Below are 226,738 nucleotides of genomic sequence, written 5' to 3' on the forward strand. Positions count from 1 at the left end.
GATGCCGATGTGCTTGCCTTTAAACTGGGGGTCGCCTACGGCCATGTCTTTGGCCACCGCGGCTTTACCCACTCCCTGCTGTTTGCCTTTGCCCTGCCCACGCTGGCCATGCTGTTTCACCGCCAGTTAAGGGCCAGCGCCGCCACCGTCTGGTCGTTTCTGCTGGTGTCGCTACTCTCCCACAGCCTGCTCGATTCCCTCACCACCGGTGGCAAAGGGGTTGGCTGGCTCTGGCCGTGGCGTGACGAGCGCTTCTTCGCTCTTTGGCAGGTGATCCGGGTCACTCCCTTCAAGCTTGAGGCCTATCTCACTGCCCGAGGTGAGGCGGTGATCCTCTCCGAGCTCTACTGGGTCTGGCTGCCGGGGGTTGTGCTGATACTGGTATTGATGGGATGGCGGGTGCGTAGCAGGGGGCGGTAGTGGCTGGGTTGGAAAGGATTGTTGGATATATCGAGCCTTATCAATAATCGGACATAAATAAAAATTTGGACACCCATCTCTAATGTTCTGGCGATGCAACGTTTTGCTAAAAAATAGATTTTCTAATTTTTAGGTACATGCGATCGGTCTAATTAGCTCGTTTACTTACTGTATTTGTGAGACATAAAACAACCTCATTCTTTGTAACTAATTCGTCGTAGTTTACAACACCATTTATGCGGTACGTATATTCTCTTGGCATAGGAGAACGGTCTAAATACCAATCCAGATATGGCCCTACTTCAATCGGTTGATATGTACAATAATCCCCCTTAACACGCTCATGTGCGTCTTGAATGAGCTGATAGCTAGGGTCTGTTCTTCGTATATAATCTATGACTTCATTGCTGTAGAACATAAAAACTGGAATGGATAATAATAAAGTCGTAGTTAATGTGATTAGCGCTATCAGCGATGGGTATTTGCTATAGAAGCCAATTCTTTTCATTCTACGGGTCAATAACTCACCATTTATAATGATATCTGGTTCAAAGTTTTTTACTAGCTTAGATGGCGAAGGGAATAAGCTTAAATAAATAGATTCCTTGGGGTCTATCTTTTTAATGACTACCTCGTTGAGGGCTTCATTGAATTCATAGTTGTCATAATTTTTAGCTTCATTACTTTCTACAATTGGTTTAAATCTTAACTGTGACTTTAACTTAATGCGAACTTCAGTGAGCACTTTGTTGGATATGTTTTCTAATCCAACATATGAAGTTAATAATCGGTAGTCACCATTATTGAAATACTTTTCTGAAACCTCTCTAGGTATAGGGTGGATCATTGGTTCAATATAGGAGAAGTGCACAGGGCTTTGGACTTTTTCCTTTAATGAAAGCAATTCAAGAATTGATGTTATAGGGTTCATTGAGGGTCCTTTATATGCGGTTAGAGTTTTAGAATAAGGGAAATAAAAAGTATCTCCACGTACTGGATATTAATTGTGGACACTGCCTACAACGATTTTACATTAAATATCTTTAGGCTCATCGTAGCAATTTTTGAATGTGTTGCTTCTAGTGTCACCTTATTAATTATATTAATTATATTAATTATATTAATTATATTAATTATATTAATTATATTAATTATATTAATTATGTTTTAGTTTGAGTGTTAATTTATGCAAACTCCTTGGTAACCTAAAATGAAGTTGCTAATCATGATGGACTGAAATATTTGCTTTGCAATAAAAACTGGGACTTTCATATTTTTCTTGCTATATAACATCTTGCTCCAGAGAATGTATGTCCTAATTGTCGGTTGTTACGTTCTCATCGAAAGGAAAGCATGAAGTTATTTCATGATAAAATTAATTGTAAATTAATGCTGTATGGGATATTTTCAATTAAAACTTAATAAGTTGTGTGGTTGGTGAAATGAGTGGGCATGGTGTAAAACAATACTGTTTAATAGAGTGTTAGATCTAATCTTCCCAGTGATGGTTTCATAAGTGACCTGAGGGTGAAAATAGTGTCAGTGAAAATATGAATAGCGTAAAAATACTAAACGGTTACTATCTTGTTTTCATCAATTTTTCTTTCATTCATTATTATTTATAATAATTAAATGAAACAATACGCTTACTTGTGGGGCGTTTAGTGTTTCCACACCGATTTTTAGAGTTTTATTAACTATGAGGATTAGGCCATCTTGTTGCTTCAACTTCGAAGTTTTCAGGATTGAATGCTAGATATTCATTCCGTTCGAATGGGAGAAGTATTCTGCCACCAAAAGCAACTTGATTTGAATCTTTAGTCGGCCAGTACACATTTAATGCAAGCACATTCATATGTGAGTAGATTTTGAAAATTTGAGGTGAGCCACCTATATATGGTCTTTGATGGTCATGTATGAATTCTCTTAAAATCTCAAAGGGCTCCATATGCATGCCTGGGGAAGTGATTCTATTTCGTTCTTTTAATAATGCATAAGTTTTATTCATGGCAATATTTGCATCATCACCAATATATGCAAAATATTTATTTCCTCCGCCTTTTTTCTCATGCTTTGATGCACTGCGAAATACAAATTTATTATTTTCACTTTCGAAATAAACGGTCCAAATTCTAAAGTCAGATACTTTCCAAGAGTAACCCGCCAGTATGAATTGAACATCTGCTGGCTCGGGAAGAATTTGACCTACTGGTAATTTTGAAATAGTGCTCCACATTTCATTGAAAATTTTCAGAACATAACCACGTAAAATTGTAAGGTCTAAACCTCTGCTTTTCAGCTTTGGATGCATTTGCACGGCTCTCTGAAGTTGTAACATGAGAGGGTAAGCGTTATCGGTGTTGCCAGCAAAAGCAATTACGGAATCATTTCTGCCTAAATCTAATATTTTGGGGGCGATATCCCATTGTCTACCACCATTAAGCCTCGAATCGCTCGCGACATACAATTCTCTAGTTGTGTTATTATGTCTAACCCAAGCTGCAACTAAAGTCAAAATTAACTCCCTTTAATGCTTAATAGTAATTGTTTGATGGTTGGATTAATCCTGCAATAGAGTATTCTAAGAAACTCTATACAATTCTGGCTGCCGCTGTTAAAATCTAATCAATAAATAATATACTTATTATCCCACCTATGGATCGGAATATCTTCTCTTGATTTTTCCTTCTAACACTACTGATACAACTGTACAAATGACAATCAAAGAGTCGGTGCTGGCAAGGCTACCGCCCCTGAGTTTCAGTTCCCAGTTCGCTGCTGTTAACCTGCGAGATAGCAACAATCGCTGTCATGGCGTTCTTCCGAGAGGTTGATTGTCATTCGGGTATCTTAAGGGGGATGGTGATAGTTGAGAAGGGGGCTTTGGCGGGAATCTGTGTTGGATCAATAAATTAGTCATCAGTGACATTTGAGGTGAGAGATTTGCTTGGCTGGAAATGCACAATTCCCCTTCACCCCAGCCCTCTCCCGGAGGGAGAGGGGGCAAACAGCCGGGGGCTGCAAGCGGGTGTAAGCGAGATAAAAAGAAAGGGAGCCGGTCAGGCTCCCTTTTACGTGGTCATGAAAACTGGCAATCGGGGGAAAATCCACAGACAGTTGAACCCAGCACGACCTTAGCGGTTGGTCGCCGCCTTCATCCCTTCCACAAACTCTTTCAGACGGGTCAGCATGTGTTCCGGGTTCTGGTGGTGGGTCTCGATGATCTTCACCACGGCGGAGCCGGAGATGGCACCGGCGGCGCCGGCGGCAATGGCTTCACGCACCTGAGCCGGTTCGCTGATACCAAAGCCGAGCAGGGCGGGGGGGGCATTGAACTCGCGCAGGGTATTGATGAGGCCCTCCACCGGCATGCCGGCCTTGGTCTCGGCACCGGTCACACCGGCGCGGCTCACCAGATAGGTGTAACCATTGCCGAGCTCCGCCACCTGTTTCAGGGTTTCGGCATCGCCATTGGGCGGGGCGATAAAGATGCTGTCGATACCGAACTTGTCGGCGGCCGCCTTGTAGGGGGCGCACATCTGCACCGGCACGTCGGCCACCAGCACCGAATCCACGCCGGCCTGCTGGCACTTCTCGTAAAAGCCGTCAATTTTGCGCACATAGACCAGGTTGGCGTAGACCAAGAGGCCAATGGGCAGCTGCGGGTACTTGGCGCGGATGCGGCCAAGCAGCTCGAAGCAGTCGTCCGGGGTGGTGTGGCTCTCAAAGGCGCGCAGGGCGGCGCCCTGAATGGTGGGGCCGTCCGCCACCGGATCCGAGAAGGGAATGCCGAGCTCGAGGGCATCGGCGCCCCCTGCGACCAGCGCATCGACGATGGCCAGCGACAATTCGGGGGTGGGGTCACCCAGCATCACGAACGGCACAAAGGCGCCCTGATTGGCTTCGTCCAGACGGGAGAAGAGTTGTGCGTAACGGTTCATGACAAGGTTCCTTCTTTCTCAAAAATGTCAGCCACGGTGAAGATATCTTTGTCGCCACGGCCGGAGAGGTTGACGATGAGCACCTGCTCTTTTTCCGGTTCACTGCGGGCCATCTTGAGGGCGTGGGCCAGCGCGTGGGAGGACTCCAGCGCTGGTATGATGCCTTCGGATTTGGCCAGCTCCTGGAAGGCGTCCAGCGCCTCCTTGTCGGTCACCGAGGGGTACTCGGCGCGGCCGATGGCGGCCAGATGGGCGTGCTGTGGGCCGACGGAGGGGAAGTCCAGCCCCGCCGAGACGGAGTAGGACTCCTGAATTTGGCCCTGATTGTCCTGCATCAGGTAGGAGTGCATGCCAAAGAAGACCCCCTTGCTGCCGTGACCGAGCGGCGCGCCGTGCTCGCCACTCTCGATGCCGTGACCACCCGGCTCGACGCCGATGAGGCGCACCGACGGCTCATCGATAAAGTCGGCAAACATGCCGATGGCGTTCGACCCGCCGCCGACGCAGGCGATCACCGCATCGGGCAGCCGCTCCTCCTTCTCGAAGCACTGGGCCTTGGCCTCTTCGCCGATCATCTTCTGGAACTCCCGCACGATAGTGGGGAAGGGGTGTGGGCCGGCGGCGGTACCGAGCAGGTAGTGGGCCGACTCGTAGTTGGCAGCCCAGTCGCGCAGCGCCTCGTTGCAGGCATCTTTCAGGGTGCTGGAGCCGGAGTGCACCGGAATGACGGTGGCGCCCATCAGCTTCATGCGAAAGACGTTGGGCTTCTGGCGTTCGCAATCCTTGGCCCCCATATAGACCCGGCACTTGAGGCCGAGCAGAGCGCAGGCCAGCGCAGTGGCGACGCCATGCTGACCCGCACCGGTCTCGGCGATGATCTCGCTCTTGCCCATCCGCTTGGCCAGCAGCGCCTGACCCAGCACCTGGTTGGTCTTGTGGGCGCCGCCGTGCAGCAGATCTTCACGCTTCAGATAGAGGCGGGTCTTGGTGCCTTTGGTCAGATTGCGGGTCAGGGTGAGCGGAGTCGGGCGACCGGCATACTCGGTCAGCAGGGACTGAAATTCGGCGATAAAGGCCGGATCATCCTTGGCATCGACAAAGGCTTTCTCCAGCTGGAGCAGGGCCGGGATAAGGATCTGGGGCACGTACATGCCGCCAAATTCACCGAAAAACGGGTTGAGCAGGGTCATGGCTTCTTCCTTGTATTAGCTAAATCGAAACATCAAAAAGGGTTGCGTTACAGGTTGCGCAGTGCGGCAAACGCCGCCGCCAGCTTGTGCGCATCCTTCTGGCCCGGGGCACTCTCGACCCCGGAGTTGAAATCAAGGCCGAGGCAGCCCACTTGTGCCGCCTGCAGGGCGTTGTCGGGATTAAGGCCGCCCGCCAGCATCAGCTTGGCTTTATCGAGATGGGCCAGCAGGGCCCAGTCGAACGCCTGACCGGTGCCACCGCTCTGGCTGCCTACTTTGGTATCCAGCAGCAGGCGATCCGCCGGGTAATCGAGGGCGGGCAGCGGTTCGCCGCTTTCTTTACCAAGAGAGACGCCTACTGCCTTCCAGATCTGGCAGCCAGCCGGCAGCAGCGCGCGCAGTCCCTCGATATAGGCGGCATCTTCATCCCCGTGCAGTTGCACGGCCGCGAGGCCAAGCGCTTCCACCGTCTTGGCGATGGTGGCGGGCTGGGCGTTGCGAAATACCCCCACATAGGCGAGCGGCGCGCCCGCCATCACGGCGCGGGCGGCGGGGATGTCCACATAGCGCGGGCTTTTGGCCACAAAGATAAGACCCCCAAATACCGCGCCTGCCTGATGGGCGGCGGCGGCATCCTCGGCGCGGGTGAGGCCACACACCTTGTTCTGGCCCAGAGTGAGCTTGCGCACCGCTGCCTCCAGATCCGGCTCCGCCATCAGGGACGAGCCCACCAGAAAGCCCTTGGCGTGGTGGCGCAGATCCGCCACCTGAGCGCGGTGGTTGATGCCGGATTCGCTGATCACTACCCGATCGCTTGGAATGTCTTTGGCCAGCTGTTTGGTGCGGGCGAGATCGACGCTCAAATCCCGCAGGTCCCGGTTGTTGATGCCAATCACCGGCGCCCCCAGCGCGATGGCGCGGGTCAGCTCCTCCTCGTTGCTTACCTCGGTCAGCACGCCAAGGCCCAGCTCTTTGGCCACCGCGAACAGGGCGCGATAGCCCTCGTCGGTGAGCACCGAGAGCATCAGCAGGATGGCGTCCGCCTGATAGTGGCGAGCCAGATAGACCTGATAGGGGTCAATCATGAAATCCTTGCAGAGCACCGGCTGGCTGACGCGGCTGCGCACCCGCGGCAAAAAGGCAAAATCCCCCTGAAAGAACTTCTCGTCGGTCAGCACCGAGATGGCGGTGGCGTATTTGCCATAGATGTCGGCGATGGCCTCCGGGCTGAAATCATTGCGGATCAAGCCCTTGGAGGGGGAGGCCTTCTTGCACTCCAGAATAAAGCGGGTGGAGCCCGCCTTGAGCGCCCCGACGAAATCCCGATCGCTTGGGGTCAGCGCGCTCTGGAAGCTCGCCAGTGGCTGGGTCAGCTTGCGGGCGGCGACCCACTCCTGCTTGGCCGCCACGATTTTGCCGAGAATGGTCTGGCTGATGGAGGCCATGTTCAGAAAAGCATGGGGGGCAATAAGGTCTGACATCTCGTTATCCTTGCGAAGCTGGTTATTGCCGGTTGGGCGTTCTGAATGACTGCTGTGCAGAGTCGTGGCTGACATCATGCCTCCTGATGGCTCAAGGTGGCCAGCCGAGCGGCGAGCTCCGCCGTCTTGCCGCTTGCCAGCACCGTCAGCACCTCGGCCGCCGCGCTCTTGAGATCCTTCGCCTTGCCCGCCATCAGCAGCAGTGGCGCCACGTTGGCGGCGATGGCGGCGTTGTGGGCCGGGGTGCCACGCCCTTCCAGAATGGCGGCGGTGATGGCGCGGTTCTCTTCAGGCTCGCCGCCCTGAATGGCGCTGACCGGGTAGGTCTCCAGGCCAAAGTCAGCCGGGGTTAACAGAAACTCGCGGATCTCGCCGTCACGGATCTGGGCTACCTGGGTCGGGCCGTGGATGGCAATCTCGTCAAGGCCTGCACCGTGCACCACCATACCGGTTTTCAGCCCCAGTGCCAGCAGGGTTTCGGCGATGGGGCGCACCAGCTCGGGGGCATAGACCCCCATCAGTTGATAGGTGGGGCGAGCGGGGTTGATAAGCGGCCCCAGCACGTTGAACAGGGTGCGGGTCTTGAGGGCCTGACGCACCGGCATGGCGTGGCGCACCCCGGCGTGGTACTGGGGGGCGAACAGGAAGCAGATGCCGAGCTCATCGAGGCAGCGGCGCGCCTGCGCCGGGCTCATGTCGAGCTTGATGCCCATCTTGTCGAGCAGATCGCTCGAACCCGATTTGCTCGAGACCGAGCGGTTGCCGTGCTTGGCTACTTTCAGGCCGCAGGCGGCGGCGACCAGCGCCGAAGTGGTGGAGACGTTGATGGTGTTGAGGCCATCGCCACCGGTGCCGACGATGTCGCAGAACTCGTAATCCGGACGCGGGAAGTCGCGCGCTTCTGCCAAGAGGGCCTCGGCGGCGCCGGCGATCTCCTCCGGGGTCTCCCCCTTGATCTTGAGAGCGGTCAATAAACTGGCGAGAACGATGGGGTCCACTTCGCCACGTACCACCTGACCGAAGGCGTCGCGGGTACTTTCACGGCTCAGAGACTGACCCTGATAGAGGGTGTTGAGATGATGATGCATGTTGGTCTCCTTACCGCACACTGCTTTCTGGACGGGTGATATGGGCGAGCGCCTGGGTCAGCAGACGGGCCCCTTCCGAGGTCATGATGGATTCGGGATGGAACTGGAAGCCCAGCACCCGCTCATCCTGCTGCTCGATGGCCATGGGCATGCCCTGATAGTGGGCAATCACCGTCAGCTCTTCCGGTACATAGGTGGCGACCAGCGAGTGGTAGCGGGCCACCGGCAGCGGGCTTGGCAGACCGGCGAAGGCGCCGTGGCCGTTGTGCTCAATCAGCGAGCGCTTGCCGTGGACGATCTCGCCCGCCGCGCCGACGGTGCCACCGTAGGCTTCGCACAGGGCCTGATGGCCGAGGCAGATGCCGAGGATGGGCACCTGACCGCGGGCCAGCTTGATCAGATCAATCAGGCAACCCGCTTCGTGGGGGGCGCCCGGGCCCGGCGAGAGCACCAGCACGGCGTCCCCTTCGCAGGCGGCGATTTCGCTCATGATGCGGCTGGCCGGCAGGCTGTTGCGGTAGATCCGCACCGGATAGCCGAGGGAGCGAAACTGGTCGACGAGGTTGTAGGTAAAGGAGTCGAAGTTGTCGAGCAGGAAGATGTTAGTCATGGCTCACGTCCTTATGTTGCTCCTGCTGGGCGCTCAGGGCTTGCAGGGAGGTGCCATGGCTGGCTGCGATGGCGGCCAGCACGGCCGCCGCCTTGGCGCGAGTCTCGTCCGCCTCGGCCTGGGGTTTGGAGTCATAGACCACGCCGGCACCGGCCTGCACATGGGCCACGCCATCTTTAACGAAAGCGGAGCGAATGACGATACAGGTATCCATCTCGCCGGCGCCGTTGATGTAGCCGACCGCGCCGCCGTAGCTGCCGCGGCGCTTGCCTTCCACCATGCGAATCAGCTCGCTGGCGCGGATCTTGGGGGCGCCGGTGAGGGTGCCCATGTTCATGCAGGCCTGATAGGCGTGCAGGGCGTCAAGGTCGGCGCGCAAGGTGCCGACCACCTTGGAGACCAGGTGCATCACGTGGCTGTAGCGATCCACTTTCAGCAGCTCCTTGACGTAGCGGGTGCCTGGCTCCGAGATGCGGGCGATGTCGTTGCGGCCCAGATCCACCAGCATCAGGTGCTCGGCCACCTCTTTCTCGTCCTGACGCAGTTCCAGCTCGATGCGGCCATCGAGATCCCGGTTGATGCTGCCATCGGGGTTGAAGCCGCGGCGGCGGGTACCGGCGATGGGGTACATCTCCACGTCGCGGCTGGTGGCGCAGAATTTCACCGCGCTCTCCGGCGAGGCGCCAAACAGGGTGAAGCCCTCGTCCTGCACGTAGAACATGTAGGGGCTGGGGTTGGTCTGCTTGAGGCGGCGATAGGCGGCGACGGGGCTGGGGCAGGGCAGGGAGAAGCAGCGTGACGGCACCACCTGGAAGATGTCGCCGCGGCGAATGAAGCCCTTGAGCCTCTCCACCTCGGCGCAAAACTGCTTGTCGCTCTTGTCCACGCTCATGCCGCCGGCGAGGGCCGGGGTGGCCGGGGCCTGCGCAGGGGCTTGCTGGCAGGCGTGCTTGAACTGGGCGAGGCGCTCGCTCAGGCGGTGGTATCTGTCTTCCACCCGGCTCTCGTCGCTGTCACCGCCAAAGATGCAGGCGAGCAGCGCAGTGGAGCGCGCGATGTGGTCGATGGTGATCAGGGTCTCGGCCACGTAGAAGCAGTAGTCGGGGCAGTCGTTGCTTCCTTCCGGCACCTCTGGCAGATCTTCAAAGGAGGCAATGAGGTCGTAGGCGAAGCTGCCGGCCATAAACAGGGCTTCTTTGCCGAGCTGGCAATCAAGCTCCCGCTGCAGGGTGCGCAGCACGTCCAGCACGCTGATCCCCTTGAGGCGGCTGTCTTCGTCCTGCTCCCGATCGGAGGCCGGGAAGTCGAGCTGCAACTCGCCGGCCACCAGGCTCTGGGCAACGGCGGCGGGCAGGCGCTCGGCCAGCAGGCTCTGCAGCTGGGCGCCGTTATCGTTGAGGCTGCGCACCCGCACGGTGCGGCCACGGCACTCGATGCGCAGGCAGGCGTCCACCAGCAGCAGGCTCTGTTTGCCCGCCTTGGAGTCGATCTCCACCGATTCCAGCAGCAGGTTGTTGGGGCGCCCCTGGCAGAGCTCGCTGTAGAGTGCCAGCGGATCGGCCACATAGGGGGCGTTGAGGGTGAGGGTATCGAATTCACCCAGAGGAAGGCGATGGCTGGCTGTCATAGTGCGTTCCCTTGCGTGTGATGCTGTTTACCGATGTTCATGACGTTGAATTCCTTGAAAATTTAATGGGTCTGGGGTGGCTGGTTCAGGGGCGCCATCGCCAGGTCAGCTTGCTTGTCTGAATTCTCGGTTTCATCACAGGTCCATTTGCCGGATAATAAAAAAGCCCGCTGGGGTCAGCGGGCTTTTTCTTTGGGTTCTTTATTTGCTGTCAGATTTACAGGTACAGCAACGACCACACGCCCGCATGTCAGGGAGTGTGCCACCACCAGATGGTCAGGATGGAAGTCGTTTGCATGATAAAGTCCTGTAAAAAGATGTTTGCAATGAAGTGCCTACAGAAAACGATAAAGCCGCGGCCAAGTCAAGTCGCTTTTTAGCCTTCTTTCACCGAATGTGTACCCATGGTGACCTGACCACGAGAGCGGAATAATCTGATGAGATTCGATCTACACTGCCATACCACGGCCTCGGATGGCGTGCTGAGCCCCGCCGAACTGGTGCGCCGAGCCGCCGCACAAGGGGTCGAGGTGTTAGCGGTCACTGACCACGACACCCTTGCCGGGCTTGATGAGGTGCGCCGCACCATCGACGCCGAGCAACTGCCGCTGCGGCTGGTGAGCGGGGTCGAGATCTCCACCGGCTGGGAGCACCACGAAATTCATATCGTGGCGCTGGGGGTGGATGAAAAAAATCCGCAGCTGGTGGCGTTTCTGGCCGGCCAGCTGGCCCGTCGGGAGGCGCGCGCCCAGGAAATAGGGCGTCGTCTGGAGAAGTGCCAGCTCCCCGGCACCTATGAAGAGGCCAAGCAGTTGGCCGGCGACGCCGCCGTGACCCGGGCCCACTTTGCCCGGGTGCTGATGGCGCGCGGGGTGGCCGATACCATGCAGAAGGTCTTCAAAAAGTACCTGAGCCGGGGCAACAAGGGCTATGCTCCGGCCGAGTGGCCCGAGATGGGCGAGGCGATCAGCGCCATTCACGCCGCTGGCGGTCTGGCGGTGTTGGCCCACCCGAGCCGTTACGACCTCACCGCCAAGTGGATCAAGCGGCTGCTGGTGGCCTTCAAGGCGGCCGGTGGTGATGCCATGGAGGTCTCGCTGCCCCAGCAGAGTCCGCAGGAGCGGGCGAATCTCGGCCAGTGGGCCAAGGAGCACGACCTCTACATCTCGGTAGGATCGGATTTTCACTTCCCCTCCAACTGGACCGAGCTGGGGCGCCACCTCTGGTTGCCCAAGGAGGGGATGCCGCTCTGGCTGGCCCATCCCGGCCACTTCGGCCTGAGCGCCGAGCAGCACGCCGCCCTGCTGGCCAGCCGTTGAGGGGCGCCGGCGGGCGTCAAACAGATTAAGGTAGTGTCGTGGAGCCTGGCTCCACGGCCATCAAGCGGGCAGGCATTGCCGCCCCCATTGCGAGAACGAGTCATGAGTCAGCACTTTTACGTACATCCGGAAAACCCCCAGGCCCGTCTGATCAGCCAGGCGGTACAGATCATTCAGAACGGCGGCGTCATCGTCTATCCCACCGACTCGGGCTATGCGCTGGGTTGCCAGATGGGCGACAAGGGCGCGCTGGAGCGTATCTGCCGCATCCGCCGCATCGATCCCAACCACGACTTCACCCTGGTGTGCCGCGATCTCTCCGAGATCTCCACCTATGCCAAGGTGGACAACACGGCGTTTCGCCTGATCAAGAACAACACCCCCGGCCCCTACACCTTCATCTTCAAGGCCACCAAGGAGGTGCCGCGCCGCCTGATGAACGAGAAGAAGAAGACCATCGGCATCCGGGTACCGGACAACAAGATTGCCCAGGCGCTGCTGGAAGCGCTCGGCGAGCCGCTGCTCTCCACCACCCTGATCCTGCCGGAATCGGACATGGCGGAGTTCGACCCGGAGGAGATCTTCGACAAGCTGGGCAAGCAGCTGGATCTGGTGGTCAACGGTGGCTATCTGGGCGAGCAGCCCACTACCGTGGTGGACTTCTCCGACGACGAGCCTGTGCTGCGTCGGCGTGGTGCCGGGGACCCGACTCCGTTTGAGTGATACTGCCGATCCTGTACCGGTGACGACCACGCCCATGGCGGGCGAGAGAGTGGCGAGCGTGGCGGGGGAGGCAGCTCCCCCCCAGGCCGTCCCGTCTCCCATCGCCCGGGTACTGGGGCAGCCCTATCACGAGCTGCCCCAGGATTTGTTCATCCCGCCCGATGCGCTGGAGGTGTTTCTCGATACCTTCGAGGGGCCGCTCGATCTGTTGCTCTACCTCATCCGGCGCCAGCAGCTCGACATCCTCAACCTGCCGATCCTGCAGATCACCGCCCAGTACATGGAGTACGTGGAGCTGATGCAGGGCCTCAATCTGGAGCTGGCGGCCGAATACCTGCTGATGGCGGCCTGGCTGGCGGAGATAAAATCCCGTCTGCTGCTGCCCAAGGCGCCTGAGCTGGAAGATGAGGAGGAGGGGGAAGACCCCCGCGTTACCCTCATTCGCCGGCTGCAGGAGTACGAGCGCTACAAGGTGGGGGCGGAGCGGGTCAACGAGTTGCCGCGGCTGGAGCGGGAGATCTTCATCGCTACCGCCCTGCCGCCGGATTTTGGCGATCTCAAACCATTGACGCCCGATGTTTCGCTGGTTGAGCTCGCCCTTTACATGCAAAGTGTGGTAAAACGCGCGACTCATTTTGAACATCACCAGATCCGCCGTGAGCAGATCCCGACCCGGGTGCGCATGGCGGAGATCCTTGCCATGCTCTCGCTGGGCCAGACCCTGCGCCTGGATCGGGTGCTGCGCGCCGAAGAGGGGCGCATGGGGGTGTTGGTGACGTTTCTGGCGTTGCTGGAGCTGTGCAAGGAGCAGTTGATCTGGATCCTGCAGGCGGAACCGCTGGGGCCGATCCACTTTGCCCTGGCCGGCCAGCATGAGGAGAGCGAGCGTGGCGCTGCCCACTGAACGGTTGAAGAGGCCGATGTTACGAGGAGCGGACCATGGCGCTGCCGGCTGAACGACTCAAGACGCTGATCGAGGCGGCACTGTTCGTCGCCGGGCGCCCGCTCAATGTCAGCGAGCTCAAGAGCAGCGTACTGGCGGACTACCCGGTCACCAGCCGCTACGTCCAGCTGTTGCTGGCGGAGCTAAGGCAGGATTACAGCGAACGGGGGGTGGAGCTCAAGGAGGTGGCCTCCGGCTGGCGCTTTCAGGCCCGCCAGGAGTACGCCGAGGAGCTCTCCAGGCTCTGGAGTGAGCGGGCTCCCCGTTATTCGCGCGCCGTGATGGAGACGCTGACGCTGATCGCCTATCGTCAGCCCATCACCCGGGCCGAGATCGAAGCCATCCGCGGGGTGGCGGTCTCGAGCCAGATAGTGAATACCCTGAAAGAACGTGGCTGGGTGCGCAGCATCGGTCACAAGGAGGTGGTGGGCCGCCCGGAGCTGCTCGCCACCACCCGAGAATTTCTGGATTATTTTAATCTGCAGAGTCTGGAGCAGCTCCCCGAGCTTGATCCCGAACTGCAACCCTCGTTGTCCACGCTGACATTGGCAGCTGCGGGCAGCGATCAACAATCAGGTAACCCCGATGAGTGAAAAACTGCAAAAAGTGTTGGCCCGCGCGGGTCACGGCTCCCGTCGTGAGATGGAGGCCCTGATCACCGCAGGTCGGGTCAGTGTGGATGGCAAGGTCGCCACACTGGGGGATCGCGTCGAAGTGAACGCCGTGATCCGGGTGGATGGTCACCAGATCAAGACCCGTGCCGCAGAGGAAGTGATCTGCCGCGTGCTGGCTTACCACAAGCCGGAAGGGGAGATGTGTACCCGTCACGATCCGGAAGGTCGTCCCACCGTGTTTGATCGTCTGCCCAAGATGGAAGGGGCCCGCTGGATCGCGGTCGGCCGCCTCGACGTCAACACCTCAGGTCTGCTGCTGTTCACCACCGACGGCGAACTGGCCAACCGGCTGATGCACCCGAGCCACGAAGTGGAGCGGGAATACGCGGTGCGGGTCTTTGGCGAGATCACCGAAGCCATGCTGCAACGTCTGCGCAAGGGCGTGCAGCTGGAAGACGGCATGGCCAAGTTCAACAAGATCAAGCCGGCCGGTGGCGAGGGTCTGAACCAGTGGTTCAACGTCACCCTGACCGAAGGTCGCAACCGTGAAGTGCGCCGCCTGTGGGAATCCCAGGAAGTGCAGGTGAGCCGCCTGATGCGCATTCGCTACGGCGACGTGCAGCTGGATCGCGGCATCCCGCGTGGTGGCTGGCAGGAGCTGAAACTGCCCGAGGTGAACTACCTGCGTGGCCTGGTCAACCTGCCCAACGAGACCGAGTCCAAGGTCGATCTGCAGCAGGATGGCAAAACCAGTCGTCACAAGCAGGCCGCCCAGATCCGTCGCGCCGTCAAGCGCCACAAGGAGATGCAGGGCAAGGAGCCGCGCGCCCGTGCCACCACGGCCCGTCGCAAGCCGACCTCTTCCACCCGTAACTCGGGTACCGGCAGCAAGTAAGCGCTGCGTGGTCGCAAGGCCGCACTGCAACAGGCCCGCCTCTTCGGTGGGCCTTTTCGTTGGTGCCTTTTGAGTTCGTTATTGTTCGAGCGAGCGTAATGCTGAATTAATGGGACCGGGCAGGTGACTGGCAGGGGCGGGGGTGGTTGCTCGGCACGGGCGGGCTTGTTAGCCTTCCCGCACTGACACAGGAGATAATAATGAGCAAGGTACTTGATGAGCTGCTGGCGTTGCTGGCGCTCGAAAAAATCGAGGAGGGCCTGTTTCGGGGCCAGAGCCAGGATCTCGGTCTGCGGGCCGTGTTTGGCGGACAGGTAATGGGGCAGGCCTTGTCAGCCGCCAAGCAGACGGTGGCAAGCGATCGCCAGGTGCACAGCTTCCACTCCTACTTCCTGCGCCCCGGCGATGCCAACCGTCCCATCGTCTACGACGTGGAGAACATCCGCGACGGCCAGACCGTCTCCACCCGCCGGGTCAAGGCCATTCAGGGCGGCAAGCCCATCTTCTATCTCAACGCCTCCTTCCAGGTCGAGGCGGACGGCTTTGAACACCAGATCGCCATGCCAGCGGGGATCACGCCGCCCGAGCAGCTCAAGAGCGAGCTGGAGCTGGTACGCCCCTACGAGCAGCAGATCCCGCCGGCCCTGCGCGACAAGATCATGTGCGAGAAGCCCATCGAAATTCGCCCGGTGACCCTGGTCGACCCGATCCGCCCCGACGTGCACGAGCCGCTGCGCCACGTCTGGTTCAAGGCCAATGGCCAGATGCCGGATGATCAGCGGGTGCACAAGTACCTGCTGGCCTATGCCTCCGACTTCCACTTCCTGTTCACCGCCCTGCAGCCCCACGGCGTGTCGTACTGGGAGCCGGATATGCAGGTGGCCACCATCGATCACTCCATGTGGTTCCACCGGGACTTCCGGCTGGACGACTGGCTGCTCTACGTGGTGGACAGCCCGAGCGCCAGCGCCGGTCGCGGCCTGGTGCGCGGCCAGTTCTTCACCCGCGATGGCGTGCTGGTGGCGAGCACGGCGCAGGAAGGGGTGATCCGCCGCCGTGGCAGTAACCCATGAGCAGGCAACATGGCCGAAGAGGGACGCCATGATGGTGTCTGACCTGCGCAGTTTTGCGCAGGCCAGACTTTGGGGCTTTACCCCGACTACCCAAACGGCAGAGGAGAGACATCATGATCATACCCATCCTGCGCAGCTTCGATGAAGGCAAGTTGCGTGACTTTTACCTCGACTACCTGGGATTTATCATCGACTGGGAGCACAGGTTTGGCCCGGAGATGCCGCTCTACTTGCAGGTCTCTCGGGGGGACTGGGTCATCCACCTTTCCGAGCACCATGGGGATGCCTGCCCAGGAGCGGCTCTGCGGCTCTCGACCGACAAGCTTGATGCCCTGTTTGCGGAGTGGCAGGCCAAGGGGTATCCCAACGCCAGACCCGCCATCGAGACCATGCCATGGGGCTGCCGCGAGCTGCAGGTCCGGGATCCCTTCGGTAACCGGCTGGTGTTTACCGAGCCGCTGCCGCCGGAAGAAAATGCCTAATAAAAAAACGGGAGCCGATGGCTCCCGTTTTTTTATCTGCTTGCTCGATCAGGCTGCGTCTTGCTCGGCGCTGAGCGCTGGCTCGTCGCTCTGGGCGAAACGGTCGGCCCACAGGGCAATCACGCCGTCGCCGGTGACGTTGCAGGCGGTGCCGAAGCTGTCTTGGGCCAGGTAGAGGGCGATCATCAGGGCGATGGAGGCCTCACCGAACCCCAGCATGGAGGTGAGCAGACCCAGCGCGGACATGACGCCGCCACCCGGGGCACCCGGCGCGGCGATCATGATGACGCCCAGCATCATGATGAAGGGCAGCATGGTGTCGATACCCGGAATGGCCAGATGCTCGGAGAGGAACATCACCGCGGTGGCGCAGGTCACCAGGGTGATGGTGGAGCCACACAGGTGAATGGTGGCGCACAGCGGCACGGTGAAGTTGGCGATGCCATCGCTCACGCCGTTGTTCTTGCTGGCCTGCAGGGCGACCGGGATGGTGGCGGCGCTGGACATGGTGCCCAGCGCGGTGAAGTAGGCCGGCAGCATGTTCTTGATGAGCTGGGCCGGGGAGCGGCCCAGGGCCAGACCGGTACCGACGAACAGCACGGAGAGCCAGAGCCAGTGCATGACGATGGCCATCACCAGCACCACGCCGAAGGTCTTCAGGGTGGCGAATACGGTGCCTTCCACCGTCATCTCGACGAAGACGCCAGCGATGTAGAATGGCAGCAGCGGGATGATCACCTTGGCCAGCAGGCGGTCGATGATGTCACGACCCTGATCGGCGACCCGGCGCAGATCGGTGGCCTGGGTGGCGCTGATGCCGATGCCGAACACGAAGGCGGCGGCCAGCGCCGACATCACCCCGAACAGCGGCGGGATCTCCAGGTTGATGTAGGAGGCGAGCTTGATGACGCTCTCGGCGGTGGGCTCGGCGGCGGTGGTCAGGCGCGGGATCAGGTTGCTGGCCACGGTAAAGGCGAACAGACCCGCCAGTATGGTGGAGCAGTAGGAGAGGGCGACCGTCTTGCCCAACAGCTTGCCGGAGTTCTTCGGCAGGCTGGCGATGCCGCTCATGATGAAGAACAGGATGATGAGCGGAATGGTGAAGGTGATCAGCTGACCTATGACTGTCTTGGCCGTAAACAGCACGCGTGCGACCCATTCCGGGGCGTAGAGACCGAGCAAGAGACCGGCGAGGATGCCGGCAACCAGTTTGAGGACAAGTTTCATAAGTAAATCCAGGTGTTAGTGTCTGATTTGTTATTTAATTTTGATTTTAATGCCGCTTTTTAACACAAAATCCGCATAATGTCTGTCGCGTGTGCGTTAATGTCGAGTTAAATATTGTTAAATGTGATCATGGCGGTGATAGCCACTGGCGAGGTGATCGCGAGGTGCGGTGGGTGATTAATTTTCCACGGCCCTTCAGGCGCGGATCAGCAGGGTGTGCAGCCAGCGGCCATCCGCCTGCTCGCTCTCCCAGCACTGCTTCAGTTGCAGCGGCAGCGGGGCGATGAGCTGCCGCAGGCCATCCTCATCGAGCCGGGTCTGGCAGAGGTGTACCTCGGCTGCGGGAGCGCCTAGTGTGCTGCCGGTGGCAACGATCTGGCCACTGGGGTGGGGAAAGGCGCAGTAGAGCGCTCCGGCGGGCTTGAGCAGGCCGGCCAGATGGGCCAGTGCGTCGCTGAGCTCGTCTGGCGCGATCGCCGGCAAGGCCCCACGCGCCCAGATACCGTCATAGGGCACCACGCTATGCAACTGCTCGATGCGGCAGATCCGCACCGGCTGGCCGCTGCGCCGCGAGGCGATCCTGGCCTGTGCCAGGCGGGCATCGAAGGCCGTCACCACCAGCCCCTGCTGGCGAAAGAAGCAGAGATCGTCGCCTTCGCCACAGTCCGCCTCCAGCAGGTGGGCACCGGGGGGCAGCAGAGTCAGAAACGATTGGCGCGCCGCTGACCATGGGTCGGCTGAGGGCATGGCAATGGAGGCCGGAGGGCAAGAGGAGGATGAACGGGACATGGCGGGCACCTTGGTTCGGGGGGCGCAACTCAATTTCGGGGGCGTGAGTATAGCAAACTTGAGCCAATTTGGCGCCGGGGCGCCAAAGGGATGGAAGGAGATGGAAGGAAGTGAGGGGTTGTCTGCGTCGGGCCAGGGCCGCCAGTGTTCGGCCTTGCTGGCTCAGGGGCGACGGGCGGCCGGGCCGGTTGGCAGGGCAATCAGGGCGAACAGGCTGTCCAGCAGGAAGTCGGCCTCCTGGCGCAGATCGATGCGCTCCGGAAAGTGCAGCCAGTTGATGATGTAGCCATCCAGGGTGCAGTGCAGCAGGGTGGCGGCCCGCTGCAGATCCAGCCCCTGCGGCAGTTGGCCGAGGCGCACCGCATTGCCCAGGGTGGTTTCCAGATCCCGGAAGAAGTTGCTGGACTGGCTGCGCATGTGTTCGCGCAAGGAGATGGCTTCCCCCTCCAGCGACTCCAGGTTGAACATGATGGTGAACATCTGCTGATGGGCCGGGTTGGTGCAGATTTTGACCAGCACCTCCTTGAGGAAGGTACGCAGCTTGCCGAGGGGGTCGGGCTCCAGCTCGGAGACGCAGGCATCGAGCTGATGGGAGAGGGGCTGGCACAGCTCCTCCCAGAGGGAGACGAACAGCTCTTCCTTGTTCTTGAAATGCCAGTAAATGGCGCCCCGGGTCAGCTCGGCGGCCCTGGCGATGTCGGTCAGGCTGGTCTTGGCCAGGCCGTGTGAGCAGAACAGATCCAGGGCCGTACTCATGATGTGGCAGCGGGTCTGCTGCGCCTCTTCTTTGGTTCTTCTGGCCATCTCTGCGCGTACCTTGTAAAAGTAAAAAAAGTCACTTACATACATTTATGAATGTATGTATATTGCCTCATCTTTCCGATTTTACCAACCGGGTCCTATAAACCCTGTGGTTATTCATTGATAGACAGAGGCTCAGGTTCTCCATGCATAAACATATTCTCGCACGTTCAGTCGGCCTTGCGCTGCTGGCGAGCGGTCTGCTGACCGCTTGCGGCGAACAGGGCAGTGCCCAGCAGGGGCCCGGTGCGATGCCGCCGGCCGCGGTGGATGTCGTCACCCTGCACACGGCGCCGCTGCAGCTCACCACCGAGCTGACCGGTCGCAGCGCCCCGCTGCGGGTCGCCGAGGTGCGCCCCCAGGTGAGCGGCATCATTCTCAAGCGTCTCTTTACCGAGGGCAGCGACGTCAAAGCCGGCCAGCTGCTGTACCAGATCGACCCCGCCGTCTATCAGGCCGCGGTGGCCAGTGCCAAGGCCAACCTGGCCAAGGCGCAGGCCAACGAGCAGAGCGCCCGCCTCAAGGCCAAGCGCTATGCCGAGCTGGTGAAGGTGAAGGCCATCAGCAGCCAGGAGTATGACGACGCCGACGCGGCCTGGAAGCAGCAGCTGGCCGAAATCGGTGCCGCCAAGGCGGCGCTGCAGACCGCCAACATCAACCTGGCCTACACCCGCATCACGGCCCCCATCAGCGGCCGCATCGGCAAGTCCGCGGTGACCGAGGGGGCACTGGTGACGGCCCAGCAGGCTGACAGCCTCACCTCCATCCAGCAGCTCGACCCCATGTATGTGGACGTGCGCCAGTCCACCGCCGATCTGCTGCGCCTCAAGCGCCAGGTGGCGGCCGGCAAGCTGACCCAGGACGAGCAGAAAGGCGCCCGGGTGAGCTTCCAGCTGGAAGATGGCTCCACCTACGGCGAAGAGGGCTCGCTGCAGTTCTCCGACGTGACCGTGGATGAGACCACCGGCATGGTGACCCTGCGGGTTATTGTCCCCAACCCTCATCAGCTGCTGCTGCCGGGCATGTTCATGCGTGCCACCCTGCAGGAGGGCGAGCGCGCCGAAGGGCTGTTGGTGCCGCAGACCGCGGTGACCCGTACCCCGAAAGGCGGCGCCACCGTGATGGTGGTGACGGCGGACAACAAGGTGGAGCTGCGTGAAGTGCAGCTGGGCCGCATCGTCGGCAGTGACTGGGTGGTGGAATCCGGTCTCAAGGCGGGCGAACGGGTGATCGTCGCCGGCCTGCAAAAGGTAAAACCCGGGGTCGTCGTGGCACCTGCTGAACAGAGTGCCGCTGCGCAGTCTGCCCAGGCGCCGGCCAATGCCCCGGCCAACAAGTAGGATGGAGTAGTCGCCTCATGGCACGATTTTTCATAGACAGACCCATTTTCGCCTGGGTGATCGCCCTGGTGATCATGCTGGCGGGGAGCCTGGCCATCATCAAGCTGCCGGTCGCCCAGTACCCGAGCATTGCGCCGCCGGCGGTGGGCATTTCTGCCAGCTACCCGGGGGCCTCCGCCAAGACGGTGGAAGACTCGGTGACCCAGATCATCGAGCAGAACATGACCGGGCTGGATCACCTGCTCTACATGTCCTCCCAGTCGGACTCCTCCGGCCGGGTATCGGTCACCCTCACCTTCCAGCCGGGGACCGACCCCGACATCGCCCAGGTGCAGGTGCAGAACAAGCTGCAGCAAGCCATGTCGCTGTTGCCGCAAGAGGTGCAGCAGCAGGGGATCCGGGTCCAGAAGACCTCCAGCAGCTTCCTGATGGTGGCCGCCTTCATCTCCAAAGATGGCGCCATGACCAACGATGACCTGGCCGACTACGTGGTGGCCAACATCAAGGAGCCGCTCAGCCGTCTGGACGGGGTAGGGGACATCACCCTGTTCGGCAGCCAGTACTCCATGCGGGTCTGGCTCGATCCCAACAAGCTCAACCGGGTGCAGATGACCCCGGGTGACGTGCAGGCCGCCATCAAGGCGCAGAATACCCAGGTGGCCTTCGGCAAGCTGGGGGGCACCCCGGCGGTGACCGATCAGCAGTTCACCGCCACCATCATGGGGCAGACCCGGCTCTCCACCGTGGAGGAGTTCAACGACATCCTGCTGCGGGTTAACCAGGACGGCTCCAAGGTGCGGCTCAAAGACGTGGCCCGGGTCGAACTGGCCGGTGAAAGCTACGATGCCGAGGCGCTCTACAACGGCCAGTCCACTGCGGCGGTGGCCATCAAGCTGGCGACCGGGGCCAACGCACTGGATACCGCTGAGAAGGTGCGTGGCAAGCTGAATGAGCTCTCCACCTATTTCCCGGCCAACATGGAGATTGTCTACCCGTACGACACCACGCCGTTCGTGAAGATCTCCATCGAGGAGGTGGTACAGACCCTGGTGGAGGCGATCTTCCTGGTGTTCTGCGTGATGTATCTGTTCCTGCAGAACTTCCGCGCCACCCTGATCCCGACCATCGCGGTGCCCGTGGTGCTGCTGGGCACCTTCGGCGTCATGTCGGCGTTCGGCTTCTCCATCAACACCCTGACCATGTTCGGTCTGGTGCTGGCCATCGGCCTGTTGGTGGATGACGCCATCGTGGTGGTGGAGAACGTGGAACGCCTGATGAGCGAGGAGGATCTCTCTCCGCTCGAGGCGACCCGCAAGTCCATGACCCAGATCACCGGCGCCCTGGTGGGGATCGCCCTGGTGCTCTCGGCGGTGTTCGTGCCGATGGCCTTCTTCGGCGGCTCGACCGGTGCCATCTATCGCCAGTTCTCGCTCACCATCGTCTCGGCCATGGTGCTGTCGGTGCTGGTGGCGCTGATCCTGACCCCGGCCCTGTGCGCCACCCTGCTCAAGCCCATCAAGCATGGCGAGTTCGGTGCCAAGCGCGGTTTCTTCGGCTGGTTCAACCGGGCCTTCGACGCCAGCGCCAACCGCTATCAGAGCGGCGTGCGCAAGGTGGTCAAGCAAGGGGTGCGCTACGGCATCATCTATGCGGCCATGCTGGCTGTACTGGCCATCCTGTTCATGCGCATGCCCACCTCCTTCCTGCCGGAAGAGGATCAGGGGGTCATCATGTCCATGGTGCAGCTGCCGGTCGGGGCGACCAAGCAGCGCACCGAGGTGGTGCTGGCCGACATGCGCGACTACTTCATGAAAAACGAGAAGGATAACGTCGACTCCGTGCTGACGGTGGCGGGCTTCAGCTTTGCCGGTAGCGGTCAGAACAGCGGCATGGCGTTCATCAAGCTGAAAGACTGGAAGGAGCGCAACACGCCGGATCGCAGCGCCAATGCCATCATCGGCCGCGCCATGGGCTACCTGTTCAGCATCAAGGAAGCCCAGGTGTTCGCCTTCAACCTGCCTCCGATCCCGGAGCTGGGAACGGCGACCGGTTTTGACTTCTTCCTGCAGGATCGGGCCGGCGTGGGCCACGACAAGCTGATGGCGGCGCGCAACCAGCTGCTCGGCATGGCGGCGCAGGATCCCAACCTGGTGCGGGTGCGCCCGAACGGGATGGAAGATACCCCCCAACTCGACATCAAGATCGACTACGAGAAGGCGTTGGCGCAGGGGCTCTCCATCAGCGACATCAACAGTACGCTCTCCAGTGCCTGGGGCTCTGCCTATGTGAATGACTTCGTCGACAGAGGCCGGGTCAAGAAGGTCTACCTGCAGGCGGATGCCCCCTTCCGGATGAACCCGGAAGACCTCAAGCTCTGGTACGTGCGCAACAGCGCCGGTCAGATGGTGCCCTTCTCCGCCTTTGCCAGCACCGACTGGAGCTTCGGCTCGCCACGGCTGGAGCGTTACAACGGCGTGCCGGCGATGGAGATCGTCGGGGAAGCGGCGCCGGGCAAGAGTACCGGTGACGCCATGGCCGCCATCGAGCAGATGGTGAAGCAGCTGCCGGAAGGCATCGGCATCGAGTGGACCGGTCTCTCCTATCAGGAGCGGCAGGCAGGCTCTCAGGCACCGGCCCTGTACGCCATCTCCCTGCTGGTGGTATTCCTCTGTCTGGCCGCCCTCTACGAGAGCTGGAGCATCCCGTTCTCGGTGATGCTGGTGGTACCGCTCGGGGTGTTGGGGGCCATTGTGGCCGCCACCCTGCGCGGGTTGGAGAACGATGTTTACTTCCAGGTGGGCCTGCTCACCACCATCGGTTTGTCGGCCAAGAACGCGATCCTCATCGTCGAGTTCGCCAAGGAGCTCTATGACAGGGGCATGGGGCTGAGCGAAGCCGTGGTGGAGGCGGCGCGCCTGCGTCTGCGTCCGATCCTGATGACCTCGCTCGCCTTCATCCTCGGCGTATTGCCGCTGGTGATCAGTACCGGTGCCGGCGCCAGCAGCCGCAACGCCATCGGTACCGGCGTGATGGGGGGGATGATCAGTGCCACCGTGCTGGCCATCTTCTTCGTGCCGCTGTTCTTCGTGCTGGTGATGCGCTATTTCACCAAACACAGCACCAAGCAGGCGCGTCTGGCCCATGGCGAGGAGATCAAACATGACTAAGACCCTGATCGCCCTGAGCGTGACCCTGCTGCTGGGGGGCTGTTCCATGGCCCCCGATTACCAGCGCCCAACGCTGCCGCAAGGCGCCGCCTGGCAGAGCAACCAGGTAGGGGAGGCGGTCGTCTCCCCCTGGCGCCAGCAGTTCCTCGATCCTGCCCTGCAGCAGTTGATCGCCACGGCTCTTGAGAACAACCGGGATCTGCGCATCGCGGCCCTCAACGTGGAGGCCTACGAGGCCAGATACCGGATCCAGCGGGCGGCCCAGCTGCCGACCCTGGCGGCCAATGGCTCGGGTACCCGCCAGCAGGGATCGGACGATCTCAGCAGCACGGGGCAGGGCACCATCAGCAGCCAATATGGTGCCAACATCGGCATCACCTCCTACGAGCTGGACCTGTTCGGCCGGATCCAGAGCCTCAAAGATCAGGCGCTGGAAAATTATCTGGCGCAGGTGGAGACCCAGCGCAGCACCCAGATTGCGCTGATCGCCTCGGTGGCCAACGCCTATCTCACCCTGCTGGCGGATCAGGAGTTGCTTGCGCTGAGCGAGGCGACCCTGGTCACCGAGCAGGAGAGCTATGGTCTGACCGAGCACAAGTACCGGCTGGGGGCTGCCTCCGAGATGGAGCTGGCCCAGGGCCGTACCGCGCTGGAGAGTGCCAAAGTGAGCCTGGCCCAGTATCAACGGCAGGTGAAGCAGGATCGCAACGGCCTGGCGCTGCTGCTCGGGACCGGCGTCCCCGCGCTGATGACCCAGCCGGCAACCCTAGCCGAGGTGCAGCTGGCTGCGATCCCGGTGGGCGCCCCATCCAGCCTGCTGCAACAGCGCCCGGACATCCTGGCGGCCGAGCACAGCCTGAAGGCGGCCAATGCCAATATTGGCGCCGCCCGTGCGGCCTTCTTCCCGACCATCTCGCTGACCGCGACGGCGGGCACCGCCAGCAACCAGTTGAGCGGGCTGTTTGATGGCGGCACCGGCACCTGGACCTTCATGCCGCAGATCAACCTGCCGATTTTTGATGGCGGCAAGCGCATCGCGGATCTGGACGTGGCCGAGGTAAGCACCAAGCAGGCGGTGGCGAGCTACGAGAAGAGTATCCAGACCGCGTTCAAGGAAGTAGCGGATACGCTCGGCGCCCAGGCCGACTATCAGCAGCAACTGCAGGCGCAGCAGGCACTGGTGGAGGCAAACCAGACCTACTTCAAGCTGGCGGAGGTGCGTTACGAGAAGGGGGTGGACAGTTATCTCACCCGACTCGATGCCCAGCGCTCGCTGTTCAGTGCCAAGCAGGGGTTGATCAGTACTCGTCTGGCGCAGCTCAGCAACCAGGTCGCGCTCTACAAAGCCGTCGGCGGCGGCTGGCAAGCCACCGATGCCGAGAGTGACAAGGGCGAGGGGCAGCAGTAGGCACACTCATACCTTCCATCAGCAGGCCAATACGGGGCGAACCATCGGGTTCGCCCCGTTTCTTTTGAGCAAAAACATATACATATGAAACCTGAGTGACATAATACGTCGTTCGGGTAATGGGCACTGTATCAACAGAGGGGAGCAAGTGGGGGAGGAGTGATACCATGCCTTGCCTGCTATCCGCTGTTGTCCCTTGTCATGGCGTCTCACTGAGCGTTGCTCAACCGAGTGTCAATCGGCCTCTTTTGTCATGGTAAAACAACATGTTTTTTACAGGGGCCGAGCCTGGAGAATTAATGAACAAGCAGCAGATCTACCACGTCGAATGCGGTTGTTTTGGCTGTTCAAGCCACTAGGAAAGACGCTAGAATCCACACTTTGCCGTTGAGGGGCATGGAACTTTCTTCGTTGTTCCTTGTCAGGCGGCCAGCATCTCTCGTACATACCAACATTTTGTCATCATGGACGGTGACAGGACTATCCCAAGCTGGAGGGCATCATGGCCAGCAACGCACACAATCCGGTTAAAGCAGCAATCTGGGGGCTGTAACTCAGGGGCGGTAGCTATTGTCTTTTTCTTGGTTGGTGCCAGAAATTTGCCGCTTGAGCGAGCGTTTCCACTGCCATGAGCTATTCGTAACAGGTTCAAGAAAGAACCAAATTTCTATTAATTTTCAAGAGCATACCTATGAAAATTCTTGTCACTGGTGGCGCTGGCTTTATCGGCTCGGCGGTTGTTCGTCATATCATCCGGGATACCAACGACTCAGTTATCAACCTCGACAAACTTACCTATGCGGGCAATCTGGAATCCTTGGCCAGTGTCGCAAACAGTGAACGTTATGCCTTTGAACAGGTGGATATCTGCAACCGCGCCGAGCTGGACCGGGTGTTTGCCCAGCACCAGCCGGATGCCGTGATGCACCTGGCAGCCGAGAGCCATGTTGATCGCTCCATCACCGGTCCTGCTGACTTCATCGAGACCAACATCGTCGGCACCTACATGCTGCTGGAAGCGGCTCGCGCCTACTGGAACGGTCTGGACGAGGTACGCAAGGCGGCTTTCCGTTTCCACCATATCTCCACCGACGAGGTGTATGGCGACCTGCCCCATCCGGATGAAGTAGCCCCCGGTGTGGCACTGCCGCTCTTCACTGAAACTACCCCTTATGCCCCCAGCAGCCCCTATTCTGCTTCCAAGGCTTCCAGTGACCATCTGGTGCGCGCCTGGCGCCGTACTTACGGCCTGCCGACCGTCGTCACCAACTGCTCCAACAACTACGGCCCGTACCACTTCCCCGAGAAGCTGATCCCGCTGGTGATCCTCAACGCGCTGGATGGCAAACCGCTGCCGGTGTATGGCAAGGGTGACCAGATCCGTGACTGGCTCTATGTGGAAGATCACGCCCGCGCGCTTTATACCGTGGTCACCACAGGTGTCATCGGCGAGACCTACAACATCGGTGGCCACAACGAGAAACAGAATCTGGAAGTCGTGCATACCATCTGCGATCTGCTGGATGAAATGGTGCCCAAGGCCGGCTCCTACCGCGATCAAATCACCTATGTGGCCGACCGCCCTGGCCATGACCGCCGTTATGCCATTGACGCCAGCAAGATGAGCGCCGAGCTCGCCTGGCAGCCACAAGAAACCTTTGAATCCGGTATTCGCAAGACAGTGCAGTGGTATCTGGACAATCAGCAGTGGGTCAATAACGTGAAGAGTGGATCCTATCAGTCTTGGATCGATCAGCAGTACGGGGAGAAGAAGTAATGAAAGGTATTATTCTGGCAGGTGGTTCAGGCTCTCGTCTTCACCCCATCACGCGTGGCATTTCCAAGCAACTGCTGCCGATTTATGACAAGCCGATGATTTACTATCCCCTCTCGGTGCTCATGTTGGCAGGCATCAAGGATATCTTGATCATCACGACGCCCGAGGATTCGGAAAGTTTCCAGCGCCTGCTTGGCAACGGTGAGCAGTTCGGCATCAATCTGCAATACACGGTTCAACCGTCACCGGACGGACTGGCCCAGGCCTTTATTCTGGGTGAGGAGTTCATCGGCCAGGACAGCGTCTGCCTGGTGCTTGGCGACAATATCTTTTTTGGTCAGGCCTTCGGCAAGCAGTTGCAAAAGGCGATAGCCAATCAGGAAGGGGCCACCGTATTCGGTTACAAGGTTATGGATCCCGAGCGTTTTGGCGTCGTTGAATTTGATGAAGAATTCCGTGCCAAGTCCATTGAGGAAAAACCGGTAAAACCGAAATCGAACTGGGCTGTCACCGGTTTGTATTTCTATGACAACTCCGTCATCGAGATCGCCAAGAGCATCAAGCCGTCCGAGCGTGGTGAGCTCGAAATCACCAGCGTCAACCAGGCATATCTGGAGCGTGGCCAGCTGAAGGTCGAACAACTGGGCCGTGGCTTCGCATGGCTTGATACCGGTACCCATGACTCTCTGATTGAAGCTTCTCAGTTCGTGCAAACCGTTGAAAAGCGTCAGGGATTCAAGATCGCATGTCTTGAAGAGATTGCGCTTAACAATGGCTGGTTGAACCGTGACCAAATCAAGGCTATTGGCAGCAGCATGGTGAAAACTGGTTATGGCAAGTATTTGTTGAGTCTGATCAAATAAGAGATGTCGACATGAATGTAATCAAAACAAAAATTGCAGACCTGCTGATTATTGAGCCGAAAGTGTTTGGCGATGAGCGCGGTTTCTTTTATGAAACTTACCAGGAAGCGCGTTACAAGGCCGCCGGAATCACGGCGGATTTTGTCCAGGACAACCGCTCGCGTTCTACACAAAATGTACTGCGTGGTCTGCATTTCCAGAAAACCAAGCCACAGGGAAAACTGGTCACTGTGACCCAGGGCCGTGTATTTGATGTTGCTGTTGATTTAAGGCCAGACTCTCCTACCTTTGGTCAGCATGAATCTGTCTTGCTGACAGGAGAAAACAAGGTTCAGTTTTACATTCCGCCTGGATTTGCCCATGGTTTCTGCGTACTGAGTGAAACTGCCGATTTCCAATACAAATGTACCGATTACTATGACCCGACCGATGAAAGCGGGTTGCTGTGGAATGATCCCGCGCTGGGGATAGAGTGGCCGTTGACGGCGCCGCTGTTGTCACCGAAAGACAGTGTGCAACCCACGCTGGCCCAGATCCGTGACAACCTGGTGAATGGGTGGTGAGCATGAAACGTTACACAGTGTTTGGCGGGCGGGGCTTTATCGGCAGCGAGATCGTCAGCATGCTGGAAGCTGCTGGCGAGAATGTCTGGGTGCCGCCGCGCGATGATGAAAGTGTATTCGACACCGATCTGGGGACTGTGATCTACAGTGCGGGACAGGGTGACTGCAAGAATGCTCCGCTGGGGGTGTTTGATGCCAATTGTCGTTTGCTGGCCGATCTGCTGGCTCGAGGCAAGTTTGAGCGTCTCCTTTATGTCTCTTCCACCCGTGTATACATGAACCAGGACTCGGCGGTAGAAGGAGATGACCTGAAAGTATGTTCCGATGATCAGCGCCGGTTGTTCAACCTGACCAAGCTGGTATCAGAAGAACTGTGCCTGAAAAGTGGGCGCGATATCACTATTGTCAGACCAAGCAATGTCTATGGTGTTGCTCTGCACAGTCCACTCTTCCTGCCGGCGATCACCCGTAATGCAATCAATCACGGCAAGGTCGATATGTATATTGACCAGGATTATGCAAAAGATTACGTTTCGGTAACGGATGTTGCCCGCGCCTGTATAACCTTGGCCACTCATCCTGAGAGTGTGGGACAAATCATCAATATCGCTGCGGGATATAATATTACGGCTAAGCAAATAGCGTATGTCTTACATAAATTCACAGAATGTGAAATCGTGTGGCATAAGATTGCTTTCCCGAATGAAAACTTCCCTCAGACAGCTATCACTAAGATCATGTCTCTCATCCCTGATTATCAACCAAGGAATGTACTCGAAGACATTGAGCTGATGATAGCAGAATTTAAAACTCATTTGGCTGCACACTGATGAGTGGGTTTAATAGACTGCTGAAGAACTCAGTAGCAAATATAATTAATGGTTTTTCAAATGTAATCTTGGGGATAGTTATATCCCCTTTCTTATTGCAACGTTTACCAATTGATAGTTTCTCGATATGGAATTTGAGTATTCAAGTTGGAGCGTTCTTTGCTCTCATTGGTTTTGGATGCCAGTTAACTGTTGCGAGAAACATTACAATTGCGAGAGAGAAAAAAGACTCCATAATGGAGCGCCATATAATAAAAAATGGTATTTTTTTAAGCTCTCTAGGGATTATTCTTAGTTGTCTATTATTAACTTTAATTTATAACAACTTTTATTCTTTATTTAGTAAAGTGGAAGGGATTGAAGCATCTGAGGATAAGGTAACTTTTTTTGTTGTAGCTATATCATTTGTTATTGGTCTAATATCATCTGTATTTAGTGGTTTTTTCACTGGGATAGAGAGGAATGACATCCCAGCAATGATAAATTTATTGTCGAGAGTTATATTAGGTATCCTAATTGTAATGTCGGCGCAATATGGCATTAAAGTAATGTCATATGTTTATCTAGTAGTTAATATTCTATCTTACTTGACGATATATATATCATATTCATTTTTCAGAAATCCTCTAGATAATCAACCATCAAAAGATGGTTCTGAGTATAAATTTGGCAAATTTTTTTCATATTTCATTGGTATAAGCGTCTTCAATTTAGCCTCTTTTATGTTGGTTGGATTAAATGGGATACTAGTAGGGAAATATGCTTTTGATGAGTTTGCATACTATTCACTGGGAATGAGTTTGGTAACAGCTGCTGTAGGGTTTATTAATGCCGCAATGTCACCGATAATACAGCCGTTGGTGAAGCTCTCCAATAGAAATGATTCTTTAGAAAATTTAAATAAATTATTATACAACTTGACTTTTATTGTCATGTTGTTGTCTATCATTTCTATAATAATAGCATTTTATGTTGGACCATACATTTTGAGTTTATGGGTAGGAGATTCGATTTCTACTCATGTAGAGAATATATTTGTATCTCTGATGGCTGTTAATCTTGTTAGGTTAGTCGGCGCTCCACTTGGTCTATTATATATTGCTCAAGCTAAGCAGAATAAAATAATGCATTATCCGTTAATGGAAAGTGTCATTAGTGTTGTATTGACAATTATTCTGATTCACTCCTATGGAATGTATGCGGTACCTATAGGGCTAGCTATTTCAGCTTTTCTAATACTATTTATATATTCATTTAAACTATTAAATATACTAGATGATCATAGTTATTTTATCAGATATAAATTGATTTTCTTAATATATCCACTATCAATGTTTGTTTTTATTATTGGTTTAGTAGAAGCGAGAAAAGAAAACATAGATATCGTAAGTTATATGCTAAATGTTTTATCAATTCTAGCTCTAACAATCGGTGGATATTTGGTGTTGAGAAAAACAAAAAATATTCAAAAAATACTCGAGGTGTGATTCATGATAGGACGATTGATCAACTTTATATATAAAATAAAATATAAATTCTTCCTTGATAAGAGAGTTGAGATTTCACCTGATAATGTTTTCATCCATAATGCTGCGACATTTATAGTTACTGGTAATTCAAACTCTAAGATAACAATAAATAAAGATGTGTATGTGGGGAGATATGCAAATATACATACTGGCTCTCAAATTATAATTGGGGAGGGAGCTGTTTTAAGTGACTATGTGTATTTAAGCACTCTCTCACATGGCCTGGATCCGCAAGTAGGACCAATAATGCAGCAAGAGTCTTATGATAAAGGACCAATAATTTTAGGTGAAAATGTATTCATTGGCTTTGGCTGTAAAATTATGCCTAATGTCACACTAGGAGACTGGTGTATTGTCGGTGCTGGTGCGGTTGTGACAAAGTCGTTTCCTGGTTATGTAATGATTGCAGGAAATCCAGCTAAAATAATTAAAAAATATGATTCCCAATCTAATAAATGGGTGAGTTAATTATGATTTTTGGAAAAATCATCAATGGCATATTTTTGATATACAGTCAGCTAAAGTACAAAATTCTTATGTATAGTTTTGGCCATAAGAGTAGAATTATAAAACCTATGCTAATCTCCAACCATAAGCATATTTCTGTAGGCGATAATGTTATTATAAGAAATGGAGTTAGGTTAGAGGTTGTTGACCCACAGAATGAGATTGTAATAAAAATTGGGAATAATGTTAATATAGAGCAATATGTTCATATTGTTGCTCGATGCAATATATCAATAGGTGATAATGTATCTATTACTGGCGGATGTTCTATTGTAGACGTTGTCCATCCATATAATGATTTGTTCGCAGCCAATAAAATAGGTGATCGAATAGAAGATACATGTATGCCAGTTCTGATAGGTGATGGAAGTTTTATTGGCTTCGGTTCACATATAAACCCTGGCGTGACAATAGGCCGTAACTGCATTGTAGGAGCTAGATCTGTTGTCACTAAAAATGTAGATGATTACAGTGTAGTCGCTGGAAACCCTGCAAGAACAATTAAGAAATATAATTTTGATAAGAATGTATGGGAGAAAATATAGTGTATTCACCAAAGTTAGGTCTTGTTACTGTCCTTTATAATACACCTGAAGTTTTACCCGATTTTTTTAAAAGCATTGTATGTCAAAATTATAAAAATTTTATCCTCTATGTAATAGATAACAGCTCTAAACCCGAGTCACTTCGTCTGGCGCGAGAGTTGGCCTCTCAGTACGGTATTGAAACTACTTTCATCGACAATCAGGGCAGCAATGTCGGCGTGGCGGCCGGTAATAATCAGGGAATTAAAGCCGCTCTGGTGGATGGTTGCGAATATGTTTTGATCATCAACAATGATCTTCTTTTTGAGGCGCCAGATGTCTTTGACAAGTTGATGCAGGTGGCCATCAATGGGGAAAGCCTCGTCAGCCCGTTGATATTGAATTATCCAGAAGGCAAGCTTTGGTATGCCGGCGGACATTTCGATGAGTATCGGGCGTTGGCTCCTCATGATTACGCAGGGATGGATAAAGCAGCAGTAGCAAAATTTGATGAATATCATGCTTATGCACCCACCTGCTTTCTGATCGTGAATAGTGATGTGTTCAAGCAAGTCGGCATGATGGATGAACGCTATTTTGCTTATTATGATGATACCGACTTCCTGTATCGTGCTTATATTGCAGGTTATAAAGTAAAGCTCGAGCAGGATGTAGTGATATCACATAAAGTCAGCGTATCAACAGGGGGGGATTTGAGTTTCTTTGGAGCGTATCATCTGACCCGAAACAGAATTTATTTTGCTAAAAAGAATCTGCCTTTCCCAAAAAGAGAAATAAGTATTTCCTATACCGCCATCACTCGGTTGGGACGTATATTGCTTTCTGCTGGCGCAGTAAGACAGGGATTCATCAAGGGGCTGGTTGACGGCTTCAAAATGTAGTATGCATGTATGACACTATATCTGGTTCTGCTACTTTATATTCCTCTGATACTTCTCTCTATCTGCTCTGAAAAAGATGAAGGAATGTTGAAAGGAGCATTTTTATATATTCTCCTGTTCTTCATCTTGTTCCATATAGATGCCGGACCGGATCATCATGTATATCAGTGGGCCTATTATGAGCCACCATTCTCCATTCCCTTTGAGCCAGTCTTTGGTTTGCTGTTGGCTACTGCCAAGCTGTTTGGGCTCGACTACATAGAATTTTTAGTCGCTCTGAGACTGATTAGTTTTATTTTGTTTACGTATGCGTGTCTCAAACTGGACAAAACCAAATTCATATTTCTGATGGGACTGTACATTCCGATTTCGTTCATCACGTTTGAATTGAATTTGTTGCGCCAATCTTTATCTTTGCACTTTGGGCTGGTAGCCGTCTGTCTTTATCTCAAGAACAGAGACAAAACCTCTTATGCGTTCATGATACTGGCTGTCATGTCACACCTCTCTGCAATCGTGATGACCTTGATTTATTTGAACAAGATAAAGGCCAAAGTACTGGTTTTGTTAGGTATGGCGGGATTGATGATATTGATGCTTGCCTTGCCGGCGATCATGAGCAAAGTCAATGATTATCAGGCCTTGGGCGCGTTGAATATCCGTCTAGACGTAGCGACGCTGCAGTTGATAGTACTCATGATCTTGCCGTTCCTGTTCTTCAAAACTCAAGGTGGCTTGCTCCCGACCCTGCTCTATGTGGCTCTTTGCTTCATGACATTTATCCCTGTTTTGATCAGGCTGTATCCGATTGCTTTGTTGATCCTGTTGCCATCAATTGCCATGGCAAAAGGAAACAAGAAGATGACAACACTCTGTTTATTCGTTTGTATTTCTTTCTTCATGACTATAGGAAAGACATATTTGCTGTTGCAAGCCGACCAGCATGCCATTCAGGAGGGCACCTATCAGCATGGTTACACAAAATAAAAAAGTCATATTTGTTTCCATGTCGGGCCGCGACTCTGCCATGTGGTTTTCGTTTACCGGGCTGGCCCATGCGCTTGAAGAATACGATGTTTCTTTTGCATTTCCATCGTCTAATCCAGCAGCAGAAACTGAATATACAGAGCATCTTTTTTATTACAACTTGCGGAGTCCCATCAAGACCGCTCGTTCAGTATTAGCATTGGCGAGAGTGATCAATGAAAAATATGATCGTGTGGTCATCTTCTCACAAGGTATTTTCTCTGCCTATCTGACCATGTTGCTGAATAGGAGGGTTGAAGTCGTCGCTTGGGGTCATGAACTCATAAAGCATGTCGAGAGAGCCGGCTTTTTGCGGGGCATGAATTACTTTCTGTCAGATCGCGTCATGGCATTGAGAACTGCCAGAATGATAGTCGCTTCTGATGAGCTGGAATCGATAGCGGTCGCTTGCTACCCAAAGAAGAAAATAACCAAAACCTGTTTACCCATGTCGGGAGATTTTGCGTGCCTGGTTAACAAAGCCGACACTAAAGGTGAACGCACTCATGCCAGGCTGGAGATCCTTTTCTTTGGTGCCATCACATCCTACAAGGGGTTGGACATTCTGGGGCGGGTTCTCGATAAATTCAACGATGATGATATTCACTTGACCATCATGGGTAGAGGGGCGCTGGAAAAATATTCAGAGGGTCTTTATCTACGGGCCACACAGGGGCGAAATGTCACCTGGATTAATAAATTTGTTGATGCTGAAGAGGTCGTGGCTCAGTTGCATGTATCTGACTACATGTATTCGATGTATAGTTCCGTTACGGCGACATCACAAATAGACATCGCAAATGCATTTGGTGTTCCTGTGCTGGTGACGGATCTTCCATTTTTTAACAAAAAAATAAAACATGGCTGCAATGGGTATATTCTCAATGAACAGTCCCTGTATGTGCTGCTGCAAGAGAGAGTGGCTGGAAAACTGACCGGCTCTCGGGAAGAGGTTATTGCGCATTATAATCAGGCCGGTATCAACAAGTATTGTGTAGAAAATATAATAAAAGACGGGATTGTCTAGATCATGAAAAAATATATCCAGCACTATGGTCTCTGGGGATGTATTCGATTGATGGTAGAATACATCATCACCAGAGTGTGTTTTCGGAATGCTCGTCTGATCCGGCGGCCTTTTGAAATTAGGGGAGCATCAAGGATCCGCTTGGGGAGAGGATTTACCACCGGAAGATATTGCCGGCTGGAGGCTCATGGCTCAGATGGTATCAACCTGGACATAGGGTTGAATTGCCAACTCAATGATGCGGTTCATATTGCAGCAGCCGACAGTATTGTGATCGGTGATGATGTGTTGATCGCTAGCCGGGTGTTTATCACGGACCTCAATCATGGTAACTACAGCGGGGAAGAACACTCTCATCCTGATTCCATCAGCAGGGAGCGGACGCTGCATACCAAACCGGTTGTGATTGAGTCAAATGTGTGGCTTGGTGAGGGTGTAGTCGTGTTGCCTGGCGTCACAATTGGCAAGTCTTCCATCATCGGTGCAAATTCAGTAGTGTCCAGAGACATACCGGCAAATTCCATTGCGGTAGGTAATCCGGCAAGAGTGATTAAGCAGTTTGATTTCCAACGTGGGCAATGGGTGGCTGTTGATGCGAAGTAATGCTGGTGCCGTGTTGATATGCCCGGATTTTTTTGATTATAAAAATTTGCTTACGGCAGAGCTTGAACACCGTTACACATCGGTGCTCTCTTTTTCTGACCGGCCGAAATGCACCTCTTTAGCAAAGGCATTGATAAAATTCAATATTCTTGGATATGCCCATTTTGCTGCCAAAAAATATAGTGCTGAAATTTTAGACTCTATTGCTGACAAGCTTTCTGGCATCGCTGAAGTTATTATTGTCAAGGGGACTTGTGTCTCTCCTTGTCTGATCGAGAAAATTAAAAAAATCAATCCAAAAACAAGAGTGATCTGTTACAGCTGGGATTCCATTTCAAATATAAAGACGTTTCCTTTATTGGCAGTCAAAGCCGATGCGGCATATACATTTGATATCTCCGATTGCAAAAAGTACGGCTATGGCTATTTGCCATTGTTCTATTCGGATAAAAAACCCCACACTCATATTTTTGCCAAGAAATATAAATATAGTTTCATCGGCAGTTATCATGGTGATCGTGTAGCCGTCTTGCAACGCATCTTCTCCCATGAACATGATGCCTGTGTATATGTAAAAATATTTTTCCAGAGCAAATTGCAATTTGCATTTTACTATCTTCTCGATCCTGCCTTGCGCACTGCACCCAAAGAGTGGCTCACATTCAAGCCACTGACAAGGGGAGCAATTACTGATGTGGCTGAGCACAGTGAATATGTCATCGACATACATAATGCCAATCAAACCGGCCTCACCATGCGTACTTGGGAAACCTTGGGCGATGGGCATCAATTAGTAACGACGAATGCAGCAGTGCTCTGTCATGCAGACATGAGAGAGATTGTTGTCATTGACAGGAATACAGGAAAACGATGGTCTGATTCACAGTGTGCTCGGTACCTGGATGCGATGTCGAATTCCGCGCTGAGTGTAGATGCGTTGTCCATATCTACATGGCTTGATAACTTGTTGGCAAGAAGTGAAAATTAATATGGCTGTTATTCCCGTAATCATGGCTGGGGGCTCTGGCTCCAGGCTTTGGCCTATGTCTCGTGAGCATTTTCCAAAACAGTTCCTTAATTTGTATGGCAATAATTCAATGCTGCAAGAGACAGTAAACAGGCTTGCTGATATTGAATGTAGTGCTCCCCTGATCCTGTGTAATGAAAAGCATCGCTTTATTGTGGCAGAGCAACTTCGTCAGCTCGATATCCTTGCCAATAACATCATTCTGGAGCCGGCAGGACGAAATACTGCTCCGGCAATCGCGTTGGCTGCAATACAAAGCCTGAGAAATGTGGATGATGCGCATGACCCGATATTGCTGGTGTTGGCTGCAGATCACTTGATCAAGGATCAACAGGCATTTACCAATACAATCAACAGTGCCGTTCCGTTTGCCACGTCGGGCAAGCTGGTCACGTTCGGAATTGTTCCGAACGCACCGGAGACGGGGTACGGTTACATTCATCGCGGTAGTGAACTGGATGCCTCTCGGGATGAAGCAAAGGCATATTGTGTCAATCAATTCGTCGAAAAGCCCAATCTGGATGTTGCCAAGAGCTATCTGGCGAGTGGAGAGTATTACTGGAACAGTGGCATGTTTATGTTCAGTGCTCGCCGTTATCTTGCTGAGTTGAAACAGTCACGTCCTGATATATACGATGCATGCGTGGCTTCGATGAATGATGTCAGAAGTGATCTTGATTTTATCCGGATCAATAACGATGAATTCAAGCAATGTCCCAGTGACTCTATTGATTATGCCATTATGGAGAAAACCTCGGATGCGGTTGTCATCCCAATGGATGCTGGCTGGAATGATGTAGGTTCATGGTCATCCTTGTGGGAAATATCGGATAAAGATGCATGCGGCAATGTTAGCCGTGGCGATGTTATTTTGAGCGAAAGCCATAATAACTATGTTTCTGCTGAGTCCATCCTCGTCTCCACTATTGGCGTGGATAATCTGGTCATCATTCAAACAAAGGATGCCATCCTCGTTTCAAACAAGGACAAGGTGCAGGACGTCAAGTCGATAGTCGAAGAATTGAAACGCTGTGACCGCAAAGAATATAGCACTCATCGCGAGGTATATAGACCATGGGGTCAGTACGACTCAATTGATGACGGCAATGGCTATCAGGTCAAAAAAATATTGATCAGACCCGGCGAGCGTCTATCAACACAAATGCATCACCACAGAGCAGAGCACTGGATCGTGCTTTCAGGTACTGCGAAGGTGACCAATGCTGAACGTGAGTTTCTGATCACCGAAAACGAATCCACATTTATTCCAATAGGTGCAATACACTCCCTTGAAAACCCGGGCAAGGTTGACCTGGAGTTGATCGAGATCCGCTCCGGAAAATATCTCGATGAGGATGATATCATTCGCTTTAGTGATAAATATGGCCGAGTTGATGGGGGAGAAAAATGATGAAACAAGACTACCTTTTGAGCCGTGACGTGATCAAGCACAGTGGTATTGAATTTGGTACCAGTGGTGCACGAGGTCTTGTGACCGATTTTACAGTACCCGTGTGTTTTGCATTTACCTGTGCCTTCGTTGCCGTGATGAGGACTTCTTATCGCTTCAATCAGGTCGCGCTCGCCATCGATAACAGACCAAGCAGTTATGATATGGCAATGGCCTGTGCAACGGCCCTCGAGGCAATCGGATTGGAACCTGTCTATTACGGCGTTGTCCCGACACCTGCATTGGCTTACAAAGCTATGAATGACGGTATCCCCTGCATCATGGTGACCGGCAGCCATATTCCATTTGATCGCAACGGGCTTAAATTTTATCGTCCCGATGGCGAGATAACCAAGGGCGACGAACTGGCCATTATCTCTGCAGAAGAAACCTTTTGCGTTGCAGACAATCTGGTGAGCCTGGGTGCAAAAAATGATGCAGCCGAAGCCTACATCGCGCGCTATACATCGCTGTTCCAGCATGCACCGCTCACTGGTATGCGCCTTGGTATCTATGAGCACTCGAGTGCGGGGCGTGACCTCTATGCCGTGCTCTTTGCCGCATTGGGGGCCGAGGTCATTTCTCTTGAGCGAACCGAGACTTTTGTTCCCATCGATACAGAAGCCGTTTCCGAAGCTGATCAAGAGAAGGCCAGACAATGGTCCCATGAATATAATCTCGATGCGATTTTCTCGACAGATGGTGATGGTGACAGGCCCTTGGTGGCTGACGAGTCAGGCAACTGGTTGAGAGGTGACATATTGGGCCTGCTCTGTGCCGCCAATCTGGGTATTGAAGCAGTTGCTATTCCTGTCAGTTGCAATACTGCCGTCAGTGAATCCGGAAAATTTGCCAATGTAACCCATACCAAAATTGGTTCACCCTATGTTCTAGAAGCGTTTCCAATATTGAATGCTCAATATGGATCCGTGGCTGGTTTTGAAGCCAATGGTGGATTTCTGCTTGGTAGTCAGGTGACGTTCAATGGGCAAACTTTAGCTCCTTTGCCAACGCGGGATGCAGTATTGCCAGCCTTGATATTGTTTGTCAGTTCACGGACTTCCAGAATATCAGCATTGGTTGAGGCGCTGCCCAACAGATTTACCTGCTCTGACCGGCTCAAAGATTTTCCCAGAGAGAAAAGCAGAGAAATAATAGAGCTGGGGCAAACTGATATTGCCAAACTCATGCTGAAATTGCATTTTGATGAGTTTGAAATAATGTCGGTTGATCAAACTGACGGCTTGAGAATTTTATTTGTCGGAGGAGATGTATTGCATCTTCGACCTTCAGGCAATGCACCAGAGCTTCGCTGTTATGCCGAGTCTGATAGTGTGGAAGGCGCGAAGTCTATTGTGAATCAGTGTCTTGGTTATTTGCAAAAATAGATTTAAAATCGCTTTTGGAAAGCAATGTGCACAAACTTTAAGCTCATGGGGTAATACATTGAGTTATCAACGCCGTCACTCACGCTGGTATGAGCGTGTATTGTTCAGTCCTCCTTCTCTGTTTTTCTTGGGAGCCTTGCTTGCTGTGTGTTTGCCCGCCCTTGAGCGTTGGGGGTGGGGATTTTGGGAGTATCTCGATGCCGTCAGGGTCAATACCTTGGGTGGGGCTTTCATCGCCTTCCTGTTGACGGGAATCGTACTTTATCGGTTCCTGCGTTATCCCGGAGCAAGCCCCGTTGCCTATATGATCCCGACGGTGACAACTCTTTATGGGGCACTCGTAGGAGTCCTCTTCTTCCTGCGCCTGCCTTATAGCAGACAGGTTCTTTTCGAATCTTATGTAGTTGCACTGCTCTGCTGCTGGGTGGTCTACTTCATCGGCCGTCGTTACCGTACTCCCAAATATGCATTGCTCCCGTTCGGTGACTACCAGGCGCTCATGCATCACACCGGGGTTGAGTGGCGTCTGTTGGACAAACCTGATCTGGGGGCCATACGTTACGATGCCGTCGTGGCTGATTTGCGCGATGACAACCTGGCAGGGGAATGGGAACGTTTCCTGGCCCGTTGTGCATTGGCCCACATTCCTGTTTACCACATCAAGCAGATCAGTGAGACCCTGACGGGCAGGGTGAAGATTGATCATCTGCATGAAAATCAGCTCGGCTCTCTGCTGCCTTCTCCGGTCTATGCCTGTGTCAAACGGGGCCTTGACATACTGGCTGCCGTGATTGCCATACCACTGTTTTCACCATTGATGCTGGTCACTGCCGTGTTAATCAAGCTTGAAAGTCCGGGGCCGGTGATGTTTTTGCAAAACCGAGTAGGCAAGGGCAACCGGGATTTCAGGATTTATAAATTCCGCAGCATGTGTCAGAACTCCGAGCAGCACGGTGCTCAATTTGCGCAAGATGGGGACATGCGCGTCACCCGGGTGGGCAAGGTGATCCGCAAGTTACGCATTGATGAACTGCCTCAGTTCTTCAATGTGCTCAAGGGAGACATGAGCCTGATAGGCCCGAGACCGGAACAGCGCACTTTCGTGGACCAATTTGAACGGGAAATACCCTTCTACATGTATCGTCACATCGTACGACCCGGTATCAGTGGTTGGGCCCAGGTCGTGCATGGCTATGCAGCCGATGCCGATGACACCCGTATCAAGATCGAACATGATTTTTACTACATCAAGCATTTCTCCCTCTGGCTGGATGTTCTCATCGTGTTCAAAACGATTCGGACTATCCTGACCGGTTTTGGGGCTCGGTGATCCCGGATGAGGATCTTGTTGTTGGGGGCTCGTGGCCAGTTGGGACGAGCCCTTTTTTCTGCACTGCGCCGGACGTTTCCTCATTGGCAAGTAAATGCGCTTGGAAAGGAAGAGTGCGATATCACGATTCCGGATGTCTTGTGTAGCTGGATTGGTGCTTGCCGTCCCGATGTCATCATCAATTGTGCTGCCTATACGGCAGTCGATGAGGCGGAAAGTGAGCAGAAACTGGCCGACATGGCAAATCACCAGGCCTTGTTGTGTATGGCGAGGGAAGCCAGGAATGCGGGGGCGTTGCTAGTGCACTTCTCGACGGATTATGTATTTGACGGGACAGGGACTCGACCTTGGCTTGAAACTGATCAACCCAGACCTCTGAATGTCTATGGAATGAGCAAGTATGCTGGTGAACTGGCCATACAACGCCAGTGCTCACACCATCTGATTATTCGTACTGGCTGGTTGTACGGTGGGGAAGGCAGGCACTTTGCTCGTACCATTTTGGCACGTGCCATGCAAGGACAGGTACTTGCTGTGGTTGATGATCAGTGGGGGGCTCCGACCCGGGTTGATTGGCTGGCGAGAGCATCTGTATTGGCGCTGTCGCAAGTGTTGAATTCACCTAATAAGGCTGGGCTATACCATCTGGTGTGCCGGGGTGAGACAAGCTGGCATGGTTTTGCGTCGGCTCTGGTGAGCGAAGCCTATCGGTTAGGCAAGTTGAAAGATCAAGTGAGTATTGGTGCAATTTGCTCAGATGAATGGCCGCAACAGGCTCTTCGTCCTTTGAATTCGAGGCTTGATAGCCATCGCTTCTCAAGAGTGTTTGGCCTTGAGTTACCGTCGTGGCAAGAGCATATGAATGCGTGGCTGACGGAACTCAATATGTCAGACATGGATAATACATGATGAAGTATTGAGATTAATCTATTTATTGATGTGTTAAGTCTATGCAATAACACTTATTTATAAGATTGTCTCTGCAATATAGGTTTACATATATTTTCTTATATATTCTATCTGGGACAGGTTGGTGGTGATGTTTACTTCACTCAAGACAGGTTACGTCGCGTATTATTGGTGGCGCCAGATATTGCCGCAGGTGCATGTTTACCATCAACAGCATCTCGCCTTTTGACTGGCTATGACTAACTACCTGTTTTATTGATATAAAAGCTAAAGATAACGATGATGTCCCCTGATTTTACATTGTCTTTGTTCTAAAAGTGAGCAGCGCTGCGCACAGGAGCACAGATTGGCTGTCATATCTTCCACTTGAAAAAAATGTCTCCAACCAGTTTGATCCGAGACTGGCTATAACTTCATAACTGATAGAAAATACACTAGCGATCTGGAGGACCGTGATCGTAATGTGTCTTTACTGGAAGTCTTTCATATTCAGAGCTCAACATGAACAAACAGCAATTAGATGACTTGGATAGGAAGTTGCCGCAGGGTTGGCAGGCCACTTCTGGTAATGAGATTGATTTACATGAATTGTTTCTGGTGCTGTGGCGTCAGAAGATACAGATCCTGCTGATCACCGCAGTATTTGCTGTGGCCGGGATCGGTTATGCTTTGTTGGCCCCGCAGGTCTGGGTCAGCCAAGCCCAGATAAAACCCCCTTCACTGCAAGAAGTGGAATCGCTTGAACTCAGTGTCAATCAGCTGATTAACGCTCAGATACCTGCCGCCGTGTTTGGCCCCTTTGACAAAGGTGCTATTTATGGCGATTTCGTTAGCAATTTCAACAGTTTTAATAACAAACGCCAGTTTCTGATAGAAAAGGGCTATCTGGATATGGATGCAGCTGCATCCGGCATAGCTGACGATAAAGGGAAACGTGCCCTGCTCAGGAAAATAGTTGACGGGATCAGTGCGACCGCGTTGGATGCATCGAGTGGCAATATCACCCTTGCTTTTGGGGCTGCTACGGCCGCTGATGCGCTACAACGGCTGGAACAGTACATTGCTTTCATCCAGCAACAGGAGATTGCAGCGAAGAGCAAGGCGCTGGAGACCATCTGGCAAAACCGGATCAAGATCCTGTTGTCCCAGTATGACAGCATCAAGAGCGATACCCTGACACAGTTGCAGGATGACGTTGAGCGTACAGAATATAGTCTGCGCATCAGCCGTGCAGCCGGTATTGATACCCCGGTCGAGAACCTCAATGTGCGTGATGGATTCAATATCGAATGGGGTTCCCGTGCCCTTGCCGAGAAACTCATTGTATTGAAGGAGATCAAGAATCTCGAACTTCTGAATCCTGTCTTGAGCGGTTTACGTCTGCAACTCAACAGTCTGAAGGCCGTCAAGCTTGGGCAGCAATCATTCCAGTCTTTTACCTACTCCGCCTCCCCAAGCGAGCCCCTTAGCCGCGACAAACCCAAGCGTCCTCTGATCGTGGTGTTGGCCACCTTGCTCGGTGGCATGCTGGGGGTCGGTGTGGTTCTAGTGCGACATGCTTTTCGCCGGCCAGAGCAGGTATGATGACCAAATGAAATAAGTAACGGGGGCTATGGCCCCCTTTTTTTCGGTATTTTCGTCACGTCGCTGACTTATGAACAGGGCTTAACAACATAAAGGGGATCAAGGAAGATGGGCAATAAGGGTCTCTTTGCTGCCGTCTGCGCTCTGTACTGGCTGCTGGGCATGCATTTTTTCATGCACAACCCCGGTGGTGCCGGGCTCTATCTGCCGTTCAATGCCTGGGGCTGGATCTTCGCCAGCCTGGTCATCGGTCTAGGGCTGTGGCAGGTGACGCTGCAGCAGCGGCTGGTGTTCTCCTCTTTGCAGGGCTGCCTCTGGCTGGGGGCGTTGCTGCTGCTGCTACCCATGGCCTATCCCGGCTTTGACCTGAAAGACTATGCGATTCCCCGTTTGCTGGGGCTGTTTGCCGGTCTGCTGTTTCTGTTCTGTCTCTACCAGTGGCAGTTGGTGCGGGCGTCTCGTGACCGGCTGCTCTATCTGCTGCTGGGCGCGGTGGCCATCGAGGCGCTGCTCGGCCTGGTGCAGTACTACCTGCTGATCCCGGGTAACTGGCTGGGGTATGACACCCGCGCCAATCGCCCCTACGGCATCTTTCAACAACCCAATGTGATGGCGACCTTCATGGCGACCGGGCTTGTGCTGGCCAGCTGGCAGGAGCTGCGCGCTAATGCCAACCCCTGGCTCAAGGGGCTGCGCTATGGGGTGATCCTGGCGGCCAGCCTGCTGCTGGTTGCGCTGCAATCCCGGGTGGGGCAGTTGGGGGGGCTGCTGGCGCTGCTCCTGCTCGTGCCCGCATTGCATCGTCAGCGGCGGCTGGCGCAGGTACTGGGAGTGGTTGCAATCGGTGTCGGGCTGGGGATCGCCTCCCAGTACGGGATCAGCGGTGTCAAACGCGGGCTGGAGGCCTATCAGTCCGGCGGCATGCGTTCCATCTACTGGCCCTATGCCGCCAAGCTGATTGCCCAGTCTCCCTGGGTTGGCTGGGGTTACGGCAGCTTTGAAACCACCTTTTTGCACCACTACATGGCCGACAAGGCGCTGAACCCGGCCATGGTACAGATTGAATACAACCTCGATCACCCCCACAACGAATTCCTCTACTGGGCGGTGGAAGGGGGGCTGGCTCCCATGATCGGCATGGTGCTGATGGGCGGCGCTCTGTTGTGGCGCGTGAGCAAGGCCGGTTGGGTCAAGGGGGCGGCGCTGCTGGCGCTGGTGACCCCCATCCTGCTGCACACCCAGACCGAGTATCCGCTTTATCACGCCATCGCCCTGTGGTGGGCCCTGCTGCTGCTGGTGTATGTGCTGGATGCGGAAGTGGAAGAGGAGCTGCAAGCTTCGGGTCGTGCCAGCTGGCGCGAGTATGTCTATCGCCCCTGGTTGTTGCTGCGCTTCGTGGCCATCATCATTCCCCTGCTGGTGGTGCCCTTCATGCTGACCGCCATTCATACCGCCTGGGTGGTCACCAAGTACGAGCGCGGTGGCTACAAGGAGCCGACCCTGCTGCTCGATGTCGTCAATCCCATGGCCTGGTTGACCCGGGTCGAGTTTGACGTCAACTCGGTGCGGCTGATGGTGGGCTTGCAGGCCAACAATCACGCAGAGCTGGAGGCATATCTCGAGTGGGGCCAGGCGTTTGTGCGTCACACCCCGAGAGCCAACATCTACGCCAACATGGTGATCGCGCTGGATGCGCTGGGACGAAAAGAGGAGGCCCGGGTACTGCGCCGCGAGGCGCTGGCGCTCTACCCGGGTGATCCCTTGCTGACCGGCTCGGCCGCCACCTCCGTGGCCACGGCGCTGGAGCGCAAACCCTCGGCCTGATAGCAGCTGTCGAGGCCATGTGGGGCCGACAGGCTGCGCGATGTTTCATCAACTGCCCCATCGCCTCGCAAAAATGGCGGCCGCTGCTGGACGGCAGAGGCGCCATGGCTAAGATGGTGGCCTCAACGTCTTGTTCAGTAGGGAGTATGAAATGGAGTTAGTGCTTGGCCCGTTGGAGGCCCGCGTGATCGGCTGTCTGATCGAAAAAGAGATCTGCACCCCGGATCAATACCCCCTCTCTCTCAATGCGCTGGTCAATGCCTGCAACCAGAAGAGCAACCGCGAGCCGGTGCTGGAGTTGTCCGAGCTCGACATCCGGGCCGTGGTGGATGAGCTGATCCGCAAGCGGCTGGTGGTCAATACCGCCGGCTTCAATGCCCGGGTTCCCCGTTATCAGCACCGCTTCTGCAACACCGAGTTCGGCGAGCTTAAGTTCACGGCACAAGAGCTCGGCATTATCTGCGAACTGCTGCTGCGTGGCCCGCAGACGCCGGGAGAGCTGCGCTCGCGCACCAACCGCCTGTGCAGCTTCGACGACGTGACCCAGGTCGATGCCGTATTGGCCAAGCTCGCCGAGCAGGGGCCCTACGTGGTCAAGCTGCCACGCGAGCCGGGCAAGCGGGAGTCCCGTTACGCCCACCTGTTCAGTGGCGAAGTGGATCTGCAGGCGCTGGCCGAGGTTGCCCCCGCCGGCAGTTATGCCTCGCCCGCGGCGGATCGACTGACGGCGCTGGAGGAAGAGGTCGAGAGTCTCAAGGCGCAGCTGCAGCTGTTGGCCGAGCGTCTGGCGCAGCTGGAAGGCTGACGTGCTGGCAATATGTGCATCAAGAGGCGCCCAGGCGCCTTTTTTTGTGCGCTTTTTCTGTCATCTCCATCCGGTGAACCCCATGGCCTCGCCTTGCCCCAAGCCCGCCCCTGACGGGGATGCCGCAGCTTTTTTGCGTTATTTCGTCGTTAAGGGTCGAGCCGCCGTCGCTTTCCCGTTAAAATTCCGCTTTTGCACCTGCCCGTGAGTCTCGATGTCTGCGTCCACTCTCTCTTCAGATTGTTATGCCCTGCTCGGTGAGCTGCAGTTGCAGCGCACCGCCAGTACCCACTATTTGCAAGAACAGCTGCCGCTTGGGCAGGCCCTGCTCGACAAGTTGAGTGAGTTGCAACTGCTGGGGCTGGTGCGGCTGCGTGGGGAACAACAGTGGAGTCTGACGGCAGAGGGAACCCTGGCGTTGATCCTGGCGGTGCGCCGCGGCGATTGTCCCATGCCCAACTGGGCGCGGGTGCCATCGGTCACCGGCCAGGAGATGGCGCAGGCGCTGGTGCGTGAGCTCTGTCTGGGAGAGGCCGGGCAAGTGCCTGCTTACTATCTGGCGGCCGATCTGCTGAGCCTGCTCGATCTGCCCGATGCCCACCGGTTGCTGGCAGGCTCGAGCCCCCAGTGGCAGCGGCTGATGCTGCAGCACTTCGCCCTGCAAACGCTATTGGATGCCGAGCCCCATGAGCAGTGGCCGCTGGCCCAGGCGGCCGGAGAGTGTGCCGCCGAGCTGGCCAGGCTGATCGACGGCTTTGCGGCCGAGTGGCAGTGGCTCTGTGGCGAGCTGAGCGGGAAAGCAAACACTCACTGGCCCGCCCTGCAACATCTGGCAGAGCAGGGGGGAGAGCAGCCCCTGGCCGAGCGGCTGCTGGCAGCGCTTGGGGCTTGGCAGGCGCAGGAAGGGCAAGAGGATGGGCAGGGTAAGTGGCCACTGACCTTCAGTGCCTTGCTCTGGCTTGGCTGGTTGCAGCAGACCGATCCCGTGCTCGCCAGCGAGCAGCGCAAGAAGTGGCAGCGCAGCCTGGCCAACCAGTTTCCGCTGCTGGCGGATCTGCTGGGGCAGTGGGCGGGTGATCGCCACGGCCAGGCGGTCGGGCTGTTCGACACCCTGCAATTGCCGCCGGAAGAGCTGCACTGGGGCTACCTCTGGCTCGATCTCTGCGCCCTTGCCCGGCATGGGGAGCAGAGCCCCCAGGTGGCCATCCTGCACAAATGGGATCTCTCCCACGTGCTGGAGGCTGCGCCCCGCCACCGGTTGATGGCCTTCTGTCAGGATCTGCTGCGGCTGTTGCTGGGGCAGGGGGCGCAGCAGCCGCCGCTGCAGCAACTGCGCGCCGCCAGCGGCGAGCAGGAGGTCGACGAGCAAGACACCGAGGACAAGACGCCCGCCTCCGCCAGCTGGCTCAACTGGCTGCAGGGGCTGGGACGCGCCAGCGGCGTGCGCAAGCCGCAGGAGCGGCTGGTCTGGCTGCTGCATGCGGAAGGGCCCGAACTCGAGTGCAAGATCCAGAAACAGAGCACCAAGGGAGAGTGGACTGCCGGTCGCCGGGTCGATCCCACCCTGCTCTCCACCCAGTACGCCAACCTGCTCGACGAGGAGGACTGGGCGCTGGTTCGCACGCTGCCACGCACGCTGGGGCGATTGCCGCGCGAGGTGTGGGCCCCGCTTGCCAACCATTCCCGCCTGTTCAATGCCAGAGGGCAGAAGCTGCAGCTGGCCATCACGGCACCCTTGCTGCAGATAGTGGCCACTGAGCAGGGCATGAGCGCCGTGCTGAGCCCGGCTGCCGCGGCGCGAGGGGCTCACATACTGCCGCTGGCGCAGGATCTGTGGCAGCTCATCCTCACCCCGCAGCCGCTGCTCGACCGGCTGCCCGCGCTGGAGGCCATTCCGCTGCTGCCGGCCGAGGGGCTGGCGGAGCTGCAGCATACCCTGGACGCCATTGCGGGGTTGCCCTGGCACAGCCAGGTGGCGGGCCTGCACGGCAATGCCGAGCTGGCTCCCTGGCCCGGCGTGGCCTCGGTTCAGCTCGACTGGCAGGATGGCCAGCTGGCGGTCCGGCTGGTGACCCGGTTCGATGACTTGCCGCCGCAGCCCCTTGGCAAGGGCGAGGCCATCGTGCGCCAGGGGATCAAGGATTATCACTACTGGCAGCGGGACCTGGCGGCCGAGAAGGGCGAGGCCCAGCGGCTGCGCAACCAGTTGCCCATCGAGTTGCCCGGCAGCGAGTGGCGCCTCGAGGGAGAGCAGGCACTGGCGCTGGTCAACGCCCTGCCGGAGCTGGTGGATGCCGGCGTGGTCATTCACTGGCATCAGGACAGCGCACGTCTGAAGAGCCTCGATGAAGCCGCCCTGAGCCTGCGGATCGAGCGGCGCCAGGATTGGTTCCAGGTGGAGGGGGCGCTCTCGCTTGATGAGCACCAGATCCTCGACCTGCGCCTCATCCTGCGCCAGCTGACCCCGGGTCAGCGCACCGTTCAGCTGGACGAGAAGACCAGCCTGATGTTGAGCGACAAACTGGTGGAGCGGCTCACCATGCTGGGCGCCATGCTCGACGAAGAGCAGCGCATCAATCACAAGCTGGCCTACCCGCTGACCCGCCTGCTCTCCGTCATCACCACCGAGGGAGATGCCGCCTGGCACTCCCTGCAACAGGAGTGGCAGCAGGAGGTGGAGTGCCCGGCCGAGCTGATGGGGCCGCTGCGTGATTATCAGAAGGAGGGGGTACGCTGGCTGGCGACCCTGGCCCACCATGGCTTTGGCGCCTGTCTGGCCGACGACATGGGCCTTGGCAAGACGCTGCAGGCGCTCATCGTGCTGCGCATGCGCCAGCATCTGGGCCCGGCGCTGGTGGTGGTACCCAAGTCAGTGGTCACCAACTGGCAGGAGGAGGTCGCGCGCTTTGCTCCCGAGCTGGAGGTGGTGGTGTTCGACAACCCGTCCGAGCGGGAAGGGATGATCCGCGAAGCCAAGGCGGGCCAGATCATCCTGCTCAACTACGGCATGCTCGGCAGTCTGGCGGAGGCGCTCAAGGCCCGCCGCTGGTCCTCCATGGTGCTGGATGAGGCGCAGCAGATCAAAAATGCCGGTACCCAGCGGGCCAAGCTGCTGTTCCAGCTGGACGGCGATTTTCGGCTTGCCCTCTCCGGCACGCCCATCGAGAACCACCTGGGGGAGCTGTGGAGCCTGTTCACCTTCATCAACCCCGGTCTGCTCGGCAGCCTGGGCGAGTTCAAGCGCCGCTTCGGCAAGGCGGTGAAGGATCCCCAGCACATGGCCCTGCTGCGGGCGGTGATCAGCCCCTTCATCCTGCGCCGGCTCAAGCAGCAGGTGCTGACCGAGCTGCCGGACAAGACCGAGATCATTCATCACATCAGCCTCTCCCCCGAAGAGCGTCAGCTCTACGAGGCAACCCGGCGCGAAGTGGTGCAGCAGGTACAAAGTGCCGACGGCCGCGCCCTGATGCACGTGCTGAGCGGGCTGACCCGGCTGCGCCGGCTCTGCTGCTCGCCCCAGCTGGTGATGCCGGAGTGGTCCCAGGCCAGCAGCAAGCTGGACGAGGCGATGGCGCTGCTGGAGGAGGCCATCGGCAATGGTCATCGGGTGCTGGTGTTCAGCCAGTTCGTCGATCTGCTGAGCCTGTTGCGGGCCCGCATCGAGCAGCAGCAGTGGGACTACTGCTATCTGGATGGCGGCTGCTCGGCCAAGTCACGGCAGGAGTCCATCCTGCGTTTTCGCCACGAGGCGGTGCCGCTGTTTCTGATCAGCCTCAAGGCGGGGGGCACAGGCCTCAACCTCACCCAGGCCGATACCGTGTTGCACCTGGATCCCTGGTGGAATCCGGCGGTGGAAGATCAGGCGAGCGATCGGGCCCACCGCATGGGGCAGACCCAGCCGGTGACCGTCTATCGCCTGGTGTGCGAGCAGACGGTGGAGGAGAAGATCGTCGCCCTGCACGATGAGAAGCGGGCGCTGGCCGACGGCCTGCTGAGCGGCCAGTCGGAAGTGCGCGGGCTGGATGTGGAGAGCCTGCGGGCCCTGCTGATGAGCTGACCGCGATCAGCTGACTCGGGCTACAGACAAGGGGAGCATCCAGTGATGCTCCCCTTGTTGTTTGGTACGTGCTGTTTGGCTTGCCGTTTGGCGCACGTGACGCCTTGGCGAGGCCGCACAACCGCTCGTGCCGGTTATCCCTGATAGAGGTAGAGATGCAGCCGCTCTATGATGGGCTCGCCGCCAATTTTGCGATCCCGCCGGGCCTGGCGCAGCTTGGGCGGGTAGTGGCCAAGGTGGGTGACGGCGGGCTGGGTGTCCGAGCAGAGCAGCAGGGGCAGGCTCGCCTTGAGCTGCTGCTTGCGAGGCTCCCGGTCCTGCCAGAGCAGGTTGATCATCGGGTGGGTCTTGACCGGCCGGCGGATCCTGAGCTCTGCGTCCGCAGGCAGACGGCGGATGTCGTACACCTCCTGATCCACCATCTTGCTCCACTCCTCATTGTTCGACAGCGCCGGAATATAACGGCGGCTGCGCTCCAGCATCTCCAGCACCTGCTCCCGGCTGAGCCGACTGATGCTCTGCTTGTCAGCCCAGGTGAAGCCGAGCGAGTGCAGCTCTCCCTCAAGCCAAGTCAGCTTGCGATAGACCTGCAGGGTAATGACCCCGGGCAGCGCCCTGTGCACCAGCTCGAACTTCTCATCCCGCCCGCCCGCCTGCTGCACCAGTGCCTTGAAGGCGAGCTTGCACCCGTTGACCTCGTCGATCAGCGGTCGCAGCAGGGGCGCACAGGCGGCAGGAAAGCGCAGCCAGCCCGGCAGGCGGTGGGTGGCCTTGGTGGAGCAGCCGGCGCGGGCGCTGTGATCCCGATAGGCGCTGAGGGTCGCGGTCAGTGCGGCCTCCTCGCCCAGATAGCCCACCTCGATCTGCTCGATGGGCTCATGCTCCTGCCCTTGCGGTACGGCGGGCAGGGGATAGACGTGGGCCTCCAGCAACTCAAGCTGTTCCAACTGCGCGGCCAGGCTGTCCAGCGCCTGTTCAAGCCGCTCCATCTGCTGGCGCAAGGCGGCTGTGGGGGTAAATGTCTCCATCGGCATGTCCTGTGTTTGCCTCTGTCAGTCCTGGTGAACGGGCTGAACGTAGGGCAGTGAAAGCACTGTATAAATAACCATATCAGCCTGCGGCATGGGTGCCAAGTGCCTGCGTTCCGGGGAGTTGGAGAGGGACAAAAGATCGGAGTCATTCGAAGGTGACGTCTTTGTATCTAGCTGTTAATAAAGGATCAATAAAAGATCACTTGGTTAACAACTGAATGTAAAGGCCAGGTTGCCCACCTTGCTTGTGCCCACAGTGAATGCATAGCCAGTAGAGGAAACTGCATAGTTAGAAGGGATCCATGCAGGAGAATATGCTGCAGGGTATTCTGTACAGGCGAAAAGACGATTAAGTTGTTATTAATCAATGTGTTATGTTCATGCTCATGACGACATCAACCATTAGTTTTAATAATGTCTGCTATCAAAATTCGTCAATTGAGTCGGCTACCCCCCCTGACTAAGCTTTGCGCAACAAATTCGCACCCCGCGCAGACATCGTAAAGAGGAGCCACATCATGGCCAACATGACTTATACCGAAGCCGGTTACCAGCATTCCAGCCAACTGAATCTGGCTGCTCGCGTCAAAATGACCGTACTGACCTGGCTGGAACGCAGCCGCAGCCGTCGCCAGCTCTCCGAGCTGCCCGAGTACCTGCTCAAGGACATCGGTCTGAACGAAGCCGATCGTTATCAAGAGACCACCAAGCCGTTCTGGCGTGGTTGATCTGCCGGGCAAGGATGCCTCGTTTTACTGCTGACTCACTGTTGCCAGCCAGCGCTGCCATGGCGTGATATATGGCCCCGTTTGCCTGGGCCCGCTCTCTGCGTTGTACCCGTTTCCCTCTCTCACGGCCTGTAGCCGACCCCTTTTGTTCCCTCGTGCTGTTCCTCCCTTTCACACTTGTAACATTACTGTTTGAATTTGTTTAAAAATTGATTTTAAGCCCGAGGGCCTTGCGTATAATCCGGCCAAGCGTTCCTGACAAAAGGGTGAGATGGATGATTCCCCAGCATGACTTTTTGGCCCTGACTCGCCGCCACGAGTGGCAGCTTGAGCCGTTCTTGTTTGATCTGCCGGATGGTGCTCGTGCGAGTGTGTGGGATACGGGGGTGCTCTGCCTGGAGCCTGCCAGCGGTGCCGGCGGCCTGCCGGGTGGGCGCAAGGATATCGTGCTCTCCTGCGGCATCCACGGCAACGAGACGGCCCCCATCGAGATCTGCAACCAGCTGCTGAGCCGCCTGCTCAGTGGCGAGCTCAGGGCCCGTCACCGGGTGCTGTTCCTGTTCGGCAACCCGGCGGCCATGAACCTGGGCGTGCGCGAAGTGGAGGAGAACATGAACCGGCTCTTCTCCGGCGCTCACAGCAAGGGGGAGGGGCTGTGCAATCAGGAGCGGATCCGCGCCATGCGCCTCGAGCAGTATGTGAGCCGCTTCTTTGCCGATCCGGCCAGACCGCGCTACCACTACGACCTGCACACCGCCATTCGCGGCTCGCGTCACGAGAAGTTTGCCGTCTATCCTTTCCCCCACGAGCGGCCCCATTGCAAGGAGCAGGTGCAGTTTCTCGGTGCCTGCGGCGTGCGCACCATTCTGCTCTCCAGCGGCCCCACCACCACCTTCAGCTATTACAGCTCCCACCGCCACGGTGCTCACGCCTTCACGGTGGAGCTGGGCAAGGTGCGCCCGTTTGGCGAGAACGACATGACCCGTTTCATCGAAACCCGGCAGGCGCTGCAGGATCTGGTGACCCGGGACGAGGTGGTGCTGGAGCCCTGGCGGGCGGATGACTTCACCATCTTTGCCATCGACCGGGTGATCAACAAGCGCTCGGAGCAGTTTCGTTTCCTGTTTGCCAGCGATGTGGACAATTTCACCGAATTTCCCCAGGGTTTCGTGCTGGCCGAGGATGGCGAGCTGCGCTACACGGTAGAGAAACCGCGGGAGGCAGTGGTGTTCCCCAACGCCAACGTGGCCATCGGCCAGCGTACCGTGTTGCTGGTGGTGCCGACCCGGCTGTGGGAGTAACCCGGCGCCACTTCTTATGGCAATGGCAGGCTGCCACCGGCATTGCAGGGCGTGCAGCCCTTTTCGGGAGCCTTGAGCGATCCCGTCCCCATCCTCACAGGGAGCCCGATGCGGCTCCCTGTTTCGTTTCCTCTCAGCCGAAAAATCCAGCTTCTTTCTGAAATTAAAGAAGTTTCTACTGGTCTTACCTGGCTAAATCCCATTGCCCTTTGGTTAACAATCTATTTACATTCAAAGGGTCACCTCATGGTGGTGACGTTGACAACGGCAAGGAGCCAGTTATGACCCATGTCGACATCCCTTTCCTTCGTTACCTCGATGAGGAAGGGCGCCCGGTCGCTACACTACCGACCTGGCTGGACAAGGCGATACTGCACACCTTCTACCGCAACATGGTGATGGTGCGCAGCTATGACAAGAAAGCGATCGCGCTACAGCGAACCGGCAAGCTTGGTACGTTTCCCTCCCACCTGGGCGCCGAGGCGGTCGGGATTGGAGTCGGGCTCGCCATGCAGCCGCAGGATGTCTATGTGCCCTACTACCGGGACATGCCCACTCTCTATGTTCGGGGCGTGCCCATGGAGAAAAACCTGCAGTACTGGGGCGGGGACGAGCGTGGCAGCGTCTTTTACAAGGCGGATGGCGAACTCTCCGAGGACCTGCCCATCTGCGTGCCCATCGCCACCCAGATCACCCATGCCGCCGGCATCGCCGCGGCCTTCAAACTGCGCAATCAACCCAGGGTCGCTGTGGTGACCATCGGCGATGGCGGCACCTCCAAGGGGGATTTCCTGGAGGGGCTCAACTGTGCCGGCGTCTGGCACCTGCCCATGGTGATGATCATCAACAACAACCAGTGGGCCATCTCGGTGCCGCGCAAGCTGCAGTCGAGCGCTCCCACCCTGGCCCAGAAAGGCATAGGGGCCGGTGTGCGCAGCATTCAGGTGGACGGCAACGACGTAGTCGCCGTCTATGAGGCCACCCGCAGCGCCGTCGAGCGCGCCCGCAGCGGCAAGGGACCGACCCTGATCGAGGCGGTCAGCTATCGGCTGGGGGATCACACCACGGCCGACGATGCGACCCGTTATCGGGAAGCGGCCGAAGTGGAAGCCGCCTGGGCCAAGGAGCCGGTCAAGCGGCTGCGTCAGTTCATGTTTGAGCAGGGCTGGTGGGACGAGCAGCAGGAGCAGGCATTGCTGGCCGAGGCGGCCCGCGAGGTCGAGCGCGCCGTGGCCGTGTATGAAAACACGGCGGCGCAGGCCCCGGAAACCCTGCTCGACTACCAGTTTGCCGAGTTGCCAAAGGATTACCGCACGCAGCGCCAGCGCATCATCGCCAAGGGCATGCAGCAGCACAGCGGGGAGGAAGCATGAGTGATATGACGTTGCTCGAGGCCGTCAATCTGGCGTTGCATCACGAGATGGAGCGGGACCCGGACGTGGTGGTGCTCGGCGAGGATGTGGGGGTCAACGGCGGGGTGTTTCGCGCCACCGTGGGCCTGCGCGACAAGTTCGGCTTCAAGCGGGTGATCGACACCCCGCTGGCCGAAGGGCTGATCGCCGGGGTCGCAGTCGGGATGGCGACCCAGGGGCTCAAGCCCGTGGCTGAATTCCAGTTTCAGGGCTTTATCTTCCCGGGCATGGAGCAGATTATCTGTCAGGCGGCGCGGATGCGCAACCGCACCCGGGGCCGCATCACCTGCCCCATCGTCTACCGCTCCCCCTACGGCGCCGGCATTCACTCCCCCGAACACCACAGCGAGAGCGTGGAAGCCCTGTTCGCCCACATTCCCGGGCTGCGGGTGGTGATCCCCTCCAGCCCGAAACGGGCCTATGGCCTGCTGTTGTCGGCCATTCGCGACCCGGATCCCGTGATGTTCTTCGAGCCAGATCGCATCTATCGCTCGATGAAATCCGACGTGGTGGATGACGGCATCGGGTTGCCGCTGGATGTCTGCTTTACCCTGCGTCCCGGCCGTGACCTCACGGTCGTTGCCTGGGGAGCCTGCATCCAGGAGGTGATGCGGGCCGCGAATCTGCTGGCGGAGCAGGACATTCAGTGTGAAGTGCTGGATCTTGCCACCATCAAGCCGCTGGACATGGAGAGCATCCTGGCGTCGGTACGCAAGACCGGCCGCCTGCTGGTGGTGCACGAAGCGTGCGGCAGTTTCGGGGTCGGTGCCGAAATCGTGGCGCGGGTCACCGAGGAGGCGCTGACCTCTCTCAAGGCACCGCCCAGACGGCTCACCGGGGTGGACGCCGCCGTCCCCTATTACCGCAACGAAGAGTATTACCTCATCACCGAGCAGGACATTGCCGATGCGGCTCATCAGCTGATGGAGAACCAGTGGCTATGAAATTTTTCAAATTACCGGATCTGGGTGAAGGCTTGGCCGAAGCCGAGATCGTCGAATGGAAGGTCAGCGCCGGCGATACCGTGAGCGTCGACCAGGTGTTGTTGTCAGTAGAGACGGCCAAGGCGCTGGTGGATGTACCTTCGCCAGTGGCGGGGGTCATCGCCAGGTTGTGTGGTGCCGAGGGGGACATCCTGCACATCGGCGCACCGCTGGTGGAGTTTGAAGGCGGGGAGGATGACGGCACTGTCGTCGGCAAGGTCAATGCCCATCAGCAGCACATCGAGGATCACTTCGTGGTGGGGGCCATCGCCCCCGGCGGTGCCCTGGTGCAGGCCATGCCGGCCGTGCGCCTGCTGGCCCAGAAACTGGGGCTGGATATCGAGCGGCTCAAGGGTAGCGGCAGTGCCGGCATGGTGACCGAACAGGATGTGCAGCAGGCATTCGAGGCCCAGCAGAGCAGTGGCAACGAGTTCCTCAAGGGCTCGCGCCGGGCCATGGCCAAGGCGATGGAGTTGTCCCACAAAACGGTAGTGCCGGTCAGCATCACCGACGAGGTGGACTTGCGTCACTGGCGCCCCGATGAAGACGTCACGGTGCGCCTCATCAAGGCCATCGGCGTGGCTTGTCGGGCCGAACCCTCCATGAATGCCTGGTTTGACGGCGACACCTTGTCAAGGCGGCTGTTCAGAGAGGTCAATGTGGCCATTGCGGTGGATTCCAAGCACGGGCTCTATGTGCCGGTAATGGAAAATGTGGCCGAGCGGGAAGGGGCCGACCTGCGCCAAGGGCTGGATCGAATGATTGCCGACGTGAAGGCGCGCGCGGTGCCGCGCGAGATGTTGCAGGGGGCGACCATCACCCTCACCAACTTCGGCGCCATCGCGGGGCGCTATGCCAGCCCGATCGTGACGCCACCTCAGGTGGCCATCATAGGAGCGGGCAAATTGTTCGAGAAAGTCGTGTTCATCCACGGGGAGGCACGCCCGGTCAGAGCACTGCCGTTGTCGATGACATTCGACCACAGAGCCTGCACCGGCGGTGAGGCGGCACGCTTCCTTAAGGCCTTGGTACAGGCGCTGGAAGCCCCCTCATTGTGACATGTGTGCCCTGCCGTGGCAGGGCACAAATTGTTTGCGTAATCCCCAAAGCCACGTATAATCTAAACCAGCTTGAAAGGGCGATAGTTATGTCAATGAATATGATGTTTTACATCTTTTCCTGTTGTTCATAAGTTAATCCCGTTTTTTGAGCTTTATCCGCTGAAAAGCATAAGTAATTATTTTGAATACAGGTTTAAAGATATGTCTAACATGATCACCGGTACCGTTAAGTTTTTCAACGAAACCAAAGGTTTTGGCTTCATCCAGCAAGAAAACGGCCCGGACGTTTTCGTTCACTTCAGCGCTATCAGCGGTAACGGCTTCCGTACCCTGGCTGAAGGTCAGCGCGTACAGTTCTCTGTGACCCAAGGTCAGAAAGGCCCGCAGGCTGAGAACGTAACTGCTCTGTAATTCTTACAGAATTTAAGAAAGCCGTGGTGCCTCTGGTTCCACGGCTTTTTGTTTATGGACGCTTCACTCTCATCTGTGGGGAGTGATGATGCTACTTCCTACTCTCTCGTTGCCTCCACTATGCTGCCATCTCTTCTGCTCGTCGCCACGCTGATCACCTCTGCCGATGTACAGGGGGAGGATACTGTTGAGGCCGAGGCAAAAGCCGTATGCCAGCAATTTGTCGAGGTGCGCGTGGGCGGCGGCTCCCTGCCCGACGAGATCAAGGCTCAACCATTGCCAAAACGGGTGGGGGAGTGGATGGTCGATGGCAAAGTAAAAGGACCCGAAGGTCCTTTGCTGTTTGCCTGTCTGCTGCGTCAGGGGAAACGCTGGGAGCTGCTCAACTTTTCGCTGTGGGCTCCCAAAGCGATCAAAGCGGTTTGAGTGCGACCAGCAGGTGCTGCAGGTGCTCGACCATGGTCATGCCGAATGGCGTCAGATAGCCACCATCTTCCGCGCTGATGAGCCCCTGCTGATGCAGGCGTGATGCTGCCTGGCAGAGTTCGTCGGACATGTCGCTGCGCAACTTGATCCCCAGGCTCATGTTGGCCGGATCAAAACATGCCAGTATTTTCAAATCGTTTACAAACTCGTTAGAAACCTGGTCGATCCCGATCATGAATGCACTCCTTACGCTAAAGATGTATGCAAACTAGCATTCCCGGATCCACTTTAGTGGGCGCTGGCTCAAACTATTGGGCTTTCTCCTTGCCATGCGTGCTCAGACGCTGCTTTTTTGGTCGTCCTGCCAGTGCTTTTTGGAGGCGTAGTTGAGTCCGCCCCTGCCATGCCAAACATGATAGGATAGGAGCCTCCTTTGTCTTTCTGGCCGAACACTGCGTATCGGCCTTCGGTTCAAGGCGTATTCCATGGTCAAGATCACACTGGTATCACTGCTGCACACACTGGGGACGCGTTTCCCCGTTTATCCCGCCTCCCTGTTGTTGCCCCTGCTCGAGCAGCATCAGGGCGATGTCTGGCTGCCGGCCTGCAAGGGAGCGGATGTCGCCGCCCTGCGTCAGCATGGCAAGGGGGGCGCCGCCCAGACCCTGGCCCCGCTGACGGCGGCCTGGTGTGAGTTTGCCACCGGTGAAGAGGGTGCGACGCCCGAGTTGGATGCGCTGGCCAATTACGACAGCGAGATGATGAACAATTTGCTGATGTATTGGCACAGCCCGGCCAAGATCAACAGCCCGATCACCGACAACCTGTTCGAGTTGCGCCGTGAGGTGGTGGATGAGGCCCATGGCGGCAAGCTGGCCGCCGCCTGGCAAGCGCAACAACAGGCCCGTTTCGAGCAGATCATGGCCGCTGCCCTGGCCGGACGGGAGCAGCTCTGCTTCGTCGAGGTGGAGTCCGCCTACTGGCTGCGCCAGCGTTTCAGCGAGATGGCGGAGATCACTCTGGTGACCCCCGAGCTGGGATGAGATCGCGAAAAATCGGTGACCGATCTCTCATACTGGACAAGGCGCCGGCAAGATGTGAACATGGCGCCCTTTATTGCACAAGAGACTTGACCGATGAGCTATGAACTGAGCGACACCGAGCGCAATGCAGCGCTGCAACTGAACGCGGACTACCGCTTTGATCACTTCATCAGCAAGCTGGTCGAGCACGAAGAGCTGTTCGTTCTGACCGACGAGCACGGCGTCATGATGTTGACCACCGACGATGAAGACTGCATCCCGGTATGGCCGCACCCGGAATACGCCAAGGCGTGGGCCGAAGGGGAGTGGGCTGACTGCAAGCCGCAGTCCATCACCCTCAAGGTGTGGCTGGAGCGCTGGATCGACGGCATGGAGCAGGATGAACTCTGCGTTGCAGTGTTCCCGACCCCGGATCAGGAAGGTATCGTGCTGGAGCCGGCCGACGTGGCCGACGCCATTGCCCAGAAGCAGGCCAAGCGCGGTTAATCGCCTCTGCTTCACGTTGGCAACCCCGGTTGCAAAAAAGACCCCGCCACTGTGCGGGGTCTTTTTGTTGGTGGCCTAGGCCAATCTTGGCAAAGAGGCAGGCTGCACAGGCCCCTATTTCTGCTGATAGGTGGTATCAACCCGGGTGACGGCCGGGAAGGTCTGATCCGCCTTGATGGCGGCCTGGGTCTGCATCTTGGCCTCTTCATCAATCCAGAACAGGCCACCGTAGCTGTAGCCGCTGTTGCTGCCGTCCAGCGGCCAGTAGAGTAACTCGCTCTTGGGCGTAGCCGGCAGCTTGGGCAGTTTTATCCAGCGCCAGGCCCCCTCCCGGGTGTAGGGCACCTGGTAGGCGGGCACAAAGCTGGCCAGCTCATAGAGCCGCTGCTGGATCTGGCGCGACAGCGCCGCTTTTTTGGCGAAGTCGAACTCCTTGTCGTACTGCTCCACCAGGGCCGTGATGGTGTCGTCATCGATGTTCATGATGTTGTTGGTCTGCGGTTTGTTGGCATTGATCTTGTGGAAGAACTCCCAATAGGCGGGATAACGGCTGCCTGACCAGGCCATCCAGGCGCTCTGGTGTTTTTTCTCCAGCATCGACTTGAAGCCGGCCGAGGCATCCATCAGGTTGAGCTCGAGGTTGAGCCCCGCCTTCTTGGCCTCTTCGCGCAGCAGGGTGAGGCGCTGGGCGTGCTCCGCCGTGGTGTAGGTGATGGCCAGGGTCAGCGGCTGGCCCTGGCTGTTTTGCAGGGTGCCGTCGGGGCCGGGTTTGGTGAAACCGGCCTTGGCGAAGTAGTGGCGCGCCAGCTCGGGATCAAACGGGCGGGCCTTGAGATCCGTGTTGGTGAACTCCCCCTGGCCGGAGCCGTAGCTGTTGAGGCGCTGGTAATCCCCCCGCAGCAGGGTGGTGAGCATCTTGTCGAGATTGAGGGCGTGCTGGATGCCGAGCCGCACATCGAGATTGCTCAGCAGCGGATCGGCGGTGTTGAGATAGAGCCCCGTTGGGGGCTGGGGGGTCTGGTTGTAGAACCAGAGTCGCTCGATATAGCCCTTGGCGAACTCCGGCGTTTTGCTCTTGTCGTGCCACCAGTTTGGCATCACCAGCGGGAAGGTATCGAGCTCGCCGCGCAGGAAGTGCTGCCAGGCGATGTTCTGATCCCTGAGCACCTTGAGCTCGATCCTGTCCGGGTTGAAACGGTGCTGGAAGTAGCGCTCGTCATTGCCCCACCAATCCTTGACCCGCTCGAAGGTGACCGACTTGCCCTTCTTCACCTCGCCAAGCTGATAGGGGCCGGTCACCGGCAGCAGCTTCCAGTTGTACACCTTGACCCAGTCTGCGGTGATCTTGATGGCGTGGCTGGGGGCCGGGCTGAAGGGCAGGGATTCCAGCAGATCCTGGCGACTCTTGGCCGTGCCGCTGGAGATGGCCAGGGTGTGGTCATCAAACTTGGTCACCTCGCTTATCTGGGTGCTGTAGTAGTTGTTGTACCAAGGGTCATTGATCTCCTTGCTGCGCAGCAGCTTGAGGGTGAACAGCCAGTCATCGGCGGTGACCGGTTGGCCGTCCGACCAGCGTGCCTTGGGATTGATGCGCAGATAGAGGGTCTTGTGGTCAGGCCCGAAGGCCCATTCGTTGGCCTGCATCGGCATGGGATTGCCGGTGACGGGATGGGTGCTCAGGAGCGGCAGGTTGGTCTCCCGCATATAGCCGGCGAAGCCGCCGTTGGAGTCCGGGCCGTACACCCGCAGGGTCAGCGGAAAACTGGTCATGAAGCCGCGAAAGGTACCGCCCCGCTTGGCGGCCGGATCCGCGAAAGCCGGATCCGCGTTGTTGCGCTCCCACGTCAGATCGGTCGGCAGGGTGGCGCTCCAGCCGTAGTGGCTCAGACAGAGGGTCAGGGCAATGGCAGTGGTGCGCAGAAGGCGCGGGATGATGCGGGGGCTGGTGGTGAAGGTCGATGGCATGTCCTTGCTCTCCTGATGGCTGCGTCCTGCAGGCCACTTGCTGGTGGCTCCAGCCCCGATGGGGGCTGGCTCATCATGGAAAGTTTCCCCGCCCTGGTCAATGGCGGCGGGCAAATAAGGGTCAGGTGGTCTGCGGCTTGAACCAGCGCAGCCGGCCGCCCAGCAGATGCACCACGAATCCCAGCAGCACCAGGGCCGAGCCCAGCCACTGCAAGGGGGTGGGGTGCTCATCCAGCAGCAGGGCCGCTGCCACCATGCCGACGCAGGGCACCAGCAGGGAGAGAGGGGCCACCTGCGCCACCGGGTAGCGCATCAGCAGCCGTCCCCACAGGCCGTAGCCGAGCCAGGTGGCGACAAAGGAGAGATAGAGCACGCACAGGAACCCCTGCCAGCTGATGTTGAGCAGGCTGCTGGCCATCAGCTCGGGCCCCTCGAACAACCAGGAAAGCGCGAAGAAGGGAAGGATGGGCACCAGTCCGCCCCAAGCGATAAGGCTGGGCAGCGTGGTCTGGTAGCGCAGCCCGATCTGGCGATTGATGACGTTGCCAAGCCCCCAGCAGGCGGCCGCGCAGAGGGTCAGAACGAAGCCGAGCAGGGTCAGGTTGCCTTCGCCATGGGTGGCGATGAGATAGAGGCCGGCCCCCGCCAGCGGCAGGGCCACCCAGTGGTGGGATTGCCAGCGCTCACCCAGCCAGATCATGGCGAACAGCAGGGTGAACACCACCTGGGATTGCAGCACCAGCGAGGCCATGCCCGCCGGCATGCCGAACTTCATGGCGCAGAACAGAAAGGAGAACTGGCCCAGACTGATGGCTCCGCCATAGGCCAGCAACCAGCGCCACGGCATGGCGGGTCTGGGGACCAGCAAGATGGCGGGAAAGACCACCCCGACGAAGCGCAGCGCCCCCAGCAGCAGCGGGGGAATGCCCTCCAGCCCCCACTTGATGGCGACGAAGTTGAGCCCCCAGCAGAGGATGACCAGAGCGGCCAGAAACTTGTCCTTGGTGTGCATGCGGCGTCCTTCGGTGTGTGGCCTCTGGCAGGAGAGGCCAAAAGAGGACGAGCATACCCCAGCCTCGGTGGGCGCCGTCAAGCCGCCAGGCGGGGGAGCAACCCGGCAACGGGGGGCAAGGTGCGATTCAGGCGGCGACGCAGTGCACTGTGATGCCGCGTGCGGCCAGGGTGGCCCGCATGGGGGCGGGCAGGGCATCGTCGGTGACCAGCACGCCGATCTGGCCTGGCGTGCCGAGCGGGCTCGGGTGGATGGCGCCGAACTTGCTGCTGTCGGTGATGACCACATTGGTCACCCCCTTGGCCAGCACGCTGTTGACCACGTCGGCCCGCATCATGTCGCGGCCGGTGAAACCCATCTCGGGATGAAAACCGTCAACCCCGATGAAGGCCTTGGAGAAGTGCACCTGCTCGATGCACAGCCGGGTCAGCGGCCCCACCACGCTCTCGCTCTGATGCTGGAACAGGCCGCCGAGCAGCACCACCTGGGCCTGGGTGTCGCGCAGCAGGTGGGCGATGTAGCTGCTGATGGTGATGATGGTGACCCGCTTGTGCAGGGCCAGATGGCGGGCCAGCAGGGCGTTGGCGCTGCCCCCCTCGATAAAGACCGTCTCGCCATCCTCCACCAGCTGGGCGGCTCGCTCGGCGAGGCGCTCCTTGAGCAGGTAATTGATGTTCATCCGGGCGTCGGGATCGTCGCTCTCCAGCGCCATGGCCGAGCCGTGCACCCGCTTGAGCAGCCCCTGTTTTTCGAGCGCGGTCAGGTCGTTGCGCACCGTCACCTCCGAGACCCCGGTACGTTGGGAGAGCTCGCTCACGCTCATCTTGCGGGCCTGATGGACCAGGGTGAGGATCAGTTGGTGGCGTGGGTTCATGGGGCCTCGCTGGCTGGCAGTGGATAGCGGCAAGCCACCGCGCGGGTGGCTTGCCGGTCATAATGGGGCACAGCTGCCCCTGGTGGGGCCCGTCAGAGACTGTGCTCGGTGCGGGCGATGATATCATCTTGCGCATCGGGGGATAAGGCGGTGAAGAAGGCCGAATAGCCCGCCACCCGCACCACCAGATCCCGATACTGGTCGGGATGGGCCTTGGCGGCCAGCAGTGTTTCCCGCGAGACGATGTTGTACTGCACGTGCCACCCCTTGTGTACCTCGAAGAAGGTGCGCAGCAGGCTCATCAGCTTGGCCTTGTCCCGCTCGTTTTCAAGGCTGGCCGGGCTCAGCTTCTGGTTGAGCAGCACGCCGCCGAGAATGGCCGCCGTGGGCAGCTTGCCGAGCGAGTTGAACACCGCCGTGGGGCCTAGGCGATCCGACCCCGACGCTGGGCTGGCCCCTTCCGCCAGCGGGGTGCGGGCGTGGCGGCCATCCGGGGTGGCCATGGTGGCCGCCCCAAACGGCACGTTGGCCGAGATGGAGGAGGTGCCCGCATAGTAGGTGCCGCCGATGGGGCCACGACCGAAGCGGGTGTTGTGCAGCCCCTTGAGCTCGTCGATGTAGCTCTGGTAGGCCTGCACCAGCAGCAGGTCGACCTCGTCCAGATCGTTGCCATATTTGGGGGCTGCGTGGGTGAGGCGCTGGCGCAGCTGTTCGCCCTCGAGCCCGGCAAAATCCTGCTCGAGCGCTTCGGCCAGCTCGCGCTGATCCACCGTTCCCTGCTCGAACACCAGTTTCTTCAGCGCCGCCAGGCTGTTGCCCAGGTTGGCGATCCCCACCTGCAGGCCGGAGACCCAGTCATAGACGGCGCCCCCCTGCTTGATGGTCTTGCCGCGCTCGATGCAGTCATCCACCAGGGCGCTGCAGAGGATGTCGTGGGCCTGGGCCTCCAGCACGCTGTCGACCACGCAGTCGATCTCGATGGATTTGCGGGTGAAGTAGCGCACCTGCTCGTCCCAGCGGGCCATCACCTCGTCGAAGTGGCCGAACGAGCCTTGCCGCAGTGACTGGGGCTGGGGCAGGAAGACCTTGCCGGTGGTGGCATCGCGGCCGCCATCGAGCGCCGCCAGCAGGATGCGGGCGAAGTTGATGAAGCTCATGCCGGTGCAGCGATAGCCCCATTTGCCGGGTACCGCGGTCTCGATGCAGCCGATGGCGGCGTAGTGGTGGGCATCCTCCTCGCTCACCCCGAGCTTGATGAACTCGGGGATCACCACCTCGTCGTTGTTGAAGGCGGGCATGCCGAAGCCGCAGCGGATCACCTGGATGCAGGCGTCGAGGAAATCCTCGCTCATGCCGGCGTGGTAGCGCACCGAGAGGTTGGGCTGGGTGGAGCGCAACTGGCCGCAGGACTCCAGAATCGCGTAGGAGAGGCCGTTGACCGCGTCATGGGCCTTGCCATCCCGCCAGTTCTGGCCGCCGATGGTGACGTTCTGATAGAGCGGGCTGCCGGCGGAGGCCTTGGAGTGGGTGCCGGAACGGATCTTGTTTACCTCCAGCAGCTTGAGCCAGCACCCTTGCAGCAGCTCGATGGCACGTGTGCGCGGCAGGGATTCCGACAATTCCACCTCGCGGCGATACCAGGGGTAGAGGTACTGGTCCATCCGGCCAAACGACACCGAGTGGCCGTTGGACTCGATCTGCAGGATGAGCTGGATGAAGTAGCAGAGCTGCAGCGCCTGCCAGAAGGTCTCGGGAGGCCGGTGGGCGATGTGGGCACAGTTGAGGGCGATGGTCTCAAGCTCGCAGCGGCGCTCTGGGCGAGGCTCCTGCAGCGCCAGCTCTCGGGCCAGCGCGGCGTAACGCTCGATGTGCTGGCTGACGGCATCGAAGGTGATGGCGACGGCCTGCAGGAACTGCTCGCGCTGCAGATCGGCCCAGTCAGCCAGATCGAGCCGGCCGCGCCGCTCGGCCACCTTGGCCTTGAGGCCGTCGAGACCGAGGGCAAGCAGCTGCTCGTAGTTGACCGCGAGGTGGGCATCCCCCGAGGTCATGTTGCCCTCAGCCTTGATGATGCCGCTCTCCAGCAGCCCCTTCTGCTCGTCGGTAAAGAGGCCGTAGCAGCGATCCTGCACCGTCTGGCCGCGCCAGAAGGGGGTGAGGGCGTGGATGGCCAGCTTGTCTGCCTCGCTCACCGCAAAGCCGGCGCCGGGGCGATCCGCCAGCTCGTCGATCTCCTTCTCGATCCAGCCCACCGTGTATTCGGGAAAGAGCGGCGCCGCCCGCACCTGGCTCGCCTGGTTGCCGACGATGAGCTCGTCGTGCTTGATCCAGATGGTGCGCTCCTTGAGGTGGTGGGCCAGCGCCAGGGCGCGGCGCACCGGCAGCGGCCGGGCCAGATGGGCCTGATAGGCCTCGGTGTAGTGACGGGCGCGCTCGGTGCAGACCGGCGGTTGGACGATGTGGATCAGGCTCTCCTTGTGGGCACGGATCCGCGGGGGCAAGGTGGTGAGGTCGAGCTGGGTCATGGTCTTATCCTCTGGTCATTGGGCAGTGAGTGGCTGATGTCATGGGGTGCTCCTAGCCCCGGGTGAGCGGGGTCAGCCCCTGCGCACGGGCACACTCATGGGCAAAGGCGAGCAGTGCCGGGTCATCGAGCGGTTGCGGTGGCGCCTGATAGGGTTGGTCGAGCAGGGCGTACTTGCCCGCGCCCAGGGTGTGGTAGGGGAGAAAATGGATCTCCTGTACGGTGCCGAGGCTGGCGGCGGCCCGGGTGATGGCCTCGATGGAGGCGCGGTCGGCATTGAAACCGGGGATGAGCGGCACCCGGATCTGCATGGCCACGCCGCGCTCGGCCAGACGCTTGAGATTGGCCAGGGGCAGGGCGACCTTGCCGCGGGTCCAGTCGAAGAAGCGATCCTCATCCACATGCTTGAGATCCGCCAGCAGCAGGTCGAGGTGGGGGAGGCTCGGTTCAATCTGGTGCCAGGGTACGTGCAGGCAGCTTTCCACCGCGGTATGCAGCCCCTCGGCCTGGCAGCGGGCCAGCAGGTCGGCGGCAAATTCGGGCTGCATGAAGGGCTCGCCGCCGGAGAGGGTCACTCCGCCGCCGCTGCGCTCAAAGAAGGGGCGATCCCGCAGGATGGTGGCCATCAGGGTGTCCAGGCTCTCCTCCCGGCCGCACACCTGCAGCGCTTCGCTGGGGCAGAGGCCGCGCAGCCGTTCCACATCCTGATTGCCGAGGGTTGAGCGGACGAGCTGGACACCCTGGCTGTCACGCAAGATTGCCGGGCAGGCGTCGCTGCAGAGCCGGCATCCCTCGATGCATTGGCGCCGGTCGAGTAGTATGTCCGGCTTGGGAGAGCGGCTTTCCGGGTTTTGACACCAGCGACAGGCCAGCGAGCACCCCTTGAGAAACACCAGGGTGCGAATGCCGGGGCCATCGTGAGTTGAATAGCGTTGCAGGTCGAAAATCATACCGCCTCCTTTTGTTTTTGCATTCTATTTTCTTTCGTTCGAAAGTTGATTTGATCTTGATCAAACAATGTGCGGATGTTATCTCGCTAGAATGGCGACAGATTGAACATCCCATTAAGGAGTCAGAGATGGAGCTTTATCTCGATACTGCCGATGTGGCTGCGGTGCGCCGCTGGTCACGGATCCTGCCGCTGGCCGGCGTTACCACCAATCCGTCCATTACCGCGGCAGGCGGCATGCCGCTGACCGAGTTGCTGCCTGCCCTGCGGGAGGTGCTGGGTCCCAAGGCACGGCTGTTTGCCCAGGTGATGGCCAAAACCGAAACCGAGATGGTGCGCGAGGCATTTTCCCTGCGTGAGCTGGACCGGGACCTGGTGATCAAGATCCCGGTATGTGAAGAGGGGCTGGCGGCCATCAAGATCCTGACGGCCAACGGGGTGCCGACCCTGGGCACGGCGGTCTATACCCCGCTGCAGGGCTGGCTGGCGGCGGTGGCGGGGGCCGAATACGTGGCGCCCTACGTCAACCGGCTGGATGCCCAGGGGGGCGATGGCATCGCCACCGTACAGGAGCTGCAACAGCTGCTGGCGCTGCATGCGCCGCACAGCAAGGTGCTGGCGGCATCGTTCCGCACTCCGCGCCAGGCGCTTGATTGCCTGCTGGCAGGTTGCCAGTCCATCACATTGCCGCTCGATGTGGCCGAACAGCTGCTGAGAGTACCGGCGGTGGACGCGGCGCTGGCGAAGTTTGACGAGGATTGGCAGCGGGCGTTTGCCTGAGGCTGCTTGAAGGCAGGATGAAGGGGCGGCAGGCGGGCTAAGCTAGAAGAGAGGGCCCGCAGTGACGGGCCATTATCGATGGCTGATCGGAGGTGCCCCATGAGCGACCATACCCTGCTGCCCCATGGTGAAGATCTGCGCCGCGCCGTGCGTTGGCTCAGCGAGCACCATCAACACGACATCCGGGCCATCGAAGAGGCCTGCATCCGCTTCGATTTGTCGCCGCTGGATGAGGAGTTTCTCATCCAGCACTGCGCCGAGCGGTTGCGGGAGGGAGATGCCGACTAGACGAAGTTGGCGAGGTTGATGCCGAACTCCTTGGGATCGACCGTGCTCTCGATGGTTTCCTGCACCCCGTTCTTGGCCAGATCCAGCCACTGCACCTCGAGATAGTGGCGCTGGGCCCCGTGATAGATCACCTTCACCACCGGTTTGAGCGGCTCATGGGGATTACGCTGCATGACGATGGCCAGCCGCTGGTTGGAGAGCTGCACCAGCGTCCCCACCGGATAGACCCCCATGCACTTGATGAACTTGGTGACCAGTTCGGCATCGAAGTGGTGGTTGATCCCCTTGAGCAGAATGCGAAAGGCCTGGGTCGGCTGCATGCCCTGCTTGTAGACCCGATCCGCGGTGACGGCGTCATAGACATCGACGATGCCGCTCATGCGGGTATAGAGCGAGAGCTGCTCGCCTTTGAGCCGCTGCGGGTAACCGGTGCCGTCGAGCCGTTCGTGATGGTTGGCGGCCACCTCCAGCATGGTGGCGGTGATGCCGGGGGTGTTGCTCAGGATCTCGTAGCTGTGCACCACGTGCTGGCGCATGACGGCGAACTCCTCGTCGGTGAGCTTGCCCGGCTTGTTGAGCACCTCGTCCGGGGTCATGATCTTGCCCACGTCGTGCAGCAGGCCGCCCAGGGTCAGCTCCTTGAGCACACTGCGATCTAGGTCCAGATAGCGGCCGAAGTTCGCCAGCAGGATGGCGACGTTCATCGAGTGCTCCATCAGGTAGGCATCCTTGGCGCGAATGCGGGCCAGGCAGAGCATGGCGTCACCGTGGGTGAACATGGTGTCCACCATCTCCTCGGCGACCGCCGCCAGCGGCGTGATGTCGATGGGCTCTCCCGCCTTGAGATGACGGATGAACTTGCCCTGCAGCTCGCGGGCCTCCTGATAAAGCCGGCGGATCTTGAGCTCGCGCCCCTCGCCGTTGCCACTGCCGGAGGAACGCTGGGTGCTGGCCGGGGAGATGGCCGGATCGGGGGAGATGACCTGCTCGATGCCGGGCAGCTTGCTGCGGGCGAGATCAACCCGCACCGTGAGCACGCCACGCTTGACCAGATCGTTGATCTGCTGGCGGGTGGTCACCAGCCCCATCTGGGCAATCTCCATACCGCCGGTCTGGCTGATGATGGCGATCACGTACATGCCGGGTTGCAGCTGGTTGACGGGAATAACGGGATGAGGTGTTTGCGACTTCATACGGCTTCCTGAACTTTATTATTATGCGTAACGTTAGGCCCTCTGTTGGCAGTCTAACACCGGCGCCCCGGTTCGTCATGGCGACATGCGTGGCGGCCGGGGCGCTTAGTGCTGGAGTTGTCGGCCCCGGCCGATATAATGACGCCCCTTTCTTGATGGACTCTGAGGTTGTGCATGCGGCTCGATAAATTTCTTTGCGATTGTTCCGACTTGACCCGCTCGCTGGCGGGCAAACTGATCCGGCAGGGAGAGGTGATGGTGGACGGTATCGTGGTCAAGCAGCCCGCCTTCCACATCAACGAGCAGAGCCAGGTGGAATTTGACGGTGTTACCCTGACCCTAGATCAGCGCAACCGCTACTTCATGCTGCATAAGCCGGAAGGGTATGTCTGCTCCAACGAAGACCCGGATCACCCCACCGTGTTCTTCCTGATGGATGAGCCGGCCATGGGCAAGCTGCACGTGGTGGGGCGGCTCGATCTCGACACTACCGGTCTGGTGCTGGTGACCGATGACGGCCAGTGGTCTCATCGCATCACCTCACCCCGTCATGAGTGCGCCAAGACCTACCACGTCTGGCTCGCCGATCCGGTCAGCCCGGATGCCATCGCGCTGTTTGCCGAAGGGGTGTTGCTGCGCAGCGAGACCGAGAAGACCCGGCCTGCCCAGCTGGAGATCCTGGGAGAGTGCGAGGCACGTCTGACCATCCACGAGGGCAAGTACCATCAGGTGAAACGGATGTTTGCCGCCATCGGCAACAAGGTGGTGGGACTGCACCGGGAGCGGGTGGGTGATCTGACGCTGGATGAAGAGCTGGCACTGGGCGAATATCGCGAGCTGACCGCCGACGAGATCGCCCGGTTCTGACCCTTCTGGAGTCAGTGTCCGCTGGCTCCCAGTACCAGCGTGGTGCCCAGGGTCGCCAGCAGGGCACCGGCCCAGGCCGCTAGGGAAGGGCGCTGACCCGAGTGCCACCACAGCAGTGGCAACAGGATGACCGGGGTGGTGGAGGAGAGGATCGCCACCATGCCGACGTCTCCCTGGCGCAAGGCGACCAGGATCAGCGTCATGCCCATGGCCATCGCCAGAAAGCCGTTGATGCCGATCATCCCCAATACCTGGCGGTTGATGGGGTTGTGCGGCAATGACAGCGGTACTCTCAGCGCCCGCAGGGTGCAGTGGGCCAGCAGGGCGCTGCCCATGCGGATGCCGGAGGCGCTGATCGCATCCACGGTGCCACTCATCATCACTGGTTTGGCGATGATGGCACCCAGGCTCTGGCAGAAGGCGGCGGTCAGGCCCAGACCGATGCCGATGACGAGATGGCCGCGCACCTGTTCCCATTCACTCTGCTGAGCATTGCCACGGCGACCGAACAGGATGGCCAGCATGACACCGGCAAACACCAGCATGGCCCCCACCAGTCGCCAGCCGCCGAGCTGTTCGCCAAACAGCCAGAGGCCGAGCAGGGCAGAGAAGAGGGCATGGCAGGAGAACAGCAGGCCGCTGCGTCTTGGCCCCAGCCGGTTCATGCAGGCAAACAGAGCGGTGTCGCCAACGAAGATGCCGATCAAGCCCGACAGTGCCAGCAGGGGCAGGGCGCTCTGGGTCAGGGTCTGCCAGCCACCGGTGGCCAGACTGGCCGACCCCAGCATCAGGCTGACCAGCAACATGCGCCAGCGGCTGTAGGCAAATGCCCCCAGGTGGCGCGCCGGTTTGACGGAGATGAGGGCTGCTACCGCCCATAAACTGGCTGCTGCCAGTGCCAGCCACTCGTACCCCATAAAAACTCCTGAAAATGTAGCCAGATGCAGAACGCAGGCGACAACCGCTCGCACCTCATAAAAAACTACGGAAAAAAATAGCCCGAGAGACTCCATCTCTTGGGCAAGCCCGATACAATACGGGGCGTCTTCGGGGATAACAAGCGCGGCATCATGCATTCGTATTCAGGCGCGCCGCCGGCCTTCCCCCTTCTTGAAATAAGTGTTTTGAACGAGGTTTATGTCATGGTTTTGTGCCCCGCTTCCCGGCCAGCCCGTCGCTGGCTCTCTCCCATGCTGCTGGGTCTGCTGCTGGCGCCGCCGCTGCAGGCGACCACGGTATCCCAGGAGCCCGCGCTGTCTGATCGCCAGACCCTGGTCAAGGGCAATGGCGCCGAACCCGAGTCCCTCGATCCGGCCCAGATCCGCTCCGGTTTCCCCGGTGAAGTGGTGCTGGTGGACTTGTTCGAGGGACTGGTGAGCGAAGATGGGCAGGGGCGGATCGTGCCGGCCCAGGCCCAGCGCTGGGAGACCAGCGAGGACGGGCTGGTCTGGCGTTTCTTCCTGCGTCCCCAGCTCAAGTGGTCCAATGGTGATGTGCTCACCGCCGCCGATTTCGTCTATGCCTGGCGTCGTCTGCTGGATCCGGCCCAGGCCTCGCCCTCAGCCGGCCTGCTGCTGGCGACCGGCATCAACAATGCCCAGTCCATCTATGCCGGTGCGCTCGATCTCAACACCCTGGGGGTGGAGGCGGAAAGTGACCAGATCCTCAAAGTGACGCTGGAGCGGCCGGTGCCCTACTTCCTGCAGCTGATAAGCCAGCGCCCCTTCGTGCCGGTCAACCAGAAAGCGGTCAGCCAGTTTGGCAAGCAGTGGACCCAGCCCGGCAGGCTGGTGAGCAATGGTGCCTACAAGCTGGTGAACTGGGTGCCCAATGAGCGTATCGAAGCCGAGCGCAACGTCCAGTACTGGGATGATGCCCACACCCGGATCCAGCGGGTGACCTACCTGCCGCTCGCCTCCCAGCATGCCGAGCGGCTGCGCTACGAGGCGGGGGAGATCCAGCTCACCAACAAGGTAGCGCTGGAGTATTACCAGAAGACCAAGGAGGCGACTCCCGAGCGGATCTGGGGGCTGCCGCTGCTGGGCACCTACCTCTACACCTTCAACCTGCGTCGCCCCGAGCTGCAGGATGTGCGGGTACGCCAGGCGCTGGCCATGACCATCGATCGGCACCTGTTGACCGAGAAGGTCAGCGGGCAGGGGGAGCAGGCCGCCTGGTCGCTGCTGCCCGGCATGCCGGGCTACGAGGCGCTGAGCTCCTCCCTGGCCCTGCAGGATCAACCGACCCGGTTGGCCAAGGCGGCGGCGCTGCTGGCCCAGGCCGGCTATGACAGTCAGCATCCTCTCAAGCTGACGCTCACCTACAACACCTCGGAGAATCACAAGAAGCTGGCGCTGGCGGTCGCGTCCATGTGGAAGCCGCTGGGGGTTGAAGTGACGCTCAACAACATGGAGTGGAATGCCTATCAGGTGGCCAAAGACAGCGGCGATTTCATGCTGGCCCGCTCCTTCCTGTTCGGGGATTATGTGGAGCCCTCCGCCATGCTCAACAGCTTCCGCTGCCAGGATCCCCAGAACGAGAGCGGTTACTGCAACCCGACCTTCGACGGCTTGCTGCAGCAGGCGGCTGATACCCTGGATGGCAATGCGCGGACCGGGCTCTACCACCAGGCCGAGCAGCTGCTGATGGACGAGATGCCAGCCATTCCCGTCTATCACTACAACCAGATGCGGCTGGTGGATCCCACCCTGCGCGGCCTGCCGGTGCAGAACCTCAAGGGAGCGATCGCCACCAAGGATCTCTACTTCAGCCAGCAGTAAGGAGCTTGCCATGAAAATTGCCATTCTGTCCGACCTGCACGGCAGCCTGAGTGCGCTGGAGCGGGTGCTGGACCAGCTTGCCCCCTGGCAGCCGGATCACTACCTGCTGCTCGGCGATCTGCTCAACCATGGCCCACGCAACCCGGTGCCGCCGGGCTATGCCCCTGCGGCCGTGGCCGAGCGACTCAATACGCTGGCTTCCCGCATCATGGCGGTAAGGGGCAACTGTGATTCGGAAGTGGATCAGATGCTGCTGGATTTCCCCATCACAGCCCCTTACAACCAGATGCTGGTGGATGGTCGGCGCTGGTTCGTCAGCCATGGCCATCTCTATCGGCCAGCAGAGGTACCGCTGCCTGCCGGCAGCCTGTTCATCAGCGGTCACACCCATTTGCCCGTGCTGCAACGCGAAGGGGAGCTGGTGCTGATGAACCCGGGATCCATCTGTTTTCCGCGCGGCAACCTGGCGGCAAGTTATGGCCGCTACGAGGATGGGGTGCTCGGTATTCACGCCTGTGCGGACAGCGAAGAGCTGTTGCGGCTGGAACTGTAAAAAAGAGGAGGTTGGGATGGTCGTGCTGCGGAGCAGCCAATCGTCGTAACGGAGAGATCAGGCCTTGATGCCGATGGAGCGGGTACCGGAGCGGGTATTGCCCTTGGCGTCATAGGTCAGGGAGTTGCGATCCCGCAACTTGCTCAGGTAGCTGGCCAGCCGGCGGTTGGAGACAATGCTGAGCTCGAGCAGGCGCCCGTTCAGATCGTTCTGTTCCTGGCAGGCATCGAGTTTCTCACGCAGGGTGCGCATCTGCTCGGGGTAGGCGTTCAGTTGCTGTTTCAGGTCTGGCAGCAGCGCCATGGCCTTGTCCAGTTCTTCAATATCGGCAAGCAGCTTCTGCTTGCGCTCTGCCAGCTCGGGCAGCGCCAGCGCCTGGTGCTGCTTGAGCAGGTTGAACTCCTCCTCCAGCAAGCCTTGCATCTGGGAGAGGTAGTCGTCTTGAGTGTGCAGCAGCGAAGGTAAATCCATTATCCCAGCAACTTGTCGAGGTTGGATTCGAAGCTGAACATCTTCTTGGCCACAGCTTCGCTGTTGACCTGATATTCACCATTGGCCACGGCTTTCTTCAGGCTCTCGACCCGGCTTTCATTGCCAGTGGAAGCTGAGTTGAGGTTCTTCTGCATCTGTTGCAATTGCTGCGCCTCGCTGGTCAAGGAGACGGAGTCGGTCTTGACGGTCGCCGCACGGTTATCGGGGGACGAGGTCGCTGGTTTGGTATTGGCACCCTGGCTGCTCCCGGTATTTTGCAACCGGTTGTTCGCCAAGTTGTTGATATTGTTAATAGCCATAGTGTTTACCTTCGTCTGCTTTGCTGTTCGCTTACCTGTTTATCGGTGGTCATCGCCATAACTTTAGAAAAAAAGTGATCTGAAAAATACTCAGAAGGTGACCACCACGGAGCCAACAGCGTTGACTTTACCCTGCACCGTTTTGCCTGAGCGGATATTGACGAGCCTGATCATGTCTCCGAAGCTGCCATCTTGCAAGGCTCGGGCCATGGTTTTGATTTGCATGCTGCTATTTTCTGCGCTGAGGGTCACCTGATCGCCCTTGCAGACCACGCAGACCTGACTGAGCCGGATAGGCTGGCCTGGCTTGAGTTCGCGTTTGCTGCGCACGCCAATGAGCTCTGTGGTATCGCTGAGATAGTCGCCGCGGATCAGGGTCTGATCCTGATAGGCCTGCGTCAGCACGCCTTCGCTGAGGATATCGCCCTTGGCCACCGGGGTGGAGACGGTCACATAAGGCTTCTGTATGCTGACCCGCACCGGCAGGTAGAGATCCCAGGGCTTCTCTTCCTCGCATTTGAGGTAGACGGTGGTATTGCGGCGGATCTCCATCTTGGCGGGCAGCGTGATGGCAAGATGTTCGTCGCAGCGACTCAAAGGCAGGCGTTCATCGATGGAGGCTGCCTGCACCTGTACCTGGGCATCGAGCGGGACATCGAGCTGGCCGAGCACAAAATCCTGCGCCTTTTCTTGCAAGTAACTGGTCACCTCGGATGCCGTGGCGTGAGAAATGCCGCAAAACAGCAGTAAGGTGAGGAAAAGTCTACTAATCATTTTCGCTCGCTGGCCGATAAGTTGTTCACGTATATCACCATATTTAACTATGCTTGCTTCAGAATTCGTTCGCAGTGACATCGATAGTCTGACGCAAGCCAACACGCATGCATGATTAATGCCAAGCGTTTTTAGGGAGTGTTTATGGCCAGTATCCTGGACTCGGTCAACCAACGTACCCAGCTAGTTGGGCAAAACCGGCTGGAGTTATTGTTGTTTCGTCTCAACGGACGTCAAAGATTTGGCATCAACGTATTCAAGGTACGTGAAGTGTTGCAGTGTCCTCCCTTGACTGTCATGCCAAAGCTGAACTCCTGCATTCGCGGGGTGGCCCATATCCGCGGCCAGACCATCTCGGTGATCGACCTCAGCATGGCGATGGGCAAGCGTCCGATCGAAGATCTGACCAAGTGCTTCATCATCATCTCCGAATACAACCGCTCCATTCAGGGCTTCCTGGTGCACTCGGTCGAGCGCATCATCAACATGAACTGGGAATCCATCCTGCCGCCGCCGAAAGGGGCCGGGCGCATCAACTACATGACGGCAGTGACCGAGGTCGACGGTGAGTTGGTCGAGATCCTGGACGTGGAACGCATTCTCAACGAAATTTCGCCGGTATCGACCGAGGTCAGCAAAGAGCTGGTGGAAGCCAGCGTGGAGCATCCGACCCTGGGACGTCCGGTGCTGGTGGCTGATGACTCTTCCGTGGCTCGCAAGCAGGTACAGCGTGCTCTCGAAGCCATCGGCGTGCAGTGCGTGCTGGCCAAGGATGGGCGTGAAGCGCTCAACATGTTGCTGGAAATGTCCAAAAACGGTCCCATCAAGGATCAGATCGCCTTGGTGATTTCGGACATCGAGATGCCGGAAATGGATGGTTATACTTTTACCGCCGAGATCCGCAACAATCCCAATCTCAAGGACTTACATGTTATTCTGCACACATCCCTCAGTGGGGTGTTCAATCAGGCCATGGTGCAGAAAGTTGGTGCGAACAATTTCATTGCCAAATTCCAGCCGGATGAATTGGCCAAGGCCGTACAAGGCGCACTCTAATCAAGAAGAACAAACTGCATGAAGACACTTTCGGACGACTTATACAAACAATTCAGCAATTTTCTGGCGGTACAGAGCGGAATCGTGCTGGGTGACAACAAACAGTATCTGGTCAAGAGTCGGCTTTCACCCTTGATGACTCAGTTTGGTATTGAGAGTCTGTCTGATCTGGTTACTCGAGCGATGAGTGTGCGTGAGCGTGACCTGAAAATGGCAGTGGTTGATGCCATGACTACCAACGAAACCTTGTGGTTTCGCGATACTTACCCCTTCCAGCTGCTGACGGACAAGATATTTCCCGAGCTCGGCAAGAGTGGCCGACCGATCAAGATCTGGTCTGCTGCCTCCTCTTCTGGGCAGGAGCCCTACTCCATTGCCATGACGGCATTGGAACAGCAGGTCAAGAAACCGGGCACCTTGCCAGGCGGGGTACAAATCGTCGGGACTGATATTTCCAGCACCATGCTCAATCAGTGCAAGGAAGGGGTGTACGACAGTCTGGCGCTGGCTCGCGGTCTGTCGCCTGAGCGCAAGAAGCTGTTCTTCGAACCTTATGGTGACAACAAGATGCGGGTGGTGGAGCGTGTCAGAAAATTGACCACCTTCCGGCCATTGAACCTGCTGGAAAGCTACAGCCTGCTTGGAAAGTTCGACATCATCTTTTGTCGCAACGTGCTCATCTATTTTGCACCGGAAGTGAAGTCCAAGATCCTCAACCAGTTTGCTGCCAGCCTCAATCCCGGCGGCTATCTGATGCTGGGGGCTTCCGAGTCGCTGGCCGGGTTGACCGACAGGTTCGAGATGATCCGGTGCAACCCCGGCATCGTCTACAAGGTTAAATGATCCCCGCTTAAATCCCTCTTTGGCACACCTCTTGCTAATAATTTCTCAAGCAGGAGGTGTGCTATGGCAATTTCATTCGACAAGGCATTTGGTATTCATCAATACACGCTGAGCGTTCGCTCCAAGCGTGCAGAGGTGTTGTCCAGCAACATTGCCAACGCGGACACGCCGGGCTTCAAGGCTCGGGATATCAACTTCTCGCAAGCATTGGAAGAGGCCCAGCAACAACAGGGCTTTGGCCTTGCCACGACCAGTGAGAAGCATTTCGCCCTGCAGATGGATGCCCCAGGCGTTACGCAATATCGCAATCCCCTGCAGCCCGATACCGGTGATGGCAACACGGTCGACGTGCAGCAGGAGCGCAGCGAGTTTTTGCGCAACAGCCTTGAATACCAGACCTCCCTTGAATTTATGAACAGCAAGATCAGCGGCCTGCTGAAGGCCTTGAAAGGAGAACAGTGATGAGTTTGTTCAAGGTCTTTGACATTGCAGGCTCGGCCATGAGTGCACAGTCTGTTCGCCTCAATACGGTAGCCAGCAACATGGCCAACGCCGACAGCGTCAGCTCCAGCGTGGAAAAAACTTACCATGCCAGGCGGCCAATTTTTGCCGCCCAGCTGGATCAGGCCATGTCGGACAAGCAGGCGTCGGCCGGGGTTGAAGTAAAGGGGATTGTCGAGAGCGAGGCACCTTTGCTCAAGGAGTACAACCCCAACCACCCCATGGCGGATAAAGACGGCTTCATCTTCAAACCCAACGTCAACATGGTGGAAGAGATGGCGGACATGATCAACGCCTCGCGCAGCTATCAAACCAATGTGCAGGTTGCAGACTCTGCCAAGAAGATGCTGCAGCAGACGCTCAACCTCGGCAAGTCCTGACAGGGGGACGCATAGATGGCAGATACAACCAGTGGCGTGAACGGCATCGGCCGCACGACCACCCAGACCACGGGCACGACGTCGACGCCCAAGAAGGAGCTGGATCAGGAGTCGTTCCTGAAGCTGCTGACCATGCAGCTCTCCTATCAGGATCCGTTCAAGCCGGTGGACAACGCCCAGATGCTTTCCCAGATGACCTCCATGTCGACGTCACAGGGGATCAGCAGCCTCTCCAACCAGATTGGCAGCCTCAATAGCCTGATGACTTCCAGCCAGGCGCTGCAAGCCTCGGCGCTGGTGGGGCAAAACGTCTTGCTGCAGAGCAATGTGGGTTACCTGGAAAAAGACGGCTCTTTGCCAGGCGTGGTCGCCGTGGGCACAGAAAACAAGTATTCGAACGTCAAGATCACCATCGAAGACGAGAGCGGGCAGGTCATCAAGGAGTTTCCGCTGGAAGGTGACCAGAAGGGCAACGTCGAAATCGTATGGGATGGCAAGGACAAGGACGGCAACCCGGCCAAAGAGGGCAAATACACCCTCAAGGCAAACGGTACCGTGGACGGGAAGTCGGAGAGTGTCCCGATCTTTGCCTATGGCAAGGTCGACAGCGTGATCCTGGGTACGGCAAGCAATCCGACTCAGCTCAATTTGAAAGGCCTCGGTACAACAAGCCTGAACAGTATCTTGCAGATTGCAGGTACGGTGAAAACACCATCAACCCCCACGCCAACAGCATCGATCTAAGGAGCTGGATATGTCATTTAACAATGCCTTGAGCGGTGTCAACGCGGCACAAAAAGATCTGAACGTTACCGCCAACAACATTGCCAACGTCAATACCACGGGCTTTAAAGAGTCTCGTGCCGAGTTTGCGGATGTATATGCCAACTCCATCTTCGTCAATGCCAAGACCCAGGTCGGCAACGGTGTGGCAACGGGGGCGGTGGCACAGCAGTTTCACCAGGGGGCGCTGCAGTTCACCAACAACGCCCTTGATTTGTCCATTCAGGGCAACGGCTTCTTCGTGACATCGGACGGTCTGACCAACCTGGATCGTACCTTTACCCGGGCCGGCGCCTTCAAGCTGAATGAAAACAGCTACATGGTCAACAATCAGGGCAACTATCTGCAAGGTTATGAAATCAACACGGATGGGACGCCCAAGGCGGTCAGCATCAACGCCACCAAACCGATTCAAATACCGGATCGGGCGGGTGAGCCCAAAATGACCGAGCTGGTGGAAGCCAGTTTCAACCTGAGTATCGAGTCGAAAACCAAACCAACGTCACCGGCTTCGTTTGATCCAACCAACTCGGCCACCTTTGCCCACTCAACCTCGGTGACAATTTATGATTCGCTTGGTGCTCCCCATGTGATCACCAAATATTTTGTCCGCCATGAGGATCCGGCTGCCCCGGGAACGCCGCTGACACCGGGTACCTGGAGCATGTACATGTATGAAGGGAACAAACCCATCGATATCGCTGGTGGTTCACCCAGCCCAGCCGCAGGCATCCCCACTGGCGTGAAGATGACGTTTACCTCCGCCGGTAAATTGGATCCCACGCTGACTGTTCCATTGGATCCGATCAAAACTGTCGCCCTTGGCACGACGGCCGGGATCATCAACAACGGTGCCGATCCCACTCAGACATTGGAGATCCGTCTCGGTGATGTGACGCAATACAGCTCACCTTTCAACGTCACCAAACTGACCCAGGATGGTGCCACCGTTGGTAATCTGACCAAGGTCGAGATTACGCCGGATGGTATTGTGTCGGCGACCTACAGCAATGCGACAACGTTGAAGGTTGCCATGGTGGCACTTGCCAAATTCTCCAACTCGCAAGGACTGACCCAGGTCGGCGATACCTCCTGGCGCCAGTCTCTGCTGTCTGGCGATGCGCTGCCCGGCACCCCCAACTCGGGCACCTTGGGTAGCATCAAGTCCTCTGCGCTGGAGCAATCCAACGTGGATTTGACCTCCCAATTGGTCAACCTCATCACAGCGCAGCGCAACTTCCAGGCCAACTCCCGTTCGCTGGAAGTGAACAGCTCCCTGCAGCAGACCATACTGCAGATCCGCTAATCATCCTTTTGTTAACAAAGGGCGCTTCGGCGCCCTTTTTCATGGGTATTTGCCGCCTTGGCGACCCGAGGTAATGGGGATTGGCATTCAAATTGCAGTTCCTCTGTCAGAGTCATCAGTTTGACGGAGGATCCCATGGATCACCTGCTATACATCGCCATGTCGGGCGCCAAGGAGAGCATGAACAGCCTGGCTGTTCGAAGCAACAACCTGGCCAACGCGAATACCACCGGCTTCAAGTCCGACTTCGAGCAGGCGCGCAGCATGCAGGCGTTTGGCGAGGGGCTGCCCACCCGGGTGTTCGCCATGGCGGAGCGGCCTGGCCAGAACCTGCAGCATGGCATGCTGATGACCACGGGTCGGGATCTTGACGTTGCCGTCGACGGCCAGGGCTGGATTGCGGTGCAGGATCCCAAGGGCGGCGAAGCCTATACCCGCATGGGCAATCTGCAACTGAGCGCGACCGGCAACCTGCAAACCTCCACCGGGTTGAACGTGGTGGACGACGGCGGTCAGCCCATCGTGCTGCCGCTGCCGATGGAGAAAATTGAAATCAACCGGGACGGCACCATCAGTGGCCGTCCGGAAGGGGCGGCCGCCAACCTGCCGGAGAATTTCCAGCGCATCAAGCTGGTCAATCCGGCGGTAGATGCGGTGGAGAAGGGGCAGGACGGCCTGTTCCGTCGCAAGGATGGCCAGAATGAAGCGGCATCGGCCACTGTCGGCCTGATTGCCGGCTCCCTCGAGGGGAGCAACGTCAACGTGGTCGATGAAATGACCAACCTTATTCGGTTGCAACGTCAGTTTGAAACCCAGGTCAAAATAATGAAGACCGCGGAAGAGAATGACGAGGCTCAAACCCAGCTGCTGCGTATCAGCTAACCAAGGAGTTTTACATGAACCCTGCACTCTGGATCAGCAAGACCGGCTTGGATGCACAGCAGACCAACATCTCGGTTACCTCGAACAACCTGGCGAACGCCAGCACCGTGGGTTACAAAAAATCCCGGGCCATCTTCGAGGATCTGCTCTATCAAAACATCAACCAGCCCGGTGGCCGTTCATCGGCCGACACCGAGCGCCCTTCCGGCCTGATGCTGGGGGCGGGTGCCAAGGTGGTGGCCACCCAGAAGAACCACAGCCAGGGCAACGTGCAAACCACGGACAACTCGCTGGATCTGATGATAAGCGGCCGCGGCTACTTCGAGATCCAGCTGCCCGATGGCAGCGCGGCCTATACCCGCAACGGCCAGTTCACCCTCAACAGTGAAGGGACCATCGTCACGCCGGGCAACGGTTATCCGCTGCAGCCGGAGATCCAGATCCCGGAGAACGCTCAGAGCGTGACGATTGGCGAGGATGGTCAGGTGTCGGTGCAGCTCAAAGGGGATGGCGCCTCCCAGGTGGTGGGCCAAATCAACACCACCGACTTCGTCAACGCCTCGGGCCTGCAACCCATGGGCGAGAACATGTTTGTCGAGACCCAGTCCAGCGGTGCGCCGGTGCAGGGTGTCGCCGGGACGGACGGACTGGGGGTGATCAAGCAGGGCATGCTGGAGACCTCCAACGTCAACGTGACCGAAGAGCTGGTGAACCTGATCCAGGCCCAGCGGGTGTACGAGATGAACTCCAAGGTTCTCTCGGCGGTGGATGGCATGATGTCCTTCCTGATCCAGCGCACATAAGTAGGAGGCGCATGATGAAAGCCATATGGATGCTGGGACTGCTGGCGTTGGGGGGCTGCAGCAGCACGCCCAATACCGCTAAGCCCGATGATCCCGAGTTTGCCCCCGTCTACGGGGAGTCGGAGCCGGTCTCGGTCAGGCCGACCGGTGCCATCTTCCAGCCCGATCAGGTCAACGGCATCTATTCGGACATCAAGGCGCACAAGGTGGGCGACATCATCACCATCGAGCTGGCCGAGTCCACTTCCGCCTCCAAGAAGGCCAATACCCAGAGCGGCAAGGACAACAAGCTGACGATGAACACTGCAATGCTGGGCGGTGTGCCGGTGACGGCCGGCCCCTATGATCTGTCGGCCTCCCTCAGTCAGAACGGTGCCTTCAAGGGGCAGGCCAAGGCGGATCAGAGCAACAGCCTGCAGGGCAACATCTCCGTCAGCGTGGCCAAGGTTCTGCCCAACGGCAACCTGCTGGTGCGCGGCGAGAAGTGGATCATGCTCAACAACGGCAACGAATATATCCGGATCACCGGCATGATCCGCCCAGAGGATGTGACCACTGACAACAGCGTTTCATCCCAAAAGGTGGCCAATGCGCGCATCCATTACGGTGGCACCGGCGATCTGGCCAATACCCAGGAACAGGGGTGGCTCACCAGCTTTTTCAATGGTCCCTGGTGGCCGCTCTAGGAGGTGTTATGAAGTCGCTCCGTCTTGTTGCCCTGTTCTGCTGCCTGTTGCCCCTGGGGATGGCCCATGCCTCCCGGATCAAGGACATCAGCTCGGTGGAAGGGGTTCGTAGCAACCAGCTGATCGGCTACGGTCTGGTGGTCGGTCTGCCGGGCACGGGTGAGAAGAGCAACGCCTTCACCGAGCAGACCTTTCGCACCATGCTGAACAATTTCGGCATCAAGGTGCCGGACAACATCAAGCCCAAGATCAAGGACGTGGCGCCGGTGGCCATTCATGCGGATCTGCCGCCGTTTGCCAAGCCGGGCCAGACCATAGACGTGACGGTGTCGGCCATCGGCGAGGCCAAGAGCCTGCGCGGCGGCACCCTGCTGCAAAGCTTCCTCAAGGGGCTGGATGGCCGGGTCTATGCGGTGGCGCAGGGCAGTCTGGTGGTTGGCGGGCTGGGGGCCGAGGGGGCCGACGGCTCCAAGGTGGTGATCAATACCCCGACCGTGGGTCGTATCGCCAACGGGGCGACCGTGGAGCGGGAAGTCCCGAACTCCTTCAGCCAGGGGGATACCATCACCTTCAACCTGAACCGCCCCGACTTCACCACGGCGCGCCGGTTGGCGGACGTGGTCAACGATCTGGTCGGCCCCAATACGGCGCAGGCGCTCGATGCCACCTCGGTCAAGGTCTACGCACCGCGGGACCCAGGCCAGCGGGTCTCCTACCTCGCCACCATCGAGAATCTGGAGGTGGATCCGGCCAGCGAGGCGGCCAAGATCATCGTCAACTCCCGGACTGGCACCATCGTCATCGGCAGCCAGGTGCGGCTCAAGCCGGCGGCCATCAGTCACGGCGGCTTGACGGTCACCATCGCGGAAAATCAGCAGGTGTCCCAGCCCAATCCGCTCTCCGGCGGGCAGACGGCGGTCACCAATAACTCCACCATCAACGTGCAGCAGGAGCAGGGACGCATGTTCAAGCTGGATACCGGGGCCACTCTGGATGATCTGGTGCGGGCAGTGAATCAGGTCGGGGTGGCCCCTGGCGATCTGATGGCGATCCTGGAGGCGCTGCAACAGGCCGGCGCCATCGAAGGCCAGCTGGTCATACTGTAATAAAGCGGCAAGGGGTTGCCACGGGCGGCAATGAGGTAAGTAAAATGGCAGAGTTAGATACCAACAGCGGCGTGAATCTGGGCATGGTGCAGGATATCCAGAACCTGGATCGCCTGCGCCAGCTGAGCCAGAGCAAGGAGGGCAAGGCGGATGCGCTCATGGCGGCGTCTCGCCAGTTTGAGTCCATTTTTACCCAGACCCTGTTTCAAAGCATGCGCCAGGCCAACCAGGTATTGACCCAGGATAGCCCCTTCAACAGCAGCTACACCCAGTTCTACGAGGGGATGCTGGACGAACAGCGGGTCGCCGACATGTCGAGCAAGGGGGGCATCGGGCTGGCTGCCATGGTGGCCAAGCAGCTCTCGCCAGAGACCTTTACCCACCACGATGGGCGGGTGCTCAAGATGCCGCAGCGTACGGAGCGGGTCTATAAACCCTATCAACCGCCCACCTCGGCCGCCAACGATCTCATCTCAGCCTCAAAAGTTGGCAAAGATTTTGCTGACAAGGAGATGAGTGGCGATGTACAGCCTTTGGCAACGGCTCACCGCAGTCGCCGCACCATACCGCCGATGGGGCCTGCGCAAGTGGGACACGGCATTCGCGGCGCCAAGGCGCTCGATGAAACGACACAGGTGTTTGACACCCCTGAAGAGTTTGTCAACCGGCTGATGCCGCTGGCCAAGAAGGCGGCCGACAAGCTGGGATTGAGCCCGGCAGTGCTGGTAGCCCAGGCGGCGCTGGAAAGCGGCTGGGGCAAGCGAGTGATCAAGAACGGGGAGGGGCAGGTGACCCACAACCTGTTCGGTATCAAGGCCGATCCGCGCTGGGAAGGGCCCAAGGCGGTGGTCAGCACCCTGGAATACGAGAAAGGAGTGGCATCGCGCCAGAAGGCGGCGTTTCGCTCCTACGAGTCGTTCGAGGAGAGCTTCAACGACTATGTGGATTTCCTGACCTCGGGTTCCCGCTACAAGGGAGCCCTGGCCAAGGTGGACAGTCCGGACCGTTATTTCGAAGCCTTGCAACAGGCTGGATACGCCACCGACCCGCACTACGCCAGGAAACTGAAACAGGTATTGCGCAGTGATGCCATTGCCGGCTACTCCGCGACCAACAATACAGAAATGGAGCTGTAAGTCATGGCAAGCGATCTGCTTGGAATTGGTACCTCGGGTGTGATGGCCCAGCAGCGACTGCTGCAGACCACCAGTAACAACATCGTCAACGTCAATAGCCAAGGCTATGTGCGTGAACGGACCCTGATCTATACCAATGCCAACGGACTCGGTACCGGCGACATGCTGACCGAGCGGGTCATCAACGCCTATGCCCAGGGAGAGGTCAGGCGCGACACGTCCGCCTTCTATGCCTCCTCCACTCGTTATCAGCAGCTCGCCAACACCGACAGCCTGCTGGGTGACACCAGCAACAGCGTCGGCGCCGCCATCAGCTCCTATTTCGAGGGCTTCCATACCGCCAACGAAGCCCCCGCCGATATATCCGGCCGCAAGACCACCCTGAGCCAGCTCAGTGGCATGGTAAACCGCTTTCACACCCTGTCGGCCCAGCTGGACAAGCAGACCGACACCATCAACACCACCATCGGCGATGAGGCCAAGCGGGTGAACAGCCTGATCAACAGCATCAACGATCTGAATCAGGCCATCATTCGCACCCAGGGCACACCGGAAGAGAACCTGATGCTGTTCGACCAGCGCGACGAGGCCATCCGTCAGCTCTCCGAGAAGATGGAGATCCGCACCGTACCGCAGGACAACGGCAGCATGCTGGTCAACATGAGCACCGGCCACTCCCTGGTGCTCAATGGCAGCGTTGCCCAGCTCAGCGTGGTGCCGGGCAACCCCGATGCCCGTGAGCCCGAGTTGCAGCTGAACATGGACCCCAACAAGATCACCCTGAACAACAAGGACATTGGTGGCGGTCTCGGCGGTCTCTTCTCCGCCCGCAACGATCTGGAGCCGTCCAAGCGCGAGCTGGGCCAATTGGCCTCCGCCATGGCCGATGCCATGAACCAGCAGAACCGGTTGGGGATGGATCTGGACAACGAACTGGGGGGGGATCTCTTCTCCCTCGGCTCGAGCGATGGCCTGGCCTACAGTCAGAACACCGGCAGCGGCGCTGCCAAGGTGAGCTTCGTGCCCGGCAAGGGCACGGAAGTGACCACCTTTGATTACGAAGTGCAGTTCAGCAGCGCCACCGGTTACGAGGTGTTCTCGGTGGACAAGGATGGCAACCGCACCTCGCTGACCACCGGTACCACGCCGCCCGCCACTGTGCAGGTAGCGGGTCACGGTATCCAGATCGATCTCTCCGGCACCCCGGCGGCGGGGGATAAGATCCTGCTGCAACCGACCAAGCGGGCGGCAGCCGGCCTGGGCCAGCTGGCAACCCGGGCCGAAGATCTGGCGCTGGCATCGCCGCTCAAGGCTGACAAAGGCAAGAACAACTTCGGTGCGGGCGAGATCAAGCTCAACGGCATCACCAATACCGGTGCTGGCTCCGGCTTTGGTACCAACAGTCTGAATCCGGCCTCACCCCAGGTGGTGAAGATAGACGGCAGCGGCAACTACCAGGTCTATGCGGCGGACGGTACCACGTTGATTGGGGTAGCCCCCGCTTCCAGCAAGGGGCAGAACCTGATGGCCGCCCTCGAGAGTCCGCTGGGTGGGCCCAAGGTCTACGCCACCCCGGCCCAGACTCCGGGTTACGAGTTCAGCATCACCGGCAAGGTGGAGGCCAAGGACAGCTTTACCCTCAGCTACAACACCGACGGCTTTGCCGACAACGCCAACGGGCTGGCACTGGCCGAGCTGCAGAACAAGGATCTGGTGCGCAAGAGCAGCAACGCCGGCACCAGCAACGACAAGATGACCTTCAACGAGGCTTACTCCAGCCTGGTGACCGGGGTGGGCAACACCGCCAGCCAGGCCAAGAGCCAGCTCAAGGCAGACGAAACGAAATTGACCCAGAGCAGGGGGATTTTCGAGAGTGTCTCCGGCGTCAGCCTGGAAGAGGAAGCGGCCAACTTGATCCGTTATCAGCAGTCCTATGCCGCCTCCGCCCAGATCGTCAGCACCGCCAAGACCATTTTCGATACCCTGTTGTCATCAGTGAGGTAAGCAGATGCGTATCACCACCAACATGGTCTATGACCGCAATATCTCCTCGCTGAACGGCGCCAACGAACGGCTGAGCACGGCTTATGAGCAGCTGATGACCGGCAACAAGTTCAAGACGGCGGGGGAAGATCCTTCCGGCATGAGCCAGAAGCTGGCGCTGACCAAGGAGATCGACCTGTTCAAGCAGTACGGAGTCAACGGCAGCCTGCTGGAAAACAGCCTGGGCCACGAGGAGACGGTGCTGACCGCCCTCAACACCGCCATGACCAGTGCCCAGACCCTGATCCAGAAGGCGAACGACTCGGCGGTGGGCTACGAGGATCGCCAAGCCATTGCCAGCGAGCTGGAAGGGCTGCAAAAGCAGATGTTCGACCTGATGAACAGCAAGAACTCCCAGGGCGAATATATCTTCGGCGGCAACCAGAGCAAGACCCAGCCCTTCATTCAGGATGCCAGCGGCAATTATGTCTTTCAGGGGGATACCGGCCAGCGCAACATTCAGGTGTCGCCGACGGTGCAGATCCCTGCCAATGATTCCGGCTTCAACCTGTTCGAGATAGTGCCGACCCGCAGGACCAGCAGCGCGGGGAGTGCCAATATTCAGGTCGGGGTGGCCGATCAGGGCCACTTCGACAGCTTCTACCGCAACAACTACGACCCTTCGCTCGCCAGCAACCAGTATACGGTGAACACCATTGCCGGCACGCCGGATACCTATGAGATCAGGGATGGCGGCGGTGCCTTGCTGCAAAGCGGCGACTATGTGGCGGGCAACAAGATCCCCTTCAACGGGCTGGAGCTGACCTTGTCGTTGCCGGCGGGGGGAGCGGCGCAAAACTTCGTGCTGGATCCGCCCCAAAACAACAACATCCTCGATGGCATGTCCGATTTCATCACGGCGCTGCGGGATCCCAACATCACGCCGGATACCTTCCAGCTGAAGGTGGCGGATGCCACTTCCCATATGAAAAATGCCCGGCTGAACGTGGATCAGGGGCTGGGGGAGATTGGCGGCAGAATGAACGGGCTGGAGCAGGTGATGGGCTCGAACGAAGGGCTGAGCACCTTGAATCAGCAGGCGAGGGCCAAGGTCTCCGAAGCGGATCTCTATGAGGTGATTGCCACCCTGTCAAAAGAGGATGCGGCACTGAGCGCCACCCAGCTCTCCTTCAGCAAGATCAGCAAGCTGACCCTGTTCGACTACATTCGTTGACCGGTCACCCATCGCTCGCGGCCCTGATGGCTGCGAGCGATGGTTACCCGCTTGGCCCCTGTTTTTCCCGCTCGTTTATCCTCATTCAACTCCCCATGCCGGCCAATTGTAACAAGCTGTTGCCACAGGCTATTTAGCGCATTGTGACGGGTTGACTCCTATTGAGCATTCGATAATCATGCAGCCCGCACAACAGAGGGTTGTGCGCATATTTGCAGCATCTCGTTAGGCGAGGCTCCTGTATAAACACAGGCCACTGATCTCACGACGTCCAGAGACGCCCAAGATCAGGACAGTTTTCATCGGATTAAGGTGTAAACCCAAGTGGCTTCCGGCATGCCGGATACGTTATGCAGTGCTAAAGCTGGTACGTGGGGATGATGACACGCCGGACGGCGTCATTTCCTGCCTATTACTCGTCAATCAAATTGCTGTTTTCTTTCAGACGGCGACGGATCACCGTTCGCGCTCAGGCTTGCCTGAAATCACATGAGGTCATTTGTGATGAAGAAAACACAGACTCTACTCAATCGTCATCAACTGCTCGATCTGGCTGCCCTGCAGGGCTGGCTGGAGCACAACCTGGATCCGGTTCAGCGTGCCGATCAGCTGCTGACCCTGCGTCCGGAAGAGCTCAACTGCATCTTCGATACACTGCCTACTGCCGAGGGTGCGGCGCTGCTCAGTTCGCTGTCGGCAGACTGTGCCGGGCGCCTGCTGATGCGGCTGCATGCCAGCATCGTCAGCGTGTTGCAGGGGGCCATGCCCCGTCGCGACATGCTGGCCATTCTGCGCCGGCTGGGCAGCAGTGATCGCACCATGCTGCTTGCCCGCTTCCCGGAGCAGGTACAGTCCACCTTCTACTCCCTGCTCGACTGGCCGACCGAATCGGTGGGCGCCAACATGCGCCACGAATTCCTGGCCATCGGCGATCAGGAGACGGTGGGCAGTGCCAAGCAGCTGATCCACGATGCCTGGGACAACGCCCAGCTGTTCCAGAACCTCTATGTGGTCAACAACGACCACCGCCTGCTTGGCAGCATCTCGCTCAAATCCCTGCTGATTGCCGACCCGCAACTGCCGGTGAGCGAGTTGATGGACCGGGAGACGGTGCGCATCAACGCCCGAGCGGATCAGGAACTGGCCGCCCGCCTGCTGATCGACCGCGATATCTCGACCCTGCCGGTCGAGGATCAGGGCAAGCTGGTGGGTATCTTCCACGTGGACGATGCCGCCGACATCCTGGAGCTCGAATCGACCGAGGATGCGGAGATGCAGGGTGGTTCCTCGCCGCTCGACACTCCCTATCTGCAGGCGACCCCCTGGCAACTGTGGCGCAAGCGGGTGGGCTGGCTGCTGATCCTGTTCGTGGCCGAAGCCTATACCGGTACCGTGTTGCGGGCGTTTGAAGAGCAGCTGGAAGCGGCCATCGCGCTGGCCTTCTTCATTCCGCTCCTGATCGGCACTGGCGGCAACAGTGGTACCCAGATCACTACCACCATAGTGCGAGCCATGGCGGTCGGGGAGGTGAGTCTGCGCAACCTCGGCACCGTGCTGAAAAAGGAGATCTCCACCGGTCTGCTCATCTCGGCCGCCATCGCGCTGGCCGCCTGGGTACGGGCCTGGAGCCTGGGGGTTGGTCCCCAGATCGGCATGGTCGTTACCCTGACCATCATCGCCATCGTGCTGTGGAGCGCCACCGTTGCTTCTGTGATCCCCATGGTGTTGCGTCGCTTCCGCATCGACCCGGCCGTGGTATCCGCCCCCTTCATCGCCACCCTGGTGGATGGTACCGGTCTTATCATCTACTTCGAAATCGCCAAGTTGCTGCTGCCCGAGCTGCAGTAAGTCGCCATCCCGAAAATGTAAAAGGCAGCCCATGGGCTGCCTTTTTTGTATTGGTTTATCCAGTTTTGAAAATGTGTTGGTGGAATGAGTGAGTGGTACATTGAAAGGTAAGTTTCTGATGTAGGGCTAGTAGGGTCTGGCGCATGAGATAGGGGATATTTATAACTGGGTTCGCTCGCATAAGGCACTGCAATACAGCGCCTCCGATGCAGTGCATCGGAGGCGCTGAGCCACTAGAGGTTATCCGAGAATGTGCCCCCTATTTTAGGACTTGGTAGTGAGTATTAATCTTCAACATCAATGTTCCCCGACGTAGATGTCCTTGTGTTGATCGCGGATCTCGAGGAACTTGTCGAGGTTGGCCAGCATCAGTTCTACCAACTGGGGATCGAAGTGCTGACCTTTCTCCTCCTGGATCAGCGCCAGTACCTTGTCCAGCGGCCAGGCCTTCTTGTAGCAGCGATCCGAGCCGAGCGCATCAAACACGTCAGCCAGCGCCACCACCCGTCCTTCCAGCGGAATGGCATCACCCTTGAGGCCACGGGGATAGCCGCTGCCATTCCACTTTTCATGGTGGTTGCCGGCGATGGTGGCGCCAATCTGGAACAGCGCCAGATCGCTGCCGGAGAGCATGTCCTGCCCCAGCTGGGCGTGGGTCTTCATTATTTCCCACTCTTCGGGGGTCAACTTGCCCGGTTTGTGAAGGATGGCATCCGGGATGCCCACCTTGCCGATGTCGTGCAGTGGGGAAGCGCGCTTGATGAGCTCGCTCTGCTCCTCGCTCATGCCGAGCAGCTGGCAGAACAGTTCGGTGTAGAGGGCGACCCGTTTCACGTGCAGCCCGGACTCCTTGGAGCGGGTCTCCACCAGTTCGCCGATCCGATAGATGATCTCGCGCTGGTTGTCAGCGATGACCTCGTTGAGCCGGATGTTCTCCAGTGCCACTATGATGTTTTCGGTAAACAGGCTGAGCAGCCCCATGTCCATCTGGCTGAGCTGGCGAGTGGTCTCGATATGAAACAGCAGGTGATGACGGGGGTTCTGGCAGTAGAGCACCATCTGGTTGCCATCATAGACGTTGGCACGATTGGCCATGGCCTGGCGCAGGATGGAGGGAGCATCCGCCAGTCGCAGTGACGGGTGGCCCGGCAGCAGGGGCTCCAGAATTTGATCCCGCACTTCGTAGGCGAACTGCTTCACGTCGTAGATTTGCGACTCTTCCAGACTGAGCAGGGCCCCGAGCTGTTCCTGAGCCCCTTCGACAAACTGGCGCAGGGCCCGTTTCTCGAAGATCCCCTTGGAGGCCTCGATGACTTTTTCCAGCCCCTGGCGATTGCTCTCCAGCGTGCGGATGTCGCGGTATGAACGCAGGCTGGCCCGCAGCAGGGTGCGCAGCTTCTGGGAGGTGAGCTCGGTCTTGTCCTTGTAGTCGTTGATGTCGTAGTTGGTGACCACGTCATCTTCCGGGGCCTGACCGGGTTGGCCGGTGCGCAGCACGATGCGCACCATCTTGTTTTGCAGATCCTCGCGCACGAATTTGACCACATCGAGGCCGGCGTGATCGACCTCCATGACCACGTCCAGCAGCAACAGTGCTACGTCCGGGGTCTTGGCGAGCAGCTCCCTGGCCTGGGCGGCTGAATAAGCATGCAAAAATTCAATGGGTCTATTATCGAATTCAAACTTGCTCAGGGTGATCTTGGTGATGCGATGAACCTCGGGTTCATCGTCCACAATCATCACCTTCCATCCAGCCTGCTGGTCATCGAGAAGGGGCAGATCGTCATCGTCAATAATCAGGATTTGGTCATCCATCATGCAATCCTGTTTGGGATCCTGTGCTTACATTAACTGCTTCACTAAGGATAGGAAACTTATTGAGAAATAAAATTTGATCTGTGAAATCTCTTTGTCGTCATCCTGTTGCAGCCCCATAAAAAAACGCCTCCACTTGGGAGGCGTTTGACTATCAATGTGTCTGTCAGGCTGCTCTGTGATAGGCCGATGGCTCGAACAGCGCCTTGTTGGCCACCAGGTCGATGGGATCAAAATCATCGACGTTGATGGTGCGCAGGCGGCTCTCTTCGGCGCGGCGCAGCAGGTCCGCTTCGGTCTGGTTGAGTACTCCCTGCGCCAGGCCGATCTCTGCCACCTTGTCCAGTTGCATAAACGGACGCTTGATACCGTCAGCCTTGCATACTTTCTCAAACAGCGGCTCGGCAGAGAGCACGTCGTCCAGTGCCTGCTCCAGCAGGCCGAAGGGGTTGCCCTCTTCGCGGGTGAGATACTGCCCCTGGGCCAGACGGCTGCGGGTTTCGCTCGGGGTCTGCAACAGGCGGGCAACCTGGCTGTCCAGCTTGTCGCTCGGGCGTTTCAGGTCGCGACCCAGCGGCAGCACGATGACGCGCAGGGCAAGACCAATCCAGCGATTCGGGAAGTTGCGCAGCAACTCGTCGATGGCTTCCTGGGCCTTGAACAGGGCGTCTTGCAGCGCCCAGTGCAGCAGCGGCAGGTCGGCGTGCTGACGACCCTCATCCTGATAGCGTTTGAGGGCGCTGGAGGCCAGATAGAGCTGGCTCAGTACGTCGCCAAGACGGGCGGAGACCCGCTCCTTGCGCTTGAGCTCGCCACCCAGGGTGCCCATCGCCATGTCTGACAGAAACGCCAGGTTGGCAGAGAGGCGGGAGAGCTGCTGGTAGTAGCCCTTGGTCTGATCCTTGAACGGCGCGGCGGCGAAGCGGGCTCCGGTTAACCCTAACCAGAAGCTGCGCACCAGATTGCTGATGGCAAAGCCGACGTGGCTGAACATCGCCTTGTCGAAATCCTTCAGCGCCTGCTCCTGATCCGGGTGGCTGGCGGCCAGCATCTCCGGCAGCACGTACGGGTGGCAGCGGATGGCGCCCTGACCGTAGATAATCATGCTGCGGGTCAGGATGTTGGCCCCTTCGACCGTGACGGCGATGGGAGCACCCTGATAGCCGCGGGCCAGATAGTTGTTGGGGCCCATGCAGATGGCCTTGCCGCCGTGGATGTCCATGGCATCGATGATGCACTTCTGGGCGCGGTCGGTGAGGTGATATTTGACGATGGCGGAGATGACCGAGGGTTTCTCGCCCAGGTCGATGCCGGTCACGGTCAGGTTGGCGGCGGCTCCCATGATGTAGGCGTTGCCACCGAGACGGGCCAGCGGCTCTTCAATCCCTTCCATTTTGCCGATGGGCAGTTTGAACTGGCGACGGATACGGCTGTAGGCGCCGGTCGCCAGGGCGAGCATCTTGACGCCGCCGGTGCTGTTGGAGGGCAGGGTGATGCCGCGCCCGACTGACAGACACTCCACCAGCATACGCCAGCCCTGACCGGCCATGGCCGGGCCGCCGATGATGAAGTCGAGCGGGACGAACACGTCCTTGCCGCGGGTCGGGCCGTTCTGGAACGGTACGTTGAGCGGGAAATGGCGGCGGCCGATTTCGACTCCCTTGATGTGGGTCGGAATGAGGGCGCAGGTGATGCCGAGCTCTTCTTCGTCACCCAGCAGGTGATCCGGGTCGCGCAGTTTGAAGGCCAGACCCAGTACGGTCGCGATGGGGGCGAGGGTGATGTAGCGCTTGTTCCAGGTAAGGCGCATGCCGAGCACCTCTTCTCCTTCCCACTCACCCTTGGCGATGATGCCGAAGTCGGGGATGGAGCCGGCGTCGGAACCCGCTTCCGGACTGGTCAGGGCGAAGCAGGGGATCTCCTTGCCGACCGCCAGACGGGGCAGGTAGTAATCCTTCTGCTCGTCGGTGCCATAGTGTTGCAGCAGCTCGCCCGGGCCCAGCGAGTTGGGCACGCCGACGGTGGAGGCGAGCACGGCGCTGGCGCCGCACAGCTTTTGCAGCACGCAGGATTGGGCATAGGCAGAGAATTCCAGCCCGCCATATTTCTTCTTGATGATCATGGCGAAGAACTTGTGGTCCTTCAGGTATTGCCACACTTCGGGAGAGAGGTCGGCCCGCTCGTGGGTCACTTCCCAGTCGTTGACCATGCGGCACACTTCTTCAACCGGACCGTCCATAAACGCCTGCTCTTCGGCAGACAGCGTGCTGACCGGAATGGCGTGCAGCTTCTTCCAGTTCGGGTTGCCGGCAAACAGGTCTGCTTCCCACCAAGTGGTGCCGGCTTCAATGGCCTCTTTTTCGGTGCGGGACATCTCCGGCATGATGGATTTGTAGAGTTTGAACAGCGGCTTGGTCAGCTGGTTGCGACGAAAATCCACCAGGTTGAGGGGGATGGCGATCACGGCAAACAGCGCCCAGACCAGCAGGGGAACGTGGCCATAGAGGGTGCCGACAATCAGGGCTGCCGCGGTGGCAAGCGTGGAGGTGAACAGAGACGCCCGGCGATAAGCCATGGCGCCGATCACCAGGATCACTCCGAGCAGAGTGAGGGTCGTCGTCATTTTTCGCTCCTTGCATGAGTTGCCGAAGTTGGGTGAATATGGTTGAACTGATCCAGAGGTCTGACCTGTTGGATATGGTCCCTGTTGTAATTCATACGCACAAACTTATCAAGCTGTTTACAAGCTTGTTACCTTGGCTCTGTGATCGGCATAACGTCCTGCAGAGGGGCGTGTGACGGGCAGGGGGCGACTCCGGGATTGGCTTGTGCGACAATGGCGTGGCCCATATTTTGGAAGAGACATCATGTACCAAGAACTGATCCGCAATGAATTGACCGAAGCTGCCAGCGTGCTCCAGGCGTTCCTGGCAGATGAGCAAAATCTCAAGGACATCGAAGCGGCCGCCAAGCTGCTCGCTGACTCCTTCAAGCAGGAAGGCAAGGTACTCTCCTGTGGCAATGGTGGCTCCCACTGCGACGCCATGCACTTTGCCGAAGAGCTGACCGGCCGTTATCGCGAGAACCGCCCCGGTTATGCCGGTATCGCCATCTCCGATCCCAGCCACCTCTCCTGTGTGTCCAACGACTTTGGCTATGACTACGTCTTCTCTCGCTACGTAGAGGCAGTCGGCCGTCGCGGTGACGTGCTGCTCGGCATCTCCACCAGCGGCAACTCCGGCAATATCCTGAAAGCCATTGAAGCTGCCCATGCCAAAGGCATGAAGGTGATTGCGCTGACCGGCAAGGACGGCGGCAAGATGGCCGGTCTGGCCGATGTCGAGATCCGGGTGCCGCACTTTGGTTACGCCGACCGCATTCAGGAAGTGCACATCAAGGTGATCCACATCCTGATCCAGCTGGTCGAAAAAGAGATGGCCAAGTAAGGCAGGGGTCTCGAGCCGGGATAGTCGTGCCTTGTCTGGCCGTGTCCCGGCGGGATCTTGCGCACGCGGCCGGTGTCAGCGCAGGCTGAGCCGGCCGATTGGCAATGAGATGGTCAAGTAAGCAAGGAGCCCGCAGCCTATGTGCGAACTGCTCGGCATGAGTGCCAATGTGCCGACCGATATCTGCTTCAGCTTCACCGGCCTGATGTTGCGCGGCGGCAAGACAGGGCCTCACAAGGATGGCTGGGGCATCACTTTTTACGAAGGGAAAGGCTTTCGTACCTTCAAGGATCCCGAGCCCAGCGCCCAGTCGCCGATTGCCAGGCTGGTGCAGGCGCTGCCCATCAAGAGCCGCGCCGTGGTCAGCCATATTCGGCAGGCCAACCGCGGCTGCGTCTCGCTGGAGAATACCCACCCCTTTACCCGCGAGCTGTGGGGTCGTTACTGGACCTTTGCCCACAATGGCCAGTTGACGGGTTACAAAGGGTTGGCCACCGGCCGCCATCGACCGGTGGGCGACACCGACAGCGAGCACGCCTTCTGCTGGCTGCTCGATCGGCTGGAACAGAAATATCCCCGACGCCCTGCCAACTTTCCCGCCATGTTTCGCTACCTGGCGAGCCTGTGCGACGAGCTGCGCAGCCTGGGGGTATTCAATATGTTGCTGTCGGATGGGGAGTTCGTGATGACCTACTGCAGCAACAACCTCTACTGGCTGACCCGGCGAGCTCCGTTCGGGGAGGCCCGTCTGCTGGATGAAGATGTCGCTATCGACTTTCAGAGCGAGACGACTCCGGACGATGTGGTGACCCTGATTGCGACCCGGCCGCTGACCGGTAATGAAGACTGGGTAAAAATGGCGCCGGGCGAGTTCAGTCTGTTTCGACTGGGTGAGCGGGTGGGTGCCAGTCAGCAGTGATAATCAGCTGATCCAGAGATAAAAAAATACCAGGGTAGAATCCTACCCTGGTTCTTCGCAGCAGCCATACAGGCAAAAGGGATGAGAGAGGTGTTGCTGAGTCGCATCATTCTCACGGCCGCCATTGTTATTTAATTGTTAATTTCATGGCAACATTTATGTTGCAACTCGGCCATCTATTGTCTGGTTAGGCGATCCTGATCACGCTTTTCTGATTCGCGTCCCGTTTGAGTTCGATTTTCTGACGGCGATGAGACGTGACTGAGTCGTGTCGGGCATCTATAGTATGGTCTGTTTGAATACCATCAGGAGGATGACGGAATGGAGTGGCTGGATCAGAAGGTGTTGCGACAGCTGGCGGAAGACATCGGCCAGGAGATGATGCCGGTGGTGATCTCGGTCTTCATCGAAGAGGTGGGGGAACAGCTTGCCCAGCTGCGCCCGCTCTATGAACAGCAGGACTGGCCCGCACTGGCCCGGCTTGCCCACAGCATGAAGTCCTCCTGCGGCAGCTATGGCGCCCAGCTCAGTTACCAGCAGGTGGTGGCGCTGGAACAAGCCTGCAAACATGAAGACGGCGAGCAAGTCGCCCGTTTGCTGGCCGAGCTGGAGCAATCCCTGCCCCAGGTGCTCTCCCACCTCGCCAACTATCACTGAGCCCCTGCAGCCGGCGCATAAGCGCCGGACTTGCCATCCTCTACCCGTCCGCTAGCGTTGATTGACCAGTTGCTGGATAACCCTGTCCAGTGCCAGCTTCAATTTCAGGCGATCGTGCCGATGGGGGAGGGCGGCCTCACCCAGCTCGGCCAGGATCAATCGGCCAGCCAGCTCTGCCGGGTATTCCCCCGCGGGGGCCAGAATGGCATCGACCCGACCCGCTCCGACCCGTGATTCCAGCCAGCGCCACTGATTGTGCAGGCTGAGCTGGCTGGCAGGGCCGTTTTCGGCGACCAGATTGCAGATGAACACCAGCATGGCATCGCTCTCGTTGATGGCCTGGGCCACCTCAGCCAGCAGCAGGGGGGGCATGATGGAGGTAAGAAAGCTGCCGGGGCCGAGGATGATCATGTCGGCCTGTGCCAATGCCTGCACCGCCTCGCGGGTGGCCGGTACCTCCGGGCTCAGGCTGAGGGAGAGCGGCGGGGTGTCGAGCTGATCGATGGAGACTTCTCCCAGGATCTGATTGCCACAGGCCGTGTGGGCGCACAGGTCGGTGGGAAATTCAGACATGGGTAACAATTGTGACTCTATTTTCAGCATGTCGCTGATGAGCTTGATAGCATCAAGAGGGCGCACGCAGAGGTTGTCGAGCGCCAGCAGCATCAGATTGCCGAGGTTGTGGCCTGCCAGTTCGCCGCGACCGGCGAACCGATATTCGAACAGCAGGCTGCCGATACTGGGATCAGTCACCAGTTGATTAAGGCAGTTGCGCAGATCCCCCCAGGCGATACACTCCTGGCTCTTGCGCAGTCGTCCGGTAGAGCCGCCATCATCGGTGGTGGTGACGATGCCGGTCAGGCGCGATCCCAGAAACGAGAGTGAAGAGAGCACGCGGCCCATGCCGTGGCCGCCACCGATGGCGACGACCCGGTCAAAATCATTGATGTTCTTCTGCCACATGCCGTTTTCCTGTGGTTGGGCTCAATTGAATGTGATTCTAATCGATAAGACGGGATAATTGTTTGATTAAGGTATGATTTTTGCTTACCCCCAGCATCATGAACAACTAGGAGATGGTGTTGAACTTCCTGACGGCTCACTCTCTTGAAGAGACCTCCCTGCTGGCTGCCCGGCAGGTCAGTGAGCGGCTGCTCGCTCAATCACCTCATTCCCCTTCGCTGTTACTGGTCTATTTTACTCAGGCTCACGATGCCGAGGAACTGCGCCATCACTTCAAACAGCAGTTCCCGTCGTCTCGGATGATAGGTTGCAGCTCCTGTGGTGGGGTCATGACCCAGACCGGCCATCATGCCCGCCAGGGGATCGGTCTGGCAGTGGCGGCTATCTACGATGAGAAGGGAGCCTACGGCGTGGCGGGCCAGGCGGGGGATGCAGTGGATGTGCGCCAGCTGCTGCGCAGTGCCATCGCCGATGGGGGGCGCCCCGGCGAACTGCCACAACTCATCTTGCTGCATGCAAGCCCGGGCCAGGAGGAGGCGATGCTGGAGAGCATCGAAGCCGAGCTAGGTACGACGGTCCCGGTCGTCGGGGGCTCCGCCGCCGATAACAGCGTCAACGGTGATTGGCAGCTGTGCTGGGATGAGGGCAGTACCCGCGAGGGCGTTGCGCTGGCCGTGCTCTATCCCGACTGCCAGCTGGCGTTCCAGTTTCACTCCGGCTATGTCCCCACCGAATATCGCGGCACCATCACGGCCCTGTCGGGACGGGAGATCCTCACCATCGATCATGAGCCCGCAGCCGAGGTCTATGCTCGCTGGAGCGGACGGACAACCCCCTGGCCGGTGGGCCCCATCCTGCGGGAGACCACCCTGTCGCCGCTGGCGAGACAGGTGGGCACCCTGGATGACATGCCCTATTACAAGCTCTCCCACCCGGAAGCCGTGACAGAAGGTGGCGGATTACGCCTCTTTACCGATACTCAGGTCGGGGAGCGGTTGCTGCTGATGTACAGCAGCCAGGAGGGCTTGCTGCAGCGTAGTCTGAATGCAACCCGCATCGAACCCGAGTACGGTATGGCCACCGAGATGCAGCCGTTTGGCGCCCTTGTGATTTTTTGTGCTGGTTGTCGCTTGGCTCTTGGTGATAGCTTATGCCAATTTGTCGATCAATTTCATACCCGGCTGGGGGACATCCCCTTCATCACCCCGTTCACCTTCGGCGAGCAGGGCCGCCTGCCCCATGGTGAGCTGGCGCACGGCAACCTGATGGTCTCGAGCGTGATCTTCCTCGACAGCTGACATTGCGCTGGAAACAAGATGATAGGTAACACGGAACTGGAAGCCCTCGGTGACAAGCTGCAGACCACCTTGGTGGAGCTGGTGCGTTGCCGGGAACGCGAGGCCAAATACCGCCAAGAGTCGCAAACCCTGTTGTGCGGGGTGGCGACGCTGGCCGATGCCCAGACGCTGGAACAGGTGCTGGACAGCCTCATTCAGGTGCTTAAGCCCTTCATCGGCTTCGAACATGCGGATGTGGTGGCCTGGGAGGGAGAGGGCGGCATCACCCACCTCAGCACCCAGGATGGCGAAGTGGGGCGCAGCTGGCAGCTGACCCCGCTCTTCTCTCGCGCCATCGAGGGAGAGACCCTGGTTATCTATGATCCGACCCAGTTGCCGGAACTGGCGCCGCTGGCCGATGTGGAGGGCTGGGCCAGCGTGATGATGACGGGCTTGCGAGCCCCCGGTTTTTCCGGTGTGCTCATCTGCCGTCACGCCGTGATGGGGACCTTCGATCTCAAGAGCAAGGCGGCCATGCAGCGCTGCCGTCCGCTCATCTCCCAGGCGCTGGTCAACATCGCCTATCGAGCCCGCCTGCAGGAACAGGTCGAGCTGAAAACACTGGCCCTGCAAGCGGGTGAACAGCGTTTTCGCAGCTTTGCCGGCATGGCGTCCGACTGGTTCTGGGAGACGGATACCGAGCACCGGCTGAGCTATGTATCCGCCCCCGGCCAGCAGGGGGACATGCTGATGCATCAACCCGGCCAGAGCCTCTACGATTACGCCTATGATAGGCGCGACCCCGAATGGGGCAAGTATCGCCGGCTCATCGGTCTGCACCTGCCGGTACGGGCGGTGCGGGCCCAGGTCAGCCTGGCCAAGGGGCCGCGCTGGATGGAGATCAACGCCGAACCCTGTTTCGATGCCGCCGGCATCTTCATCGGTTACCGCGGTACGGCACGGGACGTGGGCAACCAGATCCGCCGTGAGCAGGAACTGGCCAGGGCGCGGGACGAAGCGGAAGCGGCCAACCGCGCCAAGTCGCAGTTTCTGGCCATGATGACCCACGAGATCCGCTCTCCCATGAACGCGGTGTTGGGCATGCTGGATCTGCTGCAACACGCCCAGCTTGAACCCCAGCAACAGACGCTGCTGGGCCACGCCACCCATGCCGCGCGCCTGTTGCAGACCATCATCGACGACGTACTCGATTTCTCGAAGATTGAATCCCATACCCTGGAGTTTCACTGCGAGACGTTGCAACCGGCCCAGCTCTGCCAGTCCCTCATCGAGCCGCTGTTGGCGCAGGCGGGCAGCAAGGGCATCAACCTTGACTGGCGGGTGGACGACGCCGTACCAGCCCAGCTGCAGGGGGATCCGGTGCGCCTCTCCCAGGTGATCAGCAACCTGCTCGGCAACGCGGTGAAATTCACCAGTCAGGGCAGCGTATTGCTGCAACTGAGCTGGCATGAACAGCAATTGAGGGTCTCGGTGACCGACAGCGGGATCGGTATCTCGGCCGAGGATCAGGCGCTGCTGTTCGAACCCTTCTCTCAGGTCGACAGTTCGGCCACCCGCCGTTTCTCGGGCACCGGGCTGGGGCTGGCCATCAGCAAGCGGTTGGTGGAGTTGATGGGCGGTAGCATTCAGCTGCGCAGTGCCCCCGGTGAGGGAAGCTGCTTCTGGTTCGATTTGCCGGGCATGGCGCTGCCATGTGAATGCAGCAGCCGGCCCGAGCCGGATCAGCAGCCCATTCAGGATCTGGATGTGCTGGTGGTGGAAGACAGTCCGGTCAATCAGCTGGTGGTATCGCTCATGCTGCAAAAGCTGGTGAGCCGGGTCAGAGTCGCGGCCAACGGGCTGGAGGCGCTGGCCCAGGTGGCGGAGCAACGGCCTGATCTCATCCTGATGGACATGCGGATGCCGCAGATGGATGGACTGGAGGCGACCCGGCGTCTGCGAGAACTGGGTTGTAGCGTGCCCATCGTGGCGCTGACGGCCAACGCCATGGCGGAAGACAGGGCTCGTTGCCTGGCCCAGGGGATGGATGACTTTCTGGCCAAACCGATAAGTCTGATGCGGCTGCGAGAGTGTCTGCAACGCCATTTTGAACCCGCAGCGCCGGATCGCAGCTAAAAAAAATGGTCAACCTGGGTGGTTGACCAATTCTTCAGCAAATACTGAAGAGAGCACGGGATAAATCGGGTTGTACGATTCTATATGAAAAAGTCGTGCCAACTTTTCAGAACCAGTTTATGCGGCTTGCAGCGCGGCTATTGATTTCTATTGGGCGCTTTATTTGCAAAATGCGAAAACCTTGTTTTCATTATCGGAATATTCGCATTTTGCAATACGCTTCTGACTCACTGTGCGATCAGTCGGCGCAAGAATTGACGGGCCGCTTCGCTATTTTGTTTGGCAATCAACATCTGCTTTTCATAGATCGGCATCGGCAGAATTTCGAGCCAGCGTTGGCAGAGCCAGGCCGCATCGTCAAACTGCTTGTCCGGGTAAAGTTCATCCAGTTCCGGATACTGTTCAAACACTTCCCGTAGCCGGGTCACCAGCGGCTTGTCGCTGAAGTCTGAATGGGTGCTCGGCCAGTTGGGCAGGGCTTCGACTCTGGCCCGGCGCAGACCCAGCTCGTCCGTTTCCATCTCGTGGATGCAGAAACGTTCCATGCCGAGTACGGTGACGCCGAGCAGGCCATCATTCAGGGTGTAAAAGTCGGTGACTTTGACCCGGGTGCCGACCGGCAGGATCCGCCCGGACTTGCCAGTGGTCGTCGCCTCTTCCATCACGATGCCGAAGCCCTGGTCATCGATGAATGACTCTTTGAGCATCTGCAGGTGGCGCGGTTCAAACAAACGCAGAGGAAGCTTGCCACCAGGCAGTATGTGGGAAGGCAAGGGGAACAGTGCCAAGGGTTGAAGTTTCATGTTCCATCCTCCATTGAGTAGTTGCTGAATAGGACAATGCAGCGACTGTGCCAGAGAATGAAAAAAGCCACCGGAAGGTGGCTTTTTGCTGGATGGGAGGGCGTTTAGTTGCGCTGCTCCAGGTACATGACAGCAGCTTCCACGCGGCTTTGCGCCTCGAGCTTCTTGAGCAGGCTCTTGACGTGTACCTTGACCGTGCCTTCGGAAATATGGAGTACGGAGGCGACCTGTTTGTTGGAGAGGCCCTTTGCAATTTCGCGCAGGATTTGCATTTCGCGACGCGTTAAGCTCTCCAGCTTCTGCTGCAGGTGATCCAGCTCGTAAATGTTCTCGAGGTAGGGACGCAGCGGCTCGCTCAGGATCTGTTTACCGGTCATCACGTCCGCCAGCTGGGCTAGCAGCATCTCTGGCTCGGTATCCTTGAGCAGGTAGCCATCGGCGCCGGCCTTGAGCAGCGCCACCACGTCCTGACGGGCGTCGGACACGGTCAGGATCACCACCCGGGAGGTCACTTCCTCGGTGCGCAGCGCCTTGAGGGTGTCCAGACCGGAGAGGCCTTTCATGTTGAGGTCGAGCAGGATCAGATCCGGTTCGGACTCCTTGGCCATGGCGACGGCATCGGTACCGTTGGAAGCTTCACCGACGACTTCGATGTTCTCCTCCAGGGCCAGCAGCTGCACAATCCCTTTGCGCATGAGGGGATGGTCATCCACGACCAGAACACTATATTTCATCTCGTCCATCAGGCATCTCTTGTTAGGCTGGTGGGAAAGGTCAGATGTACGCAGGTGCCTCTGGGCGGCCTTTCGCTGATGGTCAGCAGACCATGCAGCTTGCTGGCACGCTCGTTCATGATGCTCAGGCCATAGTGGTTGACCGCCGAGCTTGCGATCCCTATTCCGACACCATCATCTGAAATCTGAACCTGGATGTTACCATCGGCGAGGGTCTCACAGCTAACATCAATCACTTGCGCACTGGCATGTTTGATGGCATTGAGCACTGCCTCACGGATCAGCTGCAAGATGTGGATGTGCTGACCGGCTTCGAGATCGGTATCGGCCAGACCGTAATGGAGCCTGATGTCGGCCTGGGTCTGCGGCTTGAGCTGCTCCAGCATCACCTTGATGGCTTCACCGAGATTGGCGTCGCCAATGCTGAGACGGAAGGTGCCGAGCAGCTCGCGCAACTGGGTATAGGCGCTGCCAAGCCCCTCGTCGATCTGCTGCATGGCGGCTTCGGCTTTGACCGTATCCCCCTTGGCGAAGGAGCGCTTGAGCAGGGTGGACTGGATTTTGAGATAGGAGAGGGCCTGGGCCAGCGAGTCGTGCAGCTCGCGGGCGATGACGGCCCGCTCTTCCATCAGCAGCAGACGCTGGTGTTGCAGCAGGGTCTGATCCTTGTGCAGCACCTGGGCCAGCAGCATGGAGAAGTTTTTCATCAGCCGCTCGTCGATGGGGTGGCTGCTGATGACGTCGAGCCGGCCATACTCCTGCTCGTCCATCTGCAGATAGAAGCTGACCACGGCATCCAGATCGCCGGGCCAGCCCTTGCGGCCGGTGATGTAGTCCGGCATGGCATTGTGCTCGAAGCGGGTCAGCCGGATATAGTCGATGTGCTGGTGGGCCGCCGCCCGCTCCAGCAGCTTGAGCAGGGTGCGCCGGCTCAGCGGTGCCGCGTGCAGCTTCTGGGCGGTACTGTAGAGGAAGGAGAGGGTGTCGTTGGCCTGCTGCAGCTTGGCGGTCTTCTCTTCGACCTTGCTCTCCAGCTCCCGGTAGAGCTTGCCGAGTTCGTCGGCCATGGTGACGAAAGCCCCCGACAGCTCCCCCAGCTCGTTTTCACAGTGGGGGGGCAGGGTCAGGTCGAACTCCTGGCGCTGGATCTGGCGGGCGCAATAGACCAGCTGGTTGAGCGGAGCCACCACCTGCTGGCGGGTAAAGCGCACCGTGAACCAGGCGATGGTGATGATGGAGAGTAGCCCCAGCCCTTCGGCCAACGCCAGCATGCGCACCTTGAACTCCACGTGGTACTGCATCTGGTTGACGAAGTCGTCGATGGCCGCGACGAACTGCTCGGTGTTGTCGGTGTAGCGCCGCGGGGTGGCGTTCTCGATGTGCTCGCGCATCACCTGCCACTGCTGCAGCACCTCGCCATAGGTGCGGCGCAGGGAGGCGGGGGTGATCCAGCGCTGGGTCTCCTGCAGCTCGGCGGCGTGCAGGGTCTGCTCGAACTGATCGAGCCGGCTCAGCACCTGCTGGCCCTGTTCAATCTCGTAGGCCATCCGGTAGGCCTGCATCCGCAGGGAGCCGGAGAGGTTGATCGCCTTGGCGTCAGGCACCGAATAGAACAGGGTCACCATGGCCACCACGGCGATCAGGCTTGCCATGAACAGGATGAGCACCATGGAGCGCCCGATGGCGCTGCTGACCGAATGTACCTTGAACCACTTTCCCATGCCGGCTCTCTTCCTTCACTTCAGACAATAACCCCACAAAGTAGCATGGGAGTGTACTCCAACTTGTGCTAGCATCGAAAAACTAGATGAACTCCGAGCGGTTTTGCCTAAGTCCTCATGATAGGGGGAAACCGCCGTCAGCCGATGTTCGAGCTGTAAGGGTCAGGAAAGAAATGCCCTGGCCTCCCGTATTTGGAAAGGTGTTTATGTCGCCACTGCAAGATGGTTTTTTCCGTCGTTTCTACTATTTGCGCCTGTCGATCACCGACGTGTGCAATTTTCGCTGTACCTACTGCCTGCCTGATGGTTACCGTCCACCGGCCGGTGACAAGGCGGGGCGTCAGCCCTTTCTCTCTCTGGAAGAGATCCGCCGTGTCGTGTCTGGATTTGCCGCCATGGGCACCCGCAAGGTGCGTCTGACCGGCGGGGAGCCCTCCCTGCGCCGGGACTTCACCGCCATCATAGAGACGGTGGCCAATACCCCCGGCATCGAGAAGGTGGCCATGACCACCAATGGTTATCGTTTGAAAGAACGGGCCCAGGAGTGGTTTGATGCGGGCCTGACCGCCCTCAACGTCAGTGTCGACAGCCTGGATCCGCGCCAGTTTCACCAGATCACCGGTGAGAACAAGCTGGTGGAGGTGATGGATGGCATCGAAGCGGCGCTAGCCGCCGGCTTCAAGTCGGTCAAGATCAATGCCGTGCTGCTCAAGGGACTCAACGATCATCAGCTGGGTGCGTTTCTGGCCTGGATCCGGCACAAGCCCATCGAGCTGCGTTTCATCGAGCTGATGCAGACCGGCGAGATGGATACCCTGTTTCGCGATCATCACGCCAGCGGGGCGCTCATCAAGCAGCGTCTGCTGGATGCCGGTTGGCTGCAACAGCTGCGTGGCGTCGACGATGGCCCCGCCCAGGTGTTCATGCACCCGGAGTCGATGGGCGGGGTAGGGCTCATCATGCCCTACAGCAAGGATTTCTGTGCCGGTTGCAACCGGCTGCGGGTCTCTTCCCTCGGCAAGCTGCACCTTTGTCTGTTCGGCGACCACGGGGTGGAGCTGCGGGATCTGTTGACGGCCGACGGCCAGCAGGATGAATTGCAGCAGCGGATCCGCAGCGCCCTTGCCGGCAAGGCGGCGACCCATCGACTGCACGAAGGCAATGCCGGCATGACCCCGCATCTGGCCTCCATCGGCGGCTGATCCACGGCAGCCGATAAAAATAGCCATCGATTAATAAGCAATCCTCAAATGGGGGTATTTTGCCTTGCCCTCATTGTTCTTTATTGCGCCAAGGGTTTGATCCAGCGCAAGAATCCCCCCTGATTATCTCCCTGGTGGTATATCCCTGAACTTGTCAGGGCCGCAATATACACCCACTCTTATAATAGGTATTGAAAATACCTGTCATGGGACTCACTCGTGCGCCATTACCAGCAGCAAGGAGCCGTTATGCCGGATGGGGTCAACCTGTCGCGTCGCAGTCTGTTTCGGGGTCGTCTGACATCGAATGAGCCACGGGTGCAACTGCCCTGGTCCGTCGCCTGGTCCGATTTTGCCGCCGACTGCACCCGCTGCGGTGACTGCCTCACGGCTTGCCCGGAGCAGATCCTGGTCAAGGGCGATGGTGGTTTTCCAAGCGTGGATTTTCTGCGCGGCGAGTGCACTTTTTGCGGGGAATGTGTCGCCGCTTGCAAAGTGCCGATATTTCGCCCGACCACGGAGGCACCCTGGCAATACATCGCCCATATTGAAGCCAGCTGCCTGGCCCATGGCCAGGTATTCTGCCAGCGCTGCCAGGACAGCTGCGAACCCAGGGCGATCCGTTTCTCCCCCGTGCTGGGCAGGGTGCCGACCCCCAGCATCGAGGCGGCAGCCTGCACCGGTTGCGGTGCCTGCGTGATGGATTGTCCGGTGGGCAGCATCCGGGTGGGGGCCCCCGCTGGCGAGGAGTCCAGATGAAGCAGGAGTCACAATGAAACAAGAGTTCCATGTATCGAGCCTGGTGGTGCTGACCCAGCCCTCCTTGCGTCACCAACTCGCAGACGAGATCGCGACCCTCGAGGGAGCCGAGATCCATGCCGTCAGTGATGAGGGCAAGCTGGTGGTGACCCTGGAAGGTCCGAGCCAGCGTCCCATCATGGCGGCCATCGACGCCATCAATGCGATGCCGGGCGTATTGTCCGCCGCCCTGATTTACCACCAGTTTGATGAGCTCGAGGCCCAGTGCAAGGAGTAGCGCCATGAGGCCGAGCCTGCGTGACTCATCGTAATGGCCGCCATGGATGCAAAGATAAAGCGATGCCGGGGTACGAGTTCGCCGCCCTGAGCCAAAACCAGTTCGATACACTCGACAACTTACGCGATAAGCAATGTGAGGATATGCCATGAAGCTGAGTCGACGCGACTTTATGAAGGCCAACGCGGTGGCGGCAGCCGCTGCCGTTGCTGGTGTCAGTGCCCCCACGCTGGCGGCCAATCTGATTACCAGTACCGACAAGACCGCCATCACCTGGGACAAGGCACCGTGCCGTTTCTGCGGTACCGGCTGTTCCGTGCTGGTGGGTTCCCAGGATGGGCGCGTCGTGGCGACCCAGGGCGATCCCGATGCACCGGTCAACCGCGGCCTTAACTGCATCAAGGGGTACTTCCTGTCCAAGATCATGTATGGCCAGGACAGGCTGACCCAGCCCATGCTGCGCATGACGGACGGCAAGTTCGACAAGAACGGCAACTTCGCCCCCATCAGCTGGGATCAGGCCTTCGACATCATGGCCGAGAAGTTCAAGGCCACCCTGAAAGAGAAGGGACCGACCGCGGTCGGCATGTTCGGCTCCGGCCAGTGGACCGTATGGGAAGGCTATGCCGCCGCCAAGCTGATGAAGGCGGGTCTGCGCACCAACAACCTGGACCCCAATGCCCGTCACTGCATGGCTTCCGCAGTGGTGGGCTTCATGCGTACCTTCGGCATGGATGAACCCATGGGCTGCTACGACGACATCGAGCAGGCCGACGCCTTCGTGTTGTGGGGCTCCAACATGGCCGAGATGCACCCCATTCTCTGGTCGCGCATCTCCGATCGCCGTCTGTCCCACCAGGATGTGCAGGTGCACGTGCTCTCCACCTTCGAGCACCGCAGCTTCGAGCTGGCGGACAACGGCATGGTGTTCACCCCGCAGACCGACTTGGCGATCCTCAACTACATCGCCAACTACATCATCCAGAACGACAAGGTGAACTGGGAGTTCGTCAACAAGCACACCCAGTTCCGCAAAGGGGTGACCGACATCGGCTACGGCCTGCGTCCCACCAACCCGCTGCAGCAGAAGGCCAAGAACCCGGACAGCGGCGACTCCACCCCGATGAGCTTCGACGACTTCGCCAAGTTCGTGGCGGATTACGATCTGGAGTCCGTTTCCAAGCTCTCCGGCGTGCCGAAGGACAAGCTCGAGAAGCTGGCCCAGCTCTATGCCGATCCGAGCAAGAAGGTGGTCTCCTACTGGACCATGGGTTTCAACCAGCATACCCGCGGTGTCTGGGCCAACAACCTCTGCTACAACATCCACCTGCTGACCGGCAAGATCTCCACCCCGGGCTCGGGTCCGTTCTCCCTGACCGGTCAGCCCTCCGCCTGCGGTACTGCCCGTGAAGTGGGTACCTTCGCCCACCGTCTGCCGGCCGACATGGTAGTGACCGAACCCAAGCACCGTGCCATCGCCGAGAAGATCTGGAAGCTGCCGGAAGGCACCATCCCGGAGCAGGTGGGCTACCACGCCGTGCTGCAAAACCGCATGCTCAAGGACGGCAAGCTCAACGCCTACTGGGTGATGTGCAACAACAACATGCAAGCCGGCCCGAACATGAACGAAGAGGGGCTGCCCGGTTATCGCAACCCGGCCAACTTCATCGTGGTGTCCGACCCTTATCCGACCGTGACCGCCCAGGCGGCCGACCTCATCCTGCCCACCGCCATGTGGGTGGAGAAAGAGGGCGCCTACGGCAACGCCGAGCGCCGTACCCAGTTCTGGCACCAGCAGGTCAAACCGCCGGAAGGGGCCAAGTCCGACCTGTGGCAGCTGATGGAGTTCTCCAAGCGCTTCAAGGTGGAAGAGGTATGGCCGGCGGAACTCATCGCCAAGATGCCGGAAGTGAAGGGCAAGACCCTGTTCGACGTGCTCTATGCCAACGGCCAGGTCAACCAGTTCCCGAAAGAGCAGAGCAAGGGGGCCCTGAACGACGAGGCCGAGCACTTTGGTTTCTACGTCCAGAAGGGGCTGTTCGAAGAGTACGCCACCTTCGGTCGCGGCCATGGCCACGATCTGGCACCGTTCGATCAGTATCACGAAGCCCGCGGCCTGCGCTGGCCGGTGGTGGACGGCAAGGAGACCCTGTGGCGCTATCGCGAAGGGTTCGACCCTTATGTGAAAGCGGGCGAAGGGGTGCGTTTCTACGGCAAGCCCGACGGCAAGGCGGTCATCTTCGCGCTGCCCTATGAGCCGGCCGCCGAAGCTCCCGACAAAGAGTACGACATGTGGCTCTCCACCGGTCGCGTGCTGGAGCACTGGCACACCGGCACCATGACCCGTCGCGTGCCCGAGCTCTATCGCGCCTTCCCGGATGCGGTGCTGTTCATGCACCCGGAAGATGCCAAGGCCCGTGGCGTGCGCCGTGGTGAAGAGGTGATCGTCTCCTCCCGCCGGGGCGAGGTGAAGACCCGGGTCGAGACCCGCGGCCGCAACCGTCCGCCCAAGGGACTGGTGTTCATGCCCTTCTTCGACGCGAGCCAGCTGGTCAACAAGCTGACCCTGGACGCCACCGATCCGCTCTCCAAAGAGACGGATTACAAGAAGTGCGCCGTCAAGGTCGTCAAGGCATAAGGCGGGGGAGCGCGAGATGAGTCGTAGTCGGCGCCAGTTTCTGGCCGACATGGCCAAGGGGGCCTGCGGTGTGGGCCTGCTTGGCGTGGGGCTCGGCGGCATGGCGCGCCAGCAGGTGCAGGCGGTGCCTGCCCAGGCGCTGCGCCCGCCGGCCGCCCTCGACGAGGCACAGTTCCTCGGCGCCTGCGTGCGCTGTGGGCTCTGCGTCGAGGCCTGCCCCTACGACACTCTCAAGCTCGCCCGGCTGTTTGAACCCGTGACCACCGGCACCCCCTACTTCAAGGCGCGCGCCGTCCCGTGCGAGATGTGTGAAGACATCCCCTGCGTGATGGCCTGCCCGAGCGGGGCGCTGGATCAGACCATGACCGACATCGATCAGGCACGGATGGGAGTGGCTGTGCTCATCGATCATGAGACCTGCCTCAACTACTTGGGGCTGCGCTGCGACGTCTGCTACCGGGTCTGCCCGCTGATCGACAAGGCGATCACCCTGGAGCTGCAACATAACCAGCGCACCGGCAAGCACGCCATGTTCCTGCCCATGGTGCACAGCGATGTCTGCACCGGTTGTGGCAAGTGCGAGCATGCCTGCGTGCTGGAGGAGGCGGCCATCAAGGTGGTGCCTCGCCAGCTCGCCAAGGGGGAGATTGGCCACCACTACCGGCTCGGCTGGGAAGAGAAGGCGAAGGCGGGCAAATCGCTCATCGGCGACAGGCTCACTCTGCCGACCCGCAAACCGGAGGGGCTATGAGTCGTTATCCGGGAGCCGAGGCCACGGCCAGGCTGGGCTGGTGGCGGTCACACCGCTTCCTGCTGCTGCGCCGGCTCTGCCAGTTCGGTGTGCTGACGCTGTTCCTGCTGGGGCCGCTGGCGGGCATCTGGATCCTCAAGGGCAATCTCTCCAGCTCGCTGTTGCTGGATACGGTGCCACTCACGGATCCGCTGACCCTGCTGCAGTCGTTGGCGGCGGGCCATTGGCCCATCCCCACCCTCTGGCTGGGGGCTGTTATCGTGCTGCTGGGTTACTGGCTGGTCGGGGGACGGGTGTTCTGCTCCTGGGTCTGTCCGGTCAACCTGGTCACCGATGCCGCCGCTTGGTTGCGGGGTCGTCTTGGCCTCAAGGGCAACGGTCAGTTCAGCCGCACCACCCGCTACTGGCTGCTGGCCATGGTGCTGGTGGCACCGGCCATCGCTGGGGTGCTGGTGTGGGAGCTGGTCAATCCGGTGTCGCTCACCCTGCGCGGCCTGTTGTTTGGCATGGGGGCGGGCTGGGCCTTGCTGGCGGTGCTGTTCCTGTTCGACCTCTTTGTGGTAGAGCGGGGCTGGTGCGGTCACCTCTGTCCGGTGGGGGCTTTCTATGCCCTGGTCAACCGGGTCGGGTTCATCAAGATTTCTGCCAAGGGGCGCGAGCGGTGCAGCAACTGCATGGATTGTTATGCGGTCTGCCCGGAACGTCCCATCCTGCGCGGCCCCGTTCACGGTGCCAAGCGTGGTCACGGGCCCTTGATTGTGGCTCAGGAGTGTACCAACTGCGGCCGTTGCATCGATGTCTGCGCGGAGCAAGTTTTTGAAATCACTGTAGGTTTTGCCGTCAAGGCAGAGAAAACGTCGGAGAACACATAATGAAGAAGCTGATTGGAGCAATGCTGGCCTGTCTGATGGCAGGTTCCTTGATGGCGGCAGTCCCCGAGATCACCAACAGCACGGGGGGCATCAAATCGGAGCGGGGGAGCACGGATCTGGTGACGGATGCCGATGCGGCCCCCATGAAGAACTTTCGCAAGGATGGTGACCTCTACGATCGCCAGTACATGCATCAGCCCCCGCTGATCCCCCACGACACCCGCAACTATGAAGTGGACAACAAGGTCAACAAGTGCCTGGCCTGTCACAGCTTCAAGAACGCCAGCGCCATGAAGGCCCCCAAGATCAGCCCGACTCACTTCGAGACCCGTGACGGCATGACCCTGGGCGAGGTCTCGCCGCGTCGCTACTTCTGCCTGCAGTGCCACGTGCCGCAAGCGGATGCCAAGCCGCTGGTGGAAAATACGTTTAAACCAGTTGAAGCGCTGAACTGAGGAGCCCATAGATGAAATTACCCGGTTTTGTGCAGCGTCTGTGGACCACCTTCAAGTCTCCCTCGAAGGCCGCCCTCTGGGTGCTGCTGTTGATGGGATTCTTCGGCGGGGTCATCTTCTGGGGCGGTTTCAACACTGCCATGGAAGCCTCCAACACCGAGAAGTTCTGTACCGGTTGCCACGAGATGAAGGACAACGTGTTCGTGGAGTACCGCGACACCATCCACTACGCCAACCGTTCCGGCGTGCGCGCCAGCTGCCCGGATTGCCACGTGCCGCATGAATGGACCTACAAGATCATTCGCAAGGTGCAGGCGTCCAAGGAGCTGTGGGGCATGCTGACCGGCAAGGTGGATACCCGCGAGAAGTTCGAGTCGCACCGGCGCGAGATGGCTGAGCGGGAGTGGAAGCGGATGAAGGACACGGATTCGAGGGAGTGTCGCAACTGCCATAACTTCGAGTACATGGACTTCTCCCTGCAAGGCAAACGGGGTGCCCAGATGCACTCCACCAGTCTGGCCAGCGGCGAGAGCACCTGTATCGACTGTCACAAGGGTATCGCTCACCAGCTGCCCGACATGACGGGCGTGAAGGGCTTCTAAGCCCACCTGATGCAGGCCGGGTTCGCCCGGCCTGTTCATATTCCGCCCGGTCAGGGCAAAAGCGCCGCCGTGCGCCCTTTTAATCCCCCCTCTGGCGCGAGTTTTGGTAGAATCGGCCCGCCGTGAGTCGCAGCGCGTGACCGACTGGTCAAGGTTTGGTCCTGATGGACACGAGCCTCTCCTCGCAATCGAGCGCTGCCAGCCGGGATCCTGGCCACTTTTCTTCTCTTTGCTCACGGTCCTTTGCCATCAGGAGCTGCCCATGGGACAGAAAAACAACGCATTCATTCCCCTCAAGATCGCCGTGCTGACGGTCTCCGACAGCCGTACCGCCGCCGATGACAGTGCGGGCGACTATCTGGTTTCTGCACTGACCGATGCCGGCCACGTGCTGGCCGACCGGGCGCTCTGCCCCGACAATCTGTTTCGTATTCGCGCTCAGGTGAGCGACTGGATCGCCGATGAGGGGGTGCAGGTGGTGCTCATCAACGGCGGCACCGGCTTCAACGAACAAAACCGGGTGCCCGAGGCGGTCGGCGTGCTGTTCGAGCGCACCGTACAGGGCTTTGGCGAACTGTTCCGCCAGCTCTCCTTTGCCGAAATCAAGGGCTCCGCCATGCAGAGCCGCGCGCTGGCGGGGCTCGCCAATCGCACCCTGATTTGCTGCCTGCCTGGCTCCCCCGGCGCCTGCCAGCTGGGATGGGAGAAGCTTGTCCAGGACCAGCTCGATGCCCGCACCAAGCCGTGCAACTTTGTCTCCCATCTTTGAGGGCCTTTGATGAACCCGACTGAACCCAACCTGACCCACCTCAACCAGAATGGCGAAGCCCACATGGTGGATGTGACCGACAAGCAGGTGACCGAGCGTGAGGCTCGCGCCGAGGCGTTTGTCACCATGGCCCCCGCGACCCTGGCCCTGATCCTGAGCGGTCAGCACCACAAGGGGGACGTGTTCGCCACCGCCCGCATCGCCGGCATCATGGCGGCCAAGAAGACCTCGGATCTCATTCCCCTCTGCCATCCACTGGCCCTTACCCGGGTGGAGGTAGAGATAGAACCCCAGGCGGAGCAAAATAGGGTCCACATTCGCACCCTCTGCAAGCTGGCCGGCAAGACCGGGGTCGAGATGGAGGCACTGACCGCCGCCTCGGTGGCGGCGCTGACCATCTACGACATGTGCAAGGCGGTGCAAAAGGACATGGTGATCGAACAGGTGCGGCTGGTGGAGAAAAAGGGCGGCAAGTCCGGCCATTTTCAGCTGGGAGTGACTGACGGAGAGCAAGCATGATCAAGGTACTCTTTTTTGCCCAGGTGAGAGAGCTGGTGGCCTGCGACGAGCTGAGCCTGCCGTGCGACTACGCGACTGCCGAGCAACTGCGCAGCGCCTTGAGCGAGCGCGGCGACAAGTGGGCGCTGGCGCTGGAGGCTGGCAAGCTGCTGGTGGCGGTCAATCAGACCCTGGTGCCGCTGGATACGCCCCTTCATGATGGCGATGAGGTCGCCTTCTTCCCGCCGGTGACCGGAGGTTAAGGATGAGCGAGGCAACCATGACCGATCGCATTCTGGTGCAGCGGGATGACTTCTCGCTGGCCGACGAATATGCCCGCCTCGCCGCCCGGCAGGATACCGGCGCCGTGGTCAGCTTTGTCGGCAAGGTGCGCGACTTCAATCAGGGGGAGCAGGTGAAGGGGCTGGCCCTCGAGCACTACCCCGGCATGACCGAGAAGGCGCTGACGGACATAGTGGCCGAGGCCCGCAGCCGCTGGCCGCTGCAGGAGTGCACCCTGATCCACCGCATCGGCGAGCTGCTGCTCGGCGATCAGATCGTGCTGGTGGTGGTGAGCAGTGCTCACCGCGAGGCGGCCTTCGAAGCCTGCCACTTCATCATGGATTTCTTGAAAACCCGGGCGCCGTTCTGGAAAAAAGAGCTGACCGCCGAAGGGGTACAACGCTGGGTCGAGGCCAAGGAGAGCGACAACACTGCCGCCGCCCGCTGGCAAGCTTGACCTGTTCAAGGGGGCTGGCTCATCGGGAGCCGCGGCCCCTGTTTTCGGGGCCGCCCCCTTGACTGGGGACCGATCAACGCGGCCCAGTCAGGAGGTAAAGGAATGAAACCGCTGTTATCCGTTGTCATCGCCGGGGTCTGCGCCAGTGCGCTGCAGGCAGGTGCCGTGCAGGCCGACGAGGTCAAGGTGGCCGTGGCCGCCAACTTCAAGGGCACCATAGAGCGCATCGGCAAGGAGTTCACCGCCAAGACCGGCCACACCCTGGCCATCTCCTCCGCCGCGACCGGGGTGCTCTACACCCAGATCAGCCACGGCGCCCCGTTCGATCTATTCCTCTCCGCCGATGTGAAAACCCCGCAGAAGCTGGAGCAGGAGGGCAAGGGCAGCGAGCGCTTCACCTATGCCATCGGCCAGCTGGGTCTGTGGCAGAAGGGCGGCCCGGCTCCTGACGAGGCAACCTTGCGCAGCTGGAAGGGCAACCTCGCCATCGCCAACCCGAAAACCGCTCCCTACGGTACCGCCGCCATGGCGACTTTGGACCATCTCAAGATCGATCCCAAGCAGTACCGCCTGCTGACCGGCACCAACATCGGCCAGACCTGGCAGTTTGTCGATACCGGCAACGCCGAGCTGGGCTTCGTCGCCTGGGCCAACCTGGTGGAAGCGGGCAAGACCGGCGAAGCCTGGGCCGTGCCGGCCGACTTCTATCCGCCCATCGAACAGCAGGGGCTGGTATTGAAGAAAGGGGCGGCGGTCGAGGCGCTGGTGGCCTGGCTCAAGGGACCGGGTCAGGCACAGATCAAGGCGGCGGGTTATGCGCTGCCCCACTGATGGCGCAATCACACACCTGCCTGATGAGTGGCCGGCCCTCGGGTCGGCCCACTTTTGCCATAAGGATGCGCACCATGCCGTTGCCTGAATTCACCCGGGAGGTGGGCGATGAGTATTGAAAGAGATCTGCTGGCGATGACTTGTCTCACTCGGGATCAGCGCTGCCGGGAGTGCTGCTCATTCGCCGTGTCTGGTGCTGGAGCTGGCGTTGGGAGTGAGTCCGATGAGTGAAGGGGATCTGCTGGCGGTCTGGCTCACCCTGAGACTGGCAGCCAGCACCACCGCCATCCTGCTGCTGCTCTCGCCGCCGCTGGCCTGGTGGCTGTCGCGCAGCCAGCACAGGCTCAGACCCGTGGTGGAGGCCCTGGTGGCGCTGCCGCTGGTGCTGCCGCCAACGGTGCTCGGTTTCTATCTGCTGCTGGCCTTCTCCCCCTCCTACGGATTAGGTGCCTGGTGGCGCGACACCTTCGGGGCGCCGCTGGCGTTCAGCTTTACCGGCCTGCTGCTAGCCTCCATTCTCTACTCGCTTCCTTTCGTGGTGCAGCCGCTCACCTCCGCCTTCGTCAACATGGGCAACAAGGAGCTGGAGGCCGCCGCCACCCTGGGGTTTGGGCCGGTGGAGCGCTTCTTTCACATCATCTTGCCGATGACGCTGCCCAGCTTCGTGATGGCGGCGGCGCTCGGTTTTGCCCACACCCTGGGGGAGTTCGGGGTGGTGCTGATGATTGGCGGCAACATCCCCGGCGAAACCCAGGTGCTTTCCATCGCCCTGTTTGATCACGTGGAGACGATGGACTATCAAAATGCCCACCTGCTGGCGGGGGGCCTGATGGGCTTCTCGTTGGTGATGCTGGTGCTGGTGTACGGCGTGCTGCAGCGTCGGCAACGGAGGCTGTTCGGATGAGCGACACCCGCAAGGTGCAACCTTTGCTGTTCAAGACGAAGCGGGCGTTTGGCGCCTTCACCCTCGACTGTGAACTGGCCCTGGAGCTGGGGGGGATTCTCGGTCTGTTTGGCCCCTCCGGCTGCGGCAAGAGCAGCCTGCTGCGCATCATCGCCGGGCTGGACAGGGCGCCGGGCGACAAGCTGAACTGGCAGGGTAGGGCGCTGAGCGCGCTGCTGCCCGAGGCGCGCCGCATCGGGCTGGTGTTTCAGGATTCGCGTCTCTTCCCCCATTTGAGCGTGCTCGGCAACCTGCAACTGGCGGCTCGCAAGGGGCGAGGGCGCTGGCAACCCGAAGTGCTGGCGACCCGGCTCGGCTTTGCCGAACTGCTGCCCCAACCGGCCCACGGCCTCTCCGGCGGCCAGCGCCAGCGGGTGGCACTGGCCCGGGCCCTGTTGGCCGAACCGGATCTGCTGCTGCTGGATGAACCTTTTTCTGCGCTGGACAGGCGCAGCCGCATCCACCAGGCCCATGTGCTCAAGGGCTTGCAGCAGGAGAGCGGCATTCCGATGATCTTTGTCAGCCACGCCATGGAGGAGGTGAGCCTGCTCTGCGATCAGCTGGTGCTGCTGGCGGATGGCCGGGTGGAGGCGCAAGGTCGGCCGAGCGAGATCTTCGCCCGCACCGACTTGTCGCTTGCCAGTCGCGACGACGCCGGGGTGATGCTGGCGGCGACCCTCTCTCACTACGATGACGACGAGCAGATGGCGACCCTGCAGCTCGGCGAACAGCAGTTGCGGGTCACCATGACCCAGGTGCCGGACGATGGCGGCCCCTTGCAGATCAAGGTGGCCGGGCGGGACGTGGTGATCGCCACCGCCCCCATCGAACACTCCAGCCTCTCCAACTGCCTCACCACCCGACTGCTGGCCGAATGCGAGGTACGACCCGGTCAGACCCTGTTGCAGTTGGCGCTGGGCCAGCAGATACTGCTGGCCCGGATCACCAGCCGCTCCGCCAGACGGCTGGCGCTCGCCCCGAACCAGCAGATCTACGCCTACATCAAGGCGGTGAGCCTGGTCAGCGAGGGTTGAGCAGGTTGCAGAAGAGGCAGAAAATCAGGATGGTTCAGCGGATGAGTCGAGAGGTAATGAACTGATGCGCCGCAATCAGGTGATGAAATCCAACGGTCTTGCCCTGCGCAGCGCGGGGGAGGGCCCCTTGTTGTTGCTGCTGCACGGGCTGGGCTCCTCCAGTCTCGACTGGCAGGCGCAGATCGAACGCTTTTCCGAGCACTACCGGGTGGTGGCGCTGGATCTGCGCGGTCACGGCCAGAGCATGCAGGAGGGGCCGTTCGACGTGGCGACCCTGGCGGCGGACGTGGTGAACTGGCTCGATGAACAGCCTGAGCCCGCCTGGGTGGTGGGATTGTCGCTCGGGGCCATGGTGGCGCTGGAGCTGGCGCTGCAACTGCCCCACAAGGTGCAGGGGCTGGTGCTGGTCAACGGTTTCAGCGAATTTCTGCTGGAGACGCCAAAAGAGCAGGAGCGCTTTGCCCAGCGCCTCAAGTGGCTGCGCTGGTTCGGCCTGCGGCCACTCGCCTGGTGGCTTGGCCGCGAGCTCTTTCCCGGCCCCGACCTTGCCCAGGTGCGTCACACCTTCCGGCTGCGTTTCGTGCGCAACAAGAAGAAAACCTACAAGGCGCTGCTGGAGGCGCTGCCCGGCTGGTCGGTGCGTGCCCGGCTCGGCAACATCTGGCAGCCGGTGGCCATCATCTCCACCAGTCACGACTATCTGCCGCTCGCCAAGCGGGTGGAGCAGTTTGCCTCCCTGCCCAACGCCACCATCCACACCCCCAACGGCCACCACGCCTGGCCGGCGGAAGATCCCTCCGGCTTCAATCATTTGCTTCACCGGATTTTAGAAACTCATTAAACTGGTCGCCCTTTTATCCCGTGTATGTATTGGTCCGATCGCCTTGCCACGCAAAAAGGCAAGGCAATCGGACCCATTTTGCTCTATCAACAGGTATTTCCTCATGTCTGAAGTAATGAAAATGGCCATCGATGATGGTTCAACCAACGTCAAGGTGAGCTGGATTGAGAACAAGGTGCTCAAGACCATCATCTCTCCCAACTCCTTTCGCAAGGACTGGAAGAGCGCCGCCTTGCGCAAGGACAAGAAGATCTACAACTACGAGATAGGCAACACCAAGTACACCTATGACGCCACGTCCGACAAGTCGCTGGCGACCACCCACGTGGAGTATCAGTACGACGATCTGAACCTGCTCTCCGTGCATCACGCCCTGCTGCAGACCGGCGTGACCCCCTGTGATGTGGCCATCACCGTGACCCTGCCCATCACCGAGTTCTACAACCCGGATGATTGTCAGCGCAACGAGGATAAGATCGAGAAGAAGCGTCGCAACCTGATGCGGGCCATCTCCCTCAACAAGGGTGAGCTGTTCAACATCGTCAGCGTGGAAGTGATGCCGGAGAGCCTGCCTGCGGCGCTCTCCCGTCTGATCGGTTCGGGCTGCAACGAGTTCACCAAGACCCTGGTGATCGATTGTGGCGGTACCACCCTGGACATGGGGATCATCGTCGGCGAGTTTGACGATGTCTCCGATGTCTATGGCAACAACGAGATTGGTGTGTCCATGGTGACCGATGCCGTGCGCAAGGCACTGGCGGCGGCGGACAGCGATTCCAGTTATCTGGTGGCCAACGAGTTCATCAAGCGCCGCCACGACATGAGCTTCGTGCGCGATGTGGTGAACGACGAGAGCCAGATCCCCAAGATCCTCGAGAAGATGCAGAACAAGATCGACGAACTGGGCTCCCAGGTAGCGCATGAAGCGAAGAAGTTTGCCAAGAACCCGAACCGTGTTTACCTGGTCGGGGGCGGGGCGTCGCTTATCCACGAAGCAATCAAGAACGCCTACCCGACTCTGGGTGACCGGGTCGAACTGCTGGACGATGCCCAGTCAGCTCTGGCTCGCGAGATCTGCCTCTACACCACCGAAGAAGAGGAAGTGTACCGCGAAGCAGCCGTGATGGCCGAGGTTGGTGATGAGTAGTCAACTCAAGCGCATGACCTTCTCCATCTATATGGACCCGGGTGCGCTGGAGTCTGATCGTTACGCGGTCGGGGTATTGCAGAACTGGTACCAACGGGCACGCAAGATCCAAGATGGCAGCGAGGAGTTCGACTTCTCCAAGAGTCGTTTCCACAAGGATATCTATCTCTCCGGCATGTTCATGTATGTGCTGGCGCCCAACCTCTGCAAGGCCATTGCCAATGCGCTGGGTCCCGAGCAGGTAAGCATGACCACCTTGCGTCATGCCTTTGCCAGTTGTGGCTTCAACCTGGGAGAGGGAAGTGCGTCGGCGCAGCCTGCTGCCGATGTCATGATCGAGCAGATAGTGGCCAGATTGTCCCCCCGGCTTGGCCAGGGTGATACCGGCGGGCTGGTGGATGAAATCGTTCAGCGTCTGGGTCAGCAAGCCGCTGTGCCCTCTTCGGACAGTCTGGTGGAAGAAATCGTCAGCCGGCTTGGGGAGCAGCAACCCACCGAGCTGTGGGATGAGTTGCGGCAGGGAATACCGGCTCCTCTTGACCATGAACAGCTGGCCGAGGCGATCGCGGGCAAGCTGCCATCAGCTGCCGGCGAGCAAGATCTGGCGCCGCTGCAGAGCAGCATTCAACAGCTCTCTCGTCAACTGGAAGAGCAGTCTCGGCTTATTCGTGAGCAGCATCGGCTGATCCAGCGTCTGGCCAGTGCCCCTGCTCGCCAAATGACGGCCGCGGGGGACTCCGAGCCGCTGGTGGAAGATCTCTCCAACCAGGTGGCCAACATGAAAAAGGTCAAGGCCAAAGGGATCTTCTAAGGCTTTCTAGTGACCATCGCCAGAGTAAGAGAGATGAAAAAAATAGTATGGATGGCGTGCAGCGTATTGCTGTTGTCGGGGTGTGCCCAGCAAACCTTTTTCGTGCACGAGGGTAACCCGGGTCAGCCAACCCGAGAAGTGAGCCATGATTTCGTACTGGCGGGGATTGGTCAGAGTGAGATGGTTGATGCAGCTCTGGCCTGCCATGATGATCCGCAGAAAGTGGTACGAGTAGAAATGCAACAGAGCCCGCAGGACACCTTGATGACCGTCTTGACGTTGGGAATATATACCCCGAGGACGGCCCGGGTTTATTGCAGACTGTGATTTCTGTACTGACATTGTAAAGTCTCAAATAAAGCCTTGTTGCCCTTTCTGGATTTTGATAGTGTGCGCGCACCTAGGAATACTCCTTTATCTATCCATTTGATAATTAACAGGAATGTTTCTTTGTGTGGCACCGGCATAGCCGGGAAAAATAATATTGTCAGGGATAATAAAATGAAAAAAATGGTATTGACTGCAGCCGTTGCAATGATGGTGGCGGGCTGTGCTCAGCAAGGTTTTACCGTGCATTCCGGTAATGCAGTAAAACCCACCAAAGAAGTGACCCACCACTTCTTCATTTCCGGCCTGGGCCAGAGCAAAACCATTGATGCCGCCGCCGTTTGCAACGGTGCTGACAAGGTAGTGCGTGTTGAAGCGCAGCATACCTTCCTCAATGGCCTGCTGGGCGCAGTGACCTTCGGTGTTTACACTCCGCGCGAGGCGCGTGTTTACTGCGCTGGTTAATCCCCGCCGCACGTATGTTGTAAAAAGCCGACCTCATGGGTCGGCTTTTTTGTTGGGTGTATTACGGCTGCGTCAGCGACGGCGCTTGCCGCCCCCCAGCAGGGAGCCGAGGACGCCGCGTACCAGCTGGCGACCCACCTCGCTGCCGATGGTGCGGGCCACGCTCTTGGCGGCGGTCTGCACCACGCCGTCGTGCTGGCCGCCACGGGGGCCGGTGCGGCCAAACAGGATGCCATTGAGGGCATCGAGCAAGCCGCCTTCCCTGTTGGATGACGGCTCACTGCCTTGCTCGCCAGTGGTTGTCACCTTGCCGCCGTTGAGCCGCTCGAAAGCAGACTCGCGATCCTCCGGCGTCTCGTAGCGGCCGTGCAGCAGGGAGCCCTGGATGAGCGCCTGCCGCTCGGCGTCGCTCAAGGGGCCGATGCGGCTGGCGGGCGGGGCGATGAAGGCGCGCTCCACCATGCTGGGCCGTCCCTTCTCGTCGAGCAGAGAGACCAGCGCCTCACCGACACCGAGTTCGGTGATGACGCCGGCGGCATCGAAGGCGGGGTTGGCGCGCAGGGTGTTGGCGGCGATCCGCACCGCCTTCTGGTCGCTCGGGGTAAAGGCGCGCAGGGCGTGCTGCACCCGGTTGCCAAGCTGCCCCAGCACGCTGTCGGGGATATCGGCCGGGCTCTGGGTCACGAAGTAGACACCCACCCCTTTCGAGCGGATGAGTCGCACCACCAGTTCGATCTTCTCCAGCAGCGCCTTGGGGGCGTCGTTGAACAGCAGGTGCGCCTCGTCGAAGAAGAACACCAGCACCGGCTTGTCCGGATCCCCCACCTCCGGCAGCTGTTCGAACAGCTCGGAGAGCAGCCAGAGCAGGAAGCAGGCATAGAGCCGGCTGGATTGGGTCAGCTTGCTGGCGGCCAGCACATTGATATGACCGTGGCCAGCCTCATCGGTCTGCAACAGGTCCTGAATGTCCAGCATGGGTTCGCCGAAGAAGTGATCGCCGCCCGCACTCTCCAGGGTAAGCAGGTTGCGCAGGATGGCGCCGATGGAGACGGTGGAGACGTTGCCGTAACGGGTGGTGAGCGACTTGGCGTTGTCACCGGCAAACTGCACCATGGCGCGCAGGTCTTTGAGATCGAGCAGCAGCAGCCCCTCGTCGTCCGCCACCTTGAACACCAGCTCCAACACCCCGCTCTGGGTATCGTTGAGGCCGAGCAGGCGGGCGAGCAGCAGGGGTCCCATGTCGGAGACGGTGGCTCGCACCGGGTGGCCCTGTTCTGCAAACAGATCCCAGAACAGAGCGGGGCTGGCGGCAAAGGCGGGGGCCGGAATGCCGAGCTGGGCCAGCCTGGCGTCCAGCTTGGCCGAGCCCGCCCCGGCGGCGCCCAGTCCGCTCAGATCCCCCTTCACGTCGGCCAGAAAGACTGGCACGCCGAGGTGGGAGAACCCCTCCGCCAGCACCTGCAGGGTGACGGTCTTGCCGGTACCGGTGGCGCCGGTGATGAGGCCGTGGCGATTGGCCATGGCCGGCAGCAGGGAGAGGGGATGACCATTGGCATGGGCCAGCGTGAGCGGTTCGGCCATGGTGGGCTCCTTGTGGCAAATGGGGGACGAAAAACAACGGGTTACAAGGAGTGTGGTGGCAGGATCCGGGGATGGCAAGGGAGTGCCTCGTCAGTGCGCCAGAGGCTGACGAGGCGGGGGATCAGCGGGGGCGGGCCAGCTTGCCGAGGCGTAACAGCAACAGGGTGAGGAGGCCGCCGCTGGCGGCGGTCAGCACCGCCAGCAGCAGGCTGCCGAGCAGGAAGGGGGGCACCAGGGTGGCCGCCTCGTGCTCCAGCCAGTGCAGGGTCCAGCTGAGGTGAAACGGTTCCGGCGTCTTGTGCAGCACCAGACAACCGGTGCGATAGGCGTAGAGGTACATGAAGGGCAGGGTCAGCGGGTTGTTGAACCAGACCGCCAGCAGTGCCAGCGGCAGGTTGAGGCTGAACGCCAGCGCCAGCCCGACCGCGATGAGTGAATGCATGGGGATGGGAAACCAGCAGGCGAAGATGCCGGCCGCCACCGCCCCGCTCAGGGCGCGCGGCCCCCCTTGCCAGAGGGCGGGGGCGAGCAGGCGCTCGCCAAATAGGGAGAACCACTTCTGCTGGCGCAGGGTATCGGGGTCAATCTTGATGCGGGCGAACCAGCGATTCAGCATGCGCGGGCCACCTTGCGTTTCTGCCACTGGCGAACGGTGCTGATGCGCCAGCAGGTACGAATGAGGGCGTAGCCGATGAGGGAGCTGAGCAGGGCGAGCACCAGCGAACCCAGCAGCAGCGGCGGGGCCACGGTCTCGAACACCGACACCAGCCAGGCCCAGGTGAACTCGATCTCGATGTGCTGGGAGGATTGCCCCAGCAGCTGGCAGCCGGTCAGATAGGCACCGTAGAACAGCGGCGGCATGGTGAAGGGGTTGGAGAGCCAGACCAGGGCTACCGAGAGCGGCAGGTTGACCCGGCAGGCGATGGCGCCGCCGGCCGCCAGCAACATCTGGCAGGGGAGCGGCACCCAGGCCATGAACAGCCCCACCGCGAAGGCACCGGCCGCCGAGCGTCGATTGAGGTGCCACAGATTGGCATCCAGCAGCAGCTTGCCAAACAGCCGCAAGTGCTTGTGTTCCTTGAGTGTCGCCGGATCAGGCAGCCAGCGTTGTATGAGTCGTTTGGGCATATTGAAACCTTGCTAAATACTTGCACCATGGATCTGCGTCTGTTGTCGTTTGCCCTCGGGGCAAGCTCCTCACTGCTTTGGCCATGGTTGCCTTCATGGGAATGGGGTGGCCTGATGCTGCTGCTCGCGTTCCCCCTGGCCGGTTACCGCTGCTGGCGGCTGTTGTTTCTGTTGTGCGGCATCCTCTGGATGCAGGGGAGTTTGCACTACCGGCTTGCCTGGCTGGATCAGCTTGGCAAAAAAACGAGCCACATCATAACCGCACAGCTGCAAAGTGCAGAACCCGAGGGCGATAAATTTATCCGGCTGGTGCTGCGGGTAAACAGGCTCGACGAGCAGGCGCTCACTCCGGCGCCGCTGGTGCGCATCAATGCCTACCAGGCGCTGCCCGCCATGACGGCAGGCAGTCGCCTCACTCTGGTGGTCTCTCTCAAACCGGCCCATGGCCTGGCCAACGAGGCGGGGATGGATGGGCGGCGCCTGCTGCTTGGCAAGGGGATCACCGCCACCGGCAACCTGCGCCGGGTGATCCAGATTGAGCCGGCTCAGACGGGGCTGCGCGAGCGCTGGCTGGCCCGCGCTGCCGCCAGCTGGCAGGATCTGAGTCAGGGCCCGCTGCTGGCGGCACTCACCTTCGGCGAGCAGGGCGGCATCACGGATGAGCAGTGGAGCCTGTTTCGCGGCAGCGGGCTGACCCACATCATCGCCATCTCGGGACAGCACATCGCGCTGGTGGCGGTGCTCGGCTGGTGGCTGGGGCGGCTGTTCGGGCTGCGGGGGGCGATTCTGGTCGCCCTGCTGTTTGCCGCCCTCTATAGCTGGCTGGCCGGTTTTGCGGTGGCCACCGAACGGGCCCTCATCATGGTGCTGGTGTGGAGTCTGCTGCGCTGGCGACGGCGGGAGTGGCCGGCCCATCGTATCTGGTTGTGGGCCTTCGTGGTGCTCACGCTCTGGGATCCCTTCGCCCTCTATTCGGCCGGATTCTGGCTCTCCTTCCTGGCGGTGGCTCTGCTGCTGGTGGCGAGCCTGCTGGAGGCCAAACCCGGGCTCATTCGTCTGCAGGGCTTGTTGCTGCTGGGGCTGCTGCCACTGCAACTGGCGCTGTTCGAGGGGATTGCCCCGCTGTCGCTGCTGCTCAATCTGCTGGCATTGCCGCTCTTTTGCATCGGCATCATACCGCTGGCGCTCATCGGGGTGCTGCTGGCGCCGCTGTCAGGGGAGCTGGCCCACCTGCTGTTCTGGCTGGCCGATGTCGGCCTGCTGTGGGTATTGTGGGCGTTGACCCGGCTGGCCAGCCAGTGGCAGCTCTGGTGGCCGGTGCCGGGCTGGGTACTGCCGTTCACGGCGCTGCTGACCCTGCTCTGGTGCGCCTGGCATGTGCCGGGCGGCCGTCCGCTGCTGTTGCCGGGGGGCGTGGCCCTGCTGCTGGCGGCCTGGCCGGCACCGACCCACTGGCAACTGAGGGTGCTGGACGTGGGGCAGGGGCTGGCGGTGCTGATCACCCGAGGTGAGCGCGGCATCCTCTTCGACACCGGCGATCGCTACCCGGGCGGCTACAACATGGCGGATGCCGTGATCCTGCCCTTGCTCAACCGGCTCGATGTGCGGGTTCTGGATTATCTGGTCATCAGTCACAAGGACCGGGATCACGCCGGCAATCGGCGCGCCATCCTGCAGGCTCTGCCGGTACGCCATGAGCTCTCGTCATTCGACTTTGGCCGCTTCACGGCCCTGTGCCGGCGCGGCCAGCAGTGGCGCTGGCAGGGGCTCGAGATGGCGGTGCTCTGGCCGCAGCAGCCGGGGCGCGGTCACAACAACGACGGCTGTGTGCTGCAGATCCGCGACGGTGAACGCCGCATACTGCTCAGTGCCGACATCGAGCGGCAGGCGGAGCAGCGGCTGCTGGCGCTGGAAGGGGAGGGACTTGCCAGCACCCTGCTGGTGAGTCCCCATCACGGCAGCCGCACCTCCTCCACGGTGCCCTTCGTGGCGGCGGTGGCCCCCCGCTATGTGGTGCACAGCGCCGGCTTCATGAACCAGTGGGGATTTCCCCGCCCCGAGGTGGTGGCCCGCTACCAGGAGGCGCAGCAATGGGTCACCGGGCTGGACGGAGAAATTCTGGTCGAGCCTACGCCGGGCGGGCTGCGGATCCGGGCCGAACGAGAGCAGGGTCCTTGGTTTCGCCGCAATGGCGACTGGTGGCGGCCTGCATTCTGGCCTGATCGCTGAGCGTAAACCCGGCTTTGGTTGGGATAACGACCGTCATTTCCCGCCTTGGTGATGGGCACCGCTTGGTGTAATCCTGCGCTTTGGCTAGAATAGCCCGTCATTTCCCTTATTAACGGCTATTCATGCAACAAGAAACCTCACAAGACAGCTGGCCTGTCTTCAAGCGTCTGCTCGGCTATGTCCGTGACCGCAAGCTTGGCCTGATCGGCGGCATCATCGGCATGCTGGGCTACGCCGCCGTGGATACCACCTTCGTCTATTCCATCAAGCCGCTGATCGACCAGGGGATCAACGGCAACGATCCGACCGTGCTCAAGTGGATGCCTTTCTTCGTACTGGGCATCGTGGCCCTGCGCGGCGTCGCCAACTTCCTCTCCAACTACTGTATGGCCTGGGTCGGCAACCACGTGGTGATGCGCCTGCAGCAGCAGGTGTTCAATCACATGGTGGCGATGCCGATGAGCTTCTTCGACCGCCAAAACACCGGTCACCTGCTCTCCAAGGTGACCTATGACGCCAGCCAAGTCTCCTCGGCTGCCAGTACTACATTGGTTACCCTGGTGCGGGAAGGGGCGACCGTGATCGGCCTGCTCGGCCTGATGTTCTGGCACTCCTGGCAGCTGTCGGTGATCTTTCTGGTAGTGGGGCCCGTGGTGGGCATCATCATCGGCCTTATCAGCCGCCGTTTCCGTCAGATCAGCCGCCACATCCAGCAGGCGGTGGGTGACATCACCACCTCCACCGAGCAGATGCTCAAGGGGCACAAAGAGGTGCTGATGTTCGGTGGCCAGAAGGTGGAGGAGAAGCGCTTCTTCAAGGTCAGCAACAACATGCGCCAACAGACCATGAAGATGGTCGCCGCCGATGCCATCGGCAGCCCGGTGGTGCAGATGGTTGCCTCCATCGCGCTGGCGGCCTTTCTCTATGTGGCCACCATCGACAGCGTGCGCAGCGAGCTGACTGCCGGTACCTTCACCGTCATGATCACCTCCATGATGATGCTGCTCAAGCCGCTGAAAAGCCTGACCGACGTCAACAATCAGTTCCAGCGCGCCATCACCGCCTGCCACAGCCTGTTCGGCCTGCTCGACACCGAGCCGGAGCAGGATACCGGCACCCGTACCCTGGAGCGCGCCCGCGGCGAGATCGAGTTTCGCAACGTCACCTTCACCTACCCGACCAAGGACACCCCGGCGCTGCACAACGTCAGCTTCAAGGTGGAGGCGGGCAAATCGGTGGCGCTGGTGGGGCGTTCCGGCTCCGGCAAGAGCACCATCGCCAGCCTGTTGACCCGCTTCTACGACATCGAACAGGGGGAGATCCTGCTGGACGGTGTCAATATCCGTGATTACCGCCTGAGCGAGCTGCGCAAGCAGTACGCGCTGGTCTCCCAGCATGTCCACCTGTTCAACGACACGGTGGCGAGCAACATCGCCTACGCCGCGGAAGAGAAATACAGCCTCGACGAGATCAAGCAGGCGGCCCGCATCGCCCACGCCGACGAGTTCGTCAGCAAGATGAGCAACGGTTATGACACCGTGGTCGGCGAGAACGGCGCGTCGCTCTCCGGTGGTCAGCGTCAGCGTATCGCCATCGCCCGCGCCCTGCTGCGCGATGCTCCCGTGCTGCTGCTGGATGAAGCTACCTCGGCGCTGGATACCGAGTCCGAGCGCCACATCCAGGCGGCCATCGACGAGCTGTGCAAGGCGCGCACCTCGCTGGTGATCGCTCACCGCCTCTCCACCATCGAGAAGGCGGACGAGATCCTGGTGATCGATGAGGGTCATATCGTCGAGCGCGGCAACCACGCGGCGCTGATGGCTCAGCAGGGCACCTATGCCCAGCTGCGCGCCATCCAGTTCGGCCATGCCACCGCAGGTGGCAACGCCTGATGCTGGAGCGGCTCTGGTATGCAAAGAGTGGCTGGCGCTGGTTGCTGGCCCCCTTTGCCCTGCTGTTCGCCGTCATCAGCGGCACCCGCCGCTACGCCTATCGCCACGGCTGGCGCAAGGGCTATCGTGCCTCTGTGCCGGTCATCGTCGTGGGCAATATCTCGGTGGGGGGCAACGGCAAGACCCCGGTAGTGGTCTGGCTGGTGGAGCAGTTGCAGGCCCGCGGCTATCGCCCCGGGGTGGTGAGCCGCGGCTATGGCGGCAAGGCGCCCCATTACCCGTACCGGCTCGACGCCGCCAGCACCACGGCGCAGGCGGGGGATGAACCGGTACTGATTGCCCGGCGCTGTGGCTGCCCGGTGGTGGTTGCCCCGAAACGGGCCGATGCGGTACGTCTGCTGGAGCAGAGCGGCGAAGTGGACATCATCATCACCGACGACGGCCTGCAGCACTATGCGCTGGCCCGCGACATCGAGCTGGTGGTGGTGGATGGCGCCCGCCGTTTCGGCAACGCCTGCCTGCTGCCCATGGGGCCGCTGCGCGAGCCGGTCACCCGGCTCAAGCGGGTGGACGCCATCATCTGCAACGGCGGCGAGCCAGGGCGGGGAGAGTACCCCATGCAATTGGTGGCCGACTCCCCCCGTCGGGTACGCGACGAGGCCCCGCTGGCCACGCCGCTGGCCGGTCCGGTCGACGCGCTGGCCGGAATTGGTCATCCGCCCCGTTTCTTCGCCACCCTCGAGGGGCTTGGCTACCAGCTGGATCAGCGGGTGGCCTACGGCGATCACCATCCCTTCGATCGGGACGAGCTGGTGGGCCGCTTTGCCGGCAAGCCGCTGCTGATGACCGAGAAGGATGCGGTCAAGTGCCGCTCCTTTGCCCTCGACAACTGGTGGTATCTGCCGGTCAGCGCCGAGTTGCCCGCCTCCCTGCTCGATACCCTGCTGCACAAGCTGGGGGCGAACGGGAAGGGGCAAGGCGCAACCAAGGCACAAGGTTAATCTCTCTCGCCCGCGTGGGGGAGAAGGGGCTTATCATGCCCCGCATGAAATATCTGGTTGCTCGACATCCATCGCCGGCGTGATGAAACCGCCGGCGCGACATCGTTGAAGGAGTATCGTTTTGGCTTTGGACATCAAGTTGCTCGACATCATTGCCTGCCCGGTCTGCAAGGGCAAGCTGCACTACAACAAGGCCGTGCATGAGCTGGTCTGCCGCTTCGACAAGCTGGCCTATCCGCTGGAGGAGGGGATCCCGGTGCTGCTGGAGAACCGCGCCCGTCCGCTCAGCAGCGACGAGCTGTCGTCATGAGCTTCGTCGTCGTCATTCCGGCCCGCTACGCCTCCACCCGGCTGCCGGGCAAGCCGCTGGCCGACATCCACGGCAAGCCCATGGTGCAGCACGTGGTGGAAAAGGCCCTGCAGTCGGGCGCCGATCGGGTGATCGTCGCCACCGATGACGAGCGGGTGCAGCAGGCGCTGGCCGCCTGCGCCGGGCAGGCCGGTTTCGAGGTGTGCATGACCTCGAAGGATCACCAGTCCGGCACCGAGCGGCTGGCCGAGGTGTGCCGTCACTACGGCTTTGCCGCCGACACCATAGTGGTCAACGTGCAGGGGGACGAGCCGCTCATTCCGCCGGTCATCATCCGCCAGGTGGCGGACAACCTGGCCGCCGCCACGGCGCCCATGGCGACCCTGTCGGTGCCGATCCAGAACGCCGAAGAGGTATTCAACCCGAACGCCGTCAAGGTGGTGACCGACCAGGAGGGCTATGCGCTCTACTTCAGTCGCGCCTCCATTCCGTGGGATCGGGATCGCTTTGCCGCGAATCGCGAACAGATTGGCGATCACTACCAGCGCCACATCGGCATCTACGCCTATCGCGCCGGCTTCATCCAGCGTTATGTGGACTGGGCGCCGAGCCTGCTCGAGCAAGTAGAGGCGCTGGAGCAGCTGCGGGTGCTCTGGTATGGGGAGAAGATCCACGTGGCCCAGGCGCTCGAGGCGCCGCCGGTCGGGGTGGATACCCAGGCCGATCTGGACAAGGTGCGCGCGCTGCTGGCGAACTGATGCCGGCAACAGCAAAAATGACTCTGAACGGTGCCTGCGGGCGCCGTTTTTTGTGTTTAATCTTTATATAATTATTTGATTCAAAACACCATTTATGAGCACTTTCAAACTTTTCCCGGCCATGGTTTGCCAAATCAGCGAGTTTGGTTATGATGCAAGACGCCGTGTTAACCCTAACTGGCATATAACGAGATAAAAAACGGGGTGTTTGGGTGATTAATGTATTCCTGGTCGATGATCATGAGTTGGTGCGTACAGGGATAAGACGCATTCTGGAAGATGTCCGCGGGATCAAGGTGGTGGGCGAGGCGCAGAGCGGGGAAACCGCAGTCACTTTCTGTCGTCAGCACCATCCCGACGTGATCCTGATGGACATGAACATGCCGGGCATCGGCGGCTTGGAGGCGACCCGCAAGATCCTGCGGATCCGGCCCGATGTGCGCATCATAGTGCTGACCATTCATTCAGAAAATCCGTTCCCGACCAAGGTGATGCAGGCGGGTGCCGCCGGCTATCTCACCAAGGGGGCCGCACCGGACGAGATGATCCACGCCATTCGCCTGGTCCACTCCGGTCAGCGTTACATCTCCCCGGAGATCGCCCAGCAGATGGCCCTGAGCCAGTTTGCCTCGGCCGACGAGAACCCCTTCAAGTCCCTCTCCGAGCGCGAGCTGCAGATCATGATGATGATCACCAAGGGGCAGAAGGTGACCGATATTTCCGAACAGCTCAACCTGAGCCCGAAGACGGTCAACAGCTACCGCTACCGGTTGTTCAGCAAGCTCAACATCAATGGCGATGTGGAGCTGACCCATCTGGCCATTCGCTATGGCATGCTGGATGCCGATACCCTGTAATGGGCGGCGTGTAGCCATCAAAGGCGGCCTGTGCCGCCTTTTTGCTTTTTGCCGGTCTGGCGCAGTATGCTCTGTGCCGTCTTCTGCTTTCATCCGTTGAGCCAGGTTGCCGATGAGCCTCTCTTTCGATCTTCCGTTTGCCGTGATCCCCCAGATCCAGCACCTCGATCCCCGTTGCCGGAGCCAGCATGACCTCGTCTGAACCTCTCTTCGACAGCAAGGCGTTTCTCAGTGCCGTCACCCACCAGAGCGGCGTCTACCGCATGTACGACAGCGGCGGCACCGTCATCTACGTGGGCAAGGCCAAGGATCTGAAAAAACGGCTCGCCTCCTACTTTCGGGCCAACGTCGACAGCATCAAGACTCGCACCCTGGTGCGCCAGATCGCCGACGTGCAGGTGACGGTCACCCACACCGAGACCGAAGCGCTGATCCTCGAGCACAACCTCATCAAGCAGTACCAGCCCCGCTACAACGTGCTGCTGCGCGACGACAAATCCTACCCCTGGATCATCATCACCGCGCACCAGCACCCGCGCATCGGCGTCCATCGCGGTGCCCGCAAGGTGAAGGGGGAGTACTTCGGCCCGTACCCCTCCGGCGGTGCGGTGCGCGAGAGCCTGCACCTGATGCAGAAGATCTTCCCGGTGCGCCAGTGCGAGGATGCGGTCTATGCCAACCGCAGCCGCCCCTGCCTGCTCTACCAGCTCAAGCGCTGCGCCGGTCCCTGCGTGGCCGGGCTGGTGAGCGAGGCCGAATATGCCCAGCAGGTGGAGCTGGCCAAGCTGTTTCTGGCGGGCAAGAACCAGCAGGTGATAGGGGAGCTGGTGGGCAAGATGGAGTCCGCCAGCGGCGATCTGCGCTTCGAGGAGGCGGCCCGCTACCGGGATCAGATCCAGGCGCTGCGCCGAGTGACCGAACAGCAGTCGGTGAGCGGCAACGTACTGGACGAGCTCGACGTGGTGGGGGTGGCCTTCGAGCAGGGGACCGCCTGCATCCACGTGCTCTTCATCCGCCAGGGCAAGGTGTTGGGTTCGCGCAGCTATTTCCCGAAAGTGCCGGCCGATACCCAGCTCGACGAGGTGGTGCAATCCTTCCTGCTGCAGTTCTATCTGTCGGGACAGGGGGGGCGGCAGATCCCGAGCGAGGTGCTGCTGGACGTGGCGCTCGAAGACGAGAACGTCATCGCCGAGACCCTGAGCCAGACCGCCGGTTACAAGGTGCGGGTGGTGAGCCGTACCCGCGCCGAGCGGGCCCGTTTCATCAAACTCGCCTCCATCAACGCCCAAACCGCGCTGCGCTCGCGGCTCGCCCACAAGAGCACCACCACCGCCCGCTACGACCAGCTGGAGGAGCTGCTGGAGCTGGAGCGCCCCATCGCCCGCATGGAGTGCTTCGATATCTCCCACACCATGGGGGAGCGCACCGTGGCCTCCTGCGTGGTGTTCAACCGGGAGGGACCGCTCTCATCGGAATATCGGCGCTTCAACATCGACGGCATCACAGGCGGCGATGACTATGCCGCCATGGAGCAGGCGCTGGAGCGGCGTTTTGGCAAGCAGCAGGAGCCGGACAAGGTGCCGGACGTGCTGTTTATCGATGGCGGTCTCGGTCAGCTACGCCGCGCCGAGGAGATCCTGGCCCGCCAGCTGGAGTTTCTGGGGGGCAAGTATCCGCTGCTGGTGGGCATCGCCAAGGGGGTGACCCGCAAGGCGGGGCTGGAGACCCTGATCCTGGGGGAGAGCCACGAAGAGCTGCATTTGCCGGCAGATATGCCCGCCTTGCACCTGATTCAGCACATTCGCGATGAATCCCACCGTTTTGCCATCACCGGCCACCGCGCCAGACGAGCGAAAGCCCGCACCACCAGTACCCTGGAGGACATTCCGGGGGTGGGGCCGAAACGGCGGCAGGCGCTGCTCAAGTACCTGGGCGGGCTGCAGGAGGTGAAAAAAGCCGGGGTCGAGGAGCTCGCTAAGGTGCCCGGCATCAGCCAGGAGCTGGCCCAGTCCATCCACGACGCCCTGCACTCGCTCTAGCCATTGGTAGCCGAGAAGGGGTGAATGCGCCTCCATGCTGCCCCTGTTTGCCCTGACGGCGAACAGGGGCTGTGGCCCAAAGTATCGGCAAGGGGCGAGTTGAGTCACATCATTCACTCTGGGTTCATTCACTTCGGGGATCCCGGCACACAAGAGCCGTGACGCAGGGGGCCCGTAAATGCCATAATGGCCCGCATCCTGAGGTTGTTGATGGATTCATAGACCAAGGCGGGCGCCTGTCCGGTTGCATCCGTGATCGGCTTGGGGCTACCATGTAGCGGCATACAAGAAGTGGCTGAAAATAATGACAAATATTCCTAATCTGCTGACGTTTTTTCGGATCTTGCTCATCCCCGTCTTCGTCATCCTGTTCTACCTTCCCTATCAGTGGTCCTATCTGGCGGCGGCCATCGTCTTCATCCTGGCGGCGGTGACCGACTGGTTTGACGGCTACCTTGCCCGCAAGCTGAATCAGTCCACTGCCTTCGGCGCTTTCCTCGATCCGGTGGCCGACAAGATCATGGTGGCGGCGGCGCTGGTGGTGATCGTCGAGCACTACAACACCATCTGGGTGACCATTCCCGCCATGACCATGATTGGCCGCGAGATCATCATCTCCGCCCTGCGCGAGTGGATGGCCGAGCTTGGCAAGCGCTCCTCGGTGGCGGTCAGCTGGATTGGCAAGTGGAAGACCATGATCCAGATGGTGTCGCTCACCGGTCTCATCTGGCAGTACGACATCTGGATGGTGTGGCTGGCCTATGTGCTGCTCTATGTGGCCACCGTGCTCACCTTCTGGTCCATGTTCCAGTACATGAAGGCCGCCTGGGGCGATCTGACCTACCACTCCCGCTTCTAGTCTGCGTTTGCACTAAGCACCGTTTCCCCGCACTTGGGGCAGGGAAACGGTCGTGAACGTTGAAAATGCAGGAAAAGGGCAAAAAACACCCGAACGATCAGGGTATTAAACATTTTTGGTTGACTGGGCGAGGAACATCGCTAGAATGCGTCCTCGTAGTCAGGCAGTCAGCCAGACCATTGCGGGAATAGCTCAGTTGGTAGAGCACGACCTTGCCAAGGTCGGGGTCGCGAGTTCGAGTCTCGTTTCCCGCTCCAAATTCAGACAATAGAGAGTTTCTCTCTTTTGCATGGCGCGTTAGCAAAGCGGTTATGCAGCGGATTGCAAATCCGTTTAGTCCGGTTCGACTCCGGAACGTGCCTCCATATTGACAAGCCCGCGGCGCGAGCTTGATACCGATTACGGTGCCCGAGTGGTGAAATCGGTAGACACAAGGGATTTAAAATCCCTCGACGTTCGCGTCGTGCCGGTTCGATTCCGGCCTCGGGCACCATTAAAATCAAAGACTTACTAAGGCCGCTAGCAATAGCGGCCTTTTTGTTTTTGGTGAAATGGCGACAGCGATTGTGTCGAGTCCATAGCGCCACAGTGTAGTGGTCAACTAAATTCGGACACTTGGTCAGGCGGAGCCTCGGCTTTTGCTGGCGGCATCCCGTCATTGTGTTGATATGGACGCCGCCAGTTGTAGTAATCCATCAGGTAATAACTGATACCTCGTTTCGCTTCCCGCAAAATCATATATCTCATAGCCGGGAGCCATTCTGACTTCTGGCTTCTGAAAAACCGTTCCATCGGGGCGCTATCCCAACAATGATCACGTCGACTCATGCTCTGGGTCATGCGGTAGCGCCACAGTCGTTGCCGAAATGCCCGGCTGCCATATTGGTTGCCCTGGTCGGAGTGAAACAGCATGCCTGATGGGCAACCCCGCTGCTGATAGGCCATCTCCAGTGCTTTGATGGCCAGCTCTACATTAGACTTATCAGACATCACCCAGCCCACGACCCGCCGGGTGTGCAGGTCAAGCACCGCTGCCAGGTAATGCCAACGACCACCTGCCCAGACGTAGGTGATATCGCCACACCACATATGATTGGGTTGTGGAACATCAGATTCTCGGGCCAGCAGATTGGGAATGTCCGGTCGTTCAGACCGTGCAACCTTTTAACGGTGTGCACCGGGGTATTTGGATGCCAGTGCGGCTTCTTTCATCAGGTTACGGACTTTGAATCGGTCAATCTGATACCCTAACGCCTGCTTCGGGGAGAGAATATCCCTAATCGAGCACCAGGGATGCGGTTTCGAGTTTGAATTGGGCAGTAAATGAGCGACCTAATATCGTCATTGAACACATCAGATCATGGTGGCGACGGTACTACCTAAAAGGGTGTCCGGGATGATTAGACCATTACACGGGCTCACTTTGTAAGGTTTATTTACGAAATAAAATGTAACGTTAGGTGAATGTGGGGTGGAAGGAAAAACTTACAAAAAAGACAAGAAAGTCTACGAAAGCAAATTGTAAGATTGCTTACATGAAAATAAATGACCGTATCAAAGAGACACGCAAGAGGCTCGGGTATAGCCAAGAAACTCTTGGCTCAAGAGTCGGTGTATCACGCGTATCCATTAGCCAATGGGAGCGAGGTGAGAACACACCTAATGGGCGCTATCTCAATGAGTTAGCAGTGGCTCTCGGGGTTACTGTTGACTGGCTTTTAACTGGGAGCGGGGATTTCCCTCAGCTACCTGCAGAACACCTAATTCTTGGTTATCACAACGTCGAACCGGCGGTGATATCACAGCGTAAGCGGATCCCTGTGATCAGCTATGTCCAGGCGGGGAACTGGCGTGAGATGTGCGAGCAGGCCACCACCTTCGATGGCAATGTTGAGTATGTGACAGCCAGTGTCGATATTGGGTCCTGTGGCTTTGGCCTCTGGCTACGTGGCGATTCCATGTTGCCGCAGTTCAAAGAAGGGGATTTGATCATCGTTGACCCCGACGAAGCGCCGCAACCTGGAGATTTCGTTGTGGTCAAGAACGGCAGCAACGAGGCAACTTTCAAAAAGTACCGCCCCCGTGGCATCGATGAGAACGGGCAAGAGGTATTTGAACTTGTCCCCCTCAACGATGATTACCCCACCATGTACTCCGACCGACAGTACATTCAGATCATCGGTGTGATGGTTGAGCAACGAATTTTTAGGAAACGATAGCTGAACATGTTTTTGATAGGCTTAATGCTGCTTTTACTATTCATAGGAATATGCAAATTCAGCGTTAATAATAATATACAACAATATATTTTTAGATTTACTGTAAAGGTGGGCTAATTGATTATCATCGTTGTCTCGATTTTAGTTTTTTTTATTTTGTGCATAAGTACAACTAGATGTCGTGGTTTGCTTATTTCAGTTGCTGTCCTGTACATAGCCTTAAGTGGACTTTATGTTGTAAGTGATATGTTTACTGGTGCAGGGTTTAATACTTCAGTAATGTATCACTTGTATACTGGGGTGCAAGGCGCTGGGTTCAGTGAGTATGTTAAAGAAATCTCATATGGCGCTGGATTTGTTTTTTGTGCAATCATATTTATACTTTCTCAGATTTTTATCAAAAAAAGTAAGAAAGGGTTGATGAAAGTTAGTCCATTCATATCATTTTCTCTTTCGTTTTTATTGTTTTTGATTTCTCCATGGGTAAACAATTATTACGAGCAAGCTAGGCTGTATGTATCTGGCGTGTTCGATAAACGAGACGTTGGTGATGAATATGTTGTAAATAAGTCAAAAATTAAAAACAAGAAAAATATAGTTCTGATTTACGCTGAAAGTCTTGAGAGAACATATTTAAGTGAGAGTGAATTTCCTGGGCTCATATCTAAGCTTGTTCCTATCATCAATGAAGGTATAGATTTTACTAATATTGATAATGATGGGGGCGGTTGGACTATTGCAGGCTTGGTAAATAGCCAGTGTGGATTGCCACTATCATTACCTGGTGGGCAAGGGAATAACATGGGGGCAATATCTCAGTTTATGCCTGATGCTTATTGTTTAGGTGACATTTTAAAGGATCATGGATATGAGCTTAAATTTATTGGTGGCGCAAAGTCTGATTTCGCTGGAAAAGGAACTTTTATAAAACAACATGGTTACACATCAGTTGATCGAGATTACTTTGAAAAAATAATCCCACCTGATAATATGAATTACTCTGACTGGGGTATTCATGATGACCATCTTCTTGATTATGCATATGAGTCATTTGTTGAGCTTAGTAAAAATAAGAAGCCGTTTGTTTTATCGCTGTTGACTCTAGATACGCACCATCCATGGGGGCATATTCCATCGAGATGCATTAATGATAAGCCGTATGGCGATGGAACAGTGAACATACTTAATGCAGTTCAATGTTCAGACAAGTTGTTGGCTGAATTCATCAGTAAGATTCAGTCTTCTGAGGCTTATAAAGATACAATAATCATATTGCAATCAGACCATTTGGCTATGAGTAATGATGCACTATCTATTCTGAATAAAGATCCTAGAAGTAGAAAGAATTTATTCGTTGTGCTTGGTGCTAACTTGGAAAAAAAGAAGGTTGATAGACCTGGCTTATTGATTGATGTGGGTGCAACTATACTTTCATTTCTTGGTAATAACGATGGGTTAGGTTTCGGCCGAAATCTACTTGAGGATTATTATAGCGGTATGGCCTACGCCAAATTTAATAAAGGTGATAAAGCTCTTTCGTCCTATTCTAACTTCTCAAAAAACACTTGGTCTTTCTCTACATTCTCGCATGGTGCGAAAATAAAAGACAACAAAGTGTTTCTAGCAGGGGATAAGTATTATTCACTCCCCGCATTATTTGTTTTGAAGGGTGAGGTTGATATAGATAATGTGTATTTTGATGAGTTTAACAAGCATTATTTATCTTTAAATAATGGTACATCATTTGTTATCGTTAACTCATGTAACGAGTTGGGGGTGAAAAGTGATGGGGGTTGTTTTGTCTTTGGTGAAAAAAACAAAGCAGTATCAATACAATTTTTTAAAAATACAGCATCAATAAAAGATGACTTTTTTGACAAACAAAAAATGACGTTGATAACGTCTCCGGTTTCCTTTGAAGGCATCTATTCGTTCAATTCGTCTAATGGGGTGTCTGTTGATTCAATCTATATTGACGGTGATTACAAAGCAATTGGTGCGGGTGTTAATATAATTAAAAGCAATTTTGATGGTAGCCATGAAATAAAAAATTACTCTAACTGCAATGACATCAAAAAAATTAGTTTAGAGAAAAAAATGTACAAAAGTGCATTTATATCCTTTCAATATGATACCTGTATGGGGACCCTTGGTGCAGTATTTCCATTGTCAGAGAAAATCAAAAAAAATCAATTTAAATCAGGCGAATACGTACTGCTTAAAGTAGATTCTGAAATGTTTAAAAATGATGTTTTAGATGTCATTCGAGCCCCAATTAAAGCTGGGGATGTAATGGCATTTGATAACAATGCTGAAGTAGTCGATTTAAATCGCCCTATTTTTTGAATATAAACATAGACCTGATATAAAATGGGTTACCTAAGTAATGACAGTCCGTAAACTCGATGACGGTAAATTCAAGCTATGGCTTGTCGAAGTCTACCCTCAAGGTTGTGATAGCCCCGCAAGAGAAAGCGCTTCGCCACCAAGGGGGAGGTATTGGCATGTGAGCGTTTGTGCTGGACCCGGATAAGGGTAAGCCTTGGCTGGAGGGGCTGGGGAAACCTAGTGATGGTCGGCATCTCTCCGAGCTGGCCGAACTCTGGTTTGGTCGCCATGGTCAGGGTTTGCGTGATGGTGAGGCTCGTAAGTCCAAGCTGCTGACAGCCTGCCAGTCCCTTGGTGACCCGCTGGCGGTTAACTTCACCACTCGTGATTTTGCCGCCTACCGTGAAGCTCGCCCTCGCCTCTCGGGCGATATCACTGACCGGCGCGCAGTCAACCAAGAGAAGCAGGGGGTCACCCCCAACACGGTGAACCGTGAACACGCTTACCTGCGTGCGGTGTTCAACGAGCTGAAAAGGCTAGGGGAGTGGCAGGGGGAAAATCACCTCGATGGGCTTCGGGCCTACAAGGTGGCAGAGGCCGAACTGGTCTTCCTCTACCCTGACGAACTCAAGCGCCTGCTGGCCGCCTGCGCCGAGAGCCCAAACCCCGACCTGCTGATGGTGGTGAAGCTGTGCCTCGCTACTGGCGCCCGCTGGTCTGAGGTGGAAGAGCTGACTCAGTCCCAGGTATCCCCCAATCGCATTACCTTCACCCGAACTAAGAGTAAGAAGAGTCGCAGTGTGCCCATCAGCCCCGAGCTCCATGCCCAGTTGCCCAGAAAGCGCGGCCGCCTGTTTGGTGACTGCTATCGGGCCTTCGAGATGGTGGTCGAACGGGCAGGGCTGGAGCTGCCCCCAGGGCAGAATACCCACGTTCTGCGTCACACCTTCGCCAGTCACTTTATGATGAACGGCGGCAACATCCTGGTTCTGCAGAAAATCCTCGGCCACTCCACCATCGCCATGACCATGCGATACGCACATTTTTCCCCTGATCATCTGGAAGATGCGGTGAGGTTGAACCCGCTGGCCGTCTGTGGTTTAAATTGAAGCCACCTCGGCCATCGGATGGGTTGAATGGATCAGCCAGTATCAGACATTGACCTGTGTGAAGTGCTGTCCGATCTCTTTGTCGATAATGAGGTCGATTTCGAGTTGATCGCTCAGGTGGCACGGGGCTTTCCCGTTGCCCACGTCGAGATGGTCTTGTTCGAATGGGTTGCGCCGGTTTGTTACACCAACACCCTGGCACCCGTGCCACCGATCTGGACCGGCTTTGAACGTGATTTACTTTGGGCGGAGGTCCAGCGCTTGCTGGCAAGAGAGGCCAAGGCCGGGTTTGCCAAGAAACTGTCCATCATGCTCAGGCAGTTTTATCTGAGGCTGCGGTTTGCCGAAGAGTGGCACAGGCTGTCGGTTCTGCTGGCTGAGAAGGGATGTAAGTGACAACTGCAAGTCGACTATTCAGGTGACCTTTTACCAACTTCAAACCCGTGGATATTCTTGCCTAAAAATCAAAGAGCCTGCTCGATGACAGGCCCTCTACCGTAGTATTTCTCTGATTGCTCTAGAGTTCCGAGATGATGGTCGACACTTCTTCGGCGCCATTCCTTATCTCTTGCATCACTTTCGCGACGTCGTCGATCTGCCTTTGTCCATGGATGGCGCCATCAGCCGCGGACTGGATCTGTTCGCTGACCTGATGGGTGAGCTGCTGGTTCTGGCTGACCACGCTCGCTATCTCGTTGGTGGATTGGGAGGTTCTTGCCGCCAGTTGACGTACTTCATCAGCGACGACGGCAAAGCCTCTGCCTTGTTCACCGGCTCGCGCGGCTTCGATGGCGGCGTTGAGTGCCAGCAGGTTGGTCTGATCTGCAATGCTGCTGATGGTGGAAACGATGGCGGTGATATTTTGGGATTGGGCATGCAGCTTGCTCATCAGCGTACTGGCATTTTCCATCTGGATGACGATGTTGTCCGAGGTGGAGACGACGGTGGTCAGCATGTCCTCACCCTTGATGGCGGAAGCCTTGGTGGTGACGGAGGTTTCGTTGGCCACTTTGGCCACATTTTGCACGGCCTGATCTTTTTTGATTTGCGAGGTGATGTTGGAGGCGAACTTGATGACCTTGATGACCTTGCCATGGCTGCCCCGCACTGCGTTGTAGGTCGCTTCCAGCCAGATTTCATGACCTTGCTTGTCAAAGCGCTGAAAGCGCCCTGATTTGAAGGTTCCCTGAGCCAGTTCCTGCCAGAAATCGGGGTGTTCCCGATAAAACGATTCATCACAGAACATGCGATGCTGACGACCTTTTATTTCATCGAGCCGATAGCCCATGGTGTCGAGAAAATTGCGGTTGGCGTTGATGATGACGCCGTTTGGCTCAAACTCGATGACCGCAAGGGAGCGGTCCAGCGCTTCGAATATCGCTTTCTGCGTCATGAGCAGGTCATGTTGCAAGGTCACGTCGGAGGCGATTTTAACGACTTTGCTGACCTTGCCATCCTGGCTGACCGGGAAGTAGGTTGCTTCCAGCCAGATTTCCTGGCCGTGCTTGCCGACTCGCTGGAAGGTACCCTGCTGACTGTGGCCATTGGCCAGCTTCCTCCAGAATTCCCGATAGGAGGGGGAGTCAGAGTCCTCTTTTCGACAGAAGATGGCATGGTGCTGCCCCACGATCTCCTTGAGGCTGTAGCCGACGGTGCCGAGAAACAGCGGGCTTGCATCGAGGATATGGCCCTCGGGGGTGAATTCGATCATGGGGAGATGGGCATGCATGGCGTGGTTCAGCGCCTCGCTCTGCAAGGCCCTTGCTCTTTCTGCTGCCAGCTCGTTCTTGAGTTTTGCGTTGAACATAGGAACTCCCCAACCAGGTCAAATCATTCAATGAGCCTTCAATCCACCTCTTACACCTTGCAGGCATAAGGCTCCGCTTGTGAGTGCAACACCCGCTGACCACTGACTCGGGCTACTCCATACAAAAACCAGGCCTAATACGCCATGGTGCGCCAACGGATGGTGTTGACCCCTGAGCTGGGTACCTGCCAATAGTTTGTTGATCGTCAATATGGCCGGGCGTTGGCGGCGGCTCACACCAGGCCGGGAAGCCGCGTCCGTGAGCCAAGCATGGTAAAGGGAGCTGCGCCGAACAGGGCAAGGCGTGGTGGCCCGAGGGGGCGACTCGGGCAGAAAAAGCCGCTTTTATTGCAGTTTGCATCGCGTTTTGCGGGCTTTGGGCGGGCCTTGTGGCAAGTTGCCCGCATTGGGGGCGGAAGAGGGGGGAAAATCCGGCCATTTTTTCTGGCTTGGGTTTTGCTTGGGTCGACAAAACGGATCGGCTCTTTGCAGCTGAATGCCTTGCTGCGATGGCCCAATGACGCTCTGCTACCAGGATGAGGTGATGCCATGGCTACTGCACAAGGACTCTTGCAGGACACCGCCTTCGACCAGACCGAGGCACATGCGATGTCGCATGCACCGCGAGGAAGGCATTCGGTCAAACGGATGATGATCCTGGGGGGGATCCTGGTGGCGGTGCCGCTGATCGTGGCATCCATCGTCTCCTTGTGGAGCAGCCAGGCCCAGCTGCGTGCGCAGGAGAAGGTCGAGCGCTTCAATCAGGCTCACCTCATCTTCAAGGAGACGCGCTATGACCTGGTGCAGATCCAGCAGTTCATCACAGATGCGGCGGTGACCGGCAACACGGAAGAGGGCCTCGCCGAGGCCGCCACCTTCCGCGATACCGCCTTGCAGAATCTCGATACCCTGATGCGCAGCCTGCCGGACTTGAGCGACGAGCTGCTGCCGATGCAGGAGACGGTCAAGGGGCTGTATGAGAAAGGGGCGGTCATGGTGGATACCTACAGTCGCCAGGGCCAGGCAGCGGGCAACCTGATGATGAGCAGCCAGGGTGGCTTTGATCACATGGTGATAAACATCAACGAGCGGCTTGAGCGCATCAATCATCAGCTGGACAGCCAGATCACCCGTGCCGACGCCAGCCGCGACGAGGCCAAGGAGCTGGCCCTGCTGATGGGGCTGGTGGCCGGGCTGGTCTCCCTGCTGTTCGTGGCGCTGGCCTATTTCATCCAGTACCGTCACCTGATGCGCACCCTGGGCGGCGAGCCGGATTATGCCGCGCGGGTGGCCGCCGAGATTGCGGCGGGCAACCTCACCGTCGCCATCCAGACCCGTTCGGCAGACAATCACAGCGTGCTCGGGGCCATGCGGCTGATGGCGGCGCAGCTCAGTCGCCACATGCGCCAGATAGACCTGCGGACCCGGCAGCTGGCCCAGTCCTCCTATCAGATCTCCGATATCTCGAGAACCATCACCGACGCTTCCCAGCTGGAGCAGCACCACTCGGCGGAAGTGACCCGCGCCAGCAACGATCTCTCCTGCGCCGCCGAGGCGGTCTCCGGCCTGGCAAGCCAGGTGGGGCAGCAGGCCGAGCTTGCCTATCAGAGCGCCCATCGCAGCACCCGGGTGATGAGTGAAAACATCGAAGAGATGCGCCACGCCGTGACCGAGGCGCAGCAGGCGGAGCAGAAGACCCGCCAGCTGAGCGAGGCGAGCCAGCGCATTCAGGTGATCACCCAGTCCATCACCGCCATCACCGAGCAGACCAACCTGCTGGCTCTCAACGCCGCCATCGAAGCGGCCCGGGCCGGGGAGTATGGCCGCGGCTTTGCGGTGGTGGCCGACGAGGTGCGCAAGCTGGCCAACAATGCCGGTCAGGCCACCAAGGAGATCAACGAGATCGTCACGACCCTGAGCCGGCTCATTGGCGAGAACGAGAGCTCGGTGAAGAGCGTCATCGCCCGTACTCACCTGACCATGGACAAGGCGCACGAGGCGAGCCAGTCCATCAACGGCCTGATGACGGAGATCGAGCGCAGCGTCGGCGCGGCGGATCAGATCCGCGGCACCAGCGACGAGCAGATGGGCAAGCTCTCCTCGCTCAATGCCCATCTGCACGATCTGCTGCATGCGCTCGCGGAGAACACCGAGAAGGTGCAGACCACCGGGATCATCAGTCGCACCCTCTATCAGGAGTCGAGCCAGCTGCGCGATATCATGGAGCAGTTCCGCTTCGAGGCCGAGAGCGGGGCAGATCGCAGCGAGCACGAGCTGCGCCGGGCGCCGCGCATGTACCAGCACATGATGGTGAAGGTACAGGCCGGGGGCGGGTTCCATGAGTCGATCACCGAGGACTTCAGCGTCACCGGCCTGCGACTGCGCACGGTGCAGCCCCTGGCCCTAGACAAGCGCGCCGAGGTGGAGCTCAAGATCTACACCCCCAAGCCCTCCATCGATCTGTATCGCAACCAGACGCCGCTGACGATCAAGGCCAGGGTGATGTGGTCCCGTCAGGCGGAAGAGGGCGAGGTATACGGGCTGGAGTTCATCGAAGTGGCACCGCAGGCGCGCAGCCAGCTGGAGGCCTGCTTCAAGCATTATGCGCTGGAACCGACCTATACCGGCTGATGCCGTGTCGAGCCCGACAGGTGGATGGCCGCCACGCGGCAGCCTGCTTGACCGACAGAGTGAAGAGGTAATCAAGAGAACAAAGACGAGATGATAAAAGAGGGGGGCCTGGGCTCCCCTCTTTATTGTTGGGCTGACAACACAAGGTGTCTGCCCTTAGCCGGTGCGCAATCGCGCCTTTAGAACTTGTAGAGCCAGGAGACGGCGGTGAAGTAGCCGTTGTAGTCCTGGTTCAGGTTGCCAAGGTTGCGCTCTTCGCCGGTGTAGAGGTAATCCACATCCTGGAAGTATTCGTAGCGCACATCCCAGCGCAGCGAATGCTGCTTGGTCAGCTGATAGAGGGCGTAGCCTTCCAGCCGGTGTTGCTTGCTGGTCAGATCCGGGTAGTCATAGCCCTTGCTGGCGTCGGTTTTGCCGCGGCCATAGGCGAAGCTGTAATCGAGCCCGAGCTCGAGATCCCGGTCAAACGCCTTCTTCTGGGTGAGCCCGAGCCCGAGGGTGGTGATCTCGTCGCGTACCGCCGTGCTGTAGGGATCCCAGTCTGGCGCACCTGTGTAGGCGTGGTTCTGGCTGGAGGTGATCCACTGCAGGTTGCTGAACAGGTGGCCGCTCAGGTTGTCGTCGAACTGCTGGTTGAGGGTCAGGTCGAGGCCATAATCCTTGCCCTCGCTGCGCCCTATGTCCGGCTCCTTGTAGTCATCCCTGGCCCACCACCCTTCGAGGCGGGCATCTATCCCCTCGCTGAACTGATAGCCGAGATCCCCCCTGAGCTCGACCCTGTCCCTGTCCGCCAGATAGAACTGGCGCAGGGTCGGGCTGCCGTTGCCACCGGCGCTATCGTGGCGCCAGTCCGAGCCGTCGCGGGTGCTCCAGGCGAGCTTGCCGCCCAGTTGCAGCGCCCCGGCCGGGCGGTAGCGCCCCTTGAGGAACAGGGTGTGCTCGTCGGTGTCCTGTCGGTCGGCCTGCTCGCGCTGATCGGCCTTGTACTGATAGCCGGTAGTGAGCTTGACCGAGCGGCTGAGCCGGTAGTCGGCCGCCAGATCCGCCTTGCTGCGGGTGCGATCGCTCTTGCCGCGCTGCTTGCCGACCACCGCGTATTCATCGGACTTGTCCTTGCGGTCCCGATACTCGCCGCCGGCGCGCAGGGTGAGATCCCGGCCAAAGCGACCCACCCACTTGGCGTCAGCCTGCAGGGTGCTTACCTCGCCGTGGAAGTCATCCTGGCTGATGGGGGCGTTGCGAAACGCGGTCAGGCTGCCGTTGGAGGTGGCCTGGCTGGTGAGCACGCGGCCGGTCAGGCTCTGCCGATCCCAGTTGTACTGGCCGGAAAGGCTCAGCTGGTGGAAGTTGTTGTCCGGCTCGTAGGCGCGCTCGTTGGCGTAAGGGTCGGCGACGCTGCCATAGTAGAGCGCCGTGTCATCGGTACGGTAGAGGGAGCCGTTGTAGGCGAGATCGACCAGCCAGCCTTCTCCCAGGTAGCTGACGCCGCTCTTGACCAGGGTGGTCGAGCTGCCGTCGACGGGCTTGGGCAAAAGGCCTGGCCCGCTGCCGATGCCGGGCACGCTCGACTGGTAGTAGGCGAGGGTGGCCTCTTTTTTCTCATGAGAAAAATCGGCGTAGGGGCGCCACGGGCTCTTCGGGGTATAGGCGAGCCCGGCGGTCAGCTTCTTGCGCACCACCTCCTTGTCAAACTCGGCCAGCGACCCCTGGGTCAGCGGGCTCTCGCCCGGCTGATAGACGCTGCGGCCGTGGCTGTTCCAGTAGAAGGGGGACTCCGAGTAGCCCAGCCGGGCGCGCATGCCGTCGTAGTGGCCCTGTTCGGTCGCCAGGCTGAAGCGCTCCATGCCAAGGTTCTTCACCTCTAGGCTGCCGTAGCGGGAGCCTTCTCCCCGATATTGCAGGTCGGCGTTGAAGATGCCGAGCATGCCGCTGTCCTGCTGGCTGGGAACCCAGTTGCGAAAGCGGGTGGCGCCATCGTCGTTGGCATAGCCGGCACCCAGCCCCACCTCGCCAAACCAGCCTTCATCGCGCTCGCAGGACTTGCAGCTCCAACGTTCGGTCTTGGCCGGTTTGCTCTGCTGCAGGGCGTAATCCCCGACTGCCAGCGGCTCCTCGGCCGCCTGGGCCGAGCAGACCGCCAGCAGGGAGAGCCAAAGTGTTGAGTATTTCATGACTTCTCTCCTCAGCGCCGCAGTGATTGACCGTTGGGATGGTTGGTCCCGTGGATCTGGTTATGACAGTTCAGGCAACTGCCGCCACGCACCTTGAGATCCCCCTCGGGGATGGAGACGTTGGCATGGGGCACGCTGTGGCACTCCTGGCACAGCTGGGGCACCCGCTTGTTGAGCAACGCCTGGTTGATGGAGCCGTGCGGGCTGTGGCAGAGGGAGCAATCCTCGGTCACCGGCTCGTGTTCCCACAGGAAGGGGCCCCGTTTCTCGGCGTGACACTCGTAGCAGCTCTCGTTGAGGCTGGGCTGCTTGAGGCTGGCCTCGTTCTGCGACTGGTGCGGATTGTGGCAACTGGAGCAGGGCAGTTCGCCATTGAGAATGGGGTGGCTGGTGCGCTTGTGCAAATCGGCCTTTTGCTGGGCGTGGCAGCTGGTACAGGTCTCCACCTGCAGCTTGCTGTCCATCACCGGATCCTTGGCCTGGTGCAGGCTGTGGCAGCTGGTGCAGGAGACATCCTCCACCGCGTGAGCACTGGCATGCCAGCCCATCCGCTGGGTATCGGTGTGGCAGGAGAGACAGACGCTGTTCTGCTTCTCCACCGGGACCGGCGAGTCGGGGCCGAAGGTGATCATGGGTTCCCGCTTCTGTCCCTTGCGGGGATTGCGCGGATGGTTGCCGGCGGGGCCGTGGCAGGCTTCACACTGCTTGTCGGCCATCGGCCCGTTCTGGTTGCCGAGGTTGCCGTGCACATTGTGGAAGATGCCGGTGGCGGGCTTGCGCGAGTCGGCATCGTGGCACTTGAGGCAGGTATCGGCCCCCTTGGGGGAGTATTTGCCCTGGTCGAATTTCTGGTCGAGGGTGGCCTCGACCTGCAGGCGCGGATCGGCATCGGCCGCCGGCTGGGCATCGCTCTTGGCCCAGACCGGCAGGCAACCGAGTGCCAGCAAACCCGCCAGGAGCCACTGCGGGGTGATTCTTTTCATATCGTGTCCTTCAACGGCAAAGGGCCGGGGGGAGGCATCCCCCCGGCCTGGTGGTCTCAACGGAAGTCATACACCTTGTGAACCTTGTCGACGCCCTGCTCCTGCCCGACGGCATGGCAGGACGCGCACTGTTCAACTCCGGTGGCGGCCTCTATCGTCTCTGCACCAAAGATGGCGCCGTTGTTCTTCATGTGGGTGGCCCACTCATCCCCGGCGACCGGGTTGTCCGGCTTGACCAGCCCCAGCGGCGACTTGAGGTGGCAGCTGGCGCAGACCACCAGGGTCGGGCTGAAGAACTTGGGCTGCTTGTTGTCCGCCGTGGTCGCCACCAGCGAGGGTCGTTCGTTCTGCTGGTTGGGCAGGTTGTACTGACCCTTGGTATGGCAGGACTCGCAGTTGTTCAGCTTGCCCGGGAAGGTGGCATCACCGCTGCGATGGGAGCCGAAGGCGTGGAAGGAGTGCACGTGGTACTTCAGATCCCCCGGTACACCCGCATAGAAGGAGGTGCGGGTGGCGTTGTGACAGCTGGTGCACTGGGCGAAGTCCTTGGAGGCGTGGGCCGAGCCCGCGTTGCCCTCGGTGTGGACAGCCAGATCCTTGTGACAGCCGTTGCAGGAGGCCAGATCCGCCCCTGCCTTGAGCACATAGCTGCCGTCGACCCCGCCTTCGACCCGGAAGTAGGCCTTGACCGGGTTGATGGCCACGTAGGAGAGGGCGCTGGCGGTGCTGCTGCAGGGGAGCAGATCCCCGGCGGCGAAGGCACCGTTGCGATCCGCCTTGCGGGCCACGCACACCTGCAGTTCGGCGACCGTGGCCGCCAGGGTGCCGGTCACCTCGTTACCCACCTCTTTGCGGCACAGGAAGCTGCCGCCGCCCTGGCTTTCGCACTTGGTGAAGTCAATCTTGTTGCCGGCGACGAAGGTCTGCGGGTTGGTGTAGCCCAGCTCGAAGCCGCTGCCCTGATCCCAGTTGACCAGCACGTAGGGAGCCTTGGCCAGATCGCCGTACTTGATGTACTTGAGCACCCCGTCCATGGTCTCGACCGGCGTGCCGTTGGCGGTCACGGTCAGCTCGACCTCAATGTTGGGCGCGGCGTAGCGCACGTCGTCAAACTTGAACACCAGCTTGTCGCGACCGGCAGCCTCGTTGGCGAGGTAGCCCATGTGCACGCTGCTGGGGGACTTGGTGTTGCCGGGGGTCTCGGCGTGGCACTGGGTACAGAGGGTGCCGCTGGTGATCTTGCCGTTGATGTGGCTGACGTAGCCGGTCGCCGTGGTGGAGTCCGCGTGGCAGGCACCGCAGGGTTTCTCCTGGGCGTGCTGCCAGTTGTTGGCATCCGGGGTGGTCGGGGTGACGCCCTTGTGGCAGGTGTCGCAGTTGCGCGGATCCTGCGGGAAGTGGCTCACCAGCTTGGTGGCGGTCGCATCCAGGTTGCCGTGCAGCTTGTGCACCAGGGTGGTCAGATCGCCCCGTCCGCTGCCGGGCACGCTCTCGTTGTGGCAGGTGACGCAGAGCTTGGGATCGGCCCGGTTGCTGTGGTGGATAGGCTGCTTCATGTGGCAGCTGTCGCAGCTCTGCTGCTCCAGGATGTCGCGGGTCAGCAGCGGCGGCGTGCCGGCCGGTACCCAGTCCAGCACATAGTCGGTGACCGGAATGCCGTTGCTGCCGCCAAAGTAGATGCCGAGGCGGTGCGTCGCTGCCTCATCCCAGCGGATCAAGCCGTTGTTGTCCTGCGAATCGCTCGGATAAGGGTCGCGCACCGTGGTGGCATTGAAGGAGAAGGTGTAGCGGTACTGGCCATTGCCAAGGGCTTCCAGCTTGCCGCCGTTCTCGCCGGTGGGCCGGTTGTTCTTGGTACTGTAGATGAAGCTCTTCCAGATGACAGGGTCTTCCCGTTTGGCGTCGCGGCCGGGGATCACCTTGGCCAGGGTGAAGGAGGGAAGGGTGGTTCCCAGCTCATAACCCTTGCCTTGCTTGTCGGTTACCTTGAATTGCACCGAGAGCTGACCGCTCTCGCCAAGTTGTGGGGTGGAGGCCGAGATCACCAGCGAATCTGGGGTTCCCGGAGGAGGGGGAGGTGGATCCGTCTGGTCATTGCCATCACCGCCGCCCCCACAGGAGGAGAGGGTGAACACCATTGCTGCAGCCACCAATACTTTCCAGTATTTCATTGTTTTATCCTTTTTTATCGGACTTATTGTTCCATATATGAACCAGCTCAAAAAATTCCCAAAAAGATACCACTTAAGGGTCAAAAGAGGACTAAATACGGTATAAATCATTTCCATCTTAATTGTAAGGTTTATATATTAGACAGCGTTGATCTAAGTCTCAAAAACGGATCGAAAATCAACCTTGAGTATAAAAATGTCTGTTTTTACTGGGGTTTATAGACCTTTTCTGGAAGAGGGATAAGAAATGAAACGCAGTGTGAAGCTGGAAATACTGGGACTGTCGTTGCTTTTGGGCTCTATTGGCACCGCACATGCCAGCCTGGACTCATTAGTGGATACATGTAACTCATGTCATGGAAATCAGGGGATCAGCACCCAGAACGATATTCCGACTATTGCAGGGCTGGCAGAATCAAATCTTGCCGAGCAGATGCGCACCTACCTGGACGGCCGGCCAGCCAAGACCGTTAATCATGTCACCGGTGATACCAGCAAGAAGGGGAACATGACCGACATTGTTAAGGGCCTTAGCGACGAGCAGATCGACGAGTTGGCGGCGCATTATGCCGAGCTGCCCTACAAGCCGATGAAGCAGCCGTTCGATGCGGCGCTGGCCAAGGCGGGGCAGAAACTGCACGACGACTCCGGCTGCAAGAAGTGCCACTCCGAAGGGGGTTCGGTGGCCGAAGACGAGGCCTCCATCCTCGCCGGCCAGCCCAAGGGCTACCTGCTGACCTCCCTGCAGGAGTTCAAGGCCGGCAAGCGCAGCAACGACGAGAAGATGAACAAGGCCATCATCGCCATGAGCGATGCCGACCTCAAGGCGCTGGCCGAGTACTACGCAAGCCAGCAGTAACGTCGCTGCCCCTCCCGTTGACGCAGCCACCCCGCTTCTGGCGGGGTGTGGTCTCGTGTTCATGACCGTCAAAGGAGCTGTCACCAGCTCCTTTTTGTTGCCAGGCGGGCAGACGGCACCCGGCGGGTGCCACCGTTTCGGAGTTTCCTATGAAAAAGATCATCAAGTGGCTGCTGCTCGCCTCCCTCGCTCTGGGAGCGGGTCAGCTGGCGCTGGCCAGCGCGCAGGCAGCGGATGCCACGTCAGTTGCGCCGAGTGCCACATCCAGCGCCGACCAGGCAGCACAACCCACCCTGGCCGAACGGCAGGCCAAGGCGGAAAAGAAGAAAGCCGCCGCCAAGAAGGCCGCAGCCCGTTTCGCCAAGTGCGAGAAGTGCCACGACGGGGAGGAGGGGATGTACGGCAAGCATGGCCAGGTCACCAACCCCAACACGGGGGAGCAGGTCACCTGCACCAACTGCCACGGCAATGCGTCGGCCGATCACCGTAAACAGCGCGGCGGCATGGTCGATGTGATGCGCTTTGGCAACGACGCCTTCCCGCTGAGCCAGCAGAACGGCGTCTGCATGAGCTGCCATGAGCCGGACGATTTGCGCAAGGCCCTCTGGGCCCACGACGTGCACGCCACCCGGGTCAGCTGCACCAGCTGTCACCAGCTGCACCCGGCCAAGGAGCCCATGGTGGGGATCCCCGAGAAGTCGCGCATCAAGCTATGCGTCGATTGTCACCGCAAGCAGCACGAGGCCGGCCTCGGCGGCGCCGTCAAGGAGGGCGCATGAGCACGACCCGCCGCGACTTCATGGTGGGCATGAGCGCCGGCGCCCTGATCCTGCTGACGGGCGCGCCGCGCGCCCTGGCCAACAGCATGACCATCAAGGGCGTGCGCTACGGCATGATCCACGACGAGACGGCCTGCATCGGCTGCACCGCCTGCATGGACGCCTGCCGCGAGGTGAACCAGGTGCCGGCAGGGGTGGCCCGCCTGCAGATCCTGCGCAGCGGCCCGGTAGGGGAGTATCCGGCGCAGGAGTACCGCTTCTTTCGCAAATCCTGCCAGCACTGCGACAACGCCCCCTGCGTGCACGTCTGCCCGACCGGCGCCTCCCACATCCGGGCGGAGGATGGCATCGTCGACATCAACCCCGACCTCTGCGTCGGCTGTCGCTATTGCCTGGCCGCCTGTCCCTATCAGGTGCGCTTCATCAACCCGGTTACCCGGGTTGCCGACAAGTGCGACTTCTGCCGCAAGACCAATCTGGCGGCGGGCAAGCAGCCGGCCTGCGTGGAAGCCTGCCCGACCAAGGCGCTGGTGTTCGGCAATCTGGACGATCCCAACAGCCCCATCGCCAAACGGCTGGTGCAGGAGACCACCTATCGCTACAAGCAGTTCCTCGGTACTTCGCCCAAGATGTACCGGGTGCCGAAAGGGGAGGTGAAGTCATGATCCCATCTCATCCGTATGACGCAGACCGGCTGACGGGAGGGAAGCACCATGTGGCATGATGCGTTTCACTTCGACTCGCTGGTGTGGGATGGCCCCATCGCCATTTACCTGTTCTTGCTCGGCATCTCGGCAGGCTCGGCCACCCTCTCGGTGCTGCTGCGCCGCCAGGGAGCCGGCAGCGAGAGCGGCATCATCAAGGCGACCGCTATTCTGGCGCCGGTCTCGGTGATCCTGGGGTTACTCATCCTTATCTTCCACCTGGCCCGTCCCTGGACCTTCTGGAAGCTGATGTTCCACTACCAGTTCGACTCCGTGATGTCGATGGGGGTTATGCTGTTCCAGATCTACATGGCGGTGCTGTTCGCCTGGCTGGCGGTGGTGTTCAGAGCCGAGATCGAGGCCCTGCGCCGACGGCTGCTGATGGACAGGCTCGCCTTTGTAGACGGCCTCATCGGCTGGCTCGCCCGCCTCGAGCGGCTGCTGGCGCCGCTGTTGCTGTTGCTGGCCGTGCTGCTCGGGGCCTACACCGGCTTTCTGCTATCGGCGCTCAAGACCTACCCCATGCTCAACAACCCGATCCTGCCGGTGCTGTTTCTGGTCTCCGGCATCAGCTCGGGGGTAGCCTCCACCATCTTGCTGGCGGTCACCCTGTTTCGGGAGGATGGCCACAGCCAGGGGGTGAGCTTCGTGCACCGCTTCGAGCGGCCCATCGTCGCCATCGAGCTGTTCCTGCTGCTCTGCTTCTTCACCGGCCTCTACTTTGGTGGCGGCCAGCGGGAAGCGGCCATGTGGGCGGCCATCGGCGGCGGCTTCTGGTCCCAGGTGTTCTGGTTCGGGGTCATCGGGCTGGGGATCCTGCTGCCCCAGCTGCTGGGGCTGGTGGGCAGTCCGGCCAAGGCCCATCAACCGGCCCGGCTGGTGCTTATCTGCAGCCTGAGCCTGGTGGGGATATTGCTGCTGCGCTACTTCATCCTCTACGCGGGGCAGATGACGGTGATGTAGCCGTTATAGAGGTAGAGCGCAGGCAAACAAAAGGCGGGATCTTCCCGCCTTTTTTTATTGTTGCCAGTCGGCTGGATCAGATCAGCGCGCGCTGCTCGAGGCGCTGCTCGCCGGGGCGGCAGATCAGCACCGAGCCCTGCTCGAACCAGTCCCCCAGCACGATGCGCCGCGCCGGGTGGCCGTCGAGGTTGAAGTCGTGGATGGCGGGCCTGTGGGTGTGGCCATGGATCATCATCCGGCAGTCGTGCTGGCGCAGCATCTCGTCCACCGCCGCCGGGGTCACGTCCATGATGGTCTGGCTCTTGTGGGCATTCTCCATCTGGCTCTGGCCACGCATCTTGTGGGCGATGGCCTGGCGGCGGGCGAGCGGCAGGCGCAGGAACAGCCAGCGCAGCCATTTGAGCTGGGTGATGCGGCGAAACTTCTGGTAGCCCTCATCCAGGGTGCAGAGCAGATCGCCGTGGCTCAGCACCACCCGCTCGCCGTAGAGCTCGATGACGCACGGATCCCCCAGCAGGGTCATGCCGGCGCGCTTGGCAAAGGCCTGGCCCAGCAAGAAGTCGCGGTTGCCATGAATGAAGTAGAGGGGCACCCCCTGCTGGCTCAGGGCCGCAAAGGCGTCGGCCACCTCGCCGTGAAGGGGATTGGGATCGTCGTCGCCAATCCAGAATTCAAACAGATCGCCCAACACATAGAGGGCATCGGCACCGGGGGCGTCGTGCGCCAGAAAGCGCACCAGGGCGGCGGTCATGTCGGGCCGCTGGGCACACAGGTGAATGTCGCTGATAAAGAGGGTGCTCATGAGAAAGTGCGCTGGGCCCTGTTGAGGTGGCTGGAAGTGGAACTGGTATTGGAGTTAGCAGTGCAGTGGGGGCCTATCGCCCTCGGCTGCCACACCAATGGGGCAAGCTCGCCGCCCTCCAGGGTGAGCAGCGCGGCATACGGGTCGCCGGCAAGGCCGAGCAAGTGGCACATGGCTGCTTCCCCTTTGAGCCCTTCCTCGAGACGCAGGCGCAGCACTTGGTGATAAAACGCCGCGCCGAACTGCTCAAGCAGGGCGGCCATCAGGCTGAGGTGGCGCCAGCCGTTGAGGCGCTCGAGGGGATCCGGGGTGAGGTAGAGCTCAAGGGGCCAAGGGTGGCCATCGGCGCCGGTGACGATCTGCTCGGCGAGCCAGATGTCAGCGCCCTTTTGCGCAACCCGCCAGCCTTGGGCGGCCAGCGTCGCGGCAAACGCGGCCGGCTCTGGATGGCGGCAGACGATATCGAGATCACTGCCGGGGCGGTCGAGCCCGATGGCGACCGTGCTCACCAGCGCCAGGTCGCTGCACTGCGCTGCCAGCGCATCCCACACCCCGGCTGTGAGCAGGGCATGAGCCGAGCGTTGGCGCGGGTTGCCGTGGGCCAGGTAGTCGAGACGGCGCCAGTCGATGGGGCCGGCCTTCGCAGATGGAAAAACTGCGGCCGGGGCCGCAGTCAGTTCATCTCGCAGAAGGCAGAGATCACTCGGCAAGGGTCACCTTGGTGATCACGACGTCTTCGGTCGGCACGTCCTGGTGGATGCGGCCGTAGTTGCCGGTCTTGACGCCCTTGATCTTGTTGACCACGTCCATGCCGGCGGTCACTTCACCGAACACGCAGTAGCCGAAGCCCTGGGTGGTGGCGGATTTGAAGTCAAGGAAGTCGTTGTTGTTCACGTTGATGAAGAACTGGGCGCTGGCAGAGTGCGGCTCCATGGTGCGGGCCATGGCGATGGTGCCGACCTTGTTGGACAGGCCGTTGGCCGCTTCGTTCTTGATGGGGGCGCGGGTGTCTTTCTCTTCGAAGCCCGGGGCATAGCCGCCGCCCTGGATCATGAAGCCGTCGATGACGCGGTGGAAGATGGTGTTGTCGTAGTGACCGTCACGGCAGTATTGCAGGAAGTTGGCCACGGTTTCCGGGGCTTTTTCAGCGTTCAGGGTGAGGGTGATGTCGCCGTGATTGGTGTGCAGAGTGACCATGATATGTCCTTTCATTTGATGCGGGCGACGAGATGCCCGCAGGTGTATGGCATAAAGTGGTGGCAATTCTAGCCCATCAGGGCCCTGCGGCATAGATGGTGCGCCTGATCCGGCACGTTTTCTGCCTCGTTTTCTACGCGCGATGCGGGTAGAATGGCAGGCCATTTTACTCACAGGCAGTGGTCATAAGATGCTGAAGATATACAACACACTCACTCGTCAAAAAGAAGAATTCAAACCTATCCACCCGGGCAAGGTGGGCATGTATGTGTGTGGCGTCACTATCTACGATCACTGTCATATCGGCCACGGCCGCACCTTCGTCGCCTTCGACGTCGTGGCCCGTTACCTGCGCTACAGCGGCTATCAGCTCAACTACGTGCGCAATGTCACCGACGTGGACGACAAGATCATCAAGCGCGCCGCCGAAACCGGCGTCACCTGTGACGATCTGACCGAGCGCCTGATCGGCGACATGCACGCTGACTTCGATGCCCTCGGCATGGTGCGCCCGGACGTCGAGCCGCGCGCCACCCAGCACATCGGCGAGATCATCGAGCTGGTGCAATCCCTGCTGGATAAAGAGCACGCCTACGTGGCGGACAACGGCGATGTGATGTTCATCGTCGACTCCTACGCCGACTACGGCAAGCTCTCCGGCCAGGATCTGGAGCAACTGCAGGCCGGTGCCCGGGTCGACGTGGTGGATGCCAAGCGCAACCCCCTCGACTTCGTGCTGTGGAAGATGTCCAAGCCCGGCGAGCCGACCTGGGACAGCCCCTGGGGCCCGGGCCGTCCTGGCTGGCACATCGAGTGCTCCGCCATGAACTCCAAGCACCTTGGCAACCACTTCGACATCCACGGCGGCGGCTCCGATCTGCAGTTCCCGCACCACGAGAACGAGATCGCCCAGTCCTGCTGCGCCCACGGTGGCGACTACGTCAATACCTGGATGCACAGCGGCATGGTGATGGTGGATAAAGAGAAGATGTCCAAATCCCTTGGCAACTTCTTCACCATCCGCGACGTCCTGGCCCACTACGATGCCGAAACCGTCCGCTACTTCCTGATGTCTGGCCACTACCGCAGCCAGCTCAACTACTCGGAAGATAACCTGAAGCAGGCCCGCGCCGCGCTGGAGCGTATGTACACCGCCCTGCGCGATCTGCCGGCGGCCGCTGCGGCCGGTGGCGACGAGCAGGTGGCTCGCTTCAAGGAGGCGATGGACGATGACTTCAACACCCCGGAAGCCTACTCCGCCCTGTTCGATCTGGTGCGCGAGATCAACCGCCAGAAGGGTGAAGACATGGCCGTTGCTGCCGCGCTGGGCGCCCGCCTGCGCGAGCTGGGCGCCGTGCTCGGCATCCTGCAGCAGGATCCGGATGCCTTCTTGAAGGGTGATGAAGCGGATGAAGAGGTCGCCGAAATCGAGCAACTGATCGCCCAGCGCAATCAGGCCCGTGCCGACAAGAACTGGGCTGCGGCAGATGCCGCCCGCAACCGTCTCACCGAGATGGGTATCGTGCTGGAAGACAGCGCCGGCAAGACCAGCTGGCGCCGTGCCTAAGGCCGGTGGCCCTGTTGGTGCCAACCGGTTGAGCCAATAAAAAACCGCAGCCCTAGGGCTGCGGTTTTTTTTGTGGTCTGCCGAAGCCTCGGCATCCTTCGGTCTGATCCCCTCGCCCCTTGGGGGCAGAGGGCAAGGGTGAGGGGGGCTCATGTCATTACTCGCCGGAGTGCCGCTAAACCGTTTGTTTCTAGACCCCCAAGTTCATACCTAACCTGGTTGGAGCCTCTGATTATGGCTGGTCCAGCAGTGCGTTCAGGTCTTTGGTGCGCAGCTCGGTGAGATTGGTGAGGCAACTGCTATGTACGAGGGGCGCGATAGTCCCTCCTTCATAGACACCTGCCTCGTAACGGCATTGTGCATCACGAAATGTGATCCAAGCGCGCTGTGCTGTTTTCAGCCTGCCAAGTTGGTCCTTATCAAGCATTGCAACCAGCTTCCTGTAGGCGGCGTTGAGCTTGGCATCGGCCTGCTGGTAATCCTGAAACGCACAGATGTTCATGTCGGTTTGTGTCACCGGCGCAGTACAATCCTGCTCGGCCTGAACGGCAGTGGTTGCCAGCAAGAGCAACAGGGCGGGATAGAGTCTCAAGAGGCTGTTCCTTTGTGGTAGCGAGAGGGCCAATATACGGCATAAACCGGCCCGATGGCGGCTCTGTTTTTCAAGAATAACAAGGGGATGACGTCATGAAGCTGAACTTGGGGCCGTTTCTCGCCCTGCCTCTGCTGGCGTCCGGGCTGCCTGTGGCCGCCACTGCCCAAGATATGCAGGTCCAAGCTCGCGCCAAGGTGGCCGAGTTTCTCGTCTGGGAACGCGAGGTCAAACCGAGTGGCCTCTATCAGGGCGATCTTGGCGGTGCGTTACCCAACATCGTTTCCCCCGAGCTGCTCTGCCTGCTCAATGCCGCCTCTAGGGCGCGGGAGATAGCCACTCGCGAGGCGCCGGACGAGAAGCCCCCATTCGTCGAGGGCAACCCCTTCCTGCCCAATGCCTGGGATCACCTGCTGGGCTCGCAGATCCTCTCGTCGCGCACCATTGCCGGCAGCAGGGATCGCAGCGAGGTAAAGGTGCGCTTCATCTTTGGCGAGCCGGGCACCCCGCTCGACGCCCCCAGCGGCACCTACCGTTTGGTCAGCACCTATCTGGTGCAGGAGGGGCCGCAAGGCGCCCGCATCACCGATATCGACGCTGGCGGCAGCTGTAATTTCTGCCAATCCGGCAGCCTGCGCGCCACTATCTTTGAGACGCTCACCGCCTATCCCGCCGCAGGGGGAGAGCAGTGCAAGGGATTGGCTGAGATGGCAAACAAACCAGAGAATATAAATTAAAATGTATGGAGATGGTATTCACCTGACAGTTGCCCACAAGAGGGAGTGGTCATACAGCTTCAAACCGGATAACAAAACGGTACCCCTACCGTATTATCTGGAGTCACCGTATGACCACCAACGAGAAAGTAGCACGTCGCAAACTTAGCCTGCTAGAGCTCGCCAAAGAGCTCAATAACGTCAGCAAAGCCTGCAAGCTCATTGGCTACAGCCGTCAGCAGTTCTACGAAATTCGCCGTAATTACCAGACCTACGGCGCCGAGGGCTTGCTCGACAAATTGCCTGGCTGTAAAGAGGCTCATCCCAACCGGGTTGCGCCCGAGATTGAACAGGCCATCCTCGATTACTCCCTCACCAGACCAACCCATGGCCCGCTGCGGGTCGCCCAAGAACTGGCTCTGCAAGGCATCAATGTCAGTGCGGGTGGAGTGCGTGGCGTGTGGCAACGGCATGATTTGCTCTCCAAACACGACCGCTTGTTGCGCCTCGAGAAAACCCACCGGGAGCAGACTATTGAGCTCAACGACGAGCAAATTCGCCTGCTCGAGCGCTTCAGCCCCGAGTTTCGTGAACGTCAGATTGAGGTCCACTACACCGGAGAACTGGTGGCAGTCGACACCTTCTTCGTCGGCGCGCTCAAGGGCGTGGGCAAGATGTATCTACAAACCGTGCTGGACTGCTACAGCCGCCACGCCTGGGGACGGCTCTACACCAGCAAGCTGCCAATCACCTCTGTCCATGTGCTCAACGAAACGGTGCTGCCGTTCTTTGAAGCCCATGAGGCTCGGGTCTATACCATCCTGTCGGACAACGGGCGCGAGTTCTGCGGGCGCTCTGACCATCATCCCTACGAGCTGTTCCTGCAACTGGAGGGGATTGAGCATCGAACTACCAAGGTGCGCAGGCCGCAGAGCAACGGCTTTATCGAGCGGCTGCATCGAACCTTGCTGGATGAACACTTCCGTATCAAGGGGAGAACGACCTGGTATGAGTCGGTAGAGCAAATGCAGACAGACCTGGATAGCTACCTGGAGCACTACAACACCCAGCGGCCACATCAGGGCAGGATGATGGAGGGACAGACGCCTTACAGCATGTTCAAGAAGGGTCTGAAATTGATACCGAAGGAAGTGCGCACTAAAGTAGCGTAAACAAGACACCGGTTTGAGGCCGGTGTCAGGTGATAACTAGATCTGTACAATTAAAATTTCAAATTAAAATTTATTTTCTGTGATCGTCTAGTCCTATTATATAGAACTCAGCCCCTGAAGACCTGATTGCGTTTTCAGCGCTAACTAATAACACATCCAACTGTGTTTTTATTTTAGAGTTATCTACTGATGTATAGATACTTTTCTGGGTGTGAGGCTGTATTACTATTACCCGTTTCTTTATATGCTTGTTATCTTTTAATGATTCTATCTTGCTGAAAAAGTCTTCTGGCTGTGCTTTTATTCCGTCATGCCAGCATAGCTTCTCTGTTGAGTTACTATACCGTTGGCGGAGATCTTCAACTAGAGTTTTTCTTGTGCAGTAACGTAGATTTTTAACGGCTTGGTTTAATACTATATCATGTGCACCGACAGATATTCTCCTTAAGGGAGATGCGCTCTTAGCAGCTTTTATATGAATTAAAGATATTATGTGATAATTACTATATTCCACGTAGTGGATGAAGTCTGCTTTTTCTCCTGCACCATCATCACAGTACAACCATCCTTTTGAAGATTCTGATGTGTTAAATTCGCTTGGCTCAATCCAGTAACCATTCCAACGATTCTTAACCCAACAGAATAGAGATTTATTCTTTCCCGTTTCCTGCAAGTCAGGTTTTTTGGGATCACTTCCTGGCTTTTCTTTTGTGACATCATAGTTCTCATAGTCGGCCCATATGAATTTATTGTATTCAACGTCTTGATAGCCAGTTCTAAATACCATTCCATTTACAATGGCATGACCTGATTCAAACCAACACTTTATCAACTCTGGGTATCTGAATACTCGTGTGTAATAATCAAAACATTTCTTTTTTATAGGGATTTGTGTTTTCAGCTCTAATGTGACTTTGTAATCATCAACCTTAACGGCTACGCACACATCGCCAATATGCGTTCCTTGATAAGTAATCTTCAATGAAATGTCTTTGCCTGTAAAGGATGGAGTAAGCTCAGCAGAATAATCATACTGTAATTTTCTAAGTAGCTCTTTTCGTACTTGGCCGTCTTCTTCAGATATAAACTCATAATCAACAAGGGAAAAGTCATAAGGCGAATTAAGATCATCAGGGTTGGATATAGGGTAAGAGAGTATTCCTATTGGTGTTTCTGATTCACTAGCATTTGACGTTAATATATCAAGAATTTCAATGGTTTTATTTTCAAATGAGTTCCAGTCATTACAAGGTCCTCTCCAGATCGACGAACGAAAAGGATTTATCCCAAGTGAACTCTTTCTATTGTGACCATGCACTTCAGTTCGTACAGCAGACATCATATAAGATTGATCTATTAGAGGGTCAAGTGTATCAGCAACACTTTTCCCACCTAAAACTTTTGAATCAGCTTTGAAATTTCCTTGACCATGGATTCCTAATAGCCATAACATTTTTATCTCATCTTCGTTTATGAAGTTGCCATATAATTTTCTTATTGGTACTGGATAAATGTGTTCAAGTTTTTTTCTACCAAAGTAGTCCCTGATTAAATCTTTTTTGCCTTTCTCAGAAAAATAGAATGCAAAGTGATCTTTTACAAGGAAACTAACAAAGACATGGTTTTCAATATCTTTTATATCAATATTTTTAGACCAGCTAGGTTCTTTTCTTACAGAATATGGAGTGATTTTTACTAAGCCTAACTCATTTATGCTATCGATAATGGTATTGCCTGTTGTCATCTCACCATCTGACTCATCATTTAATATTTTTAAAATTGCACCATGATAATCAAAGTTTTCGTCACTATTCTTTGATTTTATGGCAAGTAATATTGATAGATATGGTGCTACATTATTTTTATCTATGTTCATAATATGTTCTCATCCCTGTCGATATATGAAAAATCATTTTCACTTAGTCTGTATATTCTATGGGTGAAACGTAGTTATAAGTATGAGGAATAGGGTGTTATCACGACTGAATGCTCAATGTCTGGCCCCCCATGGGGTGAGGGAGGGGGCGGTTATTCTTGTTCAAGGTTAGTGGCAACAAGCTTGTCCCCAAATCCTGGTTATCAGAAATGGCATTGAATTAAGTTAATTACTATGAATACGTGCTGTCTGATGGTCTATTTCTTAAGTTTTCTATTTTTCCTTGCAGCCAGTTCATTAAGTTCATGCTCGATCAATTCAAACCAGGTTTTATCTACGCGCTCGAAGGTATTCTCTTCATGAAAATATTTTACCAGTTGGCCTTCTTCATTATAACAATAGACACCGTCATCGGCCCAAACCTTGAGAACTGGAATTACATTATGACCCAATTCTTTGAACTGTTCTGCTGCTATATGTATATTCATCCATTCAGGAGCATCCTCGCTATAAGCGTAAGAATAAACACCTCGTAAAAACTCCCAAAATGGTGCCACAGCCAATATTTCTGCATATGGCCACAATTCCTCTTTAACCTCTATAAAAAATCCACCTAGCGATCCCATAGCATGAGAGATATAGTCATCTGGTAATTTAATTCCATACTTCTCTCCAAGAATAATCACCTCATCTTTTGTTGGAGCCTGATCTCCTGCCGCAACAATGTAATAATCATCATCCCAGATATCAAGTATCAGTTCTCTAGTTTTATCTGTTACGTTAACCATTATAGATTGTCATCCTATTTGTATTGCTGATTATATATTGAGGGTGATTTACTTTGGGGTAGCCCACGTATTCTGTATGGCGTTATTATTCCAATCTGGTTGACCACCTTCACCCTAATAATTTCCCGCAAGGAGGGGGCTGTTGTCTCAGATGATTATGCCTTGCTAAGCGCCCCTGTAGTCTATCACCTAAAATAGAGGGACAAATACATTGGTGAAAAAATAGCAACAGTACAGAGCAATGTATTTATGGAAAAATACTTCCATCGCATGGTGATTAATAAAGCCAAGGCGACTGTAATATTTATCAATGGCCAGAGTATAACAAAAAGATAGTTAAGAATATGCATGTGAGTGCTGTATGTAAATATGACGTAAAATAGATATGCATGACCAAGTAAAAAGACAGGTGTGGTTTTTTTGATAAGTAGATCGAATTTTGATTCCGGTTTAACTTCAGTGCTGCTCATCGACGACTGCCTTGTATATAGAGATAATTTATGAACAATTTTATAGTTATCAAGATTTCAATAGATGGCTATTTCCCGAATACATAGGGATCAGCTAACTGGCCTCGGGGCTGCGGGTTGGGTGTTGCCCCCTGTTGTTCGCCGAGGCGAGGGCACAAGGTCAGGAGCGCCGTCATGGACGACGGCGCAGACGCAGGCGGTACAGGGATGTACCGTCTGCGTCGTTCCGCCAGACCTTTTGCCTGAACCGAGGGCACCCGACGCAGGAGGGCGAACAAGTGGGGGAGAAGACTTTTGGTGACTTTGGGTCTTTCCAAAGTCACTCGCCAAGCCGCGCAGCGGCGGCGAAACCCCATCGAGGACGGAGTCCTCGTGTCCTGCATGGCGGAGCCATGCCAATCGGGCGAGTGACCCCTCACCCTAACCCTCTCCCGCAGGGGGAGAGGGGATCGTTCCCCGGTGCAATGCGCTTCGCTTATTGGCACCCTACTTGTCTCCCGCAAGGGGAGAGGGGATCGTTCCCCGGTGCAATGCGCTTCGCTTATTGGCACCCTACCTCTCTCCCGCAAGGGGGGATGGTGACCACGGACGATTACGCTGCGCTAATCGACCCTACAGGCTTATTGCACCCTGCGCCTCATCCCGTGGTGGGAGAGGCGACCCTCCCGCTGCTTGGTGCCCCATCCTCTGGAATGCTAGGATGCCCAACCGTCCTTTATCCAACCCTTATCACTTATGGCAAACCCGCTCGTTGGCAGTAAAAACAGGATCACTCGGGCAGGGCGCTGGCTCGCCACCCGCGGCGCCGCGCTCTTTGCCGAACTCTCGGAGTTTCAGCAGCGCATCTGGGTGGTCAGCATAGTGAACGACACCTACACGGATACCTTTATCGTCAACGAAGGCAGCTTCGAGGAGCCCATGCAGTGGATGCGGCGCAAGCAGTACAGCGCCGACATGCTGCAGCGGGTGGATGCCATGCAACGCTCCCAGGTGATCCAGGTCGAACTGGGTGACATCCGCCATCGCCTGATGCGGGTCAAATAACCCGAATAGTGCCAAGCCGTATCGGGCGTTGGGCCAAACAGGGCGGCTGGCTCACAGTCCGCGCGCTATCTGCCAAAGACGCTGCCGCCCCTGACTGTCGCCGCCACCTTGCGCCCTTGACCATCCATGAATACTCGGGGCCAACAGGGGCCGATGGTCATCTTACGGAACCCGCCTCGGCGGGGCCATCCAAATCCATGAAATTAGTGATGCAACTATCAGAATTAAATGGTTTTTCTCCTTTGCTGGAAAGTGGCAACCGGCGGTTGACCCGCGGCCGGGGTGTGATGGAAGATGAGCGCCGCACCCGGCTGATAAGCAGGATAAGCAGAGCGCCGGGCGCAGTGATGAGCATAGCGGGACAGAGCCACCGACAAAGGCAATGAGCGCCACCGCCAAGCCGCCGCAGCCAATAACGTCCACGACAGGTGCCGCTTCCTTTGACAGGGGCGGTCACCACGGCTCAGATCGGGCCGGCATCGCGTTGGCCGCAAACGGAGCGCGTTGCCGGACAATCGAGGGTCGTTCGACGACAAAGGCCGCCAAAACCGCAAAATTTGTGCCACGGCGGGGGCGCGCGGCTTGTGAAGGGCCCCCGGGGTTGGCTATCGTTTCAGGAATAGACATGCAAGCAGGGAGGTGTGCATGGACAGAATATTGCAGGCGTTGTCGCTGCAGGTGACCGGGGCGCGGGATCTGGAGAGCCTGACCCGCCCGCTGCTGGAGATGCTCGAGACGGTCACCGGGCTTGAATCCACCTATCTGACCGAAATCGACCTTGGTCACGACACCCAACATATTCGCTTTGCCCGCAACGCCGCCACCTTGCAGATCCCCGAGGGGGGCTCGGTGCAGTGGGGCGATGCCCTCTGCCGGCGGGCACTCGACGAGGGGCGCTTCTACACCGAGGATGTGGCGAGCTGCTGGGGGGATTCCCAGGCGGCGCGGGCCCTTGGCATTCGCACCTACCTGAGCTGCCCGGTGCAGACCCCTTCGGGCTCCCTCTATGGCACCCTGTGCGCCGCCAGTGCCGAGCAAAAGCCGCTGATGGCGGGATCGGATCACCTGATCGCCTTCTTTGCCCGGCTCATTGCCGAGCAGGTGGAGCGCGAACAGCTGCTGCAGCAGTTGCAGCAGGCCAACCACGAGTTGTCACGCCAGGCGCTGAGCGACCCGCTGACCGGGCTGCCCAACCGGCGGGCGCTGATGCACGAGCTCAACCGGCTGTTTTCACTGGCCGAGCGGGTCGAGCATCCGCTGCTGCTCGGCTTCATCGATCTCGATGGCTTCAAGGCCATCAATGATACCCATGGCCACGACACCGGCGACCTGCTGCTGCAACGGGTCGCCGGGGCGCTGTCAACCGTGCTGCGCGGCAGCGATCTGCTGGCGCGAGTGGGGGGCGATGAGTTTGTGGCGGTGGGGATGGGGCCACAGTGCGGCGAAGAGACGCGGGAGGCGGCAGTGCAGGGCTTTCAGCGCCGACTGTTCGAGGCGAGCCTGGTGCAGCTCGAGGTGCCCGCCGGCCTGCTGCACTACCCCGGTGCCAGCGTGGGGGTGGTGGCCATCGATCCGGCCAGCAGCACGGTGGACGAGGCGCTGAGGCTGGCCGATGCCTGCATGTACGAGGTCAAGCGCCAGCGCCGTCGGCCGAGCTGACTGTGCAGGCGAGTCAGGCAAACAAAAGGGGCCCCGGCGGGCCCCTTTTTCATGCCGCCCCTCAGCGGGCGGGGAAGTACTTGGCCTGGATCTGCTGGAACTCGCTGCTGGCCAGCACCTGGGTCAGGCCGCTCTGGAACTCCTTGACCAGCTCGTCGCTCACCGGGTGGCTGAAGGCGAAGCAGAACTGCTCCGAGCTCAGCATCCAGAACACCTTGAACTGGGCGGGATCCAGCTGCTGGGAGGCGATCAGATCCAGCATGGTGGTCTTGTTGGTGGAGATGAGATCGACCCGGCCCGAGGTGAGCATCTTGAGCGCCTGGGGCAGGCGGTTGGCGGTCATGATCTTCTGCTCGTCAAAGCCGTTGTTGAGCAGCAGTTGCTCCCCCACATCGGCCCGCACCGCCCCTATGTTGTACTTTTCGGCATCTTCCAGCTTGGCGATGTTGACCGGGCTCTTGGCCAGCCCCATCAGCACAATCTCGGCATAGCCGATGGGGCAGGCCCACTTGAACAGCGGATCCCGCGCTTCGGTGCGGGCGGTGGAGAAGAGCACCACGTTGGGTTTCTGGGTCAGCAAATAATAACCCCGCGCCCAGGGCATGATGGTGATGGGTTGCTGCGGGGTGTTGGTCTTCTGCCAGACCTGCTGGAGCAGCTCGACGGCAAGCCCGGTGGGGGCGCCGGATTCGTTGGAGAAGTTGTAGGGTTTGTACTCTTCGGTGAGGTAGTGCAGCTTGCCAAGCTCCGGGCTGGCCTGGGCGAGGGTGACAAACGCGAGTGCGGCGAATCCAATCCATTTTTTCATGTTGGCCATCCTGGTGGGGTGTAGCGTCATTCTCAAGTGTTATCAAAGCCCGCCAAATCGCCACTCGCCGTGCACTGGCGGCGAGAGGTACTTGGCCTCACTCAGGGGGCGGGCAGGTATTTAAGCTGCAGCCGCTGATATTCCGAAGAGGCGAGCGCCTGGGTGAGGGCGCGCTGGAACTGCTTGATGACGCTGTCATCCACCTGGCGACTGAAGGCGTAGCAGAGCTCCTCGGCATCCAGCACGAAGGCGACCGTGAAGTCATTGGCATCGAGCTGCAGCGCCTTGATGGCGTCATAGCCCGCCAGCTTGCCGGTGGCCAGCAGATCGGCGCGGCCCGACACCAGCATCTTCAGCGCCTGGCTCAGCCGGTTGGCGGAGATGATACGGCTCTCGTCCATGCCACGGTTGAGCAGCAGCTGTTCGGAGGCATCGGCGCGCACGGCGCTGATGCGGTAGTCGTTGATCTGCTCGACGGCGCTGAGGGTGAGGGGGCGGCGCTTGTGGGCCAGCAGCACGTACTCGGAGTAGCCGATGGGGCACACCCACTTGAACAGGGGGTCGCGGGTGTCGGTGCGGGCGGTGGAGAAGAGCACCACGTTTGGTTTCTGGGTCAGCAGGTAGTAACCCCGCGCCCAGGGCAGGATGCGAATGGGCTGGGCGGGGGTCTGGGTGCGCTGCCAGATCAGCTGCAGCAGCTCCACCGCCAGCCCGCCGGGCTGACCGGTCTGGTCGGTGAAGTTGTAGGGGGGATACTCCTCGGTCAGGTACTCCAGCTTGCCGAGCTCGGCCTGCGCCGTGCCAAGGCATGACAACAGCAGCAGGCAACCGCAAAACCTTATCCTCATGGGCATTCCTTGGCGTAGCGCGGGCGATCCATCTTGCCCTAGTGTGGGCAAAAAAGCCTGATATTGCCAGTAGTTACCAGCGCGCTCTGGTATTTCCCACCGGTTTTAGCTGCTCATCGCGCAGCCCCACCAAGAGCGCCTTGCCGCTCTCCTGCAGGCGAAATTCGCCGTAGCGCGCCGCCTCGTACTGCTCGCCGGTGCCCTCTTCAAAGAAGTAGGCGTCGGGGCCGATGAGCCACTGGCCGTCGCTGCGGCGCACCTGCAGCCGCCGCTCATCGCGAGCCAGCTGATCCGGCTTGCCCCCTTCCACCCAGCTGGCGACCTGCTGCTCGTCGAGGCGGATCACCAGGGTGTCGGCAGGGGCCTCATCCTGTTGCCGGTTGCCGAGCTGGCGGGCCAGCTCGTAGTTGAGGCGCATGTAATCCCCCTGCATCAGGGAGCGCGGGTCGACCGGGGCGAGGCGCAGCAGCACCACCTCGCCGCTGCTCATGGCGCGTTCGTAGCGCCAGACGGTGACATTGATGGCCGCCAGGATGGCGAGGCCGGTCAGCAGCAGGGCGAGTCGTCTCATGAGGGGCTCCGCAGGCTCAGCCGTTTGAGCAGCTGGCGGGCGCCGAGCAGCAGCGCGCCCGAGCCCAGCAGCAGCCAGGATTTGGTCATCAGGGTCAGCCCCAGATCGTAGTAATAGAGGGAGCCAAAGCCGACCAGCAGCAGGCCGGCCAGGGTCATCAGGCCGACGCTGCCGGCATAAAAGCCGAGTACCAGCACCAGGGCGCCGGCCCCCATGCCGGGAATGAGGGCGCTGATCAGCACCAGCGGCAGTCCGTACAGCAGCGGCAGTTTCAGCCTGATCATGAGCCCCAGCAACAGGGCGGCGCAGAGCAGCGGGTTGAGCCAGAGCGGCAGGCGGGAGTGGCCCAGCTCGTCGAGCATGCTGGCGCCGCCGTCCCACAGCGGGTGGTGCAGGCGCCCCAGCACCAGCAGGGAGAGCGCCAGCCCCAGGGTGAGGGATTCATAGAGCTGGTGGCGCACTGGATCGCGTTCTGCCTGCAGCCAGCAGAGGGCCACCGCCGTCATCACCAGCGGCAGGGCCAGCAGTTGCAGGCCGAGGCAGGCGAGGCCAAGCGCCAGCAGGATGGCGGCGGCGAAGCTGTGAAACAGCCGGATCAACCAGTGCTCGAACAGGGCGGCGATGGCCAGCGACAGCAGGGCGAGGCCGAACCAGAGCGGAGCCGAGTGCAGATCCAGCCGATCGAGCAGGCCGTAGAGCAGCCAGGCGTCGCCGGCCAGCGCCAGCGCCAGCACGAACTGATCCCACAGATCGCTGCGGGTGGCGAAGCGGTTGAGGCAAAAGGCGATGACCATCAGCACGACGCCCATCAGCAGGGCGCTGTCGGCATCCCGGGTGAGCTGGGAGAACGACATGAACAGGAAGAACAGCAGGAACAGGGCGGCAATCCAGCCCACCATGCCGAGCAGAAAGCGGCTCGACCAGTGGGGCTGGTCGTCACGGGGGGCATCCCCTTCCACCAGCCGGGCCCGTTGCAGTCGCTGCCAGGGGGTCAGATCACTCATGGGGCCTCCGTTGTTGTTGCAGCCAGCGGCTGGCCGCCACCGACAGGCCGATGGCGATGAGGCAGAGCAGCAGGAAGCCATCCACGTCCGGCTCCATCCATTTGCCGAGCGCGGTCAGCAGCACCACGATGAGGCTCAGGCAGCCCATGGCGAGCCCGGCGATGAATCTGTGGTGCCAGCGCAGGTAGGCGGCCGCCAACCAGCCGAGCCAGGCCGGCCAGACCCAGGGGGAGGCGACATCAAACAGCGCCAGCAGGGTCAGCAGGGTGACGCCGAACCCGGCGGCCAGCCCCGCCAGCCAGGAGGGCATCAGCCGGTAGTGAGCGGGCACCAGCAGCAATATGCCCCAGAGGGCGGCGTTGAACAGGGTCAGGCACCAGCCGAGAGCCTCCTCGTTGAAGGCGAAGAAGAAGTTGAACAGGCCGAGCCGCCAGTAGAGGACCAGCGCCAGCTGGCCGAGCAGCCAGCTCAAGGTCCACAGCAGCGGGCTCTGGCCGAGCGCCGCCAGCGGCAGTAGCATCAGCGCCCAGGTGGCGAACAGCTGCCAGGGATCGGCGCCGGTCTGGTAGGTCTGTCCCACCAGTGCCAGCAGGGCGCCGATGTTGAGGGCGATGGCGAGCAGCAGCGCCTGGCGCTGACTGTCGGCGAGGGGCTTGCGCCACAGCAACAGCAGCATGGCGAGCAGCGGCAGCTCCAGCAGCGCGAGGCGCGAGAGGCGGCCCAGCTCCTGCCAGTTGAAGGCGACGAAGAACACCAGACCGGCGCCCAGACACAGGCTGCCAAGCCAGAGCAGCAGCCGATCGAACAGCCACTGCCAGCGGGCAGGGCCGGGGGGCAGCTCGCACAGGGCGAGGGCGGCGGGCAGACTGGCCCGCTCGAGGCGTCCACGCCTGACCCAGTCGAGCAGCGTCTGTCTTGAAGTGAAGTGCATGGGATGCTCCATCAGGTTTGCCGCATTATGCCACGGCCATGGCGCCGATTGGCAGCCCCCGTCTGCGGGCGCTCCCAGCCTGGCAAGCGGATGCAAAAAGCCCCGCCAAGGGGCGGGGCTTGCAAGGACACGACATGGGCGCGGGAGTGGCGTCGGCAAGTGCTCACCCTTGCCTCGCCACCTTCTGATCCGGCCGGGTCAGGCGAACAGCAGGGTGCTCACCCCGAGGCCCACAAACAGGATGGCGCAGGCGATGCGGATCCCCTTGAGCGGCAGGCGATCGGCCCCCAGCTTGCCAAGCAGCACCACCGGCACGTTGGCCAGCATCATGCCGAGGGTGGTGCCGGTGATGACCTGGGTCAGCGAGTCATACTTGGCCGCCAGCAGCACGGTGGCGATCTGGGTCTTGTCGCCGATCTCGGCGATGAAGAACAGCACGAAGGTGGCCATGAAGGGGCCGTATTTGTCGAGCGGGCTCTCCTCGTCGTCCATCTTGTCCGGCACCAGGATCCAGGCGGCCATGGCGATGAAGGCACCGGCCACCAGATAGGTCATCACCTTGGGATCGAGCCAGCGGCTGATGAACTCGCCAAGCCAGGCGGCGCCGGCGTGGTTGAGCAGGGTGGCTGCCAGCATGCCGGCGATGATGGGCCAGGGCTTGCGAAAACGACAGATGAGCAACAGCGCCAGCAGCTGGGTCTTGTCGCCGATTTCGGCAATGGCCACGCTGAGGGTTGAGGTTAACAAGGCTTCCATAAAAATGACCGGGGGACGGAATTGTTATACCTGAGACAAGCCTGCGCCATCCGTCCCCGGTATTGGCACTGGCCCGTCAAAGGTCTTGTCAAATCCGCGGCTGGCGTGGATCACCCTGACCATGGTGAGTTGGCACCAAGTATGTTGATCAGGGTCGCGAACCGGTTTGGGGCCGGCTGGCGAGACTACTCCCCCTCGATGGGAGCGGGCATTCTAGGGAAAAAGCGAAAGTGACGCAAGCCGGGCGGCGCGGGGATCAGCCGCCCACCAGCTTGACGCTGAAACCGGCCTTCTCGAGCTCGGCCTTGATCAGATCCCGTTTGTCCCCCTGGATCTCGATCACCCCCTCTTTCAGGCCGCCGCCGGTGCCGCACTTTTTCTTGAGCAGGGTGGCGAGGCTCTTTTGCTGTTCGGCCGGGACGCCGTGGATGGTAATGACCCCGGCGCCCTTGCGCCCCTTGGTTTCGCGGCGAATGCGCACCACCCCGTCGGCGGGGAAGGGGGAGGCGGATTGCGGCTGGTTCTGTTCTTTGATTATGCCGCCGTCCGTGCTGTAAACCAGGCGGCTGTTGTTGTCGTGACTCATGGCAGTTATTTGTGGGTTAGCTAAGCGGAGTTTGATTTTACTCAAATAAGCGTTGAAAACACGGATTATAATGCCCCAAGTAAAAGAGAATTATTATTGTTTAACTTCAGGAGTCAGTCATGGTACTCGCGCAGTTGTCACCGGGACAGAGTGCTCGCATCAAGAACATGAATCAATTAACCCGTCCCCTGCGGCGCAAGCTGATGGTGATGGGCTTGTTGCCCCAGACTGAAGTCATCTATTTGCGCGCGGCCCCGCTCGGGGATCCGCTGCAGATCCAGTGTCAGGGGATCTGCCTCTCCATGCAAAAAAGCCTTGCCCAGCAAATCGAGGTCGAACCGGTATGAACTACTCCCTGGTAACCGTCGGCAACCCCAATAGCGGCAAGACCTCCCTGTTCAACGCCCTGACCGGGGCCCGCCAGCAGGTGGGCAACTGGAGCGGCGTCACCGTCGACAAGAAGATGGGCGAATTCAGTGCCCAGGGCCACGACTACAAACTGATGGACCTGCCCGGCATCTACAGCCTGGCCAACCAGGAGGGGAGCCTGGACGAGCAGATCGCCAGCCGCTTCGTGGAGGGCCAGCAGCCGGATCTGCTGCTCAACGTCATCGACGCGGCCAACCTGGAGCGCTCCCTCTACCTCACGCTGCAACTGCGCGAGCTGGGGCTGCCCATGGTGGTGGTGCTCAACAAGATGGACATCCTGCAAAAGCGGCGCATCACCATCGACGAGTGCAAGCTCGCCAACACCCTCGGCTGCCCGGTGGTGGCCCTCTCGGCCCACAACCGCCAGCAGGTCGCCGCCTTCAAGAACCAGATCCAGCAGTTCATCGGCCAGCCGCAGCCGGCGCTGTTGCTGGACTACGGTAGCGAGCTTGAAAAAGATCTGGCGGAGCTTGAGACCCTGCTTGCCCCGCACCACCTCACCACCCGTGGCCGCGCCCTGCGCCTGCTGGAAGAGGATGCGGTGATGCAGGAGACCCTGCTGCCCGGTCAGCAGGCCGCCGCCGCCAACGTGGTGGCCCGCGCCCACCACGGGCAGGATGTGGACCTGCAACTGGCGGACATCCGCTACGGCCACATCCACCAGTGGGCCGCCCAGGCGTGCCAGCAGAAGGGCAAGCTCACTGCGGCCCAGAGCGAGCGGCTCGATCGGGTGCTGCTCAACCGCTGGTTCGGCATCCCCTTCTTCCTGCTGGTGATGTACCTGATGTTCATGTTCGCCATCAAGGTGGGCAGCGCCTTCATCGACTTCTTCGACATCATGGGCGGCGCCCTGTTTGTCGACGGGGTGCACCACCTGTTGGGGCTGATCCATGCGCCGGACTGGCTGGGGGCCATCCTGGCGGACGGCTTCGGGGTGGGCTTGCAGACCGTTGCCACCTTTATCCCGGTGATCGGTTGCCTCTATCTGTTCCTGGCGGTGCTGGAGAGCTCCGGCTACCTGGCCCGCGCGGCCTTTGTGGTGGATGCCCTGATGCGTCGCCTCGGCCTGCCGGGCAAGGCGTTCGTCCCCATGCTGATGGGTTTTGGTTGCACCGTGCCCTCGGTGATGGCGACCCGCACCCTCAACTCCGAGCGCGAACGGCTGATGACCTCGGCCATGGCCCCCTTCATGTCGTGCGGTGCCCGTCTGCCGGTCTACGCCCTGTTCGCGGTGGCCTTCTTCCCCGAGTCTGGCCAGAACCTGGTGTTCGGTCTCTACCTCATCGGCATCCTGGTGGCGGTGCTCACCGGCTTGTTGCTGCGCAATACCCTGCTGCCTGGCAAGAGCGACTCCATGCTGATGGAGATGCCGGACTACGAGTGGCCGCGCCCGGTCAACGTCGGCATCAAGACCTGGCAGAAGCTCAAATCCTTCGTGTTCGGCGCCGGTAAAACCATAGTTCTGGTGGTCGCCGTGCTGAGCGTGCTCAACTCGCTCGGCACCGACGGCAGCTTCGGCCACCAAGACCAAGAGAGCTCGGTGCTGAGCAAAATCAGCCAGGCGGTGACCCCGGTGCTGCACCCCATCGGCGTGCGCGATGACAACTGGCAGGCCACGGTCGGCATCGTCACCGGCATTTTCGCCAAAGAGGCGGTGGTCGGTACCCTCAACAGCCTCTACGCCGGCAGCGGTGACGGGGAAGAGGAGGCGAGCGAGTTCTCCCTGGTGAACAGCTTCCAGGAGGCGATCGCCGCGGTGGCCACCAATCTGGCCGACATCGACCCGACCGACCCCATGGGGCTGGCGGTGGGCAACCTGGATGACCAGAAAGCCGCCGCCGAGGCGCAGGAGGTGGACGTCTCCACCTACGGCAACATGCAGAGCCACTTCGACGGGGCGGCCGGTGCCTTCGCCTATCTGTTGTTCGTGCTGCTCTACATGCCCTGCGCCGCCGCCATGGGCGCCCTGGTGCGGGAAACCGGTCGCCAGTGGGCCCTGCTGACCGCCGCCTGGTGCAACTACATGGCCTTCATGTGCGCCACCGTCTTCTATCAGCTGGCCACCTTTGCCGCGCACCCCGAGCAGAGCCTGTTCTGGGTGGCGAGTTACGGCGGCTCCCTGCTGCTGCTCTGGTGGGCCGGTCGTCGCCACGGCGACATCGTCGCCCGCAAGGTGGTGACCCTATGATCCTGCGCGAGCTGGGGGAGTACCTCGCCGCGCAGCAGAAGGTGAGCCGGCGCGAGCTGGCCCGCCACTTCCACACCTCGGAAGATGCGGTGGAGGCCATGCTCGGCGTCTGGATGCGCAAGGGACGGGTCGCCAAGCGGGAGACCCAGGTGTGCGGCGGCTCCTGCTGCGGCAAGAGCCAGGAGGTGATGTTCGAGTGGTGCGAGCCGGGCCAGATTGGTCTGGTGCAGAAGGGCTGAGCTCACGCCCGATAGCCCGTATTCAGATATAAAAAAGACCCGCCGCTGGCGGGTCTTTTTTATTGGCGCGTGTTCGCCGTGTTGGCGTAGAGGGGGAGGGGCAGATCAGCGCCCCGGCCAGCGCTGGCCCACCTCGGCGTGGCGATACCAGGCCATCAGCGCCTGTTGGCCGGCGATGTCGTCCACCGCCGGTGACCAGGGGGCGAAGTCCTCTTCCCGAAAGGGGGCGTAGGGGCCGTGTTTCACCTCGAAGATGACGGCGCCGGGATCCAGAGATAGCACCGCATGCCAGCTGGCGATGGGGGTCTCCAGCACCGAGGTCTCTTCCCCCAGCACGGCACGGGCAATGACGGTACCCTCGTCATCGAAGTTGAGCACCACGAAGCGGCCTTGCAGCGAGGTGAGCAGCTCCCAGGTCTGCAGGTGGCGATGGGGACGGATATAGGTGCCCGGCTCCATGGCGATGGCCAGGCGCTGGATGGGGTCGGCCAGCTCCTGATGCAGGTTGTGGTTCATGCGCAGGCGCGGGGAGTGGGCGGCCTCGTCGGCGAGGCTGGCAAGGCGGGCAACATCCAGTTTTTTCATATGCGATTCCATGGTGAGACGAAGGCAGGGCCGAGCGCAGAGTAGCATGCCCGGCAACCGGTCAGGCAAGGGGCGAGCGGTAAGCAAATGTAAAAAGGGAGCCTCTATGACTCCCTCTGCTATGTCTGTTCGGCATCACAATCTGGCCAGCATCTCCTTGGTGACCAGCACTATACCTTGCTCGGAGCGGTAGAAGCGGCGGGCATCCTCGCAGGCGTTTTCCCCCACCACCAGCCCTTCCGGCAGCTTGCAGCCCTTGTCGATTACCACCCGGCGCAGCCGGCAGCCCGGGCCTATCTCGACCCCGGGGAAGATCACCGCCTGATCCAGGGTGCAGAAGGAGTCGACCCGCACATTGGTAAACAGCACCGAGCTGACGATGAAGGAGCCGCTGACGATGGTGCCGCCAGCAAACATGGAGTTGATGGTCATGCCGTGCTGGCCGTTTCTGTCCTGCACGAACTTGGCGGGCGGGGTCATGTTCTGGCTGGTCCAGATGGGCCAGTCCTGATCGTAGATGTCGAGCTCCGGGGTGACGGAGGCGAGATCCATGTTGGCCTCCCAGAACGAATCCACCGTGCCCACGTCGCGCCAGTAGGGGCGTTTTTGCGGGCAGCAGCCGACGCAGGACATGCTGAACGGGTGGGCATAGGCGGTGCCCTCTTGCACCACCCGCGGGATCACGTCCATGCCGAAATCATGGTGGGAGGCCGGGTTGGCGAGATCCTCTTCCAGCAACTGGTAGAGGTAGTCGGCCTCGAAGATGTAGACCCCCATGGAAGCCAGCGCGGTGTCCGGTTTGCCCGGCATGGCCGGCGGGTTGGCGGGTTTCTCGACGAAGGCGTTGATCTTGCGATCCCCATCCACCGCCATCACCCCGAAGGCGCTCGCCTCATCCCGCGGCACCTCGATGCAGGCCACCGTGACCTTGGCCCCCATGTTGACGTGATCGAGCAGCATGGCGGCGTAATCCATCTTGTAGATGTGATCCCCCGCCAGTACCACCACATACTTGGGGCCGTGATCGCGAATGATGTCCAGATTCTGGTAGACCGCATCGGCGGTGCCGCGATACCAGTTGACCTCGTCCACCCGTTGCTGGGCGGGCAGCAGGTCGATGAACTCGTTCATCTGGTAGCGCAGAAAGGACCAGCCGGACTGCAGGTGGCGCAGCAGGCTGTGGGATTTGTACTGGGTCACCACCCCGACCCGGCGAATGCCGGAGTTGATGCAGTTGGAGAGTACGAAGTCGATGATGCGGAACTTGCCGCCGAAATGCACTGCCGGTTTCGCCCTGTTGTCCGTCAACTGTTTGAGGCGACTGCCCCGCCCTCCTGCGAGAACCAAGGCCATGGTCTCGTTCAGCAACTGTCTGGACTGTGCTGTATTGGCAGGTTGTAACAACATTGAATACCCCTTTATTGATAGAACCCCTTGATACTGCCTCCTTTGAAGCCAGTATGAAAGTGCTTTCACTCACACTTCTCACACGGTTTTTCGGTGAAGTGATGGTTTTGTCATTTGTGATGACAAAATCTGTCGCAGATGGCGCGATAGTTCACCAGATGTCACGGCGGCCCTGGGCTGGCGAGGAGGGCGGTGGCCTTGAAGGGCGGCCAGATGCGGGCGTTTCTTGTGCAAACACCCGCCGAAGCGGGTGTTTGCAAGTGTCGTCAGGGGGCGGGCGAGGTCAGAACAGATCGTCTTTTTCGTCCTTGGTGGGTTCGAGGCTCCAGCCGGTGGCATCGCTGCTGCTCGCGATCTGGCCCTTCTCCTTCCACAGCTTGATCTTGAGGCGCAGGTTGTTGGCCGAGTCGGCGTTCTTTACCGCCTCCTCCTCGTCGATCACCCCTTCCACCACCAGATCGAACAGGGCGCTGTCGAAGGTGACCATGCCGAGGGCCTTGGATTTCTCCATCACCTCCTTGAGACCGCCAAACTCGCCACGTTTGATCATGTCGCGAATGGTGTGGGTGCCCAGCATGATCTCCACCGCCGCCCGGCGGCCACCGTCGCTGGTTTTGACCAGCCGCTGGGAGACAAACGCCTTGAGGTTGTTGCCCAGATCGTTGAGCAGCTGGGGCCGGCGCTCTTCCGGGAAGAAGTTGATGATGCGATCCAGCGCCTGGTTGGCGTTGTTGGCGTGCAGGGTGGAAATCGCCAGGTGGCCGGTCTCGGAGAAGGCCAGCGCATGTTCCATGGTCTCGCGGTCGCGAATTTCCCCGATGAGGATCACGTCCGGTGCCTGGCGCAGGGTGTTTTTCAGGGCAGCGTGGAAGCTGCGGGTATCCACCCCCACCTCGCGCTGGTTGATGATGCTCTTGCGGTGGCGGTGCACGAACTCCACCGGATCCTCGATGGTGATGATGTGGCCGCCGCTGTTGCGGTTGCGATGGTCGATGAGGGCCGCGAGCGAAGTGGATTTGCCCGAGCCGGTACCGCCGACGAACAGCACCAGGCCGCGCTTCTCCATGATGGTGTCGAGCAGCACGGGGGGCAGTTTCAGATCCTCGAAGCGGGGGATTTCGGTTTTGATGTTGCGCGCCACCAGCGACACTTCGTTGCGCTGCTTGAAGATGTTGATCCGGAAACGACCGATCTGGGGCAGCGAGATGGCGAGGTTCATCTCCAGCTCCCGCTCGAACTGCTGCTTTTGCTCGCCGTCCATGATGGCGTCGGCTATTCTGGCCACCTCGCCGGGTTCGAGCGGCGTCTCACTGAGCGGGCGCAGGCCGCCGTTGAACTTGGCGCAAGGGGGGGCGCCGGTCGACAGATAGAGGTCGGAGCCATCCTGCTTGGCCAGGATCTGTAGCATGTCTCGCAATTCCATTGGTTTTGCCTCGTCTATCAAGCAGATGCAACTACATCGAATGTCATTGAGTGTACAGCGTCAGGCGCCGGTGAGTTTCTCGCGAAAGACAAAAAACACCGCGCCCAGGATGCACAGGCCGGCCCACAGGTAATCCCATTTCAGATCCTCTTTCAGATAGAAGATGGAGAAGGGGACGAACACGGTGAGGGTGATCGCCTCCTGCAGGATCTTGAGCTGGCCGACGGAGAGCACAGTATGGCCGATGCGGTTGGCGGGCACCTGCAGCAGATATTCGAACAGCGCTATGCCCCAGCTCACCAGGGCGGCGATGATCCAGGGTTTGTGATTCATGCTCTTGAGGTGGGCATACCAGGCGAAGGTCATGAAGACGTTGCTGCACAGCAGCAGGCCGATGCTGGTAAAGATAGGGTTCATTAGGTTCTCCTTTAAAATCAATCGCATTTTATCTCCGAACCACGGGTTTTCATAAGTGGGGCGGCAGGGTATTTTTAATCCATCAAGGATGAAGTCACAGAGGGTTGTACGGGATGGGCAAGACAAGCTGGGGTGTGCTTGGTCTGCTGTTTGCCTGCCTGGTGCATGGGGCGCCGACCCTGACGGTGGCCACCGATGTCTGGCCGCCGTTTCGGATCGTGCAGCCGGACGGCCGCTTCGGCGGACTGGACATGGACATCTTGCAGCAGTTGCAGCGCCGCAGCGGCATCCGCTTCGAGGTGAAACGGGTGCCCTGGGGACGGGCGCTCAAGCAGATGCAGACCGGCCAGGTGGACCTGATGATCGGGCTGGCGATGACGGCGGAGCGGGCGGCCTTCATCGATTATCTGCAGCCGGCCTACTATCAGTGCCGGCCGGCCTTCTACGGCAAGGCGGCGGCGGTATCGACCCTGCGCACCTACGCCGACCTCCAGGGCAAGAAGGTGGGCTATGTGCTCAATTCGGCCTATTTTGCCCCCTTTGATGCAGACAACCGGCTCGACAAGCACGGGGTGCCCACCGAGGATCAGCTGCTGCGCATGGTGCAGCGCGGCCACCTGCCGCTGATGATCGGCACCGACTGCCAGGTGGACTACGCCCTGAGCCAGGACAACGAGGCCGGCCTGCTCAAGGCGGCCTATCAGCCGCCGCAACCTGTGGTGCTCTATCTGGGCATGAGCAAGCACTCCCCCCATCAGGCGCTGCAGCAACCGCTGGCACTGGCCCTGCAGGAGCTGGTGGCAAGCGGCGAAATTGCCGCCCTCGCCAAGCCTTACCAGCCTTGACCTCGGGTAGTAACACGCTGTTATCATGCGTTTTTCATGACTCGCGCCGGCTGCTCGACAGGCTCTGGCGCCGGCTCGTTCTCACCTTCGGAGAGCCTCTGTGTATCTCTCTTTGCTCGCCCGCCAGCAGCGCTGGCAGCGGCGCTGGTTGCTCGGCCTGCTGCTGCTGACCCTGGCGCTGTTTCTCTGCTCCCTCGCCTGGGGCGAATTCGTCTTGCTGCCCTGGCAGCCGCTGGGGGATCTCGAGCAGCGCATCCTGCTGGAGCTGCGCCTGCCGCGCGCCCTGCTGGCCCTGCTGGCGGGGGCGGCGCTCGCCTGCGGTGGCGCCGTGCTGCAGGTGATGCTGCACAACCCGGTGGCCGAACCCGGCCTGCTCGGCGTCTCGAGCGGGGCGGGACTGGCCGCCATGGTGGCGATGGCGGTGGCCAAGGCTTTGGGTATCTATCTGCCGGGCTGGGGGCTGTCGCTGGCGGCCTTCGGCGGCGCCCTGCTGGTGACCATGCTGCTCATTCGGCTGGCGCGCCGGGCCCGGCTCGGCCACGCCCGGCTGCTGCTGTTCGGGGTCGCCATCGGCATCCTCACCAACGCCGCCATGACCTGGCTGATGTACTTTGCCGATGACGGCTCTCTGCGTGAATTCATGTTCTGGATGATGGGCAGCCTGGCCTACGGCAGCCAGCAACTGGCCTGGTGGTGGCTGCTGTTCCCGCTCGCCCTCGGCTGGCTCGGCTGGCAGGGCAAGGCACTGCAGCAACTGCTGCTGGGAGAGACCCAGGCCCGCCTGATGGGGCTCGATGTGGACAAGATGCGGGTGCGGCTGGTGCTGGCGGTGTGCCTGCTCACCGGCATGGCGGTGGCGCTGTGCGGGGTCATCGGCTTCGTCGGCCTGGTGGTGCCCCATCTGCTGCGGCTCTGTGGCGGCAGCGATCAGCGCTTCCTGTTGCCCGCCTCGGCGCTGGGGGGCGGCGCCCTGCTGCTGGCGGCTGATCTCATCGCCCGCTCCGCCCTGCAGGCGGGGGAGCTGCCCATCGGGGTCATCACCGCCTCGGTCGGCGCCCCGCTCTTCATCTATCTGTTGTTGAGGCAAGATGCCCATGCCAGCACCTGATCACCTCGGGGGTCAGCCCCCCTTGCTGGCGGCCCGCGCCCTGGCCGTCGCCAACCGGCTCGCCCCCCTCGACCTTGCCTGGCAGGGGGGCCAGCTGGTGGCCCTGCTCGGCCCCAACGGCAGCGGCAAGTCGACCCTGCTCGGCGCCCTGGCCGGCCTCTTGCCGGGGCAAGGGGAGGTACGCATCGGCGGGGAGTCGCTGGCGGACTTGAGCTGGCCGGCGCTGGCACAGCGGCGGGCCATGCTGCCCCAGCGCCAGCCCCAGCTGTTCCATATCCCGGTGTTTCAGGTGCTGAGCCTGGGGCTCGATGAGGCACAGCCAGCGGCCAGACAGAACGAGGCCATTCAGGCGCTGTGCCAGGCGCTGGAGCTGGACGCCTTGCTGGCGCGGGACTTCAGCCGGCTGTCTGGGGGGGAGCAGCAGCGGGTGCTGATTGCCCGCACCCTGCTGCAGGTGTGGCCGAGCCTCAACCCGGGCGGGCGAGTATTGCTGCTGGACGAACCGTTGGCTGGGCTGGATCTGCATCATCAGCTGGCGCTGCTGCGGCTGCTCAAGCAGCTGGCCGGGCAGGGGTTGCTGGTGGTACTCGCCATCCACGACATCAACTTGGCCATCGATTGGGCCGATCGCCTGCTCTGTCTGCAACAGGGGCGGGTGGTGCGGGAGGGGGGCGTCGAGCTGGTGGACGAGGCGCTGCTGGCGCAGGTGTTTCAGATAAAGACCGATCGCATCGAGGCGGGTGGCCGGGTCTGGTTTATGCCGAGCCTGTGAGAGACAAACAAGGCCCTGGCGTCAGCCGAGGGCCTTTTTGAAGAAGACGACCCGCTCCGTTTCGGCAAAGCCGAGTCGCTGGTGCAGCTGCTGGGAGGCGAGGTTGTCGATGGCGGCATCGGAGGCCAGCTCGCGACAACCGAGCTCGCGGCCCCACTGGGCCACCCGGGCAATCAAGGCCTGGGCCAACCCGCGCCGGCGCGAAGCTGGCTGCACATAGACCCCTTCCAGATAGACCACCGGGCTGCTCTCGCAGCCGTTCACGTAATCGCGGCGCAGGGCCGCATCGGCAAAGGCCACCGCCTGGCTCTGCGCATCCAGCACCAGAAAGGCGTTGAGATGGGCTGTGGCCAGCAGCTCGGCCCCTTCCTGCAGATGGGCAGCCATTTCGTGGTGCGGCCACAGCTGCTGGCGCAGGATTGCCCACTGTGCCAGCCGCGTCTCATCGAGAGGCACGATCCGCCAGTCGGCGTTCGTCATCCGCACTCAGGCCTGCTGCTTGGCAAGGCGCACCTGCGCCGCCTCGGCCAGCATGGCCAGCAGGGTTTCGGTGTCGCTCCAGGAGAGGCAGGCATCGGTGATGCTCTGGCCGAAGGTGACGGCGCAGCCGTTCTCCACATCTTGCCGCCCTTCCACCAGGAAGCTCTCGGCCATGATGCCGGCGATGCCGGTGCGGCCGCGGCGCAGCTGATCGCAGATGTCCTGCGCCACCAGCAGCTGGCGACGGTGATCCTTCATGCTGTTGCCGTGGCTGAAGTCCACCACCAGCCGCTCGGGCAGGCCGACGTCGGCCAGCGCTTCGCACGCTTCATCGATGCTGGCGGTGTCGTAGTTGGGGCGGTGGCCGCCGCGCAGGATCACATGGCCATAGGGGTTGCCGGCGGTGCGGTAGATGGTCATCTTGCCGTCCTTGTCCGGGGAATAGAAGATGTGGCTGTGACGGGCGGCGCGCACCGCATCGATGGCGATGCGGGTGTTGCCGTCGGTGCCGTTCTTGAAGCCGACCGGGCAGGAGAGGGCGGAGGCCATCTCGCGGTGCACCTGGGATTCGGTGGTGCGTGCGCCGATGGCGCCCCAGGTGATGAGATCGCTGATGTACTGTCCGGTCACCATGTCGAGGAACTCGGTGGCGGTGGGCATGCCGAGGGCGTTGATGTCCACCAGCAGCTTGCGGGCCAGTTTCAGCCCTTCGTTGACGTCGAAGCTGCCATCGAGGCGCGGATCATTGATGAGGCCTTTCCAGCCGACGATGGTGCGCGGCTTCTCGAAATAGGTGCGCATCACGATGCACAGGCTCTCTTTATACTGCTCGCGCAGGGCATTGAGGCGCAGGGCGTACTCGTGGGCGGCGGCCGGATCGTGAATGGAGCAGGGACCGACGATGACCAGCAGGCGCTGATCCTCACCGGCCAGGATCGCTTCCACTTCGCGGCGGGCATCCAGCAGATTCTGGGCAACGGTGTCGCTTAACGGGAAGGCGTGCGCCAGTTCGCTGGGAGTGATCAGGGACTCCAGGCGACGGGTGCGCAATTCATCGGTGTGAATGGACATACGACTCGATTCTCGAAATGGGTGGCGTGGGCAGTAGCAATGACTGAGTGCCGAAGAGGCAAAGGGATAAAATAAAGCAAAAAACCCCTGATGGAAACCTCGAGGGGCTCTGATAGGATGTGAGCCCCAAAACGATTCCAAATGAGGTAGATAGCGTGGCAAAGCCAGGGGCAACCGGGGTCACCCGCATCATCAATGCAACCGGTTACAGCATGAAGGGGCTCAAGTCAGCCTGGATCAACGAGGCGGCCTTCCGGCAGGAGCTGATGCTGATCCTGCTGTTGATGCCGCTGGCGTTCTGGATCGGCGATACCCTCGAGCAAATCCTGCTGCTGGTCTGTATCAGCTGGCTGGTGGTGATCGTCGAGGTGCTCAATTCCGCCGTCGAGGCGGTGGTGGATCGCATCGGCTCCGAACATCACGAGCTCTCCGGTCGCGCCAAGGATCTGGGCTCCGCCGCCGTCTTTATCGCGCTGGCCCTGAACGCCCTGGTGTGGGGCACCCTGGTGGGACGCAACCTGCTGGGTTGGTGGTAAGTCAGACCGCATTTTCTCTCGCGTCATTGCTCTCTCCATTTGGGAGATGGCTGGGTGAGGGAGGTCTCTTCTCCCCCTCATCCCCACCCTTTCTCCCGCGAGGGGAGAAGGGGTAAAAGAGCAACGATGCGGGTGTGCGCTTAGCATCGCAGCATAAAAAAAGCCCGTCATCACGACGGGCTTTTTGCTGGACGGCTCTGCAGGCCAATCAGTGCAGAATACGGGCACGAATGGTGCCGCCGATCTCCTTGAGCTTGGCCAGCGCCTTCTCGCTGTGCTCGGTCTCCACGTCGATCACCACGTAGCCGATGTGGCTGCTGGTCTGCAGGTATTGACCGGCGATGTTGATCCCCTCGTCGGCGAAGATCTGGTTGATCTGGTTCATCACGCCGGGCTGGTTGCGGTGAATGTGCAGCAGGCGGCTGGAGCCCTTGTGGCCGGGCAGGGAGACCTCGGGGAAGTTGACGGCGGAGAGGGTGGAGCCGTTGTCGGAGTATTTGACCAGCTTGTTGGCCACTTCCAGCCCGATGTTCTCCTGGGCTTCCTGGGTGGAGCCGCCGATGTGAGGGGTCAGGATCACGTTGTCCAGCCCGCGCAGCGGAGTGAGGAACTCCTCGTCATTGGACTTGGGCTCGCTTGGGAAGACGTCGATGGCGGCGCCGGAGATGTGACCGCTCTTGATGACGTCGGCCAGGGCATCGATGTCCACCACGGTACCGCGGGAGGCGTTGATGAAGATGGCGCCCGGTTTCATCATGCGCAGCTGCTCGGCACCGATCAGATCCTTGGTGGAGGCGGTCTCAGGCACGTGCAGGCTGATGACGTCGGACATGTTGAGCAGCTCGACCATGCTCGGCACCTGGATGGCGTTGCCGAGCGAGAGCTTGTTCTCGATGTCGTAGTAGTAGACCTTCATGCCGATGCTCTCGGCGATGATGCCGAGCTGGGTGCCGATGTGGCCGTAGCCGATGATGCCGAGCTTCTTGCCACGGGCTTCCACCGAACGGTTGGCCAGCTTTTCCCACACACCGCGATGGCACTTGGCGTTCTTCTCCGGGATGCCGCGCAGCAGCAGCAGGATCTCGCCCAGCACCAGTTCGGCCACCGAACGGGTGTTGGAGAAGGGGGCGTTGAACACCGGGATGCCGCGCAGATGGGCGGCGTCGAGCTCGACCTGGTTGGTGCCGATGCAGAAGCAGCCGATGGCCACCAGCTTGTTGGCGGCATCCAGCACCTTCTCGGTGATCTGGGTGCGCGAGCGCAGCCCCACGAAATGCACGTCACGAATGCGCTCGATCAGATCTTCTTCGGAGAGAGAGGTCTTCAGATACTCCACACTGGTGTAACCTGCGGCACGAAAGGTTTCCACCGTGTTGGGGTGAACCCCCTCCAGCAGCAGTACCTTGATTTTATCCTTGTCCAGTGAAAACTTGGCAGTCATGACGATCCCTCTATGTTTGCAAAAGTGAGTGCAGATATGGTGTGTGAAGAAAACCGTAAAGTAGCAAAAACGTTTGGGAGAGGGAATATTTGTGACGAAAGTCAAATTCTTTGAAGTTTTCAACGATAGTTGTAAACGAGGGTTTGCAACTCATTGAGCAACCAATAAAAACGGCGCCATGGGGCGCCGTCTTGCATTGCGGGGCGATGGTCGGGGACCACCTCCGTTGAGCTGCCTTTTGGCAGACAACCTTATTGGGTGATGACCCCGTCGGGAGTACCAATCAGGACCACATCTGCCCCACGATGGGCGAACAGGCCGTTGGTGACGGTGCCGACCATGATGCCGTTGAGCAGCCTCTTGGCAGACAACCTTATTGGGTGACGACCCCGTCGGGAGTACCAATCAGCACCACGTCTGCACCGCGGTGGGCGAACAGGCCGTTGGTGACGGTGCCGACAATGGCATTGAGCTGCACTTCCAGCCCCTTGGCATCGGTGATGGCCATGCCTTTCACGTCCAGGATGTGGTTGCCGTTGTCGGTGACCACCCCTTCACGCCAGACCGGGTTGCCGCCGAGCTTTCTGATCTCGCGGGCCACGTATTCGCGTGCCATGGGGATCACTTCCACCGGCAGCGGGAAGGTGCCGAGCACGTCGACCGTCTTGGTGTTGTCGATGATGCAGATGAACTTGTCGGCCACGGCGGCGACGATCTTCTCGCGGGTGAGGGCTGCGCCGCCGCCCTTGATCATGTCGCGGGTGCCGTTGATCTCGTCGGCACCGTCCACGTAGACGGAGAGGGCGTCGATCTCGTTGAGGTCATACACTGTGATGCCGAAGCCCTTGAGGCGTTCGGTGGAGGCCACGGAGCTGGATACCGCCCCCTTGATCTCGTCCTTCATGGTCGCCAGTGCATCGATGAAGTGGTTGACGGTAGAGCCGGTGCCTACCCCGACGATGGTGCCGGGAACCACATACTTGAGCGCAGCCCAACCGGCCGCCTTCTTCATTTCATCTTGAGTCATGATCGATCCTTTGGAAAAAAGCGGCCGCATTATATCCAAGCCGCCCCCCCAGAGCGACCACCCAGCTCACGTTCCGGGCCAAAAACTCGCAAGATGTAAATCGTTTGCCTGTTTATTGTGCCATGTCATTGCACCATGGCTGTGGCAGCAGGGAGTGACGATCGCGGCAGAGGGGGCGGATGGTCCTAGCCGGGAAAGTGCCAGCAGCGGCTGGGGGTGATGATTTGGGGCAGCGGCACGTCCCACTCCTCCTGTGGCACCGCGTCCACCTGCTGGCAGTCGTGGGCGAGCCCCAGTGGCTTGGGGCCGAGCCTGTGTTCATGCCAGCAGGCGAGGGTGCGATCGTAGTAGCCGCCGCCCATGCCGAGCCGGTTGCCCTCGGCATCGAACGCCACCAGCGGCGTACAAATCAGATCGAGGGTGCTGTGGGGCACCACCTGCTGCATGTCGAGCTCAGGCTCGGCGATGCCGTAACGGTTGCGGGTCATGGGGCTGGTGGCGGTGTAGCGCAAGAAGAGCAGGTGACCCGGGGTGAAGGGGTGCAGTACCGGCAGGTAGACCTCTTTTTGCTGGGCCCACAGCCAGTGGATGGTGGGCAGGGGATTGAGCTCGCCGTCGTTGGCCAGATAGAGGGCGATGCGTTTGGCCGCCAGGATCTCGGGATGCTGCTTGAACTGGGCAACCAGCTGCTGGGCCGCCTGCTGCTGCTCGGCCTGGGTCAGGCTCTTTCTGCGCTGGCGGATGAGCTGGCGCAGGGATTGTCTTTCAGGCTGGGTATCCGGCATGGGGGCTCCTCTGATGAACGGGCGGGGGGCGACGAGCGGATCGCGCTGACAGGCGATCACCTTAACAAGGCCGCGCCGGGTTGAACAGCGCGGCTCGGCCGCCGGATCCTCGGGGACCCGGCGACCGCACTATCAGGCGTGGGCGGCTTTGCGCATCTGGTGCTTGACGAACACCGCCACCAGGGCGGCCAGCGCCAGCGCCATGGGGTAGAAGCTCATGCTCACCACTGCCAGCGGGGAGAGGGCGAAGATGGAGCCCAGCAGCAGTGCCTGGGCACCCCAGGGGATGAGCCCCTGCACCACGCAGGAGAAGATGTCGAGCATGGAGGCGGCGCGGCGCGGGGTGACCCCGTGGTGATCCGCCAGCTCCTTGGCCACCTTGCTGGCGACTATGATGGCCACCGTGTTGTTGGCGGTGCAGAGGTTGGTGAGGCTCACCACCCCGGCGATGCCGAGCTCGGCCGCCTTCTCGTTCTGCTCGCCGTCGTGCTGACGGGTGAAGCGGGCGATCAGGGCGCTGATGCGGGCGCTTATCCAGGCCAGCCCCCCCTGGCGCTCCATCAGGGCGCCGAGGCCGCCGATCAGCATGGAGAGCAGGAAGATCTCCTGCATGCCGGTGAAGCCCTGATAGATGTCCTTGCTGAACTGGCCGAGGGGGTAATCCCCCAGCAGGCCGACTCCGCCGGCCGCCAGAATGCCGAGCCCCAGCACCATGAAGACGTTCATGCCAGAGAGGGCCAGCACCAGGATCAGCAGGTAGGGCATCACCTTGAGCAGCTCGACATGGGCCTCGGTGGCGGGGGCATCCCCGACCGACCCCAGGGTCAGATAGAGCAGGATCACCCCGATGGCGGCCGGGGCGGCAATCTTGAAATTCTCGCGAAACTTGTCCTTCATCTCGCAGCCCTGGCTGCGGGTGGCCGCAATGGTGGTGTCGGAGATGATGGAGAGGTTGTCGCCAAACATGGCGCCGGAGAGGATGGTGCCGGCCATCAGCACCGGATCGATGCCGGCGGCCTGGGCCACGCCGAGCGCCACCGGTGCCACGGCGCCGATGGTGCCCATGGAGGTACCCATGGCGGTGGCGATGAAGGCGGAGATGAGGAACAGCCCCGGCAGCAGGAACCAGCCGGGGATGAGGGAGAGGCCGAGCGCGACCGTGGCATCCACCCCGCCGGTGGCCTTGGCCACGGTGGCGAAGGCACCCGCCAGCAGATAGATGAGGCACATCGCCATGATGTTGCTGTCACCGACCCCCTTGAAGAAGGTCTCGAGGTTCTTGTTGAACCCCTCCTTGCCCAGCACCAGCGCCAGCATGACGGCGGGGAGGGCGGCGACGGGGGCGGGCAGCTGATAGAAGGCGAACTCAACCCCCTGCAGGGTCAGCCAGGTGCCGGTACCGATAAAGAGAGCAAGAAAGACCAGCAGAGGCAGCAGGGCTCTGGCGCTGGGTTGGGTCTGGATCATGTGTTCCTCGATGGTTGAACATGACCTCCCTGTCTCAGCCAGCCCGCAGTGGGGTGAGAGCGTGGCGGGCATCCTGCCGCTATGGGGCGTCTACAGTAGTGAGTCGCGCCCGTCGGGTCAAGATAGCCGTCCAGATGGATACTGCTTTTTGTCTTGCGATTTTGCTTAATTGATTAAATCCGTCAAATATTCGGATTTATAGAGATATGTCGTTGAATTTTCGGGCGGCTAACGGCGGCCACGGCGGGCTTTTCAAAGCGGGCGCAGGCTGGTAAAACGGTCTCTTTCCTTAATAGAGATGAGAGGGTGGAGATGGACAATCCGATCCGTGTGGCCGTGATGGGCTGTAATGGTCGTATGGGCAAGGTGCTGCTGGAGGCGATCAGCCATGCCGAGGGCGTGGTGGTCGGGGCGGCGCTGGAGCGACCGGGCTCCGCCGTGATCGGGCTGGATGCCGGCGAACTCAACGGGCTGGGTCGGCTCGGCGTCATCATCAGCGACAGCCTGGACAAGGTACGGGACGAGTTTGATCTCATCATCGACTTCACCCGCCCCGAGGTGACCCTGGCCAACCTGGCCTTCGCCCGGGCCCACCACAAGCAGATGGTGATCGGTACCACCGGCTTTGACGACGCGGGCAAGGCGGCGCTCAAGGCTGCCGCCGGCGAAATTGGCATCGTGTTCGCCTCCAACTACTCGGTCGGCGTCAACCTGGTGTTCAAGCTGCTGGAGCAGGCCGCCAGGGTGATGGGGGATTACACCGACATCGAGATCATCGAGGGGCACCACAGACACAAGGTGGATGCACCGTCCGGCACCGCGCTCTCCATGGGCGAGGTGGTGGCCAAGACGCTCGGACGTGATTTGAAAGAGTGCGCCGTCTACGGCCGCGAGGGGATCACCGGCGAGCGGGATCGCAACACCATCGGCTTTGCCACCATTCGCGCCGGCGATTTGGTGGGGGAGCACACCGTCATGTTCGCCGACATCGGCGAACGGGTGGAGATCAGCCACAAGGCCTCCAGCCGTCTCACCTTCGCCAACGGTGCGGTGCGCGCCGGCAAGTGGCTCAAGGGGCAGGGTGCCGGCCTCTATGACATGCAGGACGTGCTCGGCCTCAAGTAACCACATCAGCTGACATCACGGCACCCGTGGTGCGCACGAAGGGGCTGCCCGGCCCATTGTCTGTTAAAAACCCCGCTCATGCGGGGTTTTTATTGGTGATTTTGTATAAATGGCGCTTACGCAGCGATTTTCATGCGAAGTGCCATAAACCCTTCCTCTCTGCTGCTGCGCCGGATCTGCCATTGCACAAATGTCATCGGCTGGTAACGAAATTGGGCCTCAATAGCCCCTGTCAGGGCATTTTTTTACATCCATCAAAACAGACTAAAAATTCAAACAAAGAAAAACGTTTTCCATTTTTCAAGGCCACTCATCCTCCCTCAAAAAGCTGTTTGCAGACGTTGAGATTTTTTTATATGAAACTTCATTTCATTGTTTTTTAAGGATTAAAAATTGGTTTTTGTATCAATGCTGGTCTCTTGGTCTGGATTGATGGCAACTTTTGCCTTTTCTTTTCAGGGTGGGGGTTGCAAAGCGATTGAGTGCATAGATAATGGGTAATGTTGCTTGTTTATTGAATTTAGATGCATTTCAGATGAGAAAAGACGTTGAAATGCGATCGTTTTTAAGTAGAATGCGCCCAATTTGCCAGAAATCTGCCGGGTTCGAGTCCTGTCCAAGGCCGGAACCGAGCCCGCAACACCCAGGTAAATTGCTGAATTTAAAGCTAAATAACTGGAGGTTGTCTTGAATCACACTGCATTGCTAGTGCTGGAAGATGGAACTGTGTTCAAAGGCGTGTCGATAGGCGCCGAGGGATGTTCCGTTGGTGAAGTGGTTTTCAATACGTCGATGACGGGCTATCAGGAAATCCTCACCGATCCCTCTTATTCCCGTCAGATAGTCACCCTCACTTACCCCCATATAGGCAACACCGGCACCAACAGCGAAGATGAAGAGTCCAGTCAAATCCACGCGCAGGGATTGATCATCCGGGACCTTCCGATACTTGCCTCCAATTTCCGCAATCAGCAATCCCTCTCCGAATACCTCAAGTCTCACAACATCGTTGGCATCGCCGACATCGACACCCGCAAACTGACCCGTATCCTGCGCGAGAAAGGCGCCCAGGCTGGCTGCATTCTGGCCGGGAAACAGGTTGATGAAGCCTATGCCCTCGAACAGGCCCGCGCCTTCCCCGGTCTGAAGGGGATGGACCTGGCCAAAGAGGTCACGGTTGGCGAGGCGTACAACTGGACCGAGGGCAGCTGGCAGCTTGGCAAGGGGCACGTCACCCCGGCTGCCGACCAGCTCAAATACCACGTGGTGGCCTACGACTTTGGCGTCAAGCGCAACATCCTGCGCATGCTGGTGGACCGCGGCTGCCGCCTGACCGTGGTGCCGGCGAAGACCTCGGCTGCCGAGGTACTGGCGCTGAACCCCGATGGCATCTTCCTCTCCAACGGCCCCGGTGACCCCGAGCCGTGCGACTACGCCATCGAGGCCATCGAGGCCTTCCTCAAGACCAATATCCCGGTGTTCGGCATCTGCCTGGGTCACCAGCTGCTGGGTCTGGCCTCCGGTGCCAAGACCATCAAGATGAAGTTCGGCCACCACGGCGCCAACCACCCGGTGAAGAGCCTGGACGACAACACCGTCATGATCACTGCCCAGAACCACGGTTTTGCGGTGGACGAGCAGACCCTGCCGGATTGCCTGCGCGCGACCCACGTCTCCCTGTTCGACGGGTCACTGCAGGGTATCCATCGCACCGACCGTCCGGCCTTCAGCTTCCAGGGTCACCCCGAAGCGAGCCCGGGCCCGCACGACTGTGCCGGTCTGTTCGACCACTTTATTGAATTGATCAAGCAGTATCGCGCTTAAGAGGAAAAGAGAAGCCATGCCAAAACGTAACGACCTACAGAGCATCCTGATCCTCGGCGCCGGCCCCATCGTCATCGGCCAGGCCTGCGAATTCGACTACTCCGGCGCCCAGGCCTGCAAGGCCCTGCGCGAGGAGGGCTACCGCGTCATCCTGGTGAACTCCAACCCGGCCACCATCATGACCGACCCGGAGATGGCCGACGCCACCTACATCGAGCCCATCACCTGGGAAGTGGTGCGCGAGATCATCAAGAAAGAGCGCCCGGATGCCATCCTGCCCACCATGGGTGGCCAGACCGCACTCAACTGCGCGCTGGATCTGGAAAAGCACGGCGTGCTGGCCGAGTTCGGTGTGGAGATGATCGGCGCCACTGCCGATGCCATCGACAAGGCGGAAGACCGCTCCCGCTTTGACAAGGCGATGCGCAGCATTGGCCTGGAGTGCCCGCGCGCCGGCATCGCCCACAACATGGAAGAGGCCTGGGGCGTGCAACAGATGGTGGGCTTCCCCTGCATCATCCGCCCCTCCTTTACCATGGGCGGCTCCGGCGGCGGCATCGCCTACAACCCGGAAGAGTTCGTCGAGATCTGCGAACGCGGTCTGGACCTGTCGCCGACCAAGGAGCTGCTCATCGACGAGTCGCTCATCGGCTGGAAAGAGTACGAGATGGAGGTGGTACGGGATCGCAACGACAACTGCATCATCGTCTGCGCCATCGAGAACTTCGACCCCATGGGCATTCACACCGGTGACTCCATCACTGTCGCGCCAGCCCAGACGCTGACCGACAAGGAGTACCAGCTGATGCGCAACGCCTCCATGGCGGTGCTGCGCGAGATCGGCGTCGAGACCGGTGGCTCCAACGTCCAGTTCGGCATCAACCCGAAAGATGGCCGCATGGTCATCATCGAGATGAACCCGCGGGTGTCGCGTTCCTCTGCGCTGGCCTCCAAGGCGACCGGCTTCCCCATCGCCAAGATCGCCGCCAAGCTCGCCATCGGTTACACCCTGGACGAGCTGATGAACGACATCACCGGTGGTCGCACCCCGGCCTCCTTCGAGCCTGCCATCGACTACGTGGTCACCAAGGTGCCGCGCTTCAACTTCGAGAAGTTCGCCGGCGCCAACGACCGTCTGACCACCCAGATGAAGTCTGTCGGCGAAGTGATGGCCATCGGCCGCAACTTCCAGGAGTCCCTGCACAAGGCGCTGCGCGGCCTCGAGACCGGCAAGACCGGCTTCGACCCCATGGTGGATCTGAACGCCCCTGACTCCCTGACCCGCATCCGCCACGAGCTGCAGGATGCCGGCGCCGAGCGTATCTTCTACATCGCCGACGCCTTCCGCGCCGGTCTCTCCATGGACGGCGTGTTCAAGCTGACCAAGATTGACCCCTGGTTCCTGGTGCAGATTGAAGAGCTGGTGAAGCTGGAAGAGCAGGTGAAAGAGCGCGGCATGGCCGGCCTCGATGCCGACTTCCTGCGCGCCCTCAAGCGCAAGGGCTTTGCCGACGCCCGTCTGGCCAAGATCCTCGGCGTGGCCGAAGGGGAAGTGCGCAAGCTGCGTGCCCGCCACAACATCTTCCCGGTCTACAAGCGGGTCGATACCTGCGCCGCCGAGTTCGCCACCAACACCGCCTACATGTACTCCAGCTATGACGAGGAGTGCGAGGCTAACCCCACCAACCGCGACAAGATCATGGTCATCGGTGGCGGCCCGAACCGTATCGGTCAGGGCATCGAGTTTGACTACTGCTGTGTACACGCGGCGCTGGCCCTGCGCGAAGACGGTTACGAGACCATCATGGTCAACTGCAACCCGGAGACCGTCTCCACCGACTACGACACCTCCGACCGTCTCTACTTCGAACCGGTCACCCTGGAAGACGTGCTGGAAATCGTGCGCGTCGAGCAGCCCAAGGGCGTCATCGTCCAGTACGGCGGCCAGACTCCGCTCAAGCTTGCGCGAGCATTGGAGGCCAACGGCGTGCCGGTCATCGGCACCAGCCCGGATGCCATCGACCGTGCCGAAGACCGTGAGCGCTTCCAGTCTGCCGTCGAGCGCCTCGGTCTCAAGCAGCCGGAGAACGGCACCGTCACCGCGCTGGAGCAGGCGGTGCTGACCGCCGAGCGCATCACCTACCCGCTGGTGGTGCGCCCCTCCTACGTGCTGGGTGGCCGCGCCATGGAGATCGTCTATGACGAGCAGGACCTGCGCCGCTACTTCGCCGAGGCGGTGAGCGTCTCCAACGAGTCGCCAGTACTGCTGGACCGCTTCCTGGACGACGCCACCGAGGTGGACGTGGACGCCATCTGCGACGGCGTTGATGTGGTCATCGGCGGCATCATGGAGCACATCGAACAGGCCGGCATTCACTCCGGTGACTCCGCCTGCTCCCTGCCGCCCTACACCTTGTCCAAGGCCATTCAGGACGAGATGCGCGAGCAGGTGCGCAAACTGGCGCTGGAGCTTGGCGTGGTCGGTCTGATGAACGTGCAGTTCGCGGTGAAAGACAACGAGATCTACCTCATCGAGGTGAACCCCCGTGCCGCCCGTACCGTGCCGTTCGTCTCCAAGGCCACCGGTGCCCCGCTGGCCAAGATCGCCGCCCGCGTCATGGCCGGTCAGAGCCTGAAGGAACAGGGCTTTACCCAGGAGATCATCCCGCCCTACTACTCGGTGAAGGAAGTGGTACTGCCGTTCGCCAAGTTCCCGGGCGTGGATCCGCTGCTGGGGCCTGAGATGCGCTCCACCGGTGAAGTGATGGGGGTGGGCAGCAGCTTTGCTGAGGCCTATGCCAAGGCTCAGCTGGGTGCCGGTCACCAGGTGCCGCGCGAAGGGCGTGCCCTGCTCTCCGTTCGCCACAGCGACAAGGAGCGGGTGGTGAACCTGGCCGCCAAGCTGCTGGAGCTGGGCTATGACCTCGACGCCACCCACGGCACCGCGGTGACCTTGGGCGAGGCGAGCATCAACCCGCGCCTGGTGAACAAGGTGCACGAGGGCCGTCCGCACATTCTGGATCGCATCAAGAATGGCGAGTACACCTACATCGTCAACACCGCCGAGGGCCGTCAGGCCATCCAGGATTCCAAGCAGCTGCGTCGCGGTGCCCTGCAGCACAAGGTGGCCTACACCACCACGCTGCACGCCGCCTTTGCCACCTGCATGGCCATCAGCGTGGATGCCACCGCCAACGTCAACTCGGTGCAGGAGCTGCACCAGAAGGTCGAAAGCCAGCTGAAAAGCCGCTAAGACCGCGTGATGGAGGAGGGACGCCTCCTTCGTGACCCGATAAAACCCCGCCAGCGATGGCGGGGTTTTTTATTGGCAAAGAGATCGGGTGCCTATGGCAACGGGTGTCACCGAGCAACATGTTCTGGGTGATATTCACCCCTTATTGGCCAGAAAAAGTGACAATGATTGTGCAATAGATGTATTTGACAGCCTTCTTTGCAATCTCTCGCCCGCGTCGCCTCTCTATACTGGTTTCTCGTCACAGGATTTATCGACCCAGGTCGTCTGCGCCTGCCAACGCAGGGGCGAGCAGATCGGGCCCGCAACCTTATCGGGTTGTGCGGCCGGCCCCCTTACCGGAAGGGGCCACAGGAAACCGGGCGTGGGGCTACCGCCGCACGACCGGCCAGGGCCAGCGTTACCGCGCCAACCCGCTTCCCCTCCTTGTCCCCGTCAATCAGCCCAGCCGTACCGCCAGGACATCTGCCAAGGGAATCAGAATATGAGCTTCGATCATCGCAAATACCGCCGTGCCCCCGTCATCAATCTGGCGGATCGCCAGTGGCCCAACCGGGTGCTGGAGCGGGCCCCGCTCTGGTGCGCCGTGGATCTGCGCGACGGCAACCAGGCGCTGGTGGAGCCGATGACGGTGGCCCAGAAGCTGCAGATGTGGGCGCTGATGGTGCACATCAGCTTCAAGCACATCGAGGTGGGCTTTCCGGCCGCCTCTCAGCCCGATTTCGACTTCGTGCGCGAGCTTATCGATCGCAATCTCATTCCGGACGACGTCACCATCCAGGTGCTGGTGCAGGCGCGCGAAGATCTGATAGCCCGTACCTTCGAGGCCCTCAAGGGGGCCAAGCGGGCCATCGTCCATGTCTACAACTCGGTCAACCCGACCCAGCGCAACTATGTGTTCAACTCGGGGCGCGAAGGGGTCAAGGCCATCGCCGTGCAGGGGGCGCGCTGGGTGCGCGAGTACGCGGCCCGCAATCCGGGCACCGAGTGGAGTTTTCAGTACTCGCCGGAGAGTTTCAGCAGCACCGAGGTGGAGTTCGCCGTCGAGGTGTGTGACGCGGTGATCGACCAGTGGCGCCCGGCGGCCCGCCCGATGATCCTGAACCTGCCCGCCACCGTGGAGGTAAGCACCCCCAACGTGTTTGCCGATCAGGTGGAGTGGTTCTGCCGCCACCTCAAGGCGCGCCCGGAGGTGAGCATCTCCATCCATACCCACAACGATCGGGGCTGTGGGGTGGCCGCCGCCGAGCTGGCGGTGCTGGCGGGGGCGGATCGCATCGAGGGCACCCTGCTCGGCAACGGTGAGCGCACCGGCAACATGGATATCGTCACCATGGCCATGAACCTCTACAGCCAGGGGATCGATCCCGAGCTCAACCTGGCGGACATGGATGCCATCGTTGCCACCGTGGGGGCCTGCACCCAGATTGCCCTGCACCCGCGCCACCCCTATGCCGGCGAGCTGGTCTACACGGCGTTTTCCGGCAGTCACCAGGACGCCATTCGCAAATCCCTGGCGGCGGAGAAGCCGGATCACTACTGGGACGTGGCTTACCTGCCCATCGACCCTGCCGATCTCGGCCGCAGCTACGAGGCGGTGATCCGCATCAACAGCCAGTCCGGCAAGGGGGGCGTTACCTACCTGCTGGAGCGCGACCTTGGTCTGCAACTGCCGCGCTGGCTGCAAATTGACTTCAGCCGCCGGGTTCAAGCCGAGGCGGAAGCGAGCAGCAGCGAGATAAGCCCGGAGCAGATCCGCACCCTGTTCGAGCGCCACTATCTCGAACCCGCCCACGGCTATCGCATCGGTCGCTTCCAGCTCGGTCGCGACAGCCAGGAGAGTTTGCGCCTTGAGCTGCAGACCCCGACCGGCTCGCTGCAATTGAGTGGTGAAGGGGAGGGGGCCATCACGGCGCTGGTCAACGGCTGGCAGCGCCAGACCGGCATGCACATCGACGTGCTGGACTACTCCGAGCATGCCTTAAGCGCCGGCACCGAGTCCCGCGCCGCCGCCTACGTGCTGCTGAGCGTCGACGGGACCCGCACCTGCGGGGTAGCCATCGGCCGCGACGTGGTCAGTGCCTCCCTGCAAGCGGTGATCAATGGCGCCGCCCAGATAGAGGCGCTGCGCCAGAGCGCCTGATCCCGGCGCCGTCTCGACCCTTGGGGGCCCTCGCCACACAGGCGGGGGCCCTTGTCATTGATGGCTTCTGCTCCCCGTCTCAATCCTCTACAATGCCCTGCCTGTCTGCGTCCGGATACCCTCTGCGGGTGCCAGGACGCCTCATCCACCGGGAAGCATTCATGTCTCATCTCATCGTCTGTCGTCATTATCTGGCCCCGCTGCTGGCCACCTTGCTGCTGGCCGCCTGTGCCAGTGAACCCGTCAGTCAGGGCGATGCCAGCAAGCCTGGCAGCGCCGCTGTCACCGGGCCGGCCATCGCCAGACCCGCTCCGCTGCCCAAGGCCCAGGTCCCCCGGGCGCCTGCCAGCATGCAGTCACGCATTGTGCGGCTGCTGCCGGCCCGCACCGTGGATCGCAACGGGTGGGCCCAGGATATCGTCACCGCTCTCGCCAAACAGGATCTGGCGGTGACCGACGAGAACGTCTGCTCCGTGCTGGCGGTGGCGGAGCAGGAGTCCACCTTTCAGGCCGACCCCGTGGTGCCGGGCCTTGGCAAGATCGCCTGGAAGGAGATCAACGCCCGCGCCAGCAAGCTGCTGATCCCCGAGTTCGTGGTGCGCACCGCGCTCTCCATCAACTCGCCCACCGGCAAAACTTACGCCGAGCGCATCGACAAGTTGCGCACCGAGCGGGAGATGAGCGAGATCTTCGAGGACATGATAGGGGAGGTGCCCATGGGCAAGACCCTGTTCGGCAACATGAACCCGGTCCGCACCGGCGGCCCCATGCAGGTGAGCATCGCCTTTGCCGAGGCCAACAGCGACGGCTATCCCTATCCGATCAAGGAGTCCATTCGCCACGAGGTGTTCAGTCGCCGTGGCGGCATCTGGTTCGGCACCCGTCACCTGCTCAACTACCCGGCCCAGTATCCGGATCACCTCTACCGCTATGCCGACTTTAATGCCGGCTGGTATGCGAGCCGCAACGCCGCCTTCCAGGCGGCGGTGAGCCGATTGAGTGGCAAGCCGCTGGCGCTGGATGGGGATCTCATTCGCTACGACTCCGAGCTGCCGGGCAAGACCGAACTGGCGGTGCATACCATCGCCGGCCAGCTCAGCATGAGCACGCAGGCCATCCACCAGAGCCTGAAGCTCGGCGACACCAGCGAGTTTGCCCAAAGCGATCTCTATCACAGGGTCTTCGTGCTGGCCGATCGCAAGGCGGGCAGCCGGCTGCCCCGCGCCGTGCTGCCGGGGATCTCGCTCAAGAGCCCCAAGATCACCCGCAACCTCACCACCGCCTGGTTTGCCAAGCGAGTGCAGTGGCGCCAGCAGACCTGCCTGAAGCGGCTGGGGTCGCTGTAACTGCAATAACAAAGGCGGCCAATGGGCCGCCTTTGTTTTATGTAGATATCATGGCGTCAAGTTAACTGTTTAACCGCAACCAGTATCTTGTAATTGTTTTTCCACTCTCCTTCGACAGGAAGATCAGAAAACTCCAGTGTTTTACTATATAGAAATGGACCGCTATTTAGGCAGGCTGGCCAAGTATCAAAGATATCCTGCTTGCCTTTATTTTCTGTCCAGACATCGGCCAGCACTACGGCATAACGCTGGCGCTGTATTGGGTTAATTAGCCCCTTTTCAAGCAACAGGAGTGCTTCATTGGACTGCATTCGTTCAATATCATTCCTGACACTATTAGTTTTTGATTGAGGTGCCGTAAAGCGCTTAGCCTCAATAAGAAATAGCGCCGTTTCCGTGAAAACTACGGCGTCCATATGTTTCTTTTCCGTGAGGCTTATTGGAGCTTCAAACCATGAGAAGCATGAGCCGGGATAGAGGCTTTCAAGCGCAGAAACAAAGTTGTTGGTGAGATTCCGTTCGGTGAAGCCGGTAGCTCCATGTGCAGGGTAGTAGTGAGAAAAAATAGTTATATATCGGCTGTGCAAACGAGCCATTAATTTATCTAGAAATACTTTCATGTTATTGCTCCATAAATGTACTGATGTATCTAGACCAAGGGCTTTTAAAGCGGCGATAGGGTGTAAATATAAAATAAATCCCCTGCACAGCTTCAATGACTCTGGTCCGTTTAATGATTCGAGATAGTGTTCTCCGATTAAGGGGACTGACTGTGTAACAAAGTCACGCCCCTGCATTTTGGGAATCCGCTGCATCCCCAAAACTGATTGCCCTTGTTTTCCCCCCGAGTTGCGGTGCGCAATACCATGGTGTTGCCACATCTGGGGCAGAGCGGGGGTGGATTGTCCGGTGGCAATACGCTCTGTGAGGGTGGGTTTGCAACTGATTGCCTGACAGGTGCGCGGGTGGAAACATGGTTGGCGGATGGGCCGGCATGACGTGCCTTGAGCTGGGTGACATGCTGCCGGTGGGTTTGCCAACTGGCGGTCAAGCGGCCTTGCTGAATGGTGTCGACAATCCGAACGACGTCGGCGGTGCTCAAGACGGGAGTGGTCTTGCTCTTGATATAGCTGACCAGTCCGCGACGCATGACGTTCTCCGGCATGGGGGTTTTGAAAGTGCAGTCGCCAATAAAATAGACGATGGAATGCAACTGGTGATCCGCCAGCCCCAGCAGGGATTTGAGGGTCATCAGGTGCAGATAGTTTTGATGCAACGGGTTTTGAAAGCCGTGCCGGTGTCGAAACAGCTGCTGGGTCCAGCGCTTGTGTCTGGGATCGCCGAAGATCCACCCCTTCATGTTTTTGGTTTCTATCACGAATACGCCGAAGCGGGAGACGAGCACCTGATCGATCTGGGTGCTGCCCTGCTCGAGCGGCAAGGTGACATTGCTCAGCAGATGATATTCCTGCCGGTCGAGAAAGAGCCGGATGCTGAGATTGAGCAGCCACTCCCCGATCATGCCCTTGAACCAGGGGCTCTTGGCTATGGTGACCAGCAAAAGCAGTGGCAGCAGAAACCAGAACTGGTTCAGCAGAGCGGCCATCAGGGCGGTAACGTCCATGTGATCTCTCCTCGCTCCCGATGCCTCTCCCTGGCGACGGGGCACTCTGATTGGCGTGAGCCTGGTGTGGCACCACAGGATTGGTGCCATCCGGAAAATGGGGTGCCGAAGTGAACTACTTTAGCGAGTTGACTAGAGGGAATGTGTGACCGCTTGCACCAACTGAGCGGCGCATCACTCTTTTTGTGCCAACGCCAGAGAGGGAAGCAGCCGCAGGGAGTGGCCTAGAAGCTCATCGCCAGCCCGACGCCGTAGCCGCTGGTGTTGTGGCTGAACATATAGCGGGCCACCAGCCGGGTGCGGGTGACGAAGATATCGTACTTGCTGCTGTCGAGCTCCACCCCGAGGCCGAGGGAGTTGAGGGAGTTGAAGCCGAGCAGGCCGCGCTGCTCGCCCAGGTATTCGGTGCGGGCCCCCTCCATCACGTAGCGCACGGGTTTGCCCAGCAGCGTCAGATTGCCGATGGGCGCGCGCCGGCGCAGATAGAGGCCGAGGTTTTCGGCGTTGGCCTGGCCGGTCACGCTGGCGGCGGTGCCGCCAAAGCTCTGCAGGTGCTGATAGGAGTAACGCAGCTCGGCGTCGATGTCCTGGGCAGGGGAAAACAGCTCGTAGTCCAGCATCATGGCGCCACCGAGGCCGTAGACGTCGAGTCGGCCACCATCGAGAAAATCGAGGTTCTTGCCGGTGTATTGGCCCAGCAGCCAGTTGCCGATGCGCAGATCGCTTGCCACCGTGCCGAGGGTGACGTTGCCGATGGGGCGCAGCACCCAGTTGCCGCCGTGGCTGTCCCGGTGCAGCCCTATGTCCCAACCGATCCCGCCAGTGGCGGTCAGGCTGTTCCACTTGGTGGGAACGGTGCGGCTCTCGCTGCCGTTGCTGACCACGAACTGGGGATCGTAGCGGCTGAATCCCAGGGTTCCTTCCAGATAAATCGGCACGCTCTCGCTCATGGTGGCGCCGCCGCCGATCTGGGTCATGTTGAGGGCCGAGGATTGATTGGTGCCGCTGCCGATGTTGATGTTGCTGGCGGTGATGTCGGGCACCACGGTGAAGGTCATCAGCGACACCACGGCGTTGGCGCGTTGTTGCACCCGTGAGTCGTCGTCGGCCATGACCTGGCAACTGCACAGCAGGCCAAGCAGCAGGACGGGGCGCAGTGGAAGGGGGAGAGGTGTGAGCATGCCGGGATCCCGTGAAGCCTCTTCCGATGAGGCACGGTTACACTGTAGCGATTATTTGCTCGCTTGGCAGCCCCACCGTGAGCCGGATGACGCCATTTGTGCCCATTCGTTCCCCGGCACCGCAGGCTGGTCACCTTGGCGAGGTTTTTCGCGCAAGGGAGAGGCGCAGAGGCAAAATCCATTAAACTCAATGGGTCACCTGTCCGGGAGTGTGGGTAAAGATGAAGATCAGCCGCAAGATTACGCTGACCATAGTGCTGACGCTGCTGCTGTTGCTGGGGGTCGGCTATGTCGGCCTTCATTATGTGGTCGGCAACAAGTTCGGCGAGCTGGAGCGCATGAGCGTGGAGCGTAACCGCGAGCGGGTCCGGGCCGTGGTGCAGGCCGAGCTTGGCCAGCTCACCATGCTGGGGCAGGATTGGTCCGAATGGGACGAGACCTACGCCTACATGGTGAGCCGCGATCCCGCCTATCTGGCGGCGAATCTCAACGTGCGCACCTTCGAGACTCTGGGGGTCGATCTGGTGGCCCTCTATGATGCCGACAAGCAGCCGCAGGCGGCGTTTGCCTATCATGGCGGCCAGCTGGTGACGCAGACACCGGCCCAGTTGGCCCCCATCACCGATTATCTGGTGCGCTACGGCAGTCTCAAACCCAACGCCGGCATCTGGTTTGACGGCGAGCGTTACTACCTGCTGGCCGCGACCCAGATCCTGACCAGCGAGGGGGAGGGGCCGAGTCGCGGCACCCTGCTGCTGCTCAAGGCCTTCACCACCCGGCTGGTCCATCAGATGCAAAAGCGCACCAATCTCTCGCTCTCCTTTTTGAGCCCGCAGCAGCTGGCCACCAGCCTGGGGGTCACCACCCTGGCCCGGCTCAGGGCCAACGACAGCCTGATCCTGCCGCAGGAGGAGCGATTGCTCACCCTGGCCCAGATCGATACCCTGCAGGAGGACTCCCCGCTCATCTTTCGCTTTACCCTGCCACGGGATCTGATGCTGGAGGGCAAGGCCATCGAGCGCCACATCTTCTGGCTGCTGAGCCTGGGGACCTTGCTGTTCGGGGCTCTGGTGCTGCTGATCCTCAACGGCTATATCGCCGCCCGTCTGCAGCGGCTGAGCGCCAATCTGCGGCTCATCGGCGACGACGGTGCGGTGCGCCGGCTGCTGGTGGAGGGCAACGACGAGATCTCCCAGGTGGCCATCGACTGCAATCGGATGCTCGATCATCTGGACAGCCTGCGTCAGCGCCAGCTCGACAGCGAAGCCCGCCAGAAACTGCAGCACGGCGCCCTCATTCATCTGGCCAAGAGCGATCTGCTGAGCGGCGAGGATCCGGGCCTGGCGGCGCGCCACATCAACGAGGCGATCTGCTCGGGCACCGGCGCGGCGCGGGCCAGCGTCTGGTTCAGTGCCGAAGACAAGCAGAGCATGTACTGCCAGGATCTGTTCTTTTTGCCCAAGCTCCATCACCAGCAAGGTTTTCACCTGCCCTATGCCTTGATCCAGGGGCGCTATGAGGTCTCCAAGCCCGAGCATGAACCCTGCCTCATCCTGCGCGAGCCCTACGATCTGACGCGCTTTGGCGCCATGCTGGCCCAGCTCGGGCTGGAGGGGCTCTCCGGCACCATATTGATGGCCCCCCTCAAGCAGGGGGATGAGCTGCTCGGCTTCATCATCGCCGAGCGGGCCAGGCTGAGCGAGGTATGGCATCCCGATGAACTCGCCTTCGTGCTGTCGGTGTGCGATCTCTCGGCCCAGACCCTGCTCACCCTCACCAAGTTGCAGCGCCTCAAGCGCAGTTGACGCCGTTTTGCTATCTGGGCCCCTCCAGCCGGAGCGGGCCCGATTTTTTTGCTGGCCTTGGCCGATTATCTCCCCTATCCATGACCTGTATTAATTTCTTGTTCACTTGGCCGGGTGTATAACGGGCCACCCTCAGGGATAAAAGGGGTTGGCGACAGGGAGGGTCTGCCGCACCGGAGGCCGTCAGGCCACCCAGGATGGATGCTCACGAAGTTGATGGGAGTCACCAGATGCAGGACATGCTGCTTGCCATATGGCAACAGGACTTTGACCAATTGATCCAGATGCAGGCGGTGGGCCTGCTCGTCACCTGCCTGGTGGTGATCCTTTTTCTCGAATCGAGTTTCGTGTTTCTGCCCCTGCCCGGCGACAGCCTGGTGCTGCTGGCCGGCGGGCTGGTGGGCATGGGGGTGCTCGGCCCCGAGGTGACGCTGCTCTACATGCCGCTGGCAGCGGGGCTTGGCAGCCTGATCGCCTATGTGCAGGGGCAGGCGCTGCACGGCACCGCCTTCATGGGGCACGTGGAGCGGATGATCCCGGACGGCAGCCTGCCACGGGCCTCCCGTCTGCTGCACAACTACGGCTTCTGGGCCATGTTCTCCTCCCGTTTCGTGCCCTTCGTGCGGGTGCTGACGCCCATGCTGATGGGGGTCTCGCGGCTGCACCTGCCGCGGGTGATGATCGCCAGTTTTGCCAGCGCCTTCCTCTGGGCCCTGGTGCTGAGCCTGGTGGGCAAGGCGGTGATGGCGGCCCCGGTGTTTGCCCAGTATCACGAGCTGCTGACCAAGTGCCTGCTGGTAACCTCCCTCGGTCTGTTCGTCATCGCCATGGCCGCCATCGCCATCCGGCTGCTCAGGCGCCCGACCAACCGCATTCGCTGACCGACCGGGGCAGGGGCCCCGCCATCTGTTGCTCTCACTCTTCATGGCGCCGCCGCCCCTGGCTGGCTGGCGCCCCTTCACTCTGCAAGCAGGTACCTTATGTCATCCCACGACACCTTGACCCTTCGCCCCCTCGAGCGCGAGGATCTCAAGTTCGTCCATCAACTCAACAACAACGCCAGCATCATGCGTTACTGGTTCGAGGAGCCTTACGAGGCGTACATGGAGCTGGCCCAACTCTATGACAAGCACATCCACGACCAGCACGAGCGCCGTTTCATCCTCGAGGTGGCGGGGGACAACGTGGGGCTGGTGGAGCTGGTGGACATCCGCAGCATCCATCGCCGCGCCGAATTCCAGATCATCATCGCCCCCGCCCATCAGGGGAAGGGCTATGCCAAGACCGCCACCTTGAAGGCGATGAAGTACGGCTTCAACGTACTCAACCTGCACAAGCTCTATCTCATCGTCGATCGGGACAACGCCCGGGCGATCCACATCTATCAGGAGCTGGGTTTCGAGCCGGAAGGGGAGCTCAAAGAGGAGTTCTTCATCGATGGGCAATATCGCACCGCCATTCGCATGTGCCTGTTCCAAAGAGACTTCCTGGCCCAGAATGGTCGAGGTGGCTGAGCTCCCGCACGGACATGAAGGGCTGCTGGCGGGGCGTGTTCGCCTTGCCAGCCAGGCGGCCCTGGCTCCATGAAAAGGGCGCGTATTTGAGGCAGAATTTGCGCCATCTATCTGTTACACTTCGCGCCCGCCATTTTCCGGCCACTCTCTGACTTGATGTCAGGCACAGCCGTCGGTGGTCTGCACCGACTTTTCGCTCATGCCGAGCTAACCAAGCCAGCCACAGTCCAGCTGGAACACAGGAACCCATTATGAGATTTGAATCGTTCGATTTTGCCCCCGAGATTTTGCGCGCCATCTCAGAGTGCGGTTATCAGGAGATGACCCCTGTGCAGCAGCAGGCGATCCCGGCCATCCGCCGCGGTCGCGACGTGCTGGCCAGCGCCCAGACCGGTACCGGCAAGACCGCCGCCTTTGCCCTGCCCATCCTGCAGCGGCTGGTGGACAACCCCGCACCGGTGCAGCCTTCCAACGCCCGGGTGCTGATCCTGACCCCGACCCGCGAGCTGGCGGCCCAGGTGGCGAGCAACATCAATGACTTCGCCAAGCATCTGGATATCACCACCCTCACCATCTACGGTGGTGGCAAGCAGGATGTGCAGGCCAGAAAACTGAAAGCGGGCGCTCACATCATAGTGGCGACCCCGGGCCGGCTGCTGGAGCACCTCACCGCCTGCAACCTGAGCCTCTCCGGTGTCGAGTGCCTGGTGCTGGATGAAGCGGACCGCATCCTCGACATGGGCTTCAGTGCCGATGTGCAGCAGATCCTGCAAGCGGTCAACAAGACCCGTCAGAACCTGCTGTTCTCTGCCACCTTCTCCGAGGCGGTGAAGAAGCTGGCCAACCTGATGCTGGACAAGCCTCAGATAGTGAGCGTCAACAAGCAGAACTCCACCGCCGATACCGTCAGCCACACCGTCTATCCGGTGGAGCAGAAGCGCAAGCGCGAGCTGCTCTCCGAGCTTATAGGCAAGCAGAACTGGCCGCAGGTGCTGGTGTTTGCCAGTACCCGCGAGAGCTGCGACGAGCTGGTGGCCGAGCTGAACCTCGACGGCATCAAGTCCGCCGTGGTGCACGGCGACAAGGCTCAGGGCAGCCGTCGCCGCGCCCTGCGCGAGTTCACCGAAGGCAAGCTGCGGGTGCTGGTGGCCACCGAAGTGGCCGCCCGTGGCCTGGACATCCCGGATCTCGAGTACGTGGTCAACTATGATCTGCCGTTCCTGGCGGAAGACTACGTGCACCGCATCGGCCGTACCGGCCGTGCCGGCAAGAGCGGCATGGCCATCTCCTTCGTCAGCCGTGAAGAAGAGCGCACCCTGCTGGAGATCGAGGCGCTGATCGGCCAGAAGATCCGCCGCATCATGGTGCCGGGTTACGAGGTGAGCAGCCGCGACGAGCTGATCAAGCAGTTGCAGGAGCGTCGCCGCTTCGGCAAGCGCCCGCAGCGGGAAGACAACGCCGCCGCCCAAGCCATGGCCGAGGCCAAGCTGCAGGGCCAGCGCCTCAAGCGCCTGGCTGCCGCCAAGAAGCCGCGCCAGCCGAAATAAGGCGCGCAGGCCGCTCTATTGAACCGCAAAGGCGCCACTGGCGCCTTTGCCATCTCTGTCATCGGTGTTGACCCCTGGTGGTCGACTCAAGGATTGCTTATGACCGCTCCTACCTACAATCAGGCCCTGTTCGAGATGGCCAGTCAGAGTCTGGCCGAACTGGCCCGCACCGCCGAGCAGAAGGCTGGCAAGCGTACCCCGGCGCAAGAGAGCCATTTTCTCTGCACCTGGATGGCCGACTCCCTCAAGGAGAAGCGCTTCTCCCGGCTGGTGATGGAGGATTTGAAGGATTGGGTGCAGCTTGGCCGCACCCTGGGGGCCGGCGCCGATCTCAAGGGGCTGCTTGAGCGGATCATGAGCCAGTATGAGCGGGCCATGGCCGAACCGACCGGGCTCGGCAGCCGGCTGGCCGCCCTGTTGGCCGAGCTCGCGGCCGAGGGTTGGTTAGTGATTACCGACAGCGAGGTGAGCGCCAAGCTGCGCCTGCAATCGGGCGGTCAGCCGAGCATCATCATCAGCGCCAGCGAGTATCAGGGCCACATCGAGGCGGGCGAGCTGGTGAAGCCGCTCACCCTCTATGTGCGTGGCGACGAGGCCCGGCTGGCACGGGCGGCCTTTGGCCACCGCCTGCTGCTGAGCCAGGGCAACAAGAAAACCACCCTGGTCAAGCACCACAAGGCTTACCGGCTGGTGCCGGGCAACGCGCAGCCAGCGCTGGCGATGCTGGTAGGCCCCTGAGCTGGGTCTGCTCCATCTGTCTGATACCCCGGCCGGTGCCGGGGTTTTTTATGGGCGCGGGGCGGGGCGGGGCGGGGTGGCAGGCAGGGGAAAGGGGGAGGGCGCCGCGACTCTTGTCGCAGCAAGCGGGGGCATCTGGCATTCCCCCTATCCTGGGGGGCGTCCCCCATATGGTGGGATGGTCGCGGAAAAAAACTGCTCTAGGGTGAGTGGGCCCCAAAGAGGGCCTTGAAGGAAGCAAACCGCCTGACAAGGCGACACTCAATGAATGAGGAAACATGATGAAAGCGACTCCCATTGCCCTGTTGCTGGCCGGCGTGCTGGCCTCTCCGCTCTGCGCCGCAGGGCTCGACGCCCAGCTCACCCTGGTGGATGGCAACAGTGACGACGTGCGCGTCAACCTGACCCTGACCAACAGCGGGGACAAGCCGGTTCGCCTGCTCAAATGGCAACTGCCGGGCAGCGAAGATGCCCCCTTGTTCCTGGTGGAGCGAGACGGCCAGCCGGTCAGCTACGAGGGGGCCCTGATCAAGCGGGCAGCCCCGACCGACAAGGACTTCCAGCTGCTCAAGGCCGGCCAGAGCCTGACGGTGCAGGCTGAGGTTTCCGGTCTCTATGACATGAGTGCCCAGGGCCAGTACAGCATCCGCTACCTGCTGCCGACCTTGCCGCAAGAGGCGAAAGCCGCCAAGGCCAAGCAGGCCCAGGCGAGCGAATCCAATGCGGTGACCCTGTGGGTGGACGGGGTGAGTGACGAGCGGGTGCTGGCCAAGGCGGCCCCCCTGGCCGAGCCGCAGGCGGTGACCGCGTCGGTCAGCTTCAGCGGCCGCTGTACCAACACTCAGAAGAGCGACATCCTGGCGGCGCTCGATGCGGCCAGCGGCATCACCAACAACTCCAGCAGCTACCTGGCGGTGGACAAGCCGGAAGGCCAGCGTTATCGCAGCTGGTTTGGCGCCTATGATGCCTCGCGCTGGGATCAGGCCGAGACCCACTTCAGCAAGATCAAGGATGCCATCGACAACAAGCCGCTCACCTTCGACTGCGGTTGCAAGCAGAGCTACTTTGCCTATGTCTATCCGGATCAGCCCTACAAGGTCTACCTGTGCAAGAGCTTCTGGACTGCACCGGTCAGCGGGACCGATTCCCGTGCCGGCACCATCGTCCACGAGTTGAGCCACTTCAACGTGGTGGCGGGCACCGACGATCTGGGTTACGGTCAGGCCAATGCCCGCAACCTGGCGAAGACGGATCCGGTCAAGGCGCTCAACAACGCCGACAACCACGAGTACTTCGCCGAGAATACGCCGAGCGAAAACTGATTTGCCGACCGGGGGCCGCAAGGCCCCTTCTTGTCCATGTCGTTTGTCATAGGAAGGAGCGACCATGATGACACTCTTGCTCACCACCCTGGCGCTGGCCCCCCTGCAGTGCGATCTGTCGGTCAAGACACAGAGCCGGGTCAACGAGCCGCTGCCGCTGGTGATGACCCTGACCAATCGGGGGGAGGGGCCGCTCGAGGTGCTGAGCTGGTTCACGCCGTTCGAAGGCTGGTTTGCCGATGCCATCGAACTCACCCTCGATGATCGGCCGATACCCTACAAGGGCCCGCTGGCTAAGCGGGGCAACCCGGGGGCCGAGGATTTCTTCTTGCTGGGGGCCGGTCAGCAGAGCCAGGCCGACGCGGATCTGACCCTGGTCTACGATCTCTCCCACCCCGGCCGCTACCAACTGAGCTATCGCGCCCAGCCGCTGACCCTGACCCGGGGCGTGGCTCCCCGCTGCCCCGTCATTCACTTCACCCGGCTGCCCGCCTCCTAGGGCTGCCCCTGCGTACGACCTAGATGGCATCCGGCCCGGTGAGAGGCGCCAGCAGCCCTGTTGCGCGGGCGGCCACCGCCAGATAACGGTCTGTCAGCAAAGGCCTGGCGAGCCCCTCCCGCCAGCAGCAATGCACCAGCTTGATCACATGATCGTCGAGGCTCGCCACCGCCCGGGCCAGCACGTTCTGCCACGACAGCTTGCCGGTATCGGGCCAGACCGGCGTCTGCAGTGACGGCGCGCCGACCGTGACATAGGCGGCCGCCACCGCCTGCCACATCAGGGTCTGCCAGCGCGCTTGCCATGGCGCGGGCAGCTGGCTGGCGACGATGGCGGCGGCGCGACTGCCGGTTACCATGTGCAGCACGGTAAAATTGCCGGTCTGCCAGTAGAGGGCGAGGGCCGCGTCGGCCAGCTGCACCAGCAGATCCGATGATGATACCCCGCTCGGCAACCCGCTCGCCCAGGTCGGCGCGTCCGTCACCTGCCGCAGTCGTTCGGTGATCCACTCGCCTTGCCAGCATGCGCCTTCCCACTGCCGGGCCAGCGCGCTCAGCAGAGCGTCGATATCCTGCACCGGCGCCCGCTGCCCGGCCGGCACCCGCAAGGGTCTGCACTGCCAGGCGGCCAATGCGGCGGCCTGCTCTCCCTGATGGCCATTTTCCAGCGCGCAGGCAAAGCGGATCAGTGGATGGAAGGCGCCGCCGGCCGGCGAGAGACCCTGCTCCAGCAGGCTGGCAAAGGTGGGCAGCCATCCCTCGTCGGCCAGCCGTGTTGCCAACTGCTGACGCAGCCGGACAAACTGCAGCTCCTCCTCATCCCCCTGCTGTTGTTCACCCCCCGGCAGGGCATAGTTGGCCTGCCAGTGTGCGAAGAACTGCTGCAGCTGGCGGGGATTGGCGCCCATCTCGTGCAGGGCGTGCAATGCCATCGGGCAGTGATTGGTGGTGCCGCGTCCGTTGAGGGCAAAGGCTCGATTGGCATCGAGCAGATGATGAAGATGATGCATAATCATTTGACTCCTTTCATAAGGGGAGACAGGATTGTGCAAGTTAAAGCTAACTTGAGGTCAAGCGTGGCGATGGAACGCAAATGGCTGGCCATCGGCCAGATAGCCAAACGCTCGGGCGTCAAGGCCAGCGCCCTGCGCTTCTACGAGCAGAAGGGGCTGATTGGCAGCGTGCGCAGCGAAGGGGGCCAGCGGCTCTATCCGCAGGATGTGCTGCGCCGCATCGCCTTCATCCGGGTGGCGCAGAGCATGGGGTTGAGTCTGGGCGAGATAGGGGAGGCCCTGGCCGGCCTGCCCGAGGGGCGCACCCCGGATCGCCGCGACTGGGACGGCATTGCCGGCCAGTGGCAGAGCCTGCTCGATCGGCGTATCACGGCTCTGCAGCAGCTCAAGGAGAAGCTCGGCGCCTGCATTGGTTGCGGTTGCCTCTCGCTGGAGCACTGCGCACTTTACAATCCGGATGATCAGGCCGCCGGGCAGGGCGAGGGTCCCCGCTACCTGCTGGGGGATACGCCACCGAGCGGGCCGGCAGCAAAATGATGAACATGAGGGGCGGTCCAGCCATGCCATGCACCGGGCCGACTCGTTTACACCGTCAAGGAGGAGACATGGCACTGGAACAACTGAAACGGGAGTTGGAGCTGTTTGGCGAGCAGAATGACGGCGCGCAACAGTCCCGTGGCAGCAAGATGCTCAACATTACCCGCGATACCGGCGAGCTGCTGGCGGTGCTGGTACAGACGAGGGGGGCCGATGCGGTGCTGGAGATCGGCACCTCCAACGGTTACTCCACCCTCTGGCTGGCCGAGGCAGTAAAACGGCTGGGGGGCCGGGTCACCACCATCGAGCTGGACGAAGGCAAACGGGCCATGGCGGCCGCCAACTTTGAGCGGGCCGGGCTCGACCCCTGGATTGAGCAGTTGGCAGGGGAAGCCGGTACGCTGTTGCCCACCCTGCCGACGGCCGCTTACCCGCTCATTTTCCTCGACTCCGATCGCCAGCACTACCAGGCCTGGTGGCCCGAGCTCCAGCGCCTGCTGGCCCCCCGCGGTCTGCTGGTGGTGGACAATGCCATCTCCCATCGGGAGGAGCTGGCCGAGTGGATGGCAGAGGTGGAGCAGGATCCGGCCTTCGCGACCTCGCTGGTGCCGGTGGGCAAGGGGGAGTGGTTGGTGGTGCGGTTGTAGGGGACAGGCATGGAAAACAAGACCATGGAACCAAAAGCAGTGGTGGAGGCCTACTGGCAGGCCATGCAGAGCAACGATTTCGTCAAGGCCTCCAGGTGGCTGAGCGATGACTTCCTCTGTGACTGGCCCCAGTCGGGGGAGCGGATCGAGGGGCGGGCCAACTTCGTCGAGATCAATCGGCGCTACCCGGCGGCCGGGCCCTGGAATTTCGACGTCGTCCGCCTGCTGGAGCAGGGCCGGGAGGTGGTGACCGAAGTGGTGATCACCGACGGTGAAGTCGAGGCGCGTGCCATCACCTTCCACACAGTGCGTGGCAATACCATCTGCCATCAGACCGAATTCTGGCCCGATCTCTACGAGGCGCCGCACTGGCGTCGTCACTGGGTCACCAGTATCCCGCGGGAGTCGCAACCCGCCTGATATGGTTTCCGCTGGCGGAGCGCCGCCAGCGGGGCTATTTCTCGGCCAGCCCGGCTATTATATTTTCGTTATCCATTATTTCGCTAAATATCCCCGTATTTCATGGTTGGGTCATGCCATGAGCCACGTTATGTTTCATCCATACCGCCAGCAAGCATTATGAAAGTTCTCTCAGCCGATAACTAATTTAAACATGATAACCGGCTGGTTTTATTTTGTGGTGGTTGGCAAGCGTTCTGGATGTTCATAAATATAACGAGGTGAATAATGAAAAAACGGCACTCCCTGTTTTTGATGGCGGCACTTCCGCTGGCACTGATGACCTCGGTACAGGCACAGTCAAGCCTGGCCGAGATCCAGCGGGCCGGGGTGATCAAGATCGGTACCGAAGGGGCCTATCCTCCCTTCACCTATCACGACAAGAGCGGCAAGCTGGTGGGCTTTGACGTGGAGATCGGCGAGCTGATTGCAAGCGGTCTCGGCGTGAAGCCACAGTTCGTCGAGGGCAAGTGGGACGGGCTCATCGCCGGGGTGGACGCCAAGCGCTACGACCTGGTGCTCAACGAAGTGGCCATCACCCCTGAGCGGCTGAAAAAGTATGACTTTTCAGACCCCTACATCACCTCCAAGGCGGTGATCGTGGTGCACAGCGACAACCACAGCATCAAGAGTTTTGCCGATCTGAAGGGCAAGAAATCCTCCCAGTCGCTGACCAGCAACTTCGCCCAGCTGGCGAAAGCATCGGGCGCCGAGGTGGTGGCCACCGAGGGATTCAACCAGTCCCTCGAACTGGTGCTGACTGGGCGGGTGGATGCCACCCTCAACGACAGCCTCTCCTTCCTCGACTTCAAGAAACAGAAGCCGGACGCCAAGTTGAAGGTGGCGGCCACCGAGGCCAAGGGGGATCAATCGGGGGCCCTGCTCGCCAAGGGACAACCCGAGTTGCTGGCCGCCATCAATCAGGCGCTGCGCAATGCCAAGCAGGATGGCGCATATCAGAAAATATCGCAGAAATATTTCGGCACCGACGTCTCGCAATAATATCGCGGCAACATAATAACAACTGAGGATATTAACGTGCCGGCCTGGTTGCAGTTAATGATCGACTCTTTTTGGCCCCTGCTCAGCGCGGGGCTTATTTTTACCGTGCCGCTGACCCTGATTACCTTCGTGCTGGGAATCGTGCTCGGCTTGTCAGTGGCGCTGGCCAGATTATATGGTCCGGCCCCGCTGGTGATGCTGGTCCGTTTCTATGTCTGGCTTATTCGGGGCACCCCGCTGCTGGTGCAGCTGTTTCTGATCTTTTACGGTCTGCCGAGCGCCGGTATCGTGCTGGATGCCTTCACCGCCGCCGTCATCGGTTTCACCCTCAACATCGGTGCCTACAGCTCGGAGATCATCCGTGCCACCCTGGCGGCGATCCCGAAAGGGCAGTGGGAGGCGGCCTATTCCATTGGCATGAACTGGCCCCAGGTGATGTGGCGGGTGATCCTGCCGCAGGCGGCGCGCATCGCGGTGCCGCCGCTCTCCAACACCTTCATCTCCCTGGTCAAGGACACCTCGCTGGCGGCGGCGGTGACCGTGCCCGAGCTGTTTCAGGCGGCTCAGCGACTCGCCTCCGTCACCTATGAGCCGCTCATCCTCTATGTCGAGACGGCCCTCATCTACCTGTTGTTCAGCTCGGTACTCTCCACCCTGCAAGATAAGCTGGAGCAGCGACTGGCATATAAAGAGACCCGGGAGGTCGTTCTATGATCCGCTTGAGTGGCATCGAGAAACAGTTTGCGGGGCAGCGAGTGTTGAAAGGGGTAGGGCTGGCGATGGCCGCGGGCAGCGTCACCGCCCTGATCGGCCCCTCCGGCAGCGGCAAGAGTACCTTGCTGCGCTGCGTGAACCTGCTGGAGCGACCCGATGCGGGCCAGCTGGTGCTGGGGGGCAGCGAGCTCGACTTTACCCGGCATCTGTCACGGCAGCGCGTGCTGGCCCTGCGCCAGCAGACCGGCATGGTGTTCCAGAACTTCCAGCTGTTCCCGCACATGACGGTGCTGGAGAACGTGATGGAGGGGTTGGTGACCGTGTTGAAGTGGCCCAGGGAGAGGGCAGTGGCGCGCGGCCTGCAACTGCTCGATAAGGTGGGGCTCAGGCACAAGGCCGAGGCGGTGCCTGCCACCCTCTCCGGCGGTCAGCAGCAGCGGGTGGCCATTGCCCGGGCACTGGCGCCGGCCCCCAAGGTGCTGCTCTGTGACGAGCCCACCTCGGCGCTGGATCCCGAGCTTGCCCAGGAGGTGGTGGCCGTGCTGCGCCAGCTGGCCAGTGAGGGCACCACCATGCTGATCGTCACCCATGACTTGCGCCTTGCAGCCCAGATCGCCCAGCAGGTGATCTTCCTGGAGGCGGGAGAGGTGGTGGAGGAGGGCAGTGCGCGCCAGATGTTCACCACCCCCAAGCGGGCGCGTACCTTCGAATATATCTCCACCCTCACCGAACGGCTGCCGGAGAGCTGGAGTATCTAGCCGGTTCTGGCGGATTGAGAGCGAGATAAAAAAACAGCCCCGCACGAGCGGGGCTGTTTGCATGACAGCTTGGTTACGACGGCAGATCACACGGCCAGGTAGTCCATGATCCCTTCGGCCGCCTTGCGGCCCTCATAGATGGCGGTCACCACCAGATCGGAGCCACGCACCGCGTCGCCACCGGCAAACACCTTGGGATTGCTGGTCTGGAAGGCATGTTCGGCCTGCTCCGAGGCCTTGATGCGATCCCGGCCGTCGAGCTCGATGCCGTGTTCTGCCATCCAGGGCTGGGGGTTGGGCTGGAAGCCGAACGCCATCACCACCGCATCGGCAGCCAGCACCTGCTCGGAGCCGGCGATCACCACCGGATTGCGGCGGCCATTGGCATCGGGGGCGCCGAGCTCGGTGCTCACCACCTTGATGCCGCAGGTGCGGCCCTGGGCGTCCAGCTCGACGCCGACTGGCTGCAGGTTGAACATGAATTCAACCCCCTCTTCGCGGGCATTCTTCACCTCCCGCTTGGAGCCCGGCATGTTCTCCTCGTCGCGGCGATAGGCGCAGATCACCTTGTCGGCCCCCTGACGGATGGCGGTACGCACGCAGTCCATGGCGGTATCGCCACCGCCGAGCACCACTACCTGCTTGCCGGCAAAGTCGATGTAGTCGGCTTGCGCCTTCTCAAAGCCCAGCAGCCGGTTGGCGTTGGCGATGAGGTAGGGCAGGGCGTCGTAGACTCCCGGTGCCTCCTCGTTGGCAAAGCCGCCCTTCATGTACTTGTAGGTGCCGACCCCGAGGAAGACCGCATCGAACTCGCCGAGCAGGTCGGCGAAGGTGACATCGCGACCCACCTCGGTCTCGAGACGAAACTCCACGCCCATCCCCTCGAAGATCTCGCGGCGACGCTGCATCACCTCTTTTTCCAGCTTGAAGGAGGGAATGCCGAAGGTGAGCAGACCGCCGATCTCCGGATACTTGTCGAACACCACCGGGGTGACGCCGCCCCGTGCCAGCACGTCGGCGCAGGCTAGGCCGGCCGGGCCGGCGCCGATGACGGCGACCCGCTTGCCGGTCCTGACCACCTTGGAGAGATCGGGCTTCCAGCCCATCTCGAACGCCTTGTCGGTGATGTATTTTTCGATGTTGCCGATGGTGACGGCGCCGAAGCGATCGTTGAGGGTGCAGGCACCCTCACACAGTCTGTCTTGCGGACAGACCCGACCACACACCTCCGGCAGGCTGTTGGTCTGGTGGGATAGTTCTACCGCCTCCAGAATGCGCCCCTCGTTGGCCAGCTTCAGCCAGTTGGGGATGTAGTTGTGCACCGGGCACTTCCACTCGCAGTAAGGGTTGCCGCAGTCGAGGCAGCGATCCGCCTGCATGCCGACCTGGGCCTGGTTGAAGGACTCGTAGATCTCCACGAACTGGATCTTGCGGATCTTGAGCGGCTTCTTGGGCGGGTCGACCCGCTGCACGTCGATAAACTGAAATACGTTCTGGCTCATAGGGTTCCCTCCTTATTGCGCCTGGATTCTGAGTTCTGCACTGGAACGGCTGGTGTGGCCAAGCAGCGATTTGACGTCGCTGGACTTGGGTTTGATCAGCCTGAACTTGGGCACATAGGAGTCGAAGTTGGCCAGGATCTCCTCGGCGCGCGAGCTGCCGGTTTCGTTGAGGTGCGCCGTGATGATGCCGCGCAGGTGTTCCTGATGGATGGCCAGATCCGCCACGTCCAGCAGTTCTACCAGCTCGGGGTTGGTGCGCTTGGCGAAGTTGCCGCACTCGTCGAGCACGTAGGCGAAGCCGCCGGTCATGCCTGCCGCGAAGTTGACGCCGGTGGTGCCGAGCACGGTGACGATGCCGCCGGTCATGTATTCACAACCGTTGTCACCGATCCCCTCGACTACTGCCAGCGCCCCTGAGTTGCGCACCGCGAAGCGCTCGCCGGCGGTACCCGCAGCGTAAAGTTTGCCGCCAGTGGCGCCGTAGAGGCAGGTGTTGCCGATGATGGCCGCCTCGTGGGATTTGAATGCCACGCCGACGTGGGGCTTGATCACCAGCTTGCCGCCGGTCATCCCCTTACCCACGTAGTCGTTGGCATCCCCCGTGAGGATCATCTCAAGGCCACCCGCGTTCCAGACGCCGAAGCTCTGGCCGGCGGTGCCGTTGAAGTGGACCCGGACCGGGTCTGCTGCCATCCCCTGGTTGCCGTGCCGCTTGACGATTTCGCCGGACAGACGCGCCCCCACCGAGCGGTCGGTGTTGCGGATGTCGTAGCGAAACTCGCCGCCGCTCATGTTTTCCACCGCCTCCAGCAGATCTTCCACCATCTTGAGGTTCAAAGGCCCCTTGTCGAAGGTGGGGTTGTGCTGCTGGCTGAACAGGCTGGAGCCTGCCGGTGCCACCGGGCTGGCCAGAATACCGGAGAGATCCAGCTTGGCCTGACGGGCGGTGAGGCCGGGCAGCGCTTCCAGCAGGTCGGTGCGACCGATGAGGTCGGTCAGCTGGGTGACGCCAAGTTGGGCCATCAGTTCGCGGGTCTCCTCGGCGATGAACTTGAAGTAGTTCATCACCATCTCCGGCAGGCCGGTGAAGTGCTCGCGACGCAGCTTCTCATCCTGGGTGGCGACGCCGGTGGCGCAGTTGTTCAGGTGGCAGATCCGCAGGTATTTGCAGCCCAGCGCCACCATGGGGCCGGTACCGAAGCCAAAGCTCTCGGCGCCGAGAATGGCTGCCTTGATGATGTCCAGACCTGTCTTGAGGCCGCCATCCACCTGCAGCCGCACCTTGTGGCGCAGGCCGTTGGCGACCAGCGCCTGCTGGGTCTCGGCCAGGCCCAGCTCCCAGGGGGAGCCGGCGTATTTGACCGAGGTGAGCGGGCTCGCGCCGGTGCCGCCGTCGTAGCCGGAGACGGTGATGAAGTCCGCATAGGCCTTGGCCACGCCGCAGGCGATGGTGCCAACGCCGGGCTCGGACACCAGTTTCACCGACACCAGGCAGCTTGGGTTGATCTGCTTGATGTCGAAGATGAGCTGGGCCAGATCCTCGATGGAGTAGATGTCGTGGTGGGGCGGCGGCGAGATCAGGGTCACGCCGGGCACGGAGTAGCGCAGCTTGGCGATCTGGGCCGTCACCTTGTCACCGGGCAACTGGCCCCCTTCGCCGGGCTTGGCGCCCTGGGCCACCTTGATCTGCACCACGTCGGCGTTCATCAGGTAGTGGGGGGTGACGCCAAAGCGCCCCGAGGCCACCTGCTTGATGCGCGAATTCTTCTCGGTGCCGAAGCGCTTGGGATCCTCGCCGCCTTCACCCGAGTTGCTCTGGCCGCCGAGCCGGTTCATGGCCACCGCCAGCGCCTCGTGGGCTTCCGGGCCCAGCGCACCGATGGACATGGCGGCGGAGTCGAAGCGGGGGAACAGCTTGGCTGCTGGCTCCACCTGCTCCAGTGCCACCGGGTTGTCGACCTTCTTCAGGGTGAGCAGATCGCGCAGGGTGGCGACCGGCCGTTCGTTCACCAGGCGGGCGTACTCCTTGTAATCGGCATAGTTGCCGGAGCGCACCGCCACTTGCAGGGTCTGCACCACGTCCGGGTTGTAGGTGTGGTACTCGCCGCCGTGGACGAATTTGAGCAGGCCGCCCTGAGTGAGGGCCTTGCGGGCCAGCCAGGCCTGACGGGCCAGATTGAACTGATCCTGCTGGATGTCGGCAAAATCGGCGCCCTGGATGCGGCTCGATACGCCGCGAAAACACATCTCGACCACGGCTTTGGAGAGGCCCACCGCTTCGAACAGCTGGGAGCAGCGGTAGCTGGCCACCGTGCTGATGCCCATCTTGGACATCACCTTGTAGAGCCCCTTGTTGATGCCGTTGCGGTAGTTGAGCATGGCCTGGCGCAGGCTCATCTTGAGCACGCCCTCTTCTACCTGCTTGGCGAGCGTCTCGTAGGCGAGGTAGGGGTAGATGGCGGTGGCGCCAAAGCCCAGCAACACCGAGAAGTGGTGCGGGTCGCGCACGCTGGCGGTCTCCACCAGGATGTTGGCGTCGCAACGCAGGTTGTTGTCCACCAGGGTACGCTGCACCGCTCCCACCGCCATGGCGGCCGGGATGGGCAGGGTGTTGGCACTGACGTCCCGATCCGAGAGGATCAGCAGCACGGTACCGGCTTTGGCGGCAGCCTTGGCCTCTTCACAGATGCGCAGGGTGGCCGCTTCCAGGCCCTCTTCGGGCTTGAAGTTGAGGCTGATCACCTGATGGCGATAGTGCTCCCCTTCCAGTGCCAGCAGCTGGTGGAAGTCGGAGTAGAGCAGGATCGGCGACTGGAACAGCACCCGGTGGGCGTGGCCGAAGGTCTCGTTGAACACGTTCTGCTCGCGGCCGATACAGGTGGCCAGCGACATCACGTGGTTTTCCCGCAGCGGATCGATGGGCGGGTTGGTGACCTGGGCGAACATCTGGCGGAAGTAGTCGTACAGGGTGCGCTGGCTGGAGGAGAGCACCGCCATCGGGGTGTCATCCCCCATGGAACCCACCGCTTCCTGGCCGTTTTCACCCAGTACCCGGATGATCTGATCCAGCTCCTCATAGGAGTAGCCGAACAGCTTCTGATAGGTTTTCAGCTGATCGTCGGAGAATTCGCGGGCGCCGGTACTGGCGTCATCCATCTGCTCGAACGGCACCAGCCGCTTGCAGTGCTTGTCCATCCACTGCTTGTAGGTGTGACGGCTCTTGAGATCGTCGTCGATCTCGAAGCTGGTCCAGATCTTGCCGTTGCTGGTATCCACCACGAACAGCTCGCCCGGGCCGACTCGGCCCTTCTCCAGCACTTCGTCCGGGGTGTAGTCCCAGGTACCGACCTCGGACGCGAGGGTGATGAACTTGTCCTTGGTGATGACGTAACGGGCCGGACGCAGGCCGTTTCTGTCGAGCGCACAGGTGGCGTAGCGACCGTCGGTCATGACGATGCCGGCTGGGCCATCCCAGGGTTCCATGTGCATGGAGTTGAAGTCGTAGAAGGCGCGCAGGTCGTCATCCATGTTCGGGTGTTTCTGCCACGCAGGCGGGATCAACAGGCGCATGGCACGGAACAGGTCCATGCCACCGGCCAGGAACAGATCCAGCATGTTGTCGAGGCTGGAGGAGTCCGACCCCGTGGTGTTGACGAAGGGGGCGGCCTCTTGCAGATCGGGGATCAGCGGGGTGGCGAACTTGTAGCTGCGTGCCTTGGCCCACTGGCGGTTGCCGGCGATGGTGTTGATCTCGCCGTTGTGGGCAAGGTAGCGGAACGGCTGCGCCAGCGGCCAGCGCGGGCTGGTGTTGGTGGAGAAACGCTGGTGGAACACGCAGATGGCCGCCTGCATGCGGATGTCGGCCAAATCCAGATAAAAACGCGGCAAGTCCACCGGCATGCACAACCCTTTGTAGACTGTGACCAGGTTGGAGAGGCTGACCACGTAGAAGTAGTCGTCGCTGATGCGTTTCTCGATGCGGCGGCGCACGATATAGAGACGGCGCTCGAGATCCTTGTCGACCCAGCCGGGGGGGGCGTTGACAAAGACCTGTTCGATGCTGGGCAGGGAGGACTTGGCGATGGGGCCGAGTACATTGGTATCGATAGGCACCTTGCGCCAACCGACCAGGCTCAGGGTCTCCTTTTCCAGCTCTTCGTCGATGATGTCGCGAGTGGCTTGCGCCAAGACGGGATCGGGGTTGAGAAACAGCATGCCGACCGCGTAGTTGCGGCCCAGGTGCCATCCCTTCTCTTCGGCGACAGCTCTGAAGAAGCTGTCGGGTTTTTGCAGCAATAGACCGCAGCCGTCGCCGGTCTTGCCGTCGGCGGAGATACCGCCGCGGTGCTGCATGCGAGCCAATGCTGACATCGCGAGACGGACAAGCTTGTGGCTGGCTTCACCTTCCATGTGGGCCAACAGGCCGAAGCCACAGTTATCCCTCTCCAGCTTTGGATCATATAGTGACATTGCATTTCTCCCTTGCTCGGCCTTGCATCGCACTGTCATCAACAGACTGCATAAATTGCGATTGGCTCTTGTGGTTCCGTCCGCCTGAGGTGGCGAATCTCCAAACTAATGGGATTTTTCGGCAAGGTCAATTGGACATCCCGGCTGTTTTCATTATCACAAACTCATAACAAAATGTCGGAGTGCGGGTCTATATGGGGTATTAACTGGCCATTGCTCTGGTTATTTTTGATTTTGTGGAATTTTGTATTGCTATATTGGACTTTGCTGGTTGACTCAATGGGGGCAGGGATTTGTAGTAATTTTACCAATCCACTCGACAAGTGAATGGCCGAGATCACAATAACGAAGCAGATGACTTGCATTTGCAAAACCACCGTCTATGAGAAAATTTTCATTATTCAACAAACTGTTAGAAGATGGTTTTGTGGTGGTGTTGAGCCTTCGTCAAATTGGGGATGAGTCTCGAAAGCGTCGATAACTACCCATTTGCTGATATTTATCCGGTTATTGGTGAATATTTATATGTTTTCCCGACTCTATCCTCTCTTGATCCAGCGCAGCGCAGCGCGCGGCCAAGCTCGTACAATGACGCCCCTTTACTGGAGGTGTCATGCAGTTACACGAACTCGTCAATACATTCGGCCAGGATCTCAAGCAGCGCCATGGCCAGAAGATCCACAAGCTCTCCATTCACGGTGCCTTCACCTGCCCGAACCGGGACGGCACGCTGGGCCGTGGCGGCTGCACTTTCTGCAATGTTTCCTCCTTTGCCGACGAGTCGGCCCAGCAGCTTTCGGTGGTACAGCAACTGCTGGCTCGCCGGGATGAAGTGACCCGGGCCAAACGTTATCTCGCCTACTTTCAGGCTTATACCAGCACCTATGCCGAGGTGGAGTACCTACAGCGGATGTATGAAGAGGCGCTGTCGGTGAGCGACATGGTGGGCTTGTGCGTGGGGACGCGTCCAGATTGTGTACCGGATGCGGTACTGGACCTGCTGGCCGGTTATCAGGCCCGGGGTTACGAAGTGTGGCTGGAGCTGGGGCTGCAGAGCGCCAACGACAAGACGCTGCAACGCATCAACCGGGGCCATGGCTATGCCGCCTATGTTGACGCGGTGGCCAGGGCCCATCAACGGGACATCAAGGTGTGCGCCCACCTGATTGTCGGTCTGCCTGGTGAAGTCGCCATGGACAGCCTGAATACGCTGCAGCGCATCGTGGAGACGGGCGTGGAGGGGATAAAACTGCACCCGCTGCATGTGGTAGAGGGAAGTACCCTTGGCAAGGCGTGGCAGGTGGGTCGACTGGAGGTGCCGAGCCTGGCGCAGTATGTGGAAGCGGCGGTCGCCATGATCCAGCACACGCCGCCCGAGGTGGTGTACCACCGCATCTCGGCGTCGGCACGCCGTCCGACTCTGTTGGCGCCGGCCTGGTGCGAGAATCGCTGGACAGCCATGGCTGACATTGCTAGTGAACTGGCCCGCTCCGGCGCCCAGGGTCATGCGCTGGGGTGCCCTTTTTCGCTTTCTGGCAATATCGACTAGGTAATCAGATTTCATCAAAAAAACAGTGAGTTATTAGATGAAATTCAGTCTTTGCGGTATAGTTTCGGTAAAATTGTCTTGATATAGTACTTGGCTTGAAAAAGATATCATTATCAATAAGCTTGTATTATTTCCAATTTGGACGGGATATATCGGAGGTGGCGCCATCTTGTGTCGCGATCCGCAACCAAACTGCCCGTCTCGCCTTTGGGTGTAATGCCTATCAGGTCTGCCAATGACATTCAGTGTCATGTACCTGTGCTTAATGTGTATCAGGCTGTTGATCCCTTCTCGGGGAGCTCTGTTCTTTATGTCACGGGATCGTCTGCGCCAAACTGCGCCCGTGAAGCTTGAATATCGGTGTGGCGATAGAGCCGGCCCAATCATGCAGTGACAGGATGCTATGCAAGCAGAAACTAACCGTATTGACGAGTTGTTGGAGTGCCTGGTCTTTCTGACCCGCTTTTATGGGGTGCCCAACAGCAAGGATGCCCTGACGACCGGTTTGCCACTGGTGTCCGGTCTGCTGACACCCAACCTGTTTGGCCGTGCCGCCGAGCGGGGCGGACTGTCGGCCCGGGAAGTGATCCAGCCGCTTGCCGAAATCTCTCCCTTGTTGCTGCCTTGCGTGCTGCAGATGCGCAATGGTGGCGCCTGCATTCTGCTGGAGTGGAATGAAGACAGAAGCCAGGGCAAGGTCATCTTTCCTCAGGCGGGAGATGCGGCCCAGTGGCTCAATGCAGCCCAGCTGGGTGATGAGTATCTGGGAAGACTATTTTTTGTCAAAAAGCAGTTCAAATTTGATGAGCGCTCCCCCAAGGTGCTGGAGACCCGTGACGGGCACTGGTTCTGGAGCACTCTGTTTGAATCCCGTGGCATCTATCGGGACGTACTGATCGCGTCCATCCTCATCAACCTGTTTGCCATCGCCAGCCCGCTGTTCACCATGAACGTCTATGACAAGATAGTGCCCAATCTGGCATTTGATTCCCTTTGGGTGCTTGCCGTCGGGGCGATGGTGGTGTTCACCTTCGATTTCGTGATGCGCCAGCTGCGCAGCTACTTCATCGACATCGCAGGTAAAAAATCGGATGTGCTGTTGTCGGCCAAGATCTTCGCCAAGGTGATGGGCATGCGGATGGAGTCGCGGCCGGCCTCGACCGGTGCGTTTGCCAAACATCTGCAGGAGTTTGAATCGGTACGGGAGTTTTTTACCTCCGCCACCGTCTCTACCCTCATCGACTTGCCGTTCGCGGTCTTCTTCCTGTTCATCATCTGGATTTTCGCCGGGGTCATGGTCGTAGTGCCGATCGTCGCCATGCTGATCCTCATCATTTACAGCTTCTATATTCAGGCGCCGCTCAAGCAGTCCATCGAAGAGGGATCGCGGCTTGCTTCCCAGAAGAACGCCAACCTGATCGAGAGCATTTCAGGCCTTGAGACCGTCAAGATTTTCGGGGCCGAGAGCATGTTCCAGCATCGCTGGGAGCAGGCTGTCTCCCATATCTCGACCTGGGGCGTGCAGACCCGCCGCATCACCAACTCCATGTCTTCGCTGGCCAGTTACATCCAGCAGGTGGTGACGGTGGCGCTGGTGATTGTCGGTGTTTATCAGATTTCGGAAGGGTTGGTCACCATGGGGGGCATGATTGCCGCCGTCATGCTGTCAAGTCGCGCCATTGCGCCCATGGTGCAGTTGTCGGTGCTCTCCACCCGCTACAACCAGGCCAAGTCTGCACTGGAAATCCTGGAAAAAATCATGGTGACGCCGGGTGAGCAGGAAGAGGGAAAACAGTATATCCACCATCCCGTGATCTCCGGTCGGATCGAGTTTGACAATGTCTCGTTCAAATACCCGGGGATGGAAACCAGTACCCTGCACAACATCAATTTGCGGATCGAGCCGGGCGAGAAGGTGGCCATCATAGGCAGGATCGGGGCGGGTAAAACCACGCTCGAGAAGATCTTGATGGGCTTGTATCGGCCCACCGATGGCTCGGTACGACTGGATGGGTTCGAGCTGGATCAGCTGCCGGCCTCGGTTATTCGGCGCAACATAGGTTGTGTCCCGCAGGACGTGACTCTGTTTTTTGGCTCGGTACGCGACAACATCATGCTGGGCAATCCGCTAGTGGACGATGTGCGGGTCATGCGGGCCGCCAAACGGGCCGGTGTCACCAATTTTACCAATCGGGATCCCAACGGTCTGGATCGGCAGATCGGCGAAGGAGGCCGTCAGCTCTCGGGTGGTCAGCGTCAGGCCATTCTGCTGGCGCGAGCCTTGCTCAACGACCCCCCCATTCTGGTGATGGACGAACCCACGTCCAACATGGATAACCAGTCCGAGATGCAGGTCAAGCATGAGTTGGCTCGATTGGGGCCGGAAACGACCCTGATCCTGATCACTCACAAAACCTCCATGCTCGATGTTGCTTCACGGGTCATCGTGGTTGAGCAGGGGCAGGTGGTGGCTGATGGGCCCAAAGAGGCTGTGCTGCAACAACTGAAAGAGGGCAAGGTGCGTGTGCAGGAGGCGTCCAATGGCTAAATTTGGCCTGTTCAAGAAGGCGCCATCCGATACCGTACTGCCGGCGCCGGAGCACCTTGAATTCGTCGATGACGGTGCGGCTGCGGTACTGCTGAGTACCCCGACTCGAGCCAGGGCATTGCTGTGGGCCTGCTTCCTGTTTTTCATGAGCGCCATTGTCTGGGCCGCCTGGGCCGAGCTCGATGAGGTCACCGTTGGACAGGGTAAGGTCATCCCTTCCCGTCAATTGCAGGTGATCCAGAATCTGGAGGGGGGGATCGTCAAGGAGATCTTCGTCAAAGAGGGTGACATCGTTGAAAAAGGGCAGCCGCTCTTGCGTATCGATGATACTCGCTTCCGCTCCGATTTTCGTGAACGGGAGCAGGAGCTGGTGACCCTCAAGGGGGATATTGCCAGGCTGCGCTCCGAAATCCAGAGCGTGGTGGTCAAGACCGGTCCCAATCTGGGGTGGCGTGAGCAGGTCGTGGTCGACAAGCAACCCATCGATTTCCCGGATGGTTTCGAAAACGTCTTTGCCGAATATGCGGCTCGAGAAAAATCAGTTCAGGATGAGCGTCTCAACAACTTGAACAACCAGCTCTATATTCTGGGGCAACAGATTGAGCAGAAAGAGCAGGAGACCATAGAGCTCAACGCCAAGATCAGGACGGTGGCGCGTAGCGTGGATCTGGCGCGGCAGGAGCTCAATATCAGCCGCCCCTTGGCCAAGGAGGGGATAGTACCTCAGGTCGAACTGATCAAGCTGGAACGGCAGGTCAACGAGATGCAGGGGGAATTGGAGAGCAACCGGCTGCTTATTCCCAAGCTCGATTCCGTGTTGCGGGAGACCATCTCCAAGCGCAACGACATTGCCTTGAAATTCCGGGCCGATTCACAGACCGAGCTCAATGAACGGCAAGGCAAATTGAGCCAGCTGTCCGAAGGCCAGGTTGGGCTGCGGGATCGGGTGGATCGCACCAGCGTCATTGCGCCGCTCAAGGGCACCATCAAGAAGCTCAAGATCAACACGCTGGGTGGTGTGGTGCAACCCGGCATGGATCTGATGGAAATTGTTCCACTGGAAGACACTCTGCTGGTCGAGGCCAAAGTGTCGCCCAAAGATATCGCGTTCTTGCGGCCAGGGCTGGAGGCCGTGGTCAAGATTACTGCCTATGACTTCACAATTTATGGAGGATTACATGGCAAGGTTGAACAGATAAGTGCCGACTCGATCCAGGATGAAGATGGCAACTCCTTTTACCTGGTACGAGTACGCACCGAGAAAAGTTACTTGGGCGATGAGCTTAACGCACTTCCCATCATCCCCGGTATGTTAGCCAGTGCAGATATTATTACTGGTAAAAAAAGTGTCCTAGACTATTTGCTTAAGCCGATTTTACGGGCAAAGCAGTCGGCACTGAGAGAACGATAAGCCAACAATCTAAAAACAACATGACTGGAGATACCATGAAGAAGACGATTGTTGCCATGTTAGTAAGTGGCGCCGTGCTGTTCCCGGGCCTTACCCAGGCCCAAACACTGGAACAGTCAGTGGCACAGTCACTGGCTACCCATCCCAAAATCAAGGAAGCTTTTGATCTCTATCAGGCGCGACTGTATCAGCATGATGGAGCCAAAGGTGGTTACTATCCCACCATCGATCTGCGTGGCGGTGTCGGCTATGAGAAGACTGACAGCCCGTCAACTCGTGCTGCTGCGGCAAACTCGACCACCATCGATGACTCCATGACCCGTAAAGAGGCCGGCATCAGCCTGCGCCAGATGCTGTTTGATGGTTTCAACGTCAGCAGCAACGTGGCTCGTACCGATGCCGAAGCCAATGCCCAGCGTCTGGCCATGATCTCCGAGGCGGAGAATACTGCCCTGCGCGTGGCTGAGGTTTACCTCAACATGCTGCGTCAGCAGGAGATCCTGGAGCTGTCCAAACAGAACCTGGAAACTCACGAGCAGATCCGCAGCGACATCAGCAAGCGGACCGATTCAGGCTTGGGATCCACGGCAGACCAGACTCAGATTGATGGTCGTGTCGCCAGAGCCTATGCCAATCAGGCGGCTGCCGAAAACAACTACCGGGATGCCGAGAGCGAATTCATCCGGGTAGTCAACGAGATGCCAAAAGATTTGGTACAGCCGGTGCCGGATGCTCAGCTCATTCCGAGCAGCCTGGATGCCGCCTTGAAGACGGCGACCGAAGTGCATCCTACCTTGCTGTCATCCTTGCAGGATATCGAAGCCGCCAAGTATCAGCATGAAGGCTCCAAGTCCGGTTTTTATCCCAACGTCACGTTTGAAGTGGATCAGAACTGGAACGAGGACATTGATGCAGTCAAGGGACGCAATGACGATCTGACCGCCATGGTACGCATGCGTTACAACCTGTTCCGTGGTGGCTCCGATCTGGCGCAGAGCAAGGCGACGTCCGCTCTCTATTCCCAGGCGAAAGATATTCATATGAATGCTTTCCGTCAGGTTGAAGAGGGAACCCGCCTCGCTTGGAACGCCAAAGAGTCTTTGACCAAACAGAAGACCTTCCTGAAAGAGCACGTGGATGCCAGCTATGACACCGTACAGGCGTACAAGAAGCAGTTCGGATTGGGCCAGCGTACCTTGCTGGACGTACTGAACACCGAGAACGAACTGTTTGAAGCCCGTCGCAGCTACATCACGGCCGAGTACGACTCCTTGTTGGCGGATTATCGGATCCTCAATGCCACTGGTAGTCTGCTCAATGCGTTTAATGTGAAGCAGCCCGCCGATTGGCAAGCTAAACAGTAATGGAGTGCGCATCAGGTTTGATGCGAGTGAAAGGGATGGCTGCAGCCGGGCTGCCGCCATCCCTTGTCTCTGACGGCCACTTCTGGCCAGCGTAGTAACAGCCAATGGATCTTTTGAAGATGCATGTGACTGAGCAGTATCGGGCAGGCAGTGTCGGCATGGCGTCAAGCTTCGGTTTGGCTCCGTTTTTGCGCGCGCGCTGGTTGCGCTGGTCTCTCTGGCTGCTGTTGGTTTCTCTACCTTTGCTGCTTTCTGCCAGCCAGCCTCTTACCCCCGAAGATCTCAAACTGGTACAGCGGGCACAGGAAACGTACGGTGTCAGAGCCGGCAAACGGGTTACGACTTGGCGCACGTTGGTCATGCAGAATCGTGCCGCCGGTCTGACAGACCGTCAGAAACTGGAGAAGGTAAACCAGTTTTTCAACCAGATGCGTTTTATCGACGACATCAAGTTGTGGCGTAAAAAAGACTATTGGGCGACCCCGTTGGAATTTTTAGGCGCGGCGGGTGGTGATTGTGAAGACTTCAGCATTTCAAAGTACTTTACCCTGCTGGAATTGGGGGTGCCGGATGAAAAAATGCGGATGGTCTATGTCAAGGCATTGGATTACAACCAGTTTCATATGGTGGTTGCTTACTATGACACGCCATCCTCAGTCCCCGTGATTTTGGATAACTTGATTGGGTCGATCCGGCCGGCCAGCCAGCGCCGGGATCTGATGCCGATATACAGCTTTAACGGTAGTCACTTGTGGTTGATGAAGGCGCGTGGTCAAGGGGAACTGGCTGGACAGTCCTCACGCCTGGGATTATGGAATGATTTACGCAATCGCATGACTTCGGGGCGATTGGCTCAGCCTGTGTTGAATTTGGATGATTAACCTATGACGCTCTACAGACAATTACTGGCCACCATGTTGATCCTGTTCGGGTTGTTGTTTGCAGCCACCTATTGGGTGCAATTCAACTCGACTCGTACCTATCTGGCGCAGCAGCAGGAAACCACAGTCATCAACACCGCCACATCCTTGGGATTGGCGTTGACACCTTATCTGGAAAATGGTGACAAGGTGGGGGCTGAATCCGTCATCCAGGCGATATTTGATGGGGGATATTATCGCTTGGTTCGTCTGGACTTGTTGGCTTCCAAGGATGTCATTGAGCAGGAAAATACCAACAATATTCAGGGGGTGCCGCAGTGGTTCATTAATTTGGGCCTGTTTCCGGAAGTATCTAACGAATCGATTCTGACCTCTGGCTGGCTGCAACTGGGCAAATTGAAGGTTGTTGGTCACCCCGGGCAAGCCTACTACGAGCTGTGGCGTGGCATGAGCGAACTGGCGAGCTGGTTTCTGATAGGTTTTCTCATCACCACCATTTTGTTGATGCGTGCGCTCAACTATTTGCTCAAGCCGCTCAAGCAGATCTGCGAGCAGGCGGTGGAGATCGAGCTGCACCACTTTGGCCATGCCATTCCTGAACCCAAGACCCATGAATTGAAACAGGTGGTACAAGCCATCAATACACTTTCCAGCAAGCTGGCCATGCAGTTCAAGGAACAGGCTGATGAGGCTGAAAAATTGCGGGAGCGGGTTTATGTGGACGCCGTATCCGGCCTGGGCAACCGGGCTTATTTCGTGGGTCAGGTAAACGCATGGATTGCCGAGGCGGGACAAGGCGGCGTCATGCTGGTTGCTGTCGATATGCTGGATGACCTGTACCGTGAGGAGGGGTTTGCTGCTCGTGACAACATGGTCAAGTCGATAGCACAGGCTCTGAAGGAGCAGCTGAAAGGCTGGGATGGGTCGGCACTGGCGCGGATTTCGGCCACGGAATATGCCTTGCTGTGTCCTACCGATGATCTGGCCCAGCTGAAAGATTTGGCGGAAGTGATCAATAGTCGCATTGCCGACCTGGTTGTGAACCCCATGGGTGAGGGTGGTGCACTCTCCGTTATCGGTATTGCAGGGCGCGATGGCAATGATGATTTGTCAGCGTTGCTGACCAAGGCCGACAACGCCTTGGGCAAAGCGCGTAATGAACGTCGTGGCGCAGTAGTCATGGAGGGCGGTGTTGATCAAGGGCTGATGGGTCGTCTGGCTTGGCGCGATCTGGTACAAGACGCCATCGCTCGGCACTTGTGGCGCTTCAAGGCGCAACCTGCCTGCCGATTTGATAACGGCGTTCGTTTGCATGCGGAATTGTTTGCCTCTATTTCTCGCGATGGCACTGATTATTTTGCCGGTCAATTCTTGCCTGCCATCGAACAGTTCAAATTGGGCGGCGAATTCGATCAGGCGATACTTGAAGCTTCTATTCCATTGCTCCAGCAACAGGCAGATCTGGTCTTGGCGGTCAATATTACCGCTGGCTCGCTGTGTTCCGATGAGTTCAGGGCGTGGTTGACCGGCTATCTGACGGCTCATACCGAGCTGCAAGAACGGCTGCTGTTTGAAATCCCGGAAGCCGCCATCATGAAGCATAAAGATCATGTCACCGCCTTGGTTAAGGCCTTGCAGGAACATGGATTCCAGTGGGGCGTGGATCATTATGGACGTCACTTCCAGTCACTGGGATATCTGGAAGAGCTGGCTCCAGCCTATGTCAAGGTTGATCATGGCTATACCAGTCAGGTGATGGAGCCGGGGGCGGATACCTCTTTCTTGGCAGCAGTGTGCCGCGCCGCTCACAATGCAGGCGTCACAACCATTGCGACTCGGGTGGAAGATCAACATCAGGTTGAGCTGCTTGCTAAATTGCATATCGATGGTTATCAGGGTTTTGTGCATCCCGCATTCCCACTGGCTTGAACGTTATCAAATCAATAGGGGCCCATAAGGGCCCTTTTTTTATTCTAAAGATGAATAAGAATAGGTATTTTTAGGGCACCTCTCTGTTTGAGATTCGCTTGAGGCTCCACCAAGTGATTGATTTGACATTATAAAAAAGACCCTTCGATTTAATACATTGCCCCACCCCAAGATGGAACAAATCCAATACATTTTTGCAACGGATGCGAAGCGTACAGACATCTATGGTGTAGACATCGAGATCTGTCACGTTGGAGCAAAGGATATGCGCACTCAAATCATCGACAAAACGGTGGTGGTCTCTTCCATTGAAGGCAGTGTTCAAATCGTGCTGGCTGATGGAAGCAGCCGCCCATTGCAAAAAGGCGAGATCCTCCAGCCGGGAGCCAAGCTTAATATTGCAGATGACGCCAAACTGGTATTGGCTCCCTATGACGATTCCCCTGCCGCTGCTACTCCAGATGCTCCCGCTCATGACGCACCGGCCCCTGGTCAACCTCAAGCCCCTGATGCGGGTACTGCGGCTTCTCCTGATATCGCTGCATTGCAAAAATCAATTCTGCAAGGGGTAGACCCGACACAAAACTTTGAAGCTTCTGCTGCCGGTGGGGCACCTGCCGCCGGTGGTGGTGGCGGGATCGGTGGTGTAGCCGGTGCCAGTGGCAATGGTGGCTTTGTCACCATTGACCGCATTGGTGATGCAACCATTGCTGCTGCAGGCTTTGACACCACATATCAGACAGAGCCGGTTGTAGATACACAACAAGTAGTAGAGCCCTTGCTGGTCAATGAACTGACGGATCAGGGTGAGCAGCTGGTTGTTGCGGAAGACGGTGTATTGAATGGCAATTTGCTGGACAACACGGTCAATACCGATGGGCCGTCAGCTGCGTCGGTTCTGCTCTTCAGCTGGGGAGGCAACGCCAATGTGGCTGTCGGAACCAGTGTGACAATCGACGGGATCGGTACGCTTGTCGTCAATGGCGATGGCAGCTTCACATTCACCCCGGCTCCCAACTACGACGGTGCTGTTCCCCCTGTCGTATACACGGTTACCGATGGCACCGATACGGTCCAATCCACCTTGGAACTCACTATCACGCCAGTCAATGATCTTGCTGATCAGGGCGAGAACGTCGTGGTGACGGAGGATGCGGTGGTATCGGGCAATTTGCTTGACAACACCGTCGATAATGATGGGCCTCAGGCTGCTACTGTCACCGGATTTAGCTGGGGTGGGCTTGCCAACACGACTCTGGGTACACCCGTCACCCTGGCAGGAGTTGGTACCCTGCTGGTCAATGCAGATGGTAGTTATCAGTTTACGCCCGCCACCAATTATGACGGCCCAGTCCCAGCGGTGAGTTATACCGTCACAGATGGTACAGATTCAGTACAGTCCATATTGACTATCACGATCACTCCTGTTGATGAGCCGGTTGAGCTTGCAGGTCTGCAGCTGGAGGGCGGAGAACTGACATTAAATGAAGCCTCATTGGCAGGAGGGAGTAATCCGAATGCAGCCGCTGTGACTCAGAGCGGTATTTTTACCTTCAGTGCAGCCGATGGTGTGCAGAGTCTGACGCTGGGAGGCGTCGCCTTGGTCACCAATGGGCAAGCTGTTACAGCCTTCCCGCAAACCATTACCAGCCCACTTGGTAATCAATTAATCGTTACCGGCATTAATTACAATCCCGTGACCGGTGTGGGTAACGTGAACTACAGCTACACCTTGGGAGGAAGTGAAACCCACACCCAACCTCCCAATGACAACTCGCTTAGCGAGAGTTTCAGCGTCGTACTGGTTGATACCGATGGTGACAATACCAGCGGCAGCCTAGATGTGGTCATTCTGGATGATGTTCCCAGCGTCACCCTTACGACCAATTCTGAAGGATTGGGCTCTGTGTCCGTAGATGAAAGCCTGGTCAGCCTGGGTGGCGTTGGCACTGACGGAGTGGCCAGTGCCACCCTGAGCGCCGCCAATGTACAGGCCCAGTTCAACCCGGCCTTCGGGGCTGACGGGGCGGGCAGCATTGGCTACAGCCTGGCGCTGACCGACAGCAACGTGGCGAGCGGCCTGTATGCGGTCGATCCGGCCGCGGCCAACGGCCAAGGTGCCGCCATCGTGCTCAATCAGGTGGGCAACGTCATCACCGGCAGCGCCGGTGGGGT

The 226,738-nt window shown here is 59.4% G+C and carries 201 protein-coding genes, 3 tRNA genes, 4 pseudogenes and 2 riboswitches (1 of these 210 cut by a window edge); of the genes and pseudogenes, 141 read left to right on the forward strand and 67 right to left on the reverse strand.

Translation table 11 applies throughout. The features are described 5' to 3' along the window. A protein-coding gene (locus ACB032_RS02840) for a metal-dependent hydrolase (RefSeq protein WP_371137303.1) crosses the window boundary here: on the forward strand, positions 1–420 show its 3' portion. 114 nt of this gene lie to the left of the window's left edge; the window shows 420 of its 534 coding nt (coding positions 115–534); its start codon lies off the left edge, out of view; the stop codon is at positions 418–420. A 148-nt stretch (positions 421–568) separates the two neighbouring features. Here the strand turns inward: ACB032_RS02840 and ACB032_RS02845 are convergent, their stop codons facing one another. The 8 genes from ACB032_RS02845 to ACB032_RS02880 form a co-directional block, all read right to left on the reverse strand. Beyond that, positions 569–1,351, reverse strand: coding sequence for a hypothetical protein (locus ACB032_RS02845; protein ID WP_371137304.1), 783 nt, complete (start codon positions 1,349–1,351; stop codon positions 569–571). Between the two features lie 762 nt (positions 1,352–2,113). Then, complete coding sequence (locus ACB032_RS02850; RefSeq protein WP_371137305.1) at positions 2,114–2,935, reverse strand: hypothetical protein; 822 nt, start codon at positions 2,933–2,935, stop codon at positions 2,114–2,116. A gap of 619 nt (positions 2,936–3,554) precedes the next feature. Then, entirely contained in the window at positions 3,555–4,361 is an 807-nt protein-coding gene (gene trpA, locus ACB032_RS02855) for a tryptophan synthase subunit alpha (protein ID WP_323949553.1), read from the reverse strand. Continuing rightward, complete coding sequence (gene trpB, locus ACB032_RS02860) at positions 4,358–5,551, reverse strand: tryptophan synthase subunit beta (RefSeq protein ID WP_005347359.1); 1,194 nt, start codon at positions 5,549–5,551, stop codon at positions 4,358–4,360. The genes trpA and trpB overlap by 4 nt, the downstream gene beginning before the upstream one ends. A gap of 47 nt (positions 5,552–5,598) precedes the next feature. After that, entirely contained in the window at positions 5,599–7,107 is a 1,509-nt protein-coding gene (gene trpCF / locus ACB032_RS02865; RefSeq protein WP_371137306.1) for a bifunctional indole-3-glycerol-phosphate synthase TrpC/phosphoribosylanthranilate isomerase TrpF, read from the reverse strand. Next, positions 7,107–8,120 carry an anthranilate phosphoribosyltransferase gene (trpD, locus tag ACB032_RS02870; RefSeq protein ID WP_065476711.1) on the reverse strand — a complete coding sequence of 338 codons (1,014 nt, stop codon included), beginning with the start codon at positions 8,118–8,120 and terminating at the stop codon, positions 7,107–7,109. Before trpD ends, trpCF begins: the two co-directional genes overlap by 1 nt. Positions 8,121–8,130: 10 nt before the next feature. Then, positions 8,131–8,730 (reverse strand): aminodeoxychorismate/anthranilate synthase component II, encoded by a 600-nt coding sequence (locus ACB032_RS02875; protein WP_005359135.1) that lies wholly within the window; start codon positions 8,728–8,730, stop codon positions 8,131–8,133. Then, complete coding sequence (locus tag ACB032_RS02880) at positions 8,723–10,357, reverse strand: anthranilate synthase component 1 (protein WP_371137307.1); 1,635 nt, start codon at positions 10,355–10,357, stop codon at positions 8,723–8,725. The genes ACB032_RS02875 and ACB032_RS02880 overlap by 8 nt, the downstream gene beginning before the upstream one ends. A gap of 437 nt (positions 10,358–10,794) precedes the next feature. Between ACB032_RS02880 and ACB032_RS02885 the strand changes: the two genes are divergently transcribed. The 7 genes from ACB032_RS02885 to ACB032_RS02915 all read left to right on the forward strand — a co-directional run bounded on the left by ACB032_RS02885 (position 10,795) and on the right by ACB032_RS02915 (position 16,406). Further along, entirely contained in the window at positions 10,795–11,676 is an 882-nt protein-coding gene (locus ACB032_RS02885; protein ID WP_044800394.1) for a PHP domain-containing protein, read from the forward strand. Positions 11,677–11,778: 102 nt separating this feature from the next. Continuing rightward, positions 11,779–12,399, forward strand: coding sequence for an L-threonylcarbamoyladenylate synthase (locus ACB032_RS02890; protein WP_016351379.1), 621 nt, complete (start codon positions 11,779–11,781; stop codon positions 12,397–12,399). A gap of 34 nt (positions 12,400–12,433) precedes the next feature. Next, entirely contained in the window at positions 12,434–13,303 is an 870-nt protein-coding gene (locus tag ACB032_RS02895) for a ScpA family protein (RefSeq protein WP_371137387.1), read from the forward strand. 35 nt (positions 13,304–13,338) lie between these two features. Next, on the forward strand, positions 13,339–13,935 hold the full coding sequence (scpB, locus tag ACB032_RS02900; RefSeq protein ID WP_011706719.1) for an SMC-Scp complex subunit ScpB: 597 nt from the start codon (positions 13,339–13,341) through the stop codon (positions 13,933–13,935). Next, on the forward strand, positions 13,928–14,851 hold the full coding sequence (gene rluB / locus ACB032_RS02905; protein WP_011706718.1) for a 23S rRNA pseudouridine(2605) synthase RluB: 924 nt from the start codon (positions 13,928–13,930) through the stop codon (positions 14,849–14,851). Before scpB ends, rluB begins: the two co-directional genes overlap by 8 nt. A 200-nt stretch (positions 14,852–15,051) precedes the next feature. Next, positions 15,052–15,924: an acyl-CoA thioesterase II gene (gene tesB, locus ACB032_RS02910; RefSeq protein ID WP_011706717.1), complete on the forward strand. Its 873-nt coding sequence runs from the start codon at positions 15,052–15,054 to the stop codon at positions 15,922–15,924. Positions 15,925–16,037: 113 nt separating this feature from the next. Beyond that, a complete protein-coding gene (locus ACB032_RS02915; protein WP_371137308.1) occupies positions 16,038–16,406 on the forward strand; it encodes a glyoxalase superfamily protein in 369 nt (122 codons plus the stop codon). 48 nt (positions 16,407–16,454) lie between these two features. Here ACB032_RS02915 and ACB032_RS02920 read toward each other — a convergent pair whose 3' ends face one another. From ACB032_RS02920 to ACB032_RS02930, 3 genes are all read right to left on the reverse strand, one after another. Continuing rightward, on the reverse strand, positions 16,455–17,633 hold the full coding sequence (locus ACB032_RS02920) for a dicarboxylate/amino acid:cation symporter (protein WP_371137309.1): 1,179 nt from the start codon (positions 17,631–17,633) through the stop codon (positions 16,455–16,457). Positions 17,634–17,828: 195 nt separating this feature from the next. After that, positions 17,829–18,380, reverse strand: a complete 552-nt coding sequence (locus ACB032_RS02925; protein WP_371137388.1) for a cyclopropane-fatty-acyl-phospholipid synthase family protein — start codon at positions 18,378–18,380, stop codon at positions 17,829–17,831. A gap of 204 nt (positions 18,381–18,584) precedes the next feature. Further along, positions 18,585–19,226, reverse strand: a complete 642-nt coding sequence (locus ACB032_RS02930; protein ID WP_043167504.1) for a TetR family transcriptional regulator — start codon at positions 19,224–19,226, stop codon at positions 18,585–18,587. Positions 19,227–19,369: 143 nt separating this feature from the next. On the opposite strand from ACB032_RS02930, the gene ACB032_RS02935 reads away from it, so the two are divergent. From ACB032_RS02935 to ACB032_RS03045, 23 genes and pseudogenes are all read left to right on the forward strand, one after another. After that, positions 19,370–20,563, forward strand: a complete 1,194-nt coding sequence (locus ACB032_RS02935; protein ID WP_029299706.1) for an efflux RND transporter periplasmic adaptor subunit — start codon at positions 19,370–19,372, stop codon at positions 20,561–20,563. A gap of 17 nt (positions 20,564–20,580) precedes the next feature. Continuing rightward, positions 20,581–23,730 (forward strand): efflux RND transporter permease subunit, encoded by a 3,150-nt coding sequence (locus ACB032_RS02940; RefSeq protein ID WP_371137310.1) that lies wholly within the window; start codon positions 20,581–20,583, stop codon positions 23,728–23,730. Further along, positions 23,723–25,138 (forward strand): efflux transporter outer membrane subunit, encoded by a 1,416-nt coding sequence (locus ACB032_RS02945; RefSeq protein ID WP_371137311.1) that lies wholly within the window; start codon positions 23,723–23,725, stop codon positions 25,136–25,138. The genes ACB032_RS02940 and ACB032_RS02945 overlap by 8 nt, the downstream gene beginning before the upstream one ends. 691 nt (positions 25,139–25,829) lie before the next feature. After that, positions 25,830–26,915, forward strand: a complete 1,086-nt coding sequence (gene rfbB / locus ACB032_RS02950; protein ID WP_323967250.1) for a dTDP-glucose 4,6-dehydratase — start codon at positions 25,830–25,832, stop codon at positions 26,913–26,915. Further along, positions 26,915–27,778, forward strand: coding sequence for a glucose-1-phosphate thymidylyltransferase RfbA (gene rfbA, locus ACB032_RS02955; protein WP_118880828.1), 864 nt, complete (start codon positions 26,915–26,917; stop codon positions 27,776–27,778). Before rfbB ends, rfbA begins: the two co-directional genes overlap by 1 nt. An 11-nt stretch (positions 27,779–27,789) precedes the next feature. Continuing rightward, positions 27,790–28,341, forward strand: a complete 552-nt coding sequence (gene rfbC / locus ACB032_RS02960) for a dTDP-4-dehydrorhamnose 3,5-epimerase (protein WP_017410382.1) — start codon at positions 27,790–27,792, stop codon at positions 28,339–28,341. A gap of 2 nt (positions 28,342–28,343) precedes the next feature. Further along, positions 28,344–29,171 (forward strand): NAD-dependent epimerase/dehydratase family protein, encoded by an 828-nt coding sequence (locus ACB032_RS02965; protein WP_371137312.1) that lies wholly within the window; start codon positions 28,344–28,346, stop codon positions 29,169–29,171. Beyond that, positions 29,171–30,658 carry a lipopolysaccharide biosynthesis protein gene (locus ACB032_RS02970; RefSeq protein WP_371137313.1) on the forward strand — a complete coding sequence of 496 codons (1,488 nt, stop codon included), beginning with the start codon at positions 29,171–29,173 and terminating at the stop codon, positions 30,656–30,658. The genes ACB032_RS02965 and ACB032_RS02970 overlap by 1 nt, the downstream gene beginning before the upstream one ends. Positions 30,659–30,661: 3 nt before the next feature. Beyond that, entirely contained in the window at positions 30,662–31,168 is a 507-nt protein-coding gene (locus ACB032_RS02975; RefSeq protein ID WP_371137314.1) for a DapH/DapD/GlmU-related protein, read from the forward strand. Between the two features lie 395 nt (positions 31,169–31,563). Beyond that, positions 31,564–31,713: pseudogene (locus tag ACB032_RS02980) on the forward strand (DapH/DapD/GlmU-related protein); the annotation flags it as partial. 38 nt (positions 31,714–31,751) lie between these two features. After that, on the forward strand, positions 31,752–32,633 hold the full coding sequence (locus ACB032_RS02985) for a glycosyltransferase family 2 protein (RefSeq protein WP_371137315.1): 882 nt from the start codon (positions 31,752–31,754) through the stop codon (positions 32,631–32,633). Between the two features lie 84 nt (positions 32,634–32,717). Next, positions 32,718–33,620 (forward strand): EpsG family protein, encoded by a 903-nt coding sequence (locus ACB032_RS02990; RefSeq protein ID WP_371137316.1) that lies wholly within the window; start codon positions 32,718–32,720, stop codon positions 33,618–33,620. Beyond that, positions 33,604–34,686: a glycosyltransferase gene (locus tag ACB032_RS02995; RefSeq protein ID WP_371137317.1), complete on the forward strand. Its 1,083-nt coding sequence runs from the start codon at positions 33,604–33,606 to the stop codon at positions 34,684–34,686. The genes ACB032_RS02990 and ACB032_RS02995 overlap by 17 nt, the downstream gene beginning before the upstream one ends. Positions 34,687–34,689: 3 nt before the next feature. Beyond that, on the forward strand, positions 34,690–35,289 hold the full coding sequence (locus tag ACB032_RS03000; RefSeq protein ID WP_080602770.1) for a DapH/DapD/GlmU-related protein: 600 nt from the start codon (positions 34,690–34,692) through the stop codon (positions 35,287–35,289). Continuing rightward, positions 35,279–36,277, forward strand: coding sequence for a hypothetical protein (locus ACB032_RS03005; RefSeq protein ID WP_371137318.1), 999 nt, complete (start codon positions 35,279–35,281; stop codon positions 36,275–36,277). Before ACB032_RS03000 ends, ACB032_RS03005 begins: the two co-directional genes overlap by 11 nt. A 1-nt stretch (position 36,278) precedes the next feature. Further along, on the forward strand, positions 36,279–37,727 hold the full coding sequence (locus ACB032_RS03010; protein WP_371137319.1) for a mannose-1-phosphate guanylyltransferase/mannose-6-phosphate isomerase: 1,449 nt from the start codon (positions 36,279–36,281) through the stop codon (positions 37,725–37,727). Further along, positions 37,727–39,154 carry a phosphomannomutase gene (locus ACB032_RS03015; protein WP_371137320.1) on the forward strand — a complete coding sequence of 476 codons (1,428 nt, stop codon included), beginning with the start codon at positions 37,727–37,729 and terminating at the stop codon, positions 39,152–39,154. Before ACB032_RS03010 ends, ACB032_RS03015 begins: the two co-directional genes overlap by 1 nt. A 58-nt stretch (positions 39,155–39,212) precedes the next feature. Next, positions 39,213–40,484 carry a sugar transferase gene (locus ACB032_RS03020; RefSeq protein ID WP_026080409.1) on the forward strand — a complete coding sequence of 424 codons (1,272 nt, stop codon included), beginning with the start codon at positions 39,213–39,215 and terminating at the stop codon, positions 40,482–40,484. Between the two features lie 6 nt (positions 40,485–40,490). Continuing rightward, entirely contained in the window at positions 40,491–41,393 is a 903-nt protein-coding gene (gene rfbD, locus ACB032_RS03025; RefSeq protein ID WP_371137321.1) for a dTDP-4-dehydrorhamnose reductase, read from the forward strand. Positions 41,394–41,894: 501 nt separating this feature from the next. Then, entirely contained in the window at positions 41,895–42,977 is a 1,083-nt protein-coding gene (locus ACB032_RS03030; RefSeq protein ID WP_371137322.1) for an LPS O-antigen chain length determinant protein WzzB, read from the forward strand. 108 nt (positions 42,978–43,085) lie between these two features. Beyond that, positions 43,086–44,801, forward strand: a complete 1,716-nt coding sequence (locus ACB032_RS03035) for a Wzy polymerase domain-containing protein (protein ID WP_371137323.1) — start codon at positions 43,086–43,088, stop codon at positions 44,799–44,801. 151 nt (positions 44,802–44,952) lie between these two features. Further along, positions 44,953–45,606, forward strand: a complete 654-nt coding sequence (locus ACB032_RS03040; RefSeq protein ID WP_016351342.1) for a YceH family protein — start codon at positions 44,953–44,955, stop codon at positions 45,604–45,606. A gap of 214 nt (positions 45,607–45,820) precedes the next feature. After that, entirely contained in the window at positions 45,821–49,663 is a 3,843-nt protein-coding gene (locus tag ACB032_RS03045) for a DEAD/DEAH box helicase (RefSeq protein WP_371137324.1), read from the forward strand. A 134-nt stretch (positions 49,664–49,797) separates the two neighbouring features. Here ACB032_RS03045 and ACB032_RS03050 read toward each other — a convergent pair whose 3' ends face one another. Beyond that, complete coding sequence (locus tag ACB032_RS03050) at positions 49,798–50,691, reverse strand: DNA replication terminus site-binding protein (RefSeq protein ID WP_323898927.1); 894 nt, start codon at positions 50,689–50,691, stop codon at positions 49,798–49,800. A gap of 521 nt (positions 50,692–51,212) precedes the next feature. Here ACB032_RS03050 and ACB032_RS03055 point away from each other — a divergent pair. The 7 genes from ACB032_RS03055 to ACB032_RS03085 all read left to right on the forward strand — a co-directional run bounded on the left by ACB032_RS03055 (position 51,213) and on the right by ACB032_RS03085 (position 57,016). Next, on the forward strand, positions 51,213–51,422 hold the full coding sequence (locus tag ACB032_RS03055; RefSeq protein WP_011706670.1) for a DUF1127 domain-containing protein: 210 nt from the start codon (positions 51,213–51,215) through the stop codon (positions 51,420–51,422). Positions 51,423–51,697: 275 nt separating this feature from the next. After that, positions 51,698–52,723, forward strand: a complete 1,026-nt coding sequence (gene astE, locus ACB032_RS03060; RefSeq protein WP_371137325.1) for a succinylglutamate desuccinylase — start codon at positions 51,698–51,700, stop codon at positions 52,721–52,723. A 281-nt stretch (positions 52,724–53,004) separates the two neighbouring features. Then, positions 53,005–54,096: a pyruvate dehydrogenase (acetyl-transferring) E1 component subunit alpha gene (gene pdhA, locus ACB032_RS03065; RefSeq protein ID WP_017410400.1), complete on the forward strand. Its 1,092-nt coding sequence runs from the start codon at positions 53,005–53,007 to the stop codon at positions 54,094–54,096. Further along, entirely contained in the window at positions 54,093–55,079 is a 987-nt protein-coding gene (locus tag ACB032_RS03070; protein WP_005302805.1) for an alpha-ketoacid dehydrogenase subunit beta, read from the forward strand. Before pdhA ends, ACB032_RS03070 begins: the two co-directional genes overlap by 4 nt. Further along, a complete protein-coding gene (locus ACB032_RS03075; protein ID WP_024944814.1) occupies positions 55,076–56,176 on the forward strand; it encodes a dihydrolipoamide acetyltransferase family protein in 1,101 nt (366 codons plus the stop codon). The genes ACB032_RS03070 and ACB032_RS03075 overlap by 4 nt, the downstream gene beginning before the upstream one ends. Before the next feature lie 204 nt (positions 56,177–56,380). Next, on the forward strand, positions 56,381–56,590 hold the full coding sequence (locus tag ACB032_RS03080; RefSeq protein WP_005331438.1) for a cold-shock protein: 210 nt from the start codon (positions 56,381–56,383) through the stop codon (positions 56,588–56,590). Positions 56,591–56,710: 120 nt separating this feature from the next. Beyond that, positions 56,711–57,016, forward strand: a complete 306-nt coding sequence (locus tag ACB032_RS03085; protein ID WP_371137389.1) for a hypothetical protein — start codon at positions 56,711–56,713, stop codon at positions 57,014–57,016. Here the strand turns inward: ACB032_RS03085 and ACB032_RS03090 are convergent. Next, entirely contained in the window at positions 57,003–57,251 is a 249-nt protein-coding gene (locus tag ACB032_RS03090) for a TIGR02647 family protein (protein ID WP_011706664.1), read from the reverse strand. The genes ACB032_RS03085 and ACB032_RS03090 overlap by 14 nt on opposite strands. A gap of 250 nt (positions 57,252–57,501) precedes the next feature. On the opposite strand from ACB032_RS03090, the gene ACB032_RS03095 reads away from it, so the two are divergent. Further along, positions 57,502–58,059, forward strand: a complete 558-nt coding sequence (locus ACB032_RS03095; RefSeq protein ID WP_371137326.1) for a hypothetical protein — start codon at positions 57,502–57,504, stop codon at positions 58,057–58,059. A 93-nt stretch (positions 58,060–58,152) separates the two neighbouring features. Next, positions 58,153–58,545: a DUF2750 domain-containing protein gene (locus ACB032_RS03100; RefSeq protein WP_005302792.1), complete on the forward strand. Its 393-nt coding sequence runs from the start codon at positions 58,153–58,155 to the stop codon at positions 58,543–58,545. Positions 58,546–58,659: 114 nt separating this feature from the next. Here the strand turns inward: ACB032_RS03100 and ACB032_RS03105 are convergent, their stop codons facing one another. The 5 genes from ACB032_RS03105 to ACB032_RS03125 form a co-directional block, all read right to left on the reverse strand. Continuing rightward, complete coding sequence (locus ACB032_RS03105; protein WP_371137327.1) at positions 58,660–60,510, reverse strand: extracellular solute-binding protein; 1,851 nt, start codon at positions 60,508–60,510, stop codon at positions 58,660–58,662. 121 nt (positions 60,511–60,631) lie between these two features. After that, complete coding sequence (locus ACB032_RS03110; RefSeq protein ID WP_118880848.1) at positions 60,632–61,522, reverse strand: EamA family transporter; 891 nt, start codon at positions 61,520–61,522, stop codon at positions 60,632–60,634. 127 nt (positions 61,523–61,649) lie between these two features. After that, positions 61,650–62,396 (reverse strand): DNA-binding transcriptional regulator YciT, encoded by a 747-nt coding sequence (locus ACB032_RS03115; RefSeq protein WP_011706659.1) that lies wholly within the window; start codon positions 62,394–62,396, stop codon positions 61,650–61,652. Between the two features lie 92 nt (positions 62,397–62,488). Continuing rightward, positions 62,489–64,921: a formate C-acetyltransferase/glycerol dehydratase family glycyl radical enzyme gene (locus ACB032_RS03120; protein WP_371137328.1), complete on the reverse strand. Its 2,433-nt coding sequence runs from the start codon at positions 64,919–64,921 to the stop codon at positions 62,489–62,491. A 52-nt stretch (positions 64,922–64,973) separates the two neighbouring features. Beyond that, a complete protein-coding gene (locus ACB032_RS03125) occupies positions 64,974–65,870 on the reverse strand; it encodes a glycyl-radical enzyme activating protein (protein ID WP_371137329.1) in 897 nt (298 codons plus the stop codon). A gap of 128 nt (positions 65,871–65,998) precedes the next feature. Here ACB032_RS03125 and fsa point away from each other — a divergent pair, with 128 nt between their 5' ends. After that, on the forward strand, positions 65,999–66,649 hold the full coding sequence (fsa, locus tag ACB032_RS03130) for a fructose-6-phosphate aldolase (RefSeq protein WP_371137330.1): 651 nt from the start codon (positions 65,999–66,001) through the stop codon (positions 66,647–66,649). A gap of 99 nt (positions 66,650–66,748) precedes the next feature. Beyond that, positions 66,749–66,937, forward strand: coding sequence for a hypothetical protein (locus ACB032_RS03135; RefSeq protein ID WP_024942451.1), 189 nt, complete (start codon positions 66,749–66,751; stop codon positions 66,935–66,937). Here the strand turns inward: ACB032_RS03135 and ACB032_RS03140 are convergent. Further along, a complete protein-coding gene (locus ACB032_RS03140; protein ID WP_270831530.1) occupies positions 66,934–68,130 on the reverse strand; it encodes an HD-GYP domain-containing protein in 1,197 nt (398 codons plus the stop codon). The genes ACB032_RS03135 and ACB032_RS03140 overlap by 4 nt on opposite strands. Before the next feature lie 174 nt (positions 68,131–68,304). Here ACB032_RS03140 and rsuA point away from each other — a divergent pair, with 174 nt between their 5' ends. After that, positions 68,305–68,997 carry a 16S rRNA pseudouridine(516) synthase RsuA gene (gene rsuA / locus ACB032_RS03145; protein ID WP_371137331.1) on the forward strand — a complete coding sequence of 231 codons (693 nt, stop codon included), beginning with the start codon at positions 68,305–68,307 and terminating at the stop codon, positions 68,995–68,997. A gap of 11 nt (positions 68,998–69,008) precedes the next feature. Here the strand turns inward: rsuA and ACB032_RS03150 are convergent, their stop codons facing one another. After that, positions 69,009–69,914 carry a DMT family transporter gene (locus tag ACB032_RS03150; protein WP_029299790.1) on the reverse strand — a complete coding sequence of 302 codons (906 nt, stop codon included), beginning with the start codon at positions 69,912–69,914 and terminating at the stop codon, positions 69,009–69,011. 273 nt (positions 69,915–70,187) lie between these two features. Here ACB032_RS03150 and ACB032_RS03155 point away from each other — a divergent pair, with 273 nt between their 5' ends. Beyond that, the gene (locus ACB032_RS03155; RefSeq protein WP_371137390.1) at positions 70,188–71,777 is read left to right on the forward strand and encodes a peptide ABC transporter substrate-binding protein; all 1,590 of its coding nucleotides are present in this window, start codon (positions 70,188–70,190) and stop codon (positions 71,775–71,777) included. A gap of 10 nt (positions 71,778–71,787) precedes the next feature. Beyond that, positions 71,788–72,330 (forward strand): phosphodiesterase, encoded by a 543-nt coding sequence (yfcE, locus tag ACB032_RS03160; RefSeq protein WP_017410412.1) that lies wholly within the window; start codon positions 71,788–71,790, stop codon positions 72,328–72,330. Between the two features lie 57 nt (positions 72,331–72,387). Here the strand turns inward: yfcE and ACB032_RS03165 are convergent, their stop codons facing one another. The 3 genes from ACB032_RS03165 to flgA form a co-directional block, all read right to left on the reverse strand. Beyond that, complete coding sequence (locus ACB032_RS03165; protein ID WP_011706649.1) at positions 72,388–72,801, reverse strand: flagella synthesis protein FlgN; 414 nt, start codon at positions 72,799–72,801, stop codon at positions 72,388–72,390. Next, positions 72,801–73,121: a flagellar biosynthesis anti-sigma factor FlgM gene (flgM, locus tag ACB032_RS03170; protein ID WP_011706648.1), complete on the reverse strand. Its 321-nt coding sequence runs from the start codon at positions 73,119–73,121 to the stop codon at positions 72,801–72,803. The genes ACB032_RS03165 and flgM overlap by 1 nt, the downstream gene beginning before the upstream one ends. 90 nt (positions 73,122–73,211) lie before the next feature. Continuing rightward, positions 73,212–73,817, reverse strand: a complete 606-nt coding sequence (gene flgA, locus ACB032_RS03175; RefSeq protein ID WP_265342761.1) for a flagellar basal body P-ring formation chaperone FlgA — start codon at positions 73,815–73,817, stop codon at positions 73,212–73,214. Positions 73,818–74,039: 222 nt separating this feature from the next. On the opposite strand from flgA, the gene ACB032_RS03180 reads away from it, so the two are divergent. From ACB032_RS03180 to mgtE, 14 genes are all read left to right on the forward strand, one after another. Further along, the gene (locus tag ACB032_RS03180) at positions 74,040–74,951 is read left to right on the forward strand and encodes a chemotaxis protein CheV (RefSeq protein WP_011706646.1); all 912 of its coding nucleotides are present in this window, start codon (positions 74,040–74,042) and stop codon (positions 74,949–74,951) included. Positions 74,952–74,969: 18 nt separating this feature from the next. Continuing rightward, entirely contained in the window at positions 74,970–75,794 is an 825-nt protein-coding gene (locus ACB032_RS03185) for a protein-glutamate O-methyltransferase CheR (protein ID WP_011706645.1), read from the forward strand. Positions 75,795–75,857: 63 nt separating this feature from the next. Beyond that, complete coding sequence (gene flgB, locus ACB032_RS03190) at positions 75,858–76,256, forward strand: flagellar basal body rod protein FlgB (RefSeq protein ID WP_011706644.1); 399 nt, start codon at positions 75,858–75,860, stop codon at positions 76,254–76,256. After that, positions 76,256–76,675, forward strand: a complete 420-nt coding sequence (gene flgC, locus ACB032_RS03195) for a flagellar basal body rod protein FlgC (RefSeq protein ID WP_011706643.1) — start codon at positions 76,256–76,258, stop codon at positions 76,673–76,675. The genes flgB and flgC overlap by 1 nt, the downstream gene beginning before the upstream one ends. Before the next feature lie 15 nt (positions 76,676–76,690). After that, entirely contained in the window at positions 76,691–77,419 is a 729-nt protein-coding gene (locus tag ACB032_RS03200) for a flagellar hook assembly protein FlgD (RefSeq protein ID WP_011706642.1), read from the forward strand. Between the two features lie 10 nt (positions 77,420–77,429). Continuing rightward, on the forward strand, positions 77,430–78,764 hold the full coding sequence (gene flgE, locus ACB032_RS03205; protein WP_073350886.1) for a flagellar hook protein FlgE: 1,335 nt from the start codon (positions 77,430–77,432) through the stop codon (positions 78,762–78,764). A gap of 135 nt (positions 78,765–78,899) precedes the next feature. Next, positions 78,900–79,646: a flagellar basal-body rod protein FlgF gene (gene flgF, locus ACB032_RS03210; RefSeq protein WP_011706640.1), complete on the forward strand. Its 747-nt coding sequence runs from the start codon at positions 78,900–78,902 to the stop codon at positions 79,644–79,646. A gap of 14 nt (positions 79,647–79,660) precedes the next feature. Next, positions 79,661–80,449, forward strand: a complete 789-nt coding sequence (gene flgG / locus ACB032_RS03215; RefSeq protein WP_011706639.1) for a flagellar basal-body rod protein FlgG — start codon at positions 79,661–79,663, stop codon at positions 80,447–80,449. Positions 80,450–80,463: 14 nt separating this feature from the next. Next, positions 80,464–81,135: a flagellar basal body L-ring protein FlgH gene (gene flgH / locus ACB032_RS03220; protein WP_029303983.1), complete on the forward strand. Its 672-nt coding sequence runs from the start codon at positions 80,464–80,466 to the stop codon at positions 81,133–81,135. An 8-nt stretch (positions 81,136–81,143) separates the two neighbouring features. Then, positions 81,144–82,241, forward strand: a complete 1,098-nt coding sequence (locus tag ACB032_RS03225) for a flagellar basal body P-ring protein FlgI (protein WP_011706637.1) — start codon at positions 81,144–81,146, stop codon at positions 82,239–82,241. 44 nt (positions 82,242–82,285) lie between these two features. Next, positions 82,286–83,377: a flagellar assembly peptidoglycan hydrolase FlgJ gene (flgJ, locus tag ACB032_RS03230; RefSeq protein ID WP_371137332.1), complete on the forward strand. Its 1,092-nt coding sequence runs from the start codon at positions 82,286–82,288 to the stop codon at positions 83,375–83,377. Positions 83,378–83,380: 3 nt separating this feature from the next. Beyond that, the gene (locus ACB032_RS03235; protein ID WP_371137333.1) at positions 83,381–85,381 is read left to right on the forward strand and encodes a flagellar basal body rod C-terminal domain-containing protein; all 2,001 of its coding nucleotides are present in this window, start codon (positions 83,381–83,383) and stop codon (positions 85,379–85,381) included. Positions 85,382–85,385: 4 nt separating this feature from the next. Then, positions 85,386–86,594: a flagellar hook-associated protein FlgL gene (flgL, locus tag ACB032_RS03240; RefSeq protein ID WP_323878435.1), complete on the forward strand. Its 1,209-nt coding sequence runs from the start codon at positions 85,386–85,388 to the stop codon at positions 86,592–86,594. A gap of 214 nt (positions 86,595–86,808) precedes the next feature. Beyond that, positions 86,809–86,978: riboswitch (M-box (ykoK) riboswitch) on the forward strand. A 120-nt stretch (positions 86,979–87,098) separates the two neighbouring features. Next, complete coding sequence (gene mgtE / locus ACB032_RS03245) at positions 87,099–88,442, forward strand: magnesium transporter (protein ID WP_043167491.1); 1,344 nt, start codon at positions 87,099–87,101, stop codon at positions 88,440–88,442. A 297-nt stretch (positions 88,443–88,739) separates the two neighbouring features. Here the strand turns inward: mgtE and ACB032_RS03250 are convergent, their stop codons facing one another. Together ACB032_RS03250 and fadE are read right to left on the reverse strand one after the other, a co-directional pair. Next, positions 88,740–90,257 (reverse strand): HD domain-containing phosphohydrolase, encoded by a 1,518-nt coding sequence (locus ACB032_RS03250; RefSeq protein WP_011705467.1) that lies wholly within the window; start codon positions 90,255–90,257, stop codon positions 88,740–88,742. A gap of 166 nt (positions 90,258–90,423) precedes the next feature. Continuing rightward, entirely contained in the window at positions 90,424–92,880 is a 2,457-nt protein-coding gene (gene fadE, locus ACB032_RS03255; RefSeq protein ID WP_049048830.1) for an acyl-CoA dehydrogenase FadE, read from the reverse strand. Between the two features lie 244 nt (positions 92,881–93,124). On the opposite strand from fadE, the gene lpcA reads away from it, so the two are divergent. From lpcA to ACB032_RS03270, 3 genes are all read left to right on the forward strand, one after another. After that, positions 93,125–93,703 carry a D-sedoheptulose 7-phosphate isomerase gene (lpcA, locus tag ACB032_RS03260; RefSeq protein ID WP_011705469.1) on the forward strand — a complete coding sequence of 193 codons (579 nt, stop codon included), beginning with the start codon at positions 93,125–93,127 and terminating at the stop codon, positions 93,701–93,703. Between the two features lie 139 nt (positions 93,704–93,842). After that, positions 93,843–94,622: a class II glutamine amidotransferase gene (locus ACB032_RS03265; protein WP_371137334.1), complete on the forward strand. Its 780-nt coding sequence runs from the start codon at positions 93,843–93,845 to the stop codon at positions 94,620–94,622. 321 nt (positions 94,623–94,943) lie between these two features. Next, the gene (locus ACB032_RS03270) at positions 94,944–95,279 is read left to right on the forward strand and encodes an Hpt domain-containing protein (protein WP_017410426.1); all 336 of its coding nucleotides are present in this window, start codon (positions 94,944–94,946) and stop codon (positions 95,277–95,279) included. Between the two features lie 51 nt (positions 95,280–95,330). On the opposite strand, the gene yvcK is transcribed toward ACB032_RS03270, so the two are convergent. Further along, positions 95,331–96,242 (reverse strand): uridine diphosphate-N-acetylglucosamine-binding protein YvcK, encoded by a 912-nt coding sequence (yvcK, locus tag ACB032_RS03275; RefSeq protein ID WP_039213739.1) that lies wholly within the window; start codon positions 96,240–96,242, stop codon positions 95,331–95,333. Positions 96,243–96,355: 113 nt separating this feature from the next. Between yvcK and ACB032_RS03280 the strand changes: the two genes are divergently transcribed. After that, the gene (locus ACB032_RS03280) at positions 96,356–97,540 is read left to right on the forward strand and encodes an FIST signal transduction protein (protein WP_017410428.1); all 1,185 of its coding nucleotides are present in this window, start codon (positions 96,356–96,358) and stop codon (positions 97,538–97,540) included. An 18-nt stretch (positions 97,541–97,558) separates the two neighbouring features. Next, positions 97,559–99,655 (forward strand): ATP-binding protein, encoded by a 2,097-nt coding sequence (locus tag ACB032_RS03285; RefSeq protein WP_371137335.1) that lies wholly within the window; start codon positions 97,559–97,561, stop codon positions 99,653–99,655. Positions 99,656–99,882: 227 nt separating this feature from the next. Here ACB032_RS03285 and ACB032_RS03290 read toward each other — a convergent pair whose 3' ends face one another. The 3 genes from ACB032_RS03290 to narQ form a co-directional block, all read right to left on the reverse strand. Beyond that, a complete protein-coding gene (locus tag ACB032_RS03290) occupies positions 99,883–100,458 on the reverse strand; it encodes an LON peptidase substrate-binding domain-containing protein (protein WP_011705475.1) in 576 nt (191 codons plus the stop codon). 104 nt (positions 100,459–100,562) lie between these two features. Continuing rightward, positions 100,563–101,201: a two-component system response regulator NarL gene (gene narL, locus ACB032_RS03295; protein ID WP_011705476.1), complete on the reverse strand. Its 639-nt coding sequence runs from the start codon at positions 101,199–101,201 to the stop codon at positions 100,563–100,565. Next, on the reverse strand, positions 101,201–102,913 hold the full coding sequence (gene narQ / locus ACB032_RS03300; protein ID WP_016350249.1) for a nitrate/nitrite two-component system sensor histidine kinase NarQ: 1,713 nt from the start codon (positions 102,911–102,913) through the stop codon (positions 101,201–101,203). The genes narL and narQ overlap by 1 nt, the downstream gene beginning before the upstream one ends. Positions 102,914–102,992: 79 nt before the next feature. Then, a riboswitch (molybdenum cofactor riboswitch) is annotated at positions 102,993–103,132 on the forward strand. Between narQ and moaA the strand changes: the two genes are divergently transcribed. The 20 genes from moaA (at position 103,120) to ACB032_RS03400 (ending at position 118,874) form a co-directional block, all read left to right on the forward strand. Further along, positions 103,120–104,115: a GTP 3',8-cyclase MoaA gene (moaA, locus tag ACB032_RS03305; RefSeq protein WP_371137336.1), complete on the forward strand. Its 996-nt coding sequence runs from the start codon at positions 103,120–103,122 to the stop codon at positions 104,113–104,115. It overlaps the preceding riboswitch by 13 nt. A 249-nt stretch (positions 104,116–104,364) precedes the next feature. Next, positions 104,365–104,874 (forward strand): ferredoxin-type protein NapF, encoded by a 510-nt coding sequence (gene napF, locus ACB032_RS03310; protein WP_371137337.1) that lies wholly within the window; start codon positions 104,365–104,367, stop codon positions 104,872–104,874. A gap of 13 nt (positions 104,875–104,887) precedes the next feature. After that, positions 104,888–105,151 carry a chaperone NapD gene (locus ACB032_RS03315; RefSeq protein ID WP_024943776.1) on the forward strand — a complete coding sequence of 88 codons (264 nt, stop codon included), beginning with the start codon at positions 104,888–104,890 and terminating at the stop codon, positions 105,149–105,151. Positions 105,152–105,299: 148 nt separating this feature from the next. Continuing rightward, positions 105,300–107,789, forward strand: a complete 2,490-nt coding sequence (napA, locus tag ACB032_RS03320; RefSeq protein WP_016350252.1) for a nitrate reductase catalytic subunit NapA — start codon at positions 105,300–105,302, stop codon at positions 107,787–107,789. A 16-nt stretch (positions 107,790–107,805) separates the two neighbouring features. Beyond that, complete coding sequence (gene napG / locus ACB032_RS03325; RefSeq protein ID WP_371137338.1) at positions 107,806–108,540, forward strand: ferredoxin-type protein NapG; 735 nt, start codon at positions 107,806–107,808, stop codon at positions 108,538–108,540. After that, positions 108,537–109,412 (forward strand): quinol dehydrogenase ferredoxin subunit NapH, encoded by an 876-nt coding sequence (napH, locus tag ACB032_RS03330; protein WP_065476794.1) that lies wholly within the window; start codon positions 108,537–108,539, stop codon positions 109,410–109,412. The genes napG and napH overlap by 4 nt, the downstream gene beginning before the upstream one ends. Continuing rightward, a complete protein-coding gene (locus ACB032_RS03335; RefSeq protein WP_005299342.1) occupies positions 109,412–109,867 on the forward strand; it encodes a nitrate reductase cytochrome c-type subunit in 456 nt (151 codons plus the stop codon). The genes napH and ACB032_RS03335 overlap by 1 nt, the downstream gene beginning before the upstream one ends. Positions 109,868–109,878: 11 nt before the next feature. Then, positions 109,879–110,469, forward strand: a complete 591-nt coding sequence (locus ACB032_RS03340) for a cytochrome c3 family protein (RefSeq protein WP_011705485.1) — start codon at positions 109,879–109,881, stop codon at positions 110,467–110,469. A gap of 262 nt (positions 110,470–110,731) precedes the next feature. Then, the gene (gene moaB / locus ACB032_RS03345; RefSeq protein WP_011705486.1) at positions 110,732–111,238 is read left to right on the forward strand and encodes a molybdenum cofactor biosynthesis protein B; all 507 of its coding nucleotides are present in this window, start codon (positions 110,732–110,734) and stop codon (positions 111,236–111,238) included. 9 nt (positions 111,239–111,247) lie between these two features. Further along, entirely contained in the window at positions 111,248–111,757 is a 510-nt protein-coding gene (gene moaC / locus ACB032_RS03350) for a cyclic pyranopterin monophosphate synthase MoaC (RefSeq protein WP_371137339.1), read from the forward strand. After that, positions 111,754–111,999 carry a molybdopterin synthase sulfur carrier subunit gene (moaD, locus tag ACB032_RS03355; protein ID WP_016350256.1) on the forward strand — a complete coding sequence of 82 codons (246 nt, stop codon included), beginning with the start codon at positions 111,754–111,756 and terminating at the stop codon, positions 111,997–111,999. The genes moaC and moaD overlap by 4 nt, the downstream gene beginning before the upstream one ends. A gap of 2 nt (positions 112,000–112,001) precedes the next feature. Then, a complete protein-coding gene (moaE, locus tag ACB032_RS03360; RefSeq protein WP_011705489.1) occupies positions 112,002–112,475 on the forward strand; it encodes a molybdopterin synthase catalytic subunit MoaE in 474 nt (157 codons plus the stop codon). 102 nt (positions 112,476–112,577) lie between these two features. Continuing rightward, a complete protein-coding gene (gene modA, locus ACB032_RS03365; protein WP_024943770.1) occupies positions 112,578–113,306 on the forward strand; it encodes a molybdate ABC transporter substrate-binding protein in 729 nt (242 codons plus the stop codon). A gap of 223 nt (positions 113,307–113,529) precedes the next feature. Then, positions 113,530–114,210, forward strand: a complete 681-nt coding sequence (gene modB, locus ACB032_RS03370) for a molybdate ABC transporter permease subunit (protein WP_017410444.1) — start codon at positions 113,530–113,532, stop codon at positions 114,208–114,210. Further along, a complete protein-coding gene (gene modC, locus ACB032_RS03375; protein ID WP_371137340.1) occupies positions 114,207–115,283 on the forward strand; it encodes a molybdenum ABC transporter ATP-binding protein in 1,077 nt (358 codons plus the stop codon). The genes modB and modC overlap by 4 nt, the downstream gene beginning before the upstream one ends. A gap of 64 nt (positions 115,284–115,347) precedes the next feature. After that, positions 115,348–116,124 carry an alpha/beta fold hydrolase gene (locus tag ACB032_RS03380; RefSeq protein WP_017781785.1) on the forward strand — a complete coding sequence of 259 codons (777 nt, stop codon included), beginning with the start codon at positions 115,348–115,350 and terminating at the stop codon, positions 116,122–116,124. 103 nt (positions 116,125–116,227) lie between these two features. After that, complete coding sequence (gene parM, locus ACB032_RS03385; protein WP_175393749.1) at positions 116,228–117,271, forward strand: plasmid segregation protein ParM domain-containing protein; 1,044 nt, start codon at positions 116,228–116,230, stop codon at positions 117,269–117,271. Beyond that, positions 117,264–118,082, forward strand: coding sequence for a hypothetical protein (locus ACB032_RS03390; protein ID WP_371137341.1), 819 nt, complete (start codon positions 117,264–117,266; stop codon positions 118,080–118,082). Before parM ends, ACB032_RS03390 begins: the two co-directional genes overlap by 8 nt. A gap of 51 nt (positions 118,083–118,133) precedes the next feature. Continuing rightward, positions 118,134–118,409: a Bor family protein gene (locus ACB032_RS03395; protein WP_236662140.1), complete on the forward strand. Its 276-nt coding sequence runs from the start codon at positions 118,134–118,136 to the stop codon at positions 118,407–118,409. Between the two features lie 174 nt (positions 118,410–118,583). Beyond that, a complete protein-coding gene (locus ACB032_RS03400) occupies positions 118,584–118,874 on the forward strand; it encodes a Bor family protein (protein WP_371137342.1) in 291 nt (96 codons plus the stop codon). Positions 118,875–118,946: 72 nt separating this feature from the next. On the opposite strand, the gene ACB032_RS03405 is transcribed toward ACB032_RS03400, so the two are convergent. From ACB032_RS03405 to ACB032_RS03415, 3 genes are all read right to left on the reverse strand, one after another. Continuing rightward, positions 118,947–120,455: a helicase HerA-like domain-containing protein gene (locus ACB032_RS03405; protein ID WP_371137343.1), complete on the reverse strand. Its 1,509-nt coding sequence runs from the start codon at positions 120,453–120,455 to the stop codon at positions 118,947–118,949. A 121-nt stretch (positions 120,456–120,576) separates the two neighbouring features. Beyond that, on the reverse strand, positions 120,577–121,071 hold the full coding sequence (locus tag ACB032_RS03410; RefSeq protein WP_371137344.1) for a DUF2062 domain-containing protein: 495 nt from the start codon (positions 121,069–121,071) through the stop codon (positions 120,577–120,579). Then, positions 121,065–121,583, reverse strand: coding sequence for a DUF2062 domain-containing protein (locus ACB032_RS03415; protein WP_011706585.1), 519 nt, complete (start codon positions 121,581–121,583; stop codon positions 121,065–121,067). The genes ACB032_RS03410 and ACB032_RS03415 overlap by 7 nt, the downstream gene beginning before the upstream one ends. Between ACB032_RS03415 and ACB032_RS03420 the strand changes: the two genes are divergently transcribed. From ACB032_RS03420 to ACB032_RS03470, 11 genes are all read left to right on the forward strand, one after another. Then, on the forward strand, positions 121,521–123,812 hold the full coding sequence (locus tag ACB032_RS03420) for a DNA internalization-related competence protein ComEC/Rec2 (RefSeq protein WP_371137345.1): 2,292 nt from the start codon (positions 121,521–121,523) through the stop codon (positions 123,810–123,812). The two genes, ACB032_RS03415 and ACB032_RS03420, sit on opposite strands and share 63 nt — an antisense overlap. A 122-nt stretch (positions 123,813–123,934) precedes the next feature. Further along, the gene (gene msbA, locus ACB032_RS03425; RefSeq protein WP_011706583.1) at positions 123,935–125,704 is read left to right on the forward strand and encodes a lipid A ABC transporter ATP-binding protein/permease MsbA; all 1,770 of its coding nucleotides are present in this window, start codon (positions 123,935–123,937) and stop codon (positions 125,702–125,704) included. Continuing rightward, positions 125,704–126,705 (forward strand): tetraacyldisaccharide 4'-kinase, encoded by a 1,002-nt coding sequence (gene lpxK / locus ACB032_RS03430; protein WP_371137346.1) that lies wholly within the window; start codon positions 125,704–125,706, stop codon positions 126,703–126,705. Before msbA ends, lpxK begins: the two co-directional genes overlap by 1 nt. 121 nt (positions 126,706–126,826) lie before the next feature. Then, positions 126,827–127,015, forward strand: a complete 189-nt coding sequence (locus ACB032_RS03435; protein WP_011706581.1) for a Trm112 family protein — start codon at positions 126,827–126,829, stop codon at positions 127,013–127,015. Beyond that, complete coding sequence (gene kdsB / locus ACB032_RS03440) at positions 127,012–127,773, forward strand: 3-deoxy-manno-octulosonate cytidylyltransferase (protein WP_371137347.1); 762 nt, start codon at positions 127,012–127,014, stop codon at positions 127,771–127,773. Before ACB032_RS03435 ends, kdsB begins: the two co-directional genes overlap by 4 nt. A gap of 212 nt (positions 127,774–127,985) precedes the next feature. Continuing rightward, positions 127,986–128,630, forward strand: coding sequence for a UvrY/SirA/GacA family response regulator transcription factor (uvrY, locus tag ACB032_RS03445; protein ID WP_011706579.1), 645 nt, complete (start codon positions 127,986–127,988; stop codon positions 128,628–128,630). Between the two features lie 188 nt (positions 128,631–128,818). Further along, positions 128,819–130,669, forward strand: a complete 1,851-nt coding sequence (uvrC, locus tag ACB032_RS03450) for an excinuclease ABC subunit UvrC (RefSeq protein ID WP_011706578.1) — start codon at positions 128,819–128,821, stop codon at positions 130,667–130,669. A 304-nt stretch (positions 130,670–130,973) separates the two neighbouring features. Continuing rightward, positions 130,974–131,528, forward strand: coding sequence for a CDP-diacylglycerol--glycerol-3-phosphate 3-phosphatidyltransferase (gene pgsA, locus ACB032_RS03455; RefSeq protein ID WP_371137348.1), 555 nt, complete (start codon positions 130,974–130,976; stop codon positions 131,526–131,528). A 181-nt stretch (positions 131,529–131,709) separates the two neighbouring features. After that, positions 131,710–131,785: transfer RNA gene (locus ACB032_RS03460), tRNA-Gly, on the forward strand. Between the two features lie 34 nt (positions 131,786–131,819). After that, positions 131,820–131,893 (forward strand) — tRNA-Cys (locus ACB032_RS03465). Between the two features lie 41 nt (positions 131,894–131,934). Beyond that, positions 131,935–132,021, forward strand: a tRNA-Leu gene (locus ACB032_RS03470). Between the two features lie 104 nt (positions 132,022–132,125). Here ACB032_RS03470 and ACB032_RS03475 read toward each other — a convergent pair. Beyond that, positions 132,126–132,785, reverse strand: a pseudogene (locus ACB032_RS03475) (IS3 family transposase); the annotation flags it as partial. Between the two features lie 278 nt (positions 132,786–133,063). Between ACB032_RS03475 and ACB032_RS03480 the strand changes: the two are divergent. The 4 genes and pseudogenes from ACB032_RS03480 (at position 133,064) to ACB032_RS03495 (ending at position 137,580) form a co-directional block, all read left to right on the forward strand. Then, complete coding sequence (locus ACB032_RS03480; protein ID WP_017411266.1) at positions 133,064–133,747, forward strand: LexA family transcriptional regulator; 684 nt, start codon at positions 133,064–133,066, stop codon at positions 133,745–133,747. Positions 133,748–133,864: 117 nt separating this feature from the next. Next, complete coding sequence (locus ACB032_RS03485) at positions 133,865–136,093, forward strand: sulfatase-like hydrolase/transferase (RefSeq protein WP_371137349.1); 2,229 nt, start codon at positions 133,865–133,867, stop codon at positions 136,091–136,093. A 40-nt stretch (positions 136,094–136,133) separates the two neighbouring features. Then, a pseudogene (locus ACB032_RS03490) lies at positions 136,134–137,184 on the forward strand (tyrosine-type recombinase/integrase). Positions 137,185–137,211: 27 nt separating this feature from the next. Beyond that, positions 137,212–137,580 (forward strand): hypothetical protein, encoded by a 369-nt coding sequence (locus tag ACB032_RS03495; protein ID WP_371137350.1) that lies wholly within the window; start codon positions 137,212–137,214, stop codon positions 137,578–137,580. 121 nt (positions 137,581–137,701) lie between these two features. Here the strand turns inward: ACB032_RS03495 and ACB032_RS03500 are convergent, their stop codons facing one another. Then, positions 137,702–138,139 (reverse strand): methyl-accepting chemotaxis protein, encoded by a 438-nt coding sequence (locus ACB032_RS03500; RefSeq protein ID WP_265331781.1) that lies wholly within the window; start codon positions 138,137–138,139, stop codon positions 137,702–137,704. Positions 138,140–138,226: 87 nt separating this feature from the next. Further along, positions 138,227–138,991 (reverse strand): annotated as a pseudogene (locus ACB032_RS03505) (PAS domain-containing protein); the annotation flags it as partial. A gap of 549 nt (positions 138,992–139,540) precedes the next feature. Between ACB032_RS03505 and ACB032_RS03510 the strand changes: the two are divergent. Then, a complete protein-coding gene (locus ACB032_RS03510) occupies positions 139,541–141,622 on the forward strand; it encodes a methyl-accepting chemotaxis protein (protein WP_371137351.1) in 2,082 nt (693 codons plus the stop codon). A 179-nt stretch (positions 141,623–141,801) separates the two neighbouring features. Here the strand turns inward: ACB032_RS03510 and ACB032_RS03515 are convergent, their stop codons facing one another. Genes ACB032_RS03515 through ACB032_RS03525 form a run of 3 tightly spaced genes read right to left on the reverse strand, consistent with a single transcriptional unit; the run spans position 141,802 to position 146,947 of the window. Continuing rightward, a complete protein-coding gene (locus ACB032_RS03515) occupies positions 141,802–143,793 on the reverse strand; it encodes an MtrB/PioB family decaheme-associated outer membrane protein (RefSeq protein WP_371137352.1) in 1,992 nt (663 codons plus the stop codon). Positions 143,794–143,804: 11 nt separating this feature from the next. Continuing rightward, on the reverse strand, positions 143,805–144,776 hold the full coding sequence (locus ACB032_RS03520; protein ID WP_016351216.1) for a DmsE family decaheme c-type cytochrome: 972 nt from the start codon (positions 144,774–144,776) through the stop codon (positions 143,805–143,807). A gap of 56 nt (positions 144,777–144,832) precedes the next feature. Next, the gene (locus tag ACB032_RS03525; protein ID WP_162516959.1) at positions 144,833–146,947 is read right to left on the reverse strand and encodes an OmcA/MtrC family decaheme c-type cytochrome; all 2,115 of its coding nucleotides are present in this window, start codon (positions 146,945–146,947) and stop codon (positions 144,833–144,835) included. A gap of 247 nt (positions 146,948–147,194) precedes the next feature. Here ACB032_RS03525 and ACB032_RS03530 point away from each other — a divergent pair, with 247 nt between their 5' ends. The 4 genes from ACB032_RS03530 (at position 147,195) to nrfD (ending at position 150,252) form a co-directional block, all read left to right on the forward strand. Next, positions 147,195–147,806 (forward strand): c-type cytochrome, encoded by a 612-nt coding sequence (locus ACB032_RS03530; protein WP_021469996.1) that lies wholly within the window; start codon positions 147,195–147,197, stop codon positions 147,804–147,806. Positions 147,807–147,955: 149 nt separating this feature from the next. Next, positions 147,956–148,585 (forward strand): cytochrome c nitrite reductase pentaheme subunit, encoded by a 630-nt coding sequence (gene nrfB / locus ACB032_RS03535; protein ID WP_371137353.1) that lies wholly within the window; start codon positions 147,956–147,958, stop codon positions 148,583–148,585. After that, the gene (locus ACB032_RS03540) at positions 148,582–149,250 is read left to right on the forward strand and encodes a 4Fe-4S dicluster domain-containing protein (RefSeq protein ID WP_011706569.1); all 669 of its coding nucleotides are present in this window, start codon (positions 148,582–148,584) and stop codon (positions 149,248–149,250) included. The genes nrfB and ACB032_RS03540 overlap by 4 nt, the downstream gene beginning before the upstream one ends. A 48-nt stretch (positions 149,251–149,298) precedes the next feature. Next, on the forward strand, positions 149,299–150,252 hold the full coding sequence (gene nrfD / locus ACB032_RS03545) for a cytochrome c nitrite reductase subunit NrfD (RefSeq protein ID WP_371137354.1): 954 nt from the start codon (positions 149,299–149,301) through the stop codon (positions 150,250–150,252). Between the two features lie 76 nt (positions 150,253–150,328). Here nrfD and lpxH read toward each other — a convergent pair whose 3' ends face one another. The 3 genes from lpxH to ACB032_RS03560 are packed head-to-tail and all read right to left on the reverse strand — an operon-like array spanning position 150,329 to position 152,251. After that, positions 150,329–151,054 carry a UDP-2,3-diacylglucosamine diphosphatase gene (gene lpxH / locus ACB032_RS03550; RefSeq protein WP_101148948.1) on the reverse strand — a complete coding sequence of 242 codons (726 nt, stop codon included), beginning with the start codon at positions 151,052–151,054 and terminating at the stop codon, positions 150,329–150,331. Continuing rightward, positions 151,051–151,764: a DUF4269 domain-containing protein gene (locus ACB032_RS03555; RefSeq protein ID WP_324016820.1), complete on the reverse strand. Its 714-nt coding sequence runs from the start codon at positions 151,762–151,764 to the stop codon at positions 151,051–151,053. Before ACB032_RS03555 ends, lpxH begins: the two co-directional genes overlap by 4 nt. Continuing rightward, entirely contained in the window at positions 151,754–152,251 is a 498-nt protein-coding gene (locus ACB032_RS03560; protein ID WP_005302674.1) for a peptidylprolyl isomerase, read from the reverse strand. The genes ACB032_RS03555 and ACB032_RS03560 overlap by 11 nt, the downstream gene beginning before the upstream one ends. Positions 152,252–152,441: 190 nt before the next feature. On the opposite strand from ACB032_RS03560, the gene cysS reads away from it, so the two are divergent. Further along, entirely contained in the window at positions 152,442–153,818 is a 1,377-nt protein-coding gene (cysS, locus tag ACB032_RS03565; RefSeq protein WP_017782367.1) for a cysteine--tRNA ligase, read from the forward strand. Between the two features lie 232 nt (positions 153,819–154,050). On the opposite strand, the gene ACB032_RS03570 is transcribed toward cysS, so the two are convergent. Beyond that, on the reverse strand, positions 154,051–154,410 hold the full coding sequence (locus tag ACB032_RS03570) for a lysozyme inhibitor LprI family protein (protein WP_045789446.1): 360 nt from the start codon (positions 154,408–154,410) through the stop codon (positions 154,051–154,053). Positions 154,411–154,505: 95 nt separating this feature from the next. Between ACB032_RS03570 and ACB032_RS03575 the strand changes: the two genes are divergently transcribed. Both ACB032_RS03575 and ACB032_RS03580 read left to right on the forward strand, forming a co-directional pair. Beyond that, complete coding sequence (locus tag ACB032_RS03575) at positions 154,506–155,147, forward strand: hypothetical protein (RefSeq protein ID WP_371137355.1); 642 nt, start codon at positions 154,506–154,508, stop codon at positions 155,145–155,147. A gap of 110 nt (positions 155,148–155,257) precedes the next feature. Then, on the forward strand, positions 155,258–156,298 hold the full coding sequence (locus ACB032_RS03580) for an IS481-like element ISAs19 family transposase (protein ID WP_371137356.1): 1,041 nt from the start codon (positions 155,258–155,260) through the stop codon (positions 156,296–156,298). A gap of 70 nt (positions 156,299–156,368) precedes the next feature. On the opposite strand, the gene ACB032_RS03585 is transcribed toward ACB032_RS03580, so the two are convergent. Continuing rightward, positions 156,369–158,174 (reverse strand): hypothetical protein, encoded by a 1,806-nt coding sequence (locus ACB032_RS03585; RefSeq protein ID WP_371137357.1) that lies wholly within the window; start codon positions 158,172–158,174, stop codon positions 156,369–156,371. Between the two features lie 257 nt (positions 158,175–158,431). Next, entirely contained in the window at positions 158,432–158,962 is a 531-nt protein-coding gene (locus tag ACB032_RS03590) for a hypothetical protein (protein WP_371137358.1), read from the reverse strand. Positions 158,963–160,167: 1,205 nt separating this feature from the next. Here ACB032_RS03590 and ACB032_RS03595 point away from each other — a divergent pair. Continuing rightward, positions 160,168–160,476: a hypothetical protein gene (locus tag ACB032_RS03595; protein WP_371137359.1), complete on the forward strand. Its 309-nt coding sequence runs from the start codon at positions 160,168–160,170 to the stop codon at positions 160,474–160,476. A gap of 645 nt (positions 160,477–161,121) precedes the next feature. Then, positions 161,122–162,135 (forward strand): diguanylate cyclase, encoded by a 1,014-nt coding sequence (locus ACB032_RS03600; RefSeq protein WP_371137360.1) that lies wholly within the window; start codon positions 161,122–161,124, stop codon positions 162,133–162,135. A 61-nt stretch (positions 162,136–162,196) separates the two neighbouring features. Here ACB032_RS03600 and ACB032_RS03605 read toward each other — a convergent pair whose 3' ends face one another. The 7 genes from ACB032_RS03605 to ACB032_RS03635 all read right to left on the reverse strand — a co-directional run bounded on the left by ACB032_RS03605 (position 162,197) and on the right by ACB032_RS03635 (position 167,639). Next, positions 162,197–162,943 (reverse strand): ABC transporter substrate-binding protein, encoded by a 747-nt coding sequence (locus tag ACB032_RS03605; protein ID WP_011706560.1) that lies wholly within the window; start codon positions 162,941–162,943, stop codon positions 162,197–162,199. A gap of 101 nt (positions 162,944–163,044) precedes the next feature. Then, positions 163,045–163,791 carry a substrate-binding periplasmic protein gene (locus ACB032_RS03610; RefSeq protein WP_371137361.1) on the reverse strand — a complete coding sequence of 249 codons (747 nt, stop codon included), beginning with the start codon at positions 163,789–163,791 and terminating at the stop codon, positions 163,045–163,047. 73 nt (positions 163,792–163,864) lie between these two features. Beyond that, positions 163,865–164,362 (reverse strand): GDYXXLXY domain-containing protein, encoded by a 498-nt coding sequence (locus ACB032_RS03615; RefSeq protein WP_017410864.1) that lies wholly within the window; start codon positions 164,360–164,362, stop codon positions 163,865–163,867. After that, positions 164,359–165,366: a DUF4401 domain-containing protein gene (locus tag ACB032_RS03620; protein ID WP_371137362.1), complete on the reverse strand. Its 1,008-nt coding sequence runs from the start codon at positions 165,364–165,366 to the stop codon at positions 164,359–164,361. The genes ACB032_RS03615 and ACB032_RS03620 overlap by 4 nt, the downstream gene beginning before the upstream one ends. Beyond that, positions 165,359–166,297, reverse strand: coding sequence for a DUF2157 domain-containing protein (locus tag ACB032_RS03625; RefSeq protein WP_024945953.1), 939 nt, complete (start codon positions 166,295–166,297; stop codon positions 165,359–165,361). Before ACB032_RS03625 ends, ACB032_RS03620 begins: the two co-directional genes overlap by 8 nt. A 198-nt stretch (positions 166,298–166,495) precedes the next feature. After that, positions 166,496–167,053: a TMEM165/GDT1 family protein gene (locus tag ACB032_RS03630; RefSeq protein WP_010633534.1), complete on the reverse strand. Its 558-nt coding sequence runs from the start codon at positions 167,051–167,053 to the stop codon at positions 166,496–166,498. Positions 167,054–167,309: 256 nt separating this feature from the next. After that, a complete protein-coding gene (locus ACB032_RS03635; protein WP_371137363.1) occupies positions 167,310–167,639 on the reverse strand; it encodes a translation initiation factor in 330 nt (109 codons plus the stop codon). Between the two features lie 119 nt (positions 167,640–167,758). Here ACB032_RS03635 and ACB032_RS03640 point away from each other — a divergent pair, with 119 nt between their 5' ends. Genes ACB032_RS03640 through ACB032_RS03650 form a run of 3 tightly spaced genes read left to right on the forward strand, consistent with a single transcriptional unit; the run spans position 167,759 to position 170,495 of the window. Continuing rightward, positions 167,759–167,986 carry a FeoA family protein gene (locus ACB032_RS03640; RefSeq protein ID WP_005302641.1) on the forward strand — a complete coding sequence of 76 codons (228 nt, stop codon included), beginning with the start codon at positions 167,759–167,761 and terminating at the stop codon, positions 167,984–167,986. Next, positions 167,983–170,256, forward strand: a complete 2,274-nt coding sequence (feoB, locus tag ACB032_RS03645; protein WP_371137364.1) for a Fe(2+) transporter permease subunit FeoB — start codon at positions 167,983–167,985, stop codon at positions 170,254–170,256. Before ACB032_RS03640 ends, feoB begins: the two co-directional genes overlap by 4 nt. After that, positions 170,253–170,495 carry a FeoC-like transcriptional regulator gene (locus tag ACB032_RS03650; RefSeq protein ID WP_011706553.1) on the forward strand — a complete coding sequence of 81 codons (243 nt, stop codon included), beginning with the start codon at positions 170,253–170,255 and terminating at the stop codon, positions 170,493–170,495. The genes feoB and ACB032_RS03650 overlap by 4 nt, the downstream gene beginning before the upstream one ends. Before the next feature lie 105 nt (positions 170,496–170,600). Here the strand turns inward: ACB032_RS03650 and ACB032_RS03655 are convergent, their stop codons facing one another. The 4 genes from ACB032_RS03655 to ACB032_RS03670 form a co-directional block, all read right to left on the reverse strand. Then, the gene (locus ACB032_RS03655) at positions 170,601–171,080 is read right to left on the reverse strand and encodes a WbuC family cupin fold metalloprotein (RefSeq protein WP_371137365.1); all 480 of its coding nucleotides are present in this window, start codon (positions 171,078–171,080) and stop codon (positions 170,601–170,603) included. A 135-nt stretch (positions 171,081–171,215) separates the two neighbouring features. Beyond that, entirely contained in the window at positions 171,216–172,487 is a 1,272-nt protein-coding gene (gene glgC, locus ACB032_RS03660; protein WP_017410869.1) for a glucose-1-phosphate adenylyltransferase, read from the reverse strand. 283 nt (positions 172,488–172,770) lie between these two features. Then, the gene (tapW, locus tag ACB032_RS03665; protein WP_011706550.1) at positions 172,771–173,910 is read right to left on the reverse strand and encodes a type IVa pilus ATPase TapW; all 1,140 of its coding nucleotides are present in this window, start codon (positions 173,908–173,910) and stop codon (positions 172,771–172,773) included. A gap of 60 nt (positions 173,911–173,970) precedes the next feature. Further along, entirely contained in the window at positions 173,971–174,327 is a 357-nt protein-coding gene (locus tag ACB032_RS03670) for a DMT family protein (protein ID WP_371137366.1), read from the reverse strand. A 113-nt stretch (positions 174,328–174,440) separates the two neighbouring features. Between ACB032_RS03670 and ACB032_RS03675 the strand changes: the two genes are divergently transcribed. The 3 genes from ACB032_RS03675 (at position 174,441) to ACB032_RS03685 (ending at position 177,052) form a co-directional block, all read left to right on the forward strand. Beyond that, positions 174,441–175,172 (forward strand): ABC transporter substrate-binding protein, encoded by a 732-nt coding sequence (locus tag ACB032_RS03675; RefSeq protein WP_029300033.1) that lies wholly within the window; start codon positions 174,441–174,443, stop codon positions 175,170–175,172. A 100-nt stretch (positions 175,173–175,272) separates the two neighbouring features. Continuing rightward, complete coding sequence (gene btuC / locus ACB032_RS03680) at positions 175,273–176,280, forward strand: vitamin B12 ABC transporter permease BtuC (RefSeq protein WP_323940842.1); 1,008 nt, start codon at positions 175,273–175,275, stop codon at positions 176,278–176,280. Then, positions 176,267–177,052: an ATP-binding cassette domain-containing protein gene (locus ACB032_RS03685; RefSeq protein ID WP_275201650.1), complete on the forward strand. Its 786-nt coding sequence runs from the start codon at positions 176,267–176,269 to the stop codon at positions 177,050–177,052. The genes btuC and ACB032_RS03685 overlap by 14 nt, the downstream gene beginning before the upstream one ends. A gap of 21 nt (positions 177,053–177,073) precedes the next feature. On the opposite strand, the gene aac(6') is transcribed toward ACB032_RS03685, so the two are convergent. Then, a complete protein-coding gene (gene aac(6'), locus ACB032_RS03690; RefSeq protein WP_371137367.1) occupies positions 177,074–177,532 on the reverse strand; it encodes an aminoglycoside 6'-N-acetyltransferase in 459 nt (152 codons plus the stop codon). Between the two features lie 6 nt (positions 177,533–177,538). Continuing rightward, complete coding sequence (locus ACB032_RS03695) at positions 177,539–178,603, reverse strand: 3-deoxy-7-phosphoheptulonate synthase (protein ID WP_029303894.1); 1,065 nt, start codon at positions 178,601–178,603, stop codon at positions 177,539–177,541. Positions 178,604–178,758: 155 nt separating this feature from the next. On the opposite strand from ACB032_RS03695, the gene ACB032_RS03700 reads away from it, so the two are divergent. Then, positions 178,759–179,139 (forward strand): diacylglycerol kinase, encoded by a 381-nt coding sequence (locus ACB032_RS03700; protein ID WP_124250961.1) that lies wholly within the window; start codon positions 178,759–178,761, stop codon positions 179,137–179,139. A gap of 208 nt (positions 179,140–179,347) precedes the next feature. Here the strand turns inward: ACB032_RS03700 and serA are convergent, their stop codons facing one another. The 4 genes from serA to ACB032_RS03720 form a co-directional block, all read right to left on the reverse strand. Next, positions 179,348–180,580, reverse strand: coding sequence for a phosphoglycerate dehydrogenase (gene serA / locus ACB032_RS03705; RefSeq protein ID WP_024946386.1), 1,233 nt, complete (start codon positions 180,578–180,580; stop codon positions 179,348–179,350). Positions 180,581–180,953: 373 nt separating this feature from the next. Further along, positions 180,954–181,607 carry a ribose-5-phosphate isomerase RpiA gene (rpiA, locus tag ACB032_RS03710; protein ID WP_024946388.1) on the reverse strand — a complete coding sequence of 218 codons (654 nt, stop codon included), beginning with the start codon at positions 181,605–181,607 and terminating at the stop codon, positions 180,954–180,956. A 185-nt stretch (positions 181,608–181,792) separates the two neighbouring features. After that, positions 181,793–182,392: a 5-formyltetrahydrofolate cyclo-ligase gene (locus ACB032_RS03715; protein ID WP_371137368.1), complete on the reverse strand. Its 600-nt coding sequence runs from the start codon at positions 182,390–182,392 to the stop codon at positions 181,793–181,795. A 132-nt stretch (positions 182,393–182,524) separates the two neighbouring features. Beyond that, positions 182,525–183,859 (reverse strand): Na+/H+ antiporter NhaC family protein, encoded by a 1,335-nt coding sequence (locus tag ACB032_RS03720; RefSeq protein WP_016351189.1) that lies wholly within the window; start codon positions 183,857–183,859, stop codon positions 182,525–182,527. Between the two features lie 312 nt (positions 183,860–184,171). On the opposite strand from ACB032_RS03720, the gene dapB reads away from it, so the two are divergent. The 5 genes from dapB to ACB032_RS03745 all read left to right on the forward strand — a co-directional run bounded on the left by dapB (position 184,172) and on the right by ACB032_RS03745 (position 193,550). Continuing rightward, positions 184,172–184,984, forward strand: a complete 813-nt coding sequence (gene dapB, locus ACB032_RS03725; protein WP_043123972.1) for a 4-hydroxy-tetrahydrodipicolinate reductase — start codon at positions 184,172–184,174, stop codon at positions 184,982–184,984. 687 nt (positions 184,985–185,671) lie between these two features. Then, complete coding sequence (gene carA / locus ACB032_RS03730) at positions 185,672–186,808, forward strand: glutamine-hydrolyzing carbamoyl-phosphate synthase small subunit (RefSeq protein WP_043123970.1); 1,137 nt, start codon at positions 185,672–185,674, stop codon at positions 186,806–186,808. 16 nt (positions 186,809–186,824) lie between these two features. Next, positions 186,825–190,061 carry a carbamoyl-phosphate synthase large subunit gene (carB, locus tag ACB032_RS03735; protein ID WP_158197020.1) on the forward strand — a complete coding sequence of 1,079 codons (3,237 nt, stop codon included), beginning with the start codon at positions 186,825–186,827 and terminating at the stop codon, positions 190,059–190,061. A 484-nt stretch (positions 190,062–190,545) separates the two neighbouring features. Then, the gene (gene leuA / locus ACB032_RS03740; protein WP_371137369.1) at positions 190,546–192,204 is read left to right on the forward strand and encodes a 2-isopropylmalate synthase; all 1,659 of its coding nucleotides are present in this window, start codon (positions 190,546–190,548) and stop codon (positions 192,202–192,204) included. 92 nt (positions 192,205–192,296) lie between these two features. Then, the gene (locus ACB032_RS03745) at positions 192,297–193,550 is read left to right on the forward strand and encodes a DUF1615 domain-containing protein (protein ID WP_371137370.1); all 1,254 of its coding nucleotides are present in this window, start codon (positions 192,297–192,299) and stop codon (positions 193,548–193,550) included. Between the two features lie 56 nt (positions 193,551–193,606). Here ACB032_RS03745 and ACB032_RS03750 read toward each other — a convergent pair whose 3' ends face one another. The 3 genes from ACB032_RS03750 to ACB032_RS03760 form a co-directional block, all read right to left on the reverse strand. After that, entirely contained in the window at positions 193,607–194,170 is a 564-nt protein-coding gene (locus ACB032_RS03750) for a hypothetical protein (protein WP_077392284.1), read from the reverse strand. A gap of 137 nt (positions 194,171–194,307) precedes the next feature. Continuing rightward, positions 194,308–195,174: a nuclease-related domain-containing protein gene (locus tag ACB032_RS03755; protein WP_164927682.1), complete on the reverse strand. Its 867-nt coding sequence runs from the start codon at positions 195,172–195,174 to the stop codon at positions 194,308–194,310. 224 nt (positions 195,175–195,398) lie between these two features. Further along, positions 195,399–196,355 carry a hypothetical protein gene (locus tag ACB032_RS03760; protein ID WP_011706531.1) on the reverse strand — a complete coding sequence of 319 codons (957 nt, stop codon included), beginning with the start codon at positions 196,353–196,355 and terminating at the stop codon, positions 195,399–195,401. A gap of 221 nt (positions 196,356–196,576) precedes the next feature. Between ACB032_RS03760 and ACB032_RS03765 the strand changes: the two genes are divergently transcribed. The 7 genes from ACB032_RS03765 to ACB032_RS03795 all read left to right on the forward strand — a co-directional run bounded on the left by ACB032_RS03765 (position 196,577) and on the right by ACB032_RS03795 (position 203,780). After that, positions 196,577–198,160 (forward strand): CHASE4 domain-containing protein, encoded by a 1,584-nt coding sequence (locus ACB032_RS03765; RefSeq protein ID WP_371137371.1) that lies wholly within the window; start codon positions 196,577–196,579, stop codon positions 198,158–198,160. 230 nt (positions 198,161–198,390) lie between these two features. Beyond that, positions 198,391–199,041, forward strand: a complete 651-nt coding sequence (locus ACB032_RS03770; protein WP_371137372.1) for a DedA family protein — start codon at positions 198,391–198,393, stop codon at positions 199,039–199,041. Positions 199,042–199,140: 99 nt separating this feature from the next. Beyond that, the gene (speG, locus tag ACB032_RS03775; RefSeq protein WP_016351180.1) at positions 199,141–199,674 is read left to right on the forward strand and encodes a spermidine N1-acetyltransferase; all 534 of its coding nucleotides are present in this window, start codon (positions 199,141–199,143) and stop codon (positions 199,672–199,674) included. Between the two features lie 251 nt (positions 199,675–199,925). Next, on the forward strand, positions 199,926–201,221 hold the full coding sequence (locus ACB032_RS03780; RefSeq protein ID WP_016351179.1) for a DEAD/DEAH box helicase: 1,296 nt from the start codon (positions 199,926–199,928) through the stop codon (positions 201,219–201,221). 99 nt (positions 201,222–201,320) lie between these two features. Beyond that, positions 201,321–201,959 (forward strand): DUF2913 family protein, encoded by a 639-nt coding sequence (locus ACB032_RS03785; RefSeq protein ID WP_371137373.1) that lies wholly within the window; start codon positions 201,321–201,323, stop codon positions 201,957–201,959. 278 nt (positions 201,960–202,237) lie between these two features. Continuing rightward, the gene (locus ACB032_RS03790) at positions 202,238–203,281 is read left to right on the forward strand and encodes a M35 family metallo-endopeptidase (RefSeq protein WP_039216042.1); all 1,044 of its coding nucleotides are present in this window, start codon (positions 202,238–202,240) and stop codon (positions 203,279–203,281) included. Between the two features lie 64 nt (positions 203,282–203,345). Then, entirely contained in the window at positions 203,346–203,780 is a 435-nt protein-coding gene (locus tag ACB032_RS03795) for a protease (RefSeq protein WP_371137374.1), read from the forward strand. 19 nt (positions 203,781–203,799) lie between these two features. Here the strand turns inward: ACB032_RS03795 and ACB032_RS03800 are convergent, their stop codons facing one another. Beyond that, on the reverse strand, positions 203,800–204,795 hold the full coding sequence (locus ACB032_RS03800) for a questin oxidase family protein (RefSeq protein WP_371137375.1): 996 nt from the start codon (positions 204,793–204,795) through the stop codon (positions 203,800–203,802). 66 nt (positions 204,796–204,861) lie between these two features. Here ACB032_RS03800 and soxR point away from each other — a divergent pair, with 66 nt between their 5' ends. The 6 genes from soxR to ACB032_RS03830 all read left to right on the forward strand — a co-directional run bounded on the left by soxR (position 204,862) and on the right by ACB032_RS03830 (position 208,909). Beyond that, positions 204,862–205,329 carry a redox-sensitive transcriptional activator SoxR gene (soxR, locus tag ACB032_RS03805; protein WP_323996495.1) on the forward strand — a complete coding sequence of 156 codons (468 nt, stop codon included), beginning with the start codon at positions 204,862–204,864 and terminating at the stop codon, positions 205,327–205,329. 68 nt (positions 205,330–205,397) lie between these two features. Beyond that, on the forward strand, positions 205,398–205,976 hold the full coding sequence (locus ACB032_RS03810; protein WP_371137376.1) for an O-methyltransferase: 579 nt from the start codon (positions 205,398–205,400) through the stop codon (positions 205,974–205,976). A 9-nt stretch (positions 205,977–205,985) separates the two neighbouring features. After that, positions 205,986–206,396 carry a nuclear transport factor 2 family protein gene (locus tag ACB032_RS03815; RefSeq protein WP_016351173.1) on the forward strand — a complete coding sequence of 137 codons (411 nt, stop codon included), beginning with the start codon at positions 205,986–205,988 and terminating at the stop codon, positions 206,394–206,396. 267 nt (positions 206,397–206,663) lie between these two features. Beyond that, positions 206,664–207,437: an amino acid ABC transporter substrate-binding protein gene (locus ACB032_RS03820; protein WP_011706519.1), complete on the forward strand. Its 774-nt coding sequence runs from the start codon at positions 206,664–206,666 to the stop codon at positions 207,435–207,437. Between the two features lie 57 nt (positions 207,438–207,494). Beyond that, entirely contained in the window at positions 207,495–208,151 is a 657-nt protein-coding gene (locus ACB032_RS03825; RefSeq protein WP_187590512.1) for an amino acid ABC transporter permease, read from the forward strand. Then, positions 208,148–208,909 carry an amino acid ABC transporter ATP-binding protein gene (locus ACB032_RS03830; protein WP_371137377.1) on the forward strand — a complete coding sequence of 254 codons (762 nt, stop codon included), beginning with the start codon at positions 208,148–208,150 and terminating at the stop codon, positions 208,907–208,909. The genes ACB032_RS03825 and ACB032_RS03830 overlap by 4 nt, the downstream gene beginning before the upstream one ends. Positions 208,910–208,995: 86 nt before the next feature. On the opposite strand, the gene ACB032_RS03835 is transcribed toward ACB032_RS03830, so the two are convergent. Together ACB032_RS03835 and gltB are read right to left on the reverse strand one after the other, a co-directional pair. After that, the gene (locus ACB032_RS03835; RefSeq protein ID WP_024945788.1) at positions 208,996–210,411 is read right to left on the reverse strand and encodes an FAD-dependent oxidoreductase; all 1,416 of its coding nucleotides are present in this window, start codon (positions 210,409–210,411) and stop codon (positions 208,996–208,998) included. Between the two features lie 12 nt (positions 210,412–210,423). Further along, positions 210,424–214,881 (reverse strand): glutamate synthase large subunit, encoded by a 4,458-nt coding sequence (gene gltB, locus ACB032_RS03840; protein WP_371137378.1) that lies wholly within the window; start codon positions 214,879–214,881, stop codon positions 210,424–210,426. A gap of 613 nt (positions 214,882–215,494) precedes the next feature. On the opposite strand from gltB, the gene ACB032_RS03845 reads away from it, so the two are divergent. The 7 genes from ACB032_RS03845 to ACB032_RS03875 all read left to right on the forward strand — a co-directional run. Beyond that, a complete protein-coding gene (locus tag ACB032_RS03845; RefSeq protein ID WP_371137379.1) occupies positions 215,495–216,430 on the forward strand; it encodes a TIGR01212 family radical SAM protein in 936 nt (311 codons plus the stop codon). A 403-nt stretch (positions 216,431–216,833) separates the two neighbouring features. After that, the gene (locus ACB032_RS03850; protein ID WP_017410900.1) at positions 216,834–218,978 is read left to right on the forward strand and encodes a type I secretion system permease/ATPase; all 2,145 of its coding nucleotides are present in this window, start codon (positions 216,834–216,836) and stop codon (positions 218,976–218,978) included. After that, the gene (locus tag ACB032_RS03855; protein WP_011706512.1) at positions 218,971–220,389 is read left to right on the forward strand and encodes an HlyD family type I secretion periplasmic adaptor subunit; all 1,419 of its coding nucleotides are present in this window, start codon (positions 218,971–218,973) and stop codon (positions 220,387–220,389) included. Before ACB032_RS03850 ends, ACB032_RS03855 begins: the two co-directional genes overlap by 8 nt. A gap of 35 nt (positions 220,390–220,424) precedes the next feature. Next, positions 220,425–221,753, forward strand: a complete 1,329-nt coding sequence (locus ACB032_RS03860; RefSeq protein ID WP_324016798.1) for a TolC family outer membrane protein — start codon at positions 220,425–220,427, stop codon at positions 221,751–221,753. 158 nt (positions 221,754–221,911) lie between these two features. After that, on the forward strand, positions 221,912–222,634 hold the full coding sequence (locus ACB032_RS03865) for a transglutaminase-like cysteine peptidase (protein ID WP_024945793.1): 723 nt from the start codon (positions 221,912–221,914) through the stop codon (positions 222,632–222,634). Between the two features lie 3 nt (positions 222,635–222,637). Next, positions 222,638–224,563 carry an EAL domain-containing protein gene (locus ACB032_RS03870; protein ID WP_371137380.1) on the forward strand — a complete coding sequence of 642 codons (1,926 nt, stop codon included), beginning with the start codon at positions 222,638–222,640 and terminating at the stop codon, positions 224,561–224,563. A 172-nt stretch (positions 224,564–224,735) separates the two neighbouring features. After that, on the forward strand, positions 224,736–226,738 hold a 2,003-nt coding region (locus tag ACB032_RS03875; protein ID WP_371137381.1), incomplete at its 3' end, for a retention module-containing protein.

Source organism: Aeromonas sp. S5(2024) (assembly GCF_041403025.1).
Taxonomy (GTDB): Bacteria; Pseudomonadota; Gammaproteobacteria; order Enterobacterales; family Aeromonadaceae; genus Aeromonas; species Aeromonas hydrophila.

Coding starts and splice junctions, on each gene's coding strand:
- ACB032_RS03630 (WP_010633534.1), bottom strand. CDS start 167,053: ATGGAAGCCTTGTTAACCTCAACCCTCAGCGTGGCCATTGCCGAAATC.
- ACB032_RS02885 (WP_044800394.1), top strand. CDS start 10,795: ATGAGATTCGATCTACACTGCCATACCACGGCCTCGGATGGCGTGCTG.
- ACB032_RS02890 (WP_016351379.1), top strand. CDS start 11,779: ATGAGTCAGCACTTTTACGTACATCCGGAAAACCCCCAGGCCCGTCTG.
- ACB032_RS03405 (WP_371137343.1), bottom strand. CDS start 120,455: ATGGCCGAACCGCTCACGCTGGCCCATGCCAATGGTCATCCCCTCTCC.
- ACB032_RS03640 (WP_005302641.1), top strand. CDS start 167,759: ATGGTACTCGCGCAGTTGTCACCGGGACAGAGTGCTCGCATCAAGAAC.
- flgJ (WP_371137332.1), top strand. CDS start 82,286: ATGGCAGAGTTAGATACCAACAGCGGCGTGAATCTGGGCATGGTGCAG.
- ACB032_RS03755 (WP_164927682.1), bottom strand. CDS start 195,174: ATGGACGTTACCGCCCTGATGGCCGCTCTGCTGAACCAGTTCTGGTTT.
- ACB032_RS03280 (WP_017410428.1), top strand. CDS start 96,356: ATGGTGTTGAACTTCCTGACGGCTCACTCTCTTGAAGAGACCTCCCTG.
- ACB032_RS03820 (WP_011706519.1), top strand. CDS start 206,664: ATGAAAAAACGGCACTCCCTGTTTTTGATGGCGGCACTTCCGCTGGCA.
- ACB032_RS03200 (WP_011706642.1), top strand. CDS start 76,691: ATGGCAGATACAACCAGTGGCGTGAACGGCATCGGCCGCACGACCACC.
- cysS (WP_017782367.1), top strand. CDS start 152,442: ATGCTGAAGATATACAACACACTCACTCGTCAAAAAGAAGAATTCAAA.
- ACB032_RS03235 (WP_371137333.1), top strand. CDS start 83,381: ATGGCAAGCGATCTGCTTGGAATTGGTACCTCGGGTGTGATGGCCCAG.
- moaE (WP_011705489.1), top strand. CDS start 112,002: ATGAGCGAGGCAACCATGACCGATCGCATTCTGGTGCAGCGGGATGAC.
- ACB032_RS03825 (WP_187590512.1), top strand. CDS start 207,495: ATGATCGACTCTTTTTGGCCCCTGCTCAGCGCGGGGCTTATTTTTACC.
- ACB032_RS02965 (WP_371137312.1), top strand. CDS start 28,344: ATGAAACGTTACACAGTGTTTGGCGGGCGGGGCTTTATCGGCAGCGAG.
- ACB032_RS03270 (WP_017410426.1), top strand. CDS start 94,944: ATGGAGTGGCTGGATCAGAAGGTGTTGCGACAGCTGGCGGAAGACATC.
- flgM (WP_011706648.1), bottom strand. CDS start 73,121: ATGGCTATTAACAATATCAACAACTTGGCGAACAACCGGTTGCAAAAT.
- ACB032_RS03070 (WP_005302805.1), top strand. CDS start 54,093: ATGAGTGATATGACGTTGCTCGAGGCCGTCAATCTGGCGTTGCATCAC.
- speG (WP_016351180.1), top strand. CDS start 199,141: ATGTCATCCCACGACACCTTGACCCTTCGCCCCCTCGAGCGCGAGGAT.
- ACB032_RS03265 (WP_371137334.1), top strand. CDS start 93,843: ATGTGCGAACTGCTCGGCATGAGTGCCAATGTGCCGACCGATATCTGC.
- rfbA (WP_118880828.1), top strand. CDS start 26,915: ATGAAAGGTATTATTCTGGCAGGTGGTTCAGGCTCTCGTCTTCACCCC.
- napG (WP_371137338.1), top strand. CDS start 107,806: ATGAGTCGTAGTCGGCGCCAGTTTCTGGCCGACATGGCCAAGGGGGCC.
- ACB032_RS03595 (WP_371137359.1), top strand. CDS start 160,168: ATGGCAAACCCGCTCGTTGGCAGTAAAAACAGGATCACTCGGGCAGGG.
- ACB032_RS03655 (WP_371137365.1), bottom strand. CDS start 171,080: ATGAAAAAACTGGATGTTGCCCGCCTTGCCAGCCTCGCCGACGAGGCC.
- ACB032_RS03715 (WP_371137368.1), bottom strand. CDS start 182,392: ATGCCGGATACCCAGCCTGAAAGACAATCCCTGCGCCAGCTCATCCGC.
- ACB032_RS03580 (WP_371137356.1), top strand. CDS start 155,258: ATGACCACCAACGAGAAAGTAGCACGTCGCAAACTTAGCCTGCTAGAG.
- ACB032_RS03140 (WP_270831530.1), bottom strand. CDS start 68,130: ATGAAGTCGCAAACACCTCATCCCGTTATTCCCGTCAACCAGCTGCAA.
- ACB032_RS03615 (WP_017410864.1), bottom strand. CDS start 164,362: ATGAGACGACTCGCCCTGCTGCTGACCGGCCTCGCCATCCTGGCGGCC.
- ACB032_RS02970 (WP_371137313.1), top strand. CDS start 29,171: ATGAGTGGGTTTAATAGACTGCTGAAGAACTCAGTAGCAAATATAATT.
- modC (WP_371137340.1), top strand. CDS start 114,207: ATGAGCGACACCCGCAAGGTGCAACCTTTGCTGTTCAAGACGAAGCGG.
- ACB032_RS03620 (WP_371137362.1), bottom strand. CDS start 165,366: ATGAGTGATCTGACCCCCTGGCAGCGACTGCAACGGGCCCGGCTGGTG.
- ACB032_RS03480 (WP_017411266.1), top strand. CDS start 133,064: ATGAAAATAAATGACCGTATCAAAGAGACACGCAAGAGGCTCGGGTAT.
- ACB032_RS03530 (WP_021469996.1), top strand. CDS start 147,195: ATGAAACGCAGTGTGAAGCTGGAAATACTGGGACTGTCGTTGCTTTTG.
- ACB032_RS03495 (WP_371137350.1), top strand. CDS start 137,212: ATGGATCAGCCAGTATCAGACATTGACCTGTGTGAAGTGCTGTCCGAT.
- ACB032_RS03340 (WP_011705485.1), top strand. CDS start 109,879: ATGAAATTACCCGGTTTTGTGCAGCGTCTGTGGACCACCTTCAAGTCT.
- ACB032_RS03770 (WP_371137372.1), top strand. CDS start 198,391: ATGCAGGACATGCTGCTTGCCATATGGCAACAGGACTTTGACCAATTG.
- ACB032_RS03870 (WP_371137380.1), top strand. CDS start 222,638: ATGACGCTCTACAGACAATTACTGGCCACCATGTTGATCCTGTTCGGG.
- ACB032_RS02930 (WP_043167504.1), bottom strand. CDS start 19,226: ATGGCCAGAAGAACCAAAGAAGAGGCGCAGCAGACCCGCTGCCACATC.
- ACB032_RS03075 (WP_024944814.1), top strand. CDS start 55,076: ATGAAATTTTTCAAATTACCGGATCTGGGTGAAGGCTTGGCCGAAGCC.
- ACB032_RS03790 (WP_039216042.1), top strand. CDS start 202,238: ATGATGAAAGCGACTCCCATTGCCCTGTTGCTGGCCGGCGTGCTGGCC.
- ACB032_RS03610 (WP_371137361.1), bottom strand. CDS start 163,791: ATGAGGATAAGGTTTTGCGGTTGCCTGCTGCTGTTGTCATGCCTTGGC.
- ACB032_RS03015 (WP_371137320.1), top strand. CDS start 37,727: ATGAAACAAGACTACCTTTTGAGCCGTGACGTGATCAAGCACAGTGGT.
- ACB032_RS03675 (WP_029300033.1), top strand. CDS start 174,441: ATGGGCAAGACAAGCTGGGGTGTGCTTGGTCTGCTGTTTGCCTGCCTG.
- serA (WP_024946386.1), bottom strand. CDS start 180,580: ATGACTGCCAAGTTTTCACTGGACAAGGATAAAATCAAGGTACTGCTG.
- ACB032_RS03520 (WP_016351216.1), bottom strand. CDS start 144,776: ATGAAAAGAATCACCCCGCAGTGGCTCCTGGCGGGTTTGCTGGCACTC.
- ACB032_RS03650 (WP_011706553.1), top strand. CDS start 170,253: ATGATCCTGCGCGAGCTGGGGGAGTACCTCGCCGCGCAGCAGAAGGTG.
- ACB032_RS03515 (WP_371137352.1), bottom strand. CDS start 143,793: ATGAAATACTCAACACTTTGGCTCTCCCTGCTGGCGGTCTGCTCGGCC.
- ACB032_RS02925 (WP_371137388.1), bottom strand. CDS start 18,380: ATGCCCTCAGCCGACCCATGGTCAGCGGCGCGCCAATCGTTTCTGACT.
- ACB032_RS02940 (WP_371137310.1), top strand. CDS start 20,581: ATGGCACGATTTTTCATAGACAGACCCATTTTCGCCTGGGTGATCGCC.
- ACB032_RS03165 (WP_011706649.1), bottom strand. CDS start 72,801: ATGGATTTACCTTCGCTGCTGCACACTCAAGACGACTACCTCTCCCAG.
- ACB032_RS03040 (WP_016351342.1), top strand. CDS start 44,953: ATGGAGTTAGTGCTTGGCCCGTTGGAGGCCCGCGTGATCGGCTGTCTG.
- trpCF (WP_371137306.1), bottom strand. CDS start 7,107: ATGTCAGCCACGACTCTGCACAGCAGTCATTCAGAACGCCCAACCGGC.
- flgB (WP_011706644.1), top strand. CDS start 75,858: ATGGCAATTTCATTCGACAAGGCATTTGGTATTCATCAATACACGCTG.
- ACB032_RS03635 (WP_371137363.1), bottom strand. CDS start 167,639: ATGAGTCACGACAACAACAGCCGCCTGGTTTACAGCACGGACGGCGGC.
- soxR (WP_323996495.1), top strand. CDS start 204,862: ATGGAACGCAAATGGCTGGCCATCGGCCAGATAGCCAAACGCTCGGGC.
- ACB032_RS03000 (WP_080602770.1), top strand. CDS start 34,690: ATGAAAAAATATATCCAGCACTATGGTCTCTGGGGATGTATTCGATTG.
- ACB032_RS03030 (WP_371137322.1), top strand. CDS start 41,895: ATGAACAAACAGCAATTAGATGACTTGGATAGGAAGTTGCCGCAGGGT.
- ACB032_RS03625 (WP_024945953.1), bottom strand. CDS start 166,297: ATGCACTTCACTTCAAGACAGACGCTGCTCGACTGGGTCAGGCGTGGA.
- lpxH (WP_101148948.1), bottom strand. CDS start 151,054: ATGAGCACCCTCTTTATCAGCGACATTCACCTGTGTGCCCAGCGGCCC.
- ACB032_RS03800 (WP_371137375.1), bottom strand. CDS start 204,795: ATGATTATGCATCATCTTCATCATCTGCTCGATGCCAATCGAGCCTTT.
- ACB032_RS03830 (WP_371137377.1), top strand. CDS start 208,148: ATGATCCGCTTGAGTGGCATCGAGAAACAGTTTGCGGGGCAGCGAGTG.
- parM (WP_175393749.1), top strand. CDS start 116,228: ATGTCTGAAGTAATGAAAATGGCCATCGATGATGGTTCAACCAACGTC.
- ACB032_RS03750 (WP_077392284.1), bottom strand. CDS start 194,170: ATGAAAGTATTTCTAGATAAATTAATGGCTCGTTTGCACAGCCGATAT.
- ACB032_RS03760 (WP_011706531.1), bottom strand. CDS start 196,355: ATGCTCACACCTCTCCCCCTTCCACTGCGCCCCGTCCTGCTGCTTGGC.
- ACB032_RS03510 (WP_371137351.1), top strand. CDS start 139,541: ATGGCTACTGCACAAGGACTCTTGCAGGACACCGCCTTCGACCAGACC.
- ACB032_RS03605 (WP_011706560.1), bottom strand. CDS start 162,943: ATGAAAAAATGGATTGGATTCGCCGCACTCGCGTTTGTCACCCTCGCC.
- ACB032_RS03540 (WP_011706569.1), top strand. CDS start 148,582: ATGAGCACGACCCGCCGCGACTTCATGGTGGGCATGAGCGCCGGCGCC.
- ACB032_RS03115 (WP_011706659.1), bottom strand. CDS start 62,396: ATGAACCCACGCCACCAACTGATCCTCACCCTGGTCCATCAGGCCCGC.
- ACB032_RS03795 (WP_371137374.1), top strand. CDS start 203,346: ATGATGACACTCTTGCTCACCACCCTGGCGCTGGCCCCCCTGCAGTGC.
- ACB032_RS03415 (WP_011706585.1), bottom strand. CDS start 121,583: ATGCCCAAACGACTCATACAACGCTGGCTGCCTGATCCGGCGACACTC.
- ACB032_RS03500 (WP_265331781.1), bottom strand. CDS start 138,139: ATGCTGACCACCGTCGTCTCCACCTCGGACAACATCGTCATCCAGATG.
- narL (WP_011705476.1), bottom strand. CDS start 101,201: ATGGACGAGATGAAATATAGTGTTCTGGTCGTGGATGACCATCCCCTC.
- flgG (WP_011706639.1), top strand. CDS start 79,661: ATGAACCCTGCACTCTGGATCAGCAAGACCGGCTTGGATGCACAGCAG.
- ACB032_RS03090 (WP_011706664.1), bottom strand. CDS start 57,251: ATGATCGGGATCGACCAGGTTTCTAACGAGTTTGTAAACGATTTGAAA.
- tapW (WP_011706550.1), bottom strand. CDS start 173,910: ATGGAATTGCGAGACATGCTACAGATCCTGGCCAAGCAGGATGGCTCC.
- ACB032_RS03135 (WP_024942451.1), top strand. CDS start 66,749: ATGAGCGACCATACCCTGCTGCCCCATGGTGAAGATCTGCGCCGCGCC.
- gltB (WP_371137378.1), bottom strand. CDS start 214,881: ATGTCACTATATGATCCAAAGCTGGAGAGGGATAACTGTGGCTTCGGC.
- ACB032_RS03100 (WP_005302792.1), top strand. CDS start 58,153: ATGAGCTATGAACTGAGCGACACCGAGCGCAATGCAGCGCTGCAACTG.
- moaC (WP_371137339.1), top strand. CDS start 111,248: ATGAACCCGACTGAACCCAACCTGACCCACCTCAACCAGAATGGCGAA.
- fadE (WP_049048830.1), bottom strand. CDS start 92,880: ATGACGACGACCCTCACTCTGCTCGGAGTGATCCTGGTGATCGGCGCC.
- uvrC (WP_011706578.1), top strand. CDS start 128,819: ATGACCTCGTCTGAACCTCTCTTCGACAGCAAGGCGTTTCTCAGTGCC.
- pdhA (WP_017410400.1), top strand. CDS start 53,005: ATGACCCATGTCGACATCCCTTTCCTTCGTTACCTCGATGAGGAAGGG.
- ACB032_RS02945 (WP_371137311.1), top strand. CDS start 23,723: ATGACTAAGACCCTGATCGCCCTGAGCGTGACCCTGCTGCTGGGGGGC.
- ACB032_RS03085 (WP_371137389.1), top strand. CDS start 56,711: ATGCTGCCATCTCTTCTGCTCGTCGCCACGCTGATCACCTCTGCCGAT.
- ACB032_RS03050 (WP_323898927.1), bottom strand. CDS start 50,691: ATGGAGACATTTACCCCCACAGCCGCCTTGCGCCAGCAGATGGAGCGG.
- ACB032_RS03055 (WP_011706670.1), top strand. CDS start 51,213: ATGGCCAACATGACTTATACCGAAGCCGGTTACCAGCATTCCAGCCAA.
- ACB032_RS03155 (WP_371137390.1), top strand. CDS start 70,188: ATGCTGCTGGGTCTGCTGCTGGCGCCGCCGCTGCAGGCGACCACGGTA.
- mgtE (WP_043167491.1), top strand. CDS start 87,099: ATGAAGAAAACACAGACTCTACTCAATCGTCATCAACTGCTCGATCTG.
- glgC (WP_017410869.1), bottom strand. CDS start 172,487: ATGTTGTTACAACCTGCCAATACAGCACAGTCCAGACAGTTGCTGAAC.
- ACB032_RS03120 (WP_371137328.1), bottom strand. CDS start 64,921: ATGACCCAGCTCGACCTCACCACCTTGCCCCCGCGGATCCGTGCCCAC.
- ACB032_RS03850 (WP_017410900.1), top strand. CDS start 216,834: ATGCAAGCAGAAACTAACCGTATTGACGAGTTGTTGGAGTGCCTGGTC.
- carB (WP_158197020.1), top strand. CDS start 186,825: ATGCCAAAACGTAACGACCTACAGAGCATCCTGATCCTCGGCGCCGGC.
- ACB032_RS03685 (WP_275201650.1), top strand. CDS start 176,267: ATGCCAGCACCTGATCACCTCGGGGGTCAGCCCCCCTTGCTGGCGGCC.
- rfbC (WP_017410382.1), top strand. CDS start 27,790: ATGAATGTAATCAAAACAAAAATTGCAGACCTGCTGATTATTGAGCCG.
- ACB032_RS02875 (WP_005359135.1), bottom strand. CDS start 8,730: ATGACTAACATCTTCCTGCTCGACAACTTCGACTCCTTTACCTACAAC.
- lpcA (WP_011705469.1), top strand. CDS start 93,125: ATGTACCAAGAACTGATCCGCAATGAATTGACCGAAGCTGCCAGCGTG.
- yvcK (WP_039213739.1), bottom strand. CDS start 96,242: ATGTGGCAGAAGAACATCAATGATTTTGACCGGGTCGTCGCCATCGGT.
- lpxK (WP_371137346.1), top strand. CDS start 125,704: ATGCTGGAGCGGCTCTGGTATGCAAAGAGTGGCTGGCGCTGGTTGCTG.
- nrfB (WP_371137353.1), top strand. CDS start 147,956: ATGAAAAAGATCATCAAGTGGCTGCTGCTCGCCTCCCTCGCTCTGGGA.
- ACB032_RS03010 (WP_371137319.1), top strand. CDS start 36,279: ATGGCTGTTATTCCCGTAATCATGGCTGGGGGCTCTGGCTCCAGGCTT.
- rfbD (WP_371137321.1), top strand. CDS start 40,491: ATGAGGATCTTGTTGTTGGGGGCTCGTGGCCAGTTGGGACGAGCCCTT.
- napA (WP_016350252.1), top strand. CDS start 105,300: ATGAAGCTGAGTCGACGCGACTTTATGAAGGCCAACGCGGTGGCGGCA.
- ACB032_RS02990 (WP_371137316.1), top strand. CDS start 32,718: ATGTTGAAAGGAGCATTTTTATATATTCTCCTGTTCTTCATCTTGTTC.
- modA (WP_024943770.1), top strand. CDS start 112,578: ATGAAACCGCTGTTATCCGTTGTCATCGCCGGGGTCTGCGCCAGTGCG.
- ACB032_RS03380 (WP_017781785.1), top strand. CDS start 115,348: ATGCGCCGCAATCAGGTGATGAAATCCAACGGTCTTGCCCTGCGCAGC.
- ACB032_RS02995 (WP_371137317.1), top strand. CDS start 33,604: ATGGTTACACAAAATAAAAAAGTCATATTTGTTTCCATGTCGGGCCGC.
- rluB (WP_011706718.1), top strand. CDS start 13,928: ATGAGTGAAAAACTGCAAAAAGTGTTGGCCCGCGCGGGTCACGGCTCC.
- flgH (WP_029303983.1), top strand. CDS start 80,464: ATGAAAGCCATATGGATGCTGGGACTGCTGGCGTTGGGGGGCTGCAGC.
- ACB032_RS03785 (WP_371137373.1), top strand. CDS start 201,321: ATGACCGCTCCTACCTACAATCAGGCCCTGTTCGAGATGGCCAGTCAG.
- ACB032_RS03180 (WP_011706646.1), top strand. CDS start 74,040: ATGGCCAGTATCCTGGACTCGGTCAACCAACGTACCCAGCTAGTTGGG.
- ACB032_RS03035 (WP_371137323.1), top strand. CDS start 43,086: ATGGGCAATAAGGGTCTCTTTGCTGCCGTCTGCGCTCTGTACTGGCTG.
- ACB032_RS03395 (WP_236662140.1), top strand. CDS start 118,134: ATGGCGTGCAGCGTATTGCTGTTGTCGGGGTGTGCCCAGCAAACCTTT.
- tesB (WP_011706717.1), top strand. CDS start 15,052: ATGAGCAAGGTACTTGATGAGCTGCTGGCGTTGCTGGCGCTCGAAAAA.
- ACB032_RS03045 (WP_371137324.1), top strand. CDS start 45,821: ATGTCTGCGTCCACTCTCTCTTCAGATTGTTATGCCCTGCTCGGTGAG.
- ACB032_RS02975 (WP_371137314.1), top strand. CDS start 30,662: ATGATAGGACGATTGATCAACTTTATATATAAAATAAAATATAAATTC.
- napH (WP_065476794.1), top strand. CDS start 108,537: ATGAGTCGTTATCCGGGAGCCGAGGCCACGGCCAGGCTGGGCTGGTGG.
- ACB032_RS03095 (WP_371137326.1), top strand. CDS start 57,502: ATGGTCAAGATCACACTGGTATCACTGCTGCACACACTGGGGACGCGT.
- rpiA (WP_024946388.1), bottom strand. CDS start 181,607: ATGACTCAAGATGAAATGAAGAAGGCGGCCGGTTGGGCTGCGCTCAAG.
- ACB032_RS03865 (WP_024945793.1), top strand. CDS start 221,912: ATGGCGTCAAGCTTCGGTTTGGCTCCGTTTTTGCGCGCGCGCTGGTTG.
- ACB032_RS03410 (WP_371137344.1), bottom strand. CDS start 121,071: ATGCTGAATCGCTGGTTCGCCCGCATCAAGATTGACCCCGATACCCTG.
- ACB032_RS02935 (WP_029299706.1), top strand. CDS start 19,370: ATGCATAAACATATTCTCGCACGTTCAGTCGGCCTTGCGCTGCTGGCG.
- ACB032_RS03845 (WP_371137379.1), top strand. CDS start 215,495: ATGCAGTTACACGAACTCGTCAATACATTCGGCCAGGATCTCAAGCAG.
- napF (WP_371137337.1), top strand. CDS start 104,365: ATGCCGGATGGGGTCAACCTGTCGCGTCGCAGTCTGTTTCGGGGTCGT.
- ACB032_RS03745 (WP_371137370.1), top strand. CDS start 192,297: ATGCCCTGCCTGTCTGCGTCCGGATACCCTCTGCGGGTGCCAGGACGC.
- trpA (WP_323949553.1), bottom strand. CDS start 4,361: ATGAACCGTTACGCACAACTCTTCTCCCGTCTGGACGAAGCCAATCAG.
- ACB032_RS03600 (WP_371137360.1), top strand. CDS start 161,122: ATGGACAGAATATTGCAGGCGTTGTCGCTGCAGGTGACCGGGGCGCGG.
- ACB032_RS02915 (WP_371137308.1), top strand. CDS start 16,038: ATGATCATACCCATCCTGCGCAGCTTCGATGAAGGCAAGTTGCGTGAC.
- rsuA (WP_371137331.1), top strand. CDS start 68,305: ATGCGGCTCGATAAATTTCTTTGCGATTGTTCCGACTTGACCCGCTCG.
- scpB (WP_011706719.1), top strand. CDS start 13,339: ATGGCGCTGCCGGCTGAACGACTCAAGACGCTGATCGAGGCGGCACTG.
- ACB032_RS03855 (WP_011706512.1), top strand. CDS start 218,971: ATGGCTAAATTTGGCCTGTTCAAGAAGGCGCCATCCGATACCGTACTG.
- ACB032_RS02880 (WP_371137307.1), bottom strand. CDS start 10,357: ATGACAGCCAGCCATCGCCTTCCTCTGGGTGAATTCGATACCCTCACC.
- flgL (WP_323878435.1), top strand. CDS start 85,386: ATGCGTATCACCACCAACATGGTCTATGACCGCAATATCTCCTCGCTG.
- ACB032_RS03585 (WP_371137357.1), bottom strand. CDS start 158,174: ATGAACATAGATAAAAATAATGTAGCACCATATCTATCAATATTACTT.
- ACB032_RS03150 (WP_029299790.1), bottom strand. CDS start 69,914: ATGGGGTACGAGTGGCTGGCACTGGCAGCAGCCAGTTTATGGGCGGTA.
- yfcE (WP_017410412.1), top strand. CDS start 71,788: ATGAAAATTGCCATTCTGTCCGACCTGCACGGCAGCCTGAGTGCGCTG.
- ACB032_RS03080 (WP_005331438.1), top strand. CDS start 56,381: ATGTCTAACATGATCACCGGTACCGTTAAGTTTTTCAACGAAACCAAA.
- modB (WP_017410444.1), top strand. CDS start 113,530: ATGAGTGAAGGGGATCTGCTGGCGGTCTGGCTCACCCTGAGACTGGCA.
- ACB032_RS03285 (WP_371137335.1), top strand. CDS start 97,559: ATGATAGGTAACACGGAACTGGAAGCCCTCGGTGACAAGCTGCAGACC.
- ACB032_RS03695 (WP_029303894.1), bottom strand. CDS start 178,603: ATGTCCATTCACACCGATGAATTGCGCACCCGTCGCCTGGAGTCCCTG.
- ACB032_RS02845 (WP_371137304.1), bottom strand. CDS start 1,351: ATGAACCCTATAACATCAATTCTTGAATTGCTTTCATTAAAGGAAAAA.
- rfbB (WP_323967250.1), top strand. CDS start 25,830: ATGAAAATTCTTGTCACTGGTGGCGCTGGCTTTATCGGCTCGGCGGTT.
- ACB032_RS03125 (WP_371137329.1), bottom strand. CDS start 65,870: ATGATTTTCGACCTGCAACGCTATTCAACTCACGATGGCCCCGGCATT.
- ACB032_RS03005 (WP_371137318.1), top strand. CDS start 35,279: ATGCGAAGTAATGCTGGTGCCGTGTTGATATGCCCGGATTTTTTTGAT.
- ACB032_RS03185 (WP_011706645.1), top strand. CDS start 74,970: ATGAAGACACTTTCGGACGACTTATACAAACAATTCAGCAATTTTCTG.
- ACB032_RS03670 (WP_371137366.1), bottom strand. CDS start 174,327: ATGAACCCTATCTTTACCAGCATCGGCCTGCTGCTGTGCAGCAACGTC.
- flgF (WP_011706640.1), top strand. CDS start 78,900: ATGGATCACCTGCTATACATCGCCATGTCGGGCGCCAAGGAGAGCATG.
- ACB032_RS03390 (WP_371137341.1), top strand. CDS start 117,264: ATGAGTAGTCAACTCAAGCGCATGACCTTCTCCATCTATATGGACCCG.
- ACB032_RS03780 (WP_016351179.1), top strand. CDS start 199,926: ATGAGATTTGAATCGTTCGATTTTGCCCCCGAGATTTTGCGCGCCATC.
- trpB (WP_005347359.1), bottom strand. CDS start 5,551: ATGACCCTGCTCAACCCGTTTTTCGGTGAATTTGGCGGCATGTACGTG.
- ACB032_RS03560 (WP_005302674.1), bottom strand. CDS start 152,251: ATGGTCACTCTGCACACCAATCACGGCGACATCACCCTCACCCTGAAC.
- ACB032_RS03110 (WP_118880848.1), bottom strand. CDS start 61,522: ATGCACACCAAGGACAAGTTTCTGGCCGCTCTGGTCATCCTCTGCTGG.
- ACB032_RS03575 (WP_371137355.1), top strand. CDS start 154,506: ATGAAGCTGAACTTGGGGCCGTTTCTCGCCCTGCCTCTGCTGGCGTCC.
- ACB032_RS03335 (WP_005299342.1), top strand. CDS start 109,412: ATGAAGAAGCTGATTGGAGCAATGCTGGCCTGTCTGATGGCAGGTTCC.
- flgC (WP_011706643.1), top strand. CDS start 76,256: ATGAGTTTGTTCAAGGTCTTTGACATTGCAGGCTCGGCCATGAGTGCA.
- ACB032_RS03250 (WP_011705467.1), bottom strand. CDS start 90,257: ATGGATGACCAAATCCTGATTATTGACGATGACGATCTGCCCCTTCTC.
- kdsB (WP_371137347.1), top strand. CDS start 127,012: ATGAGCTTCGTCGTCGTCATTCCGGCCCGCTACGCCTCCACCCGGCTG.
- narQ (WP_016350249.1), bottom strand. CDS start 102,913: ATGGGAAAGTGGTTCAAGGTACATTCGGTCAGCAGCGCCATCGGGCGC.
- ACB032_RS03590 (WP_371137358.1), bottom strand. CDS start 158,962: ATGGTTAACGTAACAGATAAAACTAGAGAACTGATACTTGATATCTGG.
- ACB032_RS03400 (WP_371137342.1), top strand. CDS start 118,584: ATGAAAAAAATGGTATTGACTGCAGCCGTTGCAATGATGGTGGCGGGC.
- ACB032_RS03835 (WP_024945788.1), bottom strand. CDS start 210,411: ATGAGCCAGAACGTATTTCAGTTTATCGACGTGCAGCGGGTCGACCCG.
- msbA (WP_011706583.1), top strand. CDS start 123,935: ATGCAACAAGAAACCTCACAAGACAGCTGGCCTGTCTTCAAGCGTCTG.
- nrfD (WP_371137354.1), top strand. CDS start 149,299: ATGTGGCATGATGCGTTTCACTTCGACTCGCTGGTGTGGGATGGCCCC.
- ACB032_RS02895 (WP_371137387.1), top strand. CDS start 12,434: ATGGCGGGCGAGAGAGTGGCGAGCGTGGCGGGGGAGGCAGCTCCCCCC.
- fsa (WP_371137330.1), top strand. CDS start 65,999: ATGGAGCTTTATCTCGATACTGCCGATGTGGCTGCGGTGCGCCGCTGG.
- leuA (WP_371137369.1), top strand. CDS start 190,546: ATGAGCTTCGATCATCGCAAATACCGCCGTGCCCCCGTCATCAATCTG.
- flgE (WP_073350886.1), top strand. CDS start 77,430: ATGTCATTTAACAATGCCTTGAGCGGTGTCAACGCGGCACAAAAAGAT.
- astE (WP_371137325.1), top strand. CDS start 51,698: ATGATTCCCCAGCATGACTTTTTGGCCCTGACTCGCCGCCACGAGTGG.
- ACB032_RS03720 (WP_016351189.1), bottom strand. CDS start 183,859: ATGATCCAGACCCAACCCAGCGCCAGAGCCCTGCTGCCTCTGCTGGTC.
- ACB032_RS03525 (WP_162516959.1), bottom strand. CDS start 146,947: ATGAAATACTGGAAAGTATTGGTGGCTGCAGCAATGGTGTTCACCCTC.
- pgsA (WP_371137348.1), top strand. CDS start 130,974: ATGACAAATATTCCTAATCTGCTGACGTTTTTTCGGATCTTGCTCATC.
- ACB032_RS03765 (WP_371137371.1), top strand. CDS start 196,577: ATGAAGATCAGCCGCAAGATTACGCTGACCATAGTGCTGACGCTGCTG.
- ACB032_RS03860 (WP_324016798.1), top strand. CDS start 220,425: ATGAAGAAGACGATTGTTGCCATGTTAGTAAGTGGCGCCGTGCTGTTC.
- ACB032_RS03105 (WP_371137327.1), bottom strand. CDS start 60,510: ATGCCATCGACCTTCACCACCAGCCCCCGCATCATCCCGCGCCTTCTG.
- ACB032_RS03225 (WP_011706637.1), top strand. CDS start 81,144: ATGAAGTCGCTCCGTCTTGTTGCCCTGTTCTGCTGCCTGTTGCCCCTG.
- moaB (WP_011705486.1), top strand. CDS start 110,732: ATGGGACAGAAAAACAACGCATTCATTCCCCTCAAGATCGCCGTGCTG.
- feoB (WP_371137364.1), top strand. CDS start 167,983: ATGAACTACTCCCTGGTAACCGTCGGCAACCCCAATAGCGGCAAGACC.
- ACB032_RS03290 (WP_011705475.1), bottom strand. CDS start 100,458: ATGAAACTTCAACCCTTGGCACTGTTCCCCTTGCCTTCCCACATACTG.
- dapB (WP_043123972.1), top strand. CDS start 184,172: ATGGACAATCCGATCCGTGTGGCCGTGATGGGCTGTAATGGTCGTATG.
- moaA (WP_371137336.1), top strand. CDS start 103,120: ATGTCGCCACTGCAAGATGGTTTTTTCCGTCGTTTCTACTATTTGCGC.
- moaD (WP_016350256.1), top strand. CDS start 111,754: ATGATCAAGGTACTCTTTTTTGCCCAGGTGAGAGAGCTGGTGGCCTGC.
- ACB032_RS03815 (WP_016351173.1), top strand. CDS start 205,986: ATGGAAAACAAGACCATGGAACCAAAAGCAGTGGTGGAGGCCTACTGG.
- ACB032_RS03315 (WP_024943776.1), top strand. CDS start 104,888: ATGAAACAAGAGTTCCATGTATCGAGCCTGGTGGTGCTGACCCAGCCC.
- ACB032_RS02920 (WP_371137309.1), bottom strand. CDS start 17,633: ATGAAACTTGTCCTCAAACTGGTTGCCGGCATCCTCGCCGGTCTCTTG.
- ACB032_RS03810 (WP_371137376.1), top strand. CDS start 205,398: ATGGCACTGGAACAACTGAAACGGGAGTTGGAGCTGTTTGGCGAGCAG.
- trpD (WP_065476711.1), bottom strand. CDS start 8,120: ATGCATCATCATCTCAACACCCTCTATCAGGGTCAGTCTCTGAGCCGT.